This window comes from Ramlibacter tataouinensis (assembly GCF_027941915.1).
Lineage (GTDB): Bacteria > Pseudomonadota > Gammaproteobacteria > Burkholderiales > Burkholderiaceae_C > Ramlibacter > Ramlibacter tataouinensis_C.
The window spans coordinates 509316-732468 of sequence record NZ_CP116009.1; the positions used below are offsets into that span (position 1 = coordinate 509316).

The 223153-nt window shown below is 70.8% G+C and carries 206 protein-coding genes and 5 pseudogenes (2 of these 211 only partly in view); 94 read left to right on the forward strand and 117 right to left on the reverse strand.

What is annotated here, in order from left to right; genetic code table 11:
* The 9 genes from PE066_RS02270 to PE066_RS02310 all read right to left on the reverse strand — a co-directional run.
* Positions 1–200 carry the beginning of a VOC family protein gene (locus PE066_RS02270; protein WP_271234942.1) on the reverse strand. Its footprint begins 778 nt before the window's first position, so 200 of the gene's 978 nt are visible here — the first part of the coding sequence; its start codon is at positions 198–200; its stop codon lies off the left edge, out of view.
* A gap of 39 nt (positions 201–239) precedes the next feature.
* A complete protein-coding gene (locus PE066_RS02275; RefSeq protein WP_271234943.1) occupies positions 240–1133 on the reverse strand; it encodes a sugar phosphate isomerase/epimerase family protein in 894 nt (297 codons plus the stop codon).
* Positions 1134–1197: 64 nt separating this feature from the next.
* Positions 1198–2241 carry an ABC transporter substrate-binding protein gene (locus PE066_RS02280; protein ID WP_271234944.1) on the reverse strand — a complete coding sequence of 348 codons (1044 nt, stop codon included), beginning with the start codon at positions 2239–2241 and terminating at the stop codon, positions 1198–1200.
* A gap of 233 nt (positions 2242–2474) precedes the next feature.
* The gene (locus PE066_RS02285; RefSeq protein WP_271234945.1) at positions 2475–4160 is read right to left on the reverse strand and encodes an ABC transporter permease; all 1686 of its coding nucleotides are present in this window, start codon (positions 4158–4160) and stop codon (positions 2475–2477) included.
* Between the two features lie 6 nt (positions 4161–4166).
* Positions 4167–5285 carry an ABC transporter ATP-binding protein gene (locus PE066_RS02290; protein ID WP_271234946.1) on the reverse strand — a complete coding sequence of 373 codons (1119 nt, stop codon included), beginning with the start codon at positions 5283–5285 and terminating at the stop codon, positions 4167–4169.
* Between the two features lie 10 nt (positions 5286–5295).
* The gene (locus PE066_RS02295) at positions 5296–6462 is read right to left on the reverse strand and encodes a Gfo/Idh/MocA family protein (protein ID WP_271234947.1); all 1167 of its coding nucleotides are present in this window, start codon (positions 6460–6462) and stop codon (positions 5296–5298) included.
* Positions 6463–6495: 33 nt separating this feature from the next.
* Entirely contained in the window at positions 6496–7332 is an 837-nt protein-coding gene (locus PE066_RS02300; protein ID WP_271234948.1) for an alpha/beta fold hydrolase, read from the reverse strand.
* Complete coding sequence (locus tag PE066_RS02305) at positions 7329–8603, reverse strand: Rieske 2Fe-2S domain-containing protein (protein ID WP_271234949.1); 1275 nt, start codon at positions 8601–8603, stop codon at positions 7329–7331. The genes PE066_RS02300 and PE066_RS02305 overlap by 4 nt, the downstream gene beginning before the upstream one ends.
* 39 nt (positions 8604–8642) lie before the next feature.
* Positions 8643–9428, reverse strand: coding sequence for an SDR family oxidoreductase (locus tag PE066_RS02310; RefSeq protein WP_271234950.1), 786 nt, complete (start codon positions 9426–9428; stop codon positions 8643–8645).
* A 157-nt stretch (positions 9429–9585) separates the two neighbouring features.
* Between PE066_RS02310 and PE066_RS02315 the strand changes: the two genes are divergently transcribed.
* Positions 9586–10569 carry a LysR substrate-binding domain-containing protein gene (locus tag PE066_RS02315; protein ID WP_271234951.1) on the forward strand — a complete coding sequence of 328 codons (984 nt, stop codon included), beginning with the start codon at positions 9586–9588 and terminating at the stop codon, positions 10567–10569.
* A gap of 86 nt (positions 10570–10655) precedes the next feature.
* Here the strand turns inward: PE066_RS02315 and PE066_RS02320 are convergent, their stop codons facing one another.
* From PE066_RS02320 to PE066_RS02350, 7 genes are all read right to left on the reverse strand, one after another.
* A complete protein-coding gene (locus PE066_RS02320) occupies positions 10656–11609 on the reverse strand; it encodes a Gfo/Idh/MocA family oxidoreductase (protein WP_271234952.1) in 954 nt (317 codons plus the stop codon).
* Positions 11606–12466, reverse strand: coding sequence for a class III extradiol dioxygenase subunit beta (locus PE066_RS02325; protein ID WP_271234953.1), 861 nt, complete (start codon positions 12464–12466; stop codon positions 11606–11608). The genes PE066_RS02320 and PE066_RS02325 overlap by 4 nt, the downstream gene beginning before the upstream one ends.
* Positions 12466–12858, reverse strand: a complete 393-nt coding sequence (gene ligA, locus PE066_RS02330; RefSeq protein ID WP_271234954.1) for a protocatechuate 4,5-dioxygenase subunit alpha — start codon at positions 12856–12858, stop codon at positions 12466–12468. The genes PE066_RS02325 and ligA overlap by 1 nt, the downstream gene beginning before the upstream one ends.
* Position 12859: 1 nt before the next feature.
* Positions 12860–13801, reverse strand: coding sequence for an amidohydrolase family protein (locus tag PE066_RS02335; RefSeq protein WP_271234955.1), 942 nt, complete (start codon positions 13799–13801; stop codon positions 12860–12862).
* A 2-nt stretch (positions 13802–13803) separates the two neighbouring features.
* On the reverse strand, positions 13804–14487 hold the full coding sequence (gene ligK, locus PE066_RS02340) for a 4-carboxy-4-hydroxy-2-oxoadipate aldolase/oxaloacetate decarboxylase (protein WP_271234956.1): 684 nt from the start codon (positions 14485–14487) through the stop codon (positions 13804–13806).
* Positions 14488–14555: 68 nt separating this feature from the next.
* Positions 14556–15584: an amidohydrolase family protein gene (locus PE066_RS02345; RefSeq protein ID WP_271234957.1), complete on the reverse strand. Its 1029-nt coding sequence runs from the start codon at positions 15582–15584 to the stop codon at positions 14556–14558.
* 40 nt (positions 15585–15624) lie between these two features.
* A complete protein-coding gene (locus tag PE066_RS02350) occupies positions 15625–16314 on the reverse strand; it encodes a substrate-binding domain-containing protein (RefSeq protein ID WP_271234958.1) in 690 nt (229 codons plus the stop codon).
* A gap of 94 nt (positions 16315–16408) precedes the next feature.
* Between PE066_RS02350 and PE066_RS02355 the strand changes: the two genes are divergently transcribed.
* Positions 16409–17320 (forward strand): LysR substrate-binding domain-containing protein, encoded by a 912-nt coding sequence (locus PE066_RS02355; protein WP_271234959.1) that lies wholly within the window; start codon positions 16409–16411, stop codon positions 17318–17320.
* A 43-nt stretch (positions 17321–17363) separates the two neighbouring features.
* Here the strand turns inward: PE066_RS02355 and PE066_RS02360 are convergent, their stop codons facing one another.
* Both PE066_RS02360 and PE066_RS02365 read right to left on the reverse strand, forming a co-directional pair.
* Complete coding sequence (locus PE066_RS02360; protein ID WP_271234960.1) at positions 17364–17813, reverse strand: CopD family protein; 450 nt, start codon at positions 17811–17813, stop codon at positions 17364–17366.
* A gap of 10 nt (positions 17814–17823) precedes the next feature.
* Positions 17824–18222, reverse strand: a complete 399-nt coding sequence (locus PE066_RS02365) for a nuclear transport factor 2 family protein (protein ID WP_271234961.1) — start codon at positions 18220–18222, stop codon at positions 17824–17826.
* 386 nt (positions 18223–18608) lie between these two features.
* Here PE066_RS02365 and PE066_RS02370 point away from each other — a divergent pair, with 386 nt between their 5' ends.
* Together PE066_RS02370 and PE066_RS02375 are read left to right on the forward strand one after the other, a co-directional pair.
* The gene (locus PE066_RS02370; protein ID WP_271234962.1) at positions 18609–20252 is read left to right on the forward strand and encodes a sodium:solute symporter family protein; all 1644 of its coding nucleotides are present in this window, start codon (positions 18609–18611) and stop codon (positions 20250–20252) included.
* Between the two features lie 32 nt (positions 20253–20284).
* Entirely contained in the window at positions 20285–20416 is a 132-nt protein-coding gene (locus tag PE066_RS02375; RefSeq protein ID WP_271234963.1) for a putative transporter small subunit, read from the forward strand.
* An 83-nt stretch (positions 20417–20499) separates the two neighbouring features.
* On the opposite strand, the gene PE066_RS02380 is transcribed toward PE066_RS02375, so the two are convergent.
* The 11 genes from PE066_RS02380 to mauJ form a co-directional block, all read right to left on the reverse strand.
* Positions 20500–20982 (reverse strand): GNAT family N-acetyltransferase, encoded by a 483-nt coding sequence (locus PE066_RS02380; protein WP_271234964.1) that lies wholly within the window; start codon positions 20980–20982, stop codon positions 20500–20502.
* Positions 20983–21169: 187 nt separating this feature from the next.
* Positions 21170–21613: a YciI family protein gene (locus PE066_RS02385; RefSeq protein WP_271234965.1), complete on the reverse strand. Its 444-nt coding sequence runs from the start codon at positions 21611–21613 to the stop codon at positions 21170–21172.
* A gap of 205 nt (positions 21614–21818) precedes the next feature.
* Positions 21819–22175 (reverse strand): energy transducer TonB, encoded by a 357-nt coding sequence (locus PE066_RS02390; protein ID WP_271234966.1) that lies wholly within the window; start codon positions 22173–22175, stop codon positions 21819–21821.
* Between the two features lie 75 nt (positions 22176–22250).
* A complete protein-coding gene (locus tag PE066_RS02395) occupies positions 22251–22676 on the reverse strand; it encodes a GFA family protein (RefSeq protein WP_440480565.1) in 426 nt (141 codons plus the stop codon).
* 122 nt (positions 22677–22798) lie between these two features.
* Positions 22799–23356 carry a dihydrofolate reductase family protein gene (locus PE066_RS02400; protein ID WP_271234968.1) on the reverse strand — a complete coding sequence of 186 codons (558 nt, stop codon included), beginning with the start codon at positions 23354–23356 and terminating at the stop codon, positions 22799–22801.
* A 239-nt stretch (positions 23357–23595) separates the two neighbouring features.
* The gene (locus tag PE066_RS02405; protein WP_271234969.1) at positions 23596–24285 is read right to left on the reverse strand and encodes a VIT1/CCC1 transporter family protein; all 690 of its coding nucleotides are present in this window, start codon (positions 24283–24285) and stop codon (positions 23596–23598) included.
* 108 nt (positions 24286–24393) lie between these two features.
* Positions 24394–25293 carry a DUF5677 domain-containing protein gene (locus PE066_RS02410; protein WP_336298447.1) on the reverse strand — a complete coding sequence of 300 codons (900 nt, stop codon included), beginning with the start codon at positions 25291–25293 and terminating at the stop codon, positions 24394–24396.
* 136 nt (positions 25294–25429) lie between these two features.
* On the reverse strand, positions 25430–25834 hold the full coding sequence (locus PE066_RS02415) for a hypothetical protein (RefSeq protein WP_271234971.1): 405 nt from the start codon (positions 25832–25834) through the stop codon (positions 25430–25432).
* A 123-nt stretch (positions 25835–25957) separates the two neighbouring features.
* Positions 25958–26653 carry a hypothetical protein gene (locus tag PE066_RS02420; protein ID WP_271234972.1) on the reverse strand — a complete coding sequence of 232 codons (696 nt, stop codon included), beginning with the start codon at positions 26651–26653 and terminating at the stop codon, positions 25958–25960.
* 5 nt (positions 26654–26658) lie between these two features.
* Positions 26659–27357, reverse strand: a complete 699-nt coding sequence (locus PE066_RS02425) for a hypothetical protein (protein WP_271234973.1) — start codon at positions 27355–27357, stop codon at positions 26659–26661.
* A gap of 134 nt (positions 27358–27491) precedes the next feature.
* Positions 27492–28205 carry a methylamine utilization protein MauJ gene (gene mauJ, locus PE066_RS02430; protein WP_271234974.1) on the reverse strand — a complete coding sequence of 238 codons (714 nt, stop codon included), beginning with the start codon at positions 28203–28205 and terminating at the stop codon, positions 27492–27494.
* 302 nt (positions 28206–28507) lie between these two features.
* Here mauJ and PE066_RS02435 point away from each other — a divergent pair, with 302 nt between their 5' ends.
* Positions 28508–29551: an integron integrase gene (locus PE066_RS02435; RefSeq protein ID WP_271234975.1), complete on the forward strand. Its 1044-nt coding sequence runs from the start codon at positions 28508–28510 to the stop codon at positions 29549–29551.
* A 66-nt stretch (positions 29552–29617) separates the two neighbouring features.
* Here PE066_RS02435 and PE066_RS02440 read toward each other — a convergent pair whose 3' ends face one another.
* From PE066_RS02440 to PE066_RS02460, 5 genes are all read right to left on the reverse strand, one after another.
* Entirely contained in the window at positions 29618–30106 is a 489-nt protein-coding gene (locus PE066_RS02440) for a pyrimidine dimer DNA glycosylase/endonuclease V (protein ID WP_271234976.1), read from the reverse strand.
* A 100-nt stretch (positions 30107–30206) separates the two neighbouring features.
* A complete protein-coding gene (locus PE066_RS02445) occupies positions 30207–31004 on the reverse strand; it encodes a crotonase/enoyl-CoA hydratase family protein (RefSeq protein WP_271234977.1) in 798 nt (265 codons plus the stop codon).
* Between the two features lie 88 nt (positions 31005–31092).
* Entirely contained in the window at positions 31093–32892 is a 1800-nt protein-coding gene (locus tag PE066_RS02450; RefSeq protein WP_271234978.1) for a feruloyl-CoA synthase, read from the reverse strand.
* Between the two features lie 177 nt (positions 32893–33069).
* On the reverse strand, positions 33070–33420 hold the full coding sequence (locus PE066_RS02455) for a hypothetical protein (RefSeq protein WP_271234979.1): 351 nt from the start codon (positions 33418–33420) through the stop codon (positions 33070–33072).
* An 85-nt stretch (positions 33421–33505) separates the two neighbouring features.
* Positions 33506–33919 (reverse strand): DUF2061 domain-containing protein, encoded by a 414-nt coding sequence (locus PE066_RS02460; protein WP_271234980.1) that lies wholly within the window; start codon positions 33917–33919, stop codon positions 33506–33508.
* Positions 33920–34047: 128 nt separating this feature from the next.
* On the opposite strand from PE066_RS02460, the gene PE066_RS02465 reads away from it, so the two are divergent.
* Positions 34048–34593 carry a hypothetical protein gene (locus PE066_RS02465; RefSeq protein WP_271234981.1) on the forward strand — a complete coding sequence of 182 codons (546 nt, stop codon included), beginning with the start codon at positions 34048–34050 and terminating at the stop codon, positions 34591–34593.
* A gap of 25 nt (positions 34594–34618) precedes the next feature.
* Here PE066_RS02465 and PE066_RS02470 read toward each other — a convergent pair whose 3' ends face one another.
* Genes PE066_RS02470 through PE066_RS02480 form a run of 3 tightly spaced genes read right to left on the reverse strand, consistent with a single transcriptional unit; the run spans position 34619 to position 40331 of the window.
* Positions 34619–35956 (reverse strand): HlyD family type I secretion periplasmic adaptor subunit, encoded by a 1338-nt coding sequence (locus PE066_RS02470; RefSeq protein ID WP_271234982.1) that lies wholly within the window; start codon positions 35954–35956, stop codon positions 34619–34621.
* Complete coding sequence (locus PE066_RS02475; RefSeq protein WP_271234983.1) at positions 35953–37704, reverse strand: type I secretion system permease/ATPase; 1752 nt, start codon at positions 37702–37704, stop codon at positions 35953–35955. The genes PE066_RS02470 and PE066_RS02475 overlap by 4 nt, the downstream gene beginning before the upstream one ends.
* A complete protein-coding gene (locus tag PE066_RS02480) occupies positions 37704–40331 on the reverse strand; it encodes a VCBS domain-containing protein (protein ID WP_271234984.1) in 2628 nt (875 codons plus the stop codon). The genes PE066_RS02475 and PE066_RS02480 overlap by 1 nt, the downstream gene beginning before the upstream one ends.
* Before the next feature lie 216 nt (positions 40332–40547).
* Between PE066_RS02480 and PE066_RS02485 the strand changes: the two genes are divergently transcribed.
* Positions 40548–41414 (forward strand): DUF3014 domain-containing protein, encoded by an 867-nt coding sequence (locus PE066_RS02485; RefSeq protein ID WP_271234985.1) that lies wholly within the window; start codon positions 40548–40550, stop codon positions 41412–41414.
* Between the two features lie 76 nt (positions 41415–41490).
* Here PE066_RS02485 and lpdA read toward each other — a convergent pair whose 3' ends face one another.
* The 6 genes from lpdA to PE066_RS02515 form a co-directional block, all read right to left on the reverse strand.
* Positions 41491–42888 carry a dihydrolipoyl dehydrogenase gene (gene lpdA, locus PE066_RS02490; RefSeq protein WP_271234986.1) on the reverse strand — a complete coding sequence of 466 codons (1398 nt, stop codon included), beginning with the start codon at positions 42886–42888 and terminating at the stop codon, positions 41491–41493.
* A gap of 7 nt (positions 42889–42895) precedes the next feature.
* On the reverse strand, positions 42896–44245 hold the full coding sequence (locus tag PE066_RS02495) for a dihydrolipoamide acetyltransferase family protein (RefSeq protein WP_271234987.1): 1350 nt from the start codon (positions 44243–44245) through the stop codon (positions 42896–42898).
* Positions 44246–44248: 3 nt separating this feature from the next.
* Positions 44249–45313, reverse strand: a complete 1065-nt coding sequence (locus PE066_RS02500) for an alpha-ketoacid dehydrogenase subunit beta (protein WP_271234988.1) — start codon at positions 45311–45313, stop codon at positions 44249–44251.
* A 3-nt stretch (positions 45314–45316) separates the two neighbouring features.
* A complete protein-coding gene (locus tag PE066_RS02505; protein ID WP_271234989.1) occupies positions 45317–46552 on the reverse strand; it encodes a 3-methyl-2-oxobutanoate dehydrogenase (2-methylpropanoyl-transferring) subunit alpha in 1236 nt (411 codons plus the stop codon).
* Positions 46553–46717: 165 nt separating this feature from the next.
* On the reverse strand, positions 46718–47281 hold the full coding sequence (locus PE066_RS02510) for a restriction endonuclease (RefSeq protein WP_271234990.1): 564 nt from the start codon (positions 47279–47281) through the stop codon (positions 46718–46720).
* 16 nt (positions 47282–47297) lie between these two features.
* Positions 47298–47774: an FKBP-type peptidyl-prolyl cis-trans isomerase gene (locus tag PE066_RS02515; RefSeq protein WP_271234991.1), complete on the reverse strand. Its 477-nt coding sequence runs from the start codon at positions 47772–47774 to the stop codon at positions 47298–47300.
* A 92-nt stretch (positions 47775–47866) separates the two neighbouring features.
* On the opposite strand from PE066_RS02515, the gene PE066_RS02520 reads away from it, so the two are divergent.
* The 3 genes from PE066_RS02520 (at position 47867) to PE066_RS02530 (ending at position 53690) form a co-directional block, all read left to right on the forward strand.
* Entirely contained in the window at positions 47867–50650 is a 2784-nt protein-coding gene (locus PE066_RS02520) for a hybrid sensor histidine kinase/response regulator (RefSeq protein WP_271234992.1), read from the forward strand.
* 76 nt (positions 50651–50726) lie between these two features.
* A complete protein-coding gene (gene glgC, locus PE066_RS02525; RefSeq protein WP_271234993.1) occupies positions 50727–52055 on the forward strand; it encodes a glucose-1-phosphate adenylyltransferase in 1329 nt (442 codons plus the stop codon).
* Positions 52056–52121: 66 nt separating this feature from the next.
* Positions 52122–53690, forward strand: coding sequence for a class I adenylate-forming enzyme family protein (locus tag PE066_RS02530; protein WP_271234994.1), 1569 nt, complete (start codon positions 52122–52124; stop codon positions 53688–53690).
* 251 nt (positions 53691–53941) lie between these two features.
* Here the strand turns inward: PE066_RS02530 and PE066_RS02535 are convergent, their stop codons facing one another.
* The 3 genes from PE066_RS02535 to PE066_RS02545 form a co-directional block, all read right to left on the reverse strand.
* Positions 53942–55387 (reverse strand): Do family serine endopeptidase, encoded by a 1446-nt coding sequence (locus PE066_RS02535; RefSeq protein ID WP_271234995.1) that lies wholly within the window; start codon positions 55385–55387, stop codon positions 53942–53944.
* 100 nt (positions 55388–55487) lie between these two features.
* The gene (locus PE066_RS02540) at positions 55488–56798 is read right to left on the reverse strand and encodes an ATP-binding protein (protein ID WP_271234996.1); all 1311 of its coding nucleotides are present in this window, start codon (positions 56796–56798) and stop codon (positions 55488–55490) included.
* Positions 56779–57438 (reverse strand): response regulator, encoded by a 660-nt coding sequence (locus tag PE066_RS02545; RefSeq protein ID WP_271234997.1) that lies wholly within the window; start codon positions 57436–57438, stop codon positions 56779–56781. Before PE066_RS02545 ends, PE066_RS02540 begins: the two co-directional genes overlap by 20 nt.
* A 218-nt stretch (positions 57439–57656) precedes the next feature.
* On the opposite strand from PE066_RS02545, the gene PE066_RS02550 reads away from it, so the two are divergent.
* Positions 57657–58265: an ATP-dependent Clp protease proteolytic subunit gene (locus tag PE066_RS02550; RefSeq protein WP_271234998.1), complete on the forward strand. Its 609-nt coding sequence runs from the start codon at positions 57657–57659 to the stop codon at positions 58263–58265.
* A gap of 120 nt (positions 58266–58385) precedes the next feature.
* On the opposite strand, the gene PE066_RS02555 is transcribed toward PE066_RS02550, so the two are convergent.
* The gene (locus PE066_RS02555; protein WP_271234999.1) at positions 58386–58766 is read right to left on the reverse strand and encodes a hypothetical protein; all 381 of its coding nucleotides are present in this window, start codon (positions 58764–58766) and stop codon (positions 58386–58388) included.
* A gap of 587 nt (positions 58767–59353) precedes the next feature.
* Here PE066_RS02555 and PE066_RS02560 point away from each other — a divergent pair.
* Together PE066_RS02560 and PE066_RS02565 are read left to right on the forward strand one after the other, a co-directional pair.
* The gene (locus PE066_RS02560; protein WP_271235000.1) at positions 59354–60796 is read left to right on the forward strand and encodes a glycosyl hydrolase family 8; all 1443 of its coding nucleotides are present in this window, start codon (positions 59354–59356) and stop codon (positions 60794–60796) included.
* A 131-nt stretch (positions 60797–60927) separates the two neighbouring features.
* Positions 60928–61587: an NUDIX hydrolase gene (locus tag PE066_RS02565; protein ID WP_271235001.1), complete on the forward strand. Its 660-nt coding sequence runs from the start codon at positions 60928–60930 to the stop codon at positions 61585–61587.
* Positions 61588–61674: 87 nt separating this feature from the next.
* On the opposite strand, the gene PE066_RS02570 is transcribed toward PE066_RS02565, so the two are convergent.
* The 3 genes from PE066_RS02570 to PE066_RS02580 all read right to left on the reverse strand — a co-directional run bounded on the left by PE066_RS02570 (position 61675) and on the right by PE066_RS02580 (position 67895).
* Positions 61675–62898 carry a DUF4382 domain-containing protein gene (locus PE066_RS02570; RefSeq protein WP_271235002.1) on the reverse strand — a complete coding sequence of 408 codons (1224 nt, stop codon included), beginning with the start codon at positions 62896–62898 and terminating at the stop codon, positions 61675–61677.
* A gap of 187 nt (positions 62899–63085) precedes the next feature.
* Complete coding sequence (gene fdhF, locus PE066_RS02575) at positions 63086–65959, reverse strand: formate dehydrogenase subunit alpha (protein ID WP_440480595.1); 2874 nt, start codon at positions 65957–65959, stop codon at positions 63086–63088.
* A gap of 124 nt (positions 65960–66083) precedes the next feature.
* The gene (locus PE066_RS02580; protein WP_271235004.1) at positions 66084–67895 is read right to left on the reverse strand and encodes an NADH-ubiquinone oxidoreductase-F iron-sulfur binding region domain-containing protein; all 1812 of its coding nucleotides are present in this window, start codon (positions 67893–67895) and stop codon (positions 66084–66086) included.
* 150 nt (positions 67896–68045) lie between these two features.
* Here PE066_RS02580 and PE066_RS02585 point away from each other — a divergent pair, with 150 nt between their 5' ends.
* Entirely contained in the window at positions 68046–68435 is a 390-nt protein-coding gene (locus PE066_RS02585) for a cupin domain-containing protein (protein ID WP_271235005.1), read from the forward strand.
* A 12-nt stretch (positions 68436–68447) separates the two neighbouring features.
* Here PE066_RS02585 and PE066_RS02590 read toward each other — a convergent pair whose 3' ends face one another.
* Positions 68448–68693, reverse strand: a complete 246-nt coding sequence (locus PE066_RS02590) for a hypothetical protein (protein WP_271235006.1) — start codon at positions 68691–68693, stop codon at positions 68448–68450.
* Positions 68694–68872: 179 nt separating this feature from the next.
* On the opposite strand from PE066_RS02590, the gene PE066_RS02595 reads away from it, so the two are divergent.
* From PE066_RS02595 to PE066_RS02620, 6 genes are read left to right on the forward strand one after another with little or no spacing between them, the layout of a single operon-like run.
* Complete coding sequence (locus PE066_RS02595; protein ID WP_271235007.1) at positions 68873–69616, forward strand: c-type cytochrome; 744 nt, start codon at positions 68873–68875, stop codon at positions 69614–69616.
* 10 nt (positions 69617–69626) lie between these two features.
* A complete protein-coding gene (locus PE066_RS02600; protein ID WP_271235008.1) occupies positions 69627–70958 on the forward strand; it encodes a c-type cytochrome in 1332 nt (443 codons plus the stop codon).
* 2 nt (positions 70959–70960) lie between these two features.
* The gene (locus PE066_RS02605; protein WP_271235009.1) at positions 70961–71152 is read left to right on the forward strand and encodes a hypothetical protein; all 192 of its coding nucleotides are present in this window, start codon (positions 70961–70963) and stop codon (positions 71150–71152) included.
* Complete coding sequence (locus tag PE066_RS02610; protein ID WP_271235010.1) at positions 71149–71718, forward strand: cytochrome C oxidase subunit II; 570 nt, start codon at positions 71149–71151, stop codon at positions 71716–71718. Before PE066_RS02605 ends, PE066_RS02610 begins: the two co-directional genes overlap by 4 nt.
* Positions 71705–73330, forward strand: coding sequence for a cbb3-type cytochrome c oxidase subunit I (locus PE066_RS02615; RefSeq protein ID WP_271235011.1), 1626 nt, complete (start codon positions 71705–71707; stop codon positions 73328–73330). The genes PE066_RS02610 and PE066_RS02615 overlap by 14 nt, the downstream gene beginning before the upstream one ends.
* Positions 73327–74124, forward strand: coding sequence for a c-type cytochrome (locus PE066_RS02620; protein ID WP_271235012.1), 798 nt, complete (start codon positions 73327–73329; stop codon positions 74122–74124). Before PE066_RS02615 ends, PE066_RS02620 begins: the two co-directional genes overlap by 4 nt.
* 15 nt (positions 74125–74139) lie before the next feature.
* On the opposite strand, the gene PE066_RS02625 is transcribed toward PE066_RS02620, so the two are convergent.
* Positions 74140–74853, reverse strand: a complete 714-nt coding sequence (locus PE066_RS02625; protein ID WP_271235013.1) for a Crp/Fnr family transcriptional regulator — start codon at positions 74851–74853, stop codon at positions 74140–74142.
* A 174-nt stretch (positions 74854–75027) separates the two neighbouring features.
* On the opposite strand from PE066_RS02625, the gene PE066_RS02630 reads away from it, so the two are divergent.
* The 5 genes from PE066_RS02630 (at position 75028) to PE066_RS02650 (ending at position 81396) form a co-directional block, all read left to right on the forward strand.
* A complete protein-coding gene (locus PE066_RS02630) occupies positions 75028–75861 on the forward strand; it encodes a sensor histidine kinase (RefSeq protein ID WP_271235014.1) in 834 nt (277 codons plus the stop codon).
* A gap of 90 nt (positions 75862–75951) precedes the next feature.
* Positions 75952–76362 (forward strand): PaaI family thioesterase, encoded by a 411-nt coding sequence (locus PE066_RS02635; RefSeq protein ID WP_271235015.1) that lies wholly within the window; start codon positions 75952–75954, stop codon positions 76360–76362.
* 287 nt (positions 76363–76649) lie between these two features.
* On the forward strand, positions 76650–77783 hold the full coding sequence (locus PE066_RS02640) for a hypothetical protein (protein ID WP_271235016.1): 1134 nt from the start codon (positions 76650–76652) through the stop codon (positions 77781–77783).
* A 63-nt stretch (positions 77784–77846) separates the two neighbouring features.
* Positions 77847–79589, forward strand: a complete 1743-nt coding sequence (locus PE066_RS02645; protein ID WP_271235017.1) for an ATP-binding cassette domain-containing protein — start codon at positions 77847–77849, stop codon at positions 79587–79589.
* On the forward strand, positions 79579–81396 hold the full coding sequence (locus tag PE066_RS02650; protein WP_271235018.1) for an ABC transporter ATP-binding protein: 1818 nt from the start codon (positions 79579–79581) through the stop codon (positions 81394–81396). Before PE066_RS02645 ends, PE066_RS02650 begins: the two co-directional genes overlap by 11 nt.
* A gap of 9 nt (positions 81397–81405) precedes the next feature.
* On the opposite strand, the gene PE066_RS02655 is transcribed toward PE066_RS02650, so the two are convergent.
* The 12 genes from PE066_RS02655 to PE066_RS02710 all read right to left on the reverse strand — a co-directional run bounded on the left by PE066_RS02655 (position 81406) and on the right by PE066_RS02710 (position 95377).
* The gene (locus PE066_RS02655) at positions 81406–82452 is read right to left on the reverse strand and encodes a protein-glutamate methylesterase/protein-glutamine glutaminase (protein WP_271235019.1); all 1047 of its coding nucleotides are present in this window, start codon (positions 82450–82452) and stop codon (positions 81406–81408) included.
* Positions 82449–83054: a chemoreceptor glutamine deamidase CheD gene (gene cheD / locus PE066_RS02660; RefSeq protein ID WP_271235020.1), complete on the reverse strand. Its 606-nt coding sequence runs from the start codon at positions 83052–83054 to the stop codon at positions 82449–82451. The genes PE066_RS02655 and cheD overlap by 4 nt, the downstream gene beginning before the upstream one ends.
* Positions 83055–83056: 2 nt before the next feature.
* The gene (locus PE066_RS02665; protein WP_271235021.1) at positions 83057–83875 is read right to left on the reverse strand and encodes a CheR family methyltransferase; all 819 of its coding nucleotides are present in this window, start codon (positions 83873–83875) and stop codon (positions 83057–83059) included.
* A gap of 8 nt (positions 83876–83883) precedes the next feature.
* Entirely contained in the window at positions 83884–85173 is a 1290-nt protein-coding gene (locus tag PE066_RS02670) for a methyl-accepting chemotaxis protein (RefSeq protein ID WP_271235022.1), read from the reverse strand.
* Between the two features lie 15 nt (positions 85174–85188).
* Positions 85189–86754 (reverse strand): methyl-accepting chemotaxis protein, encoded by a 1566-nt coding sequence (locus PE066_RS02675; RefSeq protein WP_271235023.1) that lies wholly within the window; start codon positions 86752–86754, stop codon positions 85189–85191.
* A gap of 11 nt (positions 86755–86765) precedes the next feature.
* Positions 86766–87278, reverse strand: coding sequence for a chemotaxis protein CheW (locus PE066_RS02680; protein ID WP_440480566.1), 513 nt, complete (start codon positions 87276–87278; stop codon positions 86766–86768).
* Between the two features lie 25 nt (positions 87279–87303).
* A complete protein-coding gene (locus PE066_RS02685; RefSeq protein ID WP_271235024.1) occupies positions 87304–89427 on the reverse strand; it encodes a chemotaxis protein CheA in 2124 nt (707 codons plus the stop codon).
* Between the two features lie 16 nt (positions 89428–89443).
* Entirely contained in the window at positions 89444–89809 is a 366-nt protein-coding gene (locus PE066_RS02690) for a response regulator (RefSeq protein ID WP_271235025.1), read from the reverse strand.
* An 8-nt stretch (positions 89810–89817) separates the two neighbouring features.
* Positions 89818–90678: a response regulator gene (locus tag PE066_RS02695; RefSeq protein ID WP_271235026.1), complete on the reverse strand. Its 861-nt coding sequence runs from the start codon at positions 90676–90678 to the stop codon at positions 89818–89820.
* On the reverse strand, positions 90675–91445 hold the full coding sequence (locus PE066_RS02700) for a serine/threonine-protein kinase (protein ID WP_271235027.1): 771 nt from the start codon (positions 91443–91445) through the stop codon (positions 90675–90677). The genes PE066_RS02695 and PE066_RS02700 overlap by 4 nt, the downstream gene beginning before the upstream one ends.
* Positions 91442–93061 (reverse strand): protein kinase domain-containing protein, encoded by a 1620-nt coding sequence (locus tag PE066_RS02705; RefSeq protein ID WP_271235028.1) that lies wholly within the window; start codon positions 93059–93061, stop codon positions 91442–91444. The genes PE066_RS02700 and PE066_RS02705 overlap by 4 nt, the downstream gene beginning before the upstream one ends.
* Positions 93062–93451: 390 nt before the next feature.
* Positions 93452–95377: an FAD-binding monooxygenase gene (locus PE066_RS02710; RefSeq protein ID WP_271235029.1), complete on the reverse strand. Its 1926-nt coding sequence runs from the start codon at positions 95375–95377 to the stop codon at positions 93452–93454.
* A 170-nt stretch (positions 95378–95547) separates the two neighbouring features.
* Here PE066_RS02710 and PE066_RS02715 point away from each other — a divergent pair, with 170 nt between their 5' ends.
* From PE066_RS02715 to PE066_RS02745, 7 genes are all read left to right on the forward strand, one after another.
* Positions 95548–96015, forward strand: coding sequence for a MarR family winged helix-turn-helix transcriptional regulator (locus tag PE066_RS02715; protein ID WP_271235030.1), 468 nt, complete (start codon positions 95548–95550; stop codon positions 96013–96015).
* Positions 96016–96253: 238 nt separating this feature from the next.
* The gene (locus PE066_RS02720; RefSeq protein WP_271235031.1) at positions 96254–96808 is read left to right on the forward strand and encodes a sugar O-acetyltransferase; all 555 of its coding nucleotides are present in this window, start codon (positions 96254–96256) and stop codon (positions 96806–96808) included.
* 126 nt (positions 96809–96934) lie between these two features.
* On the forward strand, positions 96935–98170 hold the full coding sequence (locus PE066_RS02725; RefSeq protein ID WP_271235032.1) for an efflux RND transporter periplasmic adaptor subunit: 1236 nt from the start codon (positions 96935–96937) through the stop codon (positions 98168–98170).
* Positions 98171–98185: 15 nt separating this feature from the next.
* Positions 98186–101359 (forward strand): efflux RND transporter permease subunit, encoded by a 3174-nt coding sequence (locus tag PE066_RS02730; protein ID WP_271235033.1) that lies wholly within the window; start codon positions 98186–98188, stop codon positions 101357–101359.
* Positions 101356–102750: an efflux transporter outer membrane subunit gene (locus tag PE066_RS02735; protein ID WP_271235034.1), complete on the forward strand. Its 1395-nt coding sequence runs from the start codon at positions 101356–101358 to the stop codon at positions 102748–102750. The genes PE066_RS02730 and PE066_RS02735 overlap by 4 nt, the downstream gene beginning before the upstream one ends.
* A 260-nt stretch (positions 102751–103010) precedes the next feature.
* Positions 103011–103277: a translation initiation factor IF-1 gene (infA, locus tag PE066_RS02740; protein WP_271235035.1), complete on the forward strand. Its 267-nt coding sequence runs from the start codon at positions 103011–103013 to the stop codon at positions 103275–103277.
* A gap of 148 nt (positions 103278–103425) precedes the next feature.
* Positions 103426–104574, forward strand: coding sequence for a PAS domain-containing sensor histidine kinase (locus tag PE066_RS02745; RefSeq protein WP_271235036.1), 1149 nt, complete (start codon positions 103426–103428; stop codon positions 104572–104574).
* A gap of 17 nt (positions 104575–104591) precedes the next feature.
* Here the strand turns inward: PE066_RS02745 and PE066_RS02750 are convergent, their stop codons facing one another.
* From PE066_RS02750 to PE066_RS02765, 4 genes are read right to left on the reverse strand one after another with little or no spacing between them, the layout of a single operon-like run.
* Entirely contained in the window at positions 104592–105551 is a 960-nt protein-coding gene (locus PE066_RS02750) for an aldo/keto reductase (protein WP_271235037.1), read from the reverse strand.
* A 60-nt stretch (positions 105552–105611) separates the two neighbouring features.
* Positions 105612–106217, reverse strand: coding sequence for a hemerythrin domain-containing protein (locus PE066_RS02755; RefSeq protein ID WP_271235038.1), 606 nt, complete (start codon positions 106215–106217; stop codon positions 105612–105614).
* Positions 106218–106235: 18 nt separating this feature from the next.
* Complete coding sequence (gene fnr, locus PE066_RS02760) at positions 106236–107024, reverse strand: fumarate/nitrate reduction transcriptional regulator Fnr (protein ID WP_271235039.1); 789 nt, start codon at positions 107022–107024, stop codon at positions 106236–106238.
* Positions 107025–107053: 29 nt separating this feature from the next.
* Positions 107054–107449, reverse strand: a complete 396-nt coding sequence (locus PE066_RS02765; protein ID WP_271235040.1) for a response regulator — start codon at positions 107447–107449, stop codon at positions 107054–107056.
* A 279-nt stretch (positions 107450–107728) separates the two neighbouring features.
* Between PE066_RS02765 and PE066_RS02770 the strand changes: the two genes are divergently transcribed.
* Genes PE066_RS02770 through PE066_RS02780 form a run of 3 tightly spaced genes read left to right on the forward strand, consistent with a single transcriptional unit; the run spans position 107729 to position 109323 of the window.
* A complete protein-coding gene (locus PE066_RS02770; RefSeq protein WP_271235041.1) occupies positions 107729–108094 on the forward strand; it encodes a hypothetical protein in 366 nt (121 codons plus the stop codon).
* Positions 108095–108110: 16 nt separating this feature from the next.
* Entirely contained in the window at positions 108111–108977 is an 867-nt protein-coding gene (locus PE066_RS02775) for a hypothetical protein (RefSeq protein WP_271235042.1), read from the forward strand.
* Positions 108964–109323 (forward strand): hypothetical protein, encoded by a 360-nt coding sequence (locus PE066_RS02780; protein WP_271235043.1) that lies wholly within the window; start codon positions 108964–108966, stop codon positions 109321–109323. The genes PE066_RS02775 and PE066_RS02780 overlap by 14 nt, the downstream gene beginning before the upstream one ends.
* 10 nt (positions 109324–109333) lie before the next feature.
* On the opposite strand, the gene PE066_RS02785 is transcribed toward PE066_RS02780, so the two are convergent.
* From PE066_RS02785 to PE066_RS02835, 11 genes are all read right to left on the reverse strand, one after another.
* The gene (locus PE066_RS02785; protein WP_271235044.1) at positions 109334–109975 is read right to left on the reverse strand and encodes a response regulator; all 642 of its coding nucleotides are present in this window, start codon (positions 109973–109975) and stop codon (positions 109334–109336) included.
* Positions 109972–111033 carry a sensor histidine kinase gene (locus PE066_RS02790; RefSeq protein ID WP_271235045.1) on the reverse strand — a complete coding sequence of 354 codons (1062 nt, stop codon included), beginning with the start codon at positions 111031–111033 and terminating at the stop codon, positions 109972–109974. Before PE066_RS02790 ends, PE066_RS02785 begins: the two co-directional genes overlap by 4 nt.
* Before the next feature lie 68 nt (positions 111034–111101).
* Positions 111102–111347 (reverse strand): hypothetical protein, encoded by a 246-nt coding sequence (locus PE066_RS02795; RefSeq protein ID WP_271235046.1) that lies wholly within the window; start codon positions 111345–111347, stop codon positions 111102–111104.
* A gap of 12 nt (positions 111348–111359) precedes the next feature.
* Positions 111360–111626 (reverse strand): FixH family protein, encoded by a 267-nt coding sequence (locus tag PE066_RS02800; protein WP_271235047.1) that lies wholly within the window; start codon positions 111624–111626, stop codon positions 111360–111362.
* 15 nt (positions 111627–111641) lie between these two features.
* Positions 111642–113081: a cytochrome c oxidase accessory protein CcoG gene (ccoG, locus tag PE066_RS02805; RefSeq protein WP_271235048.1), complete on the reverse strand. Its 1440-nt coding sequence runs from the start codon at positions 113079–113081 to the stop codon at positions 111642–111644.
* A gap of 241 nt (positions 113082–113322) precedes the next feature.
* Positions 113323–114240 (reverse strand): cytochrome-c oxidase, cbb3-type subunit III, encoded by a 918-nt coding sequence (gene ccoP / locus PE066_RS02810; protein ID WP_271235049.1) that lies wholly within the window; start codon positions 114238–114240, stop codon positions 113323–113325.
* Between the two features lie 14 nt (positions 114241–114254).
* Complete coding sequence (locus PE066_RS02815) at positions 114255–114398, reverse strand: cbb3-type cytochrome oxidase subunit 3 (protein WP_271235050.1); 144 nt, start codon at positions 114396–114398, stop codon at positions 114255–114257.
* A 59-nt stretch (positions 114399–114457) separates the two neighbouring features.
* Positions 114458–115087 carry a cytochrome-c oxidase, cbb3-type subunit II gene (ccoO, locus tag PE066_RS02820; protein WP_271235051.1) on the reverse strand — a complete coding sequence of 210 codons (630 nt, stop codon included), beginning with the start codon at positions 115085–115087 and terminating at the stop codon, positions 114458–114460.
* Between the two features lie 19 nt (positions 115088–115106).
* Complete coding sequence (ccoN, locus tag PE066_RS02825; protein WP_271235052.1) at positions 115107–116537, reverse strand: cytochrome-c oxidase, cbb3-type subunit I; 1431 nt, start codon at positions 116535–116537, stop codon at positions 115107–115109.
* Between the two features lie 99 nt (positions 116538–116636).
* Positions 116637–116774, reverse strand: coding sequence for a cbb3-type cytochrome oxidase assembly protein CcoS (gene ccoS, locus PE066_RS02830; protein WP_271235053.1), 138 nt, complete (start codon positions 116772–116774; stop codon positions 116637–116639).
* A gap of 27 nt (positions 116775–116801) precedes the next feature.
* Positions 116802–119099: a heavy metal translocating P-type ATPase gene (locus PE066_RS02835; RefSeq protein ID WP_271235054.1), complete on the reverse strand. Its 2298-nt coding sequence runs from the start codon at positions 119097–119099 to the stop codon at positions 116802–116804.
* Positions 119100–119191: 92 nt separating this feature from the next.
* On the opposite strand from PE066_RS02835, the gene PE066_RS02840 reads away from it, so the two are divergent.
* From PE066_RS02840 to PE066_RS02855, 5 genes and pseudogenes are all read left to right on the forward strand, one after another.
* Positions 119192–119635, forward strand: a complete 444-nt coding sequence (locus PE066_RS02840) for a universal stress protein (RefSeq protein ID WP_271235055.1) — start codon at positions 119192–119194, stop codon at positions 119633–119635.
* Between the two features lie 36 nt (positions 119636–119671).
* Positions 119672–120094, forward strand: a complete 423-nt coding sequence (locus PE066_RS02845) for a universal stress protein (protein WP_271235056.1) — start codon at positions 119672–119674, stop codon at positions 120092–120094.
* Positions 120095–120350: 256 nt separating this feature from the next.
* Positions 120351–120407: pseudogene (locus tag PE066_RS21405) on the forward strand (hypothetical protein); the annotation flags it as partial.
* A gap of 62 nt (positions 120408–120469) precedes the next feature.
* Positions 120470–120808, forward strand: a pseudogene (locus PE066_RS02850) (histidine kinase); the annotation flags it as partial.
* Between the two features lie 101 nt (positions 120809–120909).
* The gene (locus PE066_RS02855; protein ID WP_271235057.1) at positions 120910–121557 is read left to right on the forward strand and encodes a response regulator; all 648 of its coding nucleotides are present in this window, start codon (positions 120910–120912) and stop codon (positions 121555–121557) included.
* Between the two features lie 12 nt (positions 121558–121569).
* Here PE066_RS02855 and PE066_RS02860 read toward each other — a convergent pair whose 3' ends face one another.
* A complete protein-coding gene (locus PE066_RS02860; RefSeq protein ID WP_271235058.1) occupies positions 121570–122760 on the reverse strand; it encodes a hypothetical protein in 1191 nt (396 codons plus the stop codon).
* 248 nt (positions 122761–123008) lie between these two features.
* On the opposite strand from PE066_RS02860, the pseudogene PE066_RS02865 reads away from it, so the two are divergent.
* The 8 genes and pseudogenes from PE066_RS02865 to PE066_RS02895 form a co-directional block, all read left to right on the forward strand.
* Positions 123009–123467, forward strand: a pseudogene (locus PE066_RS02865) (4Fe-4S dicluster domain-containing protein); the annotation flags it as partial.
* Positions 123468–123506: 39 nt separating this feature from the next.
* Positions 123507–123866 carry a respiratory nitrate reductase subunit gamma gene (locus tag PE066_RS02870; RefSeq protein WP_271236490.1) on the forward strand — a complete coding sequence of 120 codons (360 nt, stop codon included), beginning with the start codon at positions 123507–123509 and terminating at the stop codon, positions 123864–123866.
* Positions 123863–124009: pseudogene (locus tag PE066_RS21410) on the forward strand (peptidylprolyl isomerase); the annotation flags it as partial. The gene PE066_RS02870 and the pseudogene PE066_RS21410, both read left to right, overlap by 4 nt.
* Positions 124010–124113: 104 nt before the next feature.
* Positions 124114–124608, forward strand: a pseudogene (locus tag PE066_RS02875) (carbonic anhydrase); the annotation flags it as partial.
* A gap of 67 nt (positions 124609–124675) precedes the next feature.
* On the forward strand, positions 124676–125611 hold the full coding sequence (locus PE066_RS02880) for an acyltransferase (RefSeq protein WP_271236491.1): 936 nt from the start codon (positions 124676–124678) through the stop codon (positions 125609–125611).
* 159 nt (positions 125612–125770) lie between these two features.
* Complete coding sequence (locus PE066_RS02885; RefSeq protein ID WP_271235059.1) at positions 125771–126811, forward strand: 3-oxoacyl-ACP synthase III family protein; 1041 nt, start codon at positions 125771–125773, stop codon at positions 126809–126811.
* Between the two features lie 19 nt (positions 126812–126830).
* Complete coding sequence (locus PE066_RS02890) at positions 126831–129350, forward strand: ATP-binding response regulator (protein ID WP_271235060.1); 2520 nt, start codon at positions 126831–126833, stop codon at positions 129348–129350.
* Between the two features lie 84 nt (positions 129351–129434).
* A complete protein-coding gene (locus tag PE066_RS02895; RefSeq protein WP_271235061.1) occupies positions 129435–131444 on the forward strand; it encodes an acetoacetate--CoA ligase in 2010 nt (669 codons plus the stop codon).
* A 4-nt stretch (positions 131445–131448) separates the two neighbouring features.
* On the opposite strand, the gene PE066_RS02900 is transcribed toward PE066_RS02895, so the two are convergent.
* A complete protein-coding gene (locus tag PE066_RS02900) occupies positions 131449–132060 on the reverse strand; it encodes a DUF2231 domain-containing protein (RefSeq protein WP_271235062.1) in 612 nt (203 codons plus the stop codon).
* 191 nt (positions 132061–132251) lie between these two features.
* A complete protein-coding gene (locus PE066_RS02905) occupies positions 132252–133178 on the reverse strand; it encodes a LysR substrate-binding domain-containing protein (RefSeq protein WP_271235063.1) in 927 nt (308 codons plus the stop codon).
* A gap of 105 nt (positions 133179–133283) precedes the next feature.
* On the opposite strand from PE066_RS02905, the gene PE066_RS02910 reads away from it, so the two are divergent.
* Complete coding sequence (locus PE066_RS02910) at positions 133284–134450, forward strand: mandelate racemase/muconate lactonizing enzyme family protein (RefSeq protein ID WP_271235064.1); 1167 nt, start codon at positions 133284–133286, stop codon at positions 134448–134450.
* Positions 134451–134897: 447 nt separating this feature from the next.
* Here PE066_RS02910 and PE066_RS02915 read toward each other — a convergent pair whose 3' ends face one another.
* Genes PE066_RS02915 through PE066_RS02950 form a run of 8 tightly spaced genes read right to left on the reverse strand, consistent with a single transcriptional unit; the run spans position 134898 to position 144511 of the window.
* Positions 134898–135122 (reverse strand): hypothetical protein, encoded by a 225-nt coding sequence (locus PE066_RS02915; RefSeq protein WP_271235065.1) that lies wholly within the window; start codon positions 135120–135122, stop codon positions 134898–134900.
* Positions 135097–135390 carry a hypothetical protein gene (locus PE066_RS02920; RefSeq protein ID WP_271235066.1) on the reverse strand — a complete coding sequence of 98 codons (294 nt, stop codon included), beginning with the start codon at positions 135388–135390 and terminating at the stop codon, positions 135097–135099. The genes PE066_RS02915 and PE066_RS02920 overlap by 26 nt, the downstream gene beginning before the upstream one ends.
* The gene (locus PE066_RS02925; RefSeq protein ID WP_271235067.1) at positions 135390–136364 is read right to left on the reverse strand and encodes a peptidylprolyl isomerase; all 975 of its coding nucleotides are present in this window, start codon (positions 136362–136364) and stop codon (positions 135390–135392) included. The genes PE066_RS02920 and PE066_RS02925 overlap by 1 nt, the downstream gene beginning before the upstream one ends.
* On the reverse strand, positions 136361–137149 hold the full coding sequence (gene narI / locus PE066_RS02930) for a respiratory nitrate reductase subunit gamma (RefSeq protein ID WP_271235068.1): 789 nt from the start codon (positions 137147–137149) through the stop codon (positions 136361–136363). The genes PE066_RS02925 and narI overlap by 4 nt, the downstream gene beginning before the upstream one ends.
* 52 nt (positions 137150–137201) lie before the next feature.
* Positions 137202–137873, reverse strand: coding sequence for a nitrate reductase molybdenum cofactor assembly chaperone (narJ, locus tag PE066_RS02935; RefSeq protein WP_271235069.1), 672 nt, complete (start codon positions 137871–137873; stop codon positions 137202–137204).
* Positions 137870–139399: a nitrate reductase subunit beta gene (gene narH, locus PE066_RS02940; protein ID WP_271235070.1), complete on the reverse strand. Its 1530-nt coding sequence runs from the start codon at positions 139397–139399 to the stop codon at positions 137870–137872. The genes narJ and narH overlap by 4 nt, the downstream gene beginning before the upstream one ends.
* On the reverse strand, positions 139396–143184 hold the full coding sequence (locus PE066_RS02945) for a nitrate reductase subunit alpha (protein WP_271235071.1): 3789 nt from the start codon (positions 143182–143184) through the stop codon (positions 139396–139398). The genes narH and PE066_RS02945 overlap by 4 nt, the downstream gene beginning before the upstream one ends.
* 37 nt (positions 143185–143221) lie before the next feature.
* Positions 143222–144511, reverse strand: a complete 1290-nt coding sequence (locus PE066_RS02950) for an MFS transporter (RefSeq protein ID WP_440480567.1) — start codon at positions 144509–144511, stop codon at positions 143222–143224.
* A gap of 202 nt (positions 144512–144713) precedes the next feature.
* Between PE066_RS02950 and PE066_RS02955 the strand changes: the two genes are divergently transcribed.
* From PE066_RS02955 to PE066_RS03015, 13 genes are all read left to right on the forward strand, one after another.
* Positions 144714–146132 (forward strand): NarK family nitrate/nitrite MFS transporter, encoded by a 1419-nt coding sequence (locus PE066_RS02955; RefSeq protein ID WP_271235073.1) that lies wholly within the window; start codon positions 144714–144716, stop codon positions 146130–146132.
* A 228-nt stretch (positions 146133–146360) separates the two neighbouring features.
* Positions 146361–147866: a copper-containing nitrite reductase gene (gene nirK, locus PE066_RS02960; RefSeq protein ID WP_271235074.1), complete on the forward strand. Its 1506-nt coding sequence runs from the start codon at positions 146361–146363 to the stop codon at positions 147864–147866.
* Positions 147867–148088: 222 nt separating this feature from the next.
* Positions 148089–148370 carry a DUF2249 domain-containing protein gene (locus PE066_RS02965; RefSeq protein WP_271235075.1) on the forward strand — a complete coding sequence of 94 codons (282 nt, stop codon included), beginning with the start codon at positions 148089–148091 and terminating at the stop codon, positions 148368–148370.
* 36 nt (positions 148371–148406) lie between these two features.
* A complete protein-coding gene (locus PE066_RS02970) occupies positions 148407–150683 on the forward strand; it encodes a nitric-oxide reductase large subunit (protein WP_271235076.1) in 2277 nt (758 codons plus the stop codon).
* 57 nt (positions 150684–150740) lie between these two features.
* Entirely contained in the window at positions 150741–151205 is a 465-nt protein-coding gene (locus PE066_RS02975; protein ID WP_271235077.1) for an RrF2 family transcriptional regulator, read from the forward strand.
* Positions 151202–151537: a metal-sulfur cluster assembly factor gene (locus PE066_RS02980; protein ID WP_271235078.1), complete on the forward strand. Its 336-nt coding sequence runs from the start codon at positions 151202–151204 to the stop codon at positions 151535–151537. Before PE066_RS02975 ends, PE066_RS02980 begins: the two co-directional genes overlap by 4 nt.
* Positions 151537–152679: a hypothetical protein gene (locus tag PE066_RS02985; RefSeq protein ID WP_271235079.1), complete on the forward strand. Its 1143-nt coding sequence runs from the start codon at positions 151537–151539 to the stop codon at positions 152677–152679. The genes PE066_RS02980 and PE066_RS02985 overlap by 1 nt, the downstream gene beginning before the upstream one ends.
* 99 nt (positions 152680–152778) lie before the next feature.
* On the forward strand, positions 152779–153972 hold the full coding sequence (locus PE066_RS02990; protein ID WP_271235080.1) for an NAD(P)H-dependent flavin oxidoreductase: 1194 nt from the start codon (positions 152779–152781) through the stop codon (positions 153970–153972).
* A gap of 56 nt (positions 153973–154028) precedes the next feature.
* Positions 154029–156440 (forward strand): adenosylcobalamin-dependent ribonucleoside-diphosphate reductase, encoded by a 2412-nt coding sequence (locus tag PE066_RS02995; protein WP_271235081.1) that lies wholly within the window; start codon positions 154029–154031, stop codon positions 156438–156440.
* Complete coding sequence (locus PE066_RS03000; RefSeq protein WP_271235082.1) at positions 156437–157702, forward strand: NnrS family protein; 1266 nt, start codon at positions 156437–156439, stop codon at positions 157700–157702. Before PE066_RS02995 ends, PE066_RS03000 begins: the two co-directional genes overlap by 4 nt.
* Positions 157668–158279 carry a nitroreductase family protein gene (locus PE066_RS03005; RefSeq protein ID WP_271235083.1) on the forward strand — a complete coding sequence of 204 codons (612 nt, stop codon included), beginning with the start codon at positions 157668–157670 and terminating at the stop codon, positions 158277–158279. The genes PE066_RS03000 and PE066_RS03005 overlap by 35 nt, the downstream gene beginning before the upstream one ends.
* Complete coding sequence (locus PE066_RS03010; RefSeq protein ID WP_271235084.1) at positions 158276–158824, forward strand: hemerythrin domain-containing protein; 549 nt, start codon at positions 158276–158278, stop codon at positions 158822–158824. Before PE066_RS03005 ends, PE066_RS03010 begins: the two co-directional genes overlap by 4 nt.
* Before the next feature lie 123 nt (positions 158825–158947).
* Positions 158948–159493 (forward strand): hemerythrin domain-containing protein, encoded by a 546-nt coding sequence (locus PE066_RS03015; protein WP_271235085.1) that lies wholly within the window; start codon positions 158948–158950, stop codon positions 159491–159493.
* 165 nt (positions 159494–159658) lie between these two features.
* On the opposite strand, the gene PE066_RS03020 is transcribed toward PE066_RS03015, so the two are convergent.
* Positions 159659–159910, reverse strand: a complete 252-nt coding sequence (locus PE066_RS03020; RefSeq protein ID WP_271236492.1) for a DUF3297 family protein — start codon at positions 159908–159910, stop codon at positions 159659–159661.
* A gap of 210 nt (positions 159911–160120) precedes the next feature.
* Here PE066_RS03020 and PE066_RS03025 point away from each other — a divergent pair, with 210 nt between their 5' ends.
* Complete coding sequence (locus PE066_RS03025) at positions 160121–161008, forward strand: dienelactone hydrolase family protein (RefSeq protein ID WP_271235086.1); 888 nt, start codon at positions 160121–160123, stop codon at positions 161006–161008.
* Here the strand turns inward: PE066_RS03025 and PE066_RS03030 are convergent.
* Positions 160975–161961, reverse strand: coding sequence for a GlxA family transcriptional regulator (locus PE066_RS03030; protein ID WP_271235087.1), 987 nt, complete (start codon positions 161959–161961; stop codon positions 160975–160977). The genes PE066_RS03025 and PE066_RS03030 overlap by 34 nt on opposite strands.
* Positions 161962–162168: 207 nt before the next feature.
* Here PE066_RS03030 and PE066_RS03035 point away from each other — a divergent pair, with 207 nt between their 5' ends.
* Positions 162169–162948, forward strand: coding sequence for an SDR family NAD(P)-dependent oxidoreductase (locus tag PE066_RS03035; RefSeq protein WP_271235088.1), 780 nt, complete (start codon positions 162169–162171; stop codon positions 162946–162948).
* A 6-nt stretch (positions 162949–162954) separates the two neighbouring features.
* Here PE066_RS03035 and PE066_RS03040 read toward each other — a convergent pair whose 3' ends face one another.
* Complete coding sequence (locus PE066_RS03040; protein WP_271235089.1) at positions 162955–164715, reverse strand: DUF4153 domain-containing protein; 1761 nt, start codon at positions 164713–164715, stop codon at positions 162955–162957.
* A 75-nt stretch (positions 164716–164790) separates the two neighbouring features.
* Here PE066_RS03040 and PE066_RS03045 point away from each other — a divergent pair, with 75 nt between their 5' ends.
* Together PE066_RS03045 and PE066_RS03050 are read left to right on the forward strand one after the other, a co-directional pair.
* Positions 164791–165681 (forward strand): DMT family transporter, encoded by an 891-nt coding sequence (locus tag PE066_RS03045; protein WP_271235090.1) that lies wholly within the window; start codon positions 164791–164793, stop codon positions 165679–165681.
* Between the two features lie 70 nt (positions 165682–165751).
* Complete coding sequence (locus tag PE066_RS03050; protein WP_271235091.1) at positions 165752–167785, forward strand: PAS domain-containing hybrid sensor histidine kinase/response regulator; 2034 nt, start codon at positions 165752–165754, stop codon at positions 167783–167785.
* Between the two features lie 47 nt (positions 167786–167832).
* Here the strand turns inward: PE066_RS03050 and eda are convergent, their stop codons facing one another.
* Both eda and edd read right to left on the reverse strand, forming a co-directional pair.
* Positions 167833–168477, reverse strand: coding sequence for a bifunctional 4-hydroxy-2-oxoglutarate aldolase/2-dehydro-3-deoxy-phosphogluconate aldolase (eda, locus tag PE066_RS03055; protein WP_271235092.1), 645 nt, complete (start codon positions 168475–168477; stop codon positions 167833–167835).
* Positions 168468–170309 carry a phosphogluconate dehydratase gene (gene edd / locus PE066_RS03060; RefSeq protein ID WP_271235093.1) on the reverse strand — a complete coding sequence of 614 codons (1842 nt, stop codon included), beginning with the start codon at positions 170307–170309 and terminating at the stop codon, positions 168468–168470. The genes eda and edd overlap by 10 nt, the downstream gene beginning before the upstream one ends.
* Before the next feature lie 121 nt (positions 170310–170430).
* Between edd and PE066_RS03065 the strand changes: the two genes are divergently transcribed.
* From PE066_RS03065 to PE066_RS03095, 7 genes are all read left to right on the forward strand, one after another.
* A complete protein-coding gene (locus tag PE066_RS03065; protein WP_271235094.1) occupies positions 170431–171015 on the forward strand; it encodes a gamma-glutamylcyclotransferase in 585 nt (194 codons plus the stop codon).
* 185 nt (positions 171016–171200) lie between these two features.
* Positions 171201–171869, forward strand: coding sequence for a Crp/Fnr family transcriptional regulator (locus PE066_RS03070; RefSeq protein WP_271235095.1), 669 nt, complete (start codon positions 171201–171203; stop codon positions 171867–171869).
* 70 nt (positions 171870–171939) lie between these two features.
* A complete protein-coding gene (locus PE066_RS03075; protein ID WP_271235096.1) occupies positions 171940–172137 on the forward strand; it encodes a YgaP family membrane protein in 198 nt (65 codons plus the stop codon).
* A gap of 10 nt (positions 172138–172147) precedes the next feature.
* Positions 172148–172585: an OsmC family protein gene (locus PE066_RS03080; RefSeq protein WP_271235097.1), complete on the forward strand. Its 438-nt coding sequence runs from the start codon at positions 172148–172150 to the stop codon at positions 172583–172585.
* A gap of 411 nt (positions 172586–172996) precedes the next feature.
* Positions 172997–173887 (forward strand): aldo/keto reductase, encoded by an 891-nt coding sequence (locus tag PE066_RS03085; protein ID WP_271235098.1) that lies wholly within the window; start codon positions 172997–172999, stop codon positions 173885–173887.
* A gap of 3 nt (positions 173888–173890) precedes the next feature.
* Positions 173891–174481: a DUF6064 family protein gene (locus PE066_RS03090; protein WP_271235099.1), complete on the forward strand. Its 591-nt coding sequence runs from the start codon at positions 173891–173893 to the stop codon at positions 174479–174481.
* A gap of 64 nt (positions 174482–174545) precedes the next feature.
* Complete coding sequence (locus tag PE066_RS03095) at positions 174546–175028, forward strand: DUF456 domain-containing protein (protein ID WP_271235100.1); 483 nt, start codon at positions 174546–174548, stop codon at positions 175026–175028.
* Between the two features lie 191 nt (positions 175029–175219).
* Here PE066_RS03095 and PE066_RS03100 read toward each other — a convergent pair whose 3' ends face one another.
* Positions 175220–175573: a DUF1428 domain-containing protein gene (locus tag PE066_RS03100; protein ID WP_271235101.1), complete on the reverse strand. Its 354-nt coding sequence runs from the start codon at positions 175571–175573 to the stop codon at positions 175220–175222.
* Between the two features lie 113 nt (positions 175574–175686).
* Entirely contained in the window at positions 175687–176571 is an 885-nt protein-coding gene (locus PE066_RS03105; protein ID WP_271235102.1) for a LysR family transcriptional regulator, read from the reverse strand.
* 107 nt (positions 176572–176678) lie between these two features.
* Here PE066_RS03105 and PE066_RS03110 point away from each other — a divergent pair, with 107 nt between their 5' ends.
* Positions 176679–177695 carry an NAD-dependent epimerase/dehydratase family protein gene (locus tag PE066_RS03110; protein ID WP_271235103.1) on the forward strand — a complete coding sequence of 339 codons (1017 nt, stop codon included), beginning with the start codon at positions 176679–176681 and terminating at the stop codon, positions 177693–177695.
* Between the two features lie 58 nt (positions 177696–177753).
* Here PE066_RS03110 and PE066_RS03115 read toward each other — a convergent pair whose 3' ends face one another.
* The 11 genes from PE066_RS03115 to PE066_RS03165 form a co-directional block, all read right to left on the reverse strand.
* The gene (locus PE066_RS03115) at positions 177754–178200 is read right to left on the reverse strand and encodes a hypothetical protein (RefSeq protein ID WP_271235104.1); all 447 of its coding nucleotides are present in this window, start codon (positions 178198–178200) and stop codon (positions 177754–177756) included.
* Between the two features lie 211 nt (positions 178201–178411).
* Positions 178412–179395, reverse strand: a complete 984-nt coding sequence (locus PE066_RS03120) for an acrylyl-CoA reductase family protein (RefSeq protein WP_271235105.1) — start codon at positions 179393–179395, stop codon at positions 178412–178414.
* Between the two features lie 54 nt (positions 179396–179449).
* Entirely contained in the window at positions 179450–180412 is a 963-nt protein-coding gene (locus PE066_RS03125) for an AEC family transporter (protein WP_271235106.1), read from the reverse strand.
* A gap of 8 nt (positions 180413–180420) precedes the next feature.
* Positions 180421–181323 (reverse strand): NAD(P)-dependent oxidoreductase, encoded by a 903-nt coding sequence (locus PE066_RS03130; protein WP_271235107.1) that lies wholly within the window; start codon positions 181321–181323, stop codon positions 180421–180423.
* A 10-nt stretch (positions 181324–181333) separates the two neighbouring features.
* The gene (locus PE066_RS03135; RefSeq protein ID WP_271235108.1) at positions 181334–182314 is read right to left on the reverse strand and encodes a tripartite tricarboxylate transporter substrate binding protein; all 981 of its coding nucleotides are present in this window, start codon (positions 182312–182314) and stop codon (positions 181334–181336) included.
* A gap of 11 nt (positions 182315–182325) precedes the next feature.
* Complete coding sequence (locus PE066_RS03140; protein ID WP_271235109.1) at positions 182326–183030, reverse strand: ABC transporter ATP-binding protein; 705 nt, start codon at positions 183028–183030, stop codon at positions 182326–182328.
* Positions 183023–183802 carry an ABC transporter ATP-binding protein gene (locus PE066_RS03145; protein ID WP_271235110.1) on the reverse strand — a complete coding sequence of 260 codons (780 nt, stop codon included), beginning with the start codon at positions 183800–183802 and terminating at the stop codon, positions 183023–183025. Before PE066_RS03145 ends, PE066_RS03140 begins: the two co-directional genes overlap by 8 nt.
* Positions 183799–184827: a branched-chain amino acid ABC transporter permease gene (locus tag PE066_RS03150; RefSeq protein ID WP_271235111.1), complete on the reverse strand. Its 1029-nt coding sequence runs from the start codon at positions 184825–184827 to the stop codon at positions 183799–183801. Before PE066_RS03150 ends, PE066_RS03145 begins: the two co-directional genes overlap by 4 nt.
* Positions 184824–185696 carry a branched-chain amino acid ABC transporter permease gene (locus PE066_RS03155; protein WP_271235112.1) on the reverse strand — a complete coding sequence of 291 codons (873 nt, stop codon included), beginning with the start codon at positions 185694–185696 and terminating at the stop codon, positions 184824–184826. The genes PE066_RS03150 and PE066_RS03155 overlap by 4 nt, the downstream gene beginning before the upstream one ends.
* A gap of 76 nt (positions 185697–185772) precedes the next feature.
* Positions 185773–186945: an ABC transporter substrate-binding protein gene (locus PE066_RS03160; RefSeq protein ID WP_271235113.1), complete on the reverse strand. Its 1173-nt coding sequence runs from the start codon at positions 186943–186945 to the stop codon at positions 185773–185775.
* A 220-nt stretch (positions 186946–187165) separates the two neighbouring features.
* A complete protein-coding gene (locus tag PE066_RS03165; RefSeq protein WP_271235114.1) occupies positions 187166–187927 on the reverse strand; it encodes a GntR family transcriptional regulator in 762 nt (253 codons plus the stop codon).
* A gap of 215 nt (positions 187928–188142) precedes the next feature.
* On the opposite strand from PE066_RS03165, the gene PE066_RS03170 reads away from it, so the two are divergent.
* The 5 genes from PE066_RS03170 to PE066_RS03190 all read left to right on the forward strand — a co-directional run bounded on the left by PE066_RS03170 (position 188143) and on the right by PE066_RS03190 (position 193896).
* Positions 188143–189186 carry an aromatic ring-hydroxylating dioxygenase subunit alpha gene (locus PE066_RS03170; RefSeq protein ID WP_271235115.1) on the forward strand — a complete coding sequence of 348 codons (1044 nt, stop codon included), beginning with the start codon at positions 188143–188145 and terminating at the stop codon, positions 189184–189186.
* Complete coding sequence (locus PE066_RS03175; protein WP_271235116.1) at positions 189183–190142, forward strand: PDR/VanB family oxidoreductase; 960 nt, start codon at positions 189183–189185, stop codon at positions 190140–190142. The genes PE066_RS03170 and PE066_RS03175 overlap by 4 nt, the downstream gene beginning before the upstream one ends.
* Positions 190143–190224: 82 nt before the next feature.
* Positions 190225–191337 (forward strand): 5-methyltetrahydropteroyltriglutamate--homocysteine S-methyltransferase, encoded by a 1113-nt coding sequence (locus PE066_RS03180; protein WP_271235117.1) that lies wholly within the window; start codon positions 190225–190227, stop codon positions 191335–191337.
* Positions 191338–191453: 116 nt separating this feature from the next.
* On the forward strand, positions 191454–192797 hold the full coding sequence (gdhA, locus tag PE066_RS03185) for an NADP-specific glutamate dehydrogenase (protein WP_271235118.1): 1344 nt from the start codon (positions 191454–191456) through the stop codon (positions 192795–192797).
* 115 nt (positions 192798–192912) lie between these two features.
* Positions 192913–193896 carry a Vgb family protein gene (locus PE066_RS03190; protein ID WP_271235119.1) on the forward strand — a complete coding sequence of 328 codons (984 nt, stop codon included), beginning with the start codon at positions 192913–192915 and terminating at the stop codon, positions 193894–193896.
* Positions 193897–193933: 37 nt separating this feature from the next.
* On the opposite strand, the gene PE066_RS03195 is transcribed toward PE066_RS03190, so the two are convergent.
* The 3 genes from PE066_RS03195 to PE066_RS03205 all read right to left on the reverse strand — a co-directional run bounded on the left by PE066_RS03195 (position 193934) and on the right by PE066_RS03205 (position 197125).
* Positions 193934–194920 carry a Bug family tripartite tricarboxylate transporter substrate binding protein gene (locus PE066_RS03195; RefSeq protein WP_271235120.1) on the reverse strand — a complete coding sequence of 329 codons (987 nt, stop codon included), beginning with the start codon at positions 194918–194920 and terminating at the stop codon, positions 193934–193936.
* 46 nt (positions 194921–194966) lie between these two features.
* Positions 194967–196106, reverse strand: coding sequence for a CaiB/BaiF CoA transferase family protein (locus tag PE066_RS03200; protein WP_271236493.1), 1140 nt, complete (start codon positions 196104–196106; stop codon positions 194967–194969).
* A gap of 62 nt (positions 196107–196168) precedes the next feature.
* Complete coding sequence (locus PE066_RS03205; protein WP_271235121.1) at positions 196169–197125, reverse strand: hydroxymethylglutaryl-CoA lyase; 957 nt, start codon at positions 197123–197125, stop codon at positions 196169–196171.
* Between the two features lie 78 nt (positions 197126–197203).
* Here PE066_RS03205 and PE066_RS03210 point away from each other — a divergent pair, with 78 nt between their 5' ends.
* Genes PE066_RS03210 through PE066_RS03220 form a run of 3 tightly spaced genes read left to right on the forward strand, consistent with a single transcriptional unit; the run spans position 197204 to position 200482 of the window.
* Entirely contained in the window at positions 197204–198106 is a 903-nt protein-coding gene (locus tag PE066_RS03210; protein ID WP_271235122.1) for a LysR family transcriptional regulator, read from the forward strand.
* Entirely contained in the window at positions 198103–200127 is a 2025-nt protein-coding gene (locus PE066_RS03215; RefSeq protein ID WP_271235123.1) for an aconitase family protein, read from the forward strand. Before PE066_RS03210 ends, PE066_RS03215 begins: the two co-directional genes overlap by 4 nt.
* 58 nt (positions 200128–200185) lie before the next feature.
* Positions 200186–200482 carry a GYD domain-containing protein gene (locus PE066_RS03220; protein WP_271235124.1) on the forward strand — a complete coding sequence of 99 codons (297 nt, stop codon included), beginning with the start codon at positions 200186–200188 and terminating at the stop codon, positions 200480–200482.
* Between the two features lie 7 nt (positions 200483–200489).
* On the opposite strand, the gene PE066_RS03225 is transcribed toward PE066_RS03220, so the two are convergent.
* The 4 genes from PE066_RS03225 to PE066_RS03240 form a co-directional block, all read right to left on the reverse strand.
* Complete coding sequence (locus PE066_RS03225) at positions 200490–202022, reverse strand: SpoVR family protein (RefSeq protein WP_271235125.1); 1533 nt, start codon at positions 202020–202022, stop codon at positions 200490–200492.
* On the reverse strand, positions 202019–203329 hold the full coding sequence (locus PE066_RS03230; RefSeq protein WP_271235126.1) for a YeaH/YhbH family protein: 1311 nt from the start codon (positions 203327–203329) through the stop codon (positions 202019–202021). The genes PE066_RS03225 and PE066_RS03230 overlap by 4 nt, the downstream gene beginning before the upstream one ends.
* Positions 203330–203362: 33 nt before the next feature.
* Positions 203363–205285: a PrkA family serine protein kinase gene (locus PE066_RS03235; protein ID WP_271235127.1), complete on the reverse strand. Its 1923-nt coding sequence runs from the start codon at positions 205283–205285 to the stop codon at positions 203363–203365.
* A 378-nt stretch (positions 205286–205663) separates the two neighbouring features.
* Complete coding sequence (locus PE066_RS03240; protein ID WP_271235128.1) at positions 205664–206527, reverse strand: amidohydrolase family protein; 864 nt, start codon at positions 206525–206527, stop codon at positions 205664–205666.
* Positions 206528–206617: 90 nt separating this feature from the next.
* Between PE066_RS03240 and PE066_RS03245 the strand changes: the two genes are divergently transcribed.
* From PE066_RS03245 to PE066_RS03290, 10 genes are all read left to right on the forward strand, one after another.
* Entirely contained in the window at positions 206618–207391 is a 774-nt protein-coding gene (locus tag PE066_RS03245) for a crotonase/enoyl-CoA hydratase family protein (protein ID WP_271235129.1), read from the forward strand.
* An 88-nt stretch (positions 207392–207479) separates the two neighbouring features.
* Positions 207480–209369, forward strand: coding sequence for a feruloyl-CoA synthase (locus PE066_RS03250; RefSeq protein WP_440480568.1), 1890 nt, complete (start codon positions 207480–207482; stop codon positions 209367–209369).
* A 12-nt stretch (positions 209370–209381) separates the two neighbouring features.
* Positions 209382–210146 carry an SDR family NAD(P)-dependent oxidoreductase gene (locus PE066_RS03255; protein ID WP_271235131.1) on the forward strand — a complete coding sequence of 255 codons (765 nt, stop codon included), beginning with the start codon at positions 209382–209384 and terminating at the stop codon, positions 210144–210146.
* A 37-nt stretch (positions 210147–210183) separates the two neighbouring features.
* Positions 210184–211317 (forward strand): ABC transporter substrate-binding protein, encoded by a 1134-nt coding sequence (locus PE066_RS03260; protein WP_271235132.1) that lies wholly within the window; start codon positions 210184–210186, stop codon positions 211315–211317.
* A gap of 168 nt (positions 211318–211485) precedes the next feature.
* Positions 211486–212523: a branched-chain amino acid ABC transporter permease gene (locus tag PE066_RS03265; protein ID WP_271235133.1), complete on the forward strand. Its 1038-nt coding sequence runs from the start codon at positions 211486–211488 to the stop codon at positions 212521–212523.
* Position 212524: 1 nt separating this feature from the next.
* A complete protein-coding gene (locus PE066_RS03270) occupies positions 212525–214351 on the forward strand; it encodes a branched-chain amino acid ABC transporter ATP-binding protein/permease (RefSeq protein WP_440480569.1) in 1827 nt (608 codons plus the stop codon).
* 2 nt (positions 214352–214353) lie between these two features.
* Positions 214354–215109, forward strand: coding sequence for an ABC transporter ATP-binding protein (locus PE066_RS03275; RefSeq protein WP_271235134.1), 756 nt, complete (start codon positions 214354–214356; stop codon positions 215107–215109).
* Between the two features lie 80 nt (positions 215110–215189).
* Complete coding sequence (locus PE066_RS03280; RefSeq protein ID WP_271235135.1) at positions 215190–216908, forward strand: acyl-CoA dehydrogenase family protein; 1719 nt, start codon at positions 215190–215192, stop codon at positions 216906–216908.
* Positions 216909–216913: 5 nt separating this feature from the next.
* Entirely contained in the window at positions 216914–217396 is a 483-nt protein-coding gene (locus tag PE066_RS03285; RefSeq protein WP_271235136.1) for a MarR family winged helix-turn-helix transcriptional regulator, read from the forward strand.
* A gap of 126 nt (positions 217397–217522) precedes the next feature.
* A complete protein-coding gene (locus PE066_RS03290) occupies positions 217523–218101 on the forward strand; it encodes a peroxidase-related enzyme (RefSeq protein WP_271235137.1) in 579 nt (192 codons plus the stop codon).
* A gap of 64 nt (positions 218102–218165) precedes the next feature.
* On the opposite strand, the gene PE066_RS03295 is transcribed toward PE066_RS03290, so the two are convergent.
* Both PE066_RS03295 and PE066_RS03300 read right to left on the reverse strand, forming a co-directional pair.
* On the reverse strand, positions 218166–219047 hold the full coding sequence (locus tag PE066_RS03295) for an N-formylglutamate amidohydrolase (protein WP_271235138.1): 882 nt from the start codon (positions 219045–219047) through the stop codon (positions 218166–218168).
* A gap of 37 nt (positions 219048–219084) precedes the next feature.
* On the reverse strand, positions 219085–221745 hold the full coding sequence (locus PE066_RS03300) for a bifunctional acetate--CoA ligase family protein/GNAT family N-acetyltransferase (protein ID WP_271235139.1): 2661 nt from the start codon (positions 221743–221745) through the stop codon (positions 219085–219087).
* Positions 221746–221879: 134 nt separating this feature from the next.
* On the opposite strand from PE066_RS03300, the gene PE066_RS03305 reads away from it, so the two are divergent.
* Both PE066_RS03305 and PE066_RS03310 read left to right on the forward strand, forming a co-directional pair.
* Positions 221880–222605, forward strand: a complete 726-nt coding sequence (locus tag PE066_RS03305; protein WP_271235140.1) for an ABC transporter ATP-binding protein — start codon at positions 221880–221882, stop codon at positions 222603–222605.
* A gap of 4 nt (positions 222606–222609) precedes the next feature.
* Positions 222610–223153, forward strand: the 5' portion of a protein-coding gene (locus PE066_RS03310) for an ABC transporter permease (protein ID WP_271235141.1). Its footprint extends 1823 nt past the window's final position; 544 of the gene's 2367 nt are visible here — the first part of the coding sequence; its start codon is at positions 222610–222612; its stop codon lies off the right edge, out of view.

The window sequence follows — 223153 nt, forward strand, 5'->3', positions numbered from 1 at the left end:
AAGTCGTGGTACGTGTTGCCGTTGCTGATGAAGCTGGCCGGCACGTCGGGCTGCCGGTACACCTCCTCGAAGCCGGCCACCTGGTTGTAGAACTCGAATGCACGCTCGTAGTTGCCGACGAACAGGTTGGCGTGGCCCAGGCGGCGCGGGCGGAAGCACGGGCGCAGCGGGTTCGTTGCCGATGACGGGATCGCGTTCATGGGAGAACTTTCTCTATCGATGCGGTGGATGGACGGGCTTCACTCGCCGCGCCGCGCGCGCGCCACGAGGACCTGGTTGCAGAGGTTGCGGGTCGCGTCCAGCGCCATGCGTGCGACCACCGCGTCGTCGAACGACTGGTGCAGCGACTCGGATGGCACTTCGACGGACAGCGGCAACTCCGGCGGCAGCATGGCCAGCAGCTCGTGCAGGGGCAGCGTTCCCCAGCCCGGGATGGTCCGCTCGCGCCGGGCCTCCCAGCGCAGGCCGCCCAGCCTCTCGTGCAGCGGCTCCTTGGGACCGTCGCAGATCTGCAGGTAGGGGATCAGCCGGCGGTCGACCTGCATGACGTCGGCCGCCGTGCCACCCGAGCGGGCCAGGTGCAGCGAATCGAGCAGGATCACCGCGTGCGGGCTCCGCGACAGCGCGATGATCCGGCCGGCCTGGACGAGGTCGCGGATGCCGGAATACGCCATGAACTCCAGCGCCACGCGCAGGCCGAAGCGGGCGCAGAGCTCGCCCAGTTCGGCCAGGTGATCGGCATTGCGCTGCTCGTCGGTGTCCTCGCTGGTGGCGATGGCGAACGTGGCGCCCAGCCGGCTCCCCGCTTCGAGCATGGGCAGGAATTCGCCCAGCCGCACCGTCGGCGTCAGGCGGATGCCCTGGATGTCGTGCACATGGATGCCGAAGTCGCGGATGCGCGCCTGCGTCTCGCGCAGCATCACGCTGCCGGCGCCCAGCATGGGGTACGACAGCGCACCCGGATCCGACAGGCCGGGCGGCGTGAGGTGCAGCGACACGCCATCGAAGCCGGCTTCCGCCGCCACGGTGACGAAGCGCGGCGGCGCCAGGTGCAGCAAGGTCAGGTGGGCCAGGTAGATGGGGCGCGCCGGCGCCGCAACCGTGGTTTCAACACTTTCGAGTACTGCCGCCATCCGCCTGCCTGCCGCCTTCGTTGCTATGCCCGACTCCCTTGCCCTGCCCCGCCGCGCCGCGCCGCTACTTGCCGCCGGCCTCGGCGATCACGGCCATCGCGGCCTTCTCGGCGGCAAGGATCCGCTCCATGTCCTCATCGCTGCGCACCTCCAGCACCTTGTGCTGCGGGTTGCGGCTCTTGACGGCGACCGTGGTGGGCGATTGCGGGTTCGAGTAAAGCGAGAGGAACTCCGCCTGCTCCTGCAGCGCGCGGCCTTCGGTGACCAGCCATGCCAGGAACAGCTTGCCGAGCGTGGGCTGCGGCGCGCCCTTGAGCATGAAGTCCAGCAGCGGCTGGATCGGCAACTGGTCGAGCACCACCCAGTCGATCGGCGCGCCCTTGGCCTTCAGCGACTCGGCCAGCGCGGTGTAGCCGCACAGCGCCACCGGGATTTCGCCCGAAGCCACCGCGCCGACCACCGCCGGCGGTCCCGCCTTGAAGCGCGGCTGGTTGGCGACCAGCTTGCGGGTCAGGTCCACCACGCCATCGACGCCGTGCTCCAGGGCCAGGTACTCCACCGGGCTGGGGTTCACGTTCGACATGCCAAAGCGGCCCCTCCACTTCGGGTCGGTGAACTGCTCGATGCGGGCGGGCAGCTCCTCCTTCTTGACGCGGCGGGTGTTGTAGACCAGCACGTAGTGCACGTCCCACTGGCGCAGCAGCCGGTTGTGGTAGCGGGGCAGCACGGTGTCGATGGCGGCCGTCTTGATGTCCGGGAACATCCCGCCGAACTCGCCGACCCAGTCGACGCGGGCATCCAGCCCGTTCTTGACGATGACGGATTCGTACAGCGTGTACGGATAGCCGCCGATGGCGCTCGGCAGGCGGACGTTGTTCTTTGCCTGTTCCACCACGCGCGGGCCGGAGACCGGCGAGGTGAGCGGCAGCCACTCCCAGTCGACCTGGAGGTCGAACCGCTTCTGGAAGGCCTCCATCAGCACCTTCTGTTCCTTCTCGCCCTTGGGCGAGCTCACCATGATCACGAACTTGCCCTGCCTGGCCTCCTCGCGCGCCTTCGCGACGATCTGCGGGTTGTCGGCGGCGAAGGCGGGCATGCCCGCGAACATCAGCCCGCCTCCCGCGGCTGCAGCACCGGCAGCAAGGAATGCGCGACGGCTTGCGCCCTTGACCTGATCGGAATCCATCGAATGCCCTTTCATTGACTGGATGAAGCTGTTGCGGACCTGGCTGAAACTGCGTTTCCCTTCGGGGATCGCGTTCGGATGATGCGAGGTGCGAAGCGTTTGGACGAACGATTTATTCGCCCGATTCGCATGAGCGCAGGTCATGCGTGCGCGGCTCACGCCGAGGCCCTGTCCGTCAGGCGCGACACGTACACCTGCAGCGGGGTGATGAACAGCGCCAGGAACACGACGAGCATCACCGACAGCGCAGCGGCCCCCGGGACGTTCGGGTAACCCCAGAGCAGCCACAACGCGGAACCGAGCACCACCGTCTCCGACGTGAGGAAGATCAGCGGAATGCCGATGTCGCGGATCGAGAAGGCGAACACCAGCAGCCAGGCGTTGAAGAACTGCGTCTTGATGATGGGCGCCATGACGCGCGCCATGATGTTCACGCGCGACACGCCGCTGATCTCCGCGGCCCGCTCGATGTTGCGGTCCACCTGGATCAGGCCGGCCGACAGCGTGCGGATCGCAAACACCATGTTGACGCTCAGCTGCGCCAGGATGATCACGGCGATCGTCCCGTAAAGCGGCGAGCGCACGTACAGCAGCAGGACGGCCAGCCCCAGCACGATCTGGGGAATCCCGATCGGCAGGAAGGCCAGCGTGTCGATCAGCTTGTGCACTGCGCCGGCCGGGCGGAACGTCGTGTACGAGATCACGAAGCTCAGGAGCATGGTCAGCGTGGCGCCGGACAGCACCATCAGCGCCGTGTTCACCAGGCCGCGGCGGAACATCGACGACTCGAACAGGTCGCTGTAGTTCTTCAGCGAGACGTGCTGCAGCGCCTCCAGCGAGGGCGCGTCGTAGAACGGCAGCAGGCTGGTCCAGGCGAGGATCGCGCTCGGCGCCAGTGCCAGTGCGAAGAACACCACGCCGGCCGCGTACACGATGTACCGGCGCCGGCCCAGGCGGGTCCGCACCAGCGCGTAGCTCTTGCCCGAGATCACGGCGAAGCGCTCCGACAGGCGCGTCATCCGGCGGTAGAGGCTCACCAGCGCGATTGCGACGATCACCAGCACCACGCCCCAGGCGGCTGCCAGGTTGTATTCCGGCGGCCCCATCTCGGAAGAACTCAGGAGGTAGACCCGCGTGCTGAAGACCTGGATGCCGGCCGTCAGTCCGATCGACAGCGGGATGTCGAACACCTGGATCATCAGCATCACGGTGTAGATCAGCACCGACAGCAGGCCCGGCAGCAGGATGGGGATGAGCACCCGTGCGAACACCACCCGCGGCGGCACCCCGGCCAGCACCGCCGGGAACTCCAGCTTGTAGTCCAGGTGGCGGATGACGCCGGCGAGCATCACGTACACCGGCGGCGTGAGCAGCAGCCCGCTGATGAACACCATGGAGGACATGCTGTAGACATTGAGCGGACCTTCGCCGCCCTGCAGGGCGAACAGCTCGCGCAGCCACAGGTTCACCAGCCCGTTGCTGGGGTTGACCAGCAGCGTCCAGCCCAGGCCCTGGACCAGCGAGGGCAGCGCGAAGGTGACCAGCATGAGCACGCGCACCGAGACCTTGTGGCGGAAGTCGGTCCGCTCCGTCACCCACGCCCAGAAGCCGGCGAGCAGCACGCCGATGACGATGGTGCCGGCCACGTAGATGAAGGTGTTGGTGGCCAGCACGACCACCTCCTTCTGCTGCAGCAGCGCGGCGTAGTGCGCCAGGCTGAAGCCGTCACCGTCGAAACCGTAGGTGCCGCGGGGCCGGAAGCTGGTGAGCAGCAGCACCAGGACCGGGAACACGGTCAGCGCCAGGACCAGGATCAGCGAGAGGGTCAGGATTGCAGGCACGCCGGTTCACCCCACCGGGAAGTAGTGGAGCCGCCGCGGGCAGCAGGCGAAACCCACGCGCTCCCCCTGCTGCCAGTCGCGCGCGCTGGTGTAGATCGAGATCAGCTTGTCGCGCGCCTGGCACAGCACCTCGAGCCGGTCGCCCAGGAAAACCTGTCGCACCAGCGGCAGCGAGAAGTAGTTTTCCTCAGGGGCGCACTGCTCCGGCGCGGCGATCCGCAGGTCCTCCTGCTTGAGCACCACGTTCAGGCGCCGGCCCGGCGCCAGTCCCTCGCACCCGTCGATCCGCTTCATCCGCAGCGCGCCGAGCTCGCTTTCGGCCAGCACGAGGTCCTGCGACAGGTCGACGTGCCTGACTTCGGCGTCGATGATGTTCGGCGAGCCCATGAACCCGGCGACGAACCGGTTCTGCGGGCGGTAGTAGATGTCCATCGGCGAGCCGATCTGCTGCACCTCGCCGTCCTTGAGCACGACGATCAGGTCCGACATCGAAAGCGCTTCCTTCTGGTCGTGCGTGACGTAGACCGCCGTGATGCCCTCCTCGGTGACGATGGAGCGGATCTCCTTTTGCATGCTCTCGCGCAGGTGCGCGTCCAGGTTGGACAGCGGCTCGTCCAGCAGGAGCAGGGAAGGCTTCTGGGCCAGGGCCCGGGCCAGCGAGACGCGCTGCTGCTGGCCGCCCGACAGCAGCGGTGCGGGGCGATCGGCGAACTGTTGCAGCCGCACGCGCTCGAGCGCGTGGTCGACCGTGCGCTCGCGCTCCTTCGGCGCCATTCCCTTGCCGGGCACGCCGAAGCGCAAGGGGAAGTCCACGTTCTCGCGCACGGTCATGTGCGGCCAGATCGCATAGCTCTGGAACACCATCGAGATGTTGCGTGCGGCTGGCGGCAGCAGGATGCCGCGGGCGGAGTCGTAGACCACCCGCCCGTTCATCTCGATGCGCCCGCTGCTGGGCTGGTCGAGCCCCGCCAGCATGTTCAGGAGGGTCGACTTCCCGCACCCGCTGGGGCCCAGCAGCGTCAGGAAGGTCCCCTTCTCGATGCCGAAGCCGATGTTGTTCAGCGCCAGGCTCGAGCGCTGGTCGCTTTCGTACTTCTTGGTGAGCGCGTCGATCGCGAGGAACACGTGCGGTCTCCTAGAGGGTGATCTGCTCGCCGGTGCGGCTGGAATCCAGCAGGGCCTGGCAGACGCGCACGGTGTCCAGCCCCCAGCGGGCGTCGCGCAGCACGGGCGCTCGGCCGGTGACCGCGTCGTACAGCTCGTCGATGGTGGTGTCCGACAGGCGGTTGTCGCCCCGGGTGCGGACCGCCGGCACTTCGCGCACGCCCTCGTCGCCATAGACCAGCACGCCATCGGGCGAGGGACGCAGGTCGGCCCGCTCGCAGGTCGCCAGCATCATGCCGAAGTGCGACTGCTTGCGCTTGGCCTGCAGCGAGGCAAGGCCCTGTGCGACCGGCCCGCCGTAGCCGTAGCGCTGGACACGCAGGTCCTGTTCGCGGCCCTTGAGCTCGCGCAGCACCTTGCGCGCCGAGCCATGCGAGGCCGTCTTGGGGTTGCCGACCTCGCCGATCCAGAACTGCAGCTCGTCGCTGTCGAAATGGTCGTAGCCGCTGTAGACGATGCTGGCCGCGGCGCCGTCGGCCAGGGTCAGGAAGGCGGCGCAATGGCCCTCGGTCGGCCGCTGCGGATCGAGGCTGCCGGCGATGGCCCGCACCGCGACCACCTTCTGGTTGGAGATGGCCTTGACCGAATCGATGGCGTGCGGCAACTGGTTGAAGATGATGCCGCCGCCCTTGGACGTGTCGAGTTCCTCCGGCCGGCGCGGGCGGTACAGGAAGTCGGTGTAGTTCCAGCAGTTGACCATCGCCACCCGCCCGACCTCGCCGGAGAGCACGAGGTCGCGCATCGTCCGCACCACCGGGTCGTTGCCGCGCGAGGGACCCACCACCAGGTGGATGCCGGCCTTCTCGACCGCCTCGACGATGCGCTCGCCGTCCGCCGCGCTGAGCGTCAGGGGCTTCTCGACGATCACGTGGACGCCGTGGGCAGCCGCCTCGATCACGTGCTCCGCGTGGAACTGGTGCGGGCTGGCGATGTACACGGCATCGAGCCGGGCCTCGCGCAGCATCTCGCCGAGCGAGCCGAAGCCGGCGATGCGGTAGTCCGCGGTGAACCGGTCGCGCACGTCTGCGTTCGGGTCGCAGGCGGCGACCAGCTCGACGTTCGGATGGGCCTTGAGGTCCGGGGCCATCAGCACCGAGCCGGCGAATCCCAGGCCGCAAATGCCAAAGCGAATCTTCATCGTGATCTTCCAGGGGTTCGTTGAGGGGACGCGCTAGGCGCTCACGCGCTGCGCGAACTCGGTCGCCAAGCGGTTGAAGCGCCCGGCGTGTTCGGTCTGGGGCCAGTGCCCGCAGCGCGGCAGGAAGACGAACTCGGCGTTGCTGAAGTGCTGCATCGCCTCGATGCCGATCTCCGCCGGCAGGCTGTGGTCGTCCAGGCCCCAGACGACCAGCGACGGTGCGTCGACCGGCGTGGCCCGGATCGCCTGCGCGTCGAACTGCATGCCGGCGCGGCCGCGGGCCTGGTGGGCCTCGTACGTGCGCGCCAGCATGTCCAGGCGCAACTGCAGCAGCTCGTCGGTCAGGTTGGCGTGGTCGGCCAGGGTGTTGGCGGTCAGCGCACGCACGCTCTGGGCGGTCGGCTCCACGCCGCCCAGGCGCGCCAGGTGCTGCTGCATGCGCGCCCGGGTCGGCGCCGGGATCTCGAAGTGCGGGAACTGCGCCGCGAGCACCAGCCCGTCGATGCGCAGGCCGGCCTCGCGCTGGCGGCCGTGCAGCAGCACCGCCAGCAGCCCGCCCAGCGAGTTGCCCACCAGCACTGCGCGCCCGACCTGCAGGGCCTGGAGCACCGCCACGGCATGCCGGTAGCGGAACTCCACGCCGTGGTCCTGCGGCGCGCTGCTGTAGCCGAAGCCCGGCTGGTCGAAGGCGAGCACGTCGAACCCGGCCTCGGCCAGGGCGTCGAAGTTGCGGAACCAGTTCAGCTCCGAGCAGGCCCCGGGCGAGGAGCCGTGCAGCAGCACCAGCACCGGGCCGCTGCCGGCGCGGTAGTAGGCGGTGCGCACGCCCAGGGCATCCACGTAGCGCCGCTGCGCGCGGATCGCCGTCATTGGATGCCGACCTGCTGGAGGAACACCTGCAGGTCGTCGGTGTCCAGGACCGTGTCGACCGGGTTGCAGGCGTACACCGAGCCGTCCTCGATCAGCCTGCGGAACTGCGCGATGGACTCGGGCGACTTGATCGCCTCCAGCACCTTGCGCCGGGCGGTGACCACCGTGAGGTCGGCCGCCACCAGCCTCTCGCGCGGACGGTCGGAGATGCGCCCCATGCCTTCCTGCACCGACCGGTCCTGGTCGTTGATGCCGTAGATGCCGGTGACTTCCCAGTCCTCCGCCTGCTGCCGGCGGTCGATCAGGTAGTCGTTGTCGGCGCGGCGGCGCGGGATCCAGGTTTCGATGACCGATCCGGTGTTCAGGCGGATGCGGCCGTAGTCGGCGGCCGGCGGGAACAGCATGCCGTCCAGCACGGTGTGCAGGAAGGCGGGCGGGATCGGCTGGTCCAGGCTGTAGCTGAAGTCCCAGGTGTAGGTGTTCTCGTCGTCGATCGGGATCCACGCGCGGCCGCCGATCGGCCACACGGCGCTCGGGACCAGCGAGAACATCGGCAGCATCCATTGCGTCAGCCGCCAGTAGAACCGCTCGTCCGCGCGGCGGCGGGCGATCGACAGGAAGCCGACCGGCGTGTCGTGCGTGAACAGCTTCGGCGTGGGATCCAGGAAGGTGTACTTCTGGTGCACCATGGTCGCCACGTCCTTCTGGCTCTTGGACTTGTGCAGGATCGAGACGTGCGAGCTGTCGACCTCGCCTTCCACGCCCTGGAACCAGTTGGACTCCTGCAGCCAGACCGAGGCCATGCGCTGGTCCTTGGGCAGGTCGATCCACGGGAACTGCGGCAGCGCCGGCGGCGCGCCCTCGCCCATGTAGACCCAGACGATGTCGGCCTTCTCGGTGGTCTGGTAGGCCTTGATCTTCATGTTGCGGCAGACCGTGCCCGAGGGCTCACTCGGGATCTCCAGGCACTGCCCCGTGCTGTCGTAGAGCCAGCCGTGGTAGGGGCAGCGGATGCCCTGCGGCTCGACCCGCCCCAGGAACAGCGGTGCCAGCCGGTGCGCGCACTGCGACTGCACGATGCCCACCTTGCCCTCGCCGTCGCGGAAGGCCACCAGTTCCTCGCCGAGCAGCTTCAAACGCACGGGCGTACCCACGCGGTCCGGCAACTGCGAGGACAGCATGGCGGGCAGCCACATCGACCGGAACAGCTGGCCGGCCGGCGTGCCGGGACCCACCGAGCAGAGCAGAAGATTGTTTTCCTTCGACAGCATGCAAGTCTCCTTATTTCTATTTGCGGCGACGGCCGTGAACTACACGCTGGCGATCATTCCGCCGTCGACGCGCAGCACGGAACCGGTGATGAAGCTCGCCCGCTCGCTCGCGAGGAAGGCGACGGCATCGGCGTACTCCTCGGGGCGGCCATAGCGGCCGGCCGGAATGGTGGCCACGCTCTCGCGCATGACGTCCTCGACGGGACGCTGCTCGCGCGCCGCGCGCGCCGCATCCAGCTGCCGGATCCGGTCGGTGAGGATGCGGCCCGGCACCACGATGTTGGCGGTGATGCCGTCCGCGGCCACCTCGCGCGCCAGCGTCTTGGACCAGCCGGTGAGCGCCGATCGAAGCGTGTTGGAGATGCCCAGGTTGGGGATCGGCGCGATCACGCCGGAGGAACTGCTGGTGACGATCCGGCCCCACTTGCGCTCGCGCATGCCGGGCAGCACCAGGTCGGTCAGGTGCATCAGGGAAAGCACCATGGCGTCGAAGTGCTGGCGCCACTGCTGCGGACTCACCGCTTGCGCGGTGCCCGGCGGCGGGCCGCCCGAGTTGTTGACCAGGATGTCGACGGGGCCGAGCCTCGAGGCAATTCCGGCGACAGCGGCCGCCATGTCGTCGAGGTCGGAAAGATCGAGGCGCACACCGAGGGCTTCGCCGCCCTGCGCGTGGACGGCCTGGACCGTTTGCGCGAGCGCCGCCTCGTCACGGTCGGCCGCCGCGATGCGCACGCCCTCTTGCGCCAGCGCCAGCGCGATCGCTCGTCCGAGTCCCCCGCCTGCGCCCGTGACCAGGGCGACCCTTGCTTGTATCTGTAGATCCATATCCTGCCTGGCGCCTGCCGAACTCCACGCGGTACTGCAGGTTGCGGCGACTATAGGAGCGCGCCTTCGCGCGCCACAAACGATTTATTCGACCGCCATGCATGACCTGAGGTAAAGTGTTCCGAGGCAATCACAAGCAGAAGAAGCAGTTGGAGACATGAGCAGGGCATTGCCTTCCCTCACGGCGTTGAAGGTGTTCGAAGTGGCCGGCCGGCTACGCAGCTTCTCGAAGGCCGCCGCGGAAATGAACATCACCCAGGGTGCGGTCAGCCGGCAGATCCGCGCACTCGAGGATGAATTGCGGGTGCGGCTGTTCGTCCGGCTCACGCGGCAGGTGCAGCTCTCGCCCGCCGGCGAGAAGTACCTGGCGGAAGTCCAGGCGGCCTTCCGGACGCTCGAACAGGCGACCGCCAAGGTCCGCGAGCAGCGCACGCGCAGCATCCTCACCATCAGCGTGCTGCCCTCGGTGGGCTCCTTCTGGCTGATGCCGCGGCTGGCCCGGTTCAGCCAACGGCATCCCGAGATCGAAACGCGCGTCATCAGCTCCATCGAGCCGGTGAACCTGCACGGGGGCGAGGTCGATGTCGCCATCCGCGTGGGCGCGCTGCCCGGGCGGCGCTACGACGTGGACGTACCGCGGGTCGACTTGACCATGATGGTCGACTGGCGCGGCGTGCTGGCCGAGGAACTGGCACCCGACACGCTGGTCCCGGTTTTCTCGCCCAGCCTGACGGACGACCCGCGCGCGGTATCGGAACCTGCGGTGATCCAGCAATTGCCGCTGATCCACACCACCAGCCGCCCGCATGCCTGGCCGGACTGGATGCGCGCCTGCGGGCTGGCGCCGACGAACGCGCCGCGCACCCTGGAGTACGGGCACTTCTTCATGTCGATGGAAGCGGCCCGCCAGCGCGAAGGCGTCGCCATCGTTCCCGACATCCTGCTGAGCGGGTCGGCCTCGCAGGGCCTGGTCGCGGCCACCGGCTGCAAGGTGCGCAGCGCGGGCGAGTACTACCTGCTGTCCTTGAACGAACGGTGCAACGAGCGCGCCATCTCGACCTTCCGTGACTGGGCCCAGCAGGAGATGACGAAGCACGCACCGGGCCGTGCGGCGGACGGATTGCCGGCACCCTCGAGCTGATCGAGGTCACCGCGCCTGGCAAGGCTGCCGGGCTTCGCGCGGTGACGCCGGAATGGATCTGCCGGGCACGGTGTGCCCGACCGGGCTCAGGCGAGCTGCTGCTCCAGCTGGTGCAGCACCTCGTAGCAAGGCAGCACCTGGGCGACGCTCGCGTTCGGCTCGCGGCCCTCGCGGATGGCGGCGACGAACTCGCGGTCCTGCAGCTCGATGCCGTTCATCGACACGTCCACCTTCGACACGTCGATCTTCTCGTCCTTGCCGTTGAACAGGTCGTCGTAGCGGGCGATGTAGGTCGCGGTGTCGCCGATGTAGCGGAAGAAGGTGCCCAGCGGCCCGTCGTTGTTGAACGACAGGCTCAGCGTGCAGATGGCGCCGTTCTCGGCCTGGAGCTGGATGCTCATGTCCATGGCGATGCCCAGCGTGGGATGGATCGGCCCCTGCACCGCGTTGGCCTTCACCACCTTGCTGCCGGTCTGGTACTGGAACAGGTCCACCGTGTGGGCGGCGTGGTGCCACAGCAGGTGGTCGGTCCAGCTGCGGGGCTGGCCCAGCGCGTTCATGTTGGTGCGCCGGAAGAAGTAGGTCTGCACGTCCATCTGCTGGATGTGGAACTCGCCCGCCTGGATGCGCTTGTGCACCAGCTGGTGGCTGGGGTTGAAGCGCCGCGTGTGGCCGCACATCGCGACCAGGCCGGTCTTCTTCTGCATCTCCACGACGGCGCGGCCGTCCTCCAGCTTGTCGCACAGCGGGATCTCCACCTGCACGTGCTTGCCGGCCTTCAGGCAGGCGATCGACTGCGCCGCGTGCATCTGCGTCGGCGTGCACAGGATGACGGCGTCCACGTCGTCGCGCGCCAGGCTCTCGTCCAGGTTGGTCGTCACGTGGCCGATGCCGTACTTGGCGGCCACTTCCTTCGTCTTGTCCAGCTCGCGGCCGATCACCGAGGTGACCTGCACGCCGTCGATCAGCTTGAGGGCGTCGAGGTGCTTCTGGCCGAAGGCGCCGGCGCCGGCCAGCGCGATGCGAAGGGTCTTGCTCATGCTTGGTTCTCCAGGATCAGGTGCCCGACGGCCGTATTGGACGCCGGCACATGGTAGAAGCGGTGCTTCACGGTGGGCTTGTTCTTGCCGCCGTTGACGTCGGCCATCGCGCCGCGGGCGATCAGCCACATCACCAGCTCGATGCCCTCGCTGCCGGCCTCGCGCACGTACTCGATGTGCGGCACCGCAGCCAGCCCCTCCGGGTCGTCGATCAGGCGATCCAGGAACTTGTTGTCCCATTCCCGGTTGATCAGGCCGGCGCGCGGACCCTGCAGCTGGTGGCTCATGCCGCCGGTGCCCCAGATCTGCACGTTCAGGTCCTGGTCGAAGCTGTCGATGGCCTTGCGGATGGCCTGGCCCAGGCGGAAGCAGCGCATGCCGCTGGGCACCGGGTACTGCACCACGTTGACCGCGAACGGGATCACCTTGAACGGCCATTCCTGCGGCTGGCCGCACATCAGCGACAGCGGCACCGTCAGGCCGTGGTCCACGTCCATCTTGTTGACGATGGTGAGGTCGAAGTCCTGCTGGATCACCGACTGGGCGATGTGCGCGGCCAGCTCGGGATGGCCTTCCACCTTGGGCACCGGGCGCGGGCCCCAGCCCTCGTCGGCCACGGCGAACTCGGCGGCGGTGCCGATGGCGAAGGTCGGGATGATCTCCAGGCTGAAGGCGGTGGCGTGGTCGTTGTAGACCAGGAACACGACGTCGGGCTTGTTGGCCTTGATCCACTCGCGCGAGGGCTCGTAGCCGGCGAACACCTTCTGCCAGTACGGCTCCTGCGTCTTGCCCAGGTCCATCGCGGCGCCGATGGCCGGCACGTGCGAGGTATAGACGGATGCGGTGATGCGGGCCATTACTTCTTTCCTTCCCCGATGTAGCGGTTGCCTTCCGGCGAGCGGCCGCCGCCGACCATCATGTCGCGGTACTGCTCCTCGGTCATGCCGGTCATCGAGCCGGCCATCTGCTGGAAGCTCTTGCCGTCGGTGGCGCCGACCTTGGCCAGGAAGTAGATGTTGCCGCCCAGCGCGATGCAGCGGTTCAGGTCGCGCGCCAGCACGGCCTGCTTCTGCTCCTCGGTCATCGGCCACTCGTCGAGGTAGGCGCGTTCGCCGGCCTTGAAGCGCTCGCGGTTGGGCGCCTTCATCAGCGACATGCAGAACTGGTTGAGCCAGTAGCCCTTGCGGCTCTGGTCGGCGTCGAAGATGGTCGTGCCGGGCACGTCCTTGTAAGGCTTGTCGAGGGACATGTCAGCCTCCTTGGGTGAGTTCGGGCCAGTAAAGGCGCGTGGGGTTGTCCACCAGCAGCTTCTTCTGCAGCTCGGGCGTGGTGGCGATGTGCGGGATGAAGTCCACCAGCAGGCCGTCGTCGGGCATGTGGTCCTTCAGGTTGGGGTGCGGCCAGTCGGTGCCCCACAGCACGCGGTCGGGGAAGGTCTCGACCACCTGGCGCGCGAACGGCACCAAGTCGCGGTAGGCGTTGCGCTCGCCGCCCAGCGCCGGCGGGCCGCTGAGCGACAGCCGCTCGGGGCAGCTCACCTTGCTCCAGACGTTGCCGTGCTCGCGCATGAACTTCAGGAACAGGGCGAACTCGGGGCCGTCCACCGGCTGGGCGACGTTCGGCCGGCCCATGTGGTCCACCACCACCGTGGTCGGCAGGCTGGTGAAGAAGTCCCACAGCTCGGGCAGGTCCACCGCCTCGAAGTAGATCACCACGTGCCAGCCCAGCGGGGCGATGCGGCCGGCGATCTCCATCAGCTCGTCGCGCGGGGTGAAATCGACCAGCCGCTTGACGAAGTTGAAGCGCACGCCGCGCACGCCGGCCGCGTTCATCTCCTCCAGCTCGCGATCGGTGACGCTGCGCTTGACCGTGGCCACGCCGCGCGCCTTGCCGTTCGAGGCTTTCAGCGCATCGACCAGCGCCCGGTTGTCGGCGCCGTGGCAGGTGGCCTGCACGATCACGTTCTTGTCGAAGCCCAGGTGGTCGCGCAGCGCGAACAGCTGCTCCTTGCCGGCGTCGCAGGGCGTGTACTTGCGCTCGGGCGCGTAGGGGAACTGCGCGCCGGGGCCGAACACGTGGCAGTGCGCGTCCACGCTGCCGGGCGGCAGCCGGAACTGCGGCTTGCTGGGGCCGGTGTACCAGTCCAGCCAGCCGGGGGTCTTGGTGAAGTCGCCCGAGGTGGGTTTGCTCATGATCAGTCGATGTAGCGCAGCCCCGCCTTCTCCAGCGGCTCGCGCATCTTGTACATGTCCAGGCCCAGCACGCCCGATGCCAGCTTGGCGCGCTTCTCGCCTTCGTTGGCCTCGCGCGCGGCGGCGGCATCCAGGGTCTTCTGCGCCATCGCGGCAGGCACCACGACCACGCCGTCGTCATCGGCCACGACCACGTCGCCGGGGTTGACGATCATCCCGGCGCAGACCACCGGGATGTTGACCGAACCCAGCGTCGCCTTGATCGTGCCCTTGGCGCTGATCGCCTTGCTCCAGACCGGGAACTGCATCTCGGTCAGGGTCTTGACGTCGCGCACGCCGGCATCGATGACCAGCGCGCGGGCGCCGCGCGCCTGGAACGAGGTGGCCAGCAGGTCGCCGAAGTAGCCGTCGGTGCACGGCGCGGTGATGGCGGCCACCACGATGTCGCCGGGCTGGATCTGCTCGGCCACGACGTGCATCATCCAGTTGTCGCCCGGGTGCAGCAGCACCGTGACGGCGGTGCCGGACACCTGCGCGCCGGCGTAGATCGGCCGCATGGAGGTGGCCATGAGGCCCACGCGGCCCATGGCCTCGTGCACGGTGGCCGAGCCGAAGCGGGCCAGCTGTTCCGCCACCTTGGGATCGGCGCGGCGGATGTTGCGATAGACGACGCCGAGTTCATGCATCTTGAAATCTCCTGGTTGCTGTTGCCGTCATTGCGCCCTGAAGCTTGTCATTGCGCATGACACCTCATTTACTGCCCGCGCGACTTCAGCAGCTGGTCCAGCCGCGGGAACACGCGGCGCGTGTTGCCCTCGAAGATCGCCTGCTTGTCCTCAGCCGACAGGATGGTCGAGGCGTCGATGTAGCGCTTGGTGTCGTCGTAGTAGTGGCCGGTGGTCGGATCGATGCCGCGCACGGCGCCGATCATCTCGCTGGCGAACAGCACGTTCTTCACCGGGATCACGGTGTTGAGCAGGTCGATGCCCGGCTGGTGGTAGACGCAGGTGTCGAAGAACACGTTGTTCATCAGGTGCGTGTCCAGCAGCGGCTTCTTCAGCTCCTGCGCCAGCCCGCGGTAGCGGCCCCAGTGGTAGGGCACGGCGCCGCCGCCGTGCGGGATCAGGAAGCGCAGCGTCGGGAAGTCCTTGAACAGGTCGCCCTGGATCAGCTGCATGAACGCCGTGGTGTCGGCGTTGATGTAGTGCGCGCCGGTGGTGTGGAAGCAGGCGTTGCAGCTGGTGCTGACGTGGATCATCGCCGGCACGTCGTACTCGACCATCTTCTCGTAGATGGGATACCACCACTTGTCCGTCAGCGGCGGCTCCTGCCAGTGGCCGCCCGACGGGTCCGGGTTCAGGTTGATGCCGACTGCGCCGTATTCCTTGATGCACTTCTCCATCTCGGGAATGCAGGTCTTGGGGTCGACGCCGGGCGACTGCGGCAGCATGGCCACCGGCACGAAGTGCTCGGGAAACAGCTGCGACACCCGGAAGCACAGCTCGTTGCAGATCGCCGCCCAGGTGCTGGACACGCTGAAGTCGCCGATGTGGTGGGCCATGAAGCTGGCGCGCGGCGAGAACAGCGTCAGGTCGTTGCCGCGCTCCTTCATCAGGCGCAGCTGGTTGCTCTCGATGGTCTCGCGGATCTCGTCGTCGCCGATCTTCAGGTCGGACGCCTTGGGCCTGACGGCCGGGTCCTTGATGCCGGCGATCTGCTGGTTGCGCCACTGCTCCAGCGCCTTGGGCGCGGTGGTGTAGTGGCCGTGGCAATCGATGATCATGCGTGCTGCTCCTCTCGGATTCGAAACAAGGGGGTCGTGCTCAGGCGGCGTCCATGCCGCAGGCGCGCTTGAGGCCGGCGGTGCCGGGCGAAGCCATGAAGGCCAGCAGGTCGCGCACCGCGTCCGGCCGGCCCGAGGCGGTGCACACCGCCCCGCAGAAGATGGTCGTGATGTGGATCGGCTCGGGCAGCGGCCCGACCACGTCCACGCCGTCCAGGTGCATCAGCTCGCTCAATTGCTGGAAGCCCAGGGCCACTTCGCCCTTGGCGACCAGCGAGCCGACCGGAATGCCGGCCGGGGCCTGCACCGTCCGCGGACGGACTTGCTCCGCGATGCCCCAGCGCTCGAACAGCTGGAGCAGCGCGGTACCGCTGGGGCCGGTGGAGTAGCCGATGGTGGGTGCGGCCAGCACCGCCGCGCGCACCGCCGCTTCGCTGCCCAGGTCCGGCCTGGGCGCGCCGCGCTTCACGGCGACCGCCACGCCCGAGCGCACCAGGTCCACCCGGCTGCCGGCGACGGCATGGCCGCCCGCCAGCAGCTTGTCGACGGCATCGGCGGCCAGGAACACGACGTCGAACGGCTCGCCGGCCGCGACCCGCTTGGCCGCATCCACCCCGCCGACCGACTCGATCTCCACGCGTTGGCCCGAGTGCTTTTCCCAGGCGGCGGCCAGTTCGGCCAGCACCTGGCGCGTGGCCATGGACGAGATACCGCGGAGAGCTGTGGTCATGGGGCCGATTGTGGTCAGCGCAGGGCGCCGCCAATAGCCCGCACGGGGTCTAGCAGCTATAGCAATTCAGCATAATTGACCACCAGCTATTCCAATGGAACTCAGGCAGCTCGAATACTTCGTCCGCGTCGCGGAACTGGGCAGCTTCACCCGCGCCGCGGTCGAGCTGGGCGTGGCGCAACCCGCGCTCAGCCGGCAGGTCCGGCTACTGGAGGTGGAACTGCGGCAGAACCTGCTGGTGCGCAACGGCCGCGGCGCCGTGCCCACCGAGGCCGGCAAGGTGCTGCTGGAGCACGGCCGCGGCATCCTGCACCAGGTGCAGCGGGCACAGGACGACCTGGGGCGGCTGCGCGGCGGGCTGTCCGGCCGCGTGTCGCTGGGCTTGCCGAGCAGCGTGGCGCGGGTGCTCGCGGTGCCGCTGACGCGGGCCTTCCGGGCATCAATGCCGGACGCCCGGCTGTCGATCAGCGAGGCCTTGTCCACCGGCCTGCTGGAAGGCCTGGCCAGCGGCCGGCTCGACATCGCCGTGCTCTACAACCCCCAGCCCTCGCGCGAGATCGACGTCACCCCGCTGGTCGAAGAGGACCTGCTGCTGGTGCGCCCTCGCCCGCGCGGCCTGCACGAGGACCCGCCGCCCGGGCCGGTGGACCTGCGCGAGGTGGCGCAGATGCCGCTGGTGATTCCGAGCCGGCCGAACGCGATCCGCATGCACGTGGAGTCGGCCCTGGCCGCCATCGGCTGCAAGCCCAACGTGGCGCTGGAGATCGACGGCGTCACCGCCATCCTGGACCTGGTGCTCGACGGCGCCGGCTGCGCCATCCTGTCGCGCAACGCCCTGCTCAACTCGCCGCGGCCCTCGGCCTACACCGCCCAGCAGATCGGCCAGCCGCCGCTGCGCATCGCGCTGTCGCTGGTCACCAGCCTGCAGCGGCCGGCCACGCCGGCGCAAAAGGCCACGCTGGACCTGATCCACAGGATCGTGCCGGAAGTGGTGGCGGGACGCTGATCGGCTGCCGGACCGCTTGCGCTGCCCCGGCGGCCGGACGGCTTCAGCGCGCGGCTACAGCCGCAGCCACCGTGAAGGCAGCCAGCACCAGGTTGACGGCCACCAGCTGGCGGATGCGGTTGAGCGACGCGGCCGCGGCGGGCCAGGCCGCCGCTTCGCAGTAGCGCTGGAGCGCGGTGTAGGGCACCAGCACGATGTAGGCGTACACGCCCGACATCAGCAGCCCGAGCGCCATCATGACGTGCCAGCCGGCCGGCGCCGCCGCGAAGCCCACCTGCAGCAGCATGGTGAAGCCGGTCAGCAGGATGAGGGCGACGGCCACGCCGACCAGGGGAAAGAACCGGCCGAAGGTGCGGGCCCACAGCGGCAGGCGCTGCGGCGGCTCCAGCAACTGGGCGGCCGCGGGACGAAGACAGAAATAGGCGAAGACCATTCCGCCCACCCAGACCATGGCGCTGGCGAAGTGGAGGAACAGCAGGACTTGACGAAGCATCCCGCCGAGTTTAGGGGTTCGCGATCGGTGGGCGCTGCTTGCGGTACGAGTTCTTCAGCGCGATCTTGCCGTTGCGGAACGTGAAGAGGTCGCAGCCATGCACTTCGACCCGCGTGCCATCGGCCCGGGTGCCGGTGAATGTCCACTCCGACACACCGCGCTCGCCGCACACCCAATGGCGGGCGTTGCTCCACCGCGCATCCGGGAACGTGGCCCAGACCTCGGCAAAGCCGGCGCGCACCGCATCCCGGCCCTGGTAGCGGGTGCCGCACACGTGCGGTCCGGCCGACGCCTCGAACACGCAGTCGGGTGCCATGAAGGACATCAGCGCGTCGGCATCGTGCCGGTTCCATGCATCGGCGAACGCCTGCAGCAGCTCGGCGGTGACTTCCACGGTTGCGTTCTCCATGCTGCGACTCCTTGCGAAACGAAGGAACCGCAGTGTGGCAACGTCGCTTGCATTCGACCAGATCGCTTGCGTGAAAAGAGCCCGTCAAGGCATACCTGCACATTGCGGTGCGGTACTGGATGGGCACCGGCCGCTGCCTGAGCCACAGGGGTATATTTGCCCGCATTCCATCAACGAAGGCTGGCGCTGCCCTTGCAGTGCGTCGGTCCTTCATTTGCATGCAACGTCCCTCACCGCGCCTTTGCGCGGTGAAGCCGGCGTCCTTTGCCGGAGGCGTGGATCGAATCCACGGTTGCTGCAGCCCCAGCGTCTTGCTGACCCTCCACAGGGTGGCTCCGGCCACCCGTGTGCACCGCCATTCCAACAACCAAGAGGAACCCCTTCGGATGCAGGAACCCGTTTTTCATCAGCTGTCCATCGCCACCACGCTGTGGCTGCTCGTCGGCTTCTATGGCCTGACGTTCATCATGTCGCTGTTCATCGGCCGCAAGAACGAGAACGTCGACGGCTACATGGTCTCCAGCGGCAAGCTCGGCTTCGGCATCTCCGCCGCCAGCATGATCGCCACCTGGATCTGGGCCGCCTCGTTCTACGCCAGCGCGACTTCCGGCTTCACCTACGGCCTGTCCGGCCCGATCCACTATGGCTTGTGGGGCGCGCTGATGATCCTGTTCATCTACCCGTTCGGACGGCGCTTCCGCAAGCTGGCGCCCAACGCGCACACGCTGGCGGAGCTGGTCTACGCGCGCCACGGCACCTCGAGCCAGATGATCCTGGCCGTGTCCAACCTGATGGGCAGCTGCATCAGCCTGATGGTGAACTTCACCGCGGCCGGCGCGCTCGTCGAGATCCTGACGCCGTTGAGCTTTCTACATGGCGTGCTGATCGCCGCCGTCGGCGTGCTGTCGTACACGCTGTGGTCGGGCTTTCGCGCGTCGGTGATGACCGACTTCGCGCAGCTGGTGGCGATGATCGGGGCGGCCGTGATCATCATCCCGGTCGTCTTCTTCAGCGCCGGCGGCCTGGACGCCGTGGGGCCCGGCCTGGATCGCCTCACCGCCGAGCAGCTCGACTTCTTCTCGGGCACCGCCATCCTGGAGCAGGGCCTGCCCTTCTTCATCGCCGTGCTGGCCTACGCCATCGGCAACCAGACCATCGCGCAACGCCTGTTCGCCGTGCGCGAAGACCTGATCAAGCCGACCTTCCTCACGGCCACCATCGGCTACGGCTCGGTGGTGATCGGCCTGGGCATGCTGGGCCTGCTGGCCGCCATGGTGGGCATGCAGCCGGCCGACGGCGACATGAACAACATCATTCCGCAGATGGCGTCGACCTACCTCACGCCGGTGGGCATCGCGCTGTTCTTCATCCTGGTGGTGGGCTCGCTCTCGTCCACGGCCGACTCCGACCTGGCCGCGATGTCGTCGATCGTCATGGCCGACATCTACGGGCGCAACCTGTCGCGCGGCAACCCGAACCCCCGCACCATGCTGCTGCTGGGGCGCCTGACGATGGTGGTGGCCACGGTCATCGGCATCCTGCTGGCCACCCTCAAGCTCGACATCCTGGTGATGCTGGTGCTGGTGGGCGCCATGTGGGGCGCCATCGTCTTTCCGGTGATCGTCAGCTGCTACTGGAAGCGCGTCACCAATGCGGCCTTCACCGGGTCGGTGCTGGCGGCCGTGGCCACCTTCTGCCTGGTGCGCTTCGACCTGGTGGCGCTGGAAGGCAACGTGGCCCTGGTGCTGGAGGCGGCCGCCATCGTCGGCGCCGGCGTGGTGACCGGCCTCATGGCCTTCGGCTTCTTCAACCGCAACGTGGCGATCCTCGTCGCCGGCCTGACCATCGCCACCGTGGCACCGCTCGCCTTCGGCGCCCTGCGCGAGTACCAGGTGCTGCTGGCCTCGCTGCTGGCCTATGGCGTCAGCGCCGTGGTCTGCACCGGCCTGAGCCTGCTGAACAACAAGCTGTTCGACTTCGACCTGATCGCCCAGCGCGTCAGCTCCTACCAGACCAGCCCGAGCGCCTGAACGCCGTCACTTCATCCCACAAGGAACCAAGCATGGACACTTTCTGGATCACCGCCTACATCCTCGTGTGGCCCGTCATCGCCGCCGGCGTACTGGCCGTCCTGGTCGTCTCGATCGGGCGCGATTTTCTGGTTGCGCGCCGCACGGGCACGGAGATCGTCTAGCGCCTCGGCAGGACATCCGCGGCCCGAGACAGAAGCGGCGGCCGACCGGCGGAGCCGGTTCGGCCCCTCGTTCGACGGAAGGGTCAGGCGCGTCCCGGGCCGCCGAGATGGAGCTTCAGGCCTTCGTGCGAAGCGACGAAGCCCAGGCTCTCGTAGAAGCGGATGGCGTCGGGCCGCGTCTTGTCCGACGTGAGCTGAACCAGGTGGCAGCCTCGTTCGCGCGCCCGCTGGATCGCCCACGAGAACATCCGCTGGCCCACGCCGCCGGACCGGAACTCGGCAGCCACGCGCACACCTTCGACGAGCGCACGCCAGCCGCCCTGGTACGTGATGGACGGAATGAAGGTCAGCTGCAGCACGCCGATGACCCGGCGCTCCGGGGTGTCGACCACCACGAGTTCGTTGTTCGGATCCCGGTCGATGGCGGCGAACGCTTCGCTGTAGCTTGGGGGCAAAGGATCGCTGAACTTCTCGCGCCGGGCCCCGAGCGGGTCGTCGGCCAGCAGGGCGACGATGGCCGGCAGGTCGGCGAGCGTTGCGCGGCGGAAGTCGAGGGCGTGCTCCATCCTTGGATCTCGCAGCTAGGGCGCTATGGCTGCAGTGAGCCAAGACCGCTGGAAGGGCGCCACCAGCACGGCCACATTGCCGACAAGGAACGGTGGCACGACAACGATGTGCAGCATGAGATTGGCTCGCGACTGGTGATAGGTTCGAGCGACCCGTTAAGCTTCAGCATACACACGTTGCCAGCGACTAGTTCGCGGTGCGCGACTGCCAGGCTGAGGCGCTCCATGTCGGCGCGGCTTCGGTGATGAGTCGGAGAATCTCAGGTGGCAGGTCTGCCGATCCCGTCAGTTGGCGAATCTCCAGGATGTCGTCCGACCCGAAACCAGACGGAGCGCGGAGGGCCCATTGAATCGCCTCGTCAAGCGAGCTCACCTCGATGAGGTAGAAGCCTCCCACCAGCTCCTTCGACTCGGCGAAGGGGCCGTCCACAACGTAGCGTTTGCCATCAGCTACCGCGATGCGGGCTCCTGGCGCTGAGGGGTTGAGGCCCTCGGAGGCCACAAGTATTCCGGCCTGATGCATCTCCTCGTTGAAGCGCATGTAGGCCTTGAAGAGTTCCACATCGAAATCTGGCCGCTGTTCTGCCGCCTTCTTATCCGCACTCGCCTGCGCCGTGATGATGAACCGCATATCTACTCTCTCCGAATGTAGGTTGCCTGGTAAAGCTACGACGAACGAGCGCCGGGCAAATCGACGGGTCCATTGCCTTTGGAGGAAGGGCCGCCTGGAAATCGGCGCCGCTCCTGAGGCTGACGTCGAAGCTGACCGTGCGATCCCTTGCAGCTGCCGAGCCGCCCGACCTGTTAGGGGTCAGCTGCACGAACTTGCCTTTTCGCTATCGCAAGTCGAACCGGATCGGAACGCGAACCCACATGGCGCTCGGAACACCTTCGATTCTGCCTGGCCTGAACCTGAAGCAAGTTACGGCATCCATGGCCGACTTGTCCAGACGCGCAAATCCGCTTGATCGCTCGATGTCGACTTGGGACGGAATGCCGTCTGCTTCGACGAACGCCTTCACAAACACAACTCCTGCTTCTCCGAGCCTGCGCGACACCGCCGGATAGATCGGCCCGCAGGCAGAGTTTTCCTGCACAGTAGGTGCGTCGCGAGATCCGCCTCCGGTCTGCGCGAAGCAAGCGCCACTCGCCAATGCAAGGCCGAAACTCCAGGCATGAACACGGTTCACCATGGCTTCTAACGTTCGACATGAGCGGCAGGTGACAGCAAGCGAAGCTCGCTGTCGACTGTCCGCTCGATAGAGGGGTTAGGCCTCACTGGGTGACCTGTAGAAGACTTTGCCGCCGATATTCGGGATGACCCAATCAAGCTTGCTCTCACAGAAGATGTTCATTGCGGGAACATGCCTCTGTGGATCTTCCACGGTTCCAACGTACACCATGGCCAAGCCTTTGTAGGTGGTCGGATTGGAGTTGAAGATTGGCGTTCCGCATGCACTGCAGAAGTGTTTGGTCGTTCGCTCCGTCACTCGGTACTGGCTCGTCTCGCTCGTAAGAAGGTGGAGGTCTTTCTGGCGCAGCACCGCATCGACGGAGAACGGTGTTCCGTTCATCTGCCGACAAAGTGTGCAGTGACAGGCCACCACTTGCACGGGAGGTGAGGCGGATTCGTATCTCACTTTGCCGCAGGAACAGCCCCCATGGAATTCTTTCGCTTGTTCTGGTTGAGACATGTCTTGGTTCTGGTGTTGGCGCGCTAACGACGGTGCTCGTGAGGCATTACGCCTGAATTGAGCCACGCCGCGAAGCGGCGTCGGCCTGAATGAATGGTTAGGCGACCTGACCCATCTCCGAGTCAGCGCGCGCGCCGGTAGTGCATGGCGACCGCGCCGCAGCGGAGCAGCTTCGCCGAGACCAGCTCGAGCCGTCGCGTGCCAGGGAGCCCGCTCTGGTACAGGGTCGGGCCGTGGCCGGCAATCCTGGGGTGAACGAGGAACTTGTACTCGTCGATCAGATCCAGCCGGTCCAGCTCTGTCGCGAGCCTGCCGCTACCGAGGAGCACGCCGGCCGGTGTCGCGTCCTTGAGCTTCTGCACGCCCGTGCGCAGGTCGCCGGCGATGTGGTGGCTGTTGATCCAGGGGAAGTCCTTTCGCGTCGAGGACACCACATACTTCGGCTTGGCCTCCAGCTTGACCGCCCACTCGCGCATCGCCGGCGGTGCCTGCACGTCGCCGCTGGCGACCGCTGGCCAGTAGCTCTCCATCATCTCGTAGGTGACGCGGCCCCACAGCATCGCCCCGCCCTCGTCCATGAGGCCGGTGAAGAAGGCGTGTGTCTCGTCGTCGGCGATTCCTTCCTGGTGGTCGACGCAGCCGTCCAGGGTGACGTTGATACTGAAGGTCAAGAGTCCCATGGTGTCCTCTGTCCGAGATACGCGCCGGGCCGCTCGCCGACTGGCTCCAAGGGCACGAGCCCAACTCGCGAGGTGTTCTCCCTGTGTCGCCTAACGTTTGAGCTGAGCGGACCGAACTGGCAAGGCACTTGTTCCGCAAGGCCGATGATAGAAGGCACGGCCTTGTGGGCCAAGTGCCTTGCCGGTGAGGGACCGCTCGAGCGAAGGGTTAGGCGTCGGGCTCGAGGGCTCCATAGGCTTCAAGCGGCCACGCCAAAGAGGGTCCCAACTCCGGCGGTCAATGCCATTGCCAAAGCGCCCCAGAACGTGACGCGCATTACAGAGGCAATTACGGGAGAACCGCCTGCGCGTGCTGCCAGAAAGCCCAACAGAGCAAGAAAGAAGAGAGAGCTGCCGGCAAGACCCCACATGAGCAGAGAGCCTGGAAGCAAGAGAACCATGAGGAGAGGAAGCGCTGCGCCCACCGCAAAGGTGCCGGCCGAGGCCAATGCGGCTTGCACTGGTTTCGCGGCCAGTGTGTCCGATATGCCCAGCTCATCTCGCGCATGTGCGGCAAGTGCATCATGCTGCGTCAATTGCGTGGCAACGCTCGACGCCAGCGCTTCGTCGAGCCCACGTTTGGCGTAAATGGTTTTGAGTTCTGCGTGTTCTTGTGTGGGATTCTCGGCCAACTCCTTGCCCTCCCGCGCTAGATCCGCGCGCTCAGTATCAGCTTGCGAACTGACCGAGACATACTCTCCTGCGGCCATTGACATGGCACCGGCGACGAGGCCAGCGACGCCCGCAACCAGAAGGCCCCTGGTATCCGCGCCTGCCGCAGCTACACCCAAGACAAGGCTAGCAGTAGAAACGATACCGTCGTTGGCGCCAAGAACGGCAGCACGGAGCCAGCCTGTGCGGTGAGTTCTGTGTCTCTCGCTGTGTCGCATAGCGCCTGCCCGTGATAAGAAGGTTGTTCCGACGCCTAACGTAGAAACGACCGGCGGACAGCAGGCCGGCGAAAGCCGGCCGATAGGACGTCCGTGTCGATTGCCATGTTAGACGTCATTCTCCGGATCGCCCATATTTGCCTGCGCCTCTTGCTCAACGGGAGGCGGGAAAGCAGACGACGGCTTGGTGCTCAGAGCGAACAGGCGCTTAAAAATCCTCTCCTCCGCCTTCAACGGCGCTTCCATGCTTTGCTTTTCAAAAAAAGCGGCCAAGTAACCGCACCCGGCGTGAAGGACAGCGATCAGGATCTCTTCGAGATGGCGGATCGTCCCAGCGCGGAATGCCTCCGTTGTTGGTTCGCCATGCTGGTGCGCGGAGTAGAAATAGCTCACTCCGAAAGGAGAACCGTGGATGATTTCGGACGAAAGGGAGTACAGGAGAGCATAGGCTGCGAGAAGACGTGAACCTGATTTGCGTCCGGCGAGTTCACCCACCCTTCTTACCCGACTCGGAACGTCAAGGCTCGTCCAGGAGCCCGCACCCTTGCCAGCGAACTCTGGATACTCCCCAGCGAGAGTCGACTGAGGATCATCGTCTGATCGGACTTCTAGCGAAAACTCTCCGCTTCCAATCCTCCTATTGCCGTGGCGCCACGCAGCAAAATCCACGTACCGGATGGCACGCGCAGCCACTTGGTCGCACTCGGCCAGCAAATAGCTGGCATTGACAAAGGACTCTACCGCTGAACGTGCGATCGGGTATGCATCTCGCACGGGTATACCGCGAAGCTTCGCCATCCGCAGCAACGTCTGAGTTGATTGACCGGCGCCCATAGCGAGAAGCGTACTGCTCCGCCGCTGACCGACGCCTAGGCTACAAACAAGCCGTTCCCCTCCAAACGTCACAGGGCCTTCAGACGCAAGAAACAGTGCAAGCCGCAATAGCTCCTGCTGGAGCAGAGCCAGGCCTCGCAGAGCATCAAGAAGTGGTAGCTCCTCGGGTTCCATCGTGAGTCGCGATGACGTCTAACGTCGGAGTTGACCGGCGCGCACCGGCAGTGCGCCACACGGCGTAGGCTCGTCCACACGCCGTGCGGCGCACTGCCGGTGCGTGTCCGCGTCGAACGACATGTTAGAAGGCAAGTCAGAGGACAGTGGACTCAGGGTGTGCCTCCACGAATGTGAGTAGCTCCGATTCGGCCCAGGGGACATAAACGATGTCGGTCCCACGGTGGTCCTTAATCGCCGTCTCGAGAAGCTTGGACGAGACAAATGGAGCGAAGATGACGCCCTTCACGAACGCAGATCGGATGCGCTCGGTCTCGAGATGGATGGTCACTGGACCGACGACTACTTGCTTGTGCTTCGCCAAGGCCGCGACAAAGTCATCGCCGAGCACAGCAGCTACAACTCCTTTGAGGTTGTCGAGCGTGTGCGCGAGAAGCAGAACTTCGTTGGTGCCATTCGCCTGCGCTTCCGCTGCGGCTTTCATGATTCCGGCTTTAAAGCCCGATTCGCTTGGGCCGTGTGTGTCGGTGTGATAAAGCACTTCGCCTCCCTTGCCTTCTAACGTCGGAGTTGACCGGCGCGCACCGGCAAGGCGCCGCGAGACGTATGCTCCCGCGCACGGCTTGCGGCGCCTTGCCGGTGCGTGTCCGCGTCGAACGACCTGTTAGACCTCATTCTTCGTGGCCTCTAGGACGGCATCGTTCTCTTCAATCCACTTCTCTAAACAATTGAAGAGATCTGGCCAGACCTCGTTGTACTCCGCCTCGAATACCGCGGCGACGAGTTCCACGAGCCGCTCGTGACGATCCGCCCACAACTCTGGCCAACGGTTGGCGAGATTCGTCTCATATCGATCGTGATCCACCTCGGAGTACCCGATGCAGATTCCCTCGTAGTTCGGGTGTGCGCACTCCGACAGAGTTGCATAGATGCTCGAAACACCCTTGTACTTCTTTTCGCAGTGCGACAACACCGTGACGATGTTGATCGATGTGTGTTTGGTGGATCCATCGCGAGACCCAAGCAGCAGGGTCCGCGTCTTCAGGTCGAAGACATGGAAGTTCAAGGATCCATCGAGCACCTGGGACGTAAGCTGGTTCAGGTGAATCAGCGTCGCGACAGATTCGAGCGCACTTCGAATGAGGATTCGGCTTCCGAGCGTGTGCTTGGCCTGATGCAGCAGATGCGCCTGGGTCAGAAGATCATGCACTCGCCAGAACACGCACTCGCGCAATGTGAGGCTCCGCAGGGTGGCCTTCCACTTATGTGCGACGGGATTACGCGCGAACAGGCCCGCCAAGCTCACCTGCGGGCACAGAGACGCTTTCCAGCGGTCGAGGGTGGCAGTGATGTCGGCCATGGGGTCTAACGTGGAAGTGACCGGCGGGCGATCGGCTGGCGGAAGCCAGCCGTGAGTACGTCCGTGTCGACTGTCATGTTAGAGCTCTTGGCCTGAGGGCAGGCCTCGCGATAGTGGACCGGAACAAACTGTGCGTTCTTGCCCGGGTTCTCGGAGCGAATTGATGCACTACGTGCCCGTGCCTCTTGGGCTGAAGCCTCGTTGCCGGCGCGAGACTCGGCTAATGCGTAGTCGTCCAAGAGCGCAGCGAAGCCAATAGGATCTTGACGCAGTACACCGAGGCGCACTAACTCCGGAATGACCTGCTCGTAGTAGGTCGCCGATTCCGCGAACTGGCCACGGTCAAACGAAAGGCGCGCAAGCTCCGAGACTCGTTTGGTCAAGTTTCCTGGATTCGGCCGCGGTAGGCCTTGCTCGAGTTCGAGCGCCTCCAGGAGAAGTTCGTTAGCGCGCTCGAAGTCGCACGTGTAGCCCACCATCCGCGCGAGGTTGTATGTCGCGGCAGACTCGAAGCTCGGACCTAAGCCCGCAGCTCTAGCGCTCGCCAACGACGCCTCGAACTGTGCGCGCGCCTCCTTGTATTCGCGCGCGAACTCATGGCGGAGAGCCAGATCGTAGAGGCGGAACGCTTCTTGGCGATCGGCGGCAAGCGCGTGGGAGACGATTGCAGCGAGCCCGAAAAGAGCTAAGCGGCGGATCAGCATCTGAGCTCTAACGTTGAAATGACCGGCGGACAGTAGGCCGGCGAAAGCCGGCCGATAGGACGTCCGTGTCGATTGCCATGTTAGAGCTCAAGCGCCGTTCGCTCGCTCTGAGGACGCGTGCAAATGGCTCACCTTCATGGATAGTCCGGCACCTGCAGTTCATGCTTTATCAAGTACTCCGCCAAAGCCCTGACCACATTCAGATCGGCAGAGAGCCTTCGCAAGTCGGTCAAATCGTCCGGATCCACTAGTGGGTCACCAAATGCGTGTGCGACGGCGCATCGTCCAGACTCGTAAAGATAACGCGCAGGGTCAGCTTCATTTTTCTCTAGCCAGCCCAGCCGCTCCTCGATTCCTCGCTCTCTAAGCTTTGGCAACGTCTCCCGAATCCACGTCATCTGTGCGGCGCCGGACTTGTGGAGGATGTTGATGATCTTGAAGAACCCAAGGAACTGGTATGGCAGGCTGTTGAGGGATACAGCCTCCCTGTATAGAGCCAAGGCGAGTCGTTGCTTCGGATCAGTCAGCGGTGTCCACTTGTTGAGGAAGTATGAATTGATGCTCCGCGCGAGGTTGCGAGCAGGCACAGGAATGGGGGCAGGGCTTCCGGACCACCCGTACTCGTTCCGCAATGAGTCCTTGTACGCCCAGGAAACGACGCTCAGGAACCGATTGACGGTGGTCATATCCTCAACGCCCTGAGATGCCCTGGACTCCAGATGAATGGACGCTGATGTTTCCTTGGTCTGCGGCAGAAGCACAAACGAACGCTCTCCAAACGAGACTTCCATCCGCGCGCCCGGCCACCCACATTGGCCGGACACTCCGAGATTCATCCAGCGTGCCATTCTGACCCTTGAGCTCTAACGTAATGTAGGTCGCGCCCCCAGCGCAACCAAACCCCGCACGAACAGACCTCCGCCACCGCACTCGCCAAATAAAACTTCCGGCGCGCCGCTCGCAAGTTGTTGATGCATCTGCATTTGCCTCCCCTTTTTTGAATATGCAGGTGCCGCTTTCAGCGACCTGCTTCGCCGCGTGATGCAAGCTGCGGCGCTTCATTCTTGTGTTTGCTGCGGCGAGTCTGCCAGCGCGCGTTCTGGTGAACAAGTCACTTGAATACTGTATGGTCGTCCAGTACAAGGATGTGATGCATCCCTCGCTGCCACCGTCGCCGCCGCCCTCGAGTTCATCCCGCCCGGCGCTTCCCGTCCTGCCCGGCCGGCCGACACCGCGCCTGCTGGACCAGGTGCGCGACCGGCTTCGCTATATGCACTACAGCCTGCGCACCGAGCAGGCCTATCTGTACTGGGTCCGCTTCTTCATCCACTTCCATGGCCGGCGCCATCCGCGGGAACTGGGCCCGGCCGAGGTGGAGGCTTTCCTGTCCATGCTGGCCGCGGAGCGCCGCGTTTCCAGCGCTACCCACAACCAGGCCCTGAGCGCCCTGCTGTTCCTCTATCGGGAAGTACTGGGCGCCGAGCTGCCGTGGATGCAGCAGATCCGCCGCCCCTCGCAAGCCCGGCGCCTGCCTTCGGTGCTGACGCGCCCGGAGGTCCACGCGCTGCTGCAGGCGATGCCCGAGCCGATGCGGCTGGTGGCCCGCCTGCTGTACGGCACCGGCATGCGGCTGCTGGAGGCCCTGCGCCTGCGCGTGAAGGACGTCGATTTCGACCGCCACGTCATCGTCGTGCGCGAAGCCAAGGGCAACAAGGATCGGGTCGTGATGCTGCCCCATTCGCTGGCTGGCGAACTGCGCGCGCAGATCGCCCACGCGCGCGTGCTCTGGCAGCTCGACCATCGCCAGGAGCAAGCAGGCGTGGATGTGCCCCATGCGCTGGCGAACAAGTACCCGCGCGTGGGGCAGACCTGGGGCTGGTTCTGGGTATTTCCGGCCCCCGCGCTATCGACCGATCCGCGCTCCGGCGTGGTCCGGCGCCACCACCTGCACGAAGAACGGCTGCACCGCGCGCTGAAGTCGGGCGCCGGCCAGACAGGGCTGGACAAGCGCGTGTCGGCGCATACCCTGCGCCACAGTTTCGCCACCCACCTGCTGCAAGCCGGCACCGACATCCGCACGGTGCAGGAGCTGCTCGGCCACAGCGACGTCAGCACCACCATGATCTACACGCACGTCCTCAAGGTCGCCGCCGGCGGCACTGCCAGTCCGCTCGATTCGCTGGTGGCGGCCTGAGCGCCCGGCCGCTTCACCGCCTCCGCGCGCCCGAGATTATCGATGTCGGCGAGAAGATCGTTGCGGTCACCCGTTTCCGTCGCCGCGCCGCGGTTTGCCGCGGCCGGCGGGCCCGCCGTCGCTCGGCAGCAGCCGCTCCCACATCTCCACGCTCCCTTCGCAGGGCTGGAACAGCGGATGGCACTCCGGCGCGCCGATGTCGCGTATGCGCTCGTAGGCCGCCGGATCGCGAACGGCCAGCTTGGCCAGCAGGTGCTGCCATTCGTAGGCGAGCTGGCCGGTGGTGACGGGGATCACGACCTCGGCGCCCGGCGGGCGCAGCTTGGTGGGGTCGAAGCCGTAGCCGCGCCGCGTGGCCTCGGCGTGCACCGCGCCCAGGTAGGCCGCGACGGCATCGAGCGGCGCCGCGCTCGTCCTGAAGCGGGCGAGCTGCGGATGGTGGCGGTAGCCCCGCGTCTGCTCGCGCAGCACGGCTTGCGCCAGCAGCGCCTCACGCCAGAGCGCGACCAGCCCGCGCGAATCGAGGTATCGGGGATGCAGCGACCACAGGCGCATGGAAGGGGATGTGCAAGGAAGCGGGTTCTGGCCGCCGGTTCAGGCTGAAGCCTTCGAAGCTGCGATTTTCGATGATCCGCGCGACGCGGTCGCAAGCCAGCTACCCGAACACCCCCGCCCGCCCCTCCAGCCCGGCCTTCACCGCCTCCACCTGGTTGGCACTGCCGATCAGCGCCTGCTGCTCGCGCGATTCGGCCCCCAGCACGGCGTCGGCCCGCACCGGTGAGGCGCCGTTGAGCAGCCGCTTGGCGGCGCGGATCGCGTCCGGGGTGCTGCCGGCGATCTGCCGCGCCAACGCGCGCGCTTCGGCCAGCGGGTCGTCGCAGGTGCGCGTGGCCAGGCCGATGCGCACGGCTTCCTCGCCCTCCACGATGCGGCCGCTGAAGGTGAGTTCGCGCGCGACGTCGGCGCGCAGCAGCTCGGTCATGAACACGCAGCCGGCCATGTCGGGCACCAGGCCCCACTTGACTTCCATCACCGAGAACCGGGTATCCGGCCGCGTGTAGCGCACGTCCGCTCCCAGCGCGATCTGCAGGCCGCCGCCGAAGGCCACGCCCTGCACCGCCGCGATCACCGGCACCGGCAGCTCGCGCCAGCCCCAGGCCACCTGCTGCCAGATGTTGGCCAGGCCGTGCGTGCGCCGTTCGATGTCGCCGAAGCTGCGCTCGCCGCGCATCATGGCTTCGAAGCTGCCCTTGTCCAGGCCGGCGCAGAAGGCCCGGCCCTCGCCGTGCAGCACGACCGCGCGCACGGCCGCATCGGCGCGCAGGCGCTCGATCGCAGCGACGATGGCCTCGAACATCGCGGGGTCGAGGGCGTTCATCTTGTCAGGGCGGGCGAGGATGACTTCGGCGACGCCCTCGGCGTCGACGCGGATGCGGACTCGTTCCTGGCTCATGCGGGGCTTTCCAGTTTGACGTTCAGGAGATGGGTGTCGGGTCAAGCCCGGCATGACAAGAAGGGGGCTTGTGGGGCGACTGCCCGCCTCACGCCGGCAGGATCACGCCCTCGCCGCCGTCGTACAGCCGCTTCACCCGCTCCGCCCGGCGCTGCAGCACGGCGCGCTGGTTGATGTAGCCCTTGTCGGTGATCTCGCCGGTGTCCACGCTGGGCGGCTCGGCCAGCACCAGCGCGCGCATCGGGGTGTGCGAGGAGCTGCCGCCGGCCTCCTCGCGCAGGCGGCGCAGCGCGCCCGCCACCTTGCCCGCGAGCTCGGCCTTGTCCATCGCGGCGGCAGCCGGCGTGGGAAAGACCAGCAGGCCGATCTCGCTGCGGTCGTGGCCGGTGACCACCACGTCCTGCGCCAGCGGCGCCAGCGCCGACACGGCACGCACGCGCAGCGTGCCCACCGACACCCAGGTGCCGGTGGTGAGCTTGAAATCCTCCGAGACACGGCCATCGAAGACCACGCCCTGCTCCGGGTGCGCTTCGTCGAACAGGTAGCCGGCATCGCCCAGGCAGTAGTAGCCCTCTTCGTCGAAGGCCTGCGTGGTCTGGCGCGGCGAGTTGCGGTAGCCGGGGAAGATGCTGACGCCGCGCACCCGCATCTCCAGCTTCTCGCCGTCGGGCACGAACTTCAGCTCCAGCCCCGGCAGCACGCCGCCGATGACGCCGGCGCGGTCCAGCTTCCAGTGCGAACTGGTGATGGCGGGCGACGTCTCGGTGGCGCCCCAGGAGGTGGTCAGCCACACGTCCTCGCCGCGTGCCTTGCGCGCCACCGCCTGCAGCCGCTCCCAGCTCGCCTGCGGCAGCGCCGCGCCGGCGTAGAACACCACGCGCATGCGGGCGAACACCTTCTTGGCCAGCTCCGCGTCGTTCTCCAGCAGCGGCAAGGCGGCGTCGAAGCCGCTCGGCACGTTGAACCAGATGGTCGGCTGCACCTCGGCCATGTTGGCCAGCGTCTTGCCGATCAGCGCCGGGGCCGGCCGGCCCTCGTCGATGACCAGGGTGCCGCCGTTGCGCAGCACCATGTGCAGGTTGTGGTTGGCGCCGAAGGTGTGGCTCCAGGGCAGCCAGTCCACCAGCACCGGCTTCTCGGTCGCCAGGAAGCGCCAGGCCTGCGCGATCATCTGCTGGTTGGCGCACAGCATTCGGTGCGTGTTGATCACCACCTTGGGGTGGCCGGTGGAGCCGGAGGTCAGCAGGTACTTGGCGTGCATGTCCGGGGTGATGCCCTCGTAGGCCTGCATCACGCCCGGTCCCTCCTTCTTCTCCAGCAGCAGGCCGAACGGGATGGCGCCGGGCACCTGGTCGGCGCCGCGGCCCAGCACCATCGGGCAATCGAGCCCGCTGCTGGCCATGGCCGGCCCGTACACCGCCGCATCCGACGCATAGAGCAGCGCCGGCCCGAGCGTGTTGAGGATGCCGTGGACCTTGCTGTAGTCCTTCGTCATGCGGCAGTAGGCGCTGGACACCGTGCAGACGGGGATGCCGACGTGCATCGCGGCCAGCGCCAGCAGCAGGTGCTCGATGCCGTTGTCGGAGAGCACCACCACCGGCGCGTTGGGCGGCAGCCGCAGGTCGAGCAGGGCCTGCGCGATGCGGCCCACCCGCTCCCGTGTTTCGGCCCAGGTCAGGCGCAGCCAGCTGCCGTCGGGGTTGCGCTCGGCGAAGGCGGGCGCCTGCGGCGTCTCGGCGGCCCAGCGCTCCAGCCACTCGCCGATGCAGCGCGCATAGGGCTTGAGCTGCTCGGGCGAGCGCAGCACGAAGCAGCCGTCGTCGAGTTGCACGCGCACGGCGCGCGGCGGCGCCATCAGGGATGAATCGTTGAGCCAGCCTAGGGACATGGTCGCCTTCCGTCCAGGGAACGGGTCGACTGTAGACCCGGTGCGCTTGCAGCCGTGATAGGGAAAGTCAGGCCTGACCCAGCGGGCTGGCAGCGCCGCGCTGCGGTGGATTCCCGCCTGCGCGGGAATGACAAGGTGGCGCAGAGGAGATGGGAGCGACGACCGGGAACGACGAACTCACACCGGCTCGCTGGTCACCGAGATCGGCTCCAGCGATTCCGGGTCCAGTTCCAGCCGCAGCAGCTTCACCACGGGGCCGGCCGGCAGTTCGCGCGGCACGCGGCTGCGATCGAGATAGACGTTGCCGATGCCGGCGCCTTCCCGCGCATGGCGGTACACCGGCAGCCAGTGCACCAGCGTCCGCGGCTTCACGCGGAACTTCAGGCCGGGCGCGGACCGCACCAGCGTCGTGATGGCGACGGCCGGGTCCATGTCGGTCCAACCCTCGTTGTCGTTGGGCGTGACCTGGACCACCTGGCCGTTCAGCACGGCCTGGATCAGCTGGGCGTTCGGGACGATCGGGTTCACGGGCGGGTTTGCATGGGTCATTGTGGACAGTTTGCGGGCACCGGCCCTGCTGAGCCGTACGGCTGATCCAGGCGAGCCAGGCCCATCAGGCAGAGGCTGGCCGGATCGCGGGGACGCGCGCGGTCCAGGCGCGATCGAAGAAGTGGTAGGCCACCGCGTTGACCAGCGGCTCGATCAGCGCATAGGCGCCGCCGGCGGCCAGGCTGCCCGTGAACCACCAGCCGCAACCGGTCGCGACGACCAGGTGGGATGAGGTCAGCAACACGCCACGCACCAGGCCACGGCGGCGAGCCGGCAGCCGCGAGGCGTCGATCGCCTTGTTGAGGTTGTGGGCGGCGACCGTGTTGAGCAGCGGCTCGACCAGCGCGAGCGCGCCGGCCAGCACGAAAGTGCCCGTGAACAGCCAGCCGAGCCCCAGCGCGATCGCCAGGTGGATCAGCCCGAAGCAGGCCGACTTGGCCACCGAAGAGTCGATGCGGCGCAACAGCATGGTTCCCATCTCGGGCCGAAAAGCGGACTTTCGAATGGGTCCTGCCAATCGCAGCGATGGGGTAAACCCCTCATCGCGGCCCCGCGCCGCCCCCCGCTGGCGCATCATTCCTGGCTCATGCAAGGAGCGCCGCCCGCATGCCCGCACCCGCCGTCGAGCTGAACTGTCCCTTCTGCAGCACGCCGCTGGCCGCACGCCTGCGCATCTGTCCGCACTGCAAGGCCGAGCGCCGCAGCGCGGCCGGCATGACGCCGGTGCGCTTCCAGCTGTTCGTTGCGCTGTGGAGCGGGTTGGCCCTGCTGCTGATGGCTTTCGCGCTGTACCTGGCCGCCCTGCCCTGGACCCGCACCGGCAGCCCGCCCGGCTACGCGCTCGCGCTGCTCGGCGCCAACCCGGCCGGGCCCGGGTCGCGCTGCCGCTTGGTCGTCTTCCACGCCGACGGGCGGCGCAGCGAGGCGACCAGCGACTCGCCGTGCGAGCCGACGGCCCAGCGCGCATCAGGTGCAAGCGAGGCGATCGAAACGGCGGCGCCTTCCACCTCCACGCGCCGGCTCGCCGCCGCGATCCACGGCGCCCTCTGCCTGGCGGGCGGAGCCCTTGCCGGCTGGCTGCTGCTGGCCCCCTTGCGCCTGCTGTTCCGCCGCCGCGGCGCGGGGAACTGGGTGCGCCGCGTCGCGGCTTGATCGCCTCGGGCCGCTGGCCCGCCGTTCAGCGTTCACGCGCCGCTCGCCGCATCGAATCGGCGATCGGCTCCAGCAGGTAGCGCAGCGGCGTGCGGCTGTCGCCCGGCAGGAACACCTCGGCCGGCATCCCGGCCTGCAGCTTCAGCTCGCCGGCCCGGGCCAGCGAGGCCGGATCCACCTCCACCTGCACCGCGTAGTACGGCAGGTTGGTGGCGCGGTCCAGCAGCCGGTCGGGCGAGAGATAGATCACCTTGCCGTCCACCATCGGGGTGGTGCGCGCCTTGAAGGCGGTAAAGCGGATCTGCGCCGGCTGCCCCGGCGCCACCCGGTCGATGTCCTCGGTGCGGATGCGCGCGTCGGTCAGCAGCCGCGCCTGGACCGGCACGATGTCGGCCACGGTCTCGCGCGGCGCGATCACCGCGCCGGCCGCGGGGTACTTCAGGTCCAGCACCACGCCGGCCACCGGCGCCCGGATCACCTGCCGCTGCGCGGCATCGGCCGACTTGCGCAGCTCCTGCTCCAGCTCGGAGACGCGCGCCGCCGCCGCCCGGCGCTGCTCGCCGGCCTGCTGCCGGTAGTCGCCGTCGAGTGCGCTGATGCGCAGCTGGGTATCGGTCATCCGCTGGCCGGCCCGCGCCAGCTCGGATCGGCGCTCCTCGATGCGGGAGGCGTAGTCGGCCACCGCGCCTTCGAGCTGGGCCACGCGGGTGGGCGAGATGAAGCCATCGCCCAGCAGGCGGCGGTTGGTTTCCAGTTCGGCCTTCTGGAACCCGAGCGAGTCGGCCGCCTTCGCCAGCTGGGCCTGCAGCGCATCGATCTCCTCGGCGACGCGGCCGCGCTGCGCCTGCAGCAACTGCACCTGGCGCTGCAGGGCGTCGCGCCGGGTCGCGAACAGCTGGCGCTCCTTGTCCAGCTGCGCGGCCAGCCGGGCGTCGTCTGCTGCGGCTTCCAGCAGGTCGGACGGGAATTGCAGCGCAGCGGCCATCAGCTGCTCCGCGTCCAGCCGCACCAGGCCGGCTCGCTCGGCCATCAGGCGCCAGGCCAGCCGGTTGCGGTCGGCATCGACCGCCACGTCGCCCAGCACCAGCATCGGCTCGCCCTGCCGCACCGCCTGGCCGTCGCGCACCAGCACCTGCAGCACCGTGCCGCCCTCGGCGTGCTGTACCGGCCGCCGGTCCAGGTCGACCTTGACGTGGCCGCTGGCGACCACCGCGGAAGCGAGCGGCGCCAGGGCCATCCACGCCGCCAGCGGCAGCAGGCCGCACAGCACCACCAGCGCCGCGCGCCGGCACAGGCGCTGCACGTCCTGCAGATGGCCGGCCAGGTCCACCCGCTCGGCGGCGGAAGCAGCCGCCGCGCTCATGCGGCACTCCCGGCCGTGGCGGTCGTCGGCGATGGCCAGCCGTCCTGGCGCGGCAGCGGCATGACCTGGGCGCCGCCCGCCGCCGCGCGCGGGTTCATGGCGCGCAGCACCTCCTCGCGCGGGCCGAAGTGCCGCACCCGCCCGGCCTCGAGCACCAGCAGCTTGTCCACGTGCCGCACCAGCGCCACCCGGTGCGTGACGACGACCACCGTCACCTGGCCGGCAAGCGACTGCAGCGTCGCGGCCAGCGCGGCTTCGCCATCGGCATCGAGGTTGGCGTTCGGCTCGTCCAGCAGCAGCAGGCGCGGCTGGCCATAGAGCGCCCGGGCCAGCGCCAGCCGCTGGCGCTGGCCGGGCGACAGCAGCGTGCCGCCGGGTTGCAGCGGCGTGTCGTAGCCCTGCGGCAGCGACAGCACCCAGTCGTGCACCGCGGCGCGCCGGGCCGCTTCGACCACCTGGCCGGCATCGACCGGGCCCATGCGGGCGATGTTCTCGGCGACCGTGCCGGCGAGCAGTTGCACGTCCTGCGGCACGTAGCCCAGCCAGGGGCCGATCGCGTCGCGCGGCCACTGCGCCAGGTCCACCCCGTCCAGCCGCACCGCGCCGGCGCTGGGCTGCCACAGGCCCGTCAGCAGCCGCACCAGCGTCGACTTGCCGGCACCGCTGGGCCCGACGATGGCGAGCGATTCGCCCGCGGCCAGTTGCAGCGACACACCGGCCAGCAGCAGCCGCTCGCCCTGGGGGGCGCGCAGCACCAGCGACTGCGCCTCGAGCCGGCCCGTCGGCGGCGGCAGTGCCATGCGCTGCGGCTCCTGGCCGGCTTCGGCCAGCAGCGCCGAGAGCCGCCGCAGCGACAGCCGCCCTTCGGCCAGCACGCGCCAGTGGCCCACCACCTGCTCCACCGGCGCCAGCGCCCGCCCCAGCAGCAGCGTGGTCGCCACCAGCACGCCCGGCGACGTTTCGCCGGCGATCACCAGCCAGGCGCCGAGCGCGGGGATCAGCACCTGCACCGCCTGCCGCAGCGAGCGGGTCGCCGCCGCCAGCGGCACCGAGCGGGCCGCGAGCGATCGCTGCGCCGCGCCGCAGGCGGCGTTGAGCGCCTGCCAGCGATGCAGCACGGCGCCCGCCATGCCGAGGGCCTGCACCACCTCGGCGTTCTGCATCGAGGCTTCGAGCGAGCGCGTCGCGTGTGCGGCCTGGACCTGCACGGACTCGATGTCCTGGCGGGTGGCGATGTCGTTGGCCAGTGCCAGCACCAGCAGGGCCACGCCCGAGCCCAGCGCCGCCACGCCCAGCCAGGGGTGCGCCAGCCAGATCACGGCGATGTAGACCGCGACCCAGGGCAGGTCCAGCAGCGCCACCAGGCCCTGGGCCGAGAACAGGTTGCGCAGCGCCGCCACGTCGCGCAGCGCCTCCTGCGGCACCCGTTCGCCGGCACCGGCCAGCCGCGCCAGCAGCACGCAGGCCACGCGCGGCGCCAGCGCGTCGGCCAGCAGCTGGCCGGCCACGCCCTGCAGCCGGTTGCGCAGCAGGTCCAGCACCAGCATGAAGACGAGCGCCAGGCCCATGCCCAGCAGCAGCGCCAGCAGGGTGTCCTGGCTGCGGCTGCTCAGCACGCGGTCGAACAGCTGCAGCATGAACAGGGCCGGCGCCAGCAGCAGCAGGTTCACCAGCAGCGAGAGCGCGGCGACCCACGCGAGCGGGCGCCGCAGCAGGGCCGCCACCGGCGCCAGGGCACTCGCCACCATCAGAGGCCGACCTTGAAGTCCGACGCGTCGACCGTGCCCGACAGGGTGGCCGGATCCAGCGTGGCGAACAGGGTGCGCCCGGCGGCGCTGCCGCCGTTGCTGTCGTAGTAGAGGTTGCCGGTGGCGCTGTCGAACAGGATGTGCACGCCCGATCCCACGCTGGCGGTCGCGGCATTGGCGACCGCGAGGAAATCCGAAGCCTGCAGCGCGGTGCCGCCGGTCGAACCCGTCGTGGCCAGCCCGCCGAACACCGCCTTGGACAGCAGCAGCGCATCGGCGCCGCCGGCCTCGAAGCCGACGATGCGGTCGACGTTGTCGGCCGCGGACAGCACGGTGTTGAAGACGAAGGTGTCGTTGCCCGGTCCGCCCACCAGCACGTCGTTGCCCTCGCCGCCTTGCAGCACGTCGTCGCCGGCACCGCCGACCAGCAGGTCGCCGGCATTGCGGCCGACCAGGGTGTCGTTGCCGGCGTTGCCGAACAGCAGGTCGCGCCCGCTGTTGCCGCCGCCGCCGTCGATGGTCTCGGCCGACGAGGTGCCGGCCACCACGTCGTTGCTGCTGCCGTTGCCGGCGACGAAGCCCGAGCCGGCGAACAGGCTGAAGGTGCCGGCCAGCGAATAACCGGCGTAGCTCTGCCCGGTGGCAAAGCTCACCTGCTCCACCGCCGTCGTGCCGGCGGCGAAGTGGTTGAGCACGGTCACGGTCTGGTCGTTGACCTGCATGACCAGGTCGCTGCCCACCTTCTCGAAGTTCAGGGTGGACAGCAGCAGGTTGTCGCCGGTGAAGCGGATCAGGTCGGTCCCGCCCGGGCCGGGGTCGGCCAGCGTGTGCACGCCGGCCGCGGCGGCATCGAAGCTGTACGTGTCCGCCTTGTCGCTGCCGACGATGGCGTTGCTGTCGGCCAGGCCCTGGATCGTGACCGTGACCAGCTGGCTGGCGCTGCCATCCAGCGACAGCGCGCTGAAGCTGTCGGTCAGCGACCCGCCGGTGTCCAGCGCCTGCACGGCGGCCAGGTCGTTGGACACGGCGTAGGTCCATGCGCCGGCGGCCGTCAGCGTGAAGGTGCCGTAGGTGCCTGCGGCCGACGCCTGCCCCTGGAACAGCGCCTCGCCCGCGTCATCGTCGCTGACCGTCAGCGAGCCGGCGGTGTGCAGGAACCCGTCCATGACGTTGGTGTCCTCCTGCACGCTGCCGGTGGAGGAGCCGCCGATCACCGCGGCGTCGTTGACGCCATGGATGGTGAAGCTGATGTCCTTGGTCGTGCCGTCCAGCGCCGTCACGGTGAAGGTGTCGACGTGGGTGGCGTTGGCGCCGAGGCTTTGTACCGCCGAGTTGGCGACCGAGTAGGTGTAGTCGCCGTCGGTCTCCAGGGCCAGCGTGCCCAGGGCGCTGCCGACCGCCGTCGCGCCGGCCTGGAACGAGGCTTCGCCCTCGTCGTCGTCGGTGATGGCGAGCGTGCCGCTCGCCTGGAGATGGCCGCCGCCGTCGACGCCTGCGTCTTCCGTGACGTCGGCGTTGGCCGGGCCGCCGACCACCGCAGCATCGTTGACGCCATGGATGGTGAAGCTGATGTCCTTGGTCGTGCCGTCCAGCGCCGTCACGGTGAAGGTGTCGACGTGGGTGGCGTTGGCGCCGAGGCTTTGTACCGCCGAGTTGGCGACCGAGTAGGTGTAGTCGCCGTCGGTCTCCAGGGCCAGCGTGCCCAGGGCGCTGCCGACCGCCGTCGCGCCGGCCTGGAACGAGGCTTCGCCCTCGTCGTCGTCGGTGATGGCGAGCGTGCCGCTCGCCTGGAGATGGCCGTCACCGTCGACGCCTGCGTCTTCCGTGACGTCGGCGTTGGCCGGGTCGCCGATCACCGCCACGTCGTTGACGCCCGTCAGCGTGAAGGTGACCGATGCCGGCGTGGTCGCCGTGCCATCGGAAACGCCGTAGACCACCGTGACGGGCAGCACCGCACCGGCCGGGAGGTGCTGGTAGGCGGCATGACCGGGATCGATGGTGACACTGTGCGTCGCCGGGTCGTAGCTGACGCCGGGCGGCAGGGACTCGGGCACGTCGACCACGGACAGCACGGCGCCGGCATCCACGTCGCTCGCATTCGCCAGCGCATCCAGCGTGAGCGCCTCGCCGTCCTCGACCGTGTTGCCGACCACGGCGCCGGTGACCGCCGGCGCATCGTTCAGCCCGGCGTACTGGATGGTCGCCGTGGCCCAGCTCAGCGTGCCGTTGCCGAGCCGGATCGCATAGGTGAAGCTGTCGTACAGGAACTCGCCCGGGTTGAGCGCCTGCAACTGCTGCTGGAACTCGGCATTCAGCGTCCCGGCGTCGTAGCCGACCCGGCCATCGTTCGTGATCCAGATGCGGGCGCCGCCGCGGCTGGTGTCCGTGCTGAGCGCTTCGGTGCGCGCGGTGTCCTGCACCAGCAGGTCCGTCGGTCGCAGCGCGGTACCGCCACTGCTGCCGTCGTCCAGCGCATACAGCGTCTTGGCCGCGCCGCCCGAATCGTTGAGCATGACGCTGAGCCAGACCACCCCGCTGGAATCCTCGTCCAGGCCGGTCGCCGAGGACAGGAACAGGTCGTCGCTGGCCTGGGGCGTGTTGCCGAATGAAACGATGCTGATGGCCATGATTGCCTCTCCGGATGCGTCCGTGGATTAACGAACGGCGCCGCTCCTGGCTCAACGGAGAAACCTACCGATCCAGCTCGGCGGTTTGTACTGGGCTGGACAGTAGGTGCGTACCGGTCGAGCCAGCCATCGCTGGGCACAGGGGCATGGTCATCCGTGCTTGATCGCGCGCCGGTAGCGATGCACAGTGCGCCCATGCCGGATAGAGACGATCTGATGTTCAGGCCCGACGGCCATGCGCCCCGCAATGCGAGCCGGCGACCGAGGGTGGGCCTGGTCGCCGTGGCGGCGGTGGCCATTGTCGCGCTGCTCTGGTACGACCAGTGGCGCGGCCATGCGCCTGCGCCGGCCGAGGTGCAGGCGCCCGCGGATCCGGCGCAGGCGGCGGCTCCCGCCGGCGCGCCGGCCATCGAGCACCCGCTGCCCGAGGCGCCGGCGCCGGCCGACTTCACCGCCTCGCTGCGCGCCTTGGCCGGCCGCCAGGGCATGGCCTTGCTGCGCGACAGCAACTTCCCGGCCCACTTCGTCGCCACCGTCGACAACCTGGCGCGCGAGCATGCGCCGCCGGCGGCCTGGCCGGTGCTGCCGACACCGGGGCGCTTCGCCACGCGTGCCCAGGGCAACGGCGAGGTGATCGCGGAAGACAACGCGAAGCGCTATGCGGCCTTCGTCGACTTCGTCGACCAGGTGGACACCGCCGCGGCCGTGAACCTCTACATCGGTGCCTACCCGATGTTCCAGCAGGCCTGGCGCGACCTCGGCATGGGGCAGGGCTACTTCAACGACCGCCTGGTCGCGGTGATCGACCTGCTGCTGCGCACGCCCGAGCCCACCGGGCCGCTCGCGGTGAAGCTGCTGGAGATCAAGGGCCCGCATCAGCCGCAGCGGCCCTGGGTGCGCTACGAGTTCGCCGACGAGCAACTGCAAGGCCTGGCCGCGGGGCAGAAGATCCTGCTGCGGATGGCACCGGACCAGCGCCGGCGGCTGAAGGCCAAGCTGGTGGAATTCCGGCGCGGGATCACCGGTCCAGCGCAGTTGCCGGGGAAGGCCGCGCAAGCCGGCAGTGCGCCGGTGTCGAACTGAGCGCAGGCGCGCGCTGCGCTGGATCCCCGCCCGCGCGGGGATGACGAGCAAGGCGGGGATTGCCGCCCCCCCGCGCTCACACGTGCAAGGCCCGCCCCAGCGCCCGTAGCGCGGCTTCCTGCACCGCCTCGCCCAGCGTCGGGTGCGCATGGATGATGCCCCCCACGTCCTCCAGCCGGGCGCCCATCTCGATCGCGTAGCCGAACGCGGTGCTCAGCTCGGACACGCCGGCGCCCACGGCTTGCCAACCCAGCACCTGGTGCGTGTCGGCGCGGGCGACCACGCGCACGAACCCCTCGCCGGCTTCCATGCCGAGCGCGCGGCCGTTGGCGGCGAACGGGAACGACGACACCAGCACCTGGACGCCGCGCGCCTCGGCCTCGTCGGGCGTCAGGCCCGCCACGACCAGTTCCGGATCGGTGAAGCACACCGCCGGTATGGCCATCGGGTCGAAGCGCCGCCGGTGCCCGGCGATGATCTCCGCCACCATCTCGCCCTGCGCCATCGCGCGGTGCGCCAGCAGCGGCTCGCCGGTGAGGTCGCCGATCGCCCAGACGTTGCGCATCGACGTGCGGCACTGCTCGTCGATCTTGACTGCGCGACCGGCCATGTCCAGTTGCAGCGACTCGAGGCCGTAACCCTGGGTGCGCGGCACCCGGCCTGCCGCCACCAGCACCTGGTCGGCGGGCAGCACGTACTCGTCGGCACTGGCGCTGCGCACCCGCAGGCCGTCGCCGGTCGCGGTCAGGCCCTCGGCCTTGCAATTCAGGTGCAGCGTGATCCCCATGCGCCGCAGCGACGCCAGCACCGGCTTGGCAAGCTCTTCGTCGTAGGTCGGCAGGATGCGGCCGGCCGCCTCGACCACCGCGACATCGGCGCCCAGCTTGCGCCAGGCCATGCCCAGCTCCAGGCCGATGTAGCCGGCGCCGACCACCACCAGGTGCTGCGGGCGCGCGGTGAGCGCCAGCGCCTCGGTCGAGGTGATCACCGGCCCGCCCGGCGGCAGCCCAGGCAGCTGCACAGGCTCCGAGCCGGTGGCCAGCAGCAGGTGCTCGCAGCCGATGCGCACCGGCTCGCCTTCCTGCGTGGCGACCTCCACGGTCTTGCCGTCCACGACCGTCGCCCAGCCGCGCACCACCTGCACGCCGGCCTTGCGCAGCAGCGCGGCGACGCCGCCGGTGAGCCGGGTCACCACGCCGTCCTTCCACTGCTGCAGGCGCGCCAGGTCGATCGCCGGTTGCTGCACGCGGATGCCCAGCGGGTTGTCGGCGGCGAAGCGGCAGGCCTTGTCGTACTCGGCCGCCGCATGGATCAGCGCCTTGGACGGGATGCAGCCCACGTTCAGGCACACGCCGCCCAGTTGCCCGCCCTCGACCAGCACGGTCGGGATGCCGAGCTGGCCGGCGCGGATGGCCGCGACGTAGCCGCCCGGGCCGCCGCCGATCACCAGCAGCTTCTTGTTGATCGTCTTCATGGCCGGATCAGTCGATGAACAGCAGCGCCGGTGTTTCCAGCAGCGCCCGGATGGCCTGGACGAACTGCGCCGCGTCCATGCCGTCGACCACGCGGTGGTCGAACGACGAGGACAGGTTCATCAGCTTGCGCTTGACGATCGCGTCGCCCTGGAACGCCGGCCGCTCGACGATGCGGTTGACGCCGACGATGGCCACCTCGGGGTGGTTGATCACCGGCGTGGTGACGATGCCGCCCAGCGGCCCCAGGCTGGTGATGGTGATCGTGGAGCCGGCCAGTTCGTCGCGCGCCGCCTTGCCGCCGCGGGTGGCTTCGGCCAGCCGGGCGACCTCGCCGGCGAGGGTCCACAGGTCCATGGCCTCGGCGTGGCGCAGCACCGGCACCATCAGGCCCGATTCGGTCTGCGTCGCCATGCCCAGGTGCACCGGCTGGTAGCGCGTCACCACGCCGGCTTCGTCGTCGAAGCGGGCGTTCATCTGCGGGAAATCCTGCAGGGCCAGCACCACGGCGCGGGCGATGAAGGGCAGTACCGTCAGCTTGCCGCGCGTGGCGCCATGCCGCTCGTTCAATTTGGCGCGCAACGCTTCGAGTTCGGTGACGTCCACTTCCTCGACGTAGCTGAAGTGCGGGATGCGGCGCTTGGCCTCCTGCATCTTCTGCGCGATGCGCCGGCGCAGGCCGATCACCGGCACCTGCTGCTCGCCGTGCTTCTGGCGCAGGCCACCGGCAACGGCCTGTTGCGGCTGGCCGCGCGAGGCGAGATACACGTCCAGGTCCGAATGCTCGATGCGACCGGCCGGCCCGCTGCCGTGCACGAACTGCAGCTCGATGCCCAGCTCCCAGGCGCGGCGCCGCACCGCCGGCGAGGCGATTGGGCGCTCGCCGGGCGCGCGGCGCGGGGCCGGCGTCACGACAGGCGCGCGGGGGCCGGCCTCGCGCGCGGATGGCGGCACCGCGGGCGCTCGCGGTGTGGAGGCCGACACCGGGTTCTCGCGAGTGATGTCGTCCTTGCGGTCGGGCGGCAACACCGGCGCCGAGGCGGAGGCCGTGACCGGCTGCACCGCCGCTGCAGGGGCCACCGCAACCGTCGGCGACGTCGCCTTCACGTTGCCCTCCCCCGCCACTTCGATGCGCACCAGCTCCGCGCCGACGGCCATCAGCTCGCCGGGCTTGCCGCCCAGCTCCAGCACCTTGCCCGCCACCGGCGACGGGATCTCCACCGTGGCCTTGTCGGTCATCACGTCGGCGACGACCTGGTCTTCCTTCACCTCGTCGCCGGGCTGGACCCGCCACTCGACCAGCTCCACTTCGGCGATGCCCTCGCCGATGTCGGGCATCTTGATCGCATAGATTCCCATCGATCAGCCCTCCAGCACGCGCTTGAGCGCGGCGCCGACGCGATCCGGCCCGGGGAAGTAGGCCCACTCCTGCGCATGCGGGTACGGCGTGTCCCAGCCCGCGACCCGCTCGATCGGCGCTTCCAGGTGGTAGAAGCAGTGCTCCTGCACCAGCGCCGACAGCTCGGCGCCGAAGCCGCTGGTCTTGGTCGCTTCGTGCACGATGACGCAGCGGCCGGTCTTCTTCACCGAAGCCACCACCATGTCCAGGTCCATCGGCCAGATCGAACGCAGGTCGATGATCTCGGCATCGACGCCCGCCTCGCGCGCCGCGCACTCCGACACCCACACCATGGTCCCGTAGGTCAGCACCGTCACCTGCGAGCCGGGCCGGAACACGGCAGCCGAGTCGAGCGGCACGCGGTAATAGCCCTCGGGCACGTTGCCGCGTTCGTGCTTCGACCAGGGCACCACGGGCCGGTCGTGGTGGCCGTCGAACGGGCCGTTGTACAGCCGCTTGGGCTCCAGGAAGATGACCGGGTCGTCGCACTCGATCGCGGCGATCAGCAGGCCCTTGGCGTCGTACGGGTTGCTCGGCATCACGGTGCGGATGCCGCAGACGTGGGTGAACAGTGCCTCCGGGCTCTGGCTGTGGGTCTGGCCGCCGTAGATGCCGCCGCCGCAGGGCATGCGGATGGTGATCGGGCAGGTGAAGTCGCCGGCCGAGCGGTAGCGCAGCCGCGCGGCCTCCGACACGATCTGGTCGGACGCCGGGTAGAAGTAGTCGGCGAACTGGATCTCCGCCACCGGCCGCAGGCCGTAGGCGCCCATGCCCACCGCCACGCCGACGATGCCGCCCTCGTTGATCGGCGTGTCGAAGCAGCGGTGCTTGCCGTACTTGGCCTGCAGGCCCTCGGTGACGCGGAACACGCCGCCGAAGTAGCCCACGTCCTGGCCGAACACCACGACCTTGTCGTCGCGGTCCATCATCACGTCCATGGCCGAGCGCAGGGCCTGGATCATGGTCATGGGCCGGGTCGCCACGGCGGCCGTCTCGACCGCCTGCGCTTCACGGGTTTCGGTCAGCATGGCTCAGACCCCCAGTTCCTGCCGCTGCCGGCGCAGGTGCGCGGGCATCTCGGCGTACACGTCCTCGAACATCGCCGCCGGGCTGGGGATGTGCCCGTCCAGCAGCGTGCCGTAGCCCTCGGCCTCCTTCTGCGCGGCGGCCACCTCGGCTTCCAGTTCAAGCCGGACCTGCTCGTGCTCCTGCTCCGACCAGGCGCCAAGTGCGATCAGGTGCTGCTTCAGGCGCTGGATGGGGTCACCCAGCGGGAAGCGCTGCCAGTCGTCGGCCGGCCGGTACTTGGACGGATCGTCCGAGGTCGAGTGCGCGCCGGCGCGGTAGGTGACCCACTCGATCAGCGTCGGCCCCAGGTTCGAGCGGGCCCGCTCGGCAGCCCACTTCGACGCCGCGTACACCGCCAGGAAGTCGTTGCCGTCGACCCGCAGCGAGGCGATGCCGCAGCCGACGCCGCGCGCCGCGAAGGTGGTCGATTCGCCGCCGGCGATCGCCTGGAAGGTGGAGATCGCCCACTGGTTGTTGACCACGTTCAGGATCACCGGCGCCCGGTACACGTGGGCGAAGGTCAGCGCGGTGTGGAAGTCCGCTTCCGCCGTGGCGCCGTCGCCGATCCAGGCCGAGGCGATGCGGGTGTCGCCCTGGATCGCCGAGGCCATGGCCCAGCCCACCGCCTGGATGAACTGGGTGGCCAGGTTGCCGGAGATGGAGAAGAAGCCGGCCCGCTTGTACGAGTACATCACCGGCAGCTGGCGGCCCTTGACCGGGTCGCGCTGGTTGCTCATGAGCTGGCAGATCAGCTCGACCATCGGAATGTCGTCGCGGCTGAGCAGCAGACCCTGCTGGCGATAGGTGGGGAAGCACATGTCGCCGGGCTCGATCGCCGCCGCGTGGGCGCAGGCGATGGCCTCCTCGCCCAGGCTCTGCATGTAGAACGAGATCTTGCGCTGGCGCTGCACCACCATCATGCGGGCATCGAACGTGCGCGTGCGTATCATCGCCCGCAGGCCCTTGCGCAACTGCGCGGTGGAGATCTCGGGCGCCCACGGGCCGACGGCGCGGCCCTCGGGGTCGAGCACGCGCACCAGCTGGTAGGCCAGGTCGGCGGTGTCGAAGTGGGTGGTGTCCACCGGCGGCCTTCGCACGGCGCCGGCTTCGGACAGCGGGAGGTAGGAGAAGTCGGTGGCACAGCCGGGCCGCCCCGAGGGCTCCGGCACGTGCAGCCGCAGGGGCTGGTGCTCGCTCATGCAATCGCTCCGCGTGCTTCTGGCACGCCAACAGGGTTGCAGATCGGGAGCGCGACAGCGGGTCAGCCACCGCCCTCCCGAGGTGTCCGCGCGGATCGCGCGCAGGCTGGTCAGTTTAGCGGCGGGCAGGCGTCCGCGGGGATTCCCGCGTTCGCCGGAATGTCGTCAGGAACGCAGCAGCCGGGCCAGCGTGGTCCCCTGGAGCACTTCGATGGATCGGGCCTTGGCCAGCGACCGGGCCTGCGGGCTGAGCTCGCCCAGGGCCACGTAGACGCCGCGGCCGACCTCCTGCCGCTGCATGGCCTGGTCCAGCGCCTGCAGCGCCTCCTCGCCATGGCGCGCGGCCTTCCAGCGCCGCGCCGACACCAGCGTGGGCACGCCCTTGCGCTCGAGCACCAGATCGGCGCCGCCCTCGCCCGGCCGCACCTGCCAGCCCTCGCGCGCGAAGCCCGCGCGCAGCGCCTGCTCGAACTGCGGCCACGACATCTTCGCCGCGCCGTCCAGCAGTTGCTGCGCCTGCGCCGGGCTGGGCGCGTTCCACTGGCGCCAGCAGGCGATCGCGCCGATCACGACGAAGGGCAAGGCACCCATGCTGCCCACCGTGCGCAGGTCCTGCGGCAGCAGCGCCTGCGCCAGCGCCACCAGGCCGAGTGCGACCGCGATGCTGATCCACCAGGGCGATCGCAGCAGCACCGCGAACAGCGAGTTCTCCGCCATGCGGAACTTCATGCGAAACCCCGCCGGTTCAGTGGTGGTGGCCGTGCTCGCCGTGGGCGTGCCGGTGCTGGATCTCCTCCGGCGTGGCCGCGCGCACGGCCAGCACCTTGACCATGAAACGCAGCGCCTGCCCGGCCAGCGGGTGGTTGCCATCCAGGTGCACGGTGTCTCCCCTGACCTTGGCGACCCGGAACGCCTGCGGCCGGCCCTGGTCGTCGGGCAGTTCCAACACCCCGCCCACCTTCACGCCCGGCGGGAATTCGCGCTTGGGCAGGGTCCGAACCAGCTGCTCGCCGCGCTCGCCGAACGCGTCGGGCGCCGCCAGCTGCAGCGTGAGCTGGTCGCCCGCCTGGCGGCCTTCCAGCGCGGCCTCCAGCTTGGGCAGGGTGTTGCCATAGCCGCCGTGCAGGTAGGCCTCGGCGCCCTTGCTCTGGTCGAGCAGGCGGCCCTGCAGGTCGGCGATCCTGACCGCCAGCGTGACGACGGTGTCCTTGGTGATGTGCATGGGCCGATTCTGCCAAGGTCGGGCAGGCACTCCGGGTTGAGGCGCGTCCCGGTTTGCCACTACCATGTGCCGCCCGGCTTTGCACTCCCCGCATGAGCTCCAGCCCGCTCCCGGCCCAGGGGGAGGTCGCCCGCCTCCTCCAGGCCCCGGATGGGGCGTCCCCCGCCCTGGGAGAACCCTCGCGCTGGTCCCAGGCCCTGCGCACCGTCGCCGCCCTGGTCCTGAACGCGCCGCGCCCGATGTACGTGGCCTGGGGCGCCGAACTGGCCCTCCTGTACAACGACGCCTACCGCCACATCCTCGGCGACCGGCACCCGGCCGCCCTCGGCCGGCCGCTGCGCGAAGTCTGGCCCGAGATCTGGGACTGCGTCGGCCCGCTGCACGAGCGCGCCCTGCGGGGGGAACCGGCCCAGATCGAGGAAGTGGAGTGCACGCTGCGGCGCGCGGGCGCCGAGGTGCAGGCCTGGTTCGCCGTGTCCTGCAGCCCGGTGCACGACGGCGACCGCGTGGCCGGCGTGCTGTGCCTGATCGACGAGACGACCGAGCGCGTGCTTACCGAGCGCCACCGGCGCGACGAGTACCGTCGGCTGCAGCAGTGGTTCGCGCAGGCGCCCAACCTGCTGGCCGTGCTGCGCGGGCCGCAGCACGTGATCGAGGTGGCGAACCGGGCGGTGCACGAGTTCACCGGCCGCGGCGACATCGTCGGGCGGACCGTGCGCGAGGCCCTCGACCTGGAAGGCCAGGGCTATTACGAACTGCTCGACGAGGCGTATCGCAGCGGCACCGCCTTCGTCGGCCGCTCCATGGCGGTCAAGCTGCGCCGCGGGCGCGACACGCCGCGCGAGGACCGGCTGTTCGACCTCGTGTTCCAGCCCATGCGCGACGACGCCGGCCGCGTGGCCGGCATCTTCCTTTCGGCCGTCGATGTCACCGAGCCGACGCAAGTCACGGCGGCGCTGCGCGCCAGCGAGCACAAGCTGAAGGAGGCCACCGAGGGCGCGGGGGTCGGCACCTGGGAGATCGACCTCATCGCCGGACGCGGAAGCTGGTCGGAGCGCGGCGCGCAGCTGGTGGGGCTCGGCCGGCGCGAATTCACCGCCACCGATTGGGTCGAAGGGCTGCACCCGGACGACGTGCCGGTGGTGCAGGCGATCTGGCAGCGGGCACTGGCCGAGGGGCGTCCCTACGAGGTCGAGTACCGCACCCACGCGCCGGCCGCCGATGGCGGGCCGCGCTGGCTGCTGGCCCGCGGGCGGGTCGAGTCCGATGACCACGGACGGCCGCTGCGGGCGTCCGGCGTGCTGTTCGAAGTGACCCCGCGCCGGCGGGCGCAGGATGCGCTGCGGCAGGCCGAGCAGGCGCTACGGGCGGCCGAGGAAGGCATGCAGCTGGCGATGACCATCGCCGACGCCGGCACCTGGGACTGGGACATGGTCAGCGGCCGGCTGGTCTGGTCGCGCAGCCGCTTCGAAGTGCTGGGCCTGCAACCCACGCCCGGCGGCGAAGCGAGCATGGACCTGTGGCTCAACGCCATCTGGCCCGAGGACGTCCCGGCGCTGCATGCCGAATGGCAGCGGGCACTGGCGGCGCGCGACGTGTTCCGCTCCGAACACCGGATGCGGCGCGTCGACGGGCAGCTGATCTGGGTGACGGCGGCCGGCCGCTTCTTCTACGGCGAGGACGGCGAGCCGGTGCGCTTCGTCGGCGTGTTCTTCGACATCAGTCAGCGCAAGAAGACCGAGGAGGCGCTGCGCAACGCCGACCGCCGCAAGGACGAATTCCTGGCCACCCTGGCGCACGAGCTGCGCAACCCGCTGGCGCCGATCCGCAACGGGCTGGCCATCCTGCGCGTGCCGGGGCTGGAGGACGCCACGCGCGAGCGCATGCTGGAGCTGATGGAGCGCCAGGTGCAGCACATGGTGCGGCTGGTCGACGATCTGCTGGAGGTCTCGCGCATCACGCGCGGCAAGATCGAACTGCGGCGCGAGGTGGTGGAACTGCGCTCGCTGGTGCGCGCCAGCCTGGAAGGCATGCAGCCGCAGTTCCACGCCGCCCAGCACCAGGTGCGGGTGGACCTGCCGCTCCAGCCGGTGCTGGTGAACGCCGACCCGATCCGCATCGCGCAGGTGGTCGACAACCTGCTGGCCAACGCCTGCAAGTACACGCCCGACGGCGGCCAGGTGCGCGTCGGCCTGCGTGCCGAACGCGGGCAGGCGGTGCTGACGGTGGCGGACAACGGCACCGGCATCCCGCCCGACATGCTGGACCGGGTGTTCGAGCTGTTCACCCAGATCGACCGCACGCTCGGACGCGCCAAGGGCGGCCTGGGCATCGGCCTGACGCTGGTGCGTCAACTGGTGCGCATGCACGGCGGCACGGTGCAGGTCGAAAGCGGCGGCATCGGTGCCGGCGCCCGCTTCACCGTGCGGCTGCCGCTGCTGGCGGCCGGCGCCGAGCCGGCCGGCGCCGGCGTCGCGCCCGGACTGCCGGCCTCGGCCCAGCCGCTGCGCGTGCTGGTGGTGGACGACAACCACGATGCCGCCGACAGCCTGGCCCTGCTGCTGATGGCCGCCGGGCACGAGGTGCGCACCACCTACGACGGGCCGGCGGCGCTGCGGGCCGTCCCCGAGTTCGACCCGCAATGGGTGCTGCTGGACATCGGCATGCCCGGCATGAACGGCCACGAGGTCGCGCGGGCGCTGCGGGCCCGTCCCGGCGGCGACCGGCTCAAGCTGGTCGCCGTGACCGGCTGGGGCCAGGCCGACGACCGCCGGCTGACGCAGGCCTCGGGGTTCGACGCCCACCTGGTCAAGCCGGTTGAGCCGGCCGCCCTGCTGCGCCTGCTGGAGCAGGACGAGCTGGCGCACCCGGCCTAGCACCCCACTTCCGGCCGAGTCCTACAGCGCGCCGTGCCGCGCTGCCGGAAAGTGCAACCTGAGCAAGGAGGCGCTCATGGCCAAGGAAGACCTGGCGTTCGATCACCTCACCCCGACCCCCCGGCTGGACGAGGACCCGCGCACGGCCGAGCGCCTCAGCCTGGCGCGCCAGCTGCCCAAGCGCACCGTGGCGCTGGTGCTGGCCGGCGGGCGCGGCTCGCGCCTGCACGAGCTGACCGACCGCCGCGCCAAGCCGGCGGTCTACTTCGGCGGCAAGTTCCGCATCATCGATTTCGCGCTGTCCAACTGCATCAACTCCGGCATCCGCCGCATCGGCGTGCTGACCCAGTACAAGTCGCACTCGCTGCTGCGCCACCTGCAGCGCGGCTGGAACTTCCTGCGCGGCGAGGTCAACGAGTTCATCGACCTGCTGCCGGCCCAGCAGCGGGTGAGCGGGGCCGACTGGTACCGCGGCACCGCCGACGCGATCTACCAGAACATCGACATCCTCAAGTCCTACGCGCCCGAGTACATCCTGGTGCTGGCCGGCGACCACGTCTACAAGATGGACTACTCGCTGATGCTGCTGGACCACGTGGAGTCGGGCGCGCGCTGCACCGTCGGCTGCATCGAGGTGCCGCGCATGGAGGCGACGGCGCTGGGCGTGATGGCGATCGACGAGCGGCGCCGCATCACCGCCTTCCTGGAAAAGCCGGCGGACCCGCCCGCCATGCCGGGCAAGCCCGACCGCGCGCTCGGCAGCATGGGCATCTACGTGTTCGATGCCCAATACCTGTACCGGCAGCTGGAGGAGGACTGCGTCGACCCGGCCTCGCACCGCGACTTCGGCCAGGACGTGATCCCCCGGCTGGTGGCGCGCGGCAACGTGCTGGCCCACCCGCTGGGCCTGTCCAGCGTGCCGGCCAGCACCCGGCACAACCCGTACTGGCGCGACGTCGGCACGGTCGATGCGTTCTGGGCCGCCAACCTGGATTTGGCGTCGAACATGCCCGAGCTGAACATCTACGACCGCGACTGGCCGATCTGGACCCACCAGGAGCAGCTGCCGCCGGCCAAGTTCGTGCCGGACGAGCGCGGCCGCCACGGCGAGATCGCCAACGTGATGGCCTCGGGTGGCTGCATCGTGTCGGGGTCGGACCTGTCGCACTCGGTGCTGTTCTCCAGCGTGCGGGTGCACTCGTGCTGCTCGATCCGCGAGGCGGTGATCCTGCCGGGCTGCGACATCGGCCGCGGCAGCAAGCTGTCGAAGGTGGTGATCGACCGCGGTTGCCAGATCGCCGAGGGCACCGTGATCGGCGAGGACCCGCAGCTCGATGGCGAGCGCTTCCACCGCACCGACAGCGGCGTCGTGCTCGTGACGAAGGACATGCTGGGGCAGGACTGAGCCGCGGGCGGCGGCCCCGGGTGCGGGGCAGAATCACAGCCCACCCCGCACACGCCGCGCCCTTCCATGACCGCACCGGCCACCGCTCCCAGCGCCCTTCCGCCCTTCCGGGCCATCGCCGATCTCGCGCGCGAGCACGCCGCCGCGCGGCCGCTGCGCACGGCGCTGGTGCATGGCGAGCACCGCCTGTCCTGGGGCGAACTCGACGTGCTGATGGACCGCGTGGCCGCGGCGCTGCAGCGCGATGGCGTCCAGCCGCGGCAATCGATCGCCATCAGCGGCGCCAACGGCATCGCCTATGCCGTGCTGTTCCTCGGCGCCCTGCGCGCCGGCGTCGCGGTGGCCCCGCTGCCCGGCGGCGCGACGCCGCAGCAGCTGGCCGGTATGGTGGACGACAGCGGCGCGCGGCTGCTGTTCGCCGACGACGCCGTGCCGGCGCTCGCGACCGGCGTGCCGCGCATCGCGCTGGCCGACTTGCAGGTCATTCCCGCGCAGGCGGGGATCCAGCGCAACGCGCCCTCGACCGTCGGCGAGTGGCTGGCCCCCGAAGGCACCCAGCCGGACCCGGTCGACGTCCAGCCCGACTGGCCCTTCAACATCATCTATTCCTCCGGCACCACCGGATCCCCCAAGGGCATCGTGCAGCCGCACGGCATGCGCTGGGCGCACGTGGCGCGCGCGGCGGCCGGCGGCTACGGCCCCGAATCGGTGGCCCTGCTCGCCACCTCGCTGTGCTCCAACACCACCCTGGTGTGCTTCTTCCCCGCGCTCTCGCGCGGCGGCACCGTCGTGCTCACCGAGGGCCGGTTCGACGCCGGCGCCTACCTGCGGCTGGCCGAGCGCGAGCGCGCCACCCACGCCATGCTGGTGCCGGTGCAGTACCAGCGGCTGATGGCCCACCCCGGCTTCGACCGCTTCGACCTGTCGTCCTTCGTGATGAAGTTCTGCACCAGCGCGCCGTTCAGCGCGGCGCTGAAGGCGGACGTGCTCAAGCGCTGGCCGGGCGGGCTGACCGAGTACTACGGCATGACCGAGGGCGGCGGCACCTGCATGCTGTTCGCGCACGAGTTCCCCGACAAGCTGCACACGGTCGGCCGGCCGGCCGAGGGGCACGACATCCGCCTGATCGACGAGGACGGCCGCGAGCTGCCGCCCGGCGAGATCGGCGAAGTGGTGGGCCGATCGAGCGCGATGATGACCGCCTACCGCAACCAGCCCGGCCAGACGCGCGAGGCCGAGTGGTACGACGCGCAAGGCCAGCGCTTCATCCGCACCGGCGACGTCGGCCGCTTCGACGCGGACGGCTTCCTCACGCTGATGGACCGCCGCAAGGACCTGGTGATCAGCGGCGGCTTCAACATCTATCCGAGCGACCTCGAGGCCGTGCTGCGCGAACACCCGGCCGTGGCCGACGTGGCCGTGGTCGGCGTTCCCTCGGCCGAATGGGGCGAGTCGCCGGCCGCCTTCGTGGTGCCGCACGACGATGCTCCCCCGCCCGAGGAACTGCGCGCCTGGGCCAACCAGCGCCTGGGCAAGACCCAGCGGCTGGCCGGCGTGCGCTACATCGCCGAGCTGCCGCGCAGCGACATCGGCAAGGTGCTCAAGCGGCAGTTGCGCCAACAGTACGCGGGCTGACCGGGCGCGCGCTGGCCCGCAAGCCTAGGGCTTACCCCGACACCTGGCAAAAGTTCCCGCCGCCGGGCAGGCCGGGCACGGGGAATTCCCGGGAACGCCACGCGCACGCCGCCCCCTACACTGGCAACGGGATCCGAGAGATCCTTTGGGAAGATGAGATCCGCCAGACTCATCTGCTTGGGGCCCCTCACCGGGGCCCCTTTTTTGCGGCATGCCGCTTCCCGTCCCGCGCTTGCCAGCGCCCGCCGGCGTCAGCCCACCTGCACCGGCACGAACAGCGTGTCCTCGCCGCGCTGCACCAGCAGCGCCACGCTCTTGCCGCTCTTGTCCACCGCCGCGCGCGCCGCTTCGACCGACTTCACCGGCGTGCCGTTGACCGCGACGATCACGTCGCCCGGCTGCACGCCGGCCTTGGCGGCGGCGCCGGCGACCTGCTCGACCACCAGGCCGCCGCGGCCGTCCTGCTCGCCCAGCGGCCGCAGCGCCAGGCCCAGCTTGCCGCCCGTGGCCGCCTGGACCGGGGCGGCATCGCCGTCCGCAGCGGCCCGCTTTTCCTGCGCGCCGGCGAGGGTGGCCACGAGATCCTTCGACTCGCCCTTGCGCCACACCTTCAGCTGCACCTTCTCGCCGGGGCTGCGCGCCGCCAGCTGCGCCGGCAGGTCGCCCGAGCCGATCACGTCGTGGCCATCGACCGCATGGATCACGTCGCCCGGCTGCAGGCCGGCCTTGGCGGCGGCGCTGCCGGGCTCGACCCGGGCAACCAGCGCGCCCTGCGGCCGCGGCAGCCTGAAGGAATCGGCCAGCGCCTGGTTCACCTCCTGCACCACCACGCCCAGCCGTGCGTGGTCGACCTTGCCGTGGGCCACGATCTGCTGCTGGATCTTGGCCGCCAGGTCGATCGGGATCGCGAACGACACGCCCTGGTAGCCGCCCGAGCGGCTGTAGATCTGCGAGTTGATGCCCACCACCTCGCCGCGCGAGTTGAACAGCGGGCCGCCCGAGTTGCCCGGGTTGATGGCCACGTCGGTCTGGATGAAGGCCACGCCGCTGCCGTCCGGCAGGGTGCGCGACTTGGCGCTGACCACGCCGGCGGTGACCGTGTTCTCGAAGCCGAATGGCGAGCCGATCGCCAGCACCCAGTCGCCCACCTGCAGGTTCTGGGTCGAGCCGAGCTTGACGACCGGCAGGTCCCTGGCGTCGATCTTGATCACCGCGACGTCCGTCTTCTCGTCGCTGCCCAGCACCTTGGCCTTGAACTCGCGCCGGTCGGTGAGCTTGACCGTGACCTCGTCGGCGCCCTTGACCACGTGGGCGTTGGTCAGGATCAGCCCACCGGGATCGACGATGAAGCCAGAGCCGGCGCCGCGCACCGGCACCTCGCGCTCCAGGCCCGGAGCGCCGGGCGGCTGGAAGCGGCGGAAGAAGTCCAGCGGGTCATCGCCGTCCATGTCGGGCAGCGCGGCGGTCTTGCGCGTCCCCGAGACCGTGATGTTGACGACCGCCGGGCCCTGCTCGCGCGTGATCTGCGCGAAGTCCGGCGTGCGGGTCGGCGCGTTTGCGCTCGCCGGGTTCGCGGCGGGCGGCGCGACCGCCGCCTGCACGGCGGGCTGGCGGTACGCCAGCTCCACCCCGGCGCCGCCGGCGACACCGGCGGCCATCAGGGCGAGCACGAGGGGAGCGGAGCGGAAGCGGTTCATGGGGCAGTCCTCCTGGGGGGAATCGGTTGACGGTGACTGTGCGCCCCGGTTCTTAGGCGTGGCTTAAGGCGCGCCCACTCCCGCGCGACCCCGTCGTCCTTCAGGGAAACCGCACCTCCACCCGCAGCCCGCCGAGCCGCTTCGATTCGCCCAGCTGCACCTGCGCGCCGTGCCGCCGCGCAATCGCGGCGACGATGGGCAGGCCCAGGCCGCTGCCGGGGGCGTCCTCGTCGGGGCCGCGCCAGAAGCGGTCGAACACCCGCTCGCGGTCGGCCGGCGGCACCCCCGGGCCGCTGTCTTCCACGGCCAGCAGCGTTCCGCCACCCGGCGCCGGCCCGAGCACGATGTCCACCTGGCCGCCGGCCGGCGTGTACTTCACGGCGTTGTCCAGCAGGTTGCGCAGCAGGGTGCGCAGGCTGTCGGCATCGCCTTGCACGCTGAGCGGCCCGGCCGGCGCATCCGCCAGGCCGACATCGACCTGCCTGTCGCGCGCCAGCGGCAGCACGTCGGCCACGGCTTGGCGGCACAGCGCCTCCAGGTCCACCGGCGCGGGCACGCCGGCCGGCTCGCCCTCCTCGCGCGCCAGCGCCAGCAGCTGCGTGACCAGCCCGATCGCGCGGGCGATGCCCTGCTCCAGCCGCGCCAGCGCGGCGTCGCGCGCCGGCCCGGCCGGCTCGCGCTGCAGCGACTGCGCCTGCAGCTTCAGCGCCGTCAGCGGCGAGCGCAGTTCGTGCGCCGCATCGGCGACGAAGCGCTGCTGCGCCGCCAGGGCCTCGCGCACGCGGGCGAACAGCGCGTTCAGGTCGTGCACCAGCGGCTGCACCTCCTGCGGCAGGCCGCCGGCCTCCAGCGGCGACAGGTCCTCGGCCGGGCGCGCCGCCACCTGCCGGCGCAACCGCTGCACCGGCGCCAGCGAGCGGTCGATGACGAACCACACGGCCAGCATCAGCAGCAGGCCGAGCAACCCCACCGGGACCACCGCTTCCAGCGCCAGCGCCCGGGCCCGGGCCTGCCGCCGGTCCAGGTCCTGCGCGATCTGCACCGAGCGGTCGCCGGTGCGCAGCGTGTACAGGCGGTAGCGGGTGCCGTCCACCCGCTGCTCGGAAAAGCCGATCACCGCCGGCGGCGGCAGCGCCGGGCCGGCGCGGAACAGCAGCACGCCGTCGCCGGCCCAGATCTGCACGGTGTAGTCCAGCTCTTCGCCGGGGCGCAGCGGCAGCCCGGCCTGGGCCGAGCGCGCCAGCGCCTGCAACTGGGTGTCGAACAGCGCATCGGCGGTGCGCAGCGCGGTGCGGTAGGCGCTGGCGGCCTGCAGCGCGCTGGCCAGCGCCACCGCCGCCAGCACCAGCCCCAGCAGGCGCCGGCGCAGCGAGTGCGCGGGCGTGGCGGCCTCACTCGCGCGGGACGACATAGCCCAGGCCCCGCACCGTCTGGATCAGCCCCGCGCCCAGCTTCTTGCGCACGCCGTGCACGTAGACCTCCACCGCGTTGCTGCTGATGTCCTCCTTCCAGCCGTACAGCTTTTCCTCCAGCTGCGCGCGCGAGAACACCACGCCGGGGCGCAGCAGCATGGGCTCCAGCACCGCCCACTCGCGCGCCGACAGCGCCACCGGCCGGCCGGCCAGCGTGGCCTCGCGCGTGGCCGGGTTGAGCACCACGTCCCGATGCCGGATCAGCGCCTCGCCGCGGCCGGCGCTGCGCCGCACCAGTGCGCGCAGGCGCGCCAGCAGCTCGCTGGTGTCGAAGGGCTTGACCAGGTAGTCGTCGGCGCCGGCGTCGAGTCCGGCCACCCGGTCGGCGACCGCATCGCGCGCCGTCGCCACCAGCACCGGCACCCGGTTGCCGCGCGCGCGCAGCCGCGCGAGCACATCCAGCCCGCTGCCCCGCGGCAGGCCCAGGTCCAGCACCACGGCGTCGTAGCTGCCGGCCGCCAGCGCGGCATCGGCCTGGTCGGCATCGCGCACCCAGTCGGCCGCCCAGTGGTCGGCGCGCAAGGCGCCCTGGACGGCCTCGCCGATCATGCGGTCGTCCTCGACCACCAGCACGCGCATGGATCGATGCTGCCGCGGGTTGCGCCTCGGCCGTGTAGGAACGGGCCGGGTCGTCGGCGGTGCGCGGGCCCGGCCGCAGCCAGGCCCCGGCGATGAACCAAGCCGCCGTCGGGCCGCCGCGGCTGAGCCAGCGGCCGGTGCATGATGGCGACCTGGTTGAACGCGCAAGCGGCGGATGGCCGCCGGCGCGGGAATGACGAAATCACAGGAGCCCTGCCATGGAAACACCCCAGGAACACGAAGAACCCGCCGCTGCGGCCCCCTCCACCGCGGAGCCGCGCAATGCCTTCCTGGAGGAAAAGGCCTTCAAGTCGCGCACCGTGCTGCTGTTCGGCGAGGTCAGCGACCGCTCGGCCGCCGACATCGCGCGCCGGCTGATCGCGCTGGACGCCGAATCGGACAAGCCGATCGACATGCTGGTCAGCTCGCCCGGTGGCCACCTCGAGTCGGGCGACGCGATCCACGACATCATCCGGTTCATCGCCGCGCCGGTGAACATGATCGGCACCGGCTGGGTGGGCAGCGCCGCCACCCACCTGTACCTGGCGGTGCCGCGCGAGCGGCGCTTCTGCCTGCCCAACACCCGCTTCCTGATCCACCAGCCCAGCGGCGGCGCCGGCGGGCCGGCCAGCGACATCGCGATCCACGCGCGCGAGATCATCAAGGCGCGCGAGCGCATCGCCCAGACCATCGCCCGCGAAACCGGCCGGCCGCTGGACGGCGTGCTGGTCGACATCGAGCGCGACCGCTGGCTGTCCGCCGAGGAAGCGATCGACTACGGGCTGGTGGGCCGCATCATCCAGAACAAGTCGGAACTGCGGCGCTGAGGCCGCGGCGCGCCGCAGACAGGAAAGCCGGGCCTGTGCCCGGCTTTTTCGTAGAAGGTCGGATGCTTGCTCGCAAGCCGGAACGCACCCGGCCCTTCCTGGATGGCCGCGAGGCCGCTCTCAGGACGTCGACTTGCTGGTCTTCTTCGCCGCCTTGGCGTCGGCCTGGGCGCGCTTGACGTCGGCCAGCGCCTTGTCGTGGGCGGCCTTGGCGTCCTTCTGGCAGGCCTTCTGCTCGTCGCCCTTCATGGGCTGGCACTTGGCCTTGGCGGCCTTGTAGTCGGCATCGGCCTGCTTCTTCATGGCCTTGGTGTCGGTGGCTGCCGTGGTGCTGGAGGACGCACCGGGCGAGGCCGTCGCAGCGCCGCTGCCCGTGCTGCCGGTGGATGCCGATGCACCGGACGAAGGCGAAGTCGCCGTGCCGGACGAAGTCTGCGCGAATGCGCCACCGGACAAACCCAGCATGAGGGCGGCGGCCAGGGCGATGAGGGACTTGTGCATGAGGTTCTGCTCCTTGGTTTGGGCCGGAAAGTCGGCTCCCCGAATCCAACGCAGCAGCCCGCTGCCCGCCTGTAGGACACAGCCGCTGCAACATCCGGTTGCGCAATCAGCGTCAACCGGCGCTGCTCGCCCCGATCTGGTGCCGGCGGTTCGCGTGCAATAGTAACTTCTGCGGCTGCAGCGCCGCCGCGCGCAGGCGTGCATCCTTCACTGCGGCGCGTGCCCGCGGCAACACCGGTGTGGACGGCTCGCCTCATCCATTCCAGCGGCTGCGCCAATCACCGTCGATAACTCTGCCATTGCCCCGAATGGCTGAGGTAATCGCGCGTCAATACGCTCGCAGCCTGCGAAGCAACTCACGTACTTGGTTACCTGTGTAGGCCAGTGCCTACACGATTGTCGGACGCCTCCTACTACATTCGCGGCCTCCTGCTGAGGTTGGGCAGGCGCTTCGAACCCGATCGGCATGCGTTCACGACGCCCATCGGAGCACGCGCCGCCCTCCAGGCATTCCCCTCAACACGGGCGCAGGACGGCAGCGGCACGAGCCCCCTCCTTCGTCCCTTTTTTACACGTGGTTGCTGGACATGAAGAGGCGCATATTCATCCAGGGCGGATCGGCCGCCGTCGCAACGGCACTGGCGGGCTGCGGGGGTGGCGGTGGCGATGCCGTCGCCACGGACGCCCCGATCGGCACCGAACTGACCGACGAGGAGCTGCTGGCCAAGCGGCCAGCCAACAAGCCGACGCCGCCCGGCCAGCAGCCGGCCCCGGCCCCGGCACCAGCGCCCACACCGGCGCCCTCGCCCGCCCCGGCGCCCAGCCCGGCGCCCGCCCCCGGCGGCATCGCCTACCCGTTCGGCTCGCGCCTGGTGCCCTATGCCGCCGGCATCCTGCCCAACAACGTGTCCAACGCCAGCATGGACGCGACCATCCGGCGCTGCTACGACGCCTGGAAGGCGGTCGCGATCGCCGACGTCCCGACGGTGGCCGGCGGCAAGGCGGTGCGCTTCGGCAACTCCAGCACCTACCTGACGGTGTCCGAGGGCATGGGCTACGGCATGCTGCTCACGGTGGTGATGGCGGGCCACGACCCGGAGGCGCGCGCCCTGTTCGACGGCCTGCTGACCACCGTGCGCGCCCGCCCGGCCTACAGCATCCCGACCAGCTCCGGCGGCCGCTACCTGATGGACTGGCGCCTGACGATCAACGGCTCGTCCACCGACGCCGCCGGCGGCGGCTGGAACGCCATGGACGGCGACCTGGACATCGCGATGGCGCTGCTGATGGCGGACCGCCAGTGGGGATCGGCCACCGGCCGATGGAACTACCGGCAGGAGGCGATCGACACCATCAACGCCATGAAGTCGTGGAACATGAAGCCGGACGGCACCACCAAGGGCATGGCCACGCCCGACGTCAGCCGCACCTCCGACTACATGATCAACCACTTCCGCGCGTTCGCCCGCGCCACCGGCGACAACTGGTGGGCCACCACGGTGATCGACCGCTGCCACTGGCTGATCAACCGCATGCAGACGGTGTACTCGCCCAGCGCCGGCCTGATGCCCGACTTCATCGTGCAGACGAACACGGCGACGCCGGTGCCTTCGCCCGGCGGCATGGGCGACTTCGTGATGACGGAGATGCACTACTACGCCAACGCCCAGCGCAACCCCTGGCGCTGGGGCACGGACTACGTGTTCTCCGGCGACGCGCGCTGGCGCGCGGTGATGAACAAGATGATGGCGTTCTTCAAGACCGACACCGGCGGCGACCCCGCGCGCACGGCCACCGGCTACGCGCTCAACGGCACGCTGCCGTCGCCGCTGATGCGCCCTTACCCGAACTGGACGCCCAAGGGCATGATCGGCCCGCAGCTGTGCAGCGCCCTGTGCGACCCGGCCCACCAGTCGTACCTGAACGCGCTGTGGTCCTTCAACGCCAACAACTTCAGCACGCTGTACTACGACTCGGAGCTGCAGCTGATCCCGATGATGGTGGCCTCCGGCAACTGGTGGCAACCGTAGGGTCAGCCGCCTGCGGCGGCTGGATGTAAACCCTTCCCTGGCCTTCCTCGGCGAAGGCATCCAGCGCAACGCGCCGCGCCGCTGTCCCGCAAGCGCATGGCCGGGCGCCGGCCGGATGCCAGAATGGCCCCATGCTGTTGCATGGCTCGCTGCGGTCGGAGGTGGAGAGGCGCTTGCGCGACTTCCCGGTGCGCACGCTCGATGCCGGCACGCACCGCACGGCCGCGGTGGTGGTCGCGCTGGCGGAAGAAGGCGAAGGCGCGGACATCCCCGGCCTGGCCCGGCCGGCGGGGTGGAGCCCTGCAGCCGCGCTGCTGCTCACGCGCCGGGCCGAGGCGCTGTCCAGCCACTCCGGCCAGTGGGCCCTGCCCGGCGGCCGCATCGACGAGGGCGAAAGCCCGCAAGAGGCCGCGCTGCGCGAGTTGCACGAGGAGCTGGGCCTGCGGCTGGACGCCGCCGACGTGCTCGGCCGGCTGGACGACTACGCCACCCGCTCCGGCTTCGTGATCACCCCGGTGGTGGTGTGGGCCGGCGCCGCGCGCGGGCTCGTGCCCAACCCCGCCGAAGTCGCCAGCGTGCACCGGGTGCGGCTGGCGGAGTTCATGCGGCCCGACGCGCCGCTGCTGGAGCCGTCCGATGAACCGGGCCGCCAGATCCTGCGCCTGCCCCTGGGCAGCGGCTGGATCGCGGCGCCCACCGCGGCCGTGATCTACCAGTTCCGCGAGGTCGGCCTGGCCGGGCGCGACACCCGCGTCGCGCACTTCGACCAGCCCCTGTTCGCGCGCCGCTGAGCGCCGGCCCAAAAGAAACGGGCCCCACCAGGGGCCCGCTTCGGGTTGCGGCACGGGCGGCGCGCCGGGGCGCCCCGCCCGCTTCGCTCAGGGTGCGAAGCTGAAGTCGACCACCAGGTCGCTCGACGAAATGTCGGCGTCCTGCGTCAGGCCGGTGCGGCCCGGCGCGTTGGCCTGCAGGCGGTACTTGCCGGCCACCGGGTCGTCGGCCTTGAAGCTCAGGCCGCTCGCCGCGAACGGCGCACGCACCGGCGCAGCCGCCGGCAGGCTGAACGTGTAGCTGGCCTCGACGGCATCCACCGGGGTCGCCGCCAGTTCCACCACCGGGCCACCGGAGAGCGCCTGCAGCGCACGCACGCTGGCATCCAGCACCAGGGTCGGCGTGCCGCTGCCGCCCACCGAGGCGGTGCCGCGGAGCTCGCGCACGGTCGACGCCGGCGGCGCGATCGCGGCGCTGCTGTCGTTCAGGCTGAGGGTGGACGTGCCCACCGGCACCGAAGACACCACCGCGGTGCTGCGGCCCTCGGAGACGATCACCACGTCGTAGCTGCCGGAAGGCAGGAAGGGCAGCACGAACCGACCGTTGGCATCCGGCACGGTGGAGCGCACGATGGTGCCGTCCTGCTGCGCCGAGACCCGGGTGCCGTTGAGCGTCAGGGTCGTCGAGACGTAGCCCTGGATGCCGGCCTGGGTGCGCTGGGCCAGCGTCAGCACCGGCTTGAGGTTGTAGTTGCCGGAGCCGCCGGCCTTGACCACCGACTTGCAGGCGTCGAAGTCCAGCACCAGGTCGGCCAGGCCGCCCTCGGCCACCTCGAAGGAGGACTTGAGCTTCAGGCCGCTCTGCTGCGCACTGGGCGTGCGCAAGGGCACTTCCGCGCCGCCGCTGGGCTTGACGGCGTTGGCCGTCGGGTTGCGCCCATCGTTGGCCGCCAGCACCAGCCGCACCTGGTTGTAGGTGCCGGCGGGCAGATCGATCTGGCCCAGTTCCTCCAGCTTGCCGTTGGTCAGCTCGAGCAGGTCGATGCGCCGGGGCTGGTCCAGCACGATCTCTTCCCAGCCGCCAGCGGCCTCGTCCGCCGAGTCGCTGCGGTGCACCCGCACCCGCTCGACGGTGACGAAGACGTTGTCGTAGCCGCAGCTCGGCGCGTCGGTCAGTGCCAGGCGCAGCGAGCCTTGCGGCGCGGCGCTCGTGGCGCCGCCATCGCCGCCGCCGCCGCAGGCGGCCAGCACGGCACCGGCCGACAACGCCAGCCAGGTCTTCCAGCCAGGGGCAGGTTGGTTCTCGAAGCGCATCGGATTCCTCGTGGTCATGGAACCGCGGATGCTCTTCAGGATTGCCGCAAGTGCTGTGCCGATTCGTAAGCAGCCCGCTCAAAAGGCTTCTACTGCACTAGGCGCCCCTAACCGATGGTTGCAAATGAGATGGGCGGATTTCCCATTTCCGCCACCCCGACGCCACACCGGATTGGCGAATTGCGGGCGCGGGACCCGCCTTCGCTCAGGCCCGTGCCGTCGCCACCGCACCGCTGCCGTAGCCCGCCGCCGGGCGCGGCACGCCGCCGGGCTGGACCTGCACGGCGCAGTACTTGAACTCGGGGATCTTGCCGAACGGGTCCAGCGCCGCGTTGGTCATCAGGTTGGCCGCCGCCTCGTAGTACGCGAACGGGATGAAGACCGCGCCGGTGGGCGTGCCGTCGTCGCGCCGCACGTGGATCGCCACCTCGCCGCGCCTCGACCGCACTGTCGCCACGTCGCCCGGCTGCAGGCCCAAAGCCTGCAGGTCGGCGCCGTTCATGGACGCCGTGGCCATCGGCTCGATCGCATCCAGCACCGCCGCGCGGCGCGTCATGCTGCCGGTGTGCCAGTGCTCGAGCTGGCGGCCGGTGATCAGCACGAACGGGTACTGCGCGTCGGGGCGCTCGGCGGCCGGGACGATGTCGGCCGGCACCAGCTTCACCCGCCCGTCGGGTGTCGGGAAGCGCTCGGTGAACACCACCGGCTGGCCGGGGTCGTCCTCCGACAGGCAGGGATAGGTCACGCTCGATTCGCGCTGCAGCCGCTCCCACGAGATGCCGGCGATCGAGGCGTGCATGGCCTGCCGCATCTCCTCGTACACCGCGGCGACGCCGTCGTCCTCGCCTTCATAGGGCCAGTCGAGCCCGATGCGGCGGGCCAGCTGCTGGATGATCCACAGGTCCGGCCTGGCATCGCCGGGCGGCGTGAGCGCGCGGCGGCCCAGCTGCACCATGCGGTCGGTGTTGCTCACCGAGCCGGTCTTCTCCGGCCAGGCCGACGCCGGCAGCACCACGTCGGCCAGCCAGGCCGTCTCGGTCATGAAGATGTCCTGCACCACCAGGTGCTCGAGCGACGCCAGCGCGTGGCGGGCGTGGTTCAGGTCCGGATCGCTCATGGCCGGGTTCTCGCCCATGATGTACATGCCGCGAATCTTGTGCGGGTCGCTGTCGGGCGCCAGCGCCTTGTGCATGATCTCCACCACCGTGTAGCCCGGTGCGTCGTCCAGCGGCAGGCCCCAGAAGTCCTCGAACCAGCGGTGCGCCTGCGGGTCGTCCACGCGCTGGTAGTTGGGGAACATCATCGGGATCAGGCCGGCGTCGCTGGCGCCCTGCACGTTGTTCTGGCCGCGCAGCGGATGCAAGCCGCTGCCGGGCTTGCCGATCTGGCCGGTGACGGTGGACAGCGCGATCAGGCAGCGCGCGTTGTCGGTGCCGTGCACGTGCTGGCTCACGCCCATGCCCCACAGGATCATCGCGGCCTTGGCGCCGGCGAACGCGCGCGCCACTTCGCGCAGGGTCTGCGCCGGCACGCCGCAGACCGGCGCCATCGCCTCGGGGCTGTAGCCCTTCACGTTCTCGCGCAGGGCCTCGAAGTTGGCGGCGCGCTCGCGCACGAAGGCCTGGTCGGCCAGGCCCTCTTCGATCACCACGTGGATCAGCGCGTTGAGCAGGGCCACGTCGCTGCCCGGCTTGAACTGCATGACGCGCCAGGCGTGGCGGCCGATGTCGGTGACGCGCGGGTCGGCCAGCACCAGCTTCGTGCCCCGCTTGGCGGCGTTCTTCATCCAGGTGGCGGCCACCGGGTGGTTGGACGTGGGGTTGGAGCCGATCACCAGGATCAGGTCGGCCTTCTCGACGTCGCGCACCGGGTTGCTGACCGCGCCCGAGCCCACGCCCTCCAGCAGGGCCGCCACGCTGGAGGCATGGCACAGGCGGGTGCAGTGGTCGACGTTGTTGCTGCCGAAGCCGGTGCGCACCAGCTTCTGGAACAGGTAGGCCTCCTCGTTGCTGCCCTTGGCCGAACCGAAGCCGGCCAGTGCCTTGCGGCCGTGCGTGTCGCGCAGGCGCTGGAGGCCGCCGGCGGCGACGTCCAGCGCTTCCTCCCAGCTCGCTTCGCGGAAGGCATCGCGCCAGTCGGCCGGGTTGGGTGCGTCGGCGGGATCCTTGGGCACGCCGGGCTTGCGGATCAGCGGTCGCGTCAGGCGCTGGGGGTGGTGCGCATAGTCGAAGCCGAAGCGGCCCTTGACGCACAGCCGGCCCTGGTTGGCCGGTCCATCGCGGCCTTCGACGCCGACAATCTTCTCGTCGCGGACCTGGTAGGTGATGAGGCAGCCGACGCCGCAGAACGGACAGACCGAATCGACCTTGCGGTCCACCGCCTGCGAGCCGACCAGGGTCTTGGGCATCAGCGCGCCGGTCGGGCAGGCCTGCACGCACTCGCCGCAGGCCACGCAGGTGCTGGCGCCCATCGGGTCGCCGAGGTCGAACACGATCTGGCTGCCGGCGCCGCGCTGCGCGTAGCCGATCACGTCGTTGACCTGCACCTCGCGGCAGGCGCGCACGCAGCGCGTGCACTGGATGCAGGCATCGAGGTTGACGGCCATCGCCGGGTGCGACAGGTCGGGCGCCGGCTGCTGGCGGCGCAGCGCGACCAGTTCGGGGCGCGGCGTGACGCCCAGGCGATCCGCCCACAGCGACAGTTCGCCGTGCTGGCCGACGAGTCCGGCGGCCGCGGGCGGGCGGCCCGCCTCGTCGTTCCACTTGTAGCCCTGCTGCGGCAGGTCGGCCAGCAGCATCTCGACCACCATCTGCTGGCTCTTGAGCGCGCGCTCGCTCTTCGCCTTGACATCCATGTCCGCCGTCACGGCACGGCAGCAGCTGGGCGCGAGCACGCGCTCGCCGGCGATCTCGACCACGCAGGCGCGGCAGTTGCCGTCGGCCCGCATGCCGTCCGTGTAGCACAGGTGCGGGATGTCCACGCCCACGCGGCGCGCGGCCTGCAGGATGGTCTCGCCCCGCAGCGCCTGCACGCGCTCGCCGTCGAGGCTGAAGGAGATCACCGGTGTCGACTCGTCCATGTCACTCATGAGCGACTCACCGAGGCGTCGTCGAGGGGCCACCGCGGAACCGGCTTTGCCGGGCCGCTGGTGGCGCCCCTTGAGGGGAAGCGGCCGGAGGCCGCTTCGGGGGTGGGTCAGGACGTCAGGAGACTTCATGCGGGAAATACCGTTGGACGCAGTGAATCGGGTTCGGGGCGGCCTGGCCCAGGCCGCAGATGGACGCGTCGCCCATCACCTGCGCCAGGTCGCCCAGCGTGGCGTGGTCCCAGGCCGGCGCCGCCATCAGCGCCGCCGCCTTGGCGGTGCCGACCCGGCACGGCGTGCACTGGCCGCAGCTCTCGTGTTCGAAGAAGCGCATCACGTTCAGTGCGGCATCGCGCGCCCGGTCGTGCTGGCCGAGCACGATCACGGCGGCCGAGCCGATGAAGCAGCCGTGCGGCTGCAGGGTGTCGAAGTCGAGCGGGACATCCGCCAGCGAGGCCGGCAGGATGCCCCCCGAGGCGCCGCCCGGCAGGTAGGCGTAGAGCTCGTGCCCGTCCTGCATGCCACCGCAGTACTCGTCGACCAGCTCGCGCAGCGTGATGCCGGCCGGCGCCAGCTTGACGCCGGGCTCCTTCACCCGCCCGCTCACGCTGAACGAGCGCAGGCCCTGGCGCCCATGCCGGCCGAAGCCGCCGAACCACCGCGGGCCGCGCTGCACGATGTCGCGCACCCAGTACAGCGTCTCGAAGTTGTGCTCCAGCGTCGGCCGGCCGAACAGGCCGACCTGGGCGATGTAGGGCGGGCGCATGCGCGGCTCGCCGCGCTTGCCCTCGATGCTCTCCAGCATCGCCGACTCCTCGCCGCAGATGTAGGCGCCGGCGCCGCGGCGCAGTTCGATGCGCGGCAGCGGGCACGGCGGGTCGGCCTGCAGCCGGTCCAGCTCGGCCTGCAGCAGGCGGCGCGCGTCGTGGTACTCGTCGCGCAGGTAGATGTACACCGCCTCGATGCCCACCACCTGGGTCGCCACCAGCACGCCTTCCAGCAGGCGGTGCGGGTCGCGCTCGAGGAAGGTACGGTCCTTGAAGGTGCCCGGCTCGCCTTCGTCGATGTTGACGGCCAGCAGGCGCGGCGCCGCCTGCTCGCGCACGATGCGCCACTTGCGCCCGGCCGGAAAGCCGGCGCCGCCCAGGCCGCGCAGGCCCGCGTCCTCCAGCGCGCGCAGCACGGCCTCGGCCTCGATCTCGCCGCGGGCCAGCGCCGCAGCCAAGGCGTAGCCGCCAGCCTGCCGGTACAGGTCGTAGCCGGTGACCGCCGGCACCGCCTGCAAGGCATCGGGCGGCGGCGAAACGCTGCGTTCGGCCAGCGCTGCGGGCTCGAAGGCCACGGTGGCCGGCGCCGGCGCGGCGGCGGGCTGGCCATGTTGCCGGACCGCCTGCACCACCTTGTCGGCGCTCGCCTGCGGCACGGCCGCCTGCTGCACCGCCACCGCCGGCGCCTGTTCGCAGCGGCCGATGCAGGGCACCGCCTGCACGCGCACGGCCGGGCCCAGCAAGGCCGGCAAGCGGTCCAGCAGCTCGCGCGCGCCGGCCATCTCGCACGACAGGCTGTCGCACACGCGCACCGTGATCGCCGGCAGCCCGGCATCGGCCGGCACGATGTCGAAGTGGTGATAGAAGCTGGCGACCTCGTACACCTCGGCCATCGGCAGGTTCATCTCGCGCGCCAGCGCCACCAGGTGGGGCTCGCGCAGGGCGCCGAAGCGGTCGTTCAGCTGGTGCAGGTGCTCGATCAGCAGGTCGCGCCGGTGGCCCTCGGCCGGGCGCGGCCCGAGGCTCTCGCGGACTTCGCGCAGCGCCTGCGCGTCGGGCTGCCGGCCCTTCAGCCGGGCCTGGCGCCGGATGCGCTCGCGCAGCGCCTGCTCCGAGGCCAGCGGCACGGCCACGGGCTGCTCTTCGGTGGGGAACGGTTTCATCTGAGGGGCATTGTCGCTTGCAGCCGGGCGGCTCGGCCATGCCAACGGTGCCGATGGGGCTTCCATCAGCCCGCGCCTACACGGCCGTGCGGCCGCCGGCGCTAGCCTGTGCGGCAGCCGCCCCGCACGGCCGAAACGAAGGAACAAGCCATGGCACTGCCGCATGCCCAACCGATGGACGTCATCAGCGTCGCGCCGCTCGGCCGTGCCCTCGGGGGCGCCGTCAGCACCAGCCTGATCAAGACAAGTCGCCTGCAGCTGCTGCACCTCGTGCTGCGCGCCCGCCACGACCAGCCCATGCACCACGTCGACGAGGAGTGCACGCTGCACTGCCTGGAAGGCGAGGTGGAAGTGGTCACGCCGGGCGGCACCCGGCACCTGTCGCCCGGCCAGCTGGTGGTGCTGCCGGCGCGCGAGCGGCACTCGCTGCGGGCCCGGACCGATTGCGCCGTGCTGGCGACGCTGCTGTTGCAAGACGGCGATGCGGGCGACCAGGGCGGCGCCGGCGCCCGCACGCTGCAGGGCGATCGCGCCGGTTGAGGGCGCCCGGCGTCAGATCAGCGGCAGCGTGACCCGCTCGCCCGACACGGTGTCGAGCACGCCGGCCAGCGCCTCGCAGGCGTGGCGGCGCAGGTCGCGCGCGGCGTCGATCGCCTCCCGCGCCGGCGCGGCGCCCCGGCCCTCGCAGTAGAGGTCCAGCGCCAGCTGCAGGTGCGATTCGGCCGCGCAGGCACAGGCTTCCGCCGAGCGCCACAGGATCAGGGCGTCGCCGAAGCGGGCTGCAGGGATCGAATGCATCGGCGCATTGGACACGCCGCCCCCGGCCCGCACTTTGTCCCGCATCAAGTGCGCGCTTGCGCCGCATCAAGGTCCGGCGCCTTGCCGGCACCGCCGGGCTGCCCTTTGGCCGCCGTCCGACAGGCGGGTGCGCCGATTCCCACAGGCCCGGCCGGGGCCCGTGCCCATGATCGGGCGCCATGACCATCGGGCCCTCTCGTCTGCGCGGGCTGCTGCTGGCCGCCGTGCTGGGCGTGGCCACGCCGGGCTGGCCGCAGGAGCCGCCGCGCAGGGTCGACGAGAGCGCCATCCCGCGGGTGGACAAGGTCGATTCGATGGCGGCGCGGGTGCAGGGCTGCGCCACCTGCCACGGCTGGCAGGGGCAAGGCACCGGCGACGAGTACTTCCCGCGCATCGCCGGCAAGCCGGCCGGCTACCTGTTCAACCAGCTGCGCGCCTTCCACACCGGGGCCCGCCGCTATGCGCCGATGAACTACCTGCTGGCCTACATGACCGACGACTACCTGCGCGAGATGGCGGAGTACTTCGCCGCGCAGCGGCCGGCCTTCGGCGCGCCGGCGGCGACGGCCGTCCCGCGCGAGCTGCTCGAGCGCGGCCGCACGCTGGTCCAGGTGGGCGACCCCACTCGCCAGCTGCCGGCCTGCGCGGCCTGCCATGGCGCCAGCCTCACCGGCATGGAACCCGGGATCCCCGGCCTGGTGGGACTGCGGCCGAACTACATCAACGCCCAGCTCACCCGCTGGCGCAGCGGCGAGCGCGTCGCCGCCGCTCCGGATTGCATGCACCGCATCGCGAGCCGGCTGGACGATCCGGACATCGTGGCGGTGTCCGCCTGGCTCGGCTCGCGCCCGGCGCCGTCCAGCCACGACCCCGAGCGCCGCAACATCGGCCGCATGCCCATGGCCTGCGGCAGCCAGCCATGAACGCCGCGCCATGAACGACTCCCGGCGCGACGCGACTGCCCCCCGCCCCGGCGCCGGGCGCAAGCGCACCCTGCTGCTGGGCATCGGGCTGCCGCTGCTGCTGGCGATCGGGCTGGGCTGGGTGCTGTGGACCGAGCGCCCCTGGCAGCAGCTGGCGCCGGCCACGCCGGCCGCGGGCGGCGGCAGCGGGATCATCGCGCGCGGCGAGTACCTGGCGCGCGCGGGCGACTGCATCGCCTGCCACACCGCGCGCGGCGGCCGCGAGAACGCCGGCGGCCTGGCCATGCCCACGCCCTTCGGCGCGCTCTACACGCCCAACATCACGCCCGACGACGAGACCGGCATCGGCCGTTGGACCGCCGACGAGTTCTACCGGATGATGCACACCGGCATCGGCAAGGACGGCAAGCCGCTCTACCCGGCCATGCCGTTCCAGGCGTACACCAAGGTCACGCGCGAGGACTCGGATGCGATCTACGCCTACTTCATGTCGCTGGCGCCGATCCGGCAGCCCAGCCGGCCGCACGAACTGCGCTTTCCCTACAACAACCGCGAGCTGCTGGTCGGCTGGCGCAGCCTGTTCTTCCGCCAGGGCGAGTACCAGCCGGACCCGGCCCAGAGCGCCGAATGGAACCGCGGCGCCTACCTGGTGGACGGCCTGGCCCACTGCGCCATGTGCCACTCGGCCATCAACATGCTGGGCGGCAGCAGCGAGTCGAAGGCGTTCGCCGGCGGGCTGATCCCGAATCAGTACTGGTATGCGCCCTCGCTCACCTCCAACCGCGAGGCCGGGCTCGGCGAGTGGTCGATCCAGGAGATCGTCGACATCCTGGGCAAGGGCGCGTCGGCGCGCGGCGCGGTGTACGGACCGATGGCCGAAGTGACCTTCCACAGCCTGCAGTACCTGGCCGAGGCCGACCTGCGCGCCATGGCGGTCTACCTCAAGGGCCTGGCGCCCAAGGGCGAGAGCCGGCCCGAGTCCAGCGCCCAGCTGGTGGCGCCGGGCGTGATGGAGCTGGGGCGCCGCGTGTACGAGGTGCAGTGCGCCATGTGCCACGGCAACCAGGGCAAGGGCTTCCCGCCGGCGTTTCCGCCGCTGGCCAACAACCAGTCGATCGAGATGGAGTCGCCGGTCAACGCGGTGCGGATGGTCCTCAACGGCGGCTACGCCCCGGCCACCCGCGGCAACCCGCGCCCGTACGGCATGCCGCCGTTCGCCCACCTCCTGAACGACGAGGAGGTGGCCGCCGTCACCACCTACATCCGCGTGGCCTGGGGCAACGGCGGCACGCCGGTCAGCACCGGCCAGGCCAACGAACTGCGCGCCGTGCGACTGGAGTGAGCATGGAACCCGGACCGCCCGCCCCCACCAGCCCGAACGACCCGGACGATCGGGACGATGCCCGCGTCGAGGAAATCATGCGCGAGGGCCCGGTCGGCGCCTGGGCGCTGGCCGGCGTCTCGACCTTCGTCGTGATGGCCATCTACCTGCTGTTCTACCTGCTGGCCTACCTGCCGCGGGGGCAGGTGCAATGAGCACCGGCACGCTGCCGGGCCGCGACGGCCATGCGGTGGCCGAGCACGCCGAGCGCCGCTGGGCCTGGGTGGTGGGCGCCATCATCGCGCTGCTGATCGTCGTCATGGTGGCCACCGGGCTGCACTGGGGTGCGATGCCACCCTCGCGCGTGGAGACCATCGACGCACGCACGCTGCACATGCGCGGCGAGTTCGTCGAGCCCAACCTCGGCACCGTCGTCGGGCCGGATGGCCAGGTCACGGTGCGGCTGGTGGCCCAGCAGTACTCGTTCACCCCGGCCTGCCTGGTGGTGCCGGCCGGCGTGCCGGTGACCTTCCGCGGCACCGCCAGCGACGTCGTGCACGGGTTCATCGTGGGCCGCACCAACGCCAACGTGATGCTGATCCCGGGCTACGTCGCGACCTTCACCGTGACCTTCCCCGAGCCCGGCGACATGCTGATGCCCTGCCACGAGTACTGCGGCACCGGCCACGAGGGCATGTGGGCGCGCGTGCGGGTGCTGGAGCCGCGCGAGTTCATGCAACGGGCGCAGGCCGGAAAGGCGATGAGCTGTGTGGCAGGTTAGGCGGCTGGTGCTGGCGCATTTCTGGGTGGCCTTCGCCGGCTTCACGGTGGCGCTGCTGCTGGGCGAATGGCAGATGGTGGTGCGCAGCCCGCTGCTGCCCTGGATCCGCAACCCGGAGCTGTACTACCGCGCGGTCACCGGGCACGGCGTGGTCATGGCGTATGTCATGCCGACGCTGGTCGCCATGGGCTTCGGCTACGCGGTGGTCGAGCTGGCGCTCAAGCGGCCGCTGCAGGGCCTGGGCTGGGCCTGGGCCGGCTTCTGGCTGGTGCTGGGCGGCACCCTGATGGCCGGCCTGACCATCGCCGCCGGCCGCGCCTCGGTGCTCTACACCTTCTATCCGCCCCTGCTGGGCAGCGTGTGGTTCTACCTCGGCGTGGTGCTGGTGGTGGTGGGGTCCTGGATCTGGGTGGTGCTGATGGCCTGGCACGCGCACCGCTGGAAGAAGGACAACCCGGGCGCCCCGCTGCCGCTGGCCATGTTCGGCATGACGGTGGGGGCCTACCTGTGGGCCTGGACCTCGCTCGGCGCCGCGCTGGAGATCCTGCTGCTGATCCTGCCGGCGGCGCTGGGCCTGAAGGACACCGTCGACGCCGGACTGGCGCGCGTGTTCTTCTCCTGGACGCTGCACGCCATCGTCTACTTCTGGCTGTTCCCCTCCTACGTGGCCTTCTACACCATCGTGCCGCGCGCCATCGGCGGGCGCCTGTACAGCGACACCGCCGGGCGCGTGTCGTTCGTGCTGTTCCTGGTGTTCTCCATGCCGATCGGCATCCACCACCTGTTCGCCGACCCGCAGCTGGGCTCGGCCTTCAAGTTCGTGCATGCGGTGTTCACGGCGATGGTGACGGTGCCGACCTTCCTGACCGTATTCACGATCACCGCCTCCGTCGAGATCGCGGCGCGGCTGCGCGGCGGCCGCGGCCTGTTCGGCTGGGTGCGCGCCCTGCCCTGGGACAACCCGTACATGCTGGCGGTCGCCTTCGCCTTCGTCATGCTGGGGCTGGGCGGCGCCGGCGGCATCGTGAACATGAGCTACCAGCTCAACGAGACGGTGCACAACACCCAGTGGGTCACCGGCCACTTCCACCTGATCTTCGCCGGCACCATCGTCATCATGTACTTCGTGGTCGCCTACGACCTGTGGCCGCAGCTCACCGGCTCGGGGCCGCTGCCGGCCGGCCCGATGCGCTGGCAGCTGTGGCTGTGGTTCCTGGGGATGATGATCGCCACCCTGCCGTGGCACGTGTCCGGCCTGCTGGGCATGCCCCGGCGCATGGCCTACTTCGACTACAGCCATCCGGAGATCGCGCCGCAGGCCCCGACGGTGATCGTCTCGGCCTTCGGCGGGCTGCTGCTGGTGATCTCCGGCCTGTTGTTCGTCTGGATCCTGGCCCAGGCGCACCGGCGCTCGCAGGCCGCGCCGGCCGCTCCATACACCTTCGCGCGGGCGGCGCACACGGTGCCGGTGCCGGCCGCGCTGAACAGCTTCGGCCTGTGGGTCGGCTTGATGATTGCCCTGACGGTGGTGAACTACGGCTGGCCGCTCGCCCAGCTGGCGGCGCAGGCGGAGGGTTCCGTGCCGGTGCTGCGGGTGGGAGGACCGCGATGAGCAGCGGCCACGGCCTGCTGACGCCGGGGGTGCGCTGGACCCTGGCCGGCCTGGGCGCGCTGCTGCTGCTCTCGCTGCTGCTGGGCTTCGTCGTCCTGCCCTCGGTCAAGCCCGACTTCCGCGAGGCCGGCTGGTGGCAGGCGATCTGTCGCGCCGCCGGCGTGCCCACCCGCTGGTACCAGGCCCAGCCGCTGGTGGACCCGCAGGCCAGCCGGATCGCCGTGGTGCCCGACTTCGAGCGGGTGGCCGGCGGCGACGTCGGGCGCGGCGGCACGCTGGCCCTGCAGTGCACCATGTGCCATGGCGCACGCGGCGTGAGCGCCTCCGATATCCCCAACCTGGCCGGCCAGTACGCCGAAGTGACCTTCAAGCAGATGATGGACTACCGCGGCGGCCACCGCAGGCACCCGCTGATGCAGGCGCTGGCCACCACCTTCAGCGAGCAGGACATCCGCGACCTGTCGGCCTTCTACGCGCAACTGCCGCGGCCCTCGCCCAACTCGCAGGAAGCGCCGGCGCCGGCGCTGATCGCCGTCGGTTCGCCCCTGCGCGGCATCGCGCCCTGCGCCTCCTGCCACGGCGGCATCGACCAGAAGCCGGGCAGTGCCTGGCTGGAGGGCATGCCGCGCGCCTACCTGGAGCTGCAGCTGCAGGCCTTCGCCCGCGGCGACCGGCGCAACGACGCGCATGGCGTGATGCGCAACGTGGCGCGGCAGATGACGGCGGAGGAGATCGCCGAGGTCTCCGGGTACTACGCCAGCCGGCGCGTGCCGTTCAGCGCGAGCGGGCGGTAGCCGGGCGGCGTCCGGTCACCTGAGCGGCAGCATCGGCCGCAGCCGCTCGTAGCACGCGCAGGCGTGCGATTGCAGGCCGGCGCGGTCGAGCACCTTGATGTGGCCGCGCGAGTAGCGCACGTAGCCGCGCTCCTGCACCCGCATGGCGGCCTGGCTGATCGTTTCGCGGCGCAGTCCGAACAGCCGGGCGATGGTCTCGTGCGTCAGGGCCAGCTCCGCCTGCGGCGCACGGTCGAGCACCAGCAGCAGCAGCATGCAGAGCTGGCTCTCGGGGCTGTGGTGGCGGTTGCAGACCACCGTCTGCCAGGCCTGGGTCAGCAGACGGCCGCCGTAGCTCAACAGCACTTCACGGACCGCCGACTCGCTTTCGAACAGCTCCCGCAGCAGCCGGCCGCCCAGCCGCATCGCCGTGCCGCTGGTGAGTACCACGCAGGTGGCGAGGTGGCGGTCGCTCAGCACGCAGCCCAGGCCGACCATCCCTTCGCGGCCGAGCAGCGCCACCTGGACGGTGCTGCCGTTGACGTCGGTGTGCAGCAGGCTGAGGACGGTGTCCAGGGGGAAGTAGACGGAGCGCACCTCCTGCCCGACCGTGGCCAGCACCGCGCCGGCAGGCAGCACGACCGGCTCGAGCCGGCCCGCGAGCCGGGCGGCCACTTCCGGCGGCATCAGGGACAGCAGCAGGTTGTCGCCAGCCCTGCCGCGTTCGCTGGGCTTGATTGTCCTGTCCATTGCTCGCCCCCTGCCCTGTCTTGCAAGGCACAGGGTAATGCGGACCGGACGGCAGTCAGTACTAGGGAAGAACCTTACAACCCCATACAAATGTCCTTCACCTTGCGTGAACACCCGCACTGACGCCCGCCATGGTGGGATTCATCCTACGTTCAACTATCTGCAGAACGACACATGCATTCCGACGATGACGCGCCGACCCAGGCGCTGAGGCAGGAGCTCCAGGCGAGGGCAAGCCAGGCGGTGCTGGAGCGGGTCTCCCGCGACAGCGAGCGCAAGGACATCTTCATCGCCACCATCGCGCATGAGCTTCGCAACATGATGGCGCCGCTCGATGCGGCCCTGGAAATCCTCGATCGCGGACAGGCCAACCCCGAGCTGCTGGGGCGCGCCCTGCCGGTGGCGCGGCGCCAGGTGCGCCACATCTGCCAGCTGGTGGACGACCTGCTCGACGTCGGCCGCATCGTCAACGACCAGGTGCTGCTCGACCGCACGCCGCTGCTGCTGCAGCAGTTGCTCGACGAGGGCCTGTCGGCCTGCGCGCCGTTGTTCAGCGAACGCCAGCAGCAGGTCAGCACCCGGATCTGCAGCGAGCCGGCCTGGATCCGCGGCGACGCGCTGCGCTGGGCCCAGGTCATCACCAACCTGTTGCACAACGCCGGCAAGTTCACCCAGCCGGGCGGCAGCATCGACGTCAGCCTGCAGGTGGACGACGAGGCGCACCAGGCCGAATTGCGCGTGGCCGACAACGGCTGCGGCATCGCGCGCAGCGAGCTGGAAGCGATCTTCGGCATCTTCCGCCGCGAGCGCCGCACCCGCGGGCGCCCCGGCCTGGGCATCGGGCTGGCGCTGGTGCGCCGCCTGGTGGAGCTGCATGGCGGCCGCATCCATGCCGAGAGCGCCGGGCCGGACCGCGGGGCGACCTTCGTGGTGCGCGTGCCGCTGATGGCGCGCCGGCCACGCGGGGCGGCGGCCGGCATTCGCGCGGGACGCACGCTCCACGCCTGAGCGCCTGCCCGTCCGCTGGCAGGCTCCCGGCCTGGCCAGGGCCGCGGTGGTCCACAATGAGCCATCACACCCTGCCGAGGCCAACCTCGCATGATGGACATCGACCGGCTCCAGTCGCTGCTGCAACCCCTGTTCCCCGGCCTGATGGGCGTGCGACTGCTCGAGGTGGCGCCGGATCGCGTCGTGGCCGAGATGGCGGTGCGGCCGGACCTGTGCACCGCCGGCGGCATCCTGCACGGCGGCGCGTCCATGGCCTTCGCCGACACCCTGGGCGCGGTCGGCACCCTCGTCAACCTGCCGGCCGGCAAGGCGACCACCACCACCGACTCCAGCACCAAGTTCATCGCTGCCGCCGCGGCCGGCAGCACGGTGCGGGGCGAATGCGTGGCCCTGCACCGGGGCCGCAGCACCCAGGTGTGGCAGACCTCCATCACCAACCAGGCCGGCAAGCTGTGCGCGGTGGTGACCCAGACGCAGCTGGTGATCGACGCGCGGGGCTGAGCGCGCCGCGATCCGGGATCGCGGTCACGGCCGCCCGGCCTGCGGCCGAGGCAGCCCGAAGGAGCTAGCGGACATTGCGGTTGGCCTACACGGCGGGCCAAGGCGAATTCCTAGGATGGGACGCCTCGATCCCAAGGCCTTCCATGCCCACCAGCAGTACCCCCGTCGCAGGGAACCATGCGGCACGCCGAATCTCCCTCGTTTGTTCGCTCGCGGCCCTCGCCGCCGCCCTGGCCGCTTGCGGCGGCGGCGGCGCGAGCAGCGGCACCTTGCCCACAGGAGCAATCGTGAATGCGCAAGGCCCCGGCTCCAGCACCCTCTCGCAGACCTATGCGGCCGGACCGGCCGCGCAGGTGAACCCGGACAGCGCGGGCCGACAGACGCTGCTGGCCACCGGGGCGTCGGCCGCGGGCGGCCACGGCATCGCCTGGCTCTCGCAGGGCGACGGCGGCCTCGCGGCCACCGTCCACATGCGGCGCTTCGATGCGCAAGGCACGGCGGCCAGCGACGGCTTCGGCACGCCGGTCGACCTCGGCCAGGGCCGGCCGGCGGCGGCGGTGCTGGCCGACGGCGGATTCGTGGTGGCCGGCGCGGTGTCCGGCCCGGCCTCGGTCGACGAGCCCTGGGTCACGCGCTCGGCCATCCGGGTGCAGCGCTTCGACGGCAGCGGCCACCGGCTGGCCGACATCGACGTCGGCGCCGTGCGGCAGGACCGGATCGGAGCCACCACGATGCGCTACGTCGCCGACCCGGCGGTGGTGCGCTGGCCCGACGGCAGCTTCCTGGTCGGCTGGGCGCAGGTGGAGGAAGACGCCAGCGGCCGCCTGCCGCAGTTCTGGGTGCAGCGCTTCGACGCCGCCGGCCAGCCGGTGGGCGCGCCCTCGCACGCCGCAACCGGCGAGATCGACTCGGGCTTCCAGCTCACTGCGGCGCCTTCGGGCGGCTGGGTGCTGACCACCTTCCAGCGGCTGATGGGCCGCACCGCGCTGCGCTACCACCCGTTCGAGGGCGCCAGCGCCCCGATCCTGCCGACCGGCTCGGCCGGCATGGCCGAAGGCAGCCTGCTGGTGCCGCTGCAAGGCGGCGGCTCGGTGGTGCTGTCGCCGGTCAAGGTGTACGGCTCGCTGCAGCTCTACGGCGCCGACGGCCAGGGGCAGGGCTATGCCGGCACGATGCCGACCGCGCCGGTTGCGGCGACGGCGCTGAGCGACGGCGGCTTCGTGGTGATCGCGGGCGACACGGCCAGCGGGATGGTGGCCTACCGGTTCGACGCGCAGGCCCAGCCGGTGGGCGATCCGGTGCCGGTGGCGGCCGGGGCGGACGTGCAGGCGGCCGCGCTCGCCGGCGGTGGCCTGCTGCTGGCCTGGACCACGACCGTGGCCAGCGGCGACACCGACGTGATGGCGCAGCGGCTGCGCTGAGGCGCAACCTCCCTAGAATCGCGCTTCCACTCGGGCGCCGCGTCGCGGCGCCCTTTGCGTTTCATGTCCCTGTACCGCCTGATCGGCCAGTTCCTGCGCCGCCACTGGCTCGCCTACTCCTCCTCGGCCGTGATGCTGCTGGGCATCGCGCTGCTGCTCGTGTGGATTCCGCGGCAGGTCGGCCACGTGGTCGACCTGCTGGTCGCCGGGCAGTTGTCCACTGAACAGTTGCAACGCGAGCTGGCGTGGCTGTTGGGCGCCGGCGTGGTGGTCTATGCACTGCGGGTGAGCTGGCGGCTGCAGCTCTACGCGGCCGCCTATCGGCTCGGGGTGGAACTGCGCCAGCGCCTGTACCAGCGGCTGTCGCGCCAGGGCCCGGCCTTCTACCAGGACCGCCGCACCGGCAACCTGATGGCGCTGGGCACCAACGACATCGATGCGGTCGAGATGGCGGCCGGCGAAGCCATGCTGGCCGGCTTCGACGGCACGCTGACCCTGGTGCTGGTGGTCGGCATGATGTCGCTCGGCGTCGATGCGCGGCTGGCGGCGGTCGCGCTGCTGCCGTTCCCGCTGATGGCGTTCGCGTTCTGGCGGATCTCGCGCCGTGTGCACGATGCCGAGCGGCTGGCGCTGGAGCGCTTCGGCGCGCTCAACGACCAGGTGCAGGAATCCCTGGCCGGTGTGCGCACCGTCCGCGCGCTCGGGCTGCAGGCGCGCAGCCGCGCCCAGTTCTCGGCGCTGGCCGCCGGTGCGGCCGACGCCAGCTTTGCCGCCCAGCGCTGGGAAGCCACCTACGAACCGGCGGTGGGCCTGTCGCTCGCCACCGCCATGACGCTGGTGCTGGCCGCGGGCGGCTGGCTGGTGTGGACCGACGAGCTCACCGTTGGCCAGCTCACCAGCTTCAGCCTGTACCTGGGGCAGCTGATCTGGCCGATGTTCGCGGCCGGCTGGGTGCTGTCGCTGCTGGAGCGCGGCAAGGCCGCCTGGTCGCGGCTGCAGCCGGTGCTGGACGCCCCGCTCACCGTCGACGACCACGGCACGGTGGCGAAGGTCGAACCCGGCCTGCTGGCGGCGCGCGACGTCACCTTCCACTACCCCGGCCAGCCGGGCCCCGCGTTGCAGCGGGTCTCGCTGCAGCTGCCGCCCGGCCGCACGCTCGGGCTGGTCGGCCCGACCGGCGCCGGCAAGACCACCCTGCTGCGCCTGCTGCTGCGCCACCACGCACCGGATGCCGGCTCGCTGCAATGGAACGGGCTCGACCTGCAGGACTACACGCTGGACGCGCTGCGCGCCGCCATGGCCTGGGTGCCGCAGGAGGCCTTCCTGTTCTCCGCCACCGTCGCCGACAACATCGCGCTGGCGCGCCCGCAGGCGACGCGCGAGGCGATCGAGCGCGCGGCGAAGCTGGCGGCCGTGCACGCCGACATCGTTCGCCTGCCGCAGGGCTACGACACGCCGGTCGGCGAGCGCGGCGTCACGCTATCGGGCGGCCAGCGCCAGCGGGTGGCGATCGCCCGCGCGCTGCTGGCCGATGCGCCCCTGCTGCTGCTGGACGATGCGCTGTCGGCGGTCGACACCGACACCGAGGCGCGCATCCTGGCCCACCTGCGCGAGGCGCGCGTCGGCCGCACCGTGGTCATCGCCAGCCACCGCCTGAGCGCGGTGGCCGATGCCGACCACATCCTGGTGCTGCGCGACGGCCAGGTCGCGGAGCAAGGCGTCCATGCGCGCCTGGTCGCGGCCGGCGGGTGGTATGCGCGCCAGTGGCGCTACCAACAGTTGGAGGCCAGCCTCGATGCCGACTGACACCCTGGCCTCTCCCGGCCGGCCGACAAGCCCGCCGGGCCGCCGCGAGCTGTTCGGCGATGCCGCCGCGCTGCTGGTGCGCGCGGCCGCGCCGGAGCGCCGCCACCTGCTGCACGCCACCGTCTGGCTGATGCTGGCCGCCGGGCTGGAGGCGCTGGGGCCGCTGGCCGGCAAGTACCTGATCGATGCCTACCTGCTGCCGCGCAATGCGCAGTGGCTGGAGATCGCCGCCCTGCTGCTGGGTGCGCTGTTCGCCGGCTGGCTGGCCAGCTGGCTGCGCTACGGGCAGATCGTCCGGCTGGCCGGGCTGGCGATGCGCTCGGTGCAGCGGGTGCGAGAGCAGGCCTACGGCCACGTGCTGCGCCTGCCGATGGCCTTCTTCGACCGCGCCATCACCGGGCAGCTGGTCAGCCGCGTCACCAACGACACCGAGGCGGTCAAGCAGCTGTACGTGCAGGTGCTGTTCGTCATGCTGGACAGCGTGATCGTGCTGGCCGGCGCGATGGCGGCCATGCTGTGGCTGGACTGGCGGCTGATGCTGATCGTCGCCACGCTGGTTCCCGCGGTGGCGCTGATCGTGGCCAGCTACCAGCGCCTGTCGGCGCCGGCGGTGGCGCGCACGCGCGAGCTGCGCAGCGAACTGAACGCCCAGATGGCCGAGGCGATCTCGGGCATGCCGGTACTGCAGGCCAGCAACGCCGCCGCCCGCTTCGGCGCCCGCTTCGCGGCGCTGAACGAGGCGCACTACCAGTCGCGCCGGCGGGAGCTGCGCGCCAACGCCTGGCTGCTGCGGCCGGTCCTGGACCTGCTGAACGTGGCCCTGCTGGCCGGCCTGATCTGGGCCTTCGGCCTGCGCAGCCAGGGCGGCGCACTCGGCGCGGCCGAGGTCGGCGTGCTGTACGCCTTCATCGGCTACCTCTCGCGCGTGGTCGAGCCGCTGATCCAGATCACCATGCAGTTCGCCCAGCTGCAGCAGGCGCTGGTGGGCGCCGCCCGGGTGCAGGCGCTGCTGCGCGAGGGCGAGGCGGCCGTGCCCCGGGGCGCGGCGCAGGTGACGGCGGGCGCGATCGACGTGGACGGCGTAGCCTTCGCCTACCAGCCCGGCCACCCGGTGCTGCACGGCGTCGACCTGCACGTGCCGGCCGGCGGCTTCTTCGGCATCGTCGGCCACACCGGCAGCGGCAAGACCACCCTGCTGTCGCTGCTGCTGCGCTTCTACCCGGCGCCGCCCGGGCGCATCCGCATCGACGGGGCGCCGCTGGAGTCGATCGCCGAGGACCATTTGCGCGACCAGGTCGGGCTGGTGCCCCAGGAGCCGTTCCTGCTGGCGGCCACGGTGCGCGAGAACATCGCCATGGGCCGCGCGCTGTCGCACGACCAGCTGGAAGCCGCCGCGCGCGCGGCCCACCTGCACGACCACGTCGCCGCCCTGCCCCAGGGCTACGACACGCCGCTGGGCGAAGGCGGCGCGCGCTTCTCGGCCGGCCAGAAGCAGTTGCTGGCGATCGCCCGGGCCCTGGCCGGCCAGCCGCGCATCCTGTTCCTGGACGAGGCCACGGCCCACATCGACTCGGAAACCGAGCAGCGCGTGCAGCGCGCGCTGGCGGCGCTGCACGGCCGGGTGACGGTGGTGGCGATCGCGCACCGCCTGTCCACCGTGCGCGGCGCCGATCGCATCGTGGTGCTGAACCACGGCCGGATCGCCGAGCAGGGCACCCACGAGGCGCTGATGGCGCTGGAGGGCGGGATCTACCAGCGGTTGTATCTGCTGCAGCAGCTGGAGGAGGACGCCGGGGAGACGGCGTAGTGACGCCGCTCAGGCCGCGCTGAGCGCCAGCAGCCGCCCGGCCACCTGCTCCAGGCCGACGACCTCCTGCGCCGCGCCCAACGCGATGGCCTGGCGCGGCATGCCGAACACCACGCTGCTGGCTTCGTCCTGGGCCAGCGTGGTGGCACCGGCGGCGCGCAGCGCCAGCATGGCTTCGGCGCCGTCGGCGCCCATGCCGGTGAGGATCAGCGCGATGCAGCGCGGCCCGGCGGCCTGCGCCAGCGAGCGGAACAGCGTATCGACCGAGGGGCGGTGCCGGTTGACCGGCGGGGCGTCGGACAGCCGCAGCCGCCAGGCGCCGGCGCTGCGCTGCACCAGCAGGTGGCGCCCGCCCGGGGCCACGTACACGCCGCCTTCGCACGCCACGTCGCCGTCGCGCGCCTCGCGCACGTCCAATGCGCAGATCGCGTCGAGCCGGCGGGCGAAGGTCTCGGTGAAGCCGGGCAGCATGTGCTGCGCGATCACGATCGGCGGCATGGTCGCCGGCAGCCCGGTGAGGATGTGGCGCAGCGCCTCGACGCCGCCGGTGGAGGCGCCGATGCCGATGATGCTGCCGCTGGCGGGCCGCGCGCCGGCGAGCACCGGGCGCACCGGCCGCAGCGGCGCCGGGTTGCCGCCTCCGGCGACCCAGCCGTGCCGCCCGACCTTCGCCTGCGCCGCCGCGCGGATCTTCTCGGCGATCTCCGGGCCGACCGCATCCAGCGCCTCGAACGAACCCGGCTTGGGGAAGAAATCGACCGCGCCCAGCTCCAGTGCCCGCAGCGTGGCCTCGGCGCCCTGGCGCGTGAGCGAGGACACCATCACCACCGGAATCGGCCGCACCGCCATCAGCTTGCGCAGGAACTCCAGCCCGTTCATGCGCGGCATCTCGACGTCGAGCGTGATCACGTCGGGCGGCGCGCGGCGGATGCGCTCGATCGCCAGCAGCGGATCGGACGCGACGCCCGCCAGTTCCATGTCGGGCTGGGCGCCGACCACGCGCCCGAGGAAGGCGCGCATCACGGCCGAATCGTCGATGACCAGGACCTTGATCATGCGGGCGGCTCGAACAGCTCGATCTCTCCGGCGCGCGGCTCGCGCGACAGCCGCGCCAGGTACGCGCGCTCCTCGCGCTGCAGTGCGTCGCCCGACTGCAGGTGCAGCCGGCGCATCTTCACGGTGCCCGTGTCGGGGAAGAAATGGATCTTGCGCGGCGCCACGCCCAGCAGGTCCTGCGCCAGCACGCGGATGTTTTCCTCGCGCAGGAATTCCAGCACGAACCGGCTGTTCATCGCGCCCACGTCCAGCGTCTCGAAGCCCTGCAGCACGCGGGCCCCGCCGAACACCTTGGCCACCAGCCGGCGGCGGTCGGCGCCGACGTGGATCATCTCGTTGATCAGCACTTCCATCGCGTAGACCCCCAGGCGCCCGGAGACCTCCCACGGGGCCGGCGCGGCGCCGGGCTGCCCCGGCAGCATGAAGTGGTTCATGCCGCCGATGCGCTCGACGGGATCCCACAGGCAGGTCGATACGCACGAGCCCAGCACGGTGGAGATCGAGCCCGGCCCGCGGCCGGCGTGGTACTGGCCGGGCAGGATCCGGACCGACTCGATCTGGAAGTCGCGGTCGAAGTAGCGCTGCGGCTGCGCGGCCGTCATGGTCAGCCGGGTCCGGTGAATTCGTACGCCGTGCGGCCGCAGGCGCGAAAGCGCGGATGGCCGGCCGGGAAGCTCTCGGCGTGGCCCACGGCCAGCAGCGCGCCGGGACGCAGCAGCCCGGCGAAGCGGCCGAGCAGGCGCTTTTGCGCTTCGCGGTCGAAATAGATCACCACGTTGCGGCAGAAGATCGCGTCGAAGGTGCCCAGCGCCGGCCAGGCCGGCGCCAGCAGGTTGAGCTGGGCGAAGCTGACCATCGGCCGCAGTTCGGGCCGCACGTTGACGCGCCCGGCATTGGGGCCGACCCCGCGCAGGAAGTGGGCGCGCAGGCGCTCCGGCGACAGGTGCGCCGCGCGCTCGTGCGGGTAGACGCCGGCCACGCCGGTGTCCAGCGCGTCGGTGTCGATGTCGGTGGCCAGCACCTCGCCCGGGCAGCCGGCCTCGCGCAGCGTCATCGCGATCGACCAGGCCTCCTCGCCGGTGGAGCTGGCCGAGCACCACACCCGCATGGGCTCGCGCCGCTGCTCGCGGTGGCGCAGCGCGCGCTCGCGCAGCAGCTCGAAGTGGTGCGGCTCGCGGAAGAACGCGGTGAGGTTGGTGGTGAGCGCGTTGACGAAGTCCTCGCGCTCGCCGGCCGGGTCGTCCTGCACCCGCTGCAGGTACTCGGCGAAGCTGGCCAGCCCGCGCGCGCGCAGCCGGCGCGACAGCCGGTTGTGCACCATGTAGCGCTTGTGCGGGCTGAGCTTGATGCCGGCGTACTCGGCGATCAGGCGGCAGGCGAGTTCGAACTCGGCTTCGCCCAGCAGCCCCTCCTCCACTGCCATGCCGCGCCCTAGAACTCTTCCCAGTCGGCGCCGCCGGCGGCGGGGCCCTTGCGGGTGGCCGGGGCGATGGCCGCGGCATAGGCCGGCGGCAAGGCGTTGGACGGCTGCGGCGCGCGCACCCGGATCGGCGGCGGCGCCGGCGATTGCGCCTCGGCCGGCACCGGCTGCAGCGGCGTGATCGACGCCTCCGGCGCGTTGCCGGTGCGGAAGCGCGACACCAGGACCTGCAGCGCCGTGGCCTGGTCCTTCAGCGACTCGGTGGCCGCGGCAGCCTCCTCCACCAGCGAGGCGTTCTGCTGCACCACCCGCTCCATCTGGGCGACGGCGCCGTTGACCTGGCCGATGCCGGCGCTCTGCTCCTGGCTGGCGGCGGCGATCTCGGCGATCAGGCTGCTGACCTTCTGCACCGACATCACCACGCCCACCATGGTGTGGCCGGCGGCGTCGACCCGGGTCGAGCCGGTCTGCACCTTCTGCTCGGAGTCGGCGATCAGGCCCTTGATCTCCTTGGCGGCGGCGGTGGTGCGGTGCGCCAGGTTGCGCACCTCGGCGGCGACCACCGCGAAGCCGCGGCCCTGCTCGCCGGCACGCGCCGCTTCCACCGCGGCGTTGAGCGCCAGGATGTTGGTCTGGAAGGCGATGCCGTCGATCACGCCGATGATGTCGCCGATGCGGCGCGAGGCATCCAGGATGTCGTCCATGGTGCGCACCACGTCGTCGACCGCCTCGCCGCCCTTGCGCGCGGTGTCGGCCGCGTCGGCCGCCAGCTTGCTGGCCTGGCGCGCGTTCTCGGCGTTGTTGGCCACGGTGGAGGTCAGCTCCTCGATCGAGCTGGCGGTCTCCTCCAGCGTGCTGGCCTGCTCCTCGGTGCGCTGCGACAGGTCCAGGTTGCCCTGGGCGATCTGCGAGCTGGTGTCGGCCACGGCGCCGGCGCCGCGCGCGACCTCGCCCACCAGCGTGCGCAGGCCGCCCACCATGGTCTCCAGGCTGCGCAGCATCCGCTGCGTCTCGCCATGCGAGCTGACCTCGACCCGCCCGGTGAGGTCGCCCTGGGCGACGCGCTCGATCACGTCGGCGGCACCGCGGATCGAGCGCAGGATGCCCTCGCGCACCTGCATGCGCAGCCAGACCGCCGCGACGGTGGCCAGCAGGATGACGGCACCCATGGTGGCGGCCGGCCCGAGGCCGGCGATGTCCACGCCGTACAGCCCGATGGCGGCCACCAGCAGCAGCGCGATGAACTGCACGAGCACCATGGCGCTGATCTTCGCGGCCACCGAAATTTCGGAGATCGACATGTCGGGCCCCTTTCCTCAGAGTTCCTGCCAGTTGCTGTCGGTGGGCGGCTCCTGCCGCACGCGGCTGGCCAGCCCCGGGTAGGCGCGCGCCAGCGCGGGCTTGGGCGGGCGCACCCGGATCGGCGGCGGTGCCGCCTGCACCGGCGCGCGCGCCGCCAGCGACTCGATCGCGGCCGCCGCATGCGCGTCGCCGATCCGGAAGCGCGAGATCGACTTCAGCAGCGCACCGGCCTGCTCCTTGAGCGACTCGGTGGCCGCGGTGGCTTGCTCCACCAGCGAGGCGTTCTGCTGCACCACCTGCTCCATCTGGGCGACGGCGGTGTTGACCTGGCCGATGCCGGCGCTCTGCTCCTGGCTGGCGGCGGCGATCTCGGCGATCAGGCCGCTGACCTTGCGCACCGAATCGACGATCTCCTGCATGGTGCGCCCGGCGGCATCGACCTGGCGCGTGCCGGCATCGACCTTCTGCACCGAGTCGCCGATCAGGCCCTTGATCTCCTTGGCGGCGGCGGCGCTGCGCTGGGCCAGCCCGCGCACTTCGGCGGCCACCACGGCGAAGCCGCGGCCCTGCTCGCCGGCGCGCGCCGCCTCCACCGCGGCGTTGAGCGCCAGGATGTTGGTCTGGAAGGCGATGCCGTCGATCACGCCGATGATGTCGCCGATGCGGCGCGAGGAGCCGGCGATGTCGTTCATGGTCGCGACCACCTGCGACACCGCCTGGCCGCCCTTGCGGGCGATCTCGGAGGCGTCGGCCGCGAGCTGGCTGGCCTGGCGCGCGTTGTCGGCGTTGTGGGCCACGGTGGAGGTCAGCTCCTCCATCGAGCTGGCGGTCTCCTCCAGCGTGCTGGCCTGCTCCTCGGTGCGCTGCGACAGGTCCAGGTGGCCCTGGGCGATCTGCGAGCTGGTGTCGGCCACGGTGCGGGCGCTGCGCTGCACTTCGCTGGCCAGCGTGCGCAGCTTCTGCGTCATGTCCTCCAGCGCGTCCGCCAGCTTGCGGGTATGGAACTGGTCCATGCCCTGGGCGGCGACCGTCAGGTCGCCGTCGGCCACCCGCCGCACCATGTGCACGGCATTGCGCAGCGGGCCGACGTTGGCGGCCCGGGTCCAGTCGCGGAACTTCCAGGCCAGCAGGCAGGCGGCGGCGAACACCAGACCGAGGATCACGGCGGCCTGCAGCAGCAGTTCATTGCTGTCCCTGGCCAGCCGGTCGTTCTCGCGCTGGGCGGCGATCAGCGCCTGGTCGCTCTTGCGGGCCGATTCGTCGGCCCGCTCGCGCAGGCCGTTGAGGTGGGCTTCGGCCGAAGCGCGCAGCGCGGCCGCTTCGCCGGGGTCCATGCCCGGCGCATCGGCGCGCTGCGGCGAGCGCTCGAACTCGGCCATCTCGCGGCGCAGGTAGTTCTCCTCGCCCTTGGCGCGGCCGGCGGCCATGCCGTGGTCGCGCACCAGGTTCATCGCGGCATCCGCATCGGCGCGAACCTGCTGGATGCCGTAGTAGCCGAGGCCGGCGGCGAGCGCGGTGGTGAACAGCAGCACGGCGATCAGCAGGTTCAGCATCGCGTCGGCGGTGAGCTTCTTCAGCATGGGCGGGTTCCTCAGTGCGTGGCGGCGTCCACCAGGGCCATGTCGGCCGAGGTCATCAGCTTCTCGATGTCCAGCAGGATCAGCAGTTCTTCCTCGACCGTCGCCAACCCGGTGATGTAGCGCGTGTCGAAGGTGGCGGAGGCGAACTCGGGCGTCGGCCGGATCGCCTCCTCGGGCAGCGCCAGCACGTCGGACACCGAATCGACCACCGCGCCGACCACCCGCGAGGCCACGTTCAGGATGATCACCACGGTGAATTCGTCGTAGTCGGCCTTGTCCAGCCGGAACTTCACCCGCAGGTCGAGGATGGGCACGATCACCCCGCGCAGGTTGATCACGCCCTTGATGAAGGCCGGCGAGTTGGCGATCGCGGTCGGCGGCTCCCAGCCGCGGATCTCCTGCACCTTCAGGATGTCGATGGCATAGGCCTCGGCTCCCAGGCGGAAGGTGAGGAACTCGCGCCGCTGCGCGGGCGCGGCCATGGCGCTGTCGCCGGGGTTGCGAAAGGGGGCGTGTGTCTGCATGGGTTGCGGCTCCGGGGTGCTGCGCTCAGGCGTGCGAGGCCTGGCGGCCGCTGCAACGGCGCACCAGGTGGCTCACGTCGAGGATCAGGGCGACCGAGCCGTCGCCCATGACGGTGGCGCCCGACAGGCCCGGCACGCGCCGGAAATTGGCCTCCAGGCTCTTGACCACGATCTGCTGCTGGCCGACCAGCTCGTCCACCACCAGGGCCACGCGCTGGCCTTCGGCTTCGACGATGACGGCGATGGTGTCGGCCGCTTCGGCCGGCTGCTGCGGCGGGAACAGGCGCGCCAGGTGCAGCACCGGCAGGTAGTCCTCGCGCACCCGCAGCATGTCGCCGTGGCCGGGCAGGCTGTGGATCTCGCCGGGCTGCACGCGCAGCGACTCGGCCACCGCCGACAGCGGCAGCACGTAGATCGCATTGCCGATGGCCACCGTCATCGCCTCGATGATGGCCAGCGTCAGCGGCACGCTGACGGTGACGGTGGTGCCCCAGCCGGCGGCTGACGACAGCTCGACCGTGCCGCCCAGCGCCTGGATGTTGCGACGGACCACGTCCATGCCGACCCCGCGGCCGGACAGCTCGGTCACCTGCTCGGCGGTGGAGAACCCCGGCATGAACACCAGCTGCCAGACCTGCGCGTCGCTGGCGTCGGCCGGCACCGGGATGCCGCGCCGGGCCGCCTGCGCCAGGATGCGCCGGCGGTCCAGCCCGCGGCCGTCGTCGCTGACCTCGATCACCACGTTGCCGCCGCGCTGGGTGGCGTGCAGGCGCAAGGTGCCCACCGGCGGCTTGCCGGCTTCGGCGCGCTCGTCGGGCGTTTCCAGCCCGTGGTCGACCGCGTTGCGCACCAGGTGGGTGAGCGGGTCCGAGATCTTCTCGATCAGGCCGCGGTCCAGCTCGGTGCTCTCGCCGCCGAAGCGCAGCTCGACCCGCTTGCCCAGGCGCGAGCCGAGCTCGTGCACCAGCCGCGGGAAGCGCGAGAACACATTGGAGATCGGCAGCATGCGGATCGCCAGCACCGCTTCCTGCAGGTTGCGCGTGTGGCGCGACAGGTCGGCCAGGCCGCCCTCGGAGAAACGGCCGTCGCCGCCCTCGCCCGCCAGATTGCTGCTGCGCGCCAGCATGGCTTCGGTGATCACCAGCTCGCCCACCAGGTTGACCAGCAGGTCGATCTTCTCGGTGGCCACCCGGATGTAGCCGGTGTCGGTGGCGGCCAGCCCGACCGGCTCGTGCAGGTCGGCGGCGGCCGGCTGCGCCGTGGCTGCCGGCTGCGGTGCCGTGGCTGGCTGCGGCGCCGGGGCAACCGCGGGTTCCGGCCGCTCGGACTCGGCGGGAGCGGCCGCCGCGCGCTTGCGGCGGAATTCGTCGGGATCGACGAACAGCTCGTCGCCCAGGTCGGCGCCTGCCACCGGGGCGGGGCTGGCGGCCTGTGCCTCGGCCGCCAGCGCGGGAGTCCCGGCGGGCTGGCGCGGCTCGATCGCCACCAGCTCCGGCGCCACCAGCAGCGCCAGCACGCTCTGCAAATCCATCGCCGTGCCTTCGAGCTCGACGTCGAAGGCGACGCTGCCGCCGGCCACGTTGTCGATCTGCGTCTCGCCCACGGTGCCCATCTCGGCCAGCCCGGCCAGCATCATCTCCAGCTCGGCATCGGCGATGGCCTCGGCCAGCGGCCCGAGCTGCACGCGGAAGGCCCGCCGCACCGGCCCCGGCAGGTCGCCCTGTGCGCCGGCGCGCGGGCGCGCCAGCTGGTCGCGCAGCAGCGCTTCCACCACCAAGGTCTCGGGCGCCTTGTCGGACAGCCCGCGGTGGCACAGCGCCTGCGCCTGCACCGCATCGCCGGCGCGCAGCAGCGCCTGCACGTCGGCGGCTTCCAGGGCGCGCTCCTGCTTGCGCAGGACGTCCAGCAGGTTCTCCTGCAGGTGGGCCAGCGCCGCCATGTCGTGGCAGCCCAGCATGGCGGCGCTGCCCTTGATCGAATGCACGGCGCGGAAGATCGCGTTCAGGTCGGCCTGCCAGTCGCCGTCCGCCTGTTCGGGCTGCAGCCGCAGCAGGATCGACTCGACCTGGGCCAGGTGCTCGTGCGTTTCCTCGAAGAAGATCTCGCGGTACGCGTTGGCGTCGCCGAAGGCGGTGGAGGGCTGGTTCATGGCCGCGCCTGGAGGGTCAAACGAACTTGCCTACGATGTCCAGCATGCGCTGGGGGTCGAACGGCTTGGCCATCCAGCCGGTGGCGCCGGCCTCGCGGCCCTTCTGCTTGAGCAGCGGATCGACCTCGGTGGACAGCACGATCAGCGCCACCGCGTCGTACTGCGGCAGCCGCCGCAGCTCGCGCACCAGCGTCACGCCGTCCATGACCGGCATGTTGTGGTCGGTCACGACCAGGTCGAACTGGCGCTGCTGCGCCAGTTGCAGCGCCTCGGCGCCGTCGCCCGCCTCCGACACCTCGTAGCCGGCGCCGGCCAGCACGGCCGACACCATCTTGCGCATGGAGCGCGTGTCGTCGACGACCAGGATGGACTTGCCTGTCATGGTCGTGCTCATTTGCGCGCCGCCCGCTCGGCCTGCTTGCGCCCGCTGGGCAGGAACTTGGCGATCACCTCCAGCAGGCGGTCTTCGTCCAGCGGCTTGGTGAGGTACTCGTCGCAGCCGGCCAGCGAGCCGCGCAGCTTGTCGAACGGCGAGCTGCGGCTGGTCAGCATGACCACCGCCGTCTTGCGGATCGCCTGCTTGTTCGACTTGATCAGCTTGCAGACCTGGTAGCCGTCGATGCCGGGCAGCACCACGTCGAGGAACACGCAGGTGTACTCGTGCGTGCCGGACAGGCCGATCGCCTCCTCGCCGGTCTCGGCGAAATCCACCTCGAAGCCGAACGGCGCCAGCTTGGCCTGCATGAAGGCGCGCACCGTGGCGTTGTCGTCGACCACCAGCACGGTGTCGCCCATCATCCGCTGGGCGGCGCCGGCTTGCGCCGCCGCCTGCGGCGAACTGGAACGCGATGCCCCCGGCAGGCTGCGGCGCAGGTGGGCGTGGGCATCGACCGGCGGCGCCACGAAGGGCGCGCCGTCGTCGCCGCCGGAGACCACGTCGTCCAGCGCCTGCAGCAGCCGGGCCCATTGCAGCGGGCGCGGCAGCACCGGGAAGTCGGTGCCCTGGGCGCTGGTGCCGATCAGCACCGAGGGCAGGCCGGCGCGCTTGTGCAGCGACCGGAACTCCTTCATGGCCTCGGGCTTGTCGGCGTCCACCAGGTAGACGTCGGGCGTGCGGCCGGGGGTGCCCGGCTCGAACTGGGCGAAGCCGGGGTCGCGCCGGGCCGCCAGCGCGAAGATGCTGGCCAGCATGGCGCGCTCGACGTCATTGAAGCCGATGACGTCGACGAGGTAGTGGTCGTTGGGATTCACGTTGCATTCCTGGTAAGCACCGCCTGCCCGTCGGGCAGGCGGTGGGCCGGGTCCTTGGCCATGAGGGCATCCAGCAGCGGCTGCCAGTGCGCGCGCTCGGCGCACAGCCGCGGCACCGGGGCGATCAGGTGCTGCGCCTGCAGCTCCGCCGGCGTCTCGCCCCCATAGGCCGGCCACCCGGTCAGCCACTCGTGCAGCAGCACGCCCAGGCTGTACACGTCGGCCGCCGGCGCGGCCGGCGCCCCCTGCGACTGCTCGGGCGCGGCGTAGCGCGGCGAGCCGACCACCGTACCGGGAGCCGGACCGGGCGTGCCGGCGGGCACGGCCTCGCCGAGGTCGGCCAGCACCAGCGAGCCGTCGGCGCGCCGCAGCAAATTGGCGGGCTTGAGGTCGCGATGCACCCAGCCGCGGCGGTGCAGGTGGGCCAGGGCGCCGCCCAGTTCGGCCAGCCAGCGGCGCACCTGGGCATCGGCGAAACCGCCGGCGGGCGGGGCAGGCAAGGCGCCGCCCTGCGCCCATTCGCTGGCCAGCCAGGGGCCCTGCGGGCCGCGGCCACAACCGAGCGGCCGCAGCAGGTGGGGATGCCGGAAGGTGGCGAGCAGCCGGTGCTCGCGCGCCAGGTCGGCGCCCGCGCACACCTTGACGGCGGCGGTGCGCCCCTGCGCGTCGAGGGCCCGGTACACGGTGGAGCGGCGGCCGCGGCCCAGCACCGCTTGCAGTTCCCAAGGACCGGCGAAGACGGCGGCTTGCACTTCCAGCGCGGTCATGCCTGCAACCGGTCGAGGTCGTCCAGCAGTTCGCCGGCCGAGGCGTAGCGCTGCTGCGGGTCCTTGGCCATCAGCCGGTCGAGCACCGGCTGCAGGTGCCGGTGCTGCGGCGGCAGCGCGGGCACCGGCGCCTCCACGTGCAGGCGCAGCAGGTCGTGGGTGGTGGTGGCGTGATAGGGCTTGTTGCCGGTGAGCATCTCGTAGGCCAGCACGCCCAGGCTGTACAGGTCGGAGCGGGCATCGACGCGGTGGCCCTGGGCCTGCTCCGGGCTCAGGTAGTAGGGCGTGCCCACCACTTCGCCGGCGCCGGTGTCGGTGATCAGCATGGAGACCTGCTTGGCCACGCCGAAGTCGGTGATGGCGACGATGCCGTCCTGCCGGACCATGATGTTGTCCGGCTTGAGGTCGCGGTGCACGATGTTGGCGTGGTGGATCGCCTCCAGCCCGGCGGCGATCTGGCGCAGGTAGTACAGCGCGATGGCCGGGTCCAGCAGGCGGCGGATGCGGCTGCGCAGGTCGCCCAGCGGGAAGTACTCCATCGCGATGTAGGCGCTGCCGGCCGAGAAGCCCTGGCGGAAGAAGTGCGCCACGTTCGGGTGGTCGATGCCCGAGAGCAGCGCGTATTCCTGCAGGAAGCGCTGCAGGCCGGCGTCGCCCTCGGGGCCGTCCATGCGCATCACCTTGAGCACCTGGGTCGGGCCGCCGCCCACCGGCTGCGCCAGGTAGACCGAGGCGTTGCCGCCCTCGCCGATCTTGCGCAGCACGCGGTAGTCCTCGATCAGCAGGTTGCCGCTGCCGGTGGGCGCGCCGGCGCTGGCGCGGGCGATCTGCTGGTTGAGCAGCAGCGACTCGCGCAGCATGGCGTAGTGGCTGGGCGGCGTGGTCGAACCGGCGCGAGCCACCAGGCCGCTGATCTCCGTGAGCTCCAGGAACGATTCGTCCGGCAGCCCGATGGTGGCGCTGCGCCCGCTCTCGACCCGGGTGCCGGCTGCCAGCCGGGTGCCGGCCGAGGCCACCAGGCCCCAGCGCAGGTCAGCGGCCACGCCCTCCAGCAGCCGGGCGATCTCCACCGCCTCGCCGGTGGCGTGCACCATGCGCTCGGCGTTGCTGGCGCGCGGCGTCACCTCGCCCGCCCCCAGGTGCACCCCCACTGCGATCCACAGCGGCGGCACGCCCGCGGCCTCCAGCTGCGGCCCGATCCGGGCCGCCAGCTGCATCGCCTCGTGCACCGTCAGGATGGCCGCGTGCAGGCCGCGCTTGGCATGGGTCGGCACCCGGTCCTTCGGGTTGTGCGTGAAGACGCACAGGATGGAGTCGGGCCGCCGCTGGGCGATCTCGCCGCCCAGCTTGAGTGCCGCCGACGACAGCATGCGCCGGGCTTCGTTGACGAAGGCGGTCAGCTCGGGGCCGGCCACGGTGGAGCAGGCCGCGGTGAAGTTGTGCAGGCGCGCGTACAGGAAGGTGCTGATGGCCCCCTCGTCGTCGGCCGGCCTCGGAGTCGGCGGCCGGCTTTCCTCGATGGCGGAGGGGTGGGACGGCGTGAACAGCGGCTCGAGCGGGGCCGCCTCGGTGGCCGGGAACTCAGCGCCGTCGGAGGAAAAGCGGCCGTGTCCCATCGTTCAGGCCGCCTCCCGTGCGCGCCAGGAAGAATGGGGAGGCCTGGGGAGCCGGTACTGCCGTTGGCACTGCATGGTCGATGGGGAGCGTGGTCACGATGACCGCCACGATGGATGAGGTTGGACTTGGGGCCCGTTGTACCTCAACAGCAGTCGACACGTCACCAGTTGTTACACCGAGCCGGATCGCATCCGCGACAGCCGGTCGCGCCGGGGCGACGCGCGGTCCGCCGGCGTGGGGCCAGCGAAATCCGGGACGTGCGGGCGCTGGGGGCCCTGCCCGCCGGAAGTTGGCGCAGCGGCTTGCAGCTCCACCCGACCGTTGCGCGGGACGCTCCGCGCAACGATCGGCGCGCGGACAGTTCGTTGCAGGCGTCCCTGCTCGTCGCATCAACCCGGCAGCATGAATCCCGCGAAGAACTCCGCCAGTTCGCCGTGCGCCTCCAGTGGCAGCACATGGGCGATGTACTGGTCGGGGCGCACCACGACCAGGGCGCCGCGGGCGCGATCGATGCCGCGCAGCTCGAAGATGTCCGGCCCGTCCTTGAGGTCCGGGCAGAAGACCTTCTCGTAGTCGACCAGGCCATGGCGGCCCTTGCGCGGCCGCAGCAGGCCGGGCATGGCGCCGATGTCGATCTCGCGATGGGACTGCTGGAAGATCGCCCGCAGGTCGAACACGGCGTCGATGTCCTGCCCCGGCCGGGTGAACCGGCGCACCGGCGAGTCCGGCGCTTCCTCCAGGAAGCGGCACAGGCCACGCACGCCGCCGGCGCCGTCCAGCGCCGCGTCCCGGTCGCCGGCGAAGGCATACAGGCGCCAGCGGCCGTCGGCCTTGCCCACATGCCCCAGGTGCAGCGGCCGGGCGTCCGTGATCCGCACCACCGGCGCCGAGTGGAAGCGGGTGCCGATCACGAAGCCGGTGGCCAGCGCCTGGTGGGTGGCCTCGCCGCAGATGACCGACGGCTTGTAGTGCGTTCCCATGCCGGCGGTGAAGCGGCCGTGCTGCTCGAAGTAGGTCTGGAAGGCCTTGGGGTCCACGCCGCCGGCCTCGCCGCCGGCGCCTTCCTTGGCGCGGTCGCTGAACATCTTGGCCCACTCGCGGTCGAAGTCGATCAGCTCCTGGGCCACGACCTGGCGCTCCTCCGAATAGGTCCGCAGCAGCTCGGGCGCACACTGCCCCTGCAGCACCGCCGCCAGCTTCCAGCCCAGGTTGAACGTGTCCTGCATGGAGAAGTTCATGCCCTGCCCGGCCTTCGGGCTGTGGGTGTGGCAGGCGTCGCCGGCGATGAACACCCGCGGCAGCTGCGCGCCGGCTTCCTGCGCCGGCACGTCGTCGTACTTGTCGCAAATGCGCTGGCCGATCTCGTAGACCGACCACCACGGGACCTCCTTCACGTCCAGCGTGTAGGGATGCAGGATGCGCTGCGCCGCGGCGACGAGCTTGTCGATCGTGATGTTGCGGCTGGCGACGCGCTCCTCCTCGCCCAGCTTGTCCATCTCCACGTACAGGCGCACCAGGTAGCCGCCCTCGCGCGGGATCACCAGCAGGTTGCCGTGCTCGGACTGGACGGCCGACTTGAAGCGGATGTCCGGGAAGTCGGTCACCGCCAGCACGTCCATCACGCCCCACGCCTGGTTGGCCGAGTCGCCCACCAGCTGCCGTCCGATCGCCCTGCGCACCGCGCTGCGCGCGCCGTCGCAGCCGACCACGTAGCGCGCCCTCACGGTCTCGACCTGGCCCGCATGGGCGGCGTCGGTGCGCTCCATCCGCACCGTGACGGGGTACGCCACGTCGCCGCTGTCCACCGCCACGTCCAGCACGCGGCGGGCATAGTGCGGCTCCAGCCGGCTGGGCGACTGGCGCATGACGTCGAGGTAGAAATCGTGCACCCGCGCCTGGTTCAGCACCACGTGCGGGAACTCGGACAAGCCGTCCTCGGTGTCCTGCACGCGGCCATGCCTCATGATGTTGCCGGGCTGCTGGCCGTCGGGCTTCCAGAACGTGACCTCGTTGATCCAGCAGGCTTCCTTCAGCACCCGCTCGGCGAAGTTGAAGGCCTCGAACATCTCCATGGTGCGGCAGGCGATGCCGTCGGCCTGGCCGAGCTGCAACGGCCCGTCCTTCTGCTCGACGATGCAGGTGCGGATGTCGGGGAAGGCCGACAGTTGCGCGGCCAGCGTCAGGCCCGCGGGGCCGCAGCCGACAATCAGGACATCGACCTCGGCCGGCGCGGCATCGGTGTGCGGCCGCGCTTGCGGCGCAGCCTGGGCCACGTGGGGATCTCCGGGGAGGAAGCCATTCAGGTGGAATTGCATGGGTCTACTCTGATTCGGGTGTGGGTCGATGGGCCGTCGCGGGCGCCGCAGCCGGTCGCTCCGATCGGCTGGACCGACCGGCAGGCGCCCCGCGATGATCAGCATGATAATAATCAGCATGCGATCTAATCTCGAACCAATCGAATACGGGTAATCCCGGAGCTGACCCCATGACCGAGCCTTGGAAGAACCTGGACCTGACGAACCTGCCGGGGCACTTCGCCCGGCGCGTCCACCAGCTCGCTTGCGCCCTGTACACGCAGGAAGTCGGCGACCTGGGCCTGACCCCCGTCCAGTATTCGTCGCTGCAGACGGTCTGCAACCAGCCCGGCATCGACCAGAAGACGCTGGCGAACAGCGTCGGCTACGACACCTCGACCATCGCCGGCGTCATCGACCGGCTGGAGGCGCGCGGGCTGGTGGTGCGCAACGTCTCGCCCAGCGACCGCCGGGCGCGGCTGATCACGCCCACGGACAAGGGCATCGAGGTGCTGGCGGGCGTCGTTCCGCGCATGCTCCGGTCGCAGGAGCGCCTGCTGGAGCCGCTGGCCAAGGCCGAACGCAAGGAGTTCATCCGGCTGATGAAGGTGCTGGTCGATGCCAATGCGGAGTTGAGCAACATCCCCAGCCGGGAGTGAAACCCGCCGGTGCCCCGCCGCTTTCGCCGTGCCCGCAGGCAGGCGAGTGTCGGCGAGCGGCTACAGGCGCCTGCCGCACGCCCCTACCCCGCCCGGCGGCGAGCGGCGGCACAGTCGCCGCATGTTCCTGTTCTTCTCCAACAAGCTGGGCTGGATCGGCTCCATCGGGGTCTCGCTCGTCGGCACCATCCTGTTGTTCCTGCTGCTGGCGTGGATCTTCTGAAGGCAGGGGTCGGCGATGGCGTCCGAGCGCGAACGCATGCTGGCCGGCGAGCTGTACGACGCCGGTGATCCTGAACTGGTGGCCGCGCGCCACCGCGCCCGCGAGCTCTGCATCGAGCTGAATGCCAGCCTGCAGGTCGGCGCGCCCGGCCGGCGCGAGCTGCTGCAGCGCCTGTTCGCGCGCGGCGGCGACAGCGCGCTGGTGCAGCCGCCGTTCTTCTGCGACTACGGCTTCAACATCGAGCTCGGCGAGCGCGTGTACTTCAACTTCAACTGCGTGGTGCTGGACATCTGCCGGGTGCGCATCGGCGCTCGCACGCTGTTCGGCCCGGCGGTGCAGGTCTGCGCGGCGCTGCACCCGATGGACGCCATCGAGCGCCGCACCCTCGAGTACGGCCGGCCGATCGAGATCGGCTCGGACGTCTGGGTCGGCGCCGGCGCCCTGATCCTGCCCGGCGTGCGCATCGGCGACGGCGCCGTCATCGGCGCCGGCAGCGTGGTGACGCGGGACATTCCGGACGGGCAGCTTGCAGCCGGCAACCCGTGCCGCGTGCTGCGGCCTGCCACATAGCCGGGCCGGACGCGAGCGCCCCGCGCAAAGACCTCAGGCATTCCAAAGCCCATCGGCGCAGGCGCCTGACGCGCGTCAAAACCGGTTCGTATACTGGTCGGCTTTTGCCCCGCCCGCCGGCACACCATGCCCTTGTCGCGCCCCCTCCTGCTTGCCCCCGTCCTCGCCGCCCTCCTGCTAGCCGCCTGCGGCCAGTCCAAGAACAACGCTGCCGCCGCGCCCCCCGGCGGCATGCCGCCGCCCGAAGTCGGCGTGGTGACGGTGCAGCCGCGCGACATCGGCCTGGTGACGGAACTGCCCGGCCGGCTGGAGGCATCGCGCGTCGCGCAGGTCCGCGCGCGCGCCGCCGGCATCGTGCAGGAGCGGCTGTTCCGCGAGGGCAGCGACGTCAAGGCCGGCCAGCCGCTGTTCCGCATCGACGCCTCGCCCTACGAGGCGGCGCTGGCCAGCGCCCAGGCGACGCTGGCGCGCGGCCAGGCCAACCTGGGCCAGGCCAAGGCGCTGGCCGAACGCTACCGCCCGCTGGTGGAAGCCAATGCGATCAGCAAGCAGGAATACGCCAATGCCGTGGCGGCGCAGAAATCCGCCGAGGCGGAAGTGGCCGCCGGCGAAGCGGCGGTGAAGGTCGCCCGCATCAACCTCGGGTACGCGCTGGTGAACGCGCCGATCTCCGGCCGCATCGGCCGCGCGCTGGTGACCGAGGGCGCGCTGGTCGGCCAGGGCGAGGCCACGCCGCTGGCGATGATCCAGCAGATCAACCCGCTGTACGTGAACATCACCCAGTCCTCGAGCGAGGTGCTGAACCTGCGCCGCGCGCTGGAACAGGGCCGGCTCAAGCGCGCCGGCGCCGAGGCCGCGCCGGTCAAGGTGGTGCTGGAGGACGGCAGCGCCTATCCGCAGCCGGGCCGGCTGCTGTTCGCCGACCTGCAGGTGGACCCGGCCACCGGCAACGTCTCGCTGCGCGCGGAAGTGCCCAACGCCCGGGGTTTGCTGCTGCCCGGCATGTACGTGCGCGTGCAATTGGAGCAGGCCACCGCCAGCAACGCGGTGCTGCTGCCGCAGCAGGCCGTCACGCGGTCGCAGCAGGGCGACAGCGTAATGGTGGTGGCGCCGGACGGCCAGGTGGCGCCGCGCCCGATCAAGGTCGGCGGCTCGCAGAACGGCCAATGGGTGGTGCTCGACGGCCTCAAGCCCGGCGAGCAGGTGATGGTCGACGGCTTCATGAAGCTGCGGCCCGGCAGCCCCGTCAAGCCGGTGCCGTGGAGCAACGGCAAGCCCGCCGCCGCGGCGGCGCCAGCCGCTTCCGCCGCCTCGGCGCCCGCCCGCACTGCTTCTTCGGCCGCTTCCGCGCCCGGCAACTGACCGGGGCGCCGCCGCATGGCCAAGTTCTTCATCGACCGGCCCATCTTCGCGTGGGTCATCGCCCTGTTCATCATCGTGCTCGGCAGCGTGGCGATCACGCAGCTGCCGATCGCGCAGTACCCGCCCGTCGCCCCGCCGTCCATCGTCATCTCGGCCACCTACCCCGGCGCCTCCGCCACCACCATGGAGGAGAGCGTCATCAGCGTGGTCGAGCAGGAGATGAACGGCTCGCCCGGCCTGATCTACATGGAGTCGGTGACCCAGGCCAACGGCACCGGCCAGATCACGCTGAGTTTCGCCCCGGGCACCAACCCCGACCTGGCCCAGGTCGACGTGCAGAACCGGCTGTCGCGCGCCACGCCGCGCCTGCCCTCGGCGGTGACGCAGCAGGGCGTGCGGGTGGACAAGTCGCGCGCGAACTTCCTGCTGTTCACCATCATCTCGTCGGACGACCCGAACTTCACGCCGGTGCAGCTGGGCGATTACGCCTCGCGCAACATCCTGCCCGAGATCCAGCGCATCCCGGGCGTCGGCCAGGCGCAGCTGTTCGGCACCGAGGCGGCGATGCGCGTCTGGATCGATCCGCAGAAGCTGGTCGGCTACAACCTCTCGGTGGCCGAGGTCAACGCCGCCATCCGCGCCCAGAACGCGCAGGTGTCGGCCGGCTCCATCGGCGAGCTGCCCAACGTCGCCGGCCAGCAGATCGCCGCCACGGTGGTCGTGCCGGGCCAGCTCACCACGCCCGAGCAGTTCCGCGAGATCGTGCTGCGCGCCAACACCGACGGCTCCACCGTGCGCCTGAAGGACGTGGCCCGGGTCGAGCTGAACGCGCAGACCTTCGCCACCTCGGCCCGCCTGAACGGCAAGCCCTCCACCGGCATCGGCGTTCAGCTCTCGCCCAGCGGCAACGCGCTGGAGACCGCCGACCTGGTCCGCACCCGCATGGGCGAGCTGGCGGCCTACTTCCCGCCGGGCATGAAGTGGGACATCCCCTATGACAGCTCGGCCTTCATCCGCATCTCCATCAGCCAGGTGGTGGTGACGCTGCTGGAAGCCGTGGCGCTGGTGTTCCTGGTGATGTTCCTGTTCCTGCAGAACTGGCGCTACACCCTGATTCCCACGCTGGTGGTGCCGGTGGCGCTGCTGGGCACCTTCGCCACCCTGCTGGCGCTGGGCTTCTCGATCAACGTGCTGACCATGTTCGGCATGGTGCTGGTGATCGGCATCGTGGTCGACGACGCCATCGTGGTGGTGGAGAACGTCGAGCGCATCATGAGCGAGGAAGGCCTGCCGCCGCGCGAGGCCGCGCGCAAGGCGATGGGCCAGATCCAGGGCGCCATCATCGGCGTGACCGTGGTGCTGATCTCGGTGTTCGTGCCGCTGGCCTTCTTCGCCGGCTCCACCGGCAACATCTACCGCCAGTTCTCCGCGGTGATGGTGTCCTCGATCGCGTTCTCGGCCTTCATGGCGCTGTCGCTCTCGCCGGCGCTGTGCGCCACCCTGCTCAAGCAGGTGCCGGCCGGCCACAACGTGGAAAAGCGCGGCTTCTTCGGCTGGTTCAACCGCGGCTTCAAGCGCACCGCGCACGGCTACGAAAGCACGGTGGCGCGCATCCTGCGCCGCGCCCGCTGGTACCTGATCCTGTACGCGGTGATCGGCGCCGTGGCGGCCCTGGTCTACACCCGCCTGCCCACCTCCTTCCTGCCGCAGGAAGACCAGGGCAACATGCTGGTCAACGTGCAGTTGCCGCCCGGCGCCACCGCCCAGCGCACCCAGCAGGTGATGGAGCAGGTCGAGTCCTGGGTGCTCAAGCAGCCCGAGGTGCAGGGCATGGTCAGCGTGCTGGGCTTCTCCTTTTCCGGCCAGGGCCAGAACGCGGGCATCGCCTTCATCACGCTCAAGCCGTGGGACGAGCGCAAGGAGGCCAGCCAGTCGGCCCAGGCCCTGGCCGGCCGCGCGTTCGGCGCGCTGTCGGGCATCCGGGATGCCTTCATCTTTCCGCTCAGCCCGCCGCCCATTCCGGAACTGGGCACGGCCTCGGGGTTCACCTTCCGCCTGCAGGACCGCGGGGGCAACGGCCACGAGGCGCTGGTCGCCGCACGCAACCAGCTGCTGGGCCTGGCCGGGCAAAGCAAGGTGCTGACGCAGGTGCGCCCCGACGGCCTGGAAGACGCGCCGCAGCTGCAGGTGGACATCGACCGCGAGAAGGCGCAGGCGCTCGGCGTGGGCTTCGATGCCATCAATGCGGCGCTGTCCACCTCGCTGGGGTCGTCCTACATCAACGACTTCCCCAACCAGGGAAGGCTGCAGCGGGTGATCGTGCAGGCCGATGCGCCGGCGCGCATGCAGCCCGAGGACCTGCTGCGCATCAATGCGGTCAACAACCAGGGCCGCGCGGTGCCGCTGTCGGCTTTCGCCAGCACGCGCTGGGTCACCGGGCCGATGCAGACCATCCGCTACAACGGCTACCCCGCCATGCGCATTTCGGGCATGGCCGCGCCCGGCTACAGCAGCGGCGCCGCGATGGACGAGATGGAGCGCCTGGCGGCGCAGCTGCCGGCCGGCTTCGGTTTCGAGTGGACCGGGCAGTCGCGCGAGGAGAAGCTGGCCGGCTCGCAGGCGCTGATCCTGTACGGCTTCGCCATCCTGGCGGTGTTCCTGTGCCTGGCGGCGCTGTACGAGAGCTGGTCGATCCCGCTGTCGGTGATCCTGGTGGTGCCGCTGGGCGTGCTCGGCGTGCTGCTGGCCACGCTGCTGCGCGGCTATGCCAACGACGTCTATTTCCAGGTCGGCCTGATCACCATCATCGGCCTGACGGCCAAGAACGCCATCCTGATCATCGAATTCGCCAAGGACCTGCAGGCCCAGGGCAAGGACGTGATCTCGGCGGCGCTGGAGGCGGCGCACCTGCGGTTCCGGCCGATCATCATGACCTCGATGGCCTTCGGCCTGGGCGTGCTGCCGCTGGCCATCGCCAGCGGCGCCGGCTCGGCCAGCCAGCGGGCCATCGGCACCGGCGTGCTGGGCGGCATGATCACGGGCACGGCGCTCGCCGTGTTCTTCGTGCCGGTGTTCTTCGTCGTCGTGCGCGGCATCTTCCGGGGCAGCGATCGCCAGCGGATGCTCTACACCCACGAGCTGGGCGGCCCCGAACTGCCGTCCGGCGCCCGCGCAGGAGACCAGGTATGAGCCGTCTTCGCACCAGGCACCTGATCGCGCCGCTGGCCGCGGCCGTGCTGACCGGCTGCTCGTTCATGCCCACCTACGAGCGTCCCGCGGCGCCGGTCCCGGCGGCCTTCCCCTACCCCGCCGCCGCCGAAGGCACGGCGGCGCCGGCGCTGGACTGGCAGCGCTTCTTCGCCGACGCCCGGCTGCGCGAGCTGATCACCACCGCGCTGGCCGACAACCGCGACCTGCGCGTGGCCCTGCTCAGCATCGAGCAGGCGCGTGCGCAGTACGACATCCGCCGCGCCGACCGCCTGCCCACCGTGGGCGTCGGCGTCAACGCCAGCCGCGCCCCCAGCCCGTCTTCCGGCGAGCAGGTCAGCAGCTTCCAGGCCGGGCTGGCCCTGACGGCCTGGGAGCTGGACTTCTTCGGCCGCATCGCCAGCCTGTCCGAGGCGGCGCTGGCGCAGTACCTGGCCACCGAGGAAGGCCGCAAGGCGGCGCAGATCACCCTGGTCGGCTCGATCGCCACCACCTGGCTCAGCCTGGTGGCCGACGAGGAACTGCTGGCCCTGACGCGCCAGACCCTGGCCACGCGCGAGGAGTCGCTGCGCCTGATCCAGCTGCGCTTCGACCACGGCGTGTCGTCCGAGCTGGACCTGCGCGGGGCCGAGTCACTGGCCGAAACCGCGCGCGCCGCACTGGCGCAGCAGCAGCGCCAGCGCGCGCTCGACCTGAATGCGCTGGGCCTGCTGGTCGGCCGTGCGCTGCCCGCCGATTTCGAGACCGGCACCACCATGGCGGCGATCGCGCTGCCCGACGTGCCGGCCGGCCTGCCGTCGGACCTGCTGGCGGCGCGGCCCGACGTGCGCCAGGCCGAGCAACTGCTGGTCGCGGCCAACGCCAACATCGGCGCGGCGCGCGCGGCCTTCTTCCCGCGCATCACGCTCACCGCCCAGGCGGGGCGGGCCAGCACGCAGTTGTCGGGGCTGTTCGGCGGCGGCGGCTCCTGGGCCTACACCGTCGCGCCCTCGCTGCTGCTGCCGATCTTCGATGCCGGACGCAACGAAGCCGGCCTGCGCACGGCGCAGGTCGGGCGCGACATTGCCGTGGCCCAGTACGAGCGCGCCATCCAGTCGGCCTTCCGCGAGGTCTCCGACGCGCTGGCCGGCCGCGCCACCCTGGGCGAGCAGTTGCAGGCCCAGTCCCGGGTGGCGCAGGCCGAAACCGTGCGCACGCGCCTGGCCCAGATGCGGTTCGACGCCGGCGTGGCCAGCACGCTGGACCTGCTGGATGCCCAGCGCTCGCTGTTCACGGCCCGCCAGGCCGAGATCCAGGTGCGCGTCGCCCAGTTGCAGAACCGCGTGCTGCTGTACCGCGCGCTCGGCGGGGGCTGGAGCGAGACGGCGCCCTAGGCGAAGACCCTGTCGCCTGCACAACCGGGGCAACGCTTACAATCCTGGGCGACCCAAAGCCGCCGCGCGGGCCACACGCAGGCTGAATCGCTCGCGGCGTGTCCTGCCAAGCCCCGGTTTCGAGCCGGCCCCACACCCTCCCGAAGCCCTCGGCCCAAGCCTGCCGCCGCGCGGCACGGCGGCAGAGGCCGTGGGGCGGGCCCGCGTGCCGGCCTCTCGCGGCGCGGGCCATTGAATCGCATGGAAGCTAGAGGAAACCCATGGCCAAGGAAGAGTTGATCGAAATGCGGGGACGGGTGGAGGAAGTGCTGCCCGACTCGCGCTACCGCGTTGTGCTGGAAAACGGCCACAACCTGGTCGCCTACAGCGGCGGCAAGATGCGCAAGCACCACATCCGCATCATCGCCGGCGACTACGTGACGCTGGAGCTGTCGCCCTACGACCTGAACAAGGGTCGCATCATGTTCCGCCACCTGCCCCCGCGCAACAGCGACGGCGGCGGGGCGGCTCCGCAGCGGCGCCGCTGAGCCTGCTGCGGGCGAGACCCGTGTCCGCGCCGGGCCGGACGGCTCCGGCGCCGGGCCCGTCGCTGCCGCCCGCCTCGATATCCGGTTCCGGCTGACGCGCGCCGCGAGCCGATCGGGCTAGCGTGGCCCTTGCGCCACCCGCCCGCCCATGACCCCCACGTCCGCGGATCTTCCGGAAACCCTGCAGCGGCTGTTCCTGGCCCAGACCCGGGACTACGCGCTCATCCTGATGGACCCGGAAGGCCGCATCGTCGGCTGGCGCGGTGCCGCCGAGCGGATCTTCGGCCACGGCGAAGCCGAGGTCCTGGGCCAACCGGTATCGCTGCTCTTCACCACCGGGGACCGGGCCCGCGGCCTGGACCGGCATGAGCTCGCGGTCGCGCTGCAGGACAGCCAGTCGGAAGACGACCGCTGGCACCTGCGCAAGGACGGCACGCGCATCTGGGTCACCGGCACCGTCAGGGCCGTGCGCGGCGACGCCGGCGAGGTGCTGGGCTTCGTCAAGGTCCTGCGCGACCGCACCGACCTACGGATGCAGCTCGAGGCGCTGGAGAACGAACTGGAAGTCGCGACCCGCACGCGCGAGCGCACCAACCAGTTCCTGCGCTCGCTGGGCCACGAGATACGCAACCCGCTGTCGCCGCTGCAATCGTCGGCGCAGATCCTGGAGCGGCTGGGCGGCGACGAGCGCATCCAGCGGGTGGCCACCATCATGCAGGGCCAGATCGACACGCTGCGCCGCCTGGCCGACGACCTGATGGAAACCACCCGGCTGGACATGGGCCGGGTCGAACTCAACCGGCAGCGGATGGACCTGCGCCCCCTGGTGGAGGACTGCGTGATCGGGCACCGGGACGCCGCCACGCACAAGGGCGTGCGGATCGAGGCGGTGCTGCCCCCGCAGCCGCTGTACGCGGAGATCGACCGCGAGCGCTTCCAGCAGGTGCTCAACAACCTGGTCAGCAACGCGATCAAGTACACGCCGGCCGGCGGCCGGGTCTGGTGCAAGGCCACCACCGAGGCCGACGAGGCCGTGCTGCGGGTGGAGGACACCGGCATGGGCATCGACCCCGCCTTGCTGCCCATGATCTTCGACCTCTTCACGCGCGATCCGAGGGCCGAGCAGATGGAGCCAAGCGGGATGGGCATCGGCCTGGACGTGGTGCGCCAGGTGGTGAAGCTGCACGGCGGCACGGTGCAGGTGCGCAGCGCCGGCCAGGGTCGCGGCGCCGAATTCACCGTGCGGCTGCCGGTGTCCGGCGCGGACCCGGGCGACCCGGCGCACGACGCCGGCTGAAGGCCGGCCCGCGCCGCTCAGGTTTCGCGGCTGGCCGCGTCGAGCGCCTGCAGGGCTTCGGTGTCGAGCTGCAGGCGGGCGGCTGCCACCAGTTCCTGCAACTGCGCCAGCGAGCTGGCGCTGGCGATCGGCGCCGTGAGGCCCGGCTGGGCCATCACCCAGGCGATCGCCACCTGCCCCGGCGTGCTGCCGATCCGCCCGGCCACCTCGTCCAGCGCAGCGAGGATGCGCAAGCCCCGCTCGTTGAGGTACTTGGCCGTGGTGTTGGCGCCGCGCGGGCTCTTGGCCGCGTCGGCCGGCGAGCGGTACTTGCCGGTGAGGAAGCCCGCGGCCAGCGCATAGAAGCTCATGACGCCGACGCCGTGCTGCCGGCACAGCGGCTGCAGTTCGCGCTCGAAGACGGCGCGGTCGTACAGGTTGTAGAGCGGCTGCAGGCTTTCGTAGCGCGGCAGCCCGAGCCGCTGGCTGGCCTCCAGCGCCTGCGCCAGGCGCGCCGCGCTGTAGTTGGAGGCGCCGATCGCGCGCACCTTGCCTTCCTTGACCAGCGCGCCGAAGGCCTCCAGCGTTTCTTCCAGCGGCGTGTCCTCGTCGTCCTTGTGCGCCTGGTACAGGTCGATGCAGTCCACCTGCAGCCGCCGCAGCGAAGCCTCGACCGCCTCGCGGATGCGCGCCGGCTTCAGCCCGGTGCGGCCCTCGCCCATGTCCAGGCCGACCTTGGTGGCGATCACCACCCGCTCGCGCCGGCCGCCGCCCTGGCGCAGCCACTTGCCGATCACCGTTTCCGATTCGCCGCCGGCATGGCCGGGCGCCCAGCGCGAATAGACGTCGGCGGTATCGACGAAGTTGAAGCCGGCATCCAGCCAGGCGTCGAGCAGGGAGAACGAGGTCTTCTCGTCGGCGGTCCAGCCGAACACGTTGCCGCCCAGGCACAGGGGCGAGACCTTGAGGGGAGATTGGCCGAGGGATCGCAGTTGCATGCGGCCGATTGTGGCCGCATCGGCGAACGGCTGCCGATCGGCCGGCCGCCGGATGCGGCTTCAGGCCTCCGACTTCTCCAGGGCCGGCCCGACGCCGATCGGCGCCGGCGCGTTCATCACGATGCGGGTGAACAGCCGGTCGTAGCTGGGGTCGCGCTCGCTGGCGAGCAGCGGGTCGCGCCCCTCGGTGAACTCGGCGTCGAGCTCGGCCCAGTCCTGCGGCGTCAGGCAGGCCCTGGCCGCGGGCAGCAGCTGGCTCTCTTCCATCCGCATGTGGCCGAGGTAGAAGTCGACGTAGCGGCGGGCGGCCTCCTCGAAGGCGCCGCGGCGCGTCTCGCCGATCAGCTCCCAGGCCATCAGCAGGTGCTGCAGTTCGCGCACCCGGCCCTCGCCTTCCATGTGCTCGGCCTCGAGCTGCTCGATCACCGGCATCAGGTCGGGCCGGGCCCGCGCGATCTTGGGGAACAGCAGGTCGGATTCGGCCGGGTGGTGCAGCTTCTCCGGGAACTCGTCGATGTAGAACAGCATGGCGCGCAGCACGTCGAAGAAGCGCTCCGGCGCATCGCCGGGGCCCTGCTCGAGCATCATCAGCATGGACCGCAGCACCGCAGCGACGGCGCCGTGCTCGTCGCGCAGCACCTGCAGGGAGATTCCGGGGGTGGCCATGGCGTCGTCCTCCTTCGTTTACTGCACGCGCATCTCGAACGCACGGGTCAGGCCGGCGATGTCGAGGATGCGGATGTGGCGCTTGTCCACTTCCAGCAGGCCCTGCTGCTGGAAGGCCGAGAAGGTGCGGCTGACCGTCTCCAGCTTCATGCCCAGGTAGCTGCCGATCTCGGCACGGGTCATGCGCAGGTGGAACTCGTGCGGCGAGTAGCCGCGCGCCTTCATGCGCTGCGAGATGTTGAGCAGGAAGGCCGCCAGGCGCTCCTCGGCGTTCATGCTGCCCAGCAGCACCATCAGGTTGTGCTCGCGCACGATCTCGCGGCTCATCAGGCGGCTGACCACCATCTGCAGGTTCATGCTGGCGGTCGACAGCTCGGCCAGCTGGGCGTAGGGGATGGAGCAGATCTCGGCATCCTCCAGCGCCGTCGCGCTGCTGGCGTGCTGGCCCTGGGCCAGGCCGTCCAGGCCCATCAGTTCGCCGGCCATGTGGAAGCCGGTCACCTGCTCGCGGCCGTCGGGCAGCATCAGACTGGACTTGAAGGTGCCGCTGCGCACCGCATAGATGTAGTGGAAGCCGTCGCCCTGGCGGTACAGCGCCTGACCGGCCTTGACCTTGCGCCGCGCGAACTGCAGGCCATCGAGGCGCTCCACCTCGTCACCGGCCAGGCCGCAGGGCAGGCAGATGTCCTTGAGGTGGCAGCTCGAGCACAGCGTGGTCAGCGGCGCGGGGGCGCTGCCGCGGGTCTCGCGCACGGGGATGACGCGGGTCGGCGCGGGGCGGCGGTCTTCAAGGGTGGCGGTCGTCATGCTGGTCTTTCTTCGTGGAGGCTGGGGATTCAGTGCACGCGCACGGCGGAGGCTTCCGCCACGGCGCTGGCGAGCCGGTCGAACTCGCTGCTCTTGTCGAGGAAGCAGCGGGCACCCTCGCCCAGGTAGCGCTTGCGGTAGGCCGGCGCGGAGTTGTTGGAGAACACGACGAAGGCGATGCCGGGGTCGGCCTGGCGCACCGCGCGCAGGACTTCCAGGCCGGTGCCGCCCTCGAGCTGGACGTCGAGGACGACGACGTCGGGGTGGGCGGCCAGGATGCCCTCGATCGACGCGCGCGGCGTCTCGGCCTGGCCGACGATGTCCATCGAGCGCACGGCCAGCAGTTCGGCCACCCGCTGGCGTATGGGGGCCGAGTCGTCGGCCAGGAACACTCTCACGGGGCTGGGGGCGGGGGCGGTTGCCATGGGATGTACTGTGCCCGCCGCCCGGCTCCGGCGACATCGGCGCAGGATGAATGTGGAGCTAGGACGAGTCCGGAAAGCGGCTGCCGCTGCTCCGGGCCTGGCTAGGAAAAGTCCTAGCGCCGTCGCCTTGGCGCGTCGCAACCGCTGGGCCAGGCAGGTTCACCCGCGGCAGCCGCTCACGAAGCCGCCCGACACGGCCTCGCAACGGCCTCCGACACGGCCGCGCGCCGGCGGCGCGTCAGATGGAGGGCGCACCAAGCACGCACGAAAGGATTCGCCATGAAGATCTCCCCCCTCCTGCTGGCCGCCCTGCTGGCGACGAGCGCCGGGGCCTGGGCCCAGGCCCGCGACGGTTCCCCGGCGCCGGGCGAGCGCGCCGCGGCCGAGGGCTCGGCCGACGGCCGCACCGTGGGCGAGAAGGCCCGCGGCGCCGCCCACAAGGCCGGCGATGCGACCCGGCACGCCGGCAAGGCCGGCCACCGCGCCGCCGACCGCCATGCGAAGCGCGGCGCCGGGCACATGGACGAGCGCAGGATGGGCGCGGCCGGTTCGTCCCGGGAGACCGATCTGTCCGACTCGGGCCGGCGCCAGCGCATGGACGAGGCCTACGCCGACTGGAAGGCCAAGCAGAACCCGAAGCGCTGAGACACCCCGGTTCACCATGCCGGCGGCGCGCAGGCGACGCGCATCGGCCCCCGGACGGGCGCTGGCCCTGGCGGCTTGGGCGGCCGGGGCTGCGCTGCTGGTGCCGGCGACCGGCCTCGCCCAAGCCCCGGCCCCGCGGGCCACGCTGCCCGGCGTGACCATCACCTACGACCCCATCGCCGATCCGGTCGAGAAATCGTACCGGCGCATGGTGCGCGGCATGGACCTGTTCGAGCGCGAGCGGGCGCGCTCGCCGCAGGGGCAGTTGCGCTTCAAGCTGCTGCCGCGCAAGCCCGGCGTCGACCTGGACCGGCTCGAGCTGCTGGTGCTCGGCGCCAGCGTGGAGATCCCGCTGGCGGTGGCGCCCGACCGCAGCTTCGTGCTGCCGCGCAATGCGAAGGCCTGGGCCGAGGACGCCAAGGTGACGCCCGACCGCAAGGCGCTGACCATGACCTGGCGGGCCGAGGTGCGCACGCCCGGGCTGCCGCCCGGCACGCGCCGGCTGGGCGACCTGCGGCTGGAGTGCCGGGTCGGCATGGAGGCCGGCCTGTACTCCAACAGCCCCTCGTTCATCACGCGCATCTTCTCCGAGCTGTCCACCACCCCGGCCTACTGCGGCAGCGAGGGCAACCGCTACCTGCTCTTCGCCGACCGGCCGATCTTCGGCGTGACGCTGGTCTCGGGCGAGCGCCGGGAGACGGTGCCGGCGGCCCGCCTGTGGGCCGGCGCGATCGACGAGGCCAACCTCGCGCGCGAGCTGCCGTACTGCGACTGCGAAGTGCTGCTGGACCGCACCTACTTCCTGCCGCTGGCCGATGCGGGCTGGCCGGACGAGACGCGGGTGGTGTTCGACTACATGGAGGCGCACGATGCGGCGCAATGAAGTCTGGCTGGCGGCGGCGTGGTCGGCGGTGCTGCTGCTCGCCGGCTGCGCCGCCCCGCGCGGCTTCTTCGGCGGCGGTCCGCCCCAACCACCCTTCGCCGATCCCCAGCTGACGGTACCGGCGGCGGCCCAGCGCGTCGCGCCGGGGCAAGCCAAGCCCGAGGTGCAGGCGCGGCTCGGGCCGGGCGAGGTGCTGCGTTTCGACAGCGGCTACGAGGTCTGGGTGTACCGGTCGAAAGGCGCGCCCGACCCGCGCGCCGCGCCCGAACTGGTGCTGCTGTTCGAGCCGGCCGGCACGCTGGCGAAGGTGCGCGAGAAGCCGGCCTACGGGGCGCCGGCGCGCTGACCGCCGGGCCTCAGCCCAGCTCGATCAGCCCGTGCTTGAGCGCGTAGCGCACCAGCTCGGTCTGGTTGTGCAGGCCCAGCTTGGCCATCCCGTTGGCCTTGTGGGTGCTGACGGTCTTGACCGACAGGTTGAGCGCGGTGGCGATGTCGGTGACCGATTCGCCGGCAGCCAGCCGCCGCATGACCTCGAACTCGCGGTGCGACAGCGACTCGTGCGGCGCCGCAGAAGCCGCGCCCGGCATGGCGCCGAGCGCGAGCTGCTCGGCGACCTCGGCGCTGATGTAGGCGCCGCCGGCGGCGATCTTGCGCAGCGCCTGCTCCAGCTGGGCCGGCGCGCTTTCCTTGGTCAGGTAGCCGCTGGCGCCGGACTTGATGGCGCGCACCGCGTACTGGGTCTCCTGGTGCATCGACAGCACCAGGATGCGCAGCCGGGGCTTCTCGGCCTTGACCAGCTTGATCAGCTCCATGCCGCTGCGCCCCGGCATCGACAGGTCCAGCACCAGCACGTCGAAGTCGAGCTCGCGCACGCGCTGCATCACCTCGCCGCCGTCGGCCGCCTCGCCCACCACCTGCAGGCCGCCGGCCTCGCCGACGATGCGCTTGAGGCCTTCGCGGACGATGGCGTGGTCGTCGGCGATGACGAGGCGGATCACGCGCCCTCCCGCACCGGGATGCGCGCTTCCACCCGCGTGCCCTGCCCCGGCGTGCTGGCCACGTCCACCTTGCCCTGCAGCAGGTGGGCCCGCTCGCGCAGGCCGACCAGCCCCAGCGACTGCGGCTTGCGCGGGTCCGACACCTGGAAGCCGACGCCGTCGTCCTGCACGCTCAGCACCATCTCGCCGCCCTCGCGCGCCACCCGCACTTGCACGCTGCTCGCCTGCGCATGCTTGCCGACGTTGAACAGCGACTCCTGCACGATGCGGAACACGGCGGTCGCGTAGGGCTCCTGCAGCTCCAGCTCCTCGTCGATGTCGAGGTCGCACGGCACGCCGGTGCGCTGGTTGAAGTTCTGCACCAGCCATTCGATCGCCGGCGCCAGCCCGAGGTCATCCAGCACCAGCGGACGCAGGTCGGCGGCGATGCGGCGGGTGGCGGCCACGCTGGCGTCGAGCATGGCCAGCATCTGCGACAGGCGGGCGGCGGCGCCGGCCGGGTCGGCCTTGAGGTTGTCGCGCGCCCAGATCGTGTCCATCTTCAGCGCGGTGAGCGACTGAGCCAGCTCGTCGTGCAGCTCGCGCGCGATGCGGGTCTTTTCCTGCTCGCGCACGCCGCTCGCCTCGGCGGCGAAGGTGGCCAGCTCCTCGCGCGCGCGCAGCCGCTCGGTGATGTCGCGCAGGATGACCGTGTAGAGCTTGCCCTCGGAGGTCTCGAGCTGCGAGATCGCCGCTTCCATCGGGAACTCCTCGCCGCTCTTGCGCAGGCCCATGATCACCGTGCCGTCGCCCATCCGGCGCGAGGTGACGCCGGTCTGGCCGAAGCGCTGCACCGAATGCGCGTGGCCGGCGCGGTACCGCGCCGGCATCAGCAGGCTGAGCGGCCGGCCGCGCACCTCGTCGACGCTCCAGCCGAAGATCTTCTCGGCGGCGCGGTTGTACAGGACGATGTTCTGGTGCGAATCCACGGACAGGATCGCATCCATGGCCGAGTCGAGCAGGCCCGCCAGGCGGGCGGCCACGACGTCGTCGCTTTGCAGGGTGACCGAGGAAGGCATTGAGGCTGAATTTACCAGCCCGGACAAGCGGCACCGGCCGCGGGCGCCGGCGCGCCCCCGGGCCGGCTTCAGTCGCCGGCCTGGTTGACCTCGGCGGAGGGGATGACCAGCAGCGCCGTCAGCGCGCTGGACAGCAGCGTGGCGGCCCAGAACAGGAAGAAGCCGCCGGCATAGACCGCCTGGCGCGACCAGGCCAGCTCGCGGCCGGCCCAGTTCAGCTCCAGCGGGTCGACCAGCGCGAACACCAGCATCTGCAGCATGCAGGCGGCCAGGAACGAAGGCCAGGCGATCCACATCAGCTTGCGGCCGTTCATCGCCTGGGCCTTTCAGGGTTGCGCCGTCGGCGTGGCGGCGTGGTTGCGGGCCTGGTGGGCCGGCATCTGGGCGCGCTCGCTGGCGCGCTGCTGGTTGATCTCCGCGCCGCGCCGGTAGGAGTCGCCGGTCACCAGCGAATCGGCGCCCTGCACGGCAATCACGGTGGTGACCACGCCGGCCACCACCGCGATGGCGGGGCCGGCGATCAGGCCCCAGACCACGCCCTGCTTCCACCAGGGTTGGGCGGGCGGCTGCGCGGGTTCAGGTTCGGACTTCATGGCGGGGGCTCTCCTTCAGCGGGGGACGAGGAAGACGGACTTCTCGCGCACATGCGCGTCGCCGCCGCGCGACTCGACGGTGAAATGGATGGTATGCGAACCCGGGGCAGCGGACCCATAGGGGATCTGCACCCGCACGGCGACCCAGCGCGCTTCGGCCGGACCGATGCTGACTTCGCCGTCGGACGCCAGCTCCAGGCCGGCCAGGCCTTCGGCGCCGATGCGGTAGTGCTGGGTCTCCTCGGTGGCGTTCATCAGCTGCAGGCGGTAGACGTTCTCCAGCTTGCCGCCGGCCACGATGCGCGAGAGCGCGGCGCGATCGCGGATCACGTCGACCTTCAGCGGCGTGCGCGTGGCCAGGTGGATCGCCAGGCCCAGCGACAACGCCGCCAGGATGGTGGTGTAGACCAGCACGCGCGGGCGCAGGATGGTGCGCAGCACGTCGCGCCCGGCGCCCTGCCCGTTCAGCGCGTTCTGGGTGGTGAACCGGATCAGCCCGCGCGGATAGTTCATCTTGTCCATCACGCTGTCGCAGACATCGACGCAGGCGGCGCAGCTGATGCACTCGTACTGCAGGCCCTGGCGGATGTCGATGCCGGTCGGGCAGACCTGCACGCACAGGGTGCAGTCGACGCAGGAGCCCAACCCTTGCGCGGCGAAATCGGCCTGGCGGCCGCGCGAGCCGCGCGGCTCGCCGCGGCCGGCGTCGTAGCTGACGATCAGGGTGTCCTTGTCGAACATCGCCGCCTGGAAGCGCGCGTAGGGGCACATGTACTTGCACACCTGCTCGCGCAGGAAGCCGGCGTTGCCGTAGGTGGCGAAGCCGTAGAACAGCACCCAGAAGACCTCCCAGGAGCCCATGCGGCCGGCCAGCATCTCGCTGCCGAGCTCGCGCACCGGGGTGAAGTAGCCGACGAAGGTGAAGCCGGTCCACAGCGCCAGCGCGATCCACAGGAAGTGCTTGAGCGACTTCTTGCCCAGCTTGGCGGCCGAGAAGCCGCCGGCATCGAGCTTCATGCGGCGCTGGCGGTCGCCCTCCACCTTGCGCTCGATCCACAGGAAGATCTCGGTATAGACCGTCTGCGGGCAGGTGAAGCCGCACCACAGGCGGCCGGCCACCGCGGTGAACAGGAACAGCGACAGCGCGCTGATCACCAGCAGCGCCGTCAGGTAGATGAAGTCCTGCGGATACAGCACGTACCCGAACAGGTAGAAGCGCCGGGCCGCCAGGTCGAACAGCACCGCCTGGCGGGCGCCCGCCTCGGTGGCCCAGGGCAGCCAGGGCAGGCCGTAGAACACCAGCTGCGTCAGCCAGACGAACACCCAGCGCCAGCGCGCGAACAGGCCGCTGACCGAACGCGGGTAGATCTTCTTCTGCGCCTCGTACAGCGACTGCGTCTGCGGCGGCTCCCCCGACGGGGGAATCGGCTGGATGGGAATGACTTTCTGGCTCATGCGAGGGCGGCAGGATAAATCACCGACCCCCGCATCGTGCCCTTGCCCCAGCTTTAAGGGTTTGCCTTAAGTCAATCGACCCCAAGAACCCTCGGGGACGGAAACCAAAGCAGGAGCCCCGACCCAACGCCGGATGCCGGCAGCCATACGAAATGGGGGTCAGACCCCGGATTCCGGCAGGCCGCCGGAATCCGGAATCTGACCCCCATCTGCTTGTGAGCCCCACTTCGGGGCCCTCGTTTCAAGGCTTGGCTTGGGCGGGCTTGTTGGACAGGCCCCAGACGTAGGACGCCAGCACGTGGATCTGGGCGTCGGTCAGCTTGCCCTCCTGGGCCGGCATGCTGTTGGTCTTGCCGCTGGTGACGATGTTGACGATGGCCTGCTCGCCCCAGCCGTGCAGCCAGGTGTCGTCGGCCAGGTTGGGCGCGCCCAGCGCCGCGTTGCCCTTGCCGTCGGCGCCGTGGCAGGCGGCGCAGGCGCCGAACTTGGACTTGCCCAGTTGGGCGCGCAGCGAGTCGTGCGGGCTGTTGGACAGCGACAGCACGTAGTGCGCCACGTTCTTCACGTCGTCCGAGCCGCCCACCGCGGCGGCCATCGGGGGCATCACGCCGACCCGGCCGGCCTTGATGGACTCGGCGATCTTGGCGGGCGAGCCGCCGTGCAGCCAGTCGCCGTCGGCCAGGTTCGGGAAACCCTTGCTGCCGCGCGCATCCGAGCCGTGGCACTGGGCGCAGTTGTTCATGAACAGGCGCTCGCCGATGGCCATGGCCTGCGGATCGCCGGCCACCTCCTCGGCCTTGCGCGCCGTGAACTGCGCGTACAGCGGCGCCAGTGCCTCGTTGGCGCGCTTGACTTCCTTCTCGTACTCGGACTTGGAGCTCCAGTCCAGCTTGCCCTGGTAGGTGCCCAGCCCCGGGTAGGCCACCAGGTACAGCAGCGAGAAGATGACGGTGAGCACGAACAGCCACATCCACCAGCGCGGCATGGGGTTGTTCATCTCGGTCAGGTCCTCGTCCCAGACGTGGCCGGTGGTGTTGTCGGTGGTGGAAGCCACCTTCTTGCGGGCGGTCAGCCACAGCAGGACCAGGCAGCCGATGATGCCGGCCAGGGTGATGCCGGCCACGTAGACCGACCAGAAATTGCCCGTGAAGTCGCTCATGACGTCCTCGGCTCTCAGTCTTGCTGGAAGGGGATCTCCGCGGCCTCGTCGAAGCGGCCGCGGTTGCGCCGGGCATAGGCCCAGGCGGCGATGGCGATGAAGGTCGCGAACGAGGCCAGCGTGGCCGCGATGCGCAGGGTGGTGACGTCGAATTCCATGTCTTGCCCTAGTCAGTCGGGGACAGAGCAATCGCTGCGCGCTTGGTCTGTCCCCAAGTTCATTTCAATGCGAGTCCCAGGGACTGCAGGTACGCCACCAGCGCGTCCATCTCGGTCTTGCCCTTGAGCTGGGCCGGCGCCTCGGCGATCTCCTGGTCGGTGTAGGGCACGCCCGCGATGCGCAGCGCCTTCATGTGGGTGGCGATGCTGCCGGCGTCGGCCGGGTTCTTCTCCAGCCAGGGGTAGGCCGGCATGTTGGACTCGGGCACCACGTCGCGCGGGTTCACCAGGTGGATGCGGTGCCACTCGTCGCTGTACTTGCCGCCCACGCGGTGCAGGTCGGGGCCGGTGCGCTTGCTGCCCCACTGGAACGGGCGGTCGTAGACGAACTCGCCGGCCACCGAGTAGTGGCCGTAGCGCAGGGTCTCGGCGCGGAACGGCCGGATCATCTGCGAGTGGCAGTTGTAGCAGCCCTCGCGCAGGTAGATGTCGCGGCCGGCCACCTGCAGCGCGGTGTAGGGCTTGAGGCCCTGCACCGGCTCGGTGGTGGACTTCTGGAAGAACAGCGGCACGATCTCCACCAGGCCGCCGATGGCGACGACCAGCAGGATCAGCACGATCATCAGGAAGTTGCTGGTCTCGACCTTCTCGTGGCTGAAACCGGCTTGCGAATTGGCGTTGTCGCTCATGATCTCTTTCCTCCCGGGGTCAGGCCGCTTGCGGCGCCGGCACGTTGACGCGCACCGCGCGCCCGCCGGCCACCGTCATCCAGGTGTTCCACGCCATCACCAGCATCCCGCCCAGGTACAGCAGGCCGCCGAGCACGCGGATCACGTAGAAGGGGTAGCTCGCCTTGACCGATTCGACGAAGGTGTAGGTCAGGGTGCCGTCGGTGTTGACGGCGCGCCACATCAGGCCCTGCATCACGCCGGCGATCCACATCGCGGCGATGTACAGCACGATGCCGATGGTGGCGGTCCAGAAGTGCAGCTCGATGGCCTTGATCGAGTACATCTTCTTCTGGCCGAACAGGCGCGGGATCAGGTAGTACAGCGAGCCCATGGTGATCAGGCCGACCCAGCCGAGCGCACCCGAGTGCACGTGGCCGACCGTCCAGTCGGTGTAGTGCGACAGGGCGTTGACGGTCTTGATCGACATCAGCGGGCCCTCGAAGGTGCTCATGCCGTAGAACGACAGCGACACGATCAGGAAGCGCAGCACCGGGTCGTCGCGCAGCTTGTGCCAGGCGCCCGACAGGGTCATCATGCCGTTGATCATCCCGCCCCAGCTGGGCGCCAGCAGGATCAGCGAGAACAGCATGCCGACCGACTGGGTCCAGTCCGGCAGCGCGGTGTAGTGCAGGTGGTGCGGGCCGGCCCACATGTAGGTGAAGATCAGCGCCCAGAAGTGCACGATCGACAGCCGGTAGCTGTAGACCGGGCGCTCGGCCTGCTTCGGGATGAAGTAGTACATCATCCCCAGGAAGGCGGCGGTCAGGAAGAAGCCCACCGCGTTATGGCCGTACCACCACTGCACCATCGCGTCCTGCACGCCGGCGTAGGCCGAGTACGACTTCATCCAGCCGGCCGGAATGGCCGCGCTGTTGACCAGGTGCAGCAGCGCCACCGCGATGATGTAGGCGCCGTAGAACCAGTTGGCCACGTAGATGTGGCGCACCTTGCGGATGCCGATGGTGCCGAAGAACACCACCGCGTAGGCCACCCACACCGCGGTGATCAGGATGTCGATCGGCCACTCCAGCTCGGCGTACTCCTTGCCGGAGGTGTAGCCCAGCGGCAGGCTGATGGCCGCAGCGACGATCACCGCCTGCCAGCCCCAGAAGGTGAACGAGGCCAGCCTGGGCAGGAACAGCGGCACGTGGCAGGTGCGCTGCACCACGTAGTAGCTGGTGGCGAACAGCGCGCTGCCGCCGAACGCGAAGATCACCGCGTTGGTGTGCAGCGGACGCAGGCGCCCGTAGCTGAGCCAGGGAATGCCGAAGTTCAGTTCCGGCCAGGCCAGCTGGGCCGCGATGAACACGCCAACCAGCATGCCCACCACGCCCCAGACGACCGCCATCAGCGAGAACTGCCGCACCACGGTGTCGTGGTACTGGGCAGGGGAGGATGAAACGTTCATCGGGAAAACACCTCTTGTGGAGACCCTTCGAGTGTCGGGGTCGATGGCTTGCGCCTGGTTGATGAAAGTCAACGGCTCCGGCTCCGGGGGCGCGCCCCTTCAGCCCTCGTCGAGGATACGTTGCGCCTCGGCGTCGACCGACTCGAACTGCCCGCGCCAGACGGCCCAGGCCAGGGCGCCCAGGATCAGCAGGCCGAGCACGACCGAGAGGGGGATGAGGAGGAAAAGAATGTCCATGGGTCCGAGGGGATGGGGCGCCAGGCGCTAGGCGCCAGGCGACAGGGGGGCACGCTCCGGTCGCGACAGCCGGGCGGCATTGGCGACCACCAGCAGCGAACTGGCGGCCATGCCCAGGCCGGCCAGCCAGGGCGGCATCCAGCCAACCAGCGCCAGCGGCACGCAGACGGCGTTGTAGCCGGCCGCCCAGGCCAGGTTCTGGCGCACGATGCGGCGGGTGCGGCGCGCCAGCGCCAGCACCGCCGGGATGGCCTCGAGCTGGCCGCCCAGCACCACGAAATCGGAGCGCGATTGTGCCAGCGGCACGCCCTGCCCCATCGCGAACGAGACGTCGGCGCGCGCCAGCACCGGCCCGTCGTTCAGCCCGTCGCCCACCATCGCCACCCGGCGGCCCCGGTCCTGCTGCCCGCGCACGTGGTCCAGCTTGTCCTCGGGCGATTGCCGCCCCCAGCTCCATTCGATGCCGGCGCGCCAGGCCAGCCGGCGCACGGCGCGGGTGCGGTCGCCGGACAGCAGCTGCACGCCGAAGCCGCGCTGCTGCAGGCGCTCCACCGCCGGCGCCGCATCCTCGCGCAGCGATTCGTCCAGGCTGAAGGTGGCCAGCCAGCCGTGCTCGTCGGCCAGGTGCGCTTCCGCCACCGCGCTGCGGCTGTCGGGCGCGCTGCACAGGGCGGCCGAACCGAGCCGCAGGCGCTGGCGCGGCCCGCCATCGCCGGCCGCCACCGTGCCCTCCAGGCCCTGGCCGGCGATCTCCCGCACCCCGCTGGCCTGCCAGCGGCCGGGCCCGCTGGCCGCGGCCAGCGCGCGCGAGGCCGGGTGCAGCGAATGCCCCGCCAGCGCCGAGGCCAGCTCCAGCGCCTCGTGCGGCAGCAGGCCGGCCCGGGTGCGCACATCCATCACCGACATGCGGTCGCGCGTGAGCGTGCCGGTCTTGTCGAACACCACGGTGTCGACCGACGCGGCCGATTCCAGCGCCTCCAGCCGCCGCACCAGGATGCCGCGCCGCGCCAGCGCCCCGGCCGCCGCCAGCGTCGCGGCCGGGGTGGCCAGCGACAGCGCGCAGGGGCAGGTGACGATCAGCACCGCCACCGCGATGCCCAGCGCATGGCCCGGGCCGGAGGGCCACCAGGCGGCGGCCGCCGCCACCGCGGCCGCCAGCACCGCCAGCAGGAAGGGGCCGGCGACGCGGTCGGCCAGCCGGGCCAGCCGCGGCTTGTCGACCGAGGCGCGCTCCATCAGCGCCACGATGGCGGCGTAGCGGGTGTCCTCGCCGACCTTCTCGACCCGCACCAGCAGCGCCGCCGCCAGGTTGTGGCTGCCGGCGATCACGGCGTCGCCGGCGCCGCGCGGCAGCGGCCGCGATTCGCCGGTCAGCAGCGCCTCGTCGGCCCGGCTGTCGCCTTCCAGCACGGTGCCGTCGGCCGGGAACGCCTCGCCCGGCAGCACGCGCACCACGTCGCCGGCCCGCAGCCGCCGCACCGCCACCCGCTCGAACGCGCCGTCGGCGCGCCGGCGCTCCACGCTGGCCGGCAGACGGCGCATCAGCGCCTCCAGCGAGCCGGCGGTGCGGTCGCGCAGGCGCTGCTCGAGCAGGCGGCCGGACAGCAGGAAGAACACGAACATGGTGACCGAGTCGTACCAGACCTCGGCACCGAGCGGCCCGGCCGGATCGATCGTGGCGATGCTGCTGGCGCCGAAGGCGATCAGGATGCCCAGCGTCACCGGCACGTCCATGCCGATGCGCCGGTGGCGCAGATCGCGCCAGGCCGAGGCGAAGAACGGCTGGCAGGAGAACAGCAGCACCGGCACGGTGAGCATCCAGGAGGCCCAGCGCAGCAGCGAGGCGATGTCGGGCGTCATCTCGCCCGGCTCGGCGATGTACGCCGGCACCGCGTACATCATCACCTGCATCATGCAGAAGCCCGCCACCAGCCAGCGCCACAGCAGCTTGCGGCGCTCGCGCTGGCGCGGCTGCGCCTGCAGTTCGTCGCCGGCGGGCAGGCCGCGGTAGCCGGCCTTCTCCAGCGCACGCCACCAGTCGGACGGCTGGCTGCGCTGCGGCGTCCAGACCACGCGCGCGGTGGCCGTGCTGCCATTGACCTGCACCGATTCGACCCCGGCCAGCTGCCCGATCGCCTGCTCGATGGTCAGGGTGCAGGCGGCGCAGTACATGCCCTCGATGGCGATGTACGACTCCCACCAGCCGTCGCGGCCGGCCAGCGGCCGGCTGAATTCCTGCCAGGCACCGGGCTCGTCCAGCACCGGAGCCCAGTCGGGGGGCGGCACGGCCGCATCGATCGGCAAGGCGAGGGGTACGGACGGCATGCGGCAAAGGGTAGCGGCGGGATGCTAGCTTCCAGTTGACCAAAGTCAATCAAGGCCCTGCGCTACGCTGCAAGATCGAGGAGAGCCCCGCCATGTACCAACGCATCCTTGTCGCCACCGACGATTCCAGCCTCTCGCGCAAGGCGGTGAAGACCGCCATCGGCCTAGCGGCGCCGCTGCAGGCCGAACTGGTGGTGCTGCACGTGGTGCCGCGCTACCCCACCGACTTCTTCCAGGGCGCCATCGCGATCGAGCCGGAGGACATCGCCCGGATCGAGGGGCAGTGGGCCGACAAGGGGCAGTCGGTGGCCGATGCCGCGGTGCGCGCCGCGCAGGCGGCCGGCGTGCGGGCGCGCGGCGTGGTGGCGCAGTCGGATGCGGTCGCCGATGCCATCCTGAGCGCGGCCAAGAAGCACCGCTGCGACCTGGTCGTGATGGCCTCGCACGGGCGCCGCGGCCTGCAGCGCCTGCTGCTGGGCAGCGAGACCCAGCACGTGCTCACGCGCGGAAACCTGCCGGTGCTGGTGCTACGCTAGCCCCATCCCAACAGACCCCAACAAGGAGCCCTTCCCATGCGCATCGTCCTCGCCGCCGACGGCAGCAAGTACACCAAGAAAGCCCTGGCCTTCCTCGCCACGCACGAATCGCTGGCCGGACCCGAGGACGAGATCCTGGTCATCAACGTGCAGCCGGCCATGCCGCCGCGCGTGCGCAGCATGGTGGGTACCGCCGCCGTCAACAGCTACCACGAGGAAGAGGCCGAGAAGGTGCTGTCGCCGATCCGCAAGTACCTCGAGCGCAAGGGCCTGAACCACCGCTGCGACTGGAAGACCGGCGAGCCGGCCTCGCAGATCGTCGGCGCCGCCAAGCGGTCCGGCGCGCACATGATCGTCATGGGCACCCACGGCTACGGCATGATCGGCCGCGCCGTCATGGGCAGCGTCGCCCAGCGCGTGCTGGTCGATTCGCAGGTGCCGGTGCTGCTGGTCAAGTAGCGGCCGAGGGCACGACCCGACGTTGCGCCGGGTCCGCTGACGCGCCGCCGGCCCGATTGACTTCGGTCAACCGCCTTCTGCGCCAGCCCGGCTGTCGTGGGCCGAGATGAAAGGCGCCTGGACGCTCACTTCCAAGCTGGTCGTCAACGGGATCGCCTTTCTCGTGGTGGCGCTCACCTCCACCGGGCTGACGCTGTGGGTGAGCTGGCGCCTGGAAGGCGGCGCCGCGGCGGTCAACGAGGCCGGGCGGCTGCGCATGCTGACCTACCGGCTCGCCTCCACCGTCGAGCACGGCGACAGCGCCGGCGCCCAGCGCATCGCCCACACCTTCGACGGCATCGTCGACCTGCTCGACCGGGGCGACCCCGGCCGCCCACGCTCGTGTCGGTGCCGATCCGGCTGCACGACCAGGTGCTGGGCGAGGTCAACCTGTTCTTCACCGGCACGTCCGATGCGGCCGCCTCCGACCGCGAGCTGCTCGACGCGCTGGCCGGCCACCTGGCCGGCGCCATGGAGGGGCTGCGCGCCGGCGCGCTGGAGCGCGAGGCCGCGGTGACGCAGGAGCGCACGCTGCTGGCCAGCGAGCTGCACGACTCGATCGCGCAGTCGCTCGCGTTCCTCAAGATCCAGGTGCAGCTGCTGCGCGCAGCCCTGCAGCAGCGCGACCGCGCCGCGCTCGAACGCGTGGCCGGCGAACTCGACACCGGCGCGCGCGTGCAGGTGCAGTCGCAGCCGGGCGGCGGCTGCTCGATGCTGCTGGAGCTGCCGCCGGCCGGCACGGCCGCTTTCGAGGCGGCGCGCGAGGAGGCCGTGGCATGAGCGCCAACCCGCCGTTCCGCCTGCTGGTGGTCGATGACCACACCCTGTTCCGGCGCGGCCTGGTGGCGCTGCTGGCCAGTCAGCCCGGCGTGCAGGTGGCCGGCGAGGCGGGCGACGCCGGCCAGGCCGTGCGCGAGGCGCAGCGGCTGCAGCCCGACGTGATCCTGCTGGACAACCACCTGCCCGGCGTCACCGGCATCCAGGCGCTGGCCGGCCTGCGCGAGGCCTGCCCGCAGGCCGTGGTGCTGATGCTCACCGTCAGCGAGGACGAGCTGGACGTGCAGGCCGCGCTGCGCAACGGCGCCCAGGGCTACCTGCTCAAGACCATCGACGGCGAGGACCTGGTGGCCGCCATCCGGCGCGCCATGGGCGGCGAGACCGTGGTCAGCCCGGAGCTCACGCCGCGGCTGCTGGCGGCGCTGCGGCAACCGGCCGTGGCCGCGCCGGCCGACCCGCTGGCGGTGCTGTCGGCGCGCGAGCAGGAGGTGCTGCAGGAGATCGCGCGCGGCGCCAGCAACAAGGAGATCGCACGCAGCCTGTCGATCGCCGAGACCACGGTCAAGATCCACGTGCAGAACATCCTGCGCAAGCTCGGGCTCAGCTCGCGGGTGCAGGCGGCCGTGTTCGCCAGCCGGCTGCAGTAGCGCCGGCCGCCTTCAGTCGCCCAGCGGCACCGACAGCGACATCGCCGCGCCCCAGCCGGGCTGGCTGCCGTCCTGCAGCGACACCCCCAGCGACAGGTCCAGCCGGCGCGCCAGCGGCCAGCGGGTGGCCAGCTTGAGGGTGGCATCGGGCAGCGCGGCATCCCAGGCCAGCGAGCGCGTGTAGCTCAGGTCGGCGCGCGCCGAGCGACCCAGCTTCCAGCCGGTGGCGGCCCGCAGTGCGGCGCGCGGCTCCATGCCGCCGCCGGTGTTGGTGAAGCCGCGCTCCGAGCCGTCCCAGCCCAGGCGCCAGTGGCCGTCCTCGCCGCCCTGCACCCAGCCCATCGCCCAGCGCAGGCCCGAGCCCTGCCCGCCGGCCGCCTGCGCCACGCTGGCCTGCAGCGTGCCGGCGCCGGCGGACTGCACCAGTTCCACGCCGTGGGCGACGCGCTCGGCCATCCACTCCGCGCGCGCTTCCGCCGTCAGCCCCTGCAGCAGCCCGACGCGCCAGCCGGCCGCCGCGAAGCCGCCCGGCTGCTCGCGCAGCCGGCCAAGCTCCACCTCGTAATCGGTGGCGCCGGGTTGCAGCGTCTGCGGCCCTTGCACCGGCGGGCCGCCGGCCAGCGCGCCGGGCGCCAGCAGCGCGCGCGAGTCCTGCATCGCCGCACCCGCGGCGTCGCGCAGGCGCAGCGCCGGCGGCAGCGCGAGTCCGCCCGGAGGCCAGGGCTGCGAGGGCGCGAATCCGGGCAGGTGGACGCCGTTGTCGGTGTCGGGCGGCGGCGCGCGCCAGGCCAGCGGCCGGCCGAAGCGCAGCCCGGTCAGCGCCACCGGCTGGCTCCAGCCGCCGCCGCTGCCGTGGGTCTCGCCCACCACCAGCGTCTGCCAGGGGCCGGGCAGCTGCGAGGCCCAGTTCGCGTCCAGCCGCTGCAGCGGCGCCTGCGCGGCCGGGTCGATGCGCAGGCTGCCGCGCAGCGTGCCGCGGCCGGTGTCCAGCGCGCCGTCGAGCCGGCCGGCGGGCGGGCCGGACCCCGCACCCAGCGGCTCGTACTGGATCCGCAGCCCCGGCGCCGGCGACAGCACCGCGCCGGAGGGCGCCGCGGACGCGAGCGGCAGCACGTCCTGCGCGCCGGCGCACGGCAGCAGCAGCGCCGCGGCAAGCGCGGCGATGCAGGGGGGCGAAGGGAGGGCACTGGGGACGCAGGACATCGGGGGCTCCAGGCGCGGCCATGCTAACGGCAGCCGTCCTGCAGGCCGATCGTGCGCCGGGACGCCGGCGCCTTGCAGCGCGCGGGCGTGAAGGATGTCGCAGGGATGTGCGGCGGGATCGCGTCGGGCGCGCGGGACAGGTTGGCGCCCGTTCGAGGCTGCAGGCGCGTTGCGGTGGATCCCCCGCCTGCGCGGGGGATGGCGGGTCATGGCGGGGGACGACGCGTCATCGCGGGGGGCGACAGAGCCGACCCAACCTGCCGCAGATCGACGACTACTACGAGCCCTTCACCTTCGACTACGAGCACCTGCAGGCGGCGCCGGAGATGAAGGCGGCGCCCACCGCGCGCCCGCGCAGCCTGGTCACCGGCCAGCGCATGCAGAAGATCGAGTGGGGCCCCAACTGGGAGGAAATCCTCGGCGGCGAGTTCTCCAAGCGCAGCAAGGACGCCAACTTCGCGAACTTCGAGCAGGTCCAGAAGGCCATGGTCGGCCAGTTCGAGAACACCTTCATGATGTACCTGCCGCGCCTGTGCGAGCACTGCCTCAACCCGGCGTGCGTGGCCTCCTGCCCGTCCGGATCGATCTACAAGCGCGAGGAGGACGGCATCGTCCTGATCGACCAGGACAAGTGCCGCGGCTGGCGCATGTGCGTCTCGGGCTGCCCCTACAAGAAGATCTACTACAACTGGCAGACCGGCAAGGCCATGGTGTCGGGCGGCCTGCTCGGCTTCGCCGGCGTGACGATGCTGCTGCACCGCCGGCTGGGGGATCCGCGCATCCGCGCGACCTCGCGCACCGGCGACATCGTGCTGCTGGGGCTGCGGTGGCTGCAGTTCGCCCTCGGCCTGGCCACCATCCCGCTGTCGACCCAGCACCTGGACGGCGGCATGATGATGGTGCGCCAGGGCCTGCTGCCCGGCACCGTGGTGCTGCAGTCCCCGGCCCTGACCGATGCCGAGCAGTCGGTGATCGAGGCGATGGTGGAAGCCGAAGTGCCCACGCGCCAGCCCACCGAAGAAGAGGCGTGCCGCTACTACGAGGGCCACGGCGAGCGCTTCGTCGGGGACGCCCAGGCCTGCTGCGCCACATCCTGTTCGCCGTGACCGAAAAGGTCGACGTCCAGGCGCTGGCGGCGCGGGCCGAGCAGGCGCTGCTGGAACTCACGCGCAAGGACGCATCGCCGCACCGCTTCGGCGAGCTGGCGCGCGAGCTGTCCAACTGCCCCAGCGGCGGCCAGGACGGCGAGCTGGGCTGGCTGGGCCCGCGCGAGTTGGCCGAGGAGCTGGCCCACGAGCTGTTCCACGCCCCCGGCGCGCAGCAGCACACCGGGCTGAAGCCGCGGCTGGTGCGCGCAACGTGGGGGCCCTCGTGCCGCCTTACGACGGCTCGCGCGGCCTGCACGGTACGATGGCGGCCGTGGAGTTCGCCGTGCTCGCCCTGGAGGTCGAGCACATCGTGGTGTGCGGCCACAGCCACTGCGGCGCGATCCGTGCCGTCTACGAGGGCGTGCCCCCAGGGGCCGTGGTCCTCAAGGAGTGGCTGAAGCTGGCCACCGATGCCGCCTTGCCGGTGTGCTCCACCCCCGAGGACCTGCGCCGCACCGAGCAGCGCTCGGTCGAGCTGCAACTGGAACGTTTGATGGATTACCCGATGGTGCGAGAGCGCGTCGAGTCCGGGCGGCTGGCGCTGCACGGCTGGCACTATGTGATCGAGACCGGCGAAGTGCATGTGTTCGATGCGGCGCAGGGCGGCTTCGTGCCGGCCGCGCAGGCTTCGCATGCCGGCACCGGCCCTTATCCTCCCCACGTGGAGGCGCCGCAACCGGCTGCGTACCCGGCGGCATGAGCGCGCCGGGCCGCTCCCAAGCGCTCATCCCGAAGCACGTCGTGCGGAGGGTCGTCCAGTGACCGGATTGCGCAAGCTGGCGCAGGCGCTGCGCGGCGCCTTCGCGTTCGTGCTGGTCTCGGCCAACACCCTGTTCTGGTGCCTGGTGCTGTTCGCGCTGGCGCTGGTGAAGCTGGCCCTGCCCTTCGAGCCGGTGCGCCGCCGCCTCGATCCGCTGCTCAATGCGGTGGCCACCGCCTGGATCGCCTGCAACACCGGCTGGATGCGGCTGACGCAGCCCACCCGCTGGCAGGTGCAGGGCGGCGAGGGCCTCAAGCCCGGCGGCTGGTACCTGGTCAACGCCAACCACCAGAGCTGGGTCGACATCTTCGTGCTGCAGCGCGTCCTGGGCCGGCGCATCCCGCTGCTGAAGTTCTTCCTGAAGCAGGAACTGATCTACGTGCCGGTGATCGGGCTGGCCTGGTGGGCGCTGGACTTTCCGTTCATGCGGCGCCACGGCAAGTCGGCGCTGCGGGCCAACCCGGCGCTGCGCCGGCAGGATGCCGAGACCACCCGCCGCGCCTGCGAGAAGTTCGCGCTGGCGCCCACCAGCGTCACCAACTTCGCGGAAGGCACGCGCTTCACCGCCGCCAAGCACCGCGGCCAGCGCTCGCCCTACCAGCACCTGCTCAAGCCCAAGGCCGGCGCGCTGGCCTTCGCGCTGGGCGCCCTGGGCACGCGCTTTCGCAGCCTGGTGGACGTGACCATCGTCTACCCGGCCGGTGCGCCCACGTTCTGGGATTTCCTGTGCGGCCGGGTGCCGCAGGTCCGGGTCCACATCCGCGAGCTGGCCATCCCCGAGGTGTTCTGCAGCGGCGACTACGAGGGCGACCCGGCGCTGCGCTCGTCGTTCCACCAGTGGCTGGACCAGCTGTGGCAGGACAAGGACCGGCAGATCGCGCAGATGCGTGGCGAGGCCGACACGATCTGGCGCAAACCCGGCGCGACCTCCGGGCCGGGGTGAGCCGGCGGCCCCGGCGCGCGCCCTGCGCTCGCCTAAGATGGAGGCCGCAAGCCGCAAGCGGCTGCCGCCACCGGCGGCCACGCCACCTGCGCTGCACATTCCTTCCAAGAAAAACCGGGCGACCCGAGCCCCTGCAGGTCGCCTTCATCCTGCACGCCCATGATTTTTCAATCCGTCGCCGCCAGCTTCCCGGGCCGGCGCGCCAGCAACGACGACGTGGTGGACCTCGTCCGCCATCACTCCACCGGCTTCGAGGGCGACCTCGAGAAGATGCTGCGGGTCGTCAAGACCCTGCTCGACCGCAGCGGCATCGTCCACCGCCATTGGCGCGAACCCGGTGAACGGCCGATCGACCACCTGGCGACCGCGGTGCAGGAGGCGCTGGAGCCCTCGGGCCTGCGGCCCAAGGAGGTCGACCTGCTGGTGTACGTCGGCATCGGCGGGGGCTTTCGCGAACCCGGCAACTCGTACATGGTGGCCCAGGCGCTCGGGCTGCACCGGGCCCAGTGCTTCGACATCATCGATGCCTGCATGAGCTGGACCCGCGCCCTGTCCGTCGTGGACAGCCTGTTCAAGGCCGGCGGCTACCGCAATGCGCTGGTGGTGAACGCGGAGTTCAACATGACCGAGGGCACGGCCGGCTGCCCCGAGAACTACCGGGTGCGCAACCTCGACGAGCTGGGCTACCTGATGCCCTCGTACACCATCGGCGAGGCCGCCACCGCCACCCTGCTGCTGCCGGACCAGCCGGACAACTTCCAGATCACCTTTCGCACCCGGCCCGACCTGGCGGACCTGTGCATGATCCCGACGGCCGGCTACGAAGGCTATTGCCAGCTCACCGAGGCCGTCGCGGCGCTCGGCGAAGGGCGCTTCAACGCCCGTGGCACGGAATTGCACGACCACATGGCCAAGGAGATGCCGCTGCTGATCCAGAGCGCCGGCGACTACCCGGCCCGGGCCGACGTCGTGTTCACCCATGCCTCGTCGACGCCGGCCTGGGACAACGTGGGCCGGCAGCACGGCTTCGCCGAGAAGATCTTCCATGCCTACCCGCAGACCGGCAACGTCGTCTCGGCTTCGATCCCGGCCGCCATGGCGCTGGCCCGCAAGGCCGGCAAGCTGTCCAGGGGCGACAAGGTGATGTGCCTGATGGGCAGCGCCGGCATGTCGTTCGCCCTCAGCCGCTTCGTGTTCTGAGCGCCGCGAGGCCGCCTGCATGCTGAAGGACCTGTTGCGCCGGTTCGATGCCGCCCTGCGGGAGAGCACGACCGCGTCGGCCCGCAGCATGGTGGTGGCGGCCGGCGTCGGCGCGGCCGTCTTCACCGGCTACGGCATCCTGTGGCTGCACGTCACGCCGGTCGAGCACGAGAGCCTGGGGCTGCGCGCCATCGCGGTGCTGCTGTGCCTGGCCGTGTTCCTGAGCCCGCACTGGCCGCGCCGGCTCCAGCCGCTGCTGCCGTGGGTCTGGTTCGCCGGCGTGATGTACACGCTGCCGTTCTATGCCACCTACCAGCTGCTGGGGAGCAACTACTCGGTGCTGCGCTCGATGCTGGAAGTCACGATGGTGTTCTTCGTCATCGTGGTCTTCCCGCACTACCTGCTCGCGCTCGCCAACATTGCCCTCGGGATCGGCCTGGGGGTGCTGGCCGGCTGGCTCACGATCCCCGGCTTCGGCGCGCTCAACCACGCCATCGTCAAGTCGGTCCACATCCAGGCGCTGGTCTATACCGCCACCGCCGGGCTGCTGTTCATGCGCAGCAACCTGGCGGGCATGCTGGCGCGGCAGCGGATCGACACGCTGAAGGACCTGGCCGGCTCGATCGCCCACGAGCTGCGCAACCCGCTGGGCCAGTTGCGCCAGCGGCTGGAGACCGTCAACCGGAGGCTGCCCCGGCCGGCCGCGGACCGCCCCGGCGCCAGCCTGTCGGCCGATGACCTGAACGCCCTGCACGAGGAGCTGGCCGAAGGCCGCTTCGCGATCGAGCGCGGCCTGCAGATGATCGCCATGACGCTGGACGAGATCCATGCCAAGCCGCTGGACAACTCGAGCCTGCGCTACCTGTCGGCCGAGTGCACCACCCGCAAGGCCCTGGACCGGTTCGGCTACGACAGCGCCGACCATCGCGCCCGCGTCGAGCTGCACGTGGCGCAGGACTTCGTGTTCAAGGTCGACGAGACACGCTATGTGTTCGTGCTGTTCAACCTGCTGAAGAACGCGCTCTACTACTTCGCCAGCCATCCGCAGGCCCGCGTCCGGGTGGTCGTGGACCGCCACTGCGTCACCTTCGAAGACACCGGCCCGGGCATGAAGCCGGAGGTGCTGGCCCGCGCGTTCGAGTCGTTCCACACCTCGGGCAAGGCCGGCGGGACCGGACTGGGGCTGTCGTTCTGCAGGCGCACCATGCAGGCGTTCGGGGGCGACATCGGCTGCGAGTCGGAGCTGGGCCGGTTCACCCGCTTCAGCCTGTACTTCCCGGCCGTTCCCGCCGCGGAGATCGCCGCGCACGAAGCGCAGGTGCTGGAGCGGGCCCGGCTCGCCTTCGCCGGCAAGCGGGTGCTGGTGGTGGACGATGTCCCGGCGCTGCGCGAGACCACGCGCGCGCTGCTGGCGCCGCTGGACGTGCAGATCGAGGAGGCCGGGAACGGGCAGCAGGCCCTGGAGAGGCTGGCGCGCAGCCCGGTCGATGCGATCGTCCTCGACCTGGCCATGCCCGTGCTGGACGGCTACGGCACGGCCGAGAGCATCCGCTCCGGGCGCATTCCCGGCCTGGCACGGGTGCCGATCGTCGCCCTCACCGCCGAACCCGCGGCGGTGGCGCTGGCCAAGCTGGAGCGGGTCGCCGTGGACGCAGTGGTCGGCAAGCCGTGTTCCCAGGTGCAGCTGCTCGAAGCCCTCTGCCGGGCCCACGAGCACGCCCGCGAGGCCGACGAGCGCGACCGGGCCGCCGCCGGCCTGGCCGGCAAGACGATCCTGGTGGCCGACGATGACGCCTTCAGCCGCCGCTACCTGCGCGTCCTGCTGGAGCAGCACGGCATCGAGGTGGCGGAAGCCGAAGATGGCGCCGCCGCCTTGCGCAGGCTGCAAGCCGCGCCGGTGGACGCGGTGGTGACGGACCTGCACATGCCGGCGCTCGACGGCATCGGGCTGGCCCAGGCCGTGCGCGACTCGGATCTCGCCCGCAAGCCGGTGCTGATCGCGCTGAGCGCCCGCGACGACGCCGCGGCGGTCGAAAAGGCCCGCGCGGCAGGCATCAGCGACTTCGTCTCCAAGCCGGCCCAGCCGGGCGACCTGCTCGCCAAGCTGGCCCGGCACCTGGGCGCCGGCAGCCGCGCGGCCGTTTCTGCGGCCGCTGGCCGCCCGCCCGTGCCCGACCTGCGCGAGGAACAGCTGCTCAACGCCAGCCGGCTGGAAAGCCTGCGCCGCGTCGGCATGCTCGAGGACGATGTTCCGCAGGCGATCCAGGCGTCGCGGATCCTGATCGACGAGCTCCAGGAGCCGCTGGCGCAACAGGACTTCGAAGCCACGCGCGAGCTGCTGCATTCGCTGGTCGGGATCTGCGGCAACGCCGGCTTGCACAAGCTGCACCAGGAGACGCGATCGCTGTACGCGCAGCTGGTCGAGAACAGGCAATGGCCCGGGCCGGGCTGGCACGACAAGCTCGTCCACCTGCACGCGCGGACGCAACAGGCGTTCCGTGCCGGCTATCGCCCGGCCGCGGAGCAGCTGTCCGGCTGAGAGAGACCCTGCGGCCGCCCCGGCGGCGCGCATGCAAGTACCGTTGGGCCATTCCGGCACGTTCGCCGGCAGCCGGAAATGAGAATGGCCCTGTCGCACCAGCCAAGCCCGCCGCGCGAGGACGCGCCCTCCCTGCTGTGGGCCCCGGGCCCGGCGCAGGTCCAGGCCTCGCGGCTGGCGGGCTACCAGCGCTGGCTGTCCGAACGCCACGGACTGGCCTTCGATTCGTACCAGGCGCTGTGGCTGTGGTCGGTCGACCAGCTGGAGCCCTTCTGGCGCAGCATCTGGGACTTCTTCGAGGTGCAGGCCAACGGCTCGCCCGAACCGGTGCTGGGCCGGCGCACCCTGCCGGGGGCCCAGTGGTTTCCCAACGCCCGCCTGAACTACGCCGAGCACATCTTCCGCCAGGCAGCGGCCGATCGCCCGGCGCTGATCGCGCGCGACGAGCAAAGCGCGCTGCGCGAGGTGTCGTGGGAAGAGCTGCGCCGCCTCACCGGCGCCTTCGCGGCCACCCTGAAGGCGCGCGGCGTGCGACCCGGCGACCGGGTGGCCTCCTACCTGCCCAGCCGGGTCGAGACGGTCGCCGCGATGCTGGCCTGCGCCAGCATGGGCGCGATCTGGTCGAGCTGCGCGCCGGACATGGGTCCGTCGGTGCTGCTGGACCGCTGGACGCAGATCGAGCCGTCGGTGCTGCTCGCCGCCGACAGCTACAGCTACAACGGCAAGGTGCACGATCGCGCCGCGACGGTGGCGCAGTTGCTCGACCAGCTGCCCAGCGTGCACACCGTGGTCCACGTGCCGGGGCCGCTGGCGCCCGGGCGCGCTACCGGCTGGCACGACGCGCTGGCCTGGGCCGAGGCGGTCGCCGGCCCGGCCGAACTGCGCTTCGAGCGCCTGCCGTTCGAGCACCCGCTGTGGATCGTGTACTCCTCCGGCACCACCGGCCTTCCCAAGGCCATGGTGCATGGCCATGGCGGCATCGTGCTGACGCACCTGAAGACCCAGGCGCTGCAGCACGACGTGCGGCCGGGCGACCGCATCCTGTTCCTCGGCGGCACCGGCTGGATCGTCTGGAACCTGCAGCTCGGCGCCCTGCTCGCCGGCGCCAGCATCGTGCTGTACGACGGCAACCCGGCCTGGCCCGACGGCGAGGCGCTGTGGCGCTTCATGGACGAACAGGGCGTCACGCTGTTCGGCTGCGGCGCGGCGTTCCTGGTGAACTGCATGAAGCAGGGCCTGCGCCCGCGCGACTTCGCCCGGCTGGCGCGGCTGCGCGCCATCAACGCCACCGGCTCGCCGCTGCCGCAGGACGCCTACCGCTGGGTGTACGAGGCGGTCAAGCCGGATGTCTGGCTGGCCTCGATCAGCGGCGGCACCGACATCGCCTCCGGCTTCGTGGCCTGCGCGCCGTCGCTGCCCGTGTTCGCCGGCGAGATCCAGTGCCCCGAGCTGGGGGTGGCGGTGTACGCCTACGACGAGGCCGGCCGGCCGGTGCACGACGAGGTCGGCGAACTGGTCGTCACCCAGCCCATGCCGTCGATGCCGCTGTTCTTCTGGAACGATCCGGATGGCCAGCGCTACCGCGACAGCTACTTCGACACCTGGCCCGGGGTCTGGCGCCACGGTGACTGGATCCGCTTCACGCCGCGCGGCACGGCCGTGATCTACGGCCGCTCGGACAGCACCATCAACCGCGGCGGCATCCGCATGGGCACGGCGGAGATCTACCGCGTGGTCGAGGCGCTGCCGCAGGTGCGCGACAGCCTGGTGGTGGACCTGGAGTACCTGGGCCGCCCCTCGGCCCTGCTGCTGTTCGTGGTGCTGGCACCCGGTGCGTCACTGGACGACGCCCTGCGCAACGAGCTGCTCGCCCGCATCCGCAGCGCCGCCTCGCCGCGGCACGTGCCGGATGCGGTGTACCAGGTGGACGACGTGCCGCGCACGCTCACCGGCAAGAAGATGGAAGTGCCGGTGCGCAAGCTGCTGCTGGGCGCGCCGGCCGACAAGGTGGCCAGCCGCGACGCCATGGCCAACCCCGACAGCCTGGACTTCTTCCTGCGCCTGGCCGCGCAGCGCGCTCCGGGCGGGCGCTGACGCGTTACTTGCCCAGGTTTTCCGCGCCGGGCCGCTCGGCGCGCCCGGTGTCCCGCGGGCGCGAGGAATCGCTGGCCATGGCGCGGTCCGGATTGGCTGCTGTCGGCGTCCAGCCCGCGCGCGACGCGCTGGCGCCGCCCGCCTGCCGCCAGCCGCCAGCCGGGGTGGCGCTCGCCGCCATTTCCTCCGCGTGCACGCCGACGCCGGCCTCGTACACCATCTTGCCGCCCAGCCAGCCGGACACCAGCAGCATCGCGATGGCGACCAGCGACAGGACCAGCGGCGTGCCGGCGGTCGCTGCTTCGGCCATGCGCAACCAGGCATTGACGACATACAGGACCACGATCGCAAGGTTCAGGCCCATGTGGGTGAGCGCGGTGGAGAAGATGGGCTTGTCGCGCAGCGACATGAGATCGACCAGGCCCGGGATGGCCGCCGCCAGCGCACCGATGATGCCGCCGACCATCGCGTACAGCGAAGCGGTCTGCCAGCTCGCCAGCGCTCCCGAACGCAAGGCCAAGAAGTCGCAGACCAGGGAGAAGATCCACAAGCCGATCGGGATGGACACCAGCATCGGGTGGATCGGATGTCCGGCTATCTGGGCAGGTGTGCGCATGGCGGTGCTCCCTTTCGTTCCTCCCCACTCTGGCCGCATCGCAGCCGGGCTGCCGTAGGACATCTCTTGGACTTTCCCGTGGTCCTGTCCTGCAAGCGGGACTGGAAGAGCCTGCTTGGATCGCCCGCGCGGACGTGGCGCGGGCGGGCCCGGCCCAGCGGCGCCGCAGCTTCGCCTTCGGCCACCGGCCGCTAGGGGCCGGCGGACTCGCTGGGCACCGCCGCCTCCCAGAACGCCTCGGCTGCGCGGCCCGCCGCGTCGCGCTGGCGATAGAGGCGGATCTCCAGGTCCACCGCCCAGGGCCCCTCCGCCGCCGCGGCCACCAGCCGGCCCGCGGCAAGGTCCTCCTCGACCAGCGTGCGGGGCAGCCAGGCGATGCCGCGGCCGTCCAGCGCCATCGACCGCAGCACGGAAGCCAGGTGGGCGCTGAAGACGACGTGCGAGGCCATGACCTCCAGCCGGCCGCCCAGCACCGAACGCACGACCCGGCCCATGCCCGATTCGTCGGTGTAGGCGAGCAGCGGCACGCTCGCCTGCGCCGGCCCGTTCTCCAGCCGGTGCAGCGGGCCGCCCTCGGCCCCCGGCCTGGACACCGGAACCAGTTGATCGCCGCCGATGCGGGCGCACCGGTAGGCGTGCGAGTCGAGCGGGCCGCGCGCACCCGGGTGGGCATGGGCCAGCACGAAGTGGACCTTGCCCTCCTGCATCTGCGCTTCGCAGCGCGCCAGCACGTCGGAGGCCAGTTCGACCGGGCCCAGCGCGAGCCGGGCCTCCAGGCTGCGCAGCCAGCGCGGCAGGAAGGTGAACGACAGCGCGTGCGTGCTGGCGATGCGCAGGGTGGCCGAGCGCGCCTGCGCCACCTGCCGGGCCTCGCCCGGCAGCCGGGCGGCCCGGGCCACCAGGTCCTGGGCCACGCCCCGGAACCATTCGCCGGCCTCGGTCAGCCGGGCCGGCTGGGTGCTGCGGTCCACCAGCGGCGCGCCGAGCCATTCCTCCAGCGCCCGCACGCGCCGGCTGAAGGCCGGTTGCGAGCTGTGCCGCTCCTGCGCGGCCCGCGAGAAGTTGCCCGTGGCGGCCAGCGCCAGGAAGTCCTCGAGCCAGGTGAAGTTGAAGTTCATGGGCGGTTCGTGCGGTGCATGGAAGCAGCCAAAACGAGCATTGGCGCCGGCGCGGTCGAACGGCGAACATCGGCGCCGTTCCAACCCAGGCTCTGCCGCCACGCCATGAAGATCGTCGAAATCCGTGAAAAGACCGTCCCCATCAGCTCGTCGATCCGCAATGCGTACATCGACTTTAGCAAGATGAACCTGAGCCTCGTGGCGGTCGTCACCGACGAGATCCGCGACGGCAAGCCGGTGATCGGCTACGGCTTCAACTCCAACGGCCGCTACGGCCAGGGCACCCTGATGCGCGAGCGCTTCATCCCGCGCATCCTGCAGGCCGACCCCGCCTCGCTGGTCGACGACGGCGGCGACAACCTCGATCCGCACCGGATCTGGGCCGCGATGTTCCAGAACGAGAAGCCGGGCGGCCACGGCGAGCGCTCGGTGGCGATCGGCACCATCGACATGGCGGTCTGGGATGCGGTGGCCAAGATCGAAGGCAAGCCGCTGTTCCAGTTGCTGGCCGACCGCTACGGCGACGGCAAGCCCGACCGCAAGGTCTTCGTCTACGCTGCCGGCGGCTACTACTACCCGGGCCAGGACCTGCGCAAGCTGCAGGACGAGATGCGCAGCTACCTCGACCGCGGCTACACGGTGGTCAAGAAGAAGATCGGCGGCGCCTCGCTCGACGAGGACCTGCGGCGCATCGACGCGGTCATGGAGGTGCTGCAGGACGGCCAGAAGCTGTGCGTGGACGCCAACGGCCGCTTCGACCTGGACACCGCCATCGCCTATGCCAAGGCGCTGTCGCGCTACGACCTGTTCTGGTACGAGGAGGCGGGCGATCCGCTCGACTTCGAGCTGCAGGCCACCCTGCGCAACTACTACGCCAACCCGATGGCGACCGGCGAGAACCTGTTCTCCATGCAGGACGCCCGCAACCTGATCCGCTACGGCGGCATGCGCCCGGACCGCGACTGGCTGCAGTTCGACTGCGCCCTGAGCTACGGCCTGGTGGAGTACCTGCGCACGCTGGAGATGCTCGAGCAGCACGGCTGGTCGGCCCGCCGCTGCATCCCGCACGGCGGCCACCAGATGTCGCTGAACATCGCAGCCGGCCTGGGCCTGGGCGGCAACGAGTCCTATCCCGACCTGTTCCAGCCCTATGGCGGCTTTCCCGACGGCGTGAAGGTCGAGGACAGCCACGTCACCCTGCCCGAGCTGCCCGGCATCGGCTTCGAGGGCAAGTCGGACCTGTACCGGGAGATGAAGGCGCTGGCGGGCTGACCGGCGATCCGCGGAACGGGGGCGCGCTGCTGAGATGCGAGCGCTGGATTCCCGCCCGCCTTCGCCTTGGGCACGCGTTGATGCCTGTTTGCACCCGTGGTGCGTTTCCCGCGGCGGGCGGCGTCTGGCGGGGCTGATTTGTGGGGCGCCGCGAAATTTCTCCGGCCTGGGGCAGCGCGCCGCAGGCGCGCGACCGTGCTCTGACTGGCGGCATCTGTTTGAGCAGCGCGACGAAGGAGCGCAGCGAGTTATGCCGCCCGCCCCAGGCCGGAGAAATTTCGCGGGAAGCCCCTGCGAGCGACAGCGAGCAGGGGCCGCCACACCATGAAGCACCGCCAGGCGCCGCCCGCCGCGCCCCCCGATCGCCGTACGGATTCTTTTCGCGCGTTGCGGTGGATCCCCCGCCATCGCGGGGGATGACGCGAGGGTAGCGGGGAATTCGAGGTCTCAGGTCACCAGCAGGTACAGCGTCACCAGGATGCAGATTCCCGCCACGATGGCCCAGATGGCGGGCCAGCTGTCGCCCTCCTTCGTGTCTTGCACCGACACGCTCTTCATCGGGTCGGTGCCGTGGAAGTCCTTGCCGTAGGTCTCGTCGGTGCTGCGGTGCAGGGCGGGGTTGAGCGCTTCGCGGCCGGCGCCGTCGTCACCGGTGGGGGTGGTGTTGCTCATGCGTTTCCTCCTGCAGCGAAGCCGGGGCCGTGGCGCGCAAGCTCCAGCGCACCATGAATTCGAGGCAGGCCTGGGCCGGATCGGCGGCGCCCGAAACGCGCGACATCAGGTTCACCCAGTCCTCGGGCGAAGCATGCCGCTCGAAGCGCGACACCGCAAGGCGGGCGAAGGCCTCCGGCTGCGAACCGGCCGCCTCGATCTCGTGCGCGAGCGCCGACGGCAGCGCGGCCGCCGCCCCCTCGGCATGCGCCAGCAGGTCGCCCAGCATCACCACAGCTGGGCCTCCAGTTCGCCGGGCGTCAGCGACACGCCTTCCAGCTCGGCAGATGCGGCCAGCGACGCGGTGTAGCGCGCCGCCGCCAGCGTCCACGAGCGCGCCTCCAGCATGTCGGCGATGCGCGCCTCCACCAGTTCGAACGGCAGCTCGCGCCCGGGAATGCGCCGCTGCAGCCGCAGCACGTGCCAGCCGAAGCGCGAGCGCACCGGCTCGCGGCCGGTCGTGCCTTCCGGCAGCGCCTCGATCGCCGACTGCACGACCGGCACCAGTTCGCCCGGCTGCAGCTGCCCGAGCGAGCCGCCCTGCATCTTCGACGGACACGACGAGAACGCCTGCGCCGCTTCGGCAAAGGCGGCCGGGTCGTCGCCGACCTCCTGCGCGATCAGGCGCGCCTGCCGGTGCGCCTCGGCCCAGCCGGCCTCGTCGCCGCTGCCGGGCTCGATGAGGATGTGGCTGGCCTCCAGCAGCGGCGGCGTGCGGAAGCGCTCGCGACGCTGCTCGTAGACGCGCAGGCACTCCTCGCGCGTGGGCGTGGCCGGCGCCGCCTGGGTCTCCAGCACGGCGCGGATCAGTGCCTCCTCGTCGACTTCGCGGCGACCGGCTTCGTCGGTCTCGGGTTCGGCGGCCAGGCCGAGGCGGCGCGCCTCCTGCAGCAGCATCTCGCGGATGGCCAGCGCGCGGGCCGCCGCACGCCAGGCGGCGGCCGGGTCGGGCGCCGGGTGCTGCTGCGCCTCCTCGGCGATGGCCTCGGGCGGGATGGGAGTGCCGTTGACGCTGACGCTGACGTAGGCCGGCGGCAGCGCCGGTTCGGCCGTTGCTTCGCCGCGGCGGTGGATGCGGATGGTGGACGTGGTGCCACCGCCCCCGCCGCCACTGCCGCAGCCACAGCCGCCGCTGGAGCAGGCCGACGGCATCTGCGGCTCGGGCCGCGCAACGGGCTTTGCGGGCGTGAGGGCTTCGTTCATGTCGGCTGCCCGCTTTGCGACTGGGCCCGCGACACCACCTCGCTGGCATAGGGCTGGCCCAGGCCGGTGGCGTCGGACGGCGGACGCGGCCGGCCCAGCGGCGCGCGCGAACGGGCGATCTGGTACCCGGGGCGCAGCAGGAACCAGATCGGCACGCTCCAGATGTGCACCAGCCGGGTGAACGGCGTGATCAGGAACAGCACCAGCCCCAGGATGATGTGCAGCTTGAAGATCACGCCGACTTCGTCGAGCTGGCCGGGCGCACCCGGGTTCAGCGTGAGGATGCCGTGCGCCCAGCCCATGAGCTGCACCATCTCGCGGCCGTCCAGGTGCTGCATGCTCCAGTAGATGGTGCCCACCCCCATCACCAGCTGCACCCAGATCAGCGCCAGCACCGCGATGTCGCCCCATGAGGAGCTGCGCCGGATGCGCGCGTCGAACAGGCGCCGGTGCAGCAGCAGCGTGCAGCCGGCCAGCGCCGACACGCCGGCGATGCCGCCCACCAGCATGGCCATCATCTGCTTGTTCTGGTTGGTGAAGCCCACCGCATGGAACACCCAGACCGGCGTCAGCAACCCGACGAAGTGGCCGAAGAACAGCACGATCACGCCCAGGTGGAACAGGTTGGAGCCGATCAGCATCTGCTTGCGGCGCAGGAACTGGCTGGACTGCGAGCGCCAGCCGTACTGGTCCTTGTCGAAGCGCAGGATGCTGCCCACCACCATCACGATCACGGCGACGTAGGGGAACCAGCCGAAGGCCATCTGGTTGAGAAAATCATTCATGTCAGTCCTCCATGGCGGCCATCGCGAGCCGCGGCGTGGGAAAGCAGGCCCGTTAGCGTCCCATCGCGGCCTTGAGCCGCTGCACGAGGCCGCCTGCGGCCTGCGGCGCCGGCGCGCCGCTGAACGTCACCGGCTCTTCCTGCCACACCTCGTCCAGCGACTTCGCCTCGTGCGCCGCCAGGCGCTGGCGCACCTCGTCCAGCGCCTGCGGATCGGGCGCGCCGGCACCCAGCTCCAGCAGGGCGGTGAACACGGCGGCATACGGCGTGCCGCGCTGCTGCAGGCGCTCGGCCAGCGCGCCGAACACGTGGGCCGGCTGGCCGAGCCACTCGCGCGCCTCGCCCGGCGGCAGGAAGGACACGAACTCCAGGAACAGCGGCAGGTAGTCGGGCAGCTCGCTGCCCTGCATCAGGAAGCCGTGGTCCTGGTAGCGCCGGGCCAGGTCCACCAGGGCCTGGCCGCGTTCGCGGCTCTCGCCGTGCACGTGCTCGAACAGGTGCAGCGACAGCGCGCCGGAGCTGTCGAACAGCGAGCTGTAGTGCTCTTGCAGGTCCCAGATGTCATGCGCGGACAGCCGCACCAGCAGCGGCTCCAGCGCGCGCAGTTCGCGCGCGCCGAGCGCGCCTTCGGTCTCGAGCGCGGCGCGGATCTCCGGCACCGCGGCTTGCAGTTCGGCACTGGGATAGCCCAGCAGTGCGCTCAATGCCTTGGCCGTGAGTCTCATGTCGGCACGTCCATGTCCTTGTGGCGCGGCGTCTGCCTGGGACCGCCGCCGAACAGGTTCAGCCCGCTGCGCCCTTCGGTCTGGTCGCGGAAGCCGAAGCCGGTGGAGCCGCGCAGCCAGTAGGCGTCTTCCTCCAGCTCGCGCCGCACCGTCGGGATGACGTAGCGGTCCTCGTAGTTGGCGATCGCCATCACCTGGTACATGTCCTCCAGCGTCGCGGCGGACAGGCCCACGCGCGCGGCGATCGACTCGTCGATGCGGCCATCGACCCGCTTGGCCCGCATGTAGGCGCGCATCGCCAGCATGCGCTCCAGCGCCGCCGCCACCGGCGCCTCGTCGCCGGCGGTCAGCAGGTTGGCCAGGTAGCGCAGCGGGATGCGCAGCGAGCGCACGTCCGGCATGCCGTCCCTGGCCGACAGCTTGCCGGCCTCGGCCGCCGACTGGATCGGCGACAGCGGCGGGATGTACCAGACCATGGGCAGGGTGCGGTACTCCGGATGCAGCGGGAAGGCGACCTTCCACTCCTTCATCATCTTCCAGCAGGGCGAGCGCATCGCGGCCTCGATCCACTGGCGCGGCACGCCGTCGATGGCGGCCTGGCGCTGCACCTCGGGGTCGCGCGGGTCCAGCATCAGGTCCAGCTGCGCCTGGTACAGCGCCTTCGGGTCCTCGACCGACGCCGCCGCCTCGATGCGGTCGGCGTCGTACAGCACCACGCCCAGGTAGCGGATGCGGCCCACGCAGGTCTCCGAACACACCGTCGGCTGGCCGGTCTCGATGCGCGGGAAGCAGAAGATGCACTTCTCGCTCTTGCCCGAGGACCAGTTGTAGTAGATCTTCTTGTACGGGCAGCCCGACACGCACATGCGCCAGCCGCGGCACTTCTCCTGGTCGATCAGCACGATGCCGTCTTCCACCCGCTTGTAGATCGCGCCCGACGGGCAGGAGGCCGCGCACGACGGGTTCAGGCAGTGCTCGCACAGGCGCGGCAGGTACATCAGGAAGGTCTGCTCGAACTGGCCGTAGATCTCCTTCTGGATGCCCTCGAAGTTCTGGTCGTGCGAGCGCTTGGCGAACTCGCCGCCCAGCATGTCCTCCCAGTTGCCGCTCCACTCGATCTTGTTCAGCACCTCGCCGGTCACCAGCGAGCGCGGCTTGGCCACCGGCTGCGCCTGCAGCTCGCCGGCGCTCTGCAGCCAGCCGTAGTCGTAGGTGTAGGGCTCGTAGAAGTCGTCGATCTCCGGCAGGTGCGGGTTGGCAAAGATCTTGGCCAGGATGCGCCACTTGGAACCCAGCCGCGGCTCGATCTTCCCGTTCTTCTTGCGCACCCAGCCGCCGCGCCAGCGCTGCTGGTTCTCCCAGTCCTTGGGATAGCCGATGCCGGGCTTGGACTCGACGTTGTTGTACCAGGCGTATTCCTGGCCCTCGCGGTTGGTCCAGACGTTCTTGCAGGTGATCGAGCAGGTGTGGCAGCCGATGCACTTGTCCAGGTTCAGCACCATCGGGATCTGCGCGCGGACTTTCATCGCACCACCTCCTTGCGGGCGACCACGCCCTTGCCCCAGTCGGCGCTGCCGCCGCCGGCGTGCACGGCGTCATCGGCCGCCTTGTCGAACCAGTTGACCTGGCTCATCTTGCGCACGATGACGAACTCGTCGCGGTTGGCGCCCACAGTGCCGTAGTAGTTGAAGCCGTAGGCCAGTTGCGCGTAGCCGCCCACCATGTGGGTGGGCTTCATGTTGATGCGGGTGACCGAGTTGTGGATGCCGCCGCGCTGGCCGGTGATCTCGGAGCCGACCACGTTCACCAGCTTCTCCTGCGCGTGGTACATGATGGCCGTGCCGGCCATGATGCGCTGCGAGACGATGGCGCGCGCCGTCAGCGCACCGTTCATGTTGAAGACCTCGATCCAGTCGTTGTCCTCGATGCCGGCCTCGCGCGCATCCACCTCGCTGACCCACACCGTCGGGCCGCCGCGGCTGAGCGTGAGCATGATCAGCGACTCGGTGTAGGTCGAGTGGATGCCCCACTTCTGGTGCGGCGTCAGGATGTTGAGCTGGATCTCGCGGTTGCCGTTGGGCAGCTTGCCCAGCACCTGGCGCACGGTGCGGGTGTCGATCGGCGGGCGCCAGGTGACGAAGCCCTCGCCGAACGCCAGCATCCAGGGGTGGTCCTGGTACAGCGACTGCCGCCCGGTGAGCGTGCGCCAGGGGATCAGCTCGTGCACGTTGGTGTAGCCGGCGTTGTAGCAGACCGCCTCGCTCTCGATGCCCGACCAGGTCGGCGAGGAGATGATCTTGCGCGGCTGCGCGGTGATGTCGCGAAAGCGGATCTTCTCCTCGTGCCGTCCCTCGGCCAGGTGGGCGTGCTCGCGCCCGGTGGCCTTGGCCAGCGCCTCCCACGCCTTCACGGCGACTTCGCCGTTGGTCTCGGGCGCCAGGTACAGCACGGCTTCGCAGGCCTCGATGTCGGTCTCCATCCGCGGCCGGCCGGCGGCCGGACCGTCGGGCACCGTGCCGTTGAGCGCCTTCAGCCCGGCCACCTCGTGCCGGGTGTCCCATTGGATGCCCTTGGAGCCGTTGCCCAGCTGGTCCAGCGCCGGCCCGAGCGAGGTGAAGCGCGCGTAGGTGGCCGGGTAGTCGCGCTCGACCAGGAACACGTTCGACATGGTCCGGCCCGGCTGCGGCTCGCACTCGCCGCGGCCCCAGTCGCGCGGTGCGTAGGGCTGGGCGATCTCGCCCTTGCTGTCGTGCTGCAGCGGCTGCAGCACCAGGTCGTGCTCCACGCCCAGCACCTCGGGCGCCACCTGCGAGAACTTCTCGGCGATGCCGCGGAAGATCGCCCAGTCGGTACGTGCCTCCCAGGCCGGGTCCACCGCCGCCGTCAGCGGGTGGATGAAGGGGTGCATGTCGGTGGTGTTGAGGTCGTGCTTCTCGTACCAGGTGGCCGTGGGCAGCACGATGTCGGCGTAGATGCTGGTGGTGCACATGCGGAAGTCGATGTTCACCATCAGGTCCAGCTTGCCGACCGGCGCCTGCTCGTGCCAGACCACTTCCGTCGGCTTCTGGATGCCGGCGCGCACGTCGTCGGTGCCGACGATGCCGTGCAGCGAGCCGATGAAGTGCTTGAGAAAGTACTCGTGGCCCTTGCCGCTGGCGCCCAGCACGTTGCCGCGCCAGAAGAACATGTTGCGCGGCCAGTTGACCGGGTTGTCCGGGTCCAGGCAGGCCAGCTTGACCTCGCCCGACTTCAGCAGGCGCGGCACCTCCTGCTGGATGTCGGCACCCGCGGCCTTGAGCCGGCGCCCGAGCTCGATCGGGTTGGCCTGCAGCTGCGGCGCCGACGGCAGCCAGCCCATGCGCTCGGCGCGCACGTTGTAGTCCAGGATCGCACCCGACCAGTCGCCCGGCGGCGCGGTGGGCGACAGGATGTCGTCGATGCGCAGCGTCTCGTAGCGCCACTGGTCGGTGTGGGCGTAGAAGAAGCTGGTGGCGTTCATCTGGCGCGGCGGCCGCACCCAGTCGCTGGCGAAGGCGATCGGCAGCCAGCCGGTCTGCGGCCGCAGCTTCTCTTGGCCCACGTAGTGGCTCCAGCCGCCGCCGCTCTGGCCGACGCAGCCGCACATCACGAGCAGCGAGATGATCCCGCGGTAGCTCATGTCCATGTGGTACCAGTGGTTCAGCCCGGCGCCCAGGATGACCATGGACTTGCCCTGCGTCTTCGCCGCGTTGTCGGCGAACTCGCGCGCCACCTGGACGATGCGCTCGCGCGGCACGCCCGTCACCTTCTCGGCCCAGCCCGGCGTGAACGGCACGTCCTCGTCGAAGCTGCGCGCCACGTTGGCGCCGCCGAAGCCGCGGTCCAGGCCGTAGCTGGCGCAGAAGAGGTCGAACACGGTGGCGACCTTGGCCTTGCCGCCGCCGGCCAGCTCGATCTCGCGCACCGGCACGTGGCGCAGCAGCACCTCCTCGTGCGCGGTGGCGACGAAGTCGTGCGGCGCCTCGCTGCCGAAATAGGGGAAGGCCACCGGCACGATGCCGTCGTTCTGCTTCTCGAACGTCCGCAGCAGGCGCACCTCGCGGCCCTGCCCGTCCTTTTCCTCCAGGTTCCACTTGCCCTGCTCGCCCCAGCGGAAGCCGACCGAGCCGAGCGGCGCCACCATCGTGTCACTCGCCTCGTCGAAGGCCACGGTCTTCCAGTCGGGATTGTTCGATTCGCCGAGCGAGTCGACCAGGTCGGCGGCGCGCAGCAGCCGGTCGGGCACCAGCCGGCCGCCCTGCTCCACCAGCTTGACCAGCATCGGGAAGTCGGAGTACTTGCGGGTGTAGTCCTCGAAGTACGGCACCTGCCGGTCGAGGTGGAACTCGCGCAGCACCACGTGGCCGAAGGCCAGGGCCAGCGCGGCGTCGGTGCCCTGCTTGGGATGCAGCCACATGTCGGAGAACTTGGCCGCCTCGTTGAAGTCGGGCGCGATCACCACGCTCTTGGTGCCGCGGTAGCGCGACTCGGCATAGAAGTGCGCGTCCGGGGCCCGGGTCATCGGGATGTTGGAGCCCCACACCAGCAGGAAGCCGGCGTTGTACCAGTCGGCGCTCTCGGGCACGTCGGTCTGCTCGCCCCAGGTCTGCGGCGACGACGGCGGCAGGTCGCAGTACCAGTCGTAGAACGACAGCAGGTTGGCGCCGATCAACGACAGGTAACGCGATCCTGCCGCGTACGAGATCATCGACATGGCCGGGATCGGCGAGAAACCGGCGATGCGGTCCGGCCCGTATTCCTTGATGGTGTAGGCGTTGGCGGCGGCGATGATCTCGTTGACCTCGTCCCAGCCGGCCCGCACGAAGCCGCCGCGGCCGCGCTTGCGCACCCAGTCCAGGCGCTTGTCCGGGTCGCCGACGATGGCCTTCCAGGCCGCCACCGGGGTCATCGTTGCGCGGGCCTCGCGCCAGTGGCGCAGCAGGCGGCTGCGCACCAGCGGGTACTTGATGCGGGTGCCCGAGTACAGGTACCAGCTGTAGCTGGCGCCGCGCGGGCAACCGCGCGGCTCGTGGTTGGGCAGGTCGGGCCGGGTGCGCGGGTAGTCGGTCTGCTGGGTCTCCCAGGTCACGATGCCGCCCTTGACGTAGATCTTCCACGAGCACGAGCCCGTGCAGTTCACGCCGTGGGTGCTGCGCACGATCTTGTCGGCGGCCCAGCGCTTGCGGTAGGCGTCCTCCCAGGACCGGCTCTCGTTGGTGGTGATGCCGTGGCCGCCGGAGAAGGTCTCCCGGGCCTGCCGGAAGTAGGTGATTCGGTCGAGGAAATGGCTCACCGCAATCCTTTCGTGGGGACAGCCCGCGCGGGCGGGCTCAGGCCGGCACGCGGGCCGGGTGGAGCACTTCGGTGCGGCGCACCTCGGTGAAGTACATCCAGATCAGCGACACCCAGACCACGCCGTACAGCAGCATGAAGGCCGAGGAGCGGATGCCGGTGACGTCCAGCAGCGCGCCGAACAGGATCGGCAGGACGAAGCCGCCCAGGCCGCCGGCCAGGCCGACGATGCCGCTGATGGCGCCGATGTTGTGCGGGAAGTCGTTGCTGATGTACTTGAAGACGCTGGCCTTGCCGAAGGCCCAGGCGATGCCCAGCACGAACATCAGCGCGGTGAAGGCATAGACGTTCAGGCCGATGTGGAAGGTCTTCGGCCCCTCGACCGTGAGGATGGTGAACTGCGTCTGCGGGTAGGACAGCAGGAACAGGCAGATCCAGCTCACCCACATCACCCACCAGGTCACGCTCTGCGCGCCGTACTTGTCCGACAGCGCACCGCCGATGGCGCGCAGCACGCCGCCCGGGAGCGAGAAGCAGGCCGCCAGCAGGGCAGCGATGCGGATGTCCAGCCCGTACTCGCCGACGTAGTACTGCACCATCCAGAGCGACAGCGCGACGTAGCCGCCGAACACGATGCTGTAGTACTGGCAGTAGCGCAGCACGGCCGGGTCCTTCAGCGCCTTGAGCTGCTGGCCGAAGCTGACGTGCGACGGCACCTGGTGCGCCGGGTCGCTGTAGCTGAAGAACCAGAACAGCAGCAGCGCGCCCAGCATCACCGCCGCGTACACCTGCGGCACCATGGCCCAGCCGAAGGCGACCACCAGCACCGGCGCGACGAACTTGTTGACCGCCGCGCCCGAGTTGCCGGCGCCGTAGACGCCCATGGCCAGCCCCTGGCGGCTCTTCGGAAACCAGCGCGCCACGTAGGGCGTGCCGACCGAGAACGAGCCGCCGGCCAGGCCGACGAACAGGCCGATCACCAGGAAATGCCAGTAGTCGGTGGCACATGACATCAGCCAGATGGCGGGAATCGTCGCCGCCATCAGCAGCGCCATGACGACGCGGCCGCCGTAGCGGTCGGTCCAGATCCCCAGCGGCACGCGCACCAGCGAGCCGGTCAGCACCGGCGTGGCCGTCAGCAGGCCGAACTCCGTCGCGTTCAGGTTCAGTTGCTGGCGCAGCGGGATGCCGATGACGCCGAACATCATCCAGACCATGAAGCAGACGGTGAAGGCCAGCGTGCTCACCGCCAGCACCGACCAGGCCTGGCGCCCGATGGGAGCATCGGCCGCCGGTGCCGCGCTCAATGGGGATTGAGTCGTCGCCATGCTGCCGGGCAGATTAGCAACCGCTGCGCCCGCCGGGGTACCGGTGTAACAGCGGGCCCGGCGCTCGGCCCGGATCCCGGCCGCGACGCGCAGGGGCATCGGCGCGGATGCGGGCCGTCCAATCCATGAGCCGTGGGCTTACATGCGCTGACAGCCCGAACACCCCGTCGCCGCGCGCCGCTAGATTGCGGCCAAGCCGCCCATGCAGACCACCCCGCCTTCGAGCAGCGCGCAGAGCGCCCGCCGCACCCTCCACATCTGGACCCCCGAGGACAAGGCCTTCTGGGAGCAGGAGGGCCAGGCCATCGCGCGCCTCAACCTGTGGATCAGCGTGCCGGCCCTGTTCCTGGCGTTCGCGATCTGGCAGGTGTGGAGCGTGGTGGCCGTCAACCTGCCGGCGCTGGGCTTTCGCTACACGACCGACCAGCTGTTCTGGCTGGCGGCGGCGCCGGCCCTGTCGGGCGCGACGCTGCGCATCTTCTATGCCTTCATGGTGCCGCTGGTGGGCGGTCGGCGCTGGACGGCGATCTCCACCGCCTCGCTGCTGATCCCGGCCATCGGCATCGGCATCGCCGTGCAGGACAACACCACCAGCTACCCGACCATGCTGATGCTGGCGCTGCTGTGCGGCTTCGGCGGCGGCAACTTCTCCTCCAGCATGGCCAACATCAGCTTCTTCTTCCCGAAGGAGCGCAAGGGTTCGGCCCTGGGCGTGAACGCCGGCCTGGGCAACCTGGGGGTGTCGGTGGTGCAGTTCCTCAGCCCGCTGGTGGTCACGGCCGGGGTCCTGGGCGTGTTCGCCGGCGGTCCGCAGACCATCGTCCGCGGCGGCCAGGAAGTCAACGTGTGGGCCCAGAACGCCGCCTTCATCTGGGTGCCCTGGATCGCACTGGCGTCGATCGCCGCCTGGTTCGGCATGAACGACATCGCCGAAGCCCGGGCCTCGGTGTCGGCCCAGGCGGCGATCTTCCGGCGCAAGCACAACTGGCTGATGTGCGTGCTGTACCTGGGGACCTTCGGCTCCTTCATCGGTTATGCGGCCGGCTTCCCGCTGCTGATCCGGGCCCAGTTCCCCGACGTCAACCCGCTGGCCTTCGCCTGGCTCGGGCCGCTGCTGGGCGCGGTGGTGCGGCCGTTCGGCGGCTGGCTGGCGGACCGCTGGGGCGGCGCGGTGGTGACGTTCTGGAACTTCGTCGCCATGGCGCTGGGCGTGGTGGGCGTGCTGTGGTTCCTGCCCTCGGGGCCCAGCGGCGGCAGCTTCGCCGGCTTCTTCCTGGCCTTCCTGGTGCTGTTCGTCACCACCGGCATCGGCAACGGCTCGACCTTCCGCATGATCCCGGTGATCTTCCTGACCCAGGCCCTGCGCGGCGTCGACCCGAAGGACACCGAAGCGGTGGCGCGGGCCACCCGCGAGGGCAACACCGAGGGCGCCGCCACGCTGGGCTTCACCGCCGCCATCGGCGCCTACGGCGGCTTCTTCATCCCCAAGAGCTACGGCACCTCGATCGCCAGCACCGGCGGCCCGGAGGCGGCGCTGTACGTCTTCATCGTCTTCTACCTGCTGTGCATCGCCCTCACCTGGTGGTACTACAGCCGCAAGGGGGCGGAGATGCCCTGCTGAGGCGCCGGCGCGGTAGGTGGCGGACCGGTGGCTCGGCGGGCGCGGCGCTGTCCGCCCGGCCCGCCAGGCGTTTTTCGGGGAAGCGCCCCAAAAGGTGTGCGGAATCGGCACCTTTTGACCCGGATCAAACGGCTCACCTCGGGTAAACCCTAAATTCTTCTCGACGGCTCACAAGGTTGTCGGCCCGCGGGGGCCACCCCCGCGAATCAGAGGAAGCAAGGTTCGAAGATGAAAGCCCCGAAGTTCGCCCCCACCGCCGTTGCCGTCGCCCTGCTGTTCGCGGCGGCACCCCTGATCGGCTCGGTCGGTGCGACCGTGGTGACCGGCAAGAACGCCGGCGCCGCCGCCCCGGCGACCGTAGCCGCCAAGGCCAAGGCCTCCGCCGCCGCCGGCCAGGTCCACAAGATCACGCTCAAGACCGGCATGGCCGGCGGCAAGATGGTCTACCTGGACGAGAAGGGCAACGCAAACCCGGTGCTCAAGGGCAAGGTCGGCGACACGCTGGAGATCACCATCGCCAGCGGCGAAGGCGCCGAACACGACATCGTGTTCCCCGAGCTGAACGTCAACTCGGCCAAGTTCAGCGGCAAGGCCGTGGTCAAGGTGAGCGTGCCGCTGACGAAGGCCGGCAAGTTCACCTACCTCTGCTCCATCCCCGGCCACAGGCAGATCGGCATGGAAGGCGTGCTGGAGGTCGAAGGCCCGGCCGGCGCTGCCGCGGCCGCCGCTCCGGCCGCGGTGAAGACGGTCGCCCTCGGCGCCGCCGCTGCCGACGCCAGGGCGATCGCCCCGGCTGCCGCCCACGCCGTGAGCATCTCGATGGACCCGAACGCGGTGCCCAGGTCGCCCGGCGCGCGCGCCCCGCAACTGGTGAAGTACCACATCGAGACGGTGGAACTGGAAGGCAAGCTGGACGACGGCACCACCTTCACCTACTGGACCTTCGGCAAGAAGGTGCCCGGCCCGATGCTGCGGGTCAAGCAGGGCGACACGGTGGAGCTGACCCTGGCCAACAACCCGAACAGCAAGGCGGTGCACTCGATCGACCTGCACTCGGTGACCGGCGGCCACGGCGGCGGCGAGCACACCCAGGTGGCGCCCGGCGAATCCAAGACGATCCGCTTCCAGGTGCTCAACCCCGGCCTGTACGTCTACCACTGCGCAACGCCTTCGGTGCCGCACCACATCTCGGCCGGCATGTACGGGATGATCCTGGTCGAGCCGCCGCAGGGCCTGCCCAAGGTGGACAAGGAGTTCTACGTGATGCAGGGCGACCTGTACACCTCGCACGCCTACGGCACCAAGGGCCACCACGAGTACAGCCACCAGCGCGCCGACGACGAGCTGCCCACCTACTACACCTTCAACGGTGCGGTGGGAGCGCTCGGCAAGGAGCACAAGATGAGCGCCAAGGTCGGCGAGACGGTGCGGGTCTACTTCGGCGTCGGCGGCCCGAACAAGGTCTCCTCGTTCCACGTGATCGGCGAGATCTTCGACAAGGTCTACAGCGAGGGCTCGATCACCACGGTCAAGAACGACGTGCAGACCACCCTGGTGGCCCCCGGCGGCGCGACCATCGTGGACTTCAAGGTCAACTACCCCGGCAAGTACATCCTGGTCGACCACGCCCTCTCGCGCGCCGGCAAGGGCCTGAGCGGCGTGCTGGAAGTCACCGGCCCGGCCGACTCGAAGATCTACCAGCCGCTGGACGGCGGCAAGCACGCGGACCACTGAACGGGTTCGCTGCGAGTGAGGAAGGGGCGCTTCGGCGCCCCTTTTTTCGTTCTCGGGCGCGTTGGGCTGGATCCTCCGCCTGCGCGCAGGACGCCCAGGCAGGAGCGGTAGACGACGAGCGGCGAGAGCGGCGCGACCGGCGCTTGACGTGCGTCAAGGAGGAAATCAGGCCCATCCCTAGCATTAGGTGCATTCCCAATGCACCTTCAAAAAAGGACTCCCATGACGACGGCAGCATCCCGCATCGACGTTCGCAGCATCGCCCCGCGCGAGCGCCATCCGCTGATCTTCTCCACCTTCGGCGCGCTCGCCACGGGCCAGTCGCTGGAGCTGGTCAACGACCACGATCCCCGGCCGCTGTACTACCAGTTCAACGACCAGATGCCCGGCCAGTTCGAGTGGACCTACCTCGAGCAGGGCCCCGAGACCTGGCGCGTGGCCATCACCCGCCTGAAGGCCCCGCACGGCACCAACGGCTCGTGCTGCGGCTCGTGCGGAGGCTGATCCCCATTCCCCACTTCAACTTCGGATGAAGACATCATGAAAAGCAACAACCTGTTGTGGCGCTGGCTGGGATTCATATTCGTCCTGTCCTTCGGCGCCCTCGGCTACCTGGGCTGGCAGATCTACCAGTCGGCCCCGCCCATCCCCAACCAGGTGGTCACCACCAAGGGCGAGGTGCTGTTCACCGGCGAGCAGATCCGCCAGGGCCAGCAGGTCTGGCTCGCGGCCGGCGGCCAGCAGCAGGGCTCCGTCTGGGGCCACGGCGCCTACCTGGCGCCCGACTGGTCGGCCGACTGGCTGCACCGCGAGGCGGTGGCGCTGCGCGAGCTGCGCGCCAAGGCGATCAAGAGCGATCCGGCCGCCCTGAGCGCCGGCGAGCGCGGCGCCGTCGATGCCTCCCTCAAGGAGGAGATGCGCGCCAACACCTATGACGCCGCCACCGGCAACGTCACGGTGTCGCCGCAGCGCGCGCAGGCGATCCGCGAGACTGCCGCGCACTACCTGGCCCTGTTCGGCAACGACCAGAGCCTGGACAAGCTGCGTTCGCAGTACTCGATGGTGGAGGACAACGTGCCGGACCGCGCCGACCGCGAGGCGCTGGCCGCGTTCTTCTTCTGGACCTCCTGGTCGGCCACCACCGACCGCCCCGGCGAGACCGGCCTGTCGTACACCAGCAACTGGCCGCACGAGCCGCTGGTCGGCAACACCCTGACCGCCTCGGCCGCCGTCTGGTCGATGGCCAGCATCATCCTGCTGCTGGCCGCCATCGCCGCCATGCTGTGGCTGTTCGGCGCCGGCAAGCACGAGGACGAGCCGCAGCCGCCCAAGGCCGATCCGCTGGCGGGCGTGGTCGCCACGCCGTCCATGAAGGCCACCCGCAAGTACTTCTTCGTGGTGGTGGGCCTGATCCTGCTGCAGATCGCGATGGGCATCCTGACCGCCCACTACACCGTGGAAGGCAACGCCCTGTTCGGCATCCCGCTGGGCGAAGTGCTGCCCTACGTGACCAGCCGCACCATCCACACCCAGGTCGGCATCTTCTGGATCGCCACCGCCTGGCTGGCCACCGGCCTGTACCTCGCGCCCATGCTGGGCGGCAAGGAACCGAAGTTCCAGAAGCTCGGGGTCGACTTCCTGTTCTACGCGCTGGTCGCCATCGTGGTCGGCTCGACCGCGACCGGCTGGCTCGGCACCCTGCAGCGCAGCGGCACCGACTTCTCCTTCTGGCTGGGCAACCAGGGCCTGGAGTTCACCAGCATGGGCCGCATCTGGCAGTACCTGCTGTTCGTGGGCCTGATCCTGTGGGCCGTGCTGCTGGGCCGCGCCCTGTGGCCGGCGCTGAAGACGCCGTCGGAGAGCCGCGGCCTGATCGCCATGGTGTTCCTGTCGGCCACCTGCATCGCGGGCTTCTACGCCACCTCGCTCACCTGGGGCCAGCACACCCACTACTCGATGGTCGAGTACTGGCGCTGGTGGCTGGTCCACCTGTGGGTGGAAGGCTTCTTCGAGGTGTTCGCCACCGCTGCCATCGCGCTGATCTTCACCAAGGTGGGCCTGGTGCGCGCCTCCAGCGCCAACCGCGCCATCGTCGCCGAGACCATCGTGTTCCTGTTCGGCGGCATCCTGGGCACGCTGCACCACCTGTACTTCACCGGCACGCCGACCTCGGTGATCGCCATCGGCGCCGTGTTCTCGGCGCTGGAAGTGGTGCCGCTGACGCTGATCGGCCTGGAGGCGCTCGCCACCTGGCGCCGCACGCAGGGCGTGGCCTGGCTGCAGGCCTACAAGTGGCCCGTGCTGTTCTTCGTCGCCGTGGGCTTCTGGAACACGGTGGGCGCCGGCCTGCTGGGCTTCGCCATCAACCCGCCCGCCGCGCTGTACTACGTGCAGGGCCTGAACATGACGCCGGCCCACGGCCACGCCGCCCTGTTCGGTGTCTACGGCATGCTGGGCATCGGCCTGATGCTGTTCTGCCTGCGCGGCCTGTATGCGCGCCACCTGCACGCCGACAACCTGCTCAAGCCCGCCTTCTGGGCGCTGAACATCGGCCTGGCCGGCATGGTGTTCTTGTCGCTGCTGCCGGCCGGCATCTACCAGGCCTGGGCCAGCATCACCGAGGGCCTGTGGTACGCCCGCTCGCCCGAGATCGTGCAGTCCGCCGTCATGCACACGCTGGTGTGGATGCGGGTGCCGGGCGACATCGTCTTCGCCGGGGGCGCCGCGATCCTGGCGGTCTACGTGCTGCGCCTGCTCGGCCGCGGCGGCCGGCGCGAAGCCAAGGTACCGGTGGGGGCTGCCACGGCACGCCGCTGACCGACCGAACCGGGGCCGGCGCGAGCCGGCCCTTTTTCCTTCTGCAGGACCCCAGCCATGAAACTCACCGCCTTCACCGACTACAGCCTGCGCGTGCTGATCTACCTGGCCAGCCGGCCCGGCCAGCGCGCCACCATCGCCCAGGTCGCCCAGGCCTTCCAGGTCTCGGAGAACCACCTGGTCAAGGTGGTGCACTTCCTGGGCAAGGCCGGCTGGCTGAAGAACGTGCGCGGCAAGGGCGGCGGCCTGGAGCTGGCCCGCCCGGCCGACCGCATCGGCATCGCCGACGTGGTGCGCGACGCCGAGGGCGACACCCGCGTGGCCGAATGCTTCGGCGGCCAGGGCAGTTGCGTGATCGGCCCCGTGTGCAAGCTGCGCAATGTCATGGGCGATGCCGTGGCGGCCTTCTATGCCGTGCTGGCCCGCTATACGCTCGAGGACCTGGTGCGCAACCGCGACGAGCTGGCCGCCATCCTGTTCCAACCCGTGGCCGGCCAGGAGCCGGCAAGGAGCCGCGCATGATCGAAGACCTGCCGTTCCCGTTCGAGCTGCCCGAGGAGCTGCAGCTGCCGGTGCTGGAGGCGCTGCAGCGCGTGGTCGATCCCGAGGTGGCGATGAACATCGTCGACGTCGGGCTGGTGTATGGCGTGCAGCTGGCCGGCCAGGAGATCCAGCTGGAGATCACCATGACCTCGGCCGCCTGCCCGGTGGCCGACGTCATCATGGACGACATCGAGCGCGAGCTCGACCGCGTCCTGCCGCTCGAGTACACCGTCCGCACCGAACTCGTCTGGGATCCGCCCTGGACACCCGATCGCATGAGCGAATCGGCCCGCAACTTCATGGGCTGGTGATGCGCCCGCCCGCCCGCGAGCGCCCCGGCCGCGGCGAGCCGGCTTCGCCCGCCGTCCGCGCCGGCGGCGTGGTCCTGCTGCTGTGCATCGCCGCGGCGCTGCTGTCCGCCGTGGCCGGCGGCCTGCTGCGCGCCGGCGTGCCGCTGGCCGGCGCCGGCGCGCCCGACTGGCTCGGACAAGCGGCGGTGCAGCACGCCGCGCTGATGATCTGCGCCTTCATGGGCACGGTGATCGCGGTCGAGCGCGCCGTCGCCGTCAAGCTGGCGATCGCCTGGCTGGCACCCGCGGCCTCGGCGCTGGCCGGGCCGCTGCTGCTGCTCGGGCATCCGGGCGCGGCCGGCGGCCTGCTGGTCGCGGCCGGCGCCGTGTTCGTCGGCGTCAACATGGTGGTGGTGCGGCGCCAGAACGAGCCCCACACCGAGCTGCTGCTGGCCAGCGCGCTGGCCTGGCTGGCCGGCAACCTGCTGTTCGCCCTGGGCTTCGCCCCGGCCGCGGTGGTGCCCTGGTGGTTCGCCTTCCTGGTGATGACGATCGCCGCCGAGCGGCTGGAGATGACGCGGCTGATGCGCCGCCGGCGCGGCGCCCTGCCGGCGCTGGTGGCCCTGCTGGCGCTGCTGGTGGCCGGCTCGACCCTGTCGGCCGCCGAGCCCGTGGCCGGCGGCGTGCTGTACGGCGCCGCGCTGCTCGGCCTGGCGCTCTGGCTGCTGGCCTTCGACATCGCCCGGCGCACCCTGTTCACGCACGGGCTGTCGCGCTACATGGCCGTCTGCCTGCTGGGCGGCTACGCCTGGCTGGCGATCGGCGGGCTGGCCTGGGCCGCCACCGCGCTCGGCGCGAATTGGCGCGACACCGCCCTGCATGCGCTGGGCCTGGGCTTCGTGTTCAGCATGATGATGGGCCACGCGCCGGTGATCCTGCCGGCGGTGGCGCGGGTCAAGCTGCTGTTCGGCTGGCCGTTCTACCTGCCGCTGGCGCTGCTGCACGGCTCGCTGCTGCTGCGGCTGGGCCTGCGCGGCCTGGACGCCGGCTGGCTGCCGCGCGGCGCCGGGCTGAACGCCGCGGCCATCGCGCTGTTCGCGGCGACGGCCGCCGGCGCCGTGGTCGCCTGGCGGCGGCGCCATGACCGCCCCCGCGCCGGCTGAGTTGATCTGCGTCAGCCTGCTGCAGCCGCGCACGCCTAGGATTTCGGCCCACATGCATCCTCCGAATTCCCCCCTCGACGAGACCCCCCGAACGACCCCTTGACCGAAGCCGAGCGCCTGCTGGCGCAGGCCGAGCAGCACGGGCTGGCCCCGCTGCGGCTGGCCGGCCGCCGCCTGCTGCCCATCGTGCAGGGCGGCATGGGCGTGGGCATCTCCGCCGGCGGCCTGGCCGGCACGGTGGCCGGCCTGGGCGGCGTCGGCACCATCGCCTCGGTCGACCTGCGCCGCATCCACCCCGACCTGTTCGAAGCCACCCGGCACCTGTCGGGCAAGTCCTGCAAGCCGCAGATCGACGCCGCCAACCTGGAGGCGCTGGACCGCGAGATCCGCCGCGCCCGCGGGCTGGCGCAGGGCCGCGGCCTGCTCGCCGTCAACGTCATGCGCGCGGTCGGCGAGTACGCCGGCTACGTCACGCAGGCGCTCAGGAGCGGCATCGACGCCATCGTGGTCGGCGCCGGCCTGCCGCTGGACCTGCCCGACCTGGCCAAGGATCATCCGGACGTGGCGCTGATCCCCATCCTGTCCGACGCCCGCGGCGTGCAGTTGGTGCTGCGCAAGTGGGACAAGAAGGGACGCCGCCCGGCAGCCGTCGTGATCGAGCACCCCGGCCATGCCGGCGGCCACCTGGGCGCCGCCCGGGTGGAAGACGTGTCCGATCCCCGCTTCGACTTCGACGTGGTGCTGCCCCAGGTGGTGCAGGTGCTGCGCGAAGCCGGGCTGGAGGACGTGCCCGTCATCGCCGCCGGCGGGGTGCGCAGCCTGGACGACATCCGCCGCGTGCAGTCGCTCGGCGCCTCGGCGGCCCAGCTCGGCACGCCCTTTGCGGTCACCCGCGAGAGCGACGCCGCGCCCGAGTTCAAGCGCGTGCTGGCCGAAGCCCAGCCCCAGGACATCGTCGAATTCACCAGCGTGGCCGGGTTGCCGGCGCGCGCCGTGCGCACCCCCTGGCTGGACAAGTACCTGCGCATGCGCGAGAAGCTGCAGGCGGCGGCCCACCTCAAGAGCCACTGCACGATGTGGTTCGATTGCCTGACCGCCTGCGGACTGCGCGACGGCAAGCCAGAATGGGGCCAGTTCTGCATCGACAAGGTGCTGGGCCATGCGCTGGCCGGCGACGTGCGCAAGGGCCTGTTCTTCCGCGGCTCGGGCGCGCTGCCCTTCGGCAGCGAGATCCGCTCCGTGCAGGAACTGTTCCGCTGGCTGGTCGCCGGCGTGCGGCCGCAACCCTGCTGACGCAGCCGTGACCCCGTTTCTCGCCACCCGGCGATCCTGAGAAAAGAAGCGACGACATGAAGAGAGACGACGCTCCCGCCCTGCTGGACACCACGCGCGTGCTGCCGCCGCAGCCGATCAGCGAGGACGTGCTGGCCGAGAAGTACCTCAAGGACGACGAGCGCACGATCGACGACCTGTACCGGCGGGTGGCGCGCGCGCTGGCCAGCGTCGAGGCCGAGCCCTTGCGCCCCGAGTGGGAGGCGAAGTTCCTGGCCAACCTGCAGGCCGGCGCCATCGGCGCCGGCCGCATCATGAGCGCCGCCGGCACCGGGCTGGAGGCCACGCTGATCAACTGCTTCGTGCAGCCGGTGGGCGACTGCATCCAGGGCCGCGACGACGACGGCCTGCCCGGCATCTACGAGGCGCTGCGCGAAGCCGCCGAGACCATGCGGCGCGGCGGCGGCGTCGGCTACGACTTCTCGGCGATCCGCCCGCGCGGGGCGGAAGTCAGGGCCACTGCCTCGCTCGCCTCCGGCCCGTGCAGCTACATGGACGTGTTCGACCACTCCTGCGCCACGGTGGAGAGCGCGGGGGCGCGCCGCGGCGCCCAGATGGGCGTGCTGCGCATCGACCACCCCGACGTGCTGGAGTTCATCACCGCCAAGCGCACGCCCGGCCGCTGGTCGAACTTCAACGTCTCGGTCGGCGTCAACGACGCCTTCATGCGCACCCTGGCCGAAGGCGGCAGCTGGGACCTGGTGCACCGCGCCCGCCCCGGCGCCGCGCTGATCGAAGCCGGCGCCCACCAGCGCGAGGACGGCCTGTGGGTCTACCGCAGCATCGCCGCCTCGCAGCTGTGGGACACGGTGATGCGCTCGGCCTACGACTTCGCCGAGCCGGGCATCCTGTTCCTCGACACCATCGACCGCGAGAACAACCTGCGCTGGTGCGAGAAGATCACGGCGACCAATCCTTGCGGTGAACAGCCGCTGCCCGCCTACGGCTGCTGCGACCTCGGCCCGGTCGTGCTGACGCGCTTCGTGCGCCATGCCTTCGGCTACGGCGGCACGCCCGCGTTCGACTTCGAGGGCTTCGAGCGCGCCGTCGCCACCCAGGTGCGCGCGCTCGACAACGTGCTGGACCTGACCCACTGGCCGCTGCCGCAGCAGCAGGACGAAGCGCGCGCCAAGCGCCGCATCGGCGTCGGCTTCACCGGGCTGGGCGACACGCTGGTGATGATGCAGTTGCGCTACGACCGCGAGGAAGGCCGCCAGCTGGCGGCGCAGATCGCCGAGCGCATGCGCGACGCCGCCTACGCCGCGTCGGTCGACCTGGCGATCGAGAAGGGCGCGTTCCCGAAGTTCGAGGCCGGGCCGTACCTGGACCAGGGCACCTTCGCCAGCCGCCTGCCGCAGGCGCTGAAGGACCGCATCCGCACCCACGGCATCCGCAACAGCCACCTGCTGTCGATCGCGCCGACCGGCACCGTCAGCCTGGCCTTCGCCGACAACGCCTCCAACGGCATCGAGCCGGCCTTCTCCTGGACCTACCGGCGCAAGAAGCGCGAAGGCGACGGCTCGCGCACCGAGTACGAGGTGATGGACCACGCCTGGCGCCTGTACGGCTCGCTCGGCGGCGACACGACCAGGCTGCCCGAGTACTTCGTCTCGGCGCTGGAGATGGACGCCGGCTCGCACCTGGCCATGATGGCCGCGGTGCAGCCCTTCATCGACACGGCGATCTCCAAGACCGTCAACGTCGCGGTGGACTACCCCTACGACGACTTCAAGGACCTGTACCGGCAGGCCTGGCAGTCGGGCCTGAAGGGGCTGGCCACCTACCGGCCCAACACCATCCTGGGCGCGGTGCTGGAAGCCGGCCCGGCCGCGGCGGCCGAGCCGTCACCGGCGAAATCCGACCCGATGCGCGCCGTCATCGGCAGCCGCCCGCGCGGCGCCCTGCCGGCGGTGGCCGAGAAGATCAGCTACTGGACGCAGGAAGGCGAGCAGACGCTGTACATCGTGGTGTCGTTCCTGCCGGTGGAAGGCGGGCAGGAGCGCGCCATCGAGTTCTTCATGCCGGTCGGCCAGAGCGGCGAGTCGCAGCAGTGGATCACCTCCAGCATGCGGCTGCTGTCGCTGGCCGCGCGCGGCGGCTTCCTCGACCGCGCTCTGGCCGACATGCGCAAGGTCGCCTGGGACCGCGGGCCGGTGCGGCTGGGCACCTTCCAGCGCGCCGACGGCGCCCAGGTGCCGCTGTGGCACGACTCGGAAGTGGCGGCGATCGCCTACGCGGTGCAGAACATCATCGCGCGCCGCCAGGGCCAGTCCGCCGATGCGGCCGCGGCGCCGCCGCTGGCCACCGCGCCGGCGCCCAGCGCCGTCATGCCGGGTGCCAAGTGCCCCGAGTGCGGTGCGCGCGCCATGATCCGCAAGGACGGCTGCGAGTACTGCACCTCCTGCGGGCACCTCGGGGCCTGCGGTTGACCGGCCCCCCGGCCGACCCGCTTCCTTCTGCCTGGCGGCCCGGGCACCTGCTGCTGGCGCCGCACCGCCTGGGCTTCTTCCTCGGCGGCGCGCTGCTGGTCGCGGCCTCGCTGTGGTGGGGCTGGGTGCTGCTGGCACGGGCCGCCGGCATGACGGGGCCGGCGCCCGCGCTGCCCGCCGTCACGCTGCATTCGGCGCTGATGGTGTTCGGCTTCCTGCCGCTGTTCTTCGTCGGCTTCCTGTTCACCGCCGCGCCGCGCTGGCTGTACGTGCGGCCGCTGCCGGCGCGCGCACTGGTTGCGCCGGCGCTGCTGCAGGCCGGCGGCTGGCTGCTGTGGCTGCTGGGCGGGCACGGGCACCTGGCCGCCGCCGTCACCGGGTTGCTGGCCGGCACGGCCGGGCTGGGCTGGAACGCGGCGAAGTTCTGGGCCCTGGTGCGCGCCAGCAGCGAAGCCGACCGGCTGCACCCGAAGCTGGTCGGCTGGGCACTGGGGGTGGGCATCGCCTGCCAGCTCGGATTGGCCCTGGCGCTGCTGCTGGGCGCGCCAGGGCTGCAGCGCGCGCTGGTGCAGTGCGGCCTGTGGGCCTTCGTCGTGGTGGTGTTCGTGACGGTGGCGCACCGCATGCTGCCCTTCTTCACCAGCGACGCGGTGCCGCTGGTGCGCGCCTGGGGGCCGTTCTGGATGCTGTGGCTGATGGTGGGTGCCGCGGGGTTCGAAGCGATTGCCGTGTGGGTCGATGCTTTCGGCGCGTCGCACCCGGCCTGGCTGCTGCTGCGCGGCGGGCTGGAAGTCGCCGCCGGCGCCGCGCTGGTCGCCGTCGCGGTCGCCTGGAGCCGCATCCAGAGCCTGAAGGTGCGGCTGATGCGCATGCTGCACCTGGGCTTTGCCTGGCTGGGCCTGGCGCTGCTGCTGGCCGGCGGCGCGCACCTGGCGCAGGGCTGGAGCGGCCAGCCGGTGCTGCCGCTGGCACCGCTGCACGCACTGGCCATGGGCTGCCTGGGATCGCTGCTGCTGGCCATGGTCACGCGGGTAGCGGCCGGCCACAGCGGCCGCCCGCAGGCCGCCGACGACGTCACCTGGCTGCTGTTCTGGGCGCTGCAGGCGGCCACCGTGCTGCGGATTGCGGCATCCTTGCCGCTGCCCACGGCGCCGGTCCTGCTGGCAGTTGCCGCCCTGGTGTGGGCCGGCGTGGTGCTGGCCTGGGCTTTTCGACTCGGAGACTGGTATGGACGCACCCGCCCCGACGGCCGGCCCGGATGAGGCCGCAGCCTGGGCGCAGGCCTGGATCGAATCGCGCCGCACGGTGCTGCCCAAGCGCCTGGCGCCGCCCGGGCCGTCGGCGGCCGAACTGGCGCGCATCGTGCAGGCCGCCGGCGCCGCGCCCGACCACGACCAGCTGCTGCCCTGGCGCTTCGTGCTGGTGCCCGAAGCGGCGCGCGGCCGGCTGGCCGAGGCGTTCGAGCAGGCGCTGGTGCAGCGCGATCCGCAGGCCACCGGCGAGCAGCGCGAGCAGGCGCGCGAAAAGGCGTTCCGCGCCCCGGTGCTGCTGCTGGCCGTGGCGCGGCTCGGCGGCGATGCAACCGACGTGCCGGACGCCGAGCGCCTACTGTCGCTGGGCTGCGCGGTGCAGAACCTGCTGCTGATGGCCACCGCGCTGGGCTATGCCTCGGCGCTGACCAGCGGCAAGGCGCTGGGCTCGCGCCCGCTGCGGGAACTGTTCGCGCTGGCGCCGCACGAACAGGCCGTGTGCTTCGCCAGCATCGGCACCGCCGTAGGCCGCAAGCCCGGCAAGCCGCGGCCCCAACCCGACCGGTACCTGACCCGCCTGCCATCATGAGCCGCATCGTCTCGATCTCGCCGCCGGGCGGCGGGGCCTCGCCCACCTTCGAGCAGCCCTACGAGATGCTGGCAGCCTGCCACGAGCGGGTGCAGCGCATGCTGGCGCTGCTGGGCCGCCTGCGCGACCACCTGCGCCGGCACGGCGCCGACGACCAGGCCCGCGGCGCCGCGCGCGACGTGATGCGCTATTTCGACCAGGCCGCGCCCCAGCACCACCTGGACGAGGAACTGCACGTGTTCCCGCGCCTGGACGGCACCGGCGATGCCGCCCTGGCGGCCGTGGTGCGCCGCCTGCGCGACGACCACCTGCGGATGGAAAGCGCCTGGGCTGCGGCCCGCTCGGTGCTCGCGCCCCTGGCCGCCGGCGAACGGGATGCGATCGATCCGGAGCAGGACCGCGCGCTGGACGACTTCGCCGGGCTGTACGACGAGCACATCCGGGCCGAGGAAGAGCTGGTCTATCCGGCGGCCTCGGCCGGCATGGACGAGGCCGACACCCGCGCCATGGGGCAGGAGATGATGCGCCGCCGCGGCGTGCGCTGAAGCCCTGCTTGCGCCCGTCGGCGTGCTTCGCCCGCCCCGCGCGAGTCTTGACGAGTGTCAACGCAGCGGCGCGCACGAAGCCTACATTCGCTGCATGCGGCACGCCGCCGCCAGGAGCAGCAGATGACCCCCGTCGCCACCGCCCGCACCGAAGCGCCGACCCCCGTCCAGCAGTTCTCCAACTGCCATGGCGGCATCCTCAGCGGTTTGCACGGTTTCAGCGAACTGCCCGCCCTGCAGGATGCCGCGGTGCGTGCCCGCAACCTGGCGCAGGAGACGCTCCAGCTGCTGGACCACGCGGTGACCGAGCACCACGCCGAGGAGGAGGACGAGCTGTTCGACGCCGTGCTGCGCAGCTCGCGGCCCGGCCCCGAGCGCGACCGGGTCAAGGTGCTGGTGGACCGCCTCACCGCCGAGCACCGGGAGATCGAGGACACGTGGAAGCGAATGCGCCCGCAGGTGCAGCAGGTCGCCGCCGGCAAGCCCGCCCAGTTGCGCGCCGAGGCGGTCAAGCTGCTGGTGGAGTCCTACCAGGCCCACGCGCAGCTCGAAGAGCGCGAGTTCCTGCCGCTGGCCGCCGAGATCCTGGGGCGCAACGGCAACCACATGGCGGCGCTCGGCCTGGCCCTGCACATGCGGCATGCGCACGTGCCGGCGGCGTATATCTGATCATTCAGTTTTGAAAACGCCGCGCGTTTTCAAAGTGGTTCCTGGAACAGTTGGGCGAGGGCCGGCAAAGCCGGATCCTCGCCCAAAGTGTGTCCGCGCTGCATGCCATTCCGCGCGGACGGTTCGGCCTGCAGCCGGACCGGAATCCGCCGCGTCCGCCGCCACTCACTTGTAGAAGGCTTCGACCTTCCCCTTCAGCTTGATCATCAGCGGCTGGCCCTTGCGGTCCAGGGTCTTGCCGGCGGGCACGCGGATCCAGCCTTCGCTGATGCAGTACTCCTCGACGTCGTCGCGCTCCTTGCCGTTGAAGCGGATGCCGACCTCGTGCTCGAAGATGGCGGGGACGTGGTGCGGGCTGCGCGGGTCGATCGACAGGCGGTCCGGGAGGGCCGGGCGTTGCGGGGCTTCTTCACTCATGCCCGGATTTTGCCGCGGGTCGATCGCCACCCGGCCGGCCCGGCGCGAAGGGCCGCGCAGCGCCAGCGACAGCCCGTCGATGCGTGGCGGAAAACGCCCGAAAACCGTCATCCCGGACACCTGACCGCCGGGCCACCGGACGCTCCAATTCGGCCTGCGGCCACCGCCGCCGCGTCGCACGCCGGTGTGCGCGCGAACCGGAACGCTTCCATGTCCGCCTCCCCGCCCTCCGCGGCCGATCCGCTGGCCGACTTCCAGCCCCGCGACTTCACCTTCGATGGCCTGGGCAAGCGCGTGTACGTCGCCGGCCGCGGCCCGGCGGTGGTCGTCATGACCGAGATGCCCGGCATCAGCCCGCAGGTGGCGCGCTTCGCCCGCTGGGTGCGCGATGCCGGCTTCACCGTCTACATGCCCTCGCTGTTCGGCCGCGACGGCGCCGTGCCCACGGCCGAGGAAGGCGTGGCCGTGTTCAAGCGCGCCTGCGTCAGCGCCGAGTTCCGCGCCCTGGCGGCCGGCAGCCCGGCGCCGGCGATCCGCTGGCTGCGCCGGCTGGCGGCGGCGGCGCACGCCGAATGCGGCGGCCCGGGCGTGGGCGCGATCGGCATGTGCTTCACCGGCAACTTCGCGCTGTCGATGATGCTGGAGGCGCCGACGCTGGCGCCGGTGGTCTGCCAGCCATCGCTGCCGATGGAGGACCCGGCCGGCACCGGCCTGGCGCCGGCCGAGCTGGGCGCCATCCGCGAGCGGCTCGAACGCGAGGACCTGACGGTGCTGGCGCTGCGCTTCGAGGGTGACCGCTGGTGCACCGCGCAGCGCTTCGAGGCCTATCGCCAGGCGCTGGGGCCGCGCTTCGTGGCCCGGGTGCTGCCCGACAGCGCGGCCAACCCGGAGCCGCCGCCGTTCTTCCGCCACGTGGTGAACAGCCCGCACAGCGTGGTCACCGCGCACCTCATCGACGAGGCCGGGCAGCCGACGCTGGCGGCGCGCGACGAGATCCTGGCCTTCTTCGCGCAGCGGCTGCTGCGGCCGTCTTCCGACGGGGCGGGCGCCGACGCGCCGGCCGATCAGCCGCTCGCCGAGGCCGCCGGCGCCCGGTAGCGGCTGGGGTTGGCGCCGGTCGCCTTGCGCATCAGGCGGCGCAAGGCGGTGGCGTCGCTGTAGCCCACCGCGGCGGCGACCTGCTCCACCGACAGGCGGCTTTGCTCCAGCAGCGTGCGCGCGCGGCGCAGGCGCACGCCCTGCAGCAGCGCCAGCGGGCCCTTGCCGGTGGTGCGCTGGACCCGCCGCGCGAGCGTGCGCTGCGACACGCAGAACTCGCGCGCCAGGGTGGCGATGTCGGGCGGGTTCGGCAGCGCGCCCTCGACCCGCGCGACCAGCCGGGCGATGAACTCGTCGCCGTTGGCCATCACCTCGGGGATGCGGTAGCTGGCCTGCGCCTGGCGCGCATCGACCAGCAGGAAGCGCGACACCGCGTCGGCCAGCACCGCGCCGCAGCGCTCGCGCAGCAGGTGCAGCATCAGGTCGGCCTGGGCGAAGGCCGCGCCGCCGGTGGTGACCGGCCCGTCGGCGCAGACCATGCGATCGGCCTCGATTCGGCCGGCCGGCGCCAGCCGCTGCAGCAGCGGCGCCAGCCACCAGGAGGTGGTGGCGCGGCGGCCTTCCAGCAGCCCGGCGCCGTGCAGCAGGAACACCGCCGAACACCCGGCCGCGACCCGGCCGCCGCGCCGCACGTGGGCGGCCAGCGCGGCGGCCAACTGCTGCAGGGCCGGCTCCTGCAACGCCTGGCGCAGCTGGCCTTCGGTGTGCAGGCCCAGCCCCGGCAGGATCCAGGTGGAGCGATCGCTGCGCGCGCGCAGCGGCAGCCGGGCCGTGTCCAGCCGCAGGCCCGACAGAAGGCGCACCTCGCCGCCTTCGGGCGAGCACACGCGCCAGCGCGGCACCGGCGCGCCGACGCGCGGCGCCAGCCCGCAGGCGGCCTGCAGCATGTCCAGCGTGGCGGCGACGCTGCTGCCATAGGCCCCCGGCAGCACGATGACGGTGAAGTCGAACATGGCAGAAGAAGCCCGATCGGGGAAAAAGACGCCAGGGGGGCGATTGTGCGGGGCGGCACGCCGCGCGGCAACCCGCCCCGGCGTCACAATCGCCTTCGATGCGGGCCGGGCCTGCGCGCCCGCTTGGCGAAGTGGCTGGACCGGCACGCGGAACCCAGGCTGCGGCGCAGCCGCGCGAGCACAGCAACGACGACGAGGAAAGACAGCATGAACGACCGACCCGCCGCCCTCATCACCGGCTCCGCCACCGGTGTCGGCGCCGCGACCGCGCTGCAACTGGCCCAGCGCGGCTGGGACGTGGTGATCAACTACTCGCGCAGCGAAGCCGAGGCAAACGAGACCGCGCAGGCCTGCCGCGCCGGCGGCGCGGACGTGCTGGTGCTGCAGGGCGACGTGGCCCAGGACGCCGATTGCCGCCGCTTGGTCGGCGAGGCCGTGGGCCGCTGGGGCCGGCTCGATGCGCTGGTCAACAACGCCGGCACCAGCGTGTTCGGCGAGGCCGCCCGGTGGGACGCGCTGGATGCCGACGTGTTCCAGCGCATCCTGGGCGTCAACACCATCGGCACCTTCCAGATGGTGCGCGCCGCCGCGCCGCACCTAAAGGCCGCCCGGGGCAGCATCGTCAACGTGTCCTCGGTGGCCGGTGCGCTGGGGATCGGCTCGTCGGTGCCGTACGTGGCGTCCAAGGGCGCGGTCAATGCGATGACGCTGCACCTGGCGCGCACGCTGGCGCCGGAGATCCGCGTCAACGCCGTCTGCCCCGGCCTGATCACCTCGCGCTGGTTCACCCGCGGCATCGGCGAGGAGGCCTACGAGAAGACGCGCCAGGCCTACGAAGCCCAGGTCCCGCTCGGCCGCGCCTGCACGCCGGAGGATGTGGCCGAGTCCATCGTCTGGCTGGTGACCGGTGCCCGCACGGTGACCGGCGAGCTGGTCCTGCTGGACAGCGGCGTGCACCTGGGGCGCGACGCGCCGCGGCGCAGCTGACGGGCGTCAGCGCACCCGCAGGCGGGCCTGGCCGATCTGCAGGTCGGGCCAGCGCGGCTCGACCCAGCGGGCGCCGCCGCCTTCGATGGCCTGCGTCCACTCGGACAGCGGCAGGTCCTTGCCGACCAGGTCGCCCTGGCGCCGCCAGCCGGCCGGCTCGAAACCGTACGCGACGGCACGGGCCCCTCTTGCGTCGCGCGCCCACAGCAAGACCGCCTGCGCCGGGGCATCGCCGCGGGCCGGGATCCACCACAGGACGCATTGGGCGGGGGTGGCGGCACAGGATTTCTCAACCCAGTCGGCCTGCTCGCGCGCGAGCCATTGCAGCAGGGCCGGATCGACGCGAGCGCCCTGGGGCAGCACCCGCACCTGCTCGCGCCAGGCGGCCTGCGCGGCGGCGGCATCGGTTCGGGGCGGCTGGTTGCCGGCGGCGCGGGCCAGGGCAGCCGATGCGCCCTGGCGCACCTCGGCGACGCCGCCGGCGGCCAGCTTCTGCAAGGCCTCGTGCCCGTAGCGGCCACCCTCGCGCGCGAGAAACCGGAAGTCGAAGTCGGCCGCTGCGATCACCCCCGACTCCAGCCGCGCCAGCTGGCTGCGCACCGACAGCTTGCGCACATCCGCCAGCGGGCTGAGCAGGACGACCAGGCCGGCGGCCAGCACGATGGCGGCGGCAACGTTGGTCGGACCCACCGTGGTCATCCAGCGGCCGCGTGACCTCAGCGAGGCGGCGTAGCCGAACGCATAGACCAGGGTCATGGCCGCCACCAGCGCCGCCCAGACCCGGTCGGGCGACCAGCCATGCTGCTGCACGCGCAGCCACAGCGCCCAGCATCCCAGCACGGCCAGCACCGGCAGCGCCAGCCAGGCCCAGGGAACCAGGCGGGGCAGCGGCGGCGGAAGGCCCGGCGCGGTGCGGCCGTCCTGCCACGCGGCGTTGAGGAACAGCACCGCCAGCGACGCGAACCAGAACAGGATGGCGGCGGCACTGCGGGTGGCGAACAGCTGCGCCATGCCCATCACGGCGACCCCCAGGACGGCCACCAGCGCCAGGGCCAGTGCGAGCGGCAGGAACCAGGTGTTGAGCGACAGCCAGGCGCGGCGCAGCGCCACCAGCGCGGAAGCGCGCCGCAGGGCCGCGGCCAGGCTGACGGCGAAGATCGCCGCAGTGACGATCGTCAGGGTGGCCGGTTCGGCCAGCAGGTCCCAGAGCCAGTGGATGCCGATGGCCCGCAGCAGCCACGCCGCCGCCCACAGGAGGGTCCAGAAGATCCCGGTCAGCGCGGCTGCCAGCGGCACCACCAGCGCATTGCGCCAGGCGACCTCGAACAGGCGGGCATAGACGAAGCGCCGCGTGGCCGGATCGAAGCCGGCGACCAGGGCCACCGCCACGTGGACGAGGACGGTGGTGGCCAGCCATTCGGCGAACCTCGGCACGTTGCCTGCGCCCGGGGCGACCGTGGCGCCCGCGTGCGCGCCCAGCAAGCCGACCAGCAGCCCCACGGCCAGCGCCGCGGCGCCCCGCCGGAGGCCGGACAGGAACCCTCCTTCGCCCAGCCACCAGGCGAGCGGCGCCGCCACCACGAACTGCAGCAACGCCTGGTGCAGGGCCGGCTCGTTGGCACCCCAGCCCGCGGCGGAGACATGGAGCGCCCGCAGCGCCACGCCCTGCACCGAGCCCAGCACCAGCGCGGCCAGCAGGCTGTTGCCTGGATCCTGGACCGCGGAGCCGCGGCCTTCCGGCGATTCGCGCGAACCTTGATGTTGCATGCCTGCCCCTCCTCCTCGATTGCTTATCCGAGCGCCCGCCTCTGGCAGCGCCTGCCCGCACAATCATGCACCCGCATGCACGCCCGCCACTTCCTCCAGCTCCTGCTGCTGTCCGCCGTCTGGGGGGCGTCCTTTCCCCTGATCCGCATCGCTGCACCCGCCTTCGGCCCCTGGCCGATGGCGTGCCTGCGCTGCGCGCTGGCCGCGGTGGTGCTGGCGCTGCTGATGCGGGTGATGGGGCTGCGCTGGCCCGATCGCGCGCACTGGCGCGCGCTCGCGGTGCTGAGCACGCTGACGGTGGCGGCCCCCTTCGTGCTGTTCAACTGGGCCGGGCTGGTGATCCCGGCCGGCTACTCGGCCCTGCTCAATGCGACGGCGCCGCTGTTCGGCGTGGTGGCCGGCGCGGCCTTCGGCGACGAGCGCCTGACCGGGCGCAAGCTGGCCGGCTGCGCCGTGGGCCTGGGGGGCGTCGCGCTGCTGGTGCAACTGGGGCCGGTGCAGGTCGACCTGCCCGTGCTGCTGGCGGTGCTGGCCTGCGTGGCGGCTTCGGCCAGCTATGGCTTCGGCGCGATCCTGATGAAGCGGGCGAGCCTGCTGCACGACCCGCTGCCCGCGTCGGCCGCGGTCCACGTCGCCGGCGCGCTGCTGTTGCTGCTGCCGGCCGGCGCGGCAGCCCCCAATGTGCGCATCACGCCCGGCGCCGTCGCGGCGCTGGCGGTGCTCGGCATCTTCACGTCCGGCTTCATGTACTGGATCAGCATGCGGCTGATGCGCGAGATCCCGGCCAGCGCCGCGACCTCGTCGGCCTTCATGATCCCGATGTTCGGCGTGTCCTGGGGCGCCCTGTTCCTGGGCGAGCCGGTCACCGCCGGCATGCTGCCGGGCGTGGCCCTGGTGCTGCTGGCGTGCGCGCTGGTGACGGGCTTCAACCCTTTCGGCCGGGCCCGGGCCGGCCGAACAGCCTGACACCGAAAGTTCCACCGGCCAGCTGCGGAAGAGCCCGCATTACGACTTCGGTTCCTAGAATGGCCGGACAATGTCCAAACCCGACCGGCCCGATCCCGAACCCGACAGGACGCCCGCCGCCGCGCGGCGTGGGCGGCTCGAGAGCGCCACCCTCGACGCCGCCGAAATGGCGGCCCAGCAGCGCCTGCACGAGTTCGCCGACCTCACGCCCGGCATGCTGTGGGTCGCCGGGCCCGACGGCGCCTGCACCTTCGTCTCGCGCGGCTGGGTCGAATTCACCGGCCAGTCCCAGCGGGACGCCCTGGGCTTCGGCTGGCTGGAGAAGGTCCACCCCGACGATCGCAGCCGCGCCGACGCCGCGTTCCGCCAGGCCAACGAGCGCCAGGCCGCGATCGCCCTGGAGCACCGGATGTGCCGGGCCGACGGCGCCTGGCGCTGGGTGATCGACGCCGGCCGGCCGCGCTGGGGCCCGCACGGCGAGTTCCTCGGCTTCGTCGGCTCGGTCACGGACATCCACGACCGCCGCACGGCCGAGGATGCCCTGCGCGACAGCGAAGAGCGCTACCGGGCCTTCGTGGCCAACAGCAGCGAAGGCATCTGGCGCATGGAGTTCCAGCCCCCGGTGGACACCCGGCTGCCGGTGGACGAGCAGGTCGAGGCCTTCCTGCGCAGCGGCCGCTTCGCCGAGTGCAACGAGGCGTTCGTGCGGATGTACGGGCTGGACTCGCCGGACCAGGTGATCGGCCACGGCCTGGAGCTGATGATGGATCCGGCCGGGCCGCAGGTGCGCGAGTACGTGCGGTCGCTGGTGCAGACCGGCTACCGGGCCGGCGAAGTCGAATCGCAGGAGCGCGGCCGCGACGGCCGACCGCTCTGGTTCGCCAACAACCTGTCGGGCGTGATCGAGAACGGCCTGCTGCTGCGCGCCTGGGGCACCCAGCGCGACATCACCCTGCGCAAGCAGGCCGAAGCGGCGCTGGTCGAAGCCGACCGGCGCAAGGACGAGTTCCTCGCGACGCTGGCGCACGAGCTGCGCAACCCGCTGGCGCCGATCCGCGCCTCGGCCGAGCTGCTGCGCATGAGCGGGCAGCACGACGAGCGGCTGGCCCGCCATGCCGAGGTCATCGGCCGCCAGGTGGCGCACCTGGCCCGGATGATCGACGACCTGATGGACGCCAGCCGCATCAGCCGCGGCAAGCTGGAACTGCGGCTGGCCCCGGTGGTGCTGCAGGACGTGGTGCGCTCGGCGCTGGAGAACGTGAAGACCGAGCTGCAGGCCGGCCGCCATCCGCTCCAGTTGTCCCTGCCCGACGAGCCGGTGCGCATGGTCGGCGACGAGGTCCGGCTGGTCCAGGTGGTGCAGAACCTGCTGACCAACGCGACCCGCTATTCCGCCGCCGAGCGGCCCATCGCGGTCAGCCTGGAGACCGAGGACGGGCATGCGGTGCTGCGGGTGCGCGACCAGGGCATCGGCATCGCGGCCGACCAGATTCCGCGCCTGTTCGAGCTGTTCTACCAGGGCGGCAGCGAGTCGGACCGGGCCACCGGCGGGCTCGGCATCGGGCTGCCCCTGGTGCAACTGCTGGCCGGGCTGCACCATGGCTCGGTCGAGGTCTACAGCCCGGGGCTGGGCCAGGGCAGCGAGTTCCTGGTGCGGCTGCCCCTGCCGGCCGGGCCGGTCGAGGCCCCGGACCGCTCCGGCGGGCAGCGGCTGGCCGCGGCGCCGCGGCGGCGCGTGCTGGTGGTGGACGACAACCGCGATGCGGCCGACATGCTGGCCGAGGTGCTGCGCGTGCTGGGCGAGGAGGTCTGCACCGCCTACGACGGGGTCGAGGGCCTGGCCCGGGCCGAGGCCTGGCGCCCGGAGGTCGTGATCCTGGACCTGGGCATGCCGCGGCTGGACGGCTACGGCGCCTGCCGCGCCCTGCGCGCCAGCGAATGGGGCCGCGACATGGTGGTGCTGGCGCTGTCCGGCTGGGGCCAGCCGGCCGACCTGGAGCGCGGCGCCGCGGCGGGCTTCGACGGCCACCTGGTCAAGCCGGTGGCGCCCGACATCCTGGTGCGCAAGATCGAGGAGCTGATGGCGGCGCGGCACCCGGCCTGATCCGCGCGGAGAGCCGATCGGCTTCGACGGCGATCGCGCGTTCCCGTTCAGCGCAAGGCGGCCGCCTCGCGCGCCAGGCGCGTGATGCGCTCCCAGTCGCCGGCCTTCACCGCGTCGGCCGGCGTCAGCCAGGAGCCGCCGACGCAAGCAACGTTGGGCAGCGCCAGGAACTCGGGCGCGTTCGCCGCCGTGATGCCGCCGGTGGGGCAGAACCGGATGTCATGGAACGGCCCGGCCAGCGCCTTGAGCATGGCCACGCCGCCGGCCGGCACCGCCGGGAAGAACTTCAGCTCGGTGAAGCCGCCTTCCTGCGCCTGCAGGATCTCGCTGCCGGTGGACACCCCGGGCAGCAGCGGCAGGCCCAGCTCGCCGCAGGCCTGGCCGATCGCCGGCGTGTAGCCGGGGCTGACGGCAAAGCGCGCACCGGCCGCCGCCGCGGCACGCGCATCGGCCGCGCTGCGGACCGTGCCGGCGCCCGGCACCGCGGCCGGCACTTCGGCCGCGATCGCCTCGATGCAGGCCAGCGCCGCCGGCGTGCGCAGCGTCACTTCCAGCATGCGGATCCCGCCGCCGACCAGCGCGCGCGCCAGCGGCACCGCCTGCGCGACGTCGTCCAGCACGATCACCGGGATCACCGCGGCGTCGCGCATCACGTCCAGCGGCGTCAGCAGCCCGGCCGGTTTCACAGCCATGTGCAGGCCCCCTGTTCCGCCTCGGTGGCGTTGCGCCGCATCGAGGCGAACAGCTCGCGGCCCAGGCGCGCGCCGTTGGCCGCCTGCTGCGCCTCGGTGATCTTCGCCGGCTCGCGCCGGATCCACTCCTCGTGCGGCACCAGCGCCTGCAGCCGCCCCTGGTCGGCATCGAGGCGGACGATGTCGCCGTCGCGCAGCAGCGCCAGCGGACCGCCGGCCGCCGCCTCCGGCGAGACGTGGATGGCCGCCGGCACCTTGCCGGAAGCACCGCTCATGCGGCCGTCGGTGACCAGGGCGACGCGCAGGCCCTTGCCCTGCAGCACCGCCAGAGTGGGCGTGAGCTTGTGCAGCTCCGGCATGCCGTTGGCCTGCGGCCCCTGCCAGCGCACCACGCACACCAGCCCGTTGCTGCCGTTGGCGCGGCAGCCCTGCTCCAGCTCGCCGGACTGGAAGGCCGCCTGCAGCGCCTCCTGGGTGTCGAAGATGCGCGCCGGCGCCTCGATCACATGGCGGTCGGCCGGCACCGCCGACACCTTGATCACGCTGCGGCCGAGGTTGCCGGTCAGCAGCTTGCAGCCGCCGGTGGCGCTGAACGGATCGGCCGCCGGGCGCAGGATGGCGGGGTCGCGGGTCTCGCCGATGTCGCGCCAGGCCAGCGCGCCGCCTTCGGCTGCCGGCGCGCGCGTGTAGGCGCGCAGGCCCTCCTCGCGCACCGCCAGCACGTCCTCGTGCATCAGCCCGGCGTCCAGCAGTTCGCGGATCACGAAGCCCGGGCCGCCGGCGGCCTGGAAGCCGTTCACGTCGGCCTGGCCGTTCGGATAGACGCGTGCCAGCAGCGGCACCACCGAGGACAGGTCGGAGAAATCGTCCCAGTCGATCCGGATGCCGGCGGCGCGCGCCACCGCCACCCAGTGGATCAGGTGGTTGGTGGAGCCGCCGGTGGCGAGCAGCGCGGCCATGGCGTTGACGATGCAGCGCTCGTCCACCTGCCGGCCGATCGGCAGGAAGCGGCGCCCGCGCACGTTGCCCAGCACGGTGCGCACCGCCTCGCGCGTCAGCGCCTCGCGCAGGCCGTCGCCGGGGTGGACGAAGGCGGCGCCCGGCACGTGCAGCCCCATCGCCTCCATCAGCATCTGGTTGCTGTTGGCGGTGCCGTAGAAGGTGCAGGTGCCCGGCGAGTGGTAGGCCTTCATCTCCGATTCCAGCAGCGCCTCGCGCCCGACCAGGCCTTGCGCCGCCTGTTCGCGCACCTGCGCCTTCTCCGAATTGGACAGGCCGCTGGCCATCGGTCCGCCGGGCACGAACACCGTGGGCAGGTGGCCGAAGTGCAGCGCGCCGATCAGCAGGCCGGGCACGATCTTGTCGCAGATGCCGAGCATCAGCGCGGCGTCGAACACGTCGTGGCTGAGCGACACCGCGGTGGCCATGGCGATCACGTCGCGCGAGAACAGCGACAGCTCCATGCCCGGCGTGCCCTGGGTGACGCCGTCGCACATCGCCGGCACGCCACCGGCGACCTGGCAGGTGGCGCCGTGCCGGCGCGCCTCGTCCTTGATCAGCTCGGGGTAGCGCGCGTACGGCGCGTGCGAGGAGATCACGTCGTTGTAGGCGGTGACGATGCCGATGTTCGGCAGGCGCTGCACCACCACCTTGCGCTTGTCGTCGGCGGGCAGCGCGGCAATCGCGTGGGCCACGTTGGCGCAGCCCAGCCGGTCGCTGCCGCGCTCGCGCGCCGCCATCTCGTCCACCTGGCGCAGGTAGGCATCCCGGGTGGGCGCGCTGCGTTCGCGGATGCGGTCGGTGACCCGGGCCACCACGGAGTTCATTTGCATGGGGATACGGGAAGCTGGGGAGAGGGAGCGGACCATCCTACCCGCAAGCCATGCCCCGGCAGGCGGGGCGGTGACGATGCCGTTACGAATGCCGCCCGTGCCCGCGCTACAGTGGCGCCCCATGAGCCTGCTGCCCGACCCGGTGCGCGATCCAGCCCCGATGCTGGCGCAGGTGCTGGCCGACTGGGGCGGCCGCGAGGACCTGTGGATCTTCGGCTACGGCTCGCTGATCTGGAACCCCGAGTTCGACTTCGCCGAGCGGCGCCCGGCGCGCGTGCTGGGCTGGCACCGCGCGCTGAAGATGTGGAGCCGGGTCAACCGCGGCACGCCGGAGAACCCCGGCCTGGTGTTCGGCCTGCTGCGCGGCGGCAGTTGCCAGGGCGTGGTGTTCCGCATCCCGCGCGACACCGGCCCGGCCGTCATGACCGAGCTGTGGGCGCGCGAGATGCCCACCGGCGTCTACGACCCGCGCTGGCTGGCCTGCCGCACGCCCGATGGCGTGGTCAGCGCGCTGGCGTTCACGCTGTCGAAGAAGAGCCCCAACCACACCGGCGAGTTGACCGAAGAGCAGTACCGCCGCATCTTCAGCATCGCCAGCGGCCGCTACGGCACCACCCTCGACTACGCCGCCCGCACCCTGGAAGAACTGCGCCGCCACAACATCCGCGACCGCCACCTGGAGCGGCTGCTGAAGCTGATCGAATAGCGCCGCCATTCCGCGGGCGCATTGCTCTGGATCCTCCGCCTGCGCGGAGGATGACGCCCAGGAATTGGGGTCAGATACGAATTTCCGACCCGCTTGGGACCAAGAATTGGGGTCAGGTACGAATTTCGGGCCCGCTTGATGGCCCACAAGCCGGGGGCTGGCGTGCTGCGGCACCATGGCGGCCGATGCAGACCTCTTCCCCGCCCGGCCATCCGCCGGACATCGTGGCGCTCTACCCGGCGCTGGCCAACGTCCTCTCCGGGCAAGGGCTGCCCGCGGGCGCGGCGCTGCTCACCGTGCCGGCCGGCACGACGATGTTCAACGAGCAGGAACCCTGCAAGGGTTTTCCGCTGGTGCTGCAGGGTGAGGTGCGCGTGGCCCGCCGCTCGGGCGACGGCCGCGAGATGGAGCTGTACCGCGTCGGCCCCGGCGAGCTGTGCCTTGTCTCCAGCACCTGCCTGTTCCGTTCGCAGCCGCTGATGGCGCACGGCGTGGCGACGCGGCCAACCACCGTGCTGCTGGTCGAGGCGCCGACCTTCCGCCGGTGGCTGGACGAGCCGGTGTTCCGCGACAGCGTGCTGGGCCTGTTCGCCCAGCGCATGGCCGACCTCACGGCGCTGGTCGACGCGATCGCGTTCCACAAGCTCGATCGCCGGCTCGCGGCCGCCCTGCTCGGCCACGGCCAGGAACTCGCGGTGACGCACCAGGCGCTGGCCGACCGGCTGGGCACCGTGCGCGAGATCGTCACCCGCCTGCTGCGCCGCTTCGAGCGCGAAGGCTGGATCGAAGGCGCGCGCGAACGCATCCGCATCCTCGACAGCGCGGCGCTGCGCCGGCAGGCGCAGGGTTTGTAACCCAGGTCACCGACGGGCAGCCGCGCCGGCGTTCCAATACGCCATCGGCAACACGAAGAGGAGTTCGACCATGAAGACCAACCTGGGCGGCCTGGACCGCGGCCTTCGCATCGCCGCCGGCGGGGTGCTGATCGCCCTGGCCGCGACCGGCACCGTGGGCTGGTGGGGCTGGCTGGGCGTCGTTCCGCTGGCCACCGGCCTGCTGGGCTGGTGCCTGCCCTACCAGTTGCTGGGCATCAACACCTGCCCGATGCACCGCAAGAGCTGAAGGAGCGGCCATGCATCCCTATCCGCACCGCTACAGCGTCCATGCCGGGGGCGGCACCGAAGGCCCGGTCCGGCTCGGGTCGGCCGGACTGCCGGCGCTGGAGAGCACCCCGCCGCCGCAATTCGACGGCCCGCCCGGCTACTGGTCGCCCGAGACGCTGCTGCTGGCGGCGGCGGCCGACTGCTACCTGCTGTCGTTCCGCGCCGTCGCCCGCGCGTCGAAGCTCGCGTGGGATGACCTGCAGCTCGATGTGGAAGGCGTGCTCGACCGCGTCGACGGCGTCACCCGGTTCACCGAACTGCGCTTCGAGCCCGTCCTGCGCATCCCCGGCCCCGAGCAGGAGCACCTGGCGCAGACCGTGCTGGAGAAGGCCAAGAAGGTCTGCCTGATCACCAACTCGCTGAATGCGACCAGCGAGCTGAAGGCGACGGTGGTGGTGGGGCGCTGACGCCGGCCGCCCCGCGTCCCGAGGGGACCGCCAGCGGCCACGGCTTCACGGGCAAAGCACCTGCTGGCCCACGGCCCGCCAGGGCCTGCCGTCCTGGCGGTGGAAGTTGCCGCTGCCGTCCACCCGGGGTACCGGTTGCCGGCCGTGTCCCAGCATCCGGCACTGTCGCAGTGGGTGAGCATTGGTGGCTCGCCCGAGGCATTGCGGGCGGCCGCCTCGGCCTGCTCTCGCACGTCGCCTCGGCAGTGGCGGCGCCGGCCTGGGCGGCGGCCGAACCGGAACCCATCCGCGTGAAGACCCATCGGCAGCCCGCTGGAGCGCGCCGCTCGCCCTGTCCATCGAACGGCCGCCTTCCCGCGGACATGCCGGCCCGTCCGGCAGCCGCGCCGGGATCTTGCTAACCTGCCAGCCATGAACCGACGGCACCTGCTGCAAGTGCTGGGCTTGCCCGTCCTGCCCGCGCTGGCGCAGCCCGCCCCCGCCCCGCTCACCAAACCCATCCCCTCGTCCGGCGAGCCGCTGCCCGTCGTCGGACTGGGCACCTGGATCACCTTCAACGTCGGCAAGGACCCGCAGGGCCGCCAGCAGTGCATGGAAGTGATGCGCGCCTTCTTTGCCGCCGGCGGACGGTTGATCGACTCCTCGCCCATGTACGGTTCGTCGCAGCCGGTGGTCGGCGACGGCCTGCAGGCGCTGGGCCGGCCGCAGGCGCTGTTCGCCGCCGACAAGGTCTGGACCGCCTCCGACGGGGCCGCGCAGGTCGAGCAGTCGCGCCAGCTCTGGCGCGTGCCGCGCTTCGACCTGCTGCAGGTGCACAACCTGCTGGCCTGGGAGGAGCAGCTGCCGCTGCTGCAGGCGATGAAGAAGGAAGGCCGGGTGCGCTACGTCGGCATCACCACCTCGGAAGGGCGCCGGCACCGCGAGTTCGAACAGGTCATGCGCCGCCACCCACTCGACTTCGTGCAGCTGACCTACAACCCGGTCGACCGCGAGGCCGAGCAGCGCCTGCTGCCGCTGGCGCGCGAGCGCGGCATCGCGGTGCTGGCCAACCGGCCGTTCCAGCAAGGCAGCCTGACCCGGCGGCTGCAGCGCCAGCCCCTGCCCGCGTTCGCCGCGGAGATCGGCTGCCGCAGCTGGGCCCAGCTGATCCTCAAGCACATCGTGTCGCACCCGGCGATCACCTGCGCCATCCCGGCCACCAGCCGCGTGGACCATGTGCGCGAGAACCTGGCTGCGGCCGCCGGCCCCTTGCCCGACGAAGCGCTGCGCCGGCGCATCGAGGCGCACATCGGCAACCTCTGAGCCATGTCCGAGTGGTGGAGCTACCGGCCTTCGGACTTCCTGATGTTCTCGGCCGCCACCTGGGGCCGCCTGCTGGAGGCGCACAACCGCCAGGCCTGGCCGCTGCAATGGGCGCTGCTCGCGAGCGGCCTGCTCCTGCTCTGGCGGACCGCGCAGCATCCCCGCGGCACGGCCCGCTGGGCCGGCCTCGTGCTGGCCGCCGCGTGGGCCTGGGTGGCCCTGTCCTTCCATTGGCAGCGCTTCGCCGACGTCAACACCGCCGGGCCCTGGCTCGCCGGCGCGTGGGCGCTGCAGGCCGCGTTGCTGCTGGTGCTGGGCACCCGTGGCGACCCGGCGCCGGTGCCGGCCTGGCAGGCCGGCATCGGAGGGGGCAGCGCGTTGGCCGCGCTGGTCGCCTATCCGCTGGCCGCGCCGCTGACCGGCCGCGGCTGGGCCCAGGCCGAAGTCGCGGGACTGATGCCCGAGCCGACGGCGCTGTTCACCGCCGGGCTGCTGCTGGCCCTGCCCCTGCGGCACCGCGCCGTGCTGATGGTCGTTCCGCTGCTGTCGCTCGCGCTCGGCTGGACCACGGCCTGGCTGCTGTGGACCGGTTGAGCACCACGGCCCGCGGGGCGGCGGCTACAGTGGCCCGGCGCCGGCAACAGGATGAAAGGACGACATGGCCGACAGCTTGTGGTGGGTGCTGAGCACCGCGCTGATCCTCGTCGGGCTCGCCGGCATCGTGCTGCCGGCGCTGCCGGGCACGCTGTTCGTGCTGGCCGGCATCGTGCTGGGCGCCTGGATCGACGACTTCACCCGCGTCGGCTGGTTCGCCGTCAGCGCCGTCACCGTGCTGGCGATCCTCGCCTGGCTGCTGGACTACGTCGCGGCGCTGCTCGGCGCGCGGCGCGCCGGCGCCAGCCGCAAGGCCCTGGTCGGCGCGGCGCTGGGCACGGTGGCCGGCATCTTCATGGGCATCGTCGGCGTGCTGTTCATGCCGCTGGTGGGCGCGTTCGTCGGCGAGTACTGGGACCGCCGCGACCACGGCCGCGCCATGCACGTCGGCATCGCCACCTGGCTGGGCCTGCTGGCCGGCATGCTGGGCAAATTCGTGCTCGCCTTCGTGATGATCGGGATCTACGTCGTGGCCCTGCTGGTGTGATGCGCCGCCGGCCCGCTCACGCAACGGCCGGCCTCATGGGCCGGCCCGCTGTCGCGGCGCAACCGGCGATGGCGCGACGGGTCTGCCTGGCCCTGATCGCCGGCGGCATCATCGGGCTGAAGCTCGTGTCGGGCCACTGACCGCGGCGGGCCGGGTTCCGCGGCAGCGCGGCGTGAACGCCGAACCCGACATCAGGCCTGGACGACCACCTCGAAGCCGCCGTAGATCATCCGCTTGCCGTCGAACGGCATCGGGTTGGTCTCCGGCTGCACGCGCGGATCGGCCATGACCCGCTTCATGCCTTCGTCACGCGCCGCGCGCGAGGGCCAGGTGATCCAGGAAAAGACGACGGTCTCGTCGTCCTTGCGCTGGACCGCCATCGGAAACGAGGTGAGCTGGCCCTCCGGCACGTCGTCGCCCCAGCATTCGACGACCGACAGGGCGCCGTGCTCCTTGAACACGGCGGCCGCATCCTGCGCGTGGCGCACGAAGCGCTCGCGGTTGGCCGTCGGCACGGCGATCACGAATCCATCCACATAGCTCATGCGAGATCTCCTTGGAAAGCGTGCGGCCGGTTGCCGGGCCGCACAGGCACGACGGGCGGGGCGGACCATTTTCGACCTCCCGCCTGTAACCGTGCGTCATGCCTGCCCGGCCGTCAGAGCAGGCGCGGCACGGCCTGGGCCAGGAAGTCGTACACCGCCCGGATGCGGGCGTTGCCGCGCACCTCGCGGTGCACCGCCAGCCAGACCGGCAGCGGCGGGATCTTGAGCATGGGCAGCAGGGGCAGCACCGCCGGATCGGTCCGGGCCACGAAGTCGGGAACGAAGCCGATGCCCAGCCCGGCGCGCACCGCCTGCCAGTACGCCACCAGGTCGTCGGTGCGCAGCAGGAACTGCTCGCGTTCGACCGGAATGCCCGCCGCCGCGAAGCCCTTGAGGATGTCCTCGCCGCGGTCGCTGCCGACCAGTTCGTGCGCCGGCAGGTCGGCCGGTTCGCGCGGCGTCCCGCGCCGGCGCAGGTAGTCGCGGTGCGCGTAGATGCCCAGGGCCACCTTGCCGATGCGCCGCGCGACCAGCGACGACTGCTCGGGCGCCACCATCCGCAGCGCGATGTCGGCTTCGCGCCGCAGCAGGTTGGCGACCGCATTGCTGGCGACCAGCTCCACCTGGATGTCGGGCAGCGCGGCCCGCAATTGCGTCAGCACCGGGGGCAGCACGAAGCAGGCCACCGGCTGGCTGGCGGTGATGCGGACCGTGCCCGCCAGCCCGGACTGCGCGCCGCTGGCGCTGCGCCCCAGCGCCAGCGCCGCGGCCTCCATGGCCCGCGCCGGCTCGGCCAGCTTCAGCGCCATGGCGGTGGGCAGCAGGCCGCGGCCGGTGCGCTCGAACAGCGACACCCCGAGCTGGGCCTCCAGCTCGGCGATGTGGCGGCCGATCGTCGGCTGGCTGGCCTGCAGCGCGCGGGCCGCGCCGAGCAGGCTGCCGTGCTCCAGGGCGGCGAGGAACGAGCGGGCCAGGCTCCAGTCGAAATCGGTCTTCATTTCTGAATAGCTGCTATGAACTGTTAGGCAATTGTCGAACAGCCGGGGGCTTTCCACAATCGGGTCCATCGATGCCGAAGCGCATTGCCAGAACCTGAAGGAGCCTCATGAACACGCCTGAACAGACCGTCCTGATCCTGGGCGCCACCGGCCGCTTCGGCGCCGCCGCCACCCGTGCCTTCGCCGCCGCCGGCTGGCGGGTGCTGGCCCAGCGCCGCCAGCCGCGCGCCGGTGCCAGCGCCGCAGCGAACGTGCACTGGCTCGATGCCGACCTGTCGGACCCGGCGGCGCTGGCAGCGCGCGCCGCCGGCGCGCAGGTCGTGGTGCACGCCATGAACCCGGCCGCCTACACCGACGCGGCCTGGCGCGCGGAAACCGCCGGCATGATGCGGGCCGCCATCGACATCGGCACGCGGCTCGGCGCGTTGCTGCTGTTCCCGGGCAACGTCTACAACTTCGGCGCCGGCATGCCGGCGCTGCTGCAGGAAGGCACGCCGCAGCGGCCGACCACCGTCAAGGGCCAGCTGCGGGTCGAACTGGAAGCGTTGCTGGCGCAGGCGCATGCGGCCACGGGGCTGCGCAGCGTGGTGATCCGCGCCGGCGACTTCTTCGGCAGCGGCCACGGCAGCCTGCTGGACCTGGTGCTCGCCAAGGACCTGCGGCGCGGCCGCGTGGGGCTGCCGGGCGCCCGGGACGTGGCCACGGCCTGGGCCTACCTGCCCGACCTGGCGCGCACCTTCGAGCGCGTGGCCCAGCAGCATGCGCGCCTGGAAGGCGCTCAGGTGTTCCATTTCAGCGGCCATGCGCTCAACGGCCAGGACTGGTGCGAGGCGCTGGCCGCGATCGCACGCGAGGCCGGCTGGCTGCGTCCCGGCAAGGAGCTGAAGGTCGCCCCGCTACCCTGGGGCCTGATCCGCGCGGGCGGCCTGCTGCTGCCCAGCTGGGCTTCGCTGGCGCAGATGCGCTACCTGTGGACCACGCCGCACCGGCTGGCCAACGACCGGCTGACGGCACTGATCGGCCCGGAGCCGCACACCCCGCTGCCGCAGGCGGCGCGCCAGGCGCTGAAGGATCTGGGTTGGCTGGCGGACGCGACGCCGCCGAAGCCGGCGTTCGCCCACTGAGGCCTGCGCCGCGTCGCTGCCGCGGGGAAGCCCGCCGGCAGCGACGCAGCGCGGCGTGTCAGGACTTGCCGGCCCCCATCGTCTTCTCGCTCTTGCCCTTGGTGGCGAGTTGGGCCTCGGCCTTGGCCTTGTCGTAGCTGGCGCGGGCGTCCTTCTTGCACGACTCGATGGCCGCGCCCTTCTGGTCCTCGCACTTTTCCTTGGCGACCTCGTAGCTGCCTTCGGCCTTCATCAGCCGGACATGCTCGTCGGCCTTCGGTCCGGGCTTGTTCTGCGCGTCGAGCTCGGCCTTGGCGATCTTCTCCTTGGACTTGGCCTCGGCCTGGCAGATGTCCTGGGCGTTGTCCTTCAGGGGCTCGCAGGCCTTCTTGTCGGACTTGGCCTGGGCTTCGATCTTGTCCTTGGCCGCCTTGTAGGCGTCCTTGCTCATGCCGTCGGCGGCGAAGGCGCTGCCGGCGAAGGCGCCAGCCAGCGCCACGGTGAGGGTGAGGAGGTGTGTCCGCATGGTGATTTCCTTTCTGCAGGAAATCTTGCGGCTTCGCACCGCCGCCGGCATGGCGCTGCGGCGCCACGGTCTGTCGGCGCTGTTTGACAGTTGCGGTCGGATGGCGCCGGACAGGCTCGGCCGTGGACGGCCCGGGGCCGGCCCGGCGCCGAGCCGGATGCTCCGCAACGCCGCCGAGGGGCGAGCAGGCGTTCCGAGCCTGCGCCCTGCGCTACGGCTGCACCCGGATCACCGTGCGGCCCTTGATCCGGCCGCCGGCCACGGCGTCGATCATCTGCGGCAGGTCCTCGAACGGATGGACCTGGGCAATGTTCGCCAGGTGCCGGGGCCGCAGGTCGCTGCCCAGGCGCTGCCACAGGTGGTCGCGCAGGGCGCGGTCGTTGTCGGAGTTCACGCCGATCAGGCGCACGCCACGCAGGATGAAGGGCATCACGGTGGTGGTGAACTCCACCCCCAGCGCATTGCCGATGCTGGCGATCACGCCGTCACGCTGCATGGTGCGGGTCAGGCCGGCCAGCGCCTCGCCGCCGAGCGAGTCGACGGCGCCCTGCCAGGTGGCGCTCTCCAGCGGCTTGGTGCCCGCCGGCAGCGTGGCCGCATCCACCACCTCGGCGGCGCCCAGGCCGGTGAGGTAGTCGCGCTCGGACAGCTTGCGGGTGGCGGCCACCACGTGGAAGCCGCGCCGGGCCAGCAGGTCGATCGCCACGCTGGCCACGCCGCCGGAGGCGCCGTTGACCAGCACCTTGCCCTTGTCCGGCGCCAGGCCATTGAGCTCCATCAGTTCCACCGCCAGGGCCGCGGTGTAGCCGGCCACGCCAATGGTGATGGCCTCCAGCGTGTCCATGCCCGCGGGCAGCCGGTTGACCCAGTCGGCCGGGGCGCGCACGCGCTGCGAGTAGCCGCCGTGCTGCGAGACGCCGAAGCCGTGGCTGTGCACGATCACGGCGTCGCCCGGCTTGAACAGCGGCGAGCGCGAGGCGGTCACGGTGCCGGTGGCATCGATGCCGCCGATGCAGGGAAAGCGCCGGATCACCGGCATCCGGCCGGTGGCCGCCAGTGCATCCTTGTAGTTGATGCTGGCGTACGCCACCTGCACGTCGACTTCGCCGGCGTCGAGCTGCGATTCGTCCATCTCGACGAAGGCGGCGGACACGCGGTCCTGCTTGGTGACCAGGTAGGCCTTGAACTTGTCCATGGGGCGCTCTCCTTTGCAGCTCGGGCAATCACCCGATGCTACACAGCGCGCCGATCACACCGGCAACTGCTGCAGCAGCCACAACACCGCGGTCAGGGTGAAGAACGACGCCACCGTGGTGCCCAGTTGCGCCGCCGCGGCCATGCCGTCGTGGCCGTGCTTCTGCGCCAGGATCGGGTAGATGCCCAGCATAGGCACGGCCGCCATCACCACCACGGCCACCTGCAGCTCGCGCTGCATCGGCGGCAGCAGCCACACCAGCGCGAGCACCGCGAGCGGATGCAGCAGCAGCTTGCCGATGGCCACCGCCGACACGTCACGAGCCATCCCCCGCGCCGGGATGCCGACCAGCGAGCCGCCGATCACCATCAGCGAGATCGCCGCCGTCGACACGGCGAACAGGTTCACCGCCCGCGCGAGCGGCTCCGGCAGCCGCCAGCCGAGCAGCGAGAACAGGAAGCCGAAGGCGATGCCGTGGATCATCGGGTTGCGCGCGATGCCGCGCAGGGACTGCCACAGTGCCGCCCGCAGCCGCTGCCCGCGCGTGCTGCCGGGCGGCGCATCGCCCAGGTCGCTGTCGGCGATGGCCAGTGCCAGCGGCAGCAGCAGCAGGTTCTCCACCACCATCGCCAGCGCCAGCCCGACACCGGCCGTGGACGCGCCGAACAGCTGCATGACCAGCGGAAAGCCGATGAAGCCGCTGTTCGGGCAGGACATGCCCATGCCCGCCGTCGCGGCGGCCGAGAGGCTCTTGCCCGCCCTGCGCGCCCACAGGATGCCGGCGCCCATCGCCACCAGCCCGCCGGCGGTGTAGGCCAGCACGAACACCGGCTCCAGCACCTCGCCCACGCTGCGCGAGGACAGCGCGTTGAACAGCAGCGCCGGCAGCGCCAGGTTGATCACGTACTTGCCGAACACGCGCATGTCGGCGCGCGCGAACAGCCCGGCGCGGGTGGCGACGTAGCCCACCGCCATCACCAGGTAGATCGGCAGCGTGATGGCGAGGACGGAGCCCACTTCAGCGACTAAGGCTTCTTTCGGGCGGCGATCAGGCGGTCGGCGTAGGCCTGCCAGGGAGCACCCTTGTCCAGGCCCTGGAACACGCCGGCAGCGGCGTGGTCGGCCACCCACTGCTGCTTGTCGGCGATGGCCGCGGCCATCAGCGGCGGGAAGCCCGCCTCCTTCACCGTGTTGGCCGATTCGCGCATCTCCTCGGCGCGGCGCTTGCCGTGCTGCACCACGCGGCTGAAGAAGTAGGCGCCCTGGGTCGGCCAGTCGATGCCGGGGAAGGTCTCGGCCAGCGTCGGCAGCACATGGTCCTCCACGCCGTACTGGCGGGCGGTGGCGTAGCTCTCGATCACCAGCGCCTCCAGGCCCTTGATCATCACGCTGCGGCACATCTTGATGGCGCTGGCGACACCGAGCCGGTCGGACACGGGCTTGGCGTCCATGCCCCAGCCGGTCAGGAGCTGCGCCAGTTCCGCCGCCTTGGCGCCGCCCAGCAGCATCGGCACGCGGATGCCGTAAGGCGGCACCGAGGTCATCACGCCGGCCTCGACATAGTGCGCGCCGCGCGCGTCCACCAGCGCCGCCGCCTGCTGCTTGGTGCCGGGCGAGGCCGAGTTCAGGTCCAGGAACACGGTGCCCGGCCGCAGGAACGGCGCGGCCTCCTGCGCGACGGCCAGCGTGTTCGAGGCGGTCACGGCGGAGATCACCAGGTCGCTGGCCTCGCACAGCGCCTGCATGGAGGCCTGCGCGACGATGCCGGCCCGGCTTGCCAGCGCGAGTTCGCCCTCGCGCGTGGCAGGCTGTGCGAATTTCAGGTCCCAGGCGCTGGCCTGGGTGACGCCGGCTTGTTCCTTCAGGCCGGCCGCGAAGATCTTGCCGACCTCGCCCCAGCCGACCAGGCCGATGCGTGGCAATTGCATGTCAGTCCTCCTATTGGCGTGGAATGCCCGCGCGCGCGATCACCCCGGACCAGCGGCGGATGTCGGAGGCCAGGTGCTCGCCCAGTTGCGCCGGCGTGCCGCCCTGCGCCTCCATGTTCAGGTTGGCCAGCTTCTGGCGCAGCTCGGGGCGCGCCAGCGCGGCGTTGATCGCGCGGTTCAGGCGGTCGATGCGCTCGGGCGGCGTCTGCGCCGGCGCAGCCAGTCCGTTCCAGGACCGCAGGCTGAAATCGGCCAGCGGGCCGCCGGCCTCGCGCGCGGCCGGCACCTGCGGCAGCAGCGCGGTGCGCCGCTCGCCCAGCACCGCCAGCGGCCGCAGCGCGCCGCCGCGGATCTGTCCCAGCAGCGGGCCGGCGATGTCGATGGCGGCGTCGAGCTGGCCGCCACGCAGCGCGTTGACCACCGGCGGCGTGCCGTTGAAGGGCACCACCTGGGCGGCGATGCCGGCGGCGGACTTGAACAGCTCCGCCGCCAGGTTCTGGGTGGTGCCGACCTGCGGCGTGCCGAGGTTGAGCTTGCCGGGGTTGGCGCGCGCCCAGGCCAGCAGGTCCGGCAGCGAGCGGAAGCGCCCGCCTTCCGCGGCCACCAGCACCAGGTCGAACGCCGCCAGCTGCGATACCGGCGCGAAGTCGCGCAGGGTGTCGAAGGGCAGCGACTGGAACAGGGCCGCGCTGACCGCCGTACCGCTCGACACCAGCAGCAGCGTGTGGCCATCGGGCTCGGCACGCGCCACCTGCTCGCCGGCGACCACGCCGCCGGCGCCCGGCCTGTTGTCGATCACGACCGGCTGGCCGAGGTCGGCGGCGATCGCCTGTCCCACGGCGCGCGCCGTCAGGTCGGCGGCGCCGCCGGCGCCATTGGGCACGACGATGCGGATCGGGCGCGACGGAAAGGCCGGCTGCGCCAGCGCCGCCAGCGGAGCGGCGGCGACCAGCGCGCAGGATCGGAACAGGAAGACGCGGCGGTCGGACATCGGCGCGCAGCTTACCGCGCCACGCCCAGCAACCGGTCGAGCAGCGCGTCGTCGTGCAGCAGCTCGCTTGCGCTGCCGCCGTGCACCACGGTGCCGCGGTCGAGCACCACGGCGCGGTCCGAGATCGCCAGGATCGCCTGCGGGTGCTGCTCCACGATGATGGCCGACAGGCCCTCGTCGCGGGTGATGCGGCGGATCGCGCGCAGCAGCTCGTCGACGATGATCGGCGCCAGGCCCTCCAGCGGCTCGTCCAGCAGCAGCACGCGCGGGTTGACGACCAGCGCGCGGCCCACGGCCAGCATCTGCTGCTCGCCGCCCGACAGCTGCGTGCCCAGGTTGCCCTTGCGCTCGGCCAGCCGCGGGAACATCGCGTACACCGCATCGGGCGTCCAGCGGCCCGGCCGCGCCACGGCGGTCAGGTTCTCGTCCACCGTGAGCGACTTGAAGATGTTGCGCTCCTGCGGCACCCAGCCGATGCCGGCGCCGGCCCGCTGGTGCGCGGGCAGCTTGTGCAGGGCCGCGCCGGCCAGCTCGATGCTGCCGGCGTGCCGGCGCGTGACGCCGGCCAGGGTGTTGATCAGCGTGGTCTTGCCGGTGCCGTTGCGGCCCAGCAGGGCCAGCGTGGCGCCCTCCTCCAGCGAGAACGACACGCCTTGCAGCACCACGGCTTCGCCGTAGCCGGCCGACAGGCCTTCGACCTTCAGCAGATCAGCCATGGGCCGCCTCCGCGTGGCGCTGCGCCTCGCCGCTGCCCAGGTAGACCTCGCGCACCCGGTCGTCGGCCGCGATCTCCTCGGGCGTGCCCTCGGTCAGCACGGTGCCGTTGACCAGCACCGTCATGCGCTTGGCGAAACTGAAGACCAGGTCCATGTCGTGTTCGATCAGCAGCACCGACACGTCGGCCGGCAGGGCGGCGACGGTCTGCAGGATTTCCTCGCGCTCGCCGGCCGGCACGCCCGCCACCGGCTCGTCCAGCAGCAGCACGCGCGGCTCGCAGGCCAGCGCGATCGCGATCTCCAGCAGGCGGCGCTTGCCGTAGGCCAGGTGCTCGGTGCGCTGCTCCATCACCTCGGACAGGCGGAACTGCTCCAGCAGCTGCTCGCAGCGCGCGGCCACGCCGCTGTCGCGGCCCAGCGCCTGCCAGAAGCGGGCGCCCAGGCCGCGCTGCTGCGACACCACCATGGCCAGCGTCTGCAGCGGCGTCATGGAGCCGAACAGCTGGTTGATCTGGAAGGTGCGCACCATGCCGCGGCGCACCCGCTGGTGCGGCGGCAGGCGGCTGATGTCCTGGCCTTCCAGCGCGATGCGGCCCTCGGTGGGATCCAGCACGCCGGTCAGCAGGTTGATCAGGGTGGTCTTGCCGGCCCCGTTGGGGCCGATCAGGGCGTGGCGGGCGCCGCGCTGCAGGTCGAGCGTGACGTTGTTGGTGGCCGTGATGCCGCCGAACCGCTTCACCAGCCCTTGCGCGGACAGGACGATATCGCTCATGCCGCCCTCCCGCGCCGCCGCCAGGTCCAGGGCTTGAACAGGCGGTCGCGGCCGACCAGCACCAGCACCACCAGGAACAGGCCCAGCCAGAAGGTCCAGTACTGCGGCGTGATGGCCGACAGGAAGTCCTGCATCAGCTTGAAGACGATGGCACCCAGCACGCCGCCGTACAGCCAGCCGGTGCCGCCCACCACCAGGATCAGCAGCACGTCGGCCGAGCGGTGGAACTCGAATACGTCGAGCGAGGCGAAGCCGGTGGTCTGCGCCAGCAGCGCGCCGGCCGCGCCGGCCAGCGCGGCGGCCACGGTGTAGACCAACGCGATGCGCGAGCCGACCGGGATGCCGACGGCCATCGCGCGCAGCCGGTTGTCGCGGATCGCCTCCAGCGTCGCGCCGAAGGGCGAGCGCACGAAGCGGCGCACGAACAGAAAGCACAGCAGCAGCACGGCCAGCGAGTACCAGGCCGCCGTGCGGCCCATCAGGTCGAACTCGAACTGCCCCAGCACCGGGCCCATGACCACGCCCTGCAGGCCGTCGGCGCCGCCGGTCAGCCAGTCGAGCTTGTTGGCCAGCTCCAGCAGGATCAGCGCCGTGCCCAGGGTCACCATCAGCCGCGTGAGGTCGCTGCCGCGCTGCACCGTGAGGCTGGCCACCGCGCCCAGCACGGCGGCGGCGGCGATGCCGACGGCCAGGCCGACCAGCGGATCGGGCATCACGTGCTTGGCGAACAGCGCCGCGCTGTAGGCGCCGAAGCCGAAGAAGGCCGCGTGGCCGAGCGAGACGATGCCGGTGTAGCCCAGCACCAGGTCCAGCGAGATGGCGAACAGCGCCACGATCGCGATTTCGTTGACGATGGCCGAGTACTGCGACAGCAGCAGCGGCGAGGCGAAGGCCGCCAGCCACAGCAGCGGCTCCCAGGCGCGCCAGCGGGCGGCGCGCAGCAGCGCGGCCTGCGCGCGATCGCCGGAGACGGACAGCGGCGCGCCGGTGACGGCAGTGCCTTCGGACGGTCGGACGGCGCTCATGCCTTGGCCCCCCGCGAGAACAGGCCCTGCGGCCGCCAGATCAGGATGGCGATCATCAGCGTGTAGACGATGAAGGCGCCCAGCTTGGGGATGTAGTACTTGCCGGCCACGTCGGCGATGCCCAGCAGCAGGGCCGCCAGCAGCGGGCCGGTGATCGAGGAGGTGCCGCCCACGGCCACCACGATCAGGAAATAGATCATGAACTTGAGCGGGAAGGTCGGGTCCAGCCCCAGCACCTCGGCGCCCAGCGCGCCGCCCAGGCCGGCCAGGCCGCTGCCGAAGGCGAAGGTGGTGAGGAACACGACGTTGACGTTGATGCCCATGCCGGCGGCCACGCGCTGGTCGTCCACCGCCGCGCGCAGGCGGCTGCCGAAGCGGGTGCGCGACAGCACGTACTGCAGTGCGATGGTCAGCGCGGCGCAGACGGCGATGATGAACAGGCGGTAGTGGCCCATGCCCAGGGTCCAGGCGCCGCTGCCGATCTCGGTGCGGCCGCGCAGCCATTGCGGCAGCTGGATCAGCTGCTGGGTCGAGCCCACGAAGAAGTCGACCGCCGCCACCGCCATGAAGGTCAGGCCGATGGAGAACAGCACCTGGTCCAGGTGCGGCTTGTGGTACAGCGGCCGGTACAGGGTGCGCTCCAGCACCGCGCCGAGCAGCGCCGGCACGACGAAGGCGATCGGCAGGCACACCAGGAAGGGCACGTCGGCGCGCTGCATCAGCAGCACCGTCACGTAGCCGCCGGCCATGGCGAAGGCGCCGTGGGCCAGGTTGATGAAGTTCATCAAGCCCATGGTCACGGCCAGGCCCAGGGCCAGGATGAACAGCAGCATGCCGTAGGCGATGCCGTCGAAGAGGATGGTGAGCATCAGTTCCTTGCCATTGCGGGCCCGGACCGCAATCGATGGACCCGGGCGGCGTCCGATCCGCCCGGGCCCAGCGGGGTCACTTCGTCTTGCCGGGGTCCTTGACGTCCTTGATCACGTCGAACTCGACGTTCCAGAGCTGGCCGTCCTTCTTCTCGACCTTGCGCAGGTACACGTTCTGCGTGATGTCGCGGGTCTGGGCGTCGATCAGCACCGGGCCGCGCGGGCTCTCGAACATGTCGCCCTTCATGGCGTTGACCAGGGCCTCGCCCTTGCCCTTGCCGCCGGTCTTCTTGATCGCGTCGTAGATCAGGCGCATGCCGTCGTAGCCGCCCATCGCCATGAAGTTGGGGCGCAGGCCGTTGTTGGCCTTCTGGAAGGCCTCGACGAACTTCTTGTTGGCCGCCGAGGGGTGCGCGGCCGAGTAGTGGTGCGAGGTCACCACGCCGACGGCGGCATCGCCCATGTCGTTGAGCTGGTCGTCGTCGGTCACGTCGCCGGTGGCGATCAGGCGGATGCCGGCCTTGTCCATGCCGCGCTCGGCAAACTGCTTCATCACCGCCGCGCCGGCGCCGGAGGGCACGAACACGAACAGCGCATCGGGCTTGAGGTCGCGCACCTTCTGCAGGAAGGGGGCGAAGTCCGGGTTGCGCAGCGGCACGCGCAGCGACTCGGGCACCTTGCCGCCGTTGAACTGGAAGCGCTCCTTGAAGAACTTCTCGGCGTCGATGCCGGGGCCGTAGTCGCTCACCAGCGTCACCACGTTCTTGATGCCGTTCTTGGGCGCCCAGTCGGCCAGCGCCACCGACACCTGCGGCAGCGTGAAGCTGGAGCGCACGATGAAGGGCGAGGCCTGGGTGATGCTGGAGGTGGCCGCGGCCATCACCACCAGCGGGGTCTTCGACTGCGTCGCGAGCGGCGCCACCGCCAGCGCCGAGGGCGTGATGCCCATGCCGGCCAGCACGTCGACCTTGTCGTTGACGATCAGTTCCTGCGCCAGGCGGCGCGTCATGTCGGGCAGGCTGGTGTCGTCCTTGACGATCAATTCCACCTTGCGGCCGGCCACGGTGTCGCCGTTCTGGGCGATCCACAGGCGGGCAGCGGCCTCGACCTGGCGGCCGGTGGTGGCCTGCTGGCCGGTCATCGGCAGGATCAGGCCGACCTTGAAGGGCGCGCCTTGGGCGAAGGCCAGGCCGCCGCTGGCCAGCAGGGCCGCGCAGGCGGTGGCCCGCAGCAGGTTTCTCTTGTTCATCGAAGGTCTCCTGGTAGGGGAAAGGAATCGGGCACGGGCATCCGCCGCCGGGCTGTGATTCTGGTCAGCGCCGGGCCCATGGCCAAGGCAGGGGGCGGTCTATCAGCTATCCCTTTTGAGCATAGCCCGGCGGCCGATCTTTGTCGCTCGGCAGGCGCCCACGAGGCACCCTGCGCACGGCGGGCATCGGGTCGAGCGCTCCGGAGGGCGGCCGGCGCGCTCATGCGCGCTTGCGGATCAGCCGCACGGCGGGCATGCGGTCGAGGTGGGGACCCTGCACGGCTTCGCGCAGGTTGCGTTGCGCCAGCCGCGAGTGCTCGCGCATGATGGCCTCGGCGCGCGCGCCTTCGCGCTGCCCGATCGCCTCGAGCACCTGGCGATGCTGGTCCTGCGCGACGATGAGCATGTCGCGCGCCTGGGCCGAATTGGCCTGGACCACGACGAAGCCCGAGGGCGACGCGAACGGCAGGCTAACCACCCGCTCCAGCTCGCGCGCCAGCACCGGGCTGCCGGCCGCTTCGGCCAGCAGGGCATGGAAGCGCTGGTTCAGCGCCACGTAGCGGGAGAACGCCTCGTCGTCCAGGGCCGGCTGCGCCAGCACGGCGTCGATGCCGGCCAGGCACTCGCCGGCTTCGGCCAGCACCACCGCGGGCGCGCCGCGCTCGGCCGCCAGGCGCGCGGCCAGGCCTTCCAGCGTGCCGCGCAGCTCGATCGCGTCGGCCACGTCGCGCTCGCTGAAGGTGCGCACCGCGTAGCCGCCGTTGGGCAGGGCTTCCAGCAGGCCCTCCTGCTCCAGCCGCATCAGGGCGGCCCGGATCGGCGTGCGCGACACGCCCAGCCGCTCCACGATCGCCAGCTCGGCGATGCGGCTGCCGCCGGGCAGCTCGCCGGACAGGATCAGCTCGCGCAGCCGCAATTGCGCCTTGACGGCCTGGGAAGCGCTGCCTTCGACTTCAGGGACTGTCCTGGATTCGTTCTTCATGTATACATTGACCTCGTTCCGGTGGCCCGACCCCGGGCGTCTGGAAACCCAGCACGAGGGCCGCATTCTCCAATGAAAACAGCCTGAATCCAGCCATTCTCCGACGCCCTCCAAGACCGGCCGGTTCTATCAGTTATTCCGCTTTCTGCATACACACGGTATTCCGGACGGCACAATCACGGCATCGTATCCGCACTGTCCTGCCCTCGAAAGCCATGTTTCCCAAGAACGCCTGGTACGTCGCCTGCACCCCCGACGAGATCGAAGCCAAACCCCTGGGGCGCACCATCTGCAACGAGAAGATCGTCTTCTGGCGCCCGGGCCCCGGCCAGGTGGCGGCGGTGGAGGACTTCTGCCCGCACCGCGGCGCCGCCCTGTCGCTGGGCCGCGTCTGCGAGGGCCAGCTGGTCTGCGGCTACCACGGACTGGTGATGGGCTGCGAGGGCAAGACCGTCTCCATGCCCGGCCAGCGGGTGCAGGGCTTTCCCAAGGTGCGTGCCTATCCGGTGGCGGAGAAGTACGGCTTCATCTGGGTCTGGCCGGGCGATCCGGCGCAGGCCGATCCCGCCACGATCCACCACCTGGAATGGGCCGACAACCCGCAGTGGGCCTACGGCGGCGGCCTGTACCACATCGCCTGCGACTGGCGCCTGATGGTGGACAACCTGATGGACCTGACCCACGAGACCTACGTGCACGTGGACAGCATCGGCCAGAAGGAGATCGACGAGACGCCGGTCAGCACCAAGACCGAAGGCGACCACGTGATCACCAGCCGCTTCATGGACAACGTGATGCCGCCGCCGTTCTGGCGCGCCAACCTGCGCGGTGCCGGGCTGGCCGACGACGTGCCGGTGGACCGCTGGCAGGTCTGCCACTTCTATCCGCCCAGCCACGTGCTGATCGAGGTGGGCGTCGCGCATGCCGGCAAGGGCGGCTACCACGCCGACCCGAAGGACAAGGTGTCCAGCATCGTGGTGGACTTCCTCACGCCCGAGACCGGCACCAGCATGTGGTACTTCTGGGGCATGGCGCGCAACTTCCGGCCGCAGGACACCGCGCTGACCGCGCAGATCCGCGACGGCCAGGGCAAGGTGTTCGCCGAGGACATGGCGGTGCTGGAGGCGCAGCAACGCAACCTGACCGCCTGGCCCGACCGGCGGCTGCTGATGCTCAACATCGACGCCGGCGGCGTGCAGTCGCGCCGCATCATCGACCGGATGATCGCGGCCGAAAAGCCGGCTAAGCTGGTTGCATGAGCGACCTCGTCGTCACCGTCCTGCGCAAGAAGCAGGAAGCGCAGGACATCGCCAGCTTCGAGCTGGCGCGGGCCGACGGCGGGCCGCTGCCGGCCTTCAGCGCCGGCTCGCACATCGATGTCCACGTGCCCGGCGGCCCCGTCCGCCAGTACTCGCTGTGCAACGACGCCGGCGAGCAGCATCGCTACCGCATCGCCGTGCTGCGCGATCCGGCCACGCGCGGCGGCTCGGCCGGCATGCACGACGGCGTGCGCGAAGGCGACCGCCTCACCATCAGCGAGCCGCGCAACCATTTCCCGCTGGTGCACGCGCGGCGCAGCGTGCTGCTGGCCGGCGGCATCGGCGTGACGCCGCTGCTGTGCATGGCGCAGCGGCTGGCGGCGATCGGCGCCGACTTCACGCTCCACTACTGCACCCGCTCGGCCGCGCGCACGGCCTTCCGTGACGAGATCCTGGCCTCGACCTTCGCGGGCCGCGTGCAGTTCCACTTCGACGACGGCGAGCCGGCGCAGAAGCTGGACCTGGCGGCGGCGCTGGGTGGTCACCCCGCTGCCGACACCCATCTGTATGTGTGCGGCCCAACCGGCTTCATCGACTTCGCGGTGCAGGGCGCCCGCGCCGCCGGCTTCGGGTCGGACCAGATCCACCTGGAGTACTTCGGCGCGGCGCCGCAGGACACCCGCGGCGACGGCACCTTCGAGGTGAAGATCGCCAGCAGCGGCCAGGTGGTCGCGGTGCCCGCCGGCCAGACGGTGGTTCAGGCGCTGGCCGCCGCCGGCGTGGAGATCCTCACGTCCTGCGAGCAGGGCGTGTGCGGCACCTGCCTCACGCGCGTGCTGGAAGGCGAATGCGACCACCGCGACCTCTACCTCACCGACGAGGAGAAGGCCCGCAACGACCAGTTCACGCCCTGCTGCTCGCGCGCGAAGAGCCCGGTGCTGGTGCTCGACCTGTGAGCCCGTCCGCTCCCCCGGCGGGGAGCGGGTATCTTTGCCGCCTGGCCCCATCCCGCAATTTCCTGACCAAGAGGACGACACCATGATGAAACTCCCCGCCCGCTACGACCACGTCGGCAGCTTCCTGCGCCCGAAGTACCTGCTGGAAGCGCGCGAGCAGAAGGCCCGCGGCGAGATCACGCCCGAGCAGCTGCGCGAGGTCGAGGACAAGGCCATCGCCGAGGTGGTGCAGTTCCAGGAGAGCGTCGGCCTCAAGAGCATCACGGACGGCGAGTTCCGCCGCACCTATTTCCACATCGATTTCCTCGAGCAGCTCGGCGGCGTCAAGACCGACATCCCGGTGACCATCCGCAAGCCCGACGGCAGCGAGGAGCTGGCACCACCGGTGATCCGGGTGGTCGACAAGGTGCGCCACGCCAAGGACATCCAGAAGGCGGACTTCGAGTACCTGAAGACCCAGGTCGGCGCCGGCCGCACGCCCAAGGTGACCATCCCCTCGCCCACCATGCTGCACTTCCGCGGCGGCCGCGCCGGCATCAGCAAGGACGCCTACCCCGAGCTGGACCCGGCGTTCTACGACGACGTGGCCAAGGCTTACGGCGACGAGCTGCGCTCGCTGTACGCCGCCGGCTGCCGCTACGTGCAGATGGACGACACCAACCTGGCCTACCTGTGCGACGAGAAGATGCGCGAGGCGGCGCGCCAGCGCGGCGACGACCCCAACGAGCTGCCGCACCGCTACGCCAAGTTCATCAACCGGGTGGTGGCGCAGAAGCCCGAAGGCATGCTGCTGGCCATGCACCTGTGCCGCGGCAACTTCAAGAGCACGCACGCGGCGGCCGGCAACTACGAGCCGGTGGCCGAGGCGCTGCTCAAGGAGATGGACATCGACGCCTACTTCATGGAGTACGACGACGACCGCTCGGGCGACTTCCGGCCGCTGCGCTACCTGCCCAAGGGCAAGACCGTGGTGCTGGGGCTGGTGACCACCAAGTTCGGCCAGCTCGAAAGCAAGGACGTGCTCAAGCGCCGCATCGACGAAGCGGCCAGGCACGCGCCGCTCGAGCAGCTGGCCCTGTCGCCCCAGTGCGGCTTCTCCAGCACCGTCCACGGCAACAACATCGCCGTGGAAGACCAGCGCAACAAGCTGCGGCTGGTGATCGAGACGGCGCAGGAGGTGTGGGGCGAGGCCTGAGCGCGGCCGGGACGCTTAGAACTTCCGTACTGGTGCGCGACACAACGTCGCGCACGGTCGGGGTGCGTGGATGAGCGACAATATGCGTTTCCCGCATTCCATCCATACCAACCGTCATGAAGTACGCGAGCAGCCATGATTTCCTGGCCGAGGTGGCCAGGCGCAACCCGGGCCAACCCGAATTCCTGCAAGCGGTGACCGAGGTCATCGAAAGTCTGTGGCCGTTCATCGAGCGCAACCCGCGCTACGCCGAGCACGGCCTGCTCGACCGCCTGGTGGAGCCGGAACGCATCATCCAGTTCCGCGTGTCCTGGGTCGACGACCACGGCGAAGTCCAGGTCAACCGGGCCTTTCGCATCCAGCACAGCTCGGCCATCGGCCCGTACAAGGGCGGCCTGCGCTTCCACCCCTCGGTGAACCAGTCGATCCTGAAGTTCCTGGCGTTCGAGCAGACCTTCAAGAATGCGCTGACGACCCTGCCCATGGGCGGCGGCAAGGGCGGCTCCGACTTCGACCCCAAGGGCAAGAGCCCCGGCGAGGTGATGCGCTTCTGCCAGGCCTTCATGACCGAGCTGTACCGCCACGTCGGCGCCGACACCGACGTGCCGGCCGGCGACATCGGCGTGGGCGGCCGCGAGGTCGGCTTCATGGCCGGCATGATGAAGAAGCTGTCCAACCGGGCCGACTGCGTGTTCACCGGCAAGGGCCTGTCGTTCGGCGGCTCGCTGATCCGCCCGGAAGCCACCGGCTACGGCACGGTCTATTTCGCCGCGGAGATGCTCAAGCAGCGCGGGCTGGACTTCCAGGGCCTGCGCGTCAGCGTCTCCGGCTCCGGCAACGTGGCCCAGTACGCGGTCGAGAAGGCGATGGCGCTGGGCGCCAAGGTGGTCACGGTGTCCGACTCGAGCGGCACCGTCGTCGACATGGACGGCTTCACCCCGGCCAAGCTGGCCGAGCTGATGGAGGTGAAGAACCACCAATACGGCCGGGTGAGCGAGTACGCCGAGCGCACCCGCACCGAGTTCCATGCGGGCAAGTGCCCGTGGGCGGTGCCGGTCGACGTGGCCCTGCCCTGCGCCACCCAGAACGAGCTGACCGCCGAAGACGCCAGGACTTTGGTCAAGAACGGCGCGGTGTGCGTGGCCGAAGGCGCCAACATGCCGTCCACCCTGGAAGCGGTGCAGGTGTTCGAGCAGGCCGGCGTGCTGTTCGCCCCGGGCAAGGCCAGCAACGCCGGCGGCGTGGCCACCTCCGGCCTGGAGATGAGCCAGAACGCCATGCGCCTGTCGTGGCCGCGCGAGGAAGTCGATGCCCGCCTGCTGGTGATCATGCAGGGCATCCACGCCGCCTGCGTGCAGCATGGCACACGCGAGGACGGCCGCGTCAACTACGTGGACGGCGCCAACATCGCCGGCTTCGCCAAGGTGGCCGACGCCATGCTGGCCCAGGGCGTGATCTGAGGCAGCGCTGAAGAAAGTCGCTACGCGAGACTTTTTTCAGCGATCCAGAACGCCCCCACACAACGCGCCTGGCCGCGCCAGAATGGGCGCCCCGGAACATCTCCCGGAGGCGCCCATGTCGTTCCTGAACCGCCGCCAGCTGATCGGGGCCGGCGCCCTGCTCCCCTTGACGGCTGCGCTGCCGGCCGGGGCCGCTGCAGGCCGGCTGCAAGGCTGGAAGCTCGCCACCCCGCGCCGCACCGGCATCCATGACGTGGCCCCGGCGCCCGACGGCGGCGTCTGGTTCAGCGCCCAGGCCAGCGGCCACCTGGGCTGGTTCGACCCCCGCAGCGGCCGCACCGAACTCATCGCGCTGGGCAGCGGGTCCTCGCCGCACGGCGTGATCCAGGGCCCCGACCAGGCGGCGTGGCTGACCGACGGCGGGCAGAACGCGATCGTCCGGGTCGGCTGGCCCGACCGCCAGGTGCGGGGCTTCCCGTTGCCGGCCGGCACGCCCTGGGCCAACCTCAACACGGCCGCGTTCGACGGCGACGGCAACCTGTGGTTCACCGGGCAATCCGGCTGGCTGGGCCAGGTGGCCGTGAAGTCCGGCGAGGTCAAGGCCTGGCCGTCGCCGCGCGGCCGCGGGCCCTACGGCATCTGCGCCACGCCGACGGGGGACATCTGGTGGTGCTCGCTGGCCGGCTCCTTCATCGCCCGCATCGAGCGGCGCAGCGGCGAGTCGCACATCGTCGAGCCGCCGACCCGCGACCAGGGCGCGCGCCGCGTCTGGAGCGACAGCCAGGGCCGCATCTGGGTCAGCGAATGGAACAGCGGCCAGCTGTCGATGCACGACCCGCGCAGCGGGGCCTGGCACGCCTGGAAGGCGCCGGGCACCAACCCGCGCGTCTACGCGGTGTACGTCGACGAGCGCGACACGGTCTGGATCAGCGAGTGGAGCGGCAATGCCGTCTACGCGTTCGACCCGAAGTCGGAGAAGTTCGAGCGCTATGCGCTGCCGCGCGAAGGCGCCAGCGTGCGCCAGATCCTCGGCCGCCCCGGCGAGGTGTGGCTGCCGGAAAGCGGAACCGAGCACATCGCGGTGATCCGCACCGCGTAAGGGGCTCCCTCCCGCGCGGGGAGGGAGCAGACCCGGCTTACTGCGGCTCCAGCCCGACCTTCTTGACCACGGCCGCGTACTTGGCCAGTTCGCGGCGGAACGCGGCCTGGGCTTCCTCGACGCTGCTGATCTGGATCGTGTTGCCCTGCTTGGCCATGGCTTCCTTGACCGCCGGGTCGCCGAAGGCCGACACCACGGCGCCGTGCACCTTCTGCACGTTCGCTGCGCTCATGCCCTTGGGCCCGATCACCGCGAACCAGGCTTCCACGGCGAAGCCCGGCATGCCCTGCTCGGCGAACGTCGGGATGTCCTGCGCCGCCGGCGAGCGCTGGGGCGTCAGGGTGCCGATCGGGCGCAGCGCGCCGGCCTTGATCTGGCCCTGCACGCTGGGCAGCGCCGCCACGGCAAAGTCGATCTGGCCGCCCATCAGGTCCGCCACCATGGGGCCCACGCCCTTGTAGGGCACGTGCTGGGCCTTGGCGCCGGCGGCATCCAGGTACAGCTCGGCGGCCAGGTGCAGGATGGTGCCGCTGCCGCCGGAGCCGAAGTTGTAGCCGCCGGGCTTGGCCTTGAGCAGGGCGACGAACTCCTTGTGGTTGGCCGCCGGCATCTTGTTCGGGTTGGCCACCAGCACCATCGGCGTGGAGCCGACCACCGCGATCGGCGTGAAGTCGCCCGGCATGTCGAAGGGCAGCGACTTGAGCACGCTGGGGAAGATCACGACGTTGTTCGACACCACCGACAGCGTGTGGCCGTCCGGCGCCGAGCGCGCCAGCGCCTGCAGGCCGACGATGCCGCTGGCGCCCGACTGGTTGTCCACCACCACCGAGGCGCCGAGCGCCTTGCCCAGCGCCGGCTGGGCGGCGCGGGTGATCGCATCCACGCCGGAGCCGGTGGCGTTGGGCAGGATGAACCTCACGGTCGGCGCCTGCGCCAGGGCGCCCAGCGGCACGAGGGAGGTCGCGGCGGTGGCGGCAGTGGCGGCCAGCAGCGAGCGGCGGGCCGGGTCATGGCGGGTGTTCATGGATGTCTCCTTGGTGGTGGGGTGAAAAAGGGATGCCGGGCGGCGCTCAGGCGACCACCCGGCGCGCGCGCAGCGCGTCGATGTCGTTGTCGCCGTAGCCCAGCTCGTGGAGCAGGCCGGCGGTGTGCTCGCCCATGGCGGGCGGGTGCAGGCGCACCCCGGGTCGCTGCCCGTCCATCGTGAAGGGCAGCAAGGTGGCCTTGGCGGTCTCGCCGGCGCGCGGCCCGTCGGTCAGCCGCACGTCGGCCAGCCCGCCGGTGGCCAGCAGGTGCGGGTCGTCCAGCAGTTCCTCGGGCTTGCGGATCGGCGCGAACGGCAGGCCGTGGCGCTCGAAGATCGCGGCCAGCTCGTTCGCGGACCAGGCCTTGAGCCGCTCGCGCAGCACCGGCAGCAGGCGCGGGCGCTGGCGCACGCGGTCGTTGTTGGTGGCGTAGGCCGGATCGGCCAGCAGGTCGGCGAAGCCGAGCGCGTCGCAGAACACCTTCCACTGCGCGTCGCTGACCGCCGCCAGGAAGATCTGCTCGCCGTCCTTGACCGTGAACACGTCGTAGACCGCCCAGGCCGAGATGCGGTCGGGCATGGGGGCGGCCGGCTGGCCGGTGATGGCGTACTGCAGCATGTGCTGGCCGACCAGGAACACGTTGTTCTCGAACAGCGCGCTCTGCACCTCCTGGCCGCGCCCGGTGATGCCGCGCTGCACCAGCGCGCCGAGCGCCCCGATGGCGCCGAACATGCCGCCCATGATGTCGTTGACGCTGGTGCCGGCGCGCAGCGGGTCGCCCGGCCGCCCGGTCATGTAGGCCAGGCCGCCCATCATCTGCACCACCTCGTCGAGGGCCGTGCGCTGCTCGTAGGGGCCGGGCAGGAAGCCCTTGAGGCTGATGTAGATGAGGCGCGGGTTGGCCTGGGCCAGGCTGGCGTAGTCCAGCCCGTACTTGGCCATGGTGCCCGGCTTGAAGTTCTCGGCCACCACGTCGGCGCTGCCGCACAGGCGCCGCGCGATCTCCGCGCCGTCGGGGCTGCGCAGGTCGAGCGCGATGCTCTTCTTGTTGCGGTTGAACATGGGGAAGAACCCCGCGCCGGCGCCCAGCAGGTGGCGGGTGCGGTCGCCCTCGATCGGCTCGACCTTGATCACCTCGGCACCCAGGTCGGCCAGCACCAGCCCGCAGGTCGGGCCCATCACCATGTGGGTGAACTCGACCACGCGCAGGCCGACCAGCGGCAGCGGCGCGCCGTTCTTCGCGCTGCTCAAGCCGCCACCTCCGCGCGCATCGTGCGCGGCAGCCCGGCGCGCCACAGCGTGCCGTGCAAAGGCTCGCCTTCCAGCCATTGCGCCACCTGGGCGCGCAGGGCGAGCAGCCGGTCGAAGTCGATGCCGGTCGCGATGCCCATGCTGGCCAGCAGGTAGGCCAGGTCCTCGGTGGCGACGTTCCCGCTGGCGCCCGGCGCGTGCGGACAGCCGCCGATGCCGCCGATGCAGGCATCGAGCCGGCGGATGCCCAGCCGCAGCGCGGCATAGCAGTTGGCCAGGCCGAGTCCGCGGGTGTCGTGGAAATGCGCGCTGTCCAGGCGGTCGCCAGCCACGCGCAGCACCTGCTCGAACACGCGGGTGACCATCGCCGGGTCGGCGTAGCCCACGGTGTCGGCCAGGCTGACGCGCTCGGCGCCGGCGTCCAGCACCGCCTGCACCAGGCGCACCACCTCGGCCGCGGCCACTTCGCCCTGGATCGTGCAGCCGAAGGCGGTGCTGATGCCCACCTCCAGCAGGGTGCGCGAGCCGGCGGCGTCGCGGGCGGCGCGGATGCGGCCGATCTCGGCCAAGACGTCGTCGGGCGTCTTGCGCAGGTTGGCCAGGCTGTGGGCATGGCTGGCCGACAGGGGCACCAGCAGGGTGTGGGCCTCCTCGGCGATGGCCCGCTCGGCGCCCTTGAGGTTGGGCACCAGCACCGAAGCGACCAGTCCGGGCAGCGTCTTCGCGAAGGCGAGGATTTCGGCGGTGTCGGCCAGTTGCGGCATCAGCCGGGCCGGCACGAAGGAGCCGACCTCCAGCTCGCGCAGGCCGGCGGCGTGGGCGGCGCGGATCCAGTCGAGCTTGGCGGCGGTGGGGACGGTGCGCGGAATGATCTGCAGGCCATCGCGCAGGCCCACGTCGCGCACGACCACGCGCGCGGGCAGGCCGTCGGCTGTGAAGGCGTTCTCTTGCATGGGGTCCAGTCTAGAATTTCCGGATTGTCATGTCTTCTCATTTTAGGAAGACAAAGATTCCAGTTCGGAATACCTTACGTGCGCGACCTCGACCTCACCTCGCTGCGCCTGTTCGTCTCGGTCTGCGAAGCCGGCAACATCGCGCGCGCCGGCGAACGCGCCAGCATCGTCGGCTCGGCCATCAGCAAGCGGCTGGCCCTGCTGGAGGACCAGCTCGGCACGCCGCTGCTGGTGCGCAAGCGCCATGGCGTGGTGCCCACCGCGGCCGGCCAGACCCTGCTGGAGCACGCCCGCGCCATGCTGGACAACGCCGCCCGCATCGAGCTCGACATGCAGGCCTACGCGCGCGGCGCCCGCGGCCAGGTGCGCATCCTGGCGTCGGTGTCGGCCATGACCGAGTCGCTGGCCGACGACGTCGCCACCTTCCTGCGCGAGCCCGCGCACCGCGACATCCAGGTCGACATGGAGGAGCGGGTCAGCCCGGAGATCGTGCGCGGCGTGCGCGAAGGCCTGGCCTCGCTGGGCGTGTGCTGGGATGCCGCCGAGCTCGGCCCGCTCGAGGCGCGGCCGTACCGCAGCGACCACCTGTGCATGGTGGTGCCGGGCAACCATCCGCTGGCGCGGCGCAAGTCGCTGCGCTTCGAGGAGACGCTCGACTGGGAGCACGTCAGCCTGCCGGTCAACAGCGCCGTGCAGGTCATGCTGCAGCGCGAGGCCGCGCGCCTGGGCCGGCGCGTGCGGCACCGGGTGGTGGTCACCAATTTCGAGGCCGCCCTGCGGGTGGTGCGCGCCGGCCTGGCCATCAGCCTGGTGCCGCGCGAGGTCACCGAGCTGCAGGTGGCCGCCTACGGGCTGCGCGTGATCCCGCTGGCCGAGCCCTGGGCCGAGCGCCGTTTCGTCATCTGCTTTCGCGACGCCCACTCGCTGCCGCCGGCCGCCCAGTTGCTGGTGGAGCACCTCACCCAACCCCTCTCCCCATGACCGACGACCGCCTGCTCGACCTGGGCCCCGCGCCCCGGATCTTCTTTCTCTGCGACGACCCCGCGCGGGTGCGCCGCCAACTGGCGGGCGAGGCCTTGTCCCCCGACCACGCGGGGCCGCTGCGGCATGACGTCTCGACCGACGAGATCACGCCGGTGGCGATCCTGTCGCACCACGACCAGCGGCTGGCGCGCTTCGCCTACACCGGCCTGGCCTGCGGCGGCCAGTCGCCGGTGGCTGCCGGCGCGGTGCAGGCCGCCGGCTTCCAGGTGACGGTGGCCGGCCGCCGCTACGGCAAGGGCTCCTCGCGCGAGCACAGCCCGGCTGCCGAGCGCATGGCCGGCGTGCGGCTGGTGATCGCTGAGAGCTTCGAGCGCATCTATCGGCAGAACGCCGACAACATCGGCCTGTTCACCTCCACCGACTTCGGCCTGCTGCCGCGCATCGCCCGCGGCGAGGCGATCCCGCTGGAGGAACTGCTGCAGGATCGCGAGCCGCTCGCGGCGGCCATCCTGCGCAGCGGCGGCCTGCTGCGCTTCGGGCAGCGGCACCTGCGCAGCGCGGCGCCGGCCGCGCCCGTGGCAGCCGACCGGCCGCAGACCCTGTACGAGAAGATCGTGCGCCGCCACCTGCTGGCCACGCCGGTCACGCCCGCCGACCCGGCCACCGGCGACGGCTGCTTCGTGCGCGCCGACTGGCGCTTCATCCACGAGTACTACACCGGCATGGCGGCCCACCTGCTGGACCGCGAGGCCGGCGCCTCGCTGGCGCTGCACGAGCCCGCATCCATCGTGGTGTTCGAGGACCACACCTCCTACGTGGAGGAGAGCCCGGCGCACCTCAAGGCCGGGCTGGTGCCCAACATGCGGGCCATGCAGCAGGCCCAGCGCGACTTCGTCGCCCGCCACGCCCTGCGCTGCCACCGCACGCTGACCGACGAGGAGGCGGCGCGCGACGGCGGCGGCAACGTCGCCGGCATCTCGCACGCGATGATGGCCGAGCACTACGCCCTGCCCGGCCAGGTGGTGGCCGGCACCGACTCGCACACGCCGCACAGCGGGGCGCTGGGCTGCCTCGCGTTCGGCGTCGGCACCACCGACATGGCCAACGCCTTCGTCACCGGCGCGGTGCGCACGGCGCTGGCGCCCGTGCTGCGGGTGCAGCTGGACGGCGCGCTGCCGGCCGGCGTCGTCGCCAAGGACGTGCTGCTGCACCTGCTGGCCCTGCCGCCGATCCGTGCCGGCGGCGGGGTCGGCAAGGTGTTCGAGTTCGGCGGGCCCGTGGTCCGGGCCATGGGCACCGACGAGCGCGCCACGCTCACCAACATGACGGCCGAGCTCGGCGGGCTGACCGGCATCGTCGAGCCCGACCAGGAGACCGTGCGGTTCCTGCAGGAGCGCCGCGGTGTCGGCGTCGCCCTCGAGCCGTGGATGCGCAGCGACCCCGGCGCCGCCTATGCGGACGTGATCCGCGTGGATTGCAGTTCGCTGGCGCCGATGGTGGCCCGGCCGGGCGATCCGGGCCAGGGCCTGGCGCTCGACCAGCTGGCATCGCCGGTGCGCATCGACATCGCCTACGGCGGCTCCTGCACGGCGGGCAAGCGCGAGGACTTCGAGCAGTACCACGCGGTGCTGGCCTGGGGCGTGGCGAACGGCCTGAAGGTGCCGCCGCACGTGCAGCTGTACCTGCAGTACGGCACGACGGCGGTGCGCGACTGGTGCCTGGCGCGCGGCTACGACCGCGTGTTCGCCGCCGCCGGCGCGCGCATCCTGCAGCCCTCGTGCGGCGCCTGCGCCAACTGCGGGCCGGGCTCCTCGACCGATGCCGGCCAGGTGACCGTCAGCGCCATCAACCGCAACTTCCCCGGCCGCTCGGGCCCAGGCCAGGTCTGGCTGGCCAGCCCGGCCACGGTGATGGCCAGCGCGCTGGCCGGCGAGCTGTGCTCGTTCGCAGCGCTGCAGCGCCGGGTGACACCCGCGCCGGCCCCGCAGGCTGCCGACGAGCACGGCGCGGCTTCCTGAGCTTGAAGCCGGTGGGCCCAGCGCCTACCTTGCGCGGTCCCACTTTCAGGAGATCGCCATGGCAAGCTACATCGCATTGGCCAAGTTCACCGACCAGGGCATCCGCAGCATCAAGGACACGGTCAAGCGCGCCGATGCCGCCAAGGAACTGGCAAAGCGCTACGGCGTGACGATGACGCAGATCTGGTGGACGCTCGGCAAGTACGACATCGTCGTGGTGCTGGACGCGCCCGACGATGCCTCGGCGACCGCGTTCAACCTGGCGCTGTGCTCGGCCGGCAACGTGCGCACGCAGACGCTCAAGGCCTTCAACCGCGACGAGACCGCCGCCATCCTCGGCAAGCTGCAGGCGTAGCGCCCGCTCAGCCGTGCTGCGGCGCCGGCGTGATCTCCCAGTGCTGCAGCACGCGGTCGTGGCTGTCCACGCTCTCCAGCCGCACGCGAAAGCCCCAGAGCCGGGCCACGTGCTTGACCACCTCCTCGGCGCTGTTGTCCAGCGGGCGGTCGTTCTGGCGGGTGTGGCGCAGCGTCAATGAGCGGTCGCCGCGCAGGTTGACGTTCCAGACCTGGATGTTGGGCTCGCGCCAGTTCAGGTCGTACTGCCTGGACAGGGCTTCGCGCACGTGACGGTATCCCAGGTCGTCGTGGATGGCCGAGACCTCCAGCTCGCGCTGGGCCGCGTCGTCGACGATGGAGAACAGGCGGAACTCGCGCATCAGCCGCGGCGACAGGTACTGGCCGATGAAGCTCTCGTCCTTGAAGTGGCGCATCGCGTAGTCGAGCGTCTTGAGCCAGTCGCTGCCGGCGATGTCGGGGAACCACTCGCGGTCCTCGGCGGTCGGGGCGGTGCAGATGCGCTTGAGGTCGCCGAACATGCCGAAGCCCAGCGCATAGGGGTTGATCCCCGAGTAGCGCGGGTCGGTCACCGGCGGCTGGAACACCACGTTGGTGTGCGAGGACAGGCACTCGATCATGAAGCCGTCGCCCAGCCGGCCCTGGTCGTACAGCGTGTTGAGCAGGGTGTAGTGCCAGAAGGTGGCCCAGCCTTCGTTCATGACCTGGGTCTGGCGCTGCGGGTAGAAGTACTGCGCGACCTTGCGCACGATGCGCACCACCTCGCGCTGCCAGGGTTCCAGCAACGGGGCGTTCTTCTCGATGAAGTACAGGATGTTCTCCTGCGGCTCTTCCGGGAAGCGCCGGTGCTCCTTCTTGCGCTCCTTGCCGGGCTGGCGCGGCAGGGTGCGCCACAGGTCGTTGACCTGCTGCTGCAGGTAGGCCTCGCGCTCCTTGCGGCGCTGCTCCTCCTCCACCAGGCTGATCTTCTGCGGGCGGCGGTAGCGGTCGACCCCGTAGTTCATCAGCGCATGGCAGGCGTCCAGCAGGTCTTCCACCGCATCGAGCCCGTGGCGTTCCTCGCACTCGGCGATGTAGCCCTTGGCATAGACCAGGTAGTCGATGATGGACGTCGCATCCGTCCACATCCGGAACAGGTAGTTGCCCTTGAAGAAGGAGTTGTGGCCGAAGCAGGCGTGGGCCATCACCAGCGCCTGCATGGGCAGGGTGTTCTCCTCCATCAGGTAGGCGATGCAGGGGTCGGAGTTGATGACGATCTCGTAGGCCAGGCCCATGTGGCCGCGCCGGTAGCCCTTCTCGCTGGCGATGAACTGCTTGCCGAACGACCAGTGGCGGTAGTTCACCGGCATGCCGACCGAGGCATAGGCGTCCAGCATCTGCTCGGCCGAGATCACCTCGAGCTGCACCGGGTAGGTGTCGAGCCGGAAACCCTCGGCGGTGCGGCGGATGGCGTCGAAGTACTCCTCGATCAGCTCGAAGTTCCAGTCCGACGCCTGCGGCAGCCGGTCGGCGCCGCGCACGGGCTCGACGGCAGTGCTCATGGCGTCGCCCCCGCCGGGTTCTTGCGGAACAGGTCGCGGAACACCGGGAAGATCTGGGCCGGCGTGACGATCTTCTGCATGGCGAAGTTGGCGTTGCCCTCCTGCACCCGGGCGTACTCCTCCCACAGATTCTGGTCCTCGTCGGCCACCTGCACGTAGGCGAAGTAGCGGCACAGCGGCAGCAGCCTGTCCTCCAGCAGCTCGCGGCACTTGGACGAATCCTGCTGCCAGTTGTCGCCGTCCGAGGCCTGGGCGCCGTAGATGTTCCATTCGCTGCCCATGTAGCGCTCGCGGATGATCTCGTTCATCAGCGTCAGCGCGCTGGACACCACCGTGCCGCCCGACTCGGTGGCGTGGAAGAACTCGTCCTCGCTCACCTCGGCCGCCTGGGTGTGGTGGCGGATGAAGATCACGTCGGTCTGCTTGTAGTGCCGGGTGAGGAACAGGTACAGCAGGATGAAGAAGCGCTTGGCCAGGTCCTTGCGCGACTCGTCCATGGAGCCGGACACGTCCATCAGGCAGAACATCACGGCCTTGCTGGTGGGCAGCGGCTCGCGGACGCGATGGCGGTAGCGCAGGTCGAACGGATCGAGGAAGGGCACGCGCGCCAGGCGCCGGCGCAGGTCGTCGATCTCGGCCTTGAGCGCCTCGATCTCGGCCGGCGGCGTGTCGGCGCGCGACTCGATCAGGGCCAGGTGCTCCTCGGCCCGGCGCAGTTGCCGGCGCGCGTCGCCGCCCATGGCGATGCGCCGCGCCAGCCCGACGCGCATGGAACGCACCACGTGCAGGCTGGTCGGGTTGCCCTGCGAGACGAAGCCGGCCCGGCGCGTCTTCCACTCCGGCGCATCGGCCAGCAGCTGGGTGCGGATCAGCCGCGGCAGCGCGAGGTCGTCGAAGAAGTAGTTCATGAACTCCTCCCGCGTGATGCGGAAGGTGAAGTCGTCCTCGCCGGTGCCGTCGGGCGAGGCGCCGCTGCCGCTGCCGCCCGCGCCGCCGCCGCGCGGCCGCGGGATGCGGTCGCCGCGCACGTACTCCTGGTTGCCCGGGTGCACCATCTCGCGGCTGCCGCCCGGCCCGTGGCCGAACACCGGCTCGGAGACGTCGCGGCGCGGCAGGCTGATGTCGGCGCCGTCCTCGATGTTGTGGATGCTGCGGTCGCCCACCGCCTTGCGCACCGCGTCGCGGATCTGCTCGCGGTAGCGGCGCAGGAACCGTTCGCGGTTGCCGATGGACTTGTTCTTGCCGGACAACCGCCGGTCGATCACCTGGTGGAGCGCGGCGCGCTCCGGTCGCTTGTTCGAGGCCACTGGGTTTCGGCCTTCCTTGCGGTCAGGGGGAGGTCAAGAGCTCTTGCGAACCCGGAGATACCACTCGCAAAGCAGCCGCACCTGCCGGTGCGTGTAGCCCTTCTCGACCATCCGGTTGACGAAGTCCTCGTGCTTCTTCTGCTCGTCGGCGCTGGCCTTGGCGTTGAAGCTGATCACGGGCAGCAGGTCCTCGGTGTTGGAGAACATCTTCTTCTCGATCACCGTGCGCAGCTTCTCGTAGCTGGTCCACACCGGGTTCTTGCCGGCGTTGTTGGCGCGGGCGCGCAGCACGAAGTTGACGATCTCGTTGCGGAAGTCCTTGGGGTTGGACAGCCCGGCCGGCTTCTCGATCTTCTCCAGCTCGGCGTTGAGCGCCGCGCGGTCGAAGATCTCGCCGGTGTCGGTGTCGCGGTACTCCTGGTCCTGGATCCAGAAGTCGGCGTAGGTGACGTAGCGGTCGAAGATGTTCTGGCCGTACTCGGAGTACGACTCCAGGTAGGCGGTTTGGATCTCCTTGCCGATGAACTCGGCGTAGCGCTGCGACAGGTGCTCCTTGATGTACGACAGGTACTTCTGCTCGACCTCGGGCGGGAACTGCTCGCGCTCGATCTGCTGCTCCAGCACGTACATCAGGTGCACCGGGTTGGCGGCGATCTCGTTGCTGTCGAAGTTGAACACCTTGGACAGGATCTTGAAGGCGAAGCGGGTGGAAATGCCCGTCATGCCCTCGTCGACGCCGGCGTAGTCGCGGTACTCCTGGTAGCTCTTGGCCTTGGGGTCGGTGTCCTTGAGGTTCTCGCCGTCGTAGATCAGCATCTTGGAGAAGATGCTGGAATTCTCCGGCTCCTTCAGCCGCGTGAGCACCGAGAACTGGGCCATCATCTTCAGCGTGCCGGGGGCGCAGACCGCGTCCTTGAGCGAGGAGTTGCGGATCAGCTTGTCGTAGATCTTCACTTCCTCGGTGACGCGCAGGCAGTACGGCACCTTGACGATGTAGATGCGGTCCAGGAAGGCCTCGTTGTTCTTGTTGTTCTTGAACGCCTTCCACTCGCTCTCGTTGGAGTGGGCCATCACGATGCCGTCGAACGGGATCGCGCCGAAGCCTTCGGTGCCCTTGTAGTTGCCTTCCTGGGTGGCGGTCAGCAGCGGATGCAGAACCTTGATCGGCGCCTTGAACATCTCGACGAACTCCAGCAGGCCCTGGTTGGCCAGGCACAGGCCGCCCGAGTAGCTGTAGGCGTCGGGGTCGTCCTGGGCGTAGGTCTCGAGCTTGCGGATGTCGATCTTGCCGACCAGCGAGGAGACGTCCTGGTTGTTCTCGTCGCCCGGCTCGGTCTTGGCGATGGCGATCTGCTTGAGCACCGACGGGTAGCGCTTGACCACGCGGAACTTGCGGATGTCGCCGCCGAATTCCTCCAGCCGCTTGACCGCCCAGGGCGACATGATGCGCTGGGTGTAGCGGCGCGGAATGCCGTACTGCTGCTCGAGGATGGGCGCATCCTCCTCGTTGTTGAACAGGCCCAGCGGCGATTCGTTCACCGGCGAGCCCTTGATCGCATAGAAGGGCACCTGCTCCATCAGCTGCTTCAGGCGCTCGGCGATCGAGCTCTTGCCGCCGCCCACGGGCCCGAGCAGGTAGAGGATCTGCTTCTTCTCCTCCAGCCCCTGGGCCGCGTGGCGAAAGCACGCCACCACCTGCTCGATCGGATCTTCCAGGCCGTAGAAATCCTTGAAGGCCGGGTAGATGCGGATCATCTTGTTGCCGAAGATTCGGGACAGCCTCGGGTCATGGCGGGTGTCGATGACCTCGGGGTCGCCGATGGCGGCCAGCATGCGCTCGGCGGCGGTGGCGTAGACCAGCTTGTCCTTCTTGCACTGCTCGAGGTAGTCCTCGAGCGACATCTCTTCCTCGCGCGTCTGCTCGTAGCGTGCCAGGAAATTGCGAACCACATCCATTGGGAGAACTCCTTCGGTTTCGCTTGGCGCCAGCCCCTGACTGCGTCCTGTATCGGCAACCACTTTAGCGCGGAACCCTTGTTGAGGTCATCGCGCCCGCGTAGGCAAACACCGGACTTCACTGTAGGTGAACCGTAGAGAAAGAAGAAGCCGCGAAAGTTTCTCGGGGAATGCCCTGTCCACGCTCGCGTGAGGAGCGCGCAACACGCTGCGGCACGCGCGTAAAGTCGCTTGCGCAGGGCCGCGATTTGCGGCAAACACACCTGTGTCATGCCGGGCTTGAGCCGGCATCCACGCTCGTGCGCATTCGTCGATTTGCGGGTCCCCGGATCAAGTCCGGGGCAGCCAAGCCCGCAATGACACCTCCTGTGGCGCCGGCTACGCCAGTCCGAGCAGGCGCACCGCGTTGCCCTTGAGGATGCCGGGCATGACCTCGGGCTTGAAGCCGGCTTCCTCGAAGTCCTTCATCCAGCGGTCGGGCGTGATCAGCGGGTAGTCGCTGCCGAACAGCACGCGGTCCTTCAGCAGCGTGTTGGCGTACTGCACCAGCTGCTTGGGGAAGTACTTGGGGCTCCAGCCGGACAGGTCGATCCAGACGTTGGGCTTGTGGGTGGCCACCGACAGCGCCTCGTCCTGCCAGGGAAAGCTGGGGTGCGCCATCACGATCTGCATGTCGGGGAAGTCGATGGCGACGTCGTCCAGGTGCATCGGGTTGCTGTACTCCAGCCGCAGCCCGCCGCCGCAGCGCATGCCTGAGCCGATGCCGCTGTGGCCGGTGTGGAAGATCGCCGGCAGCTTGTGCGCGTTGATCACCTCGTAGATCGGCCAGGCCATGCGGTCGTAGGGGTGGTAGCCCTGCACCGTGGGGTGGAACTTGAAGCCCTTGACGCCCTCTTCCCTGATCAGGCGCTCGGCCTCGCGCGCACCCATCTTTCCCTTGTGCGGGTCGATGCTGGCGAAGCAGACCATCATGTCGCTGTTCTCGCGCGCCGCCTGGGCGATCTCCTCGTTCGGGATGCGCCGGCGGCCGAGCTTGGACTCGCTGTCCACCGTGAACATCACCAGCCCGATCCTGCGCTCGCGGTAGTACGCGATCGTCTCGGCAATGGTCGGGCGCCGGTTCGACCTGAAGTACTTGTCGGCGGCGCGGTCGTATTCCTCGCCGTAGTTGTCGAACGGGTTCCAGCAGCTGACTTCGGCGTGCGTGTGCACGTCGATCGCGATGAGGTTGGCGTGATCCATGGGGTGTCTCCACTCAGGGTTTCCCCGGGATTCTGGCGCTTGTTTTGGTTATTGTCCATAACCATAATCCCCGCTTCCACCGGAATCGCCATGACATCCTCCGACATCCAGATCGAGCAGCGCGGCGCCGTCGCCGTCATCCGCCTCAACCGTGCCGCCAAGCGCAACGCGATCAGCGACAAGCTCGTCCTCGCCATCCGCGATGCCTTCGTCAAGCTGCCCGCGGGCACCCGCGCCGCCGTCCTGCACGGCGCCGGCGATCACTTCTGCGCCGGCCTCGACCTGTCCGAGATCCAGGAGCGCGACGCCGGCGCCGGCCTGCACCACTCGCGCATGTGGCACGCCGCGCTGGAGGAGGTGCAGTTCGGCCCGGTGCCGGTGGTCGCGGCGCTGCACGGCGCCGTGGTCGGCGGCGGCCTGGAGCTGGCCGCGTCCTGCCACGTGCGCGTGGCCGACGACACCACGTTCTATGCGCTGCCCGAGGGCTCGCGGGGCATCTTCGTGGGCGGCGGCGGCTCGGTGCGCATCCCGCGCCTGATCGGCGTGGCGCGCATGACCGACATGATGCTCACCGGCCGCGTCTACGACGCCGCCGACGGCGAGCGTGCCGGCTTCGCCCAGTACCTGGTGCCGCAGGGCCAGGCGCTGGCCAAGGCGCTGGAGCTGGCCGAGCGCATCGCCCAGAACGCGCCGCTGACCAACTACGCGCTGATGCACGCGCTGCCGCGCATCGCCGAGCAGCCGGCCGACCAGGGCTACCTGACCGAGGCGCTGATGGCGGCCATCGCCCAGAGCGCGCCGGAAGCCAAGGAACGCGTGCGCGCCTTTCTCGAAGGCCGCGCCGGCAAGGTGAGCAAGGGCTGAACATGACCCCCACGATTGCGGCTTCGCCGCTGCACTGCCCCCCGCCTCCTCGGGGCGGCCCGACGGAGGCCTGAGCGGCATGGACGCCATGACCTCAACACGCGCCACCCCCCGCTACCGCCCGCTCGCCTTCGGCGTGACGCGCGCACAGTTGCGCAAAGCCGCCGGCGGCGTGCAGTACCTGCGCGCCGAGCAGGACCTGCTGCCCTGCGCCGAGCGCATGACCGACCGGCTGCTGCACTGGGCCGAGGCCGCGCCCGACCGCACCTTCATCGCGCGCCGCCGGCGCCTGGCCGACGGCAGCACCGGCGACTGGATCCGCATCAGCTACGCCCAGGCGCTGGACAGCGCGCGCCGCGTCGGCCAGGCCCTGCTGGACCGCGGGCTGAACGCCGAGCGCCCGGTGGCCATCCTGTGCGAGAACGGCCTGGAGCACGCGACGATCGCGCTCGGCTGCCTGTACGCCGGCATTCCCTATTCGCCGGTCTCCTCGGCCTATTCCACCATCAGCCAGGACTACGACAAGCTGCGCCACGTGCTGCAGACGCTCACGCCCGGCCTGGTCTACGCCACCGACGCCCGCTACGCCCGGGCGATCGAGGCCACGGTGCCGGCCGACGTGGAAGTGGTGCTCGGCGAGCTGTTCCCGGCCGTGCCCGGCCAGGACACCCTGCCCGGCCGCGCCGTCACGCCGCTGGCCCAGCTGCTCGGCACCGAGGCCACCCCGGCGGTCGATGCGGCCCAGCGCGCCACCGGGCCCGACACCATCACCAAGTTCCTGTTCACCTCGGGCTCGACCAAGCTGCCCAAGGCGGTGGTCAACACCCACGGCATGTGGTGCGCCAACCAGCAGCAGATGCGCCAGTCGATGCCGGTGCTGGCCGAGGAGCCGCCGGTGCTGGTGGACTGGCTGCCCTGGAACCACACCTTCGGCGGCAACCACAACGTCGGGCTGACGATCTACAACGGCGGCACGCTGTACATCGACGACGGCAAGCCGACCCCGGCGCTGATCGGCGAGACGCTGCGCAACCTGCGCGAGATCGCGCCCACGGTCTACTTCAACGTGCCGACCGGCTTCGAGGCCATCGCCCATGCGATGAAGGCCGACGCCGTGCTGCGCCGCAACCTGCTGTCGCGCGTGAAGATGTTCTTCTACGCCGGCGCCGCCCTGGCGCAGCCGGTCTGGGACCTGCTGCACGAGGTGCAGGAAGCCGAGATCGGCGAGCGCATCGTGATGGGCACCGGGCTGGGCATGACCGAGTCCTCGCCGTTCGCCATCTTCATCACCAGCCCCGACGTGAAGTCCGGCTACCTGGGCCTGCCGACGCCGGGCATGGAACTGAAGCTGGTGCCGGTCGAAGGCAAGGTCGAGGTGCGCTACCGCGGCCCCAACGTCACGCCCGGCTACTGGCGCGCGCCGCAGGAGACCGCCGAGAACTTCGACGAGGAAGGGTTCTTCCGCACCGGCGACGCCGTCCAGTGGATCGACCCGCAGGACCCGCACCAGGGCCTGAAGTTCGACGGCCGCATCGCCGAGGACTTCAAGCTCGCCACCGGCACCTTCGTCAGCGTCGGCCCGCTGCGCGCGAAGATCATCGCCGCCGGCGCGCCCTACGTGCAGGACGCGGTCATCACCGGCCTGAACCGCAAGGAAGTCGGCGCGCTGCTGCTGGCCACGCCGGCGGTGCGCCAGCTGGCCGGCCTGCCGGCCGCCGCGCCGCTGAAGGACGTGCTGGAAAGCGCGCCGGTGCAGGCCCACTTCCAGCAGGTGGTCGACCAGCTGGCGGCCGCCGCCACCGGCAGCGCCAACCGCGTGGCGCGCCTGCACCTGATGCACGAGCCGCCCTCGATCGACAAGGGCGAGGTCACCGACAAGGGCTCGATCAACCAGCGCGCCGTGCTCAAGCACCGCGACGCCCTGATCCAGGCCTTCCACGACGACGCCCTGCCCTTCACCCTCAAGCCGCGCGCCTAAGGAGACCCGCACATGAAGATCGATGGACAAGCCGCCCTCGTCACCGGCGGCGCTTCCGGCCTCGGCGAGGCCACCGCGCGCGAGCTGGCGCGGCTGGGCGCCCGGGTGGCGGTGCTGGACGTGAACCTGGAGCAGGCGCAGAAAGTCGCCAGCGAGATCGGCGGCGTCGCCGCCCGCTGCGACATCACCAGCACCGAGAGCCTGCAGGCCGCGCTGGCCACGGCCACCGCCGCCCACGGCCCGGCGCGCATCCTGATGAACATCGCCGGCATCGGCAGCGCCCGGCGGGTGGTGCAGAAGGACGGCAGTCCCGCGCCGCTGGACGACTTCGCGCGCGTCATCAGCGTCAACCTGGTCGGCAGCTACAACGCCAGCCGCCTGTTCGCCGCCGAGTGCGCCAGGCTGCCGCCGCTGGACGACGGCGAGCGCGGCGTGATGCTGTTCACCGCCTCGGTCGCGGCCTTCGACGGCCAGGTCGGCCAGCAGGCCTACAGCGCCTCCAAGGGCGGTCTGGTCGGCATGACGCTGCCGATGGCGCGCGACTTGGCCCAGCACGGCATCCGGGTCTGCACCATCGCGCCGGGGCTGTTCGCCACGCCGCTGATGCGCCAGCTGCCCGAGCCGGTGCAGCAGTCGCTGGCCGCCTCCATCCCGTTCCCGCCACGCCTGGGCAAACCCGAAGAGTTCGCCGAGCTGGCATGCCATATCGTCACCAACACGCACCTCAACGGCGAGGTGATCCGCCTCGACGGCGCGCTGCGCATGGCGCCGCGCTGACAAGTTCCGATTCCCACTTCAACCACTGGAGACATCCATGAAATTCGCCCGCACCCTGATCGCCGCCGCCGTATCGCTGGCGGCATCGACCGCCGCGCTGGCCGACATCAACGTCGGCGTGGTGCTGTCGCTCACCGGTCCCGGCTCCGGCCTGGGCATCCCGATGCAGAAGCAGCTGCAGCTCTTCCCCAAGGAGATCGCCGGCGAGAAGGTCAATCTGATCGTCCTCGACGACGCCAGCGACCCGGGCAAGGGCGTGAGCAACACCCGCCGCCTCGTCACCGAAGACAAGGTCGACGTGATCATGGGCTCGTGCCTGACGCCGGTGGCTGCCGCCATGGCGCCGGTGGCCGCCGAGGCCAAGACGGTGCAGATCGCCGGCTCGCCGGTGGGCACGCCGCCCGGCCAGGACCAGTGGCTGTTCCGCCTGCCGCAGAGCAACAACGTCATGGCGCACGCGATGGTCGAGCACATGAAGAAGCAGGGCATCAAGACCATCGGCTTCCTCGGCTACACCGACGCCTACGGCGAGCTGTGGCTCAAGGCGCTGGAGCCGGAAGCGGCCAAGAACGGCATGAAGATCGTGGCCGTCGAGCGCTTCGCCCGCAGCGACACCAGCGTCACGCCGCAGGCCCTGAAGCTCACCTCCGCCAACCCGGACGCCATCGTCGTGGTGGCTTCCGGCTCCGGCGCGGCGATGCCGCAGATGGGCCTGGTGGACCGCGGCTACAAGGGCAAGCTGTACCAGACGCACGCGGCCGCCACGCCCGACCTGGTGCGCATCGGCGGCACCAAGGTCGAGAACACCTTCGTCGTGTCCGGCCCGGCCGTGGTGGGCGACCAGCTGCCTGACAGCCACCCGTCCAAGAAGGCGGCGGTCGATTTCACGACCAAGTACCAGAAGGCCTTCGACGCGGCGCCCAACCAGTTCGCCGGCCACTCCTACGACTTCGCCATCGTGATGGAGAAGATCGTGCCGATGGCGTTGAAGAAGGCCAAGCCCGGCACGCCGGAGTTCCGCGCCGCGCTGCGCGACTCGCTGGAAACCATGGGCCGCACCGTCTTCGCCCACGGCGTCATGAACTGGACCAAGGACGACCACTGGGGCTACACCAACGAAACGGGCGTGATGCTCAAGGTGGTGGGCGGCAAGTTCGTCGTCGAGAAGTGACGTCGCAGCGCCCCGGCGCAAGCCGGGGCGCGCGATCCCATCCCCGCGAAAGCGGGGATCCAGCGCAACGCGCCTGCGGCGCTGCTGAAATCGGAAGCAATGGATTCCCGCCCTTCGCGGGAATGACGAAATGGATGCCCCCGTCGGTGGGGGCCACCGAAGACCCCCATGGACCTCTCAATCGCCGGCATCCTCGCGCTCGATGGCCTGACCAACGGCGCCGTGTATGCCCTGCTCGCGCTGGCCACGGTGCTGCTGTTCGCCGTGACGCGCGTCATCTTCATCCCGCAGGGCGAGTTCGTCGCCTTCGGGGCCCTCACGCTGGCCATCATGCAGACCGGCAAGGTGCCGGGCACGGTCTGGTTCCTGCTGGTGCTGGCGGGCGCCGCCGCCATCGCCGACATCTACGAGGGCGTGGCGCACAAGCATTCGTTCGCGCGCTTGGGCAAGCAACTGGCCCATACGCTCGCCGTCCCCGTCGTCGTGTCCCTCCTCGCCATCTGGGCCGCCCCCAAGGGCTTCCCGCTGGTGGTCCAGGCGCTGGTCGCGCTGGCGCTGGTCACGCCCTTCGGCACCCTGATCTACCGGCTGGCCTACGAGCGCCTGGCCTCGGCCAGCGTGCTGGTGCTGCTGATCGTCTCGGTCGGCGTGCACTTCGCCCTCGTCGGCCTGGGCCTGTTCTTCTTCGGCGCCGAGGGCTTCCGCAACCCCAGCTTCTGGGATGCGAGCTTCTCCGCCGGCGCGATCACGCTGACCGGCCAGGCCCTGATCATCCTGCTGGCGTCGATCGCGCTGATCGTGCTGCTGTGGCTGTACTTCGAGCGCACGCTCTCGGGCAAGGCCCTGCGCGCCACCGCCGTCAACCGGCTCGGGGCGCGCCTGATGGGCATCTCGTCCAACTCGGCCGGACGGCTGGCCTTCACCATGGCCGCCTTCATCGGCGCCCTGTCCGGCCTGCTGATCGGCCCGACCACCACCATCTTCTTCGACAGCGGCTTCATCATCGGCCTCAAGGGCTTCGTCGCCGCCGTCTTCGCCGGGCTCTCGAGCTACCCGCTGGCGCTGGTCGGCGCGCTGCTGGTGGGCCTGCTGGAGAGCTTCAGCTCCTTCTGGGCCAGCGCCTTCAAGGAGGTGATCGTGTTCTCCTCGATCCTGCCGGTCCTGCTGTGGCGGTCCCTGCGCGATCCGCACGGTGAGGAGCATTGACATGGCCGCCGGACAAGACACCGCCGTCGCAACCGCTCCCTCCAAGCGCGGCAACGCCGTGACCCTCGTACGTCGCCTGGGCTTTCCCGCCTTCGCGCTGCTGATGCTGGTGCTGCCGGCGCTGCCGGTGCCCGACTTCTGGATCACCCAGAGCAACTACATCGGCATGTACTCGCTGGTGGCACTGGGCCTGGTGCTGCTGACCGGCGTGGCCGGGCTCACGTCCTTCGGCCAGGCGGCCTTCGTCGGCGTCGGCGCCTACTCGGCCGCCTTCCTGGCCGTGAAGATGGCGGCCTCGCCCTGGCTGGCGCTGGCCGTGGGCATCGGCCTGGCCATCGCCGCCGCGCTGCTGCTGGGCGCGATCACGCTGCGCATGTCGGGGCACTACCTGCCGCTGGCCACCATCGCCTGGGGCCTGGCGCTGAACTACAGCATGGCCAACATGGAGTGGCTGGGCAAGTACGACGGCATCCTGGGCATCCCGGAGCTGAAGGTGTTCGGCTACGAGCTGGGCTCCGGCCGCGGGCTGCACGTGATGATCTGGGTGATCGCGCTGCTGGCGGCACTGGCCGCCCTGCGCCTGCTCGACTCGCGGCCCGGCCGCGCGATCCGCGCACTCAGCAGCGGCTCGACCATGCCCGAGGCCATGGGCATCTCCACCTTCCGCGCCAAGCTGACGGTGTTCGTCATCGCCGCGGTGCTGGCCGCCATCTCGGGCTGGCTGTTCGCCTACTTCCAGCGCACCGTGAATCCCTCGCCGTTCGCCATCGGCAAGGGCATCGAGTACCTGTTCATGGCGGTGCTGGGCGGCGTCGGCCACGTCTGGGGCGCGTTCATCGGCGCCGCCGTGGTCAAGATCGTCGAGGACCAGCTGCAGGTGCTGCTGCCGCAACTGATCGGCACCGGCGGCAACTTCGAGACCATCGTCTTCGGCATCATCCTCATTGCGGTGCTGAAGTACGCGCCCAACGGGCTGTGGAGCTTCGTCGCGCGCTGGCTGCCGCGCGTCGACCGCGTGCGCGACTGGGCCGACGCCGACCCGCTGCCGGCCCGCGACAAGCCGACCCCGGGCGAGGCGCTGCTGCAGGTGGACAACGTGCGCAAGGAGTTCGGCGGCCTGGTCGCCGTCAACGACGTCGGCTTCGAAGTCCGCGCCGGCGAGATCGTCGGCCTGATCGGCCCCAACGGCGCCGGCAAGTCGACCACCTTCAACCTGATCACCGGCGTGCTGTCCACCACCGCCGGCCAGGTGCGCTACCGGGGCGAGGCCCTGACCGGCCTGCCCTCGCGCCAGATCGCCCGCCGCGGCATCTCGCGCACCTTCCAGCACGTCAAGATGATTCCCGACATGACCGTGCTGGAGAACGTCGCCCTGGGCGGCTACCTGCGCGGCAGCGCCGGCACCGTGCGCGCCATGCTGCGCCTCGACCGCGCCGAGGAGCGCCGCCTGTTCGCCGAGGCCGAGCGCCAGCTGGCGCGCATCGGCATGGCCGACCGCATGCACGAGCTGGCCGGCAACCTGGCGCTGGGCCCCCAGCGCCTGCTGGAGATCGCCCGCGCCCTGTGCAGCGACCCCGCCCTGCTGCTGCTGGACGAGCCGGCCGCCGGCCTGCGCCACAAGGAAAAGCAGGCGCTGGCCGACGTGCTGCGCCAGCTCAAGGGCGAAGGCATGAGCCTGCTGCTGGTCGAGCACGACATGGACTTCGTCATGGGCCTGACCGACCGCATCGTGGTGATGGAGTTCGGCACCAAGCTGATGGAAGGCACGCCGGCCGAAGTGCAGGCCAGCCCCGCCGTCCGCGCGGCGTACCTTGGAACGGAACACTAGACATGGCAGCCCCCCTGTTGCTGGAGGTGAAGGACCTGCACGCCGGCTACGGCCGCGCCGAAGTGCTGGCCGGCCTCGATTTCGAGCTGGCGCCGGGCCAGGTCGTTACCGTCATCGGCCCCAACGGCGCCGGCAAGTCGACCACGCTCAACGCCCTGATGGGCGTGCTGCCGTGTCGCGGCACGCTGCGCTTCGACGGTCAGGACATCGCCGGCGCCACGCTGGAAGAACGCGTGATGCTGGGCCTGGCCCTGGTGCCGGAGAAGCGCGAGCTGTTCGGCACCATGGCGGTGGAAGACAACCTGGTGCTGGGCGGCTACCGCGCCATGAAGCTGCGCGTGCCCAACTGGAAGGGCGAGCTCGAGCGCGTGTACGAGCTGTTCCCGCGCCTGAAGGAGCGCCGCGCCCAGATGGCCGGCACGCTGTCGGGCGGCGAGCGCCAGATGCTGGCGGTGGGCCGCGCGCTGATGTCGCGCCCCAAGCTGCTGATGCTGGACGAGCCCAGCCTGGGCCTGGCACCGCTGATCGTCAAGGAGATCTTCCGCATCATCGAGCGCCTGCGCGAGCAGGGCGTGTCGATCCTGCTGGTGGAGCAGAACGCGCGCGCCGCGCTGGAGGTGGCCGACCACGGCTACGTGCTGGAGACCGGCGAGATCCGCCTGCAGGGCCCCGCGCGCGAACTGGCCGGCGACCCCCGCGTGATCGAGACCTACCTGGGCGCCGGCCGCGCCAGCGCGGCGGCCGCCGCGGCCGCATGAACCGGCCACGACCGTGACCGCCGCTGACCCGCGGAGGAAGAAGTTCCGCCTGAGCCCCTTCGCCCTTATCGCCTGACCTGATGGACTACCGACCCGACGCGGCCGATCCGCGCTTCCTGCTCGAGCAGGTGCTCGATGCGCCGGCGCGACTGCGCGCCCTCGCTCCTTTCGCCGAAGTCGACGACGGCCTCATGGGCCAGGTGCTCGAGGAGGCCGCCCGGTTCGTCGGCGAAGTGATCGCCCCGCTCAACGCAGTCGGCGATGCGGTCGGCGCGCGATTCGACGCCGGCAAGGTCACCATGCCGCCCGGCTTCGCCGCGGCCTACCGCGCCTTCTGGCAGGCGGGCTGGCCGGCGCTGGCCTGCGCGCCCGAGGACGGCGGCCAGGGCCTGCCCTGGGTGCTGGAGGGCGTGCTGTACGAGTGGCTCACCGGCGCCAACCACGGCTGGACCATGGCGCCCGGCCTGCTGCATGGCGCCTACGAATGCCTCAAGCACCACGGCAGCGCGGAACTGAAGGCGCGCTACCTCGCGAAGATCGCCAGCGGCGAGTGGCTGGCCACCATGTGCCTCACCGAGCCGCAGGCCGGCAGCGACCTCGGCCTGGTGCGCACCCAGGCCGCGCCGCAGGCCGACGGCAGCCACCGGCTGTCGGGCACCAAGATCTTCATCTCCGGCGGCGAGCACGACCTGACCGACAACATCGTGCACCTGGTGCTGGCGCGCGAGCCCGGCGCGCCGCCCGGGCCCAAGGGCCTGTCGCTGTTCGTCACGGCCAAGTTCCTGGACGATGGCGCGCGCAACGCGATCCACTGCGAGCGCATCGAGGAGAAGATGGGCCTGCACGGCAGCCCCACCTGCGTGCTGCGCTTCGACGGCGCGAGCGCCTGGCGCGTCGGCGAGCCCGGCCGCGGGCTGGCCGCGATGTTCGTGATGATGAATGCGGCCCGCCTGCACGTGGCGCTGCAGGGCGTGGGCCTGCTCGAGGCCGCCTGGCAGAAGGCCCGCGCCTACGCCGGCGAGCGCCTGCAGATGCGTGCGCCGGGCAGCGGCCGCACCGCCGGCGAAGCCGACCCGATCATCCGCCACCCGGCCATGCAGCGCGTGCTGGACACCGAACGGGCCTGGATCGACGGGCTGCGCGTGCTGGCCTACCACACGGGCATGGAACTGGACGTCGCCCGCCACCATGCCGATCCGGCGCGCCGCCAGGCCGCGCAGCAGTGGTGCAGCCTGGTCACCCCGGTGCTCAAGTCGCTATGCACCGAGCAGGGCTTCGCCGGCGCCAGCCGCCTGCTGCAGGTGTTCGGCGGCCACGGCTACGTGCGCGAGTGGGGCATCGAGCAGCACGTGCGCGACGCCCGCATCACGCTGATCTACGAGGGCACCAACGAGATCCAGGCGATCGACCTGCTGGCGCGCAAGGTGCTGCCCGACGGCGGCGCGGCCCTCGTCGCGCTGCTGGAGCAGTTGGCGCAAGAGGTGGATGGCGCGGCAGCGGACGGCCCGGAAACGACGGACCGGCTGCACGACGCCGCCCGGCTGACGCGCGAGCTGGTGGCCGCCGCCGGCCGCCAGGCCGCCCTGCCCTACGAAGCCGCCGACGACTTCCTGCGCGCCACCGGGCTGGCGCTGCTGGGCTGGGCCTGGCACCGCATCGCCCGCGCACCCGGCGCGCAGGACGCGCGCTGGGCCGTGCCGCACCAGGCGCTGCGCCTGCGCGTGCTGCCCGAGTACGGGATGCGCGCCCAGATCCTGCGCAACCAGTGCCGGGCCGCCGCCGGCGCGCGGGTGGACTGAGCGCCATGCCGCGCAGCGCCGCCCGCAGCCCGGCCGCCGAGGACATCCCGGTGGTCGACCAGGTCGACACCGGCTTCCTCGAAACCCTGCTCGGCTACAACGCCCGCCGCGCGGCCCTGTCCATCATCGAGGTGTTCCTCGAGCGCATGGCCCCCTGGCAGCTGCGGCCGGTGGACTTCTCGGTCATGTCGCTGATCGTGCACAACCCCGGCATCACCTCGCGCCAGCTGTGCACGGCGCTCGGCATCCTGCCGCCCAACCTGGTGCCGATGGTCGGCGCGCTGGAAAAGCGCGGGCTGATCGAGCGCAAGCCGCACCCGCGCGACGGCCGTGCCACCGGGCTGCACCCCACCGCCGCCGGCAACAAGCTGATGCGCGAGGCCGAGCAGGCGGCGGCGCAGCTGGAAGCCGAGATGGCCAGCCGCCTGACCCCGGGCGAGCACAAGACGCTGCTGCGCCTGCTGCGCAAGGTCTACGAGCGCCCTTGAGGGCGCGTCCCACAGACGGACGCGCGCCCTCGGAGGATGCGCGTGTCCAGCGCACGGGTGGCGCACGCGACAGGGGCGCCGGGGGGAGTGCGCTACCCTGCGGTCCTGAGTTCCACAGGAGACCGCATGAGCCAGCCCCGCTACCCCGCCCCGACCCTCGACCAGGTGCCCGAGGACATCCGCGCCCGCATCCTGGAGGTGCAGGAAAAGGCCGGCTTCGTGCCCAACGTGTTCCTGGCGCTGGCCCGCCGCCCGGCCGAGTGGCGCGCGTTCTTCGCCTACCACGACGCGCTGATGCTCAAGGAGGAAGGCTCGCTGACCAAGGGCGACCGCGAGATGATCGTCACCGCCACCAGCGCCGCCAACAACTGCCTGTACTGCGTGGTGGCGCACGGCGCCATCCTGCGCATCTACGAGAAGAAGCCGCTGGTGGCCGACCAGGTGGCCGTGAACCACCGCAAGGCCGACATCACGCCGCGCCAGCGCGCCATGCTGGACTTCGCGATGAAGGTCTGCCTGCGCGCGCAGGAGATCGAGGACGCCGACTTCGATGCGCTGCACGCGCACGGCTTCTCCGACGAGGACATCTGGGACATCGCCTCGATCACCGCGTTCTTCGGCCTGTCCAACCGGATCGCGAACTTCTCGGGGATGATGCCGAACCCCGAGTTCTACCTGATGGGCAGGGTGCCCAAGCAGAAGTGACCGCGCGGTCGTCGACGAAGTCGGCGATTCTGGCGCGGTCATCCCCGCGCAGGCGGCGGATCCCCTACATCCGCCGAGGATCGACCGCCAGCAGCGCCTCGCACATCGCCCGCAGGTTCCTGCGCAGCAGTTGCGCGGCCGGCAGCAGTTCGAAGGTGCCCTCGTCCATGTACAGCTTGCGGTTGACCTCCAGCTGCAGGCTGTGGCGCTGCCGCGCCGGCTCGCCGAAGCGGCGCACCAGCTCCACGCCCTTGTAGGGGAAGTTCACTTCCACGTCGTAGCCGCGCGCCCGCAGGAACTCGGCCAGCCAGGCGGTCAGTTTCGGGTCGGCGGTGCTGCCGTCGCGGTCGCCGATCACGAAGTCGGCGTGGGCCAGGCCGGGGTAGTCGGTGGCATGGCTGCCGGCGATGGCGGGCATCGAGTGGCAGTTGATGTGGATGCTGTAGCCGTGCCGCGCATGCGCGTCGTCGATCGCCCCGCGCACCGCCTCGTGGTACGGCCGCCAGCAGCGCTCGATGCGCGCCGACACCTCCTGCGGCGTGAGCTTGCGACCGTACATCGGCACGCCATGGTCGGTGTTGCGCCAGACCAGGCCCTTGCCCAGCCGCACCTTGGACAGCGCGGCCGGGTCGGTGACCACCTCGCCCGGCCACTCGCCCTCGATCATGTCGATGTCGACCTCGCGGTCGCTGCGGTTCGCGTCCAGGTAGCTGCGCGGGAACAGCGCCTCGATCCAGGCGATGCCCAGCGCCGGCGCGAAGTCGTACAGCTTCTCCACGTGCGTGTCCTCGGCCGTGCGCAGCGCGGCGAGCTCGCAGACGTAGTCGAAATCGCCGGGGTAGCGGGTGCCGCTGTGCGGCGAGTCGAGCACCAGCGGCGTGCGGCCGGGCGCCGTCCGGATGCAGGGTTCGGCCGCGAGGCCGTCGACGTTCGGATCGGAAGACATGGGCCGACTCTAACGCGCCGCCGCGGCCCGCTGCACCTCACCCCAGGCGCAGCCGCAGTTGCGTGTGGTCCTCGCCGGGAATCACCTCGAAACCCATCCGCAGGGCCAGCGACGCCATCGCGGCGTTCTCCGGCAGGCAGGTGCCGACCACCTCCTGGGTGCCGCGCCCGCGCAGGTAGCGCAGCAGCTTGTCCAGCAGCGCCCGACCCAGGCCCCGGCCCTGCCACTCGCGCGCGACCTGGATCGCGAACTCCGCCACCTCGTTGTCCGGGTCGGCGATCGCGCGCACCTCGCCCGCCATCGTGTCGCCGCCGTCCAGCGGCAGCGCCACGAAGGTCATCTCGCGGTCGTAGTCGATCTGGGAAAAGCGCGCCAGCTCCGAATGCGGCACTTCGCGCCGCATCATGAAGAAGCGCAGCCGCAAGTCGCCCGGCGTGGCGGCGTCGTAGAAGGCGTGCAGGCGGGCGCCGTCGTCGGGGCGGATCGGTCGCACGCTCAGGCGCCGGCCGGCGATCTCGAAGGTCTCCTCCAGCTCCTGGGGATAAGGCCGGATCGCCAGCGGGGGCGCCACCGCGCCGGGCGCGCGCAGCCGCACCCGCGCATCCAGCGCCACCGCGCCGTCCGCATCCACCAGCAGCGGGTTGATGTCGAGCTCGGCCACGCCGGACAGGTCGCAGGCCAGCTGCGACACCTGCACCAACGCATCCAGCACCGCCTCCTGGTCGGCCGCGGGCCGGCTGCGCCAGGCGCGCAGCAGCGGCGGCAACCCGCTGCGCCCGAGCAGGTCGGCCGCCAGCGTGCGGTTGAGCGGCGGCAGCGCCAGCGCATGGCGCCGGTGCAGCTCGACCTCGGTGCCGCCGACGCCGCACAGCAGCACCGGGCCGAACACCGGATCGGTGGACAGCCCGACGATGACCTCGCGCGCGCCGGGCCGCCGCACCATCTGCTGCACGGCGAAGCCTTTCACCGCCGCGTCGGGCCGCGCCTGCGCCACCCGTTCGGTCATGGCCTGCACGGCCTGCCGGACCGCATCGGCCGAGCCGAGGTTGAGCGCAACCCCGCCGATGTCGGACTTGTGCACGATCTGCGGCGACACGATCTTCAGCGCAACCGGGTAGCCGATGGCGTCGGCGATCGCCGCGGCCTCGTCCGCGTCCGCAGCCAGCTCGGTCCGCACCACCGGGATGCGGTAGGCGGCCAGCAGGCGCTTGGCCTCGACCTCGTCGAGCCACTCGCGCCCTTCGCGCGCGGCGGTCTCCAGCAAGGCCAGGGCCGCGGCCCGGTCGGCCTCGAAGTTGGGCGACTCGGCCGGTGCGATTTCCTGCAGCGCGCGCTGGTTGCGCGCATGGGTCACCATCTGCAGCCAGGCGGCGACGGCGCGCTCGGGCGTGGCATAGGACGGCAGCCCGGCCTGCGCGCTCAGGGTGCGCGCCGCCGCCACCGCCGGGCCGCCCAGCCAGCAGGTCAGCACCGGCTTGCGGCTGCCCTGCAGCACCGGCACGCAGGCCTGGGCGATCTCCGGCGCCGGCACCAGCGCGGTGGGCGCATGCACGAACAGCACGGCATCGACTTCCGGCGCCTGCAGCAGCGCGCCGAGCGCATCGACGTAGCGCTGCGCCGGCGCGTCGCCGATGATGTCCACCGGGTTGCCGCGCGACCAGGTGGCGGGCAGCACCGCGTCCAGCGCCGCCAGCGTCGCCGCCGACAGCTCGGCCAGCGTGCCGCCCTGCAGCGACAGCGCATCGGCCGCCAGCACGCCGGCGCCGCCGCCGTTGGTCAGGATCGCGATGCGCTCGCCGGCCACGCGCCTCGCGCGCGCCAGGGTCTCGGCGGCATCGAACAAGTCCTCCAGCGTATCCACCCGCAGCATGCCGGCGCGGCGCACGGCGGCGTCGAACACCAGGTCCGAGCCCGCCAGCGCGCCGGTGTGCGAGGCCGCGGCGCGCGCGCCCTCGGGCGCGCGGCCGGACTTGACCACGATCACCGGCTTGTTGCGCGCCGCCGCCCGCGCCGCCGACATGAACTTGCGCGCAGCTTTCACCGATTCCGCGTACATCAGGATGGCGCGCGTGTTCGCCTCGCTGCCCAGGTAGTCCAGCACGTCGCCGAAGTCGACGTCGGCGCTGTCGCCCATGGAGATGAAGTGCGAGAAGCCGATGCCGCGCCCGCGCGCCCAGTCCAGCATGGCGGTGGCCAGCGCGCCCGACTGGGTCACGAAGGCCAGCGGCCCGGTCAGCCCCGGCGCCGGCGCGAAGCTGGCATTGAGCCCCAGCCCCGGCAGCAGCAGGCCGATGCAGTTGGGCCCGAGGATGCGCAGCAGCCAGGGCCGGGCCGCGTCCAGCATCTGCTGCTCGTAGCTGGGCGCGTCGGGCGCGGCGCGGTTCTTGAGCCCGGCACTGAGCACCACGGCGGCGCGGGCGCCCTTGCGCCCCAACTGGTCGATGAGTTCCGGCACCGTGGGCGCCGGGGTGCAGATCACCGCCAGGTCGGGCCGTCCGGGCAGGCTGGCCACGTCGGGCCACGCCTGTTCGCCGCCGACTTGACGGTGACGCCGATTCACCGGCCAGATGGGCCCGGCGAAGCCGCCTTCCCTGAGGTTGCGGAACACCACCTGGCCGACGCTGCCGGGCCGGTCGGACGCGCCGACCAGCGCGACCGAAGCGGGGCGGAACAGGTATTCGAGGTTGCGCACGCTCATGGCTTCGGATCATCGCCCGGAATGCGGGAAAGCCGAAGGGAAGCGGCGGGCGCCGGCCGGCCCTGGCGGATGGCGCCGCTTGGCCTTCGTCAAAGGCACCCCTGCGGCCCGCGCGCTAGAGTGTCGGCATCCCCATGAAACTGCCCGTCCTGCCCGTCCTGCCCGTCCTGCGCGCCCAGTCGCTCAGCCGCACCTACGGCAGCGGCAACACCGCCGTGCACGCCCTGCGCGACGTCGACCTGGAGATCCGCGCCGGCGAGTTCATCGTGCTGCTGGGCGCTTCCGGCTCGGGCAAGTCGACCCTGCTCAACATCCTGGGCGGCCTCGACCGCCCCAGCGGCGGCGAGCTCTGGTTCCGCGACCAGCGCCTGACCGATGCCAGCGACGACGAACTGACCACCTACCGGCGCGAGCACGTGGGCTTCGTGTTCCAGTTCTACAACCTGATCCCCAGCCTGACCGTGCGCGAGAACGTGGCACTGGTGACCGACATCGCCGCGGACCCCATGCCGGTGGACGACGCGGTGGATCGGGTGGCGCTCACGCCGCGGCGCGACCATTTCCCCTCGCAGCTGTCGGGCGGCGAGCAGCAGCGGGTGGCGATTGCCCGCGCCATCGTCAAGCGCCCGCAGCTGCTGCTGTGCGACGAGCCGACCGGCGCGCTCGACTACGTCACCGGCAAGCTGGTGCTGGAGACCATCGCCCGCGTCAACACCGAGCTGGGCACCACCGCCATCGTGATCACGCACAACGCCGCCATCGCCGGAATGGCCGACCGGGTGGTGCGGCTGGCCGACGGCCGCGTCGCCAGCGTGGAAGTGCCGCCGCGGCGACTGACGCCGGCGGAGCTGTCCTGGTGAGGCCATGAAGGCGCTCGACCGGAAAGTGCTGCGCGACCTGCGCCTGCTGTGGAGCCAGGCGATGACCATCGCGCTGGTGGTGGCCAGCGGCGTCGCCAGCTTCGTCACCACGCGCTCGGCGGTCGACTCGCTGGCGTCCGCGCGCGACAGCTTCTACGCGGCGGCGCGCTTCGCCGACGTGTTCGCCAGCGCTCGCCGCGCGCCCGATTCGCTGGCGCAGCGGCTGCGCGGACTGCCCGGCGTGGTGGACGTGCAAACCACCGTGGAGTCGGGCGCACGCGTCACCGTGCCCGGCAGCACCGATCCGGTGATCGGCCACCTCATCGGCCGGCCGTCGCGGCAGGCCCAGCGGCTCAACCTCGTGAGCCTGCGCACCGGGCGCTTTCCGCAGGGGGGCGCGCACGCCGGGGGCGAGCTGGAGGCGGCGGTCTCGGAAGGGTTCGCCCTGGCCCGCGGCCTGCGGCCGGGCGACCACGTCGAGGCACTGGTCAACGGCAAGATGCGCCGCCTGCGCATCACCGGGCTGGCGCTGTCGCCCGAGTACGTGT

What these genes read in the sequence shown, in the direction of transcription:
- PE066_RS03130 (WP_271235107.1), bottom strand. Translation starts at nt 181,323, where the DNA reads ATGCAATTGCCACGCATCGGCCTGGTCGGCTGGGGCGAGGTCGGCAAG.
- ligA (WP_271234954.1), bottom strand. Translation starts at nt 12,858, where the DNA reads ATGTCCCTCGACAAGCCTTACAAGGACGTGCCCGGCACGACCATCTTC.
- infA (WP_271235035.1), top strand. Translation starts at nt 103,011, where the DNA reads ATGGCCAAGGAAGAGTTGATCGAAATGCGGGGACGGGTGGAGGAAGTG.
- cheD (WP_271235020.1), bottom strand. Translation starts at nt 83,054, where the DNA reads ATGACGGCCGCGCAGCCGCAGCGCTACTTCGACCGCGACTTCCAGATC.
- PE066_RS03025 (WP_271235086.1), top strand. Translation starts at nt 160,121, where the DNA reads ATGTCCGCCTCCCCGCCCTCCGCGGCCGATCCGCTGGCCGACTTCCAG.
- glgC (WP_271234993.1), top strand. Translation starts at nt 50,727, where the DNA reads ATGGCCAAGGAAGACCTGGCGTTCGATCACCTCACCCCGACCCCCCGG.
- PE066_RS02705 (WP_271235028.1), bottom strand. Translation starts at nt 93,061, where the DNA reads ATGGGACACGGCCGCTTTTCCTCCGACGGCGCTGAGTTCCCGGCCACC.
- PE066_RS03260 (WP_271235132.1), top strand. Translation starts at nt 210,184, where the DNA reads ATGAAATTCGCCCGCACCCTGATCGCCGCCGCCGTATCGCTGGCGGCA.
- PE066_RS02885 (WP_271235059.1), top strand. Translation starts at nt 125,771, where the DNA reads ATGATTTTTCAATCCGTCGCCGCCAGCTTCCCGGGCCGGCGCGCCAGC.
- PE066_RS02580 (WP_271235004.1), bottom strand. Translation starts at nt 67,895, where the DNA reads ATGAAACCGTTCCCCACCGAAGAGCAGCCCGTGGCCGTGCCGCTGGCC.
- PE066_RS02435 (WP_271234975.1), top strand. Translation starts at nt 28,508, where the DNA reads ATGCATCCCTCGCTGCCACCGTCGCCGCCGCCCTCGAGTTCATCCCGC.
- PE066_RS03255 (WP_271235131.1), top strand. Translation starts at nt 209,382, where the DNA reads ATGAAGATCGATGGACAAGCCGCCCTCGTCACCGGCGGCGCTTCCGGC.
- PE066_RS03160 (WP_271235113.1), bottom strand. Translation starts at nt 186,945, where the DNA reads ATGAACAAGAGAAACCTGCTGCGGGCCACCGCCTGCGCGGCCCTGCTG.
- PE066_RS02565 (WP_271235001.1), top strand. Translation starts at nt 60,928, where the DNA reads ATGCTGTTGCATGGCTCGCTGCGGTCGGAGGTGGAGAGGCGCTTGCGC.
- PE066_RS02675 (WP_271235023.1), bottom strand. Translation starts at nt 86,754, where the DNA reads ATGCTGAAGAAGCTCACCGCCGACGCGATGCTGAACCTGCTGATCGCC.
- PE066_RS02410 (WP_336298447.1), bottom strand. Translation starts at nt 25,293, where the DNA reads ATGGAACCCGAGGAGCTACCACTTCTTGATGCTCTGCGAGGCCTGGCT.
- PE066_RS03240 (WP_271235128.1), bottom strand. Translation starts at nt 206,527, where the DNA reads ATGGATCACGCCAACCTCATCGCGATCGACGTGCACACGCACGCCGAA.
- fdhF (WP_440480595.1), bottom strand. Translation starts at nt 65,959, where the DNA reads ATGGACGAGTCGACACCGGTGATCTCCTTCAGCCTCGACGGCGAGCGC.
- PE066_RS03115 (WP_271235104.1), bottom strand. Translation starts at nt 178,200, where the DNA reads ATGCGGACACACCTCCTCACCCTCACCGTGGCGCTGGCTGGCGCCTTC.
- PE066_RS03105 (WP_271235102.1), bottom strand. Translation starts at nt 176,571, where the DNA reads ATGAAGACCGATTTCGACTGGAGCCTGGCCCGCTCGTTCCTCGCCGCC.
- PE066_RS03165 (WP_271235114.1), bottom strand. Translation starts at nt 187,927, where the DNA reads ATGAAGAACGAATCCAGGACAGTCCCTGAAGTCGAAGGCAGCGCTTCC.
- PE066_RS02275 (WP_271234943.1), bottom strand. Translation starts at nt 1,133, where the DNA reads ATGGCGGCAGTACTCGAAAGTGTTGAAACCACGGTTGCGGCGCCGGCG.
- mauJ (WP_271234974.1), bottom strand. Translation starts at nt 28,205, where the DNA reads ATGGCACGCTGGATGAATCTCGGAGTGTCCGGCCAATGTGGGTGGCCG.
- PE066_RS03180 (WP_271235117.1), top strand. Translation starts at nt 190,225, where the DNA reads ATGATGAAACTCCCCGCCCGCTACGACCACGTCGGCAGCTTCCTGCGC.
- PE066_RS03235 (WP_271235127.1), bottom strand. Translation starts at nt 205,285, where the DNA reads ATGGATGTGGTTCGCAATTTCCTGGCACGCTACGAGCAGACGCGCGAG.
- PE066_RS02980 (WP_271235078.1), top strand. Translation starts at nt 151,202, where the DNA reads ATGATCGAAGACCTGCCGTTCCCGTTCGAGCTGCCCGAGGAGCTGCAG.
- PE066_RS02400 (WP_271234968.1), bottom strand. Translation starts at nt 23,356, where the DNA reads ATGGGACTCTTGACCTTCAGTATCAACGTCACCCTGGACGGCTGCGTC.
- PE066_RS02715 (WP_271235030.1), top strand. Translation starts at nt 95,548, where the DNA reads ATGACCGAGCCTTGGAAGAACCTGGACCTGACGAACCTGCCGGGGCAC.
- PE066_RS02755 (WP_271235038.1), bottom strand. Translation starts at nt 106,217, where the DNA reads ATGGCCACCCCCGGAATCTCCCTGCAGGTGCTGCGCGACGAGCACGGC.
- PE066_RS02505 (WP_271234989.1), bottom strand. Translation starts at nt 46,552, where the DNA reads ATGAGCGAGCACCAGCCCCTGCGGCTGCACGTGCCGGAGCCCTCGGGG.
- PE066_RS03175 (WP_271235116.1), top strand. Translation starts at nt 189,183, where the DNA reads ATGAGCGACCTCGTCGTCACCGTCCTGCGCAAGAAGCAGGAAGCGCAG.
- PE066_RS03100 (WP_271235101.1), bottom strand. Translation starts at nt 175,573, where the DNA reads ATGAGCTATGTGGATGGATTCGTGATCGCCGTGCCGACGGCCAACCGC.
- PE066_RS02725 (WP_271235032.1), top strand. Translation starts at nt 96,935, where the DNA reads ATGCCCTTGTCGCGCCCCCTCCTGCTTGCCCCCGTCCTCGCCGCCCTC.
- PE066_RS02840 (WP_271235055.1), top strand. Translation starts at nt 119,192, where the DNA reads ATGTACCAACGCATCCTTGTCGCCACCGACGATTCCAGCCTCTCGCGC.
- PE066_RS02420 (WP_271234972.1), bottom strand. Translation starts at nt 26,653, where the DNA reads ATGGCCGACATCACTGCCACCCTCGACCGCTGGAAAGCGTCTCTGTGC.
- PE066_RS02800 (WP_271235047.1), bottom strand. Translation starts at nt 111,626, where the DNA reads ATGAAGTCCGAACCTGAACCCGCGCAGCCGCCCGCCCAACCCTGGTGG.
- PE066_RS03275 (WP_271235134.1), top strand. Translation starts at nt 214,354, where the DNA reads ATGGCAGCCCCCCTGTTGCTGGAGGTGAAGGACCTGCACGCCGGCTAC.
- PE066_RS02995 (WP_271235081.1), top strand. Translation starts at nt 154,029, where the DNA reads ATGAAGAGAGACGACGCTCCCGCCCTGCTGGACACCACGCGCGTGCTG.
- PE066_RS02915 (WP_271235065.1), bottom strand. Translation starts at nt 135,122, where the DNA reads ATGAGCAACACCACCCCCACCGGTGACGACGGCGCCGGCCGCGAAGCG.
- PE066_RS02600 (WP_271235008.1), top strand. Translation starts at nt 69,627, where the DNA reads ATGAACGACTCCCGGCGCGACGCGACTGCCCCCCGCCCCGGCGCCGGG.
- PE066_RS03270 (WP_440480569.1), top strand. Translation starts at nt 212,525, where the DNA reads ATGGCCGCCGGACAAGACACCGCCGTCGCAACCGCTCCCTCCAAGCGC.
- PE066_RS03110 (WP_271235103.1), top strand. Translation starts at nt 176,679, where the DNA reads ATGAACACGCCTGAACAGACCGTCCTGATCCTGGGCGCCACCGGCCGC.
- PE066_RS02895 (WP_271235061.1), top strand. Translation starts at nt 129,435, where the DNA reads ATGGCCCTGTCGCACCAGCCAAGCCCGCCGCGCGAGGACGCGCCCTCC.
- PE066_RS02910 (WP_271235064.1), top strand. Translation starts at nt 133,284, where the DNA reads ATGAAGATCGTCGAAATCCGTGAAAAGACCGTCCCCATCAGCTCGTCG.
- PE066_RS02485 (WP_271234985.1), top strand. Translation starts at nt 40,548, where the DNA reads ATGTTCAGGCCCGACGGCCATGCGCCCCGCAATGCGAGCCGGCGACCG.
- PE066_RS03150 (WP_271235111.1), bottom strand. Translation starts at nt 184,827, where the DNA reads ATGAGCGCCGTCCGACCGTCCGAAGGCACTGCCGTCACCGGCGCGCCG.
- PE066_RS02610 (WP_271235010.1), top strand. Translation starts at nt 71,149, where the DNA reads ATGAGCACCGGCACGCTGCCGGGCCGCGACGGCCATGCGGTGGCCGAG.
- PE066_RS02970 (WP_271235076.1), top strand. Translation starts at nt 148,407, where the DNA reads ATGAAAAGCAACAACCTGTTGTGGCGCTGGCTGGGATTCATATTCGTC.
- PE066_RS02380 (WP_271234964.1), bottom strand. Translation starts at nt 20,982, where the DNA reads ATGGAGCACGCCCTCGACTTCCGCCGCGCAACGCTCGCCGACCTGCCG.
- PE066_RS02560 (WP_271235000.1), top strand. Translation starts at nt 59,354, where the DNA reads ATGAAGAGGCGCATATTCATCCAGGGCGGATCGGCCGCCGTCGCAACG.
- PE066_RS02690 (WP_271235025.1), bottom strand. Translation starts at nt 89,809, where the DNA reads ATGACAGGCAAGTCCATCCTGGTCGTCGACGACACGCGCTCCATGCGC.
- narJ (WP_271235069.1), bottom strand. Translation starts at nt 137,873, where the DNA reads ATGAGACTCACGGCCAAGGCATTGAGCGCACTGCTGGGCTATCCCAGT.
- PE066_RS02650 (WP_271235018.1), top strand. Translation starts at nt 79,579, where the DNA reads ATGCCGACTGACACCCTGGCCTCTCCCGGCCGGCCGACAAGCCCGCCG.
- PE066_RS03030 (WP_271235087.1), bottom strand. Translation starts at nt 161,961, where the DNA reads ATGTTCGACTTCACCGTCATCGTGCTGCCGGGGGCCTATGGCAGCAGC.
- fnr (WP_271235039.1), bottom strand. Translation starts at nt 107,024, where the DNA reads ATGACGACCGCCACCCTTGAAGACCGCCGCCCCGCGCCGACCCGCGTC.
- PE066_RS03305 (WP_271235140.1), top strand. Translation starts at nt 221,880, where the DNA reads ATGAAACTGCCCGTCCTGCCCGTCCTGCCCGTCCTGCGCGCCCAGTCG.
- PE066_RS02370 (WP_271234962.1), top strand. Translation starts at nt 18,609, where the DNA reads ATGCAGGAACCCGTTTTTCATCAGCTGTCCATCGCCACCACGCTGTGG.
- PE066_RS02295 (WP_271234947.1), bottom strand. Translation starts at nt 6,462, where the DNA reads ATGAAGATTCGCTTTGGCATTTGCGGCCTGGGATTCGCCGGCTCGGTG.
- PE066_RS03285 (WP_271235136.1), top strand. Translation starts at nt 216,914, where the DNA reads ATGCCGCGCAGCGCCGCCCGCAGCCCGGCCGCCGAGGACATCCCGGTG.
- PE066_RS02845 (WP_271235056.1), top strand. Translation starts at nt 119,672, where the DNA reads ATGCGCATCGTCCTCGCCGCCGACGGCAGCAAGTACACCAAGAAAGCC.
- PE066_RS02900 (WP_271235062.1), bottom strand. Translation starts at nt 132,060, where the DNA reads ATGCGCACACCTGCCCAGATAGCCGGACATCCGATCCACCCGATGCTG.
- PE066_RS02815 (WP_271235050.1), bottom strand. Translation starts at nt 114,398, where the DNA reads ATGGAATTCGACGTCACCACCCTGCGCATCGCGGCCACGCTGGCCTCG.
- PE066_RS03120 (WP_271235105.1), bottom strand. Translation starts at nt 179,395, where the DNA reads ATGGACAAGTTCAAGGCCTACCTGGTCACCAAGCAGGACCGCGTGTCC.
- PE066_RS02890 (WP_271235060.1), top strand. Translation starts at nt 126,831, where the DNA reads ATGCTGAAGGACCTGTTGCGCCGGTTCGATGCCGCCCTGCGGGAGAGC.
- edd (WP_271235093.1), bottom strand. Translation starts at nt 170,309, where the DNA reads ATGCAAATGAACTCCGTGGTGGCCCGGGTCACCGACCGCATCCGCGAA.
- PE066_RS03065 (WP_271235094.1), top strand. Translation starts at nt 170,431, where the DNA reads ATGAGCCTGCTGCCCGACCCGGTGCGCGATCCAGCCCCGATGCTGGCG.
- PE066_RS03195 (WP_271235120.1), bottom strand. Translation starts at nt 194,920, where the DNA reads ATGAACACCCGCCATGACCCGGCCCGCCGCTCGCTGCTGGCCGCCACT.
- PE066_RS02520 (WP_271234992.1), top strand. Translation starts at nt 47,867, where the DNA reads ATGAGCTCCAGCCCGCTCCCGGCCCAGGGGGAGGTCGCCCGCCTCCTC.
- PE066_RS02440 (WP_271234976.1), bottom strand. Translation starts at nt 30,106, where the DNA reads ATGCGCCTGTGGTCGCTGCATCCCCGATACCTCGATTCGCGCGGGCTG.
- PE066_RS02390 (WP_271234966.1), bottom strand. Translation starts at nt 22,175, where the DNA reads ATGGTGAACCGTGTTCATGCCTGGAGTTTCGGCCTTGCATTGGCGAGT.
- PE066_RS03145 (WP_271235110.1), bottom strand. Translation starts at nt 183,802, where the DNA reads ATGAGCGATATCGTCCTGTCCGCGCAAGGGCTGGTGAAGCGGTTCGGC.
- PE066_RS02510 (WP_271234990.1), bottom strand. Translation starts at nt 47,281, where the DNA reads ATGAAGTTCCGCATGGCGGAGAACTCGCTGTTCGCGGTGCTGCTGCGA.
- PE066_RS03170 (WP_271235115.1), top strand. Translation starts at nt 188,143, where the DNA reads ATGTTTCCCAAGAACGCCTGGTACGTCGCCTGCACCCCCGACGAGATC.
- PE066_RS02750 (WP_271235037.1), bottom strand. Translation starts at nt 105,551, where the DNA reads ATGCAACTGCGATCCCTCGGCCAATCTCCCCTCAAGGTCTCGCCCCTG.
- PE066_RS02395 (WP_440480565.1), bottom strand. Translation starts at nt 22,676, where the DNA reads ATGTCTCAACCAGAACAAGCGAAAGAATTCCATGGGGGCTGTTCCTGC.
- PE066_RS03040 (WP_271235089.1), bottom strand. Translation starts at nt 164,715, where the DNA reads ATGCAACATCAAGGTTCGCGCGAATCGCCGGAAGGCCGCGGCTCCGCG.
- eda (WP_271235092.1), bottom strand. Translation starts at nt 168,477, where the DNA reads ATGGCTGTGAAACCGGCCGGGCTGCTGACGCCGCTGGACGTGATGCGC.
- PE066_RS02335 (WP_271234955.1), bottom strand. Translation starts at nt 13,801, where the DNA reads ATGAGCAAACCCACCTCGGGCGACTTCACCAAGACCCCCGGCTGGCTG.
- PE066_RS02680 (WP_440480566.1), bottom strand. Translation starts at nt 87,278, where the DNA reads ATGCAGACACACGCCCCCTTTCGCAACCCCGGCGACAGCGCCATGGCC.
- PE066_RS02975 (WP_271235077.1), top strand. Translation starts at nt 150,741, where the DNA reads ATGAAACTCACCGCCTTCACCGACTACAGCCTGCGCGTGCTGATCTAC.
- PE066_RS02590 (WP_271235006.1), bottom strand. Translation starts at nt 68,693, where the DNA reads ATGCATTCGATCCCTGCAGCCCGCTTCGGCGACGCCCTGATCCTGTGG.
- PE066_RS03200 (WP_271236493.1), bottom strand. Translation starts at nt 196,106, where the DNA reads ATGGTGATGGGCCCGACCTGCGGGCTGGTGCTGGCCGACCTGGGTGCC.
- PE066_RS03135 (WP_271235108.1), bottom strand. Translation starts at nt 182,314, where the DNA reads ATGTCCGACCGCCGCGTCTTCCTGTTCCGATCCTGCGCGCTGGTCGCC.
- PE066_RS02385 (WP_271234965.1), bottom strand. Translation starts at nt 21,613, where the DNA reads ATGCGGTTCATCATCACGGCGCAGGCGAGTGCGGATAAGAAGGCGGCA.
- PE066_RS02550 (WP_271234998.1), top strand. Translation starts at nt 57,657, where the DNA reads ATGGAAACACCCCAGGAACACGAAGAACCCGCCGCTGCGGCCCCCTCC.
- PE066_RS02870 (WP_271236490.1), top strand. Translation starts at nt 123,507, where the DNA reads ATGCTGCTGCACCGCCGGCTGGGGGATCCGCGCATCCGCGCGACCTCG.
- PE066_RS02905 (WP_271235063.1), bottom strand. Translation starts at nt 133,178, where the DNA reads ATGAACTTCAACTTCACCTGGCTCGAGGACTTCCTGGCGCTGGCCGCC.
- PE066_RS02465 (WP_271234981.1), top strand. Translation starts at nt 34,048, where the DNA reads ATGCCCGCACCCGCCGTCGAGCTGAACTGTCCCTTCTGCAGCACGCCG.
- PE066_RS02500 (WP_271234988.1), bottom strand. Translation starts at nt 45,313, where the DNA reads ATGCTGACCGAAACCCGTGAAGCGCAGGCGGTCGAGACGGCCGCCGTG.
- ccoO (WP_271235051.1), bottom strand. Translation starts at nt 115,087, where the DNA reads ATGAGCGACAACGCCAATTCGCAAGCCGGTTTCAGCCACGAGAAGGTC.
- ccoG (WP_271235048.1), bottom strand. Translation starts at nt 113,081, where the DNA reads ATGAGCCAGAAAGTCATTCCCATCCAGCCGATTCCCCCGTCGGGGGAG.
- PE066_RS02620 (WP_271235012.1), top strand. Translation starts at nt 73,327, where the DNA reads ATGAGCAGCGGCCACGGCCTGCTGACGCCGGGGGTGCGCTGGACCCTG.
- PE066_RS02835 (WP_271235054.1), bottom strand. Translation starts at nt 119,099, where the DNA reads ATGCCGTCCGTACCCCTCGCCTTGCCGATCGATGCGGCCGTGCCGCCC.
- PE066_RS02450 (WP_271234978.1), bottom strand. Translation starts at nt 32,892, where the DNA reads ATGTCCCTAGGCTGGCTCAACGATTCATCCCTGATGGCGCCGCCGCGC.
- PE066_RS02315 (WP_271234951.1), top strand. Translation starts at nt 9,586, where the DNA reads ATGAGCAGGGCATTGCCTTCCCTCACGGCGTTGAAGGTGTTCGAAGTG.
- PE066_RS02665 (WP_271235021.1), bottom strand. Translation starts at nt 83,875, where the DNA reads ATGGCAGTGGAGGAGGGGCTGCTGGGCGAAGCCGAGTTCGAACTCGCC.
- PE066_RS03070 (WP_271235095.1), top strand. Translation starts at nt 171,201, where the DNA reads ATGCAGACCTCTTCCCCGCCCGGCCATCCGCCGGACATCGTGGCGCTC.
- PE066_RS02365 (WP_271234961.1), bottom strand. Translation starts at nt 18,222, where the DNA reads ATGGAGAACGCAACCGTGGAAGTCACCGCCGAGCTGCTGCAGGCGTTC.
- PE066_RS02605 (WP_271235009.1), top strand. Translation starts at nt 70,961, where the DNA reads ATGGAACCCGGACCGCCCGCCCCCACCAGCCCGAACGACCCGGACGAT.
- PE066_RS03005 (WP_271235083.1), top strand. Translation starts at nt 157,668, where the DNA reads ATGGACGCACCCGCCCCGACGGCCGGCCCGGATGAGGCCGCAGCCTGG.
- PE066_RS02530 (WP_271234994.1), top strand. Translation starts at nt 52,122, where the DNA reads ATGACCGCACCGGCCACCGCTCCCAGCGCCCTTCCGCCCTTCCGGGCC.
- PE066_RS02955 (WP_271235073.1), top strand. Translation starts at nt 144,714, where the DNA reads ATGCAGACCACCCCGCCTTCGAGCAGCGCGCAGAGCGCCCGCCGCACC.
- PE066_RS02470 (WP_271234982.1), bottom strand. Translation starts at nt 35,956, where the DNA reads ATGAGCGCGGCGGCTGCTTCCGCCGCCGAGCGGGTGGACCTGGCCGGC.
- PE066_RS02780 (WP_271235043.1), top strand. Translation starts at nt 108,964, where the DNA reads ATGCGGCGCAATGAAGTCTGGCTGGCGGCGGCGTGGTCGGCGGTGCTG.
- PE066_RS02860 (WP_271235058.1), bottom strand. Translation starts at nt 122,760, where the DNA reads ATGTCCTGCGTCCCCAGTGCCCTCCCTTCGCCCCCCTGCATCGCCGCG.
- PE066_RS02625 (WP_271235013.1), bottom strand. Translation starts at nt 74,853, where the DNA reads ATGGACAGGACAATCAAGCCCAGCGAACGCGGCAGGGCTGGCGACAAC.
- PE066_RS03225 (WP_271235125.1), bottom strand. Translation starts at nt 202,022, where the DNA reads ATGAGCACTGCCGTCGAGCCCGTGCGCGGCGCCGACCGGCTGCCGCAG.
- PE066_RS03190 (WP_271235119.1), top strand. Translation starts at nt 192,913, where the DNA reads ATGTCGTTCCTGAACCGCCGCCAGCTGATCGGGGCCGGCGCCCTGCTC.
- PE066_RS03295 (WP_271235138.1), bottom strand. Translation starts at nt 219,047, where the DNA reads ATGTCTTCCGATCCGAACGTCGACGGCCTCGCGGCCGAACCCTGCATC.
- PE066_RS02405 (WP_271234969.1), bottom strand. Translation starts at nt 24,285, where the DNA reads ATGCGACACAGCGAGAGACACAGAACTCACCGCACAGGCTGGCTCCGT.
- PE066_RS02585 (WP_271235005.1), top strand. Translation starts at nt 68,046, where the DNA reads ATGGCACTGCCGCATGCCCAACCGATGGACGTCATCAGCGTCGCGCCG.
- PE066_RS02790 (WP_271235045.1), bottom strand. Translation starts at nt 111,033, where the DNA reads ATGCCTTCCTCGGTCACCCTGCAAAGCGACGACGTCGTGGCCGCCCGC.
- PE066_RS02965 (WP_271235075.1), top strand. Translation starts at nt 148,089, where the DNA reads ATGACGACGGCAGCATCCCGCATCGACGTTCGCAGCATCGCCCCGCGC.
- PE066_RS02775 (WP_271235042.1), top strand. Translation starts at nt 108,111, where the DNA reads ATGCCGGCGGCGCGCAGGCGACGCGCATCGGCCCCCGGACGGGCGCTG.
- PE066_RS02460 (WP_271234980.1), bottom strand. Translation starts at nt 33,919, where the DNA reads ATGGGAACCATGCTGTTGCGCCGCATCGACTCTTCGGTGGCCAAGTCG.
- PE066_RS02375 (WP_271234963.1), top strand. Translation starts at nt 20,285, where the DNA reads ATGGACACTTTCTGGATCACCGCCTACATCCTCGTGTGGCCCGTCATC.
- PE066_RS03010 (WP_271235084.1), top strand. Translation starts at nt 158,276, where the DNA reads ATGAGCCGCATCGTCTCGATCTCGCCGCCGGGCGGCGGGGCCTCGCCC.
- PE066_RS03015 (WP_271235085.1), top strand. Translation starts at nt 158,948, where the DNA reads ATGACCCCCGTCGCCACCGCCCGCACCGAAGCGCCGACCCCCGTCCAG.
- PE066_RS02700 (WP_271235027.1), bottom strand. Translation starts at nt 91,445, where the DNA reads ATGACCGCGCTGGAAGTGCAAGCCGCCGTCTTCGCCGGTCCTTGGGAA.
- narH (WP_271235070.1), bottom strand. Translation starts at nt 139,399, where the DNA reads ATGAAAGTCCGCGCGCAGATCCCGATGGTGCTGAACCTGGACAAGTGC.
- PE066_RS02925 (WP_271235067.1), bottom strand. Translation starts at nt 136,364, where the DNA reads ATGAACGAAGCCCTCACGCCCGCAAAGCCCGTTGCGCGGCCCGAGCCG.
- PE066_RS02855 (WP_271235057.1), top strand. Translation starts at nt 120,910, where the DNA reads ATGAGCGCCAACCCGCCGTTCCGCCTGCTGGTGGTCGATGACCACACC.
- PE066_RS03090 (WP_271235099.1), top strand. Translation starts at nt 173,891, where the DNA reads ATGTCCGAGTGGTGGAGCTACCGGCCTTCGGACTTCCTGATGTTCTCG.
- PE066_RS02305 (WP_271234949.1), bottom strand. Translation starts at nt 8,603, where the DNA reads ATGCTGTCGAAGGAAAACAATCTTCTGCTCTGCTCGGTGGGTCCCGGC.
- PE066_RS02730 (WP_271235033.1), top strand. Translation starts at nt 98,186, where the DNA reads ATGGCCAAGTTCTTCATCGACCGGCCCATCTTCGCGTGGGTCATCGCC.
- PE066_RS03080 (WP_271235097.1), top strand. Translation starts at nt 172,148, where the DNA reads ATGCATCCCTATCCGCACCGCTACAGCGTCCATGCCGGGGGCGGCACC.
- PE066_RS03085 (WP_271235098.1), top strand. Translation starts at nt 172,997, where the DNA reads ATGAACCGACGGCACCTGCTGCAAGTGCTGGGCTTGCCCGTCCTGCCC.
- PE066_RS02685 (WP_271235024.1), bottom strand. Translation starts at nt 89,427, where the DNA reads ATGAACCAGCCCTCCACCGCCTTCGGCGACGCCAACGCGTACCGCGAG.
- PE066_RS02920 (WP_271235066.1), bottom strand. Translation starts at nt 135,390, where the DNA reads ATGCTGGGCGACCTGCTGGCGCATGCCGAGGGGGCGGCGGCCGCGCTG.
- ccoN (WP_271235052.1), bottom strand. Translation starts at nt 116,537, where the DNA reads ATGAACGTTTCATCCTCCCCTGCCCAGTACCACGACACCGTGGTGCGG.
- PE066_RS02495 (WP_271234987.1), bottom strand. Translation starts at nt 44,245, where the DNA reads ATGGGAATCTATGCGATCAAGATGCCCGACATCGGCGAGGGCATCGCC.
- PE066_RS02655 (WP_271235019.1), bottom strand. Translation starts at nt 82,452, where the DNA reads ATGATCAAGGTCCTGGTCATCGACGATTCGGCCGTGATGCGCGCCTTC.
- PE066_RS02770 (WP_271235041.1), top strand. Translation starts at nt 107,729, where the DNA reads ATGAAGATCTCCCCCCTCCTGCTGGCCGCCCTGCTGGCGACGAGCGCC.
- PE066_RS02425 (WP_271234973.1), bottom strand. Translation starts at nt 27,357, where the DNA reads ATGCTGATCCGCCGCTTAGCTCTTTTCGGGCTCGCTGCAATCGTCTCC.
- PE066_RS03050 (WP_271235091.1), top strand. Translation starts at nt 165,752, where the DNA reads ATGTCCAAACCCGACCGGCCCGATCCCGAACCCGACAGGACGCCCGCC.
- PE066_RS03020 (WP_271236492.1), bottom strand. Translation starts at nt 159,910, where the DNA reads ATGAGTGAAGAAGCCCCGCAACGCCCGGCCCTCCCGGACCGCCTGTCG.
- PE066_RS02355 (WP_271234959.1), top strand. Translation starts at nt 16,409, where the DNA reads ATGGAACTCAGGCAGCTCGAATACTTCGTCCGCGTCGCGGAACTGGGC.
- PE066_RS02445 (WP_271234977.1), bottom strand. Translation starts at nt 31,004, where the DNA reads ATGAGCCAGGAACGAGTCCGCATCCGCGTCGACGCCGAGGGCGTCGCC.
- ccoS (WP_271235053.1), bottom strand. Translation starts at nt 116,774, where the DNA reads ATGGACATTCTTTTCCTCCTCATCCCCCTCTCGGTCGTGCTCGGCCTG.
- nirK (WP_271235074.1), top strand. Translation starts at nt 146,361, where the DNA reads ATGAAAGCCCCGAAGTTCGCCCCCACCGCCGTTGCCGTCGCCCTGCTG.
- PE066_RS02985 (WP_271235079.1), top strand. Translation starts at nt 151,537, where the DNA reads ATGCGCCCGCCCGCCCGCGAGCGCCCCGGCCGCGGCGAGCCGGCTTCG.
- PE066_RS02475 (WP_271234983.1), bottom strand. Translation starts at nt 37,704, where the DNA reads ATGGTGGCGAGTGCCCTGGCGCCGGTGGCGGCCCTGCTGCGGCGCCCG.
- PE066_RS02545 (WP_271234997.1), bottom strand. Translation starts at nt 57,438, where the DNA reads ATGCGCGTGCTGGTGGTCGAGGACGACCGCATGATCGGCGAGGCCGTC.
- PE066_RS02795 (WP_271235046.1), bottom strand. Translation starts at nt 111,347, where the DNA reads ATGAACGGCCGCAAGCTGATGTGGATCGCCTGGCCTTCGTTCCTGGCC.
- PE066_RS02765 (WP_271235040.1), bottom strand. Translation starts at nt 107,449, where the DNA reads ATGGCAACCGCCCCCGCCCCCAGCCCCGTGAGAGTGTTCCTGGCCGAC.
- PE066_RS02555 (WP_271234999.1), bottom strand. Translation starts at nt 58,766, where the DNA reads ATGCACAAGTCCCTCATCGCCCTGGCCGCCGCCCTCATGCTGGGTTTG.
- gdhA (WP_271235118.1), top strand. Translation starts at nt 191,454, where the DNA reads ATGAAGTACGCGAGCAGCCATGATTTCCTGGCCGAGGTGGCCAGGCGC.
- PE066_RS02540 (WP_271234996.1), bottom strand. Translation starts at nt 56,798, where the DNA reads ATGTCGTCCCGCGCGAGTGAGGCCGCCACGCCCGCGCACTCGCTGCGC.
- PE066_RS03045 (WP_271235090.1), top strand. Translation starts at nt 164,791, where the DNA reads ATGCACGCCCGCCACTTCCTCCAGCTCCTGCTGCTGTCCGCCGTCTGG.
- PE066_RS03215 (WP_271235123.1), top strand. Translation starts at nt 198,103, where the DNA reads ATGACCGACGACCGCCTGCTCGACCTGGGCCCCGCGCCCCGGATCTTC.
- PE066_RS02300 (WP_271234948.1), bottom strand. Translation starts at nt 7,332, where the DNA reads ATGACGGCGATCCGCGCGCAGCGGCGCTACGTGGATGCCCTGGGCGTG.
- ligK (WP_271234956.1), bottom strand. Translation starts at nt 14,487, where the DNA reads ATGCATGAACTCGGCGTCGTCTATCGCAACATCCGCCGCGCCGATCCC.
- PE066_RS02360 (WP_271234960.1), bottom strand. Translation starts at nt 17,813, where the DNA reads ATGCTTCGTCAAGTCCTGCTGTTCCTCCACTTCGCCAGCGCCATGGTC.
- PE066_RS03140 (WP_271235109.1), bottom strand. Translation starts at nt 183,030, where the DNA reads ATGGCTGATCTGCTGAAGGTCGAAGGCCTGTCGGCCGGCTACGGCGAA.
- PE066_RS02480 (WP_271234984.1), bottom strand. Translation starts at nt 40,331, where the DNA reads ATGGCCATCAGCATCGTTTCATTCGGCAACACGCCCCAGGCCAGCGAC.
- PE066_RS03250 (WP_440480568.1), top strand. Translation starts at nt 207,480, where the DNA reads ATGACCTCAACACGCGCCACCCCCCGCTACCGCCCGCTCGCCTTCGGC.
- PE066_RS02320 (WP_271234952.1), bottom strand. Translation starts at nt 11,609, where the DNA reads ATGAGCAAGACCCTTCGCATCGCGCTGGCCGGCGCCGGCGCCTTCGGC.
- PE066_RS02635 (WP_271235015.1), top strand. Translation starts at nt 75,952, where the DNA reads ATGATGGACATCGACCGGCTCCAGTCGCTGCTGCAACCCCTGTTCCCC.
- PE066_RS03280 (WP_271235135.1), top strand. Translation starts at nt 215,190, where the DNA reads ATGGACTACCGACCCGACGCGGCCGATCCGCGCTTCCTGCTCGAGCAG.
- PE066_RS03095 (WP_271235100.1), top strand. Translation starts at nt 174,546, where the DNA reads ATGGCCGACAGCTTGTGGTGGGTGCTGAGCACCGCGCTGATCCTCGTC.
- PE066_RS02535 (WP_271234995.1), bottom strand. Translation starts at nt 55,387, where the DNA reads ATGAACCGCTTCCGCTCCGCTCCCCTCGTGCTCGCCCTGATGGCCGCC.
- PE066_RS02720 (WP_271235031.1), top strand. Translation starts at nt 96,254, where the DNA reads ATGGCGTCCGAGCGCGAACGCATGCTGGCCGGCGAGCTGTACGACGCC.
- PE066_RS02745 (WP_271235036.1), top strand. Translation starts at nt 103,426, where the DNA reads ATGACCCCCACGTCCGCGGATCTTCCGGAAACCCTGCAGCGGCTGTTC.
- PE066_RS02645 (WP_271235017.1), top strand. Translation starts at nt 77,847, where the DNA reads ATGTCCCTGTACCGCCTGATCGGCCAGTTCCTGCGCCGCCACTGGCTC.
- PE066_RS02350 (WP_271234958.1), bottom strand. Translation starts at nt 16,314, where the DNA reads ATGACCACAGCTCTCCGCGGTATCTCGTCCATGGCCACGCGCCAGGTG.
- PE066_RS02280 (WP_271234944.1), bottom strand. Translation starts at nt 2,241, where the DNA reads ATGTTCGCGGGCATGCCCGCCTTCGCCGCCGACAACCCGCAGATCGTC.
- PE066_RS03155 (WP_271235112.1), bottom strand. Translation starts at nt 185,696, where the DNA reads ATGCTCACCATCCTCTTCGACGGCATCGCCTACGGCATGCTGCTGTTC.
- PE066_RS03290 (WP_271235137.1), top strand. Translation starts at nt 217,523, where the DNA reads ATGAGCCAGCCCCGCTACCCCGCCCCGACCCTCGACCAGGTGCCCGAG.
- PE066_RS02310 (WP_271234950.1), bottom strand. Translation starts at nt 9,428, where the DNA reads ATGGATCTACAGATACAAGCAAGGGTCGCCCTGGTCACGGGCGCAGGC.
- PE066_RS03205 (WP_271235121.1), bottom strand. Translation starts at nt 197,125, where the DNA reads ATGCAAGAGAACGCCTTCACAGCCGACGGCCTGCCCGCGCGCGTGGTC.
- PE066_RS03265 (WP_271235133.1), top strand. Translation starts at nt 211,486, where the DNA reads ATGGACCTCTCAATCGCCGGCATCCTCGCGCTCGATGGCCTGACCAAC.
- PE066_RS03035 (WP_271235088.1), top strand. Translation starts at nt 162,169, where the DNA reads ATGAACGACCGACCCGCCGCCCTCATCACCGGCTCCGCCACCGGTGTC.
- PE066_RS02595 (WP_271235007.1), top strand. Translation starts at nt 68,873, where the DNA reads ATGACCATCGGGCCCTCTCGTCTGCGCGGGCTGCTGCTGGCCGCCGTG.
- PE066_RS02630 (WP_271235014.1), top strand. Translation starts at nt 75,028, where the DNA reads ATGCATTCCGACGATGACGCGCCGACCCAGGCGCTGAGGCAGGAGCTC.
- PE066_RS02570 (WP_271235002.1), bottom strand. Translation starts at nt 62,898, where the DNA reads ATGACCACGAGGAATCCGATGCGCTTCGAGAACCAACCTGCCCCTGGC.
- PE066_RS03245 (WP_271235129.1), top strand. Translation starts at nt 206,618, where the DNA reads ATGACATCCTCCGACATCCAGATCGAGCAGCGCGGCGCCGTCGCCGTC.
- PE066_RS02345 (WP_271234957.1), bottom strand. Translation starts at nt 15,584, where the DNA reads ATGATCATCGATTGCCACGGCCACTACACCACCGCGCCCAAGGCGCTG.
- PE066_RS02515 (WP_271234991.1), bottom strand. Translation starts at nt 47,774, where the DNA reads ATGCACATCACCAAGGACACCGTCGTCACGCTGGCGGTCAGGATCGCC.
- ccoP (WP_271235049.1), bottom strand. Translation starts at nt 114,240, where the DNA reads ATGAGCGACTTCACGGGCAATTTCTGGTCGGTCTACGTGGCCGGCATC.
- PE066_RS02950 (WP_440480567.1), bottom strand. Translation starts at nt 144,511, where the DNA reads ATGGCGACGACTCAATCCCCATTGAGCGCGGCACCGGCGGCCGATGCT.
- PE066_RS03220 (WP_271235124.1), top strand. Translation starts at nt 200,186, where the DNA reads ATGGCAAGCTACATCGCATTGGCCAAGTTCACCGACCAGGGCATCCGC.
- PE066_RS02670 (WP_271235022.1), bottom strand. Translation starts at nt 85,173, where the DNA reads ATGTCGATCTCCGAAATTTCGGTGGCCGCGAAGATCAGCGCCATGGTG.
- lpdA (WP_271234986.1), bottom strand. Translation starts at nt 42,888, where the DNA reads ATGAAGACGATCAACAAGAAGCTGCTGGTGATCGGCGGCGGCCCGGGC.
- PE066_RS02735 (WP_271235034.1), top strand. Translation starts at nt 101,356, where the DNA reads ATGAGCCGTCTTCGCACCAGGCACCTGATCGCGCCGCTGGCCGCGGCC.
- PE066_RS02710 (WP_271235029.1), bottom strand. Translation starts at nt 95,377, where the DNA reads ATGCAATTCCACCTGAATGGCTTCCTCCCCGGAGATCCCCACGTGGCC.
- PE066_RS02325 (WP_271234953.1), bottom strand. Translation starts at nt 12,466, where the DNA reads ATGGCCCGCATCACCGCATCCGTCTATACCTCGCACGTGCCGGCCATC.
- narI (WP_271235068.1), bottom strand. Translation starts at nt 137,149, where the DNA reads ATGAATGATTTTCTCAACCAGATGGCCTTCGGCTGGTTCCCCTACGTC.
- PE066_RS03075 (WP_271235096.1), top strand. Translation starts at nt 171,940, where the DNA reads ATGAAGACCAACCTGGGCGGCCTGGACCGCGGCCTTCGCATCGCCGCC.
- PE066_RS03300 (WP_271235139.1), bottom strand. Translation starts at nt 221,745, where the DNA reads ATGAGCGTGCGCAACCTCGAATACCTGTTCCGCCCCGCTTCGGTCGCG.